The organism is Flavobacterium saccharophilum (genome assembly GCF_900142735.1).
GTDB classification, from domain to species: domain Bacteria; phylum Bacteroidota; class Bacteroidia; order Flavobacteriales; family Flavobacteriaceae; genus Flavobacterium; species Flavobacterium saccharophilum.
The window spans coordinates 57,672-288,357 of the sequence record NZ_FRBY01000001.1 but is presented as its reverse complement, the minus strand read 5'-3'; the positions used below and the strand labels follow the sequence as shown (position 1 = coordinate 288,357).

Below are 230,686 nucleotides of genomic sequence, written 5' to 3'. Positions count from 1 at the left end.
AATATTTATAATTTGATGATTTCGCAGCAAAATGATATTGAGATGACCCGTATTAAGGAAAAGAAGCGGGTTGCACAAGAATTGCATGATGGTGTTTTGGGACGGATGTTTGGTGTGAGAATTAGTATGGACAGTCTTGATAGCATGGAAAATATGGATCAGGCAAACGCGGCTCAGAAAAGAAAAAAGTATTTAACGGAGCTAAAACATATAGAAGAAGACATTCGTGAAATTTCTCATGATTTAAATAGGGAAAAATCAGAATTAATTAATAATTTTATTGCAATTTTAAACAAATTGTTTGAAAATCAACAAAACACCTACGATTCTAACTTAATAACTTCTTTTGACCCGCATATTAAGTGGGAATTAGTTAGCAATGTTGTCAAGATTAACTTGTACAGAATTGTTCAGGAGGCCTTACAAAATTGTAATAAATATGCTGATGCTAATACAATTACAATAGATTTTAAAAGTGAGATCAATTATTTGATTTTATCAATTTCAGATGACGGAAAAGGTTTTAATACCAAAAGAGCGAAAAACGGAATAGGATTGCATAATATTCAATACCGTGCAAAAGAGTGTAAGGGTACAGTTACTATAAAATCTGCCAAAGGAGAAGGAACCATTCTCCTAATCAAAGTCCCAATAGACCAAAAACTAAACCTGAAAAAGAATGACATTTAACCTAACAACACCAATTTCGCCTATAATCAGCCGAAATATTTTAATTGTTGATGATCATCCTTTTATAATTGAAGGATATAAAAACGCAATTACACGTTATAATCCCAAGGAATATGATTTTGCTATTTCTCAGGCTTATGACTGCAGGTCAGCTTATGATTTGATTGAAGATGAGGCAACACCAGATTTCGAGGTGGCTTTTTTAGATATAAGTATGCCGGCGTATGAAGAAAAAGATCTTTTTTCAGGCGAAGATCTGGCCAAATTGATCATGAAAAAAATGCCTCATTGCAAAATTATTTTGCTAACGATGTATACCGAATTGCTAAAAATCAAGACGATTATCAGAACAATAAATCCAAGCGGGTTGGTAATTAAAAATGATCTTACTTTTGATGAACTGCTTTTTGCTTTTGATAAAGTCATGAAGAATGAAAAATATTATAGTCAGTCGGTGGTTAAAATGGTGAATCAGTCTACCCATAATTCAATAGAGATTGATGAGTTTGATAAGCAGATTCTGTTTCATTTATCAAAGAAAACTCCAGTTGCTGAAATGCCGCATTACATCCCAATTTCTTTGAATGCCATTGAAAAGCGAAAAGTAAATTTAAAAGAATTGCTTAAAATAAAGTCTGGTTCAGACGAAGAATTAATAAAAGAAGCTAAGAGTAAAGGGCTTTTTTAAAATGAAATTCCAAATAAAAAATTCCAAATTCCAACAGCATGAACAGCATTGGAATTTGGAATTTTTTTATTTGATTTTTTTAAAATTTATTCACTCAATGCATCCCAACCACGGGCTTTTAAAGGAATTTGAGTATTTGCACGTGTAACTAAATTTATTCCTTCGCTTTCATCTGCCATGTGGCCAATAATAGAAAAGTTTGGATTTCCTTTTATTTTGTCGAAGTCGTTAATGTCAATTGTAAATAATAATTCGTAATCTTCTCCACCATTGATAGCAACTGTTGTACTGTCGATATTAAACTCTTCACAAGTCGAAATAAACTGAGGATCTAACGGCAATTTATCTTCATATAAATTACAACCCACTTTCGATTGTTTGCACAAATGAATAATTTCTGAAGATAATCCGTCTGAAATATCTATCATCGAAGTTGGTTTTATTTCAAGAGCATGCAATAAAGTACGAACATCTTTTCGAGCTTCCGGTTTTAATTGACGTTCAATTAAATAACTGTACATGTCTAAATCAGGCTGGCTATTTGGGTTTACCTGAAAAACTTGTTTTTCACGTTCTAATACCTGCAATCCCATGTAGGCAGCACCAATATCTCCGGTAACTACAAGCAAATCGGTTTGTTTGGCTCCGTTTCTGTAAACGATCTCTTCTTCATTGGCTTCACCAATAGCGGTAATGCTTATAATTAATCCTTTTTGCGATGAGGTTGTGTCTCCGCCTATAACATCCACTTTATATTCTTTTGCAGCGTGTGTGATGCCTTCAAATAATTCTTCTAAGGCTTCTAGTGGAAAACGATTAGAAACGGCCACAGAAACCGTAATTTGAGTTGGTCTTGCATTCATGGCACAAATATCAGATAGATTTACCACTACTGATTTGTATCCTAAATGTTTTAATGGCATGTAAGCCAAATCAAAATGTACGCCTTCGATCAATAAATCAGTCGAAATAACTACTTTTTTATCTTTAAAATCAAGAACAGCAGCATCATCACCTATACTTTTTAAAGTTGACTCCTGAGTAACATCAAAATTTTTGGTTAAATGTTCTATTAAACCAAACTCGCCTAATTGCGCTATACTGGTACGTTGTGGGTTTTTATCTTCGATCATTTTGTCTCTTTATTATTTTTTTGGTTTTTACCAAGGTTGCAAAGGTACAATCCCAAGGCTTTGGGAACAAAGGTTTTGTCTAATTTTAATGATAATCAGTTCTTTTCTCTTGAATTCAAAAGTGAAAATCGGTTTTTTTTCAGACCTTTAAAGTGAATAAAAAGGAAAAAAATGAATTCACACGATATTATTACACTTACAGTAAATCCGGCTCTGGACAAAAGTACCCACTTTAAAGGTTTAGTGGCCGAACAAAAAATACGTTGTTCAGAACCCAGATTCGATGCTGGTGGCGGTGGAATCAATGTTTCTAAAGCGATATCCAGATTGGGCGGAAAATCTTTGGCTGTATTTACTTCCGGAGGACCCATGGGGAAAATGCTGGAAGAATTAGTAACAAAAGAAACCATTGAATTTAAGGCGATTCCCATTCAAACCTGGACGAGAGAAAGTTTTGTAGCTGTTGATGAAAATACCAATTCACAATATCGTTTTGGTTTCACCGGAGGAGAAATTACCGCCGATGAAGAAAAAGCGGTTTTAGAAGCGCTGAGCAAGTCAAAAGCAAAGTTTTTAGTGGCAAGTGGTAGTTTGAATGAAGGACTATCTTCAGATTTTTATCAGAAAGTTGCCGAAATTGCCAAAGCATCTAATTCAAAACTAATCGTCGATACTTCTGGTGAAGCTTTAAAGAAAGTTTTGGAAACAGGAGCTTATCTAATTAAACCCAATGTGGGTGAATTGGCAAAATTAATAGGAGTAGAACGCCTGGAAATGGAAGAAGTAAATGAAGCGGCTAAAAAAATCATTGCCAAAGGGGGAGCTGAAATTGTTGTCGTTTCGCTTGGTCCGCAAGGAGCAGTTTTAGTTACAAAAGACGATTATGAATATGTTCCTGCCCCAAATGTTGCTAAAAAAAGTACAGTTGGTGCCGGAGATAGTATGGTTGGAGGAATGGTTTGGGCACTGTCTCAAAACAAAAGCCTGAAAGAAGTTATACGCTGGGGAGTTGCCTGCGGATCTGCCGCCACCATGAACGAAGGAACACAGTTGTTTAAATTTGAAGATGCGAATCGTTTATTTGAATGGTTGAAGAATAAGTAAAACTTAGTTATAAGTTGTAAGTTATGAGTTTGAACCTTTGTCAAAGTTTTAAACTTTGACAAAGGTGTTGTGCGATTAATTAATTTTTTGCAATTATTTTTTTTCCTGCTGACAAACTGTTGTCACCGACCCTCAATAATTTTGAAGTATTAAATAATTAAAACTTTAAAATCATGAAAACATTAGCAGCCCAAGTAATTACTCCTGAAGATTTATTAAACCACTGGCAAGGACACCGCGCTCTTACACGTCGTGTGATTGAAGCTTTTCCGGAAAAAGATTTCTTCGAATTTTCAATCGGTGGAATGCGTACTTTTTCTAAGCTAACCGATGAACTTTTGGCTATTGCAGTTCCCGGTCTAACCGGAATCGTAAATAAAGAGACAAAACCTTTTACCGAAGATTCAGAGAAATTGATTTTTAAAGCGCAATACCTTGAAAAATGGGACGAAGCAACCGCAATAATTAATGAATATTGGCAAAAATTAAGTATTGAAGATTTTAATGAAACTTTTAATCTTTTTGGTCAGTATGAATTTCCGGTGATACAGAATATTTTGTATTTTATTGATAATGAGGTGCATCACCGTGGACAAGGTTATGTATATTTAAGAGCTTTAAATATTGAACCGCCTTTTTTCTGGGAAAGATAATCGTCCGATTTTCAAATTATAACTTTATAAAACAAATCTAAAATTTAGGACTATGAGTTTAAAAAAGATAATGTCAAATTATGCAGATTACAATTTATGGGTAAATCAACAATTTGTGAATTGGCTTTCGCCGAAATCGGACGAATTGCTTTACGCGGAAGTGCCTTCCAGTTTTTCAACTATTATGAAAACACTTGATCATATCTGGTCTACAGAGGAATATTGGTTTTCGGTCATTTCTGAAACTGCTCCGACAGAGAAGAAAATAGAAAATGAATTGTCGAGAGATCAAATATTTGAAGGACTATTAAATGCATCTGCAAAATTGAAGCAATTTATCCATTCATTGTCAGAAGAAGATTTAGTTAAAGAGGTTAAAATTACTAATCCGTGGTTTGAATGCGAATTACCCATTTCGGAGTATTTGATTCAGGTTATTAATCACGGCACTTATCATAGAGGTCAGATTGTAACGATGGGACGAAATATCGGAATTACAGATGCCTCAAATACAGATTACAATTTTTATAATGTGGTTAAACAGAAATAAAACAAAAAACTCCTGAGGATCTTTCGTCAGGAGTTTTTTTATAAAAGTCTTTGTCTGTTTATTTCTAATAATTCTAAAGCCCGGGTTTTTAATCTTTCGGGTTCCAGGATTTCGGCATAATCTCCAAACATTAGAAACCAGCGCGGAAAACCACTTTCGATGTCGCGGCACATAAAGGTCATTTCGATTTTACCATCTACTTCTTTTTCTGAAATATAACCGTGGTATTTTCGTTCGCTTTCGAGATATCGGGCTATTTTCTTTTCGATCAAAAGTCTCACTTTTATGGTCGGAATGGTTTCTGTTTTAGTAAGATAAGTTTCGAGAGAATCATGTTCAATTGTAAAATCACATTCTGTTTTCTGAATTCCCTGAATTCTGTCGGTTCTGAATTGTCGGTAATCTTTTCTTAAATGGCAATAACCTAGAAAATACCAATTGTTATGATCATGAAAAACTCCAACAGGTTCAATGTTTCTTTGGGTATTTTCGTCTTTTTCGACGGTTTTATAAGAAAGTAATATTTGTTTTTTCTCAGCAATACTTTCAAAAAGAACAGCCAATGTGTTAGGAGAATTATCATTAAACATAGGTTCTGCAGTTTGCATAACCACTTTTGATTCAATATTCGAGAGCCAGTCTTTATCTGTACTTCGCAAAACTGATTTTAGTTTAAACATCGCCGATGCATAATGATTTCCTAAAGAAGGATCTGTGAATTTCTGCATCAGTTTTTCTGCTGCGATAAAACTGCTTACCTCTTCACGCGTAAACATCACGGGAGGTAATCGGTAACCATCCATTAAGGCGTAACCTACACCGGCTTCACTGTATATTGGAACTCCGGATGCTTCCAAAGTCCGAATATCTCTGTAAATAGTTCGTAAACTAACGTCAAAGCGATTGGCCAATTCCTGTGCTTTTACAATTTTTTTTGATTGTAACTGAATGAGGATCGCGACAATCCGGTCAAAACGTTTTGGAGATTCGTCAAGCATATTTTTGAGTTACTAAGATTCTGAGTTGCTGAGTTACTAAGGTTTTAAGACTCAAAGATACAAAGGTAAAAATGGAATAAAAACAAAAAAGCTGTTCCAAATTGAGACAGCTTTTCAAACTTTTATTTCTGATTAGGCCTTATTTAATCTCGACTAAAGGTATTAAAAATCAGATGATTGAATTATTTTTTTATTTTTTATAAGGATTTACTTATGTAATTTTAATATGTAGTTTTCAAATAATGAGTAAATACAAGGCTTGCTGAAATAGTCAAATAAATAGAAAAATATTCATACAATTTGGATTGTCAATTTAATTATTTACTATTTTTAATCGACATAAAATAGAGAAAATGAATAATGAATTGCCAGGCAATTTATTTTAGAAACAGAGCAACCTACTTAAATCTGAAACTCATAGTTTATGTTATACGTTCTTTAGCACAAAGACTTGTATTAATACTTGTTTTGTCTAAATATTATTTCCCGCTGAAGATTAATTTTTAAATTTTAAACCCCAAATAAAATGATTAGAAATTACACCTTTGACGAGGCTTATAAGAGATTTGAGCCTCACGATCACCGATGCGCCTACTGCAGAAAGGCTGAAATGGAAAATATGAATGACTGTTATTTTTTACCGCTTATTGTGGAGGACGATAAAACTAATATCGTTGTTTACAAATCTGTAGAATATTCCAAAATCTTAATCGGAATACCCAGATGCCAGTCCTGCAAGGAGATTCATTCCGATGCAAGGAATAAAGCCATTAGCATTTCGATGGTTTCTGTTATTCTATTATTAGGCCTTTTGCTTTATAATTTTGTGAATCTAAACACATTCGTATTTATGCTGGGACTTTTTACGGTCATCTTCGGAGGGATCTACGGAGCAGCAAAATTAGCAGAACGATATGTTGCCAATAAAGGAATCTATACGGTACAATACGGAGCCGAAACAAACGAAGTAGTTCGTGATCTCGTAATATCAGGTTGGACATTTACTAACTCAATTGCATAAAAACAAAAAACCCGATAACGAAGTTATCGGGTTTTTCTATATTCTATATTCTATGCTCTTGCCTCTTGCCTCTATTTTCTAAAACAAGAATTAGTCGTTCAATTTCAAAACAGCCATAAACGCTTCTTGCGGAATCTCAACGTTTCCAACCTGTCTCATACGTTTTTTACCTTTTTTCTGTTTTTCTAAAAGTTTACGCTTACGCGAAATATCTCCACCATAACATTTTGCGGTAACGTCTTTACGAAGTGCTTTAATGGTTTCACGAGCGATAATTTTTGCTCCAATTGCCGCCTGAATCGGAATATCAAATTGCTGTCTTGGAATTAGTTCGCGTAATTTTTCGGTCATTTTTTTACCGATGTTATAAGCGTTGTCTTCGTGAATCAAAGCTGAAAGTGCATCAACTGTTTGTGCGTTCAAAAGAACGTCCAGTTTAACTAATTTTGAAGTTCTCATTCCGATAGGAGAGTAGTCAAAAGAAGCGTAACCTTTAGAAACGGTTTTTAAACGATCGTAAAAATCAAATACAATCTCGGCCAAAGGCATATCAAAATTCAATTCTACTCTTTCTGTAGTCAAATACGTTTGGTTGGTAATTTGACCACGTTTTTCGATACACAAACTCATTACGTTTCCAACGAAGTCGGCTTTTGTAATGATGGTTGCTTTAATATAAGGTTCTTCAACTCTGTCTAAACGAGATGGTTCAGGTAAGTCAGAAGGATTGTTTACTACGAATGGAGTTTCAGGATCTTTTTTGGTGTAAGCCAAATACGAAACGTTAGGAACTGTAGTAATTACGGTCATATCAAACTCACGCTCTAAACGTTCCTGGATAATTTCCATGTGCAACATACCTAAGAATCCGCAACGGAAACCAAATCCTAACGCTGCAGAGCTTTCAGGTGTAAAAACTAACGAAGCATCATTCAATTGCAATTTCTCCATAGAAGAACGCAAATCTTCATAATCTTCCGTATCAACAGGATAAATTCCGGCAAATACCATTGGTTTTACATCCTCAAAACCAGTAATCATATTAGTAGTTGGTGTTTTTGCATCTGTTAATGTATCACCAACTTTTACTTCTTTTGCTTCTTTAATTCCCGAAATCAAATAACCAACATCTCCGGTAGAAATAACATTTTTTGGAACTTGGTTCAATTTTAAAGTACCAACTTCATCAGCAAAATATTCATTGCCGGTAGCCATGAATTTAATTTTTTGCCCTTTACGAATTTCTCCATTCATAACTCTGAAGATTACCTCAATTCCACGAAACGGATTGTAATGTGAATCGAAAATCAATGCTTGTAATGGTTCGTCAACATTTCCTTTTGGAGCAGGAATTTTTTCGATAATGGCCGCTAAGATATTCTCAACACCAAAACCTGTTTTTCCTGAAGCATGAATAATATCTTCTAATTTACATCCTAATAAATCGATAATATCATCACTAACTTCTTCCGGGTTAGCACTTGGTAAATCAACTTTATTCAAAACCGGAATAATTTCCAGATCATTTTCTAAAGCCAAATATAAGTTTGAAATCGTTTGTGCCTGAATGCTTTGTGCAGCATCTACAATCAAAAGCGCACCTTCACAAGCTGCAATAGATCGTGAAACTTCGTATGAAAAGTCAACGTGACCAGGGGTATCAATTAAATTTAAAATATATTCCTCGCCTTTATAAGTGTATTCCATTTGAATGGCGTGACTTTTAATGGTGATTCCACGCTCGCGCTCCAGGTCCATGTTGTCAAGCAATTGTGCTTTTTCTTCACGAGCTGTAACGGTTTGTGTAGCGCCCAATAATCGGTCTGCCAGTGTACTTTTACCGTGGTCAATGTGTGCAATAATGCAAAAGTTACGTATCTTCTTCATTTTATTATTTCAATTCTCTTATGCGAGTTTTAGTAATTTCCGGATATAAATTTGCCCTGTAGCAATTGCGTTAGAGCATGTTATTAAGGCGCAAAGATAGCGCAAAGTTTTGGATTCTGGAATGTAGTTGTCTGATTGTTGGATTCTCTAATTCAAAACAGGCTTTAAAATTCAAAATTAAATCCTTTTTCAGTCAGTTTCTTGTAAATATCAGGATCAAATTTGTACAATTTTGCGGCTCTGTGTGAAACATCTTGTTGTTTTTCATCTAGGGCAACTAACAATTTCATATGCAGAATTTTTCTGCGGAAATTTGATTTTTCCAATTCAATTCCTAGAATTTCTTCATACAAATGCATTAATTGTAATAAAGTGAATTTTTCAGGCAAAAGATTGAATCCAATTGGCGCTTGACGCACTCTGTTACGAAGTTGCATTAAGCTAAATTCTAGGATTTCATTGTGGTCAAAAATCAAATCTGGAATTTCATTGATCCTGCACCATCTTGCCTCCTTTACTGCTAAACTGGCTTTAACATCATAATCTTCTTGGTTTACAAGAGTATAATATCCAATAGTTACAATACGACGGTCTAAAACCCTTTTTGGATTTGTAAATGCCTTTAGCTGTTCCAGGTAAATATTATCAAGAGTAGTAAGTTCATAAAGAATTCTGTGTGCGGCATCATCGGCGCTTTCTTCTCTTTTCATCCAACCACCTAATAATCCCCAGTTTCCTTCGCTTTCTCCACTGGCATGCTGTACCAAAAGGACTTCAAGGCTGCCTTTTTTAAAACCAAAAATTACGCAATCAATTGAAATTCCATCAACTGCTGGTGTCGAACTATGTAAAACATTATCGATTTTAGAAATTTCTTTAGGATGTAATGATGCCATTCTTTGCTTGTGTCAGCGTGTTATTAAAATTCAAAATTGAAACCTTTTTCGGTTAGTTTATTGTAAATCTCCGGATCAAATTTATATAATTTTGCCGCTCTATGCGAAACATCTTGTTGTTTTTCATCTAAAGCAACCAATAATTTCATATGCAGGATTTTTCGTCTGAAATTTGATTTGTCCATTTCGATTCCTAAAATTTCTTCGTATAGATGCATTAACTGTAATAAAGTAAACTTTTCAGGCAAAAGATTAAAACCAATTGGGGCCTGACGAACTCTGTTTTGCAGATGTTTCAGACTGTAAGCCAGAATTTCGTTGTGATCATAAATTAAATCCGGAATAGCATCAATTTTATACCATTTGGCATCAGCCGCTGTAAAACCGGCTTTAATATTATAGTCTTCTCGTTTTACCAAAGCATAATATCCGATAGTGATAACGCGTCGCAGCGGAAAACGATCCGGATCTCCAAATGCTTTTAGCTGTTCCAGATAAATATTATCAAGACCGGTAAGCTCATTTAATAAACGATGTGCTGCATTATCTGTACTTTCTTTTTTATAAATCCATCCTCCCGGAAGACCCCATTTCCCTTTGCTGATTCCTTCGCCATGTTGAACTAAAAGGACTTCTAAGCTTCCTTTATCAAAACCAAATATGACACAGTCAATCGTGATCGCATTCATTGCGTTCTGTTCACTTTTGATGATTGCATCGGCAGTTATATTTTTATCCATGTGCGATAGAAATTTCGACAAATTAAACAAATAAAATGCATAAGTGTCTTTGTTGATTACTTAATATTTTTTTAACATAGTAAAAATCTGATATTCAATTGTTTGAAATCCGAATAAAATTGAATTTAAAAATCAGAATTCTTTAAATGATTGATTATCAAAAATATAATTCAGTATTTTTTTGATATTATTTATTTCATTTTTGACTATAAACTTGTCAGATCGGTAAAATTGAATCTGCATAAATCCGAATTAGAAAAAAATAACCTTAATATTTTGCTAATATAGAAAAAAAGTTTTACACTTGTAGTCAAATTTACCATAAGATAAGTTCAAATTGACTATAAGTTTTAAAAGAACAATTTTAGTAGTAAAAAAAGCAATCGAAAATAGTCTTATCCATTAAATATTTTTTGTTGACGAACGCAAGAACACTTTAATCAGATATAACCGTAACTAACTTAATTTAACCAACTTTTATTTATTATGAAAAGCAAAAATTGTATGAAAACAACAATGTCCTCGTTTTGTACGGCGCTGTTGTTTAGCTTATTTATGATACAGGCGGGCGTTGCACAGGCGCAATCCCGAGCTGTAAGTGGAAATGTGACATCGGGCGTTGATGGAATGGGGATTCCTGGCGCAAGCGTTGCAGTACAGGGAACTAAAATCGGTGCTTCAACCGATTTTGATGGGAATTATAAAATAGAAGCAAAAGCCGGTGATGTGCTGGTATTCTCTTTTATTGGATTCAAAAGTCAAAAAGTAACAGTAGGAACGCAGCAAACTGTTAATGTGAAGTTGCAGGAAGAAACTGCAGAACTTAAAGAAGTAGTTGTTATAGGGTATGGCTCGCAAAAGAAAACACTTGTAACCAATGCTGTTACGCAGGTTAGCGGTGAAAATCTTGCCAAAACAAATACAACAAATGCACTTCAGGCACTTCAGGGACAGGCCGCCGGACTTCAGATTACTTCTACTTCAGGACAACCGGGAGAAGGTTTGAATGTGGTTATCAGAGGGGCTGGTTCAATTGGAGGCAGCAGTCCGCTTTATGTTGTTGATGGAATATTAACAGGTGATATTTCTTATTTGAGCAATTCAGATATCGAATCTATTTCTGTTTTAAAAGACGCCGCTTCAGCTGCAATCTATGGTTCACAAGCTTCAAACGGTGTTATTTTAGTAACAACAAAAAAGGGTAAGAAAGGTAGTGCAGGACAAATTACATTTGATCAGTATTATGGCGTTCAGTCTGTAGCAAGAAAAGTAGATTTGCTCGATGCAACAGAATATGGTGTCATTTTAAATGAAGCAGCCGTAAATTCAGGTAAAGCTCCTTATTTTACAAATGATCAAATTGCAGCATTAGGATCAGGAACAAACTGGATGGACAAAATGTTTACTGATAATGCAGCTACTAAGAATTTCGCTTTTGGCGCATCAGGTGGTTCAGATACTTCTGTTTATTCTACTTCATTGTCTTACTTAGGACAAGAAGGAATTGTTGGTGGAAAAGATTTGTCGAATTATGACCGTTACAATTTCAGATTCAATTCAGAACATAAACTGTATAAAGATGTCGTTACTATAGGAGAAAATTTAAGTTTTGCCTATGTTGACAAAAATGGAATTGGTGTTGGAAATCAATACAGCAACTCTTTGAGAGGAGCTTTTCAGGCAACACCATTATTACCAATGTATGACGAAAATGGTAATTTTTACGATACTAGCAATGACAATGAGCCATGGTTAACAGGTGTTGCAAATCCTTATGCTTTGATGACTTACAATAATCAAAATGAGAGTAATAATCAAAAATTATTAGGGAACGTTTATTTGCAAATTCAACCTATAAAAAACCTTACACTTAGAACAACTTTAGGTCTTGATTATAATGTTAGCGAAGGGCATTCTTACTCTCCGGTATATCAATTATCAATTTACGCAAATAGTGCTTTTGACAGAGTAAATCAAAATATGTTTAAAAGCAAAAGTATCAACTGGGATAATTTGCTAACATATAAATTTAATGTAGCTGACAATCATCATTTTGAAGCTATGGCTGGTACTTCTTATATTAAATACGATCAAAGTTCTATAGAAGCAGCCAATGCAGATTCTGTTTTTAACGATTTAGAGCACGCCTGGATAGATAATACTACCAATAAGGATGGTGCAAGAATGTCTATGAAAGGAAGTAAGTTTGAGAATATATTAATGTCTTACTTTGGAAGATTAAATTATAACTACAAAGAAACTTATTTGTTAAATGCAACGCTTAGAGCAGATGGTTCGTCAAAATTTGCTCCTGGAAATCAATGGGGTTATTTCCCATCTGTATCTGGTGGTTGGGTAGTTTCAAACGAAGAATTTTTAAGAGATTCAAAAGCACTAAACTTCTTTAAATTAAGAGCAAGCTGGGGTCAGGTAGGAAATCAAAGTATTCGTTCTTTCCAATATTTAGCACTTGTAAAATCAAATACTACTAACTATAGTTTTGGTGACGAAGAAGGTGTATTAACTCCGGGAAGTTATTTGCAAAACATAGCAAATCCTAATTTAAAATGGGAAACTTCAGAACAAATTGACCTTGGTTTTGATGCCAGATTTTTAGACAACGCATTAAGTGTAAATTTTGATGTCTACAAAAAAACGAATAAAGACTGGTTAATTTTAGCTCCAATCTTAGCCACTGCTGGTGCCGATGCTCCATTTATTAATGGTGGTGATGTAGTTAACAAAGGGGCAGAGTTAAGTTTAAACTACCAGAATAAAATTGGAGATTTTAATTATACCATCAGTGCAAACGGTGCTTATAATAAAAATGAAGTTGGTAAAATTCCTAATGCAGATGGAATCATTCACGGTTTAAGTAATGAACTTTATGATAATGCAGGTGAATTCTACAGAGCACAAAACGGATTCCCATTAGGTTATTTCTGGGGATACAAAACTGGAGGTGTTTTTCAAAATCAGGAACAAATCAATAATTATAAATCAGCCAGCGGTGTAGTGTTGCAGCCAAATGCAGCTCCGGGAGATCTTATTTATCAAAATGTTAACGGTGATGATAAAATAGATGCATCTGATAAAACAAGTATTGGAAACCCAAATCCTGATTTTACTTTTGGTTTATCTATTTCTGCTAGTTACAAAGCTTTTGATTTCTCAGCTATGGGGAACGGTGTTGCCGGAAACCAAATCGTTCAGTCTTATAGAAACCAGGCGGGTGCTTACGGAAATTATACTTCTGCAATATTAAGCCGTTGGCATGGAGAAGGTTCTTCAAACACAATGCCGAGAGTAACTGAAGACAACAGAAACTTCACTCAATTTTCTGACTTATATGTTCAGGATGGAGATTTCTTCAGAATCAGTACGATTACATTAGGATTTGATTTAGCGAAAATGAAGCAATCAAAACCATTTTTTGCAAGTCAGTTTAGAATGTACTTCTCAGTATTAAATCTTTACACTTTTACAAAATATGATGGTATGGATCCTGAAATTGGATTTGGTTCTTCAAATAATGATCAGAAATTTTCATCAGGTGTTGACGTAGGGTATTACCCAAGACCAAGAACATTCATGTTGGGATTAAATGTTAAACTTTAATAAATAAAAAAATGAAAAATACATATTTATATATTTTCTGTTTTAGCTTATTGTCTCTGGGTTCTTGCAGTTTAGAAACAGAGCCTTTAACACAACAAACAGATACAAATTTTTTCAAAACTAAAGATGATGCTTATGCTGCTTTAGTAGGATGTTATGATGGTATGCAAGTTGCAACTGGCGCTTCTGGTTTGGGAGTTCCGGTTATCAGTGAGGTAATGTCAGACGATTGTTTTGGCGGAACTGGTGCCTCAGATGGTTACAACTACGCAGCTATAGATGAATTTGATATTACACGTTCACCTTCAGATGTAGACATGTTAAATAATAACTGGATAGCATATTATAAAGCACTTTATCGTTGCAATGTGTTTCTAACTAAAATGGATCAGATCCAATGGGATGGAGACACAGCCTTGAGAAATACGTATGAGTCTGAAACCAGATTTATCAGAGCTTATCTTTATTTTGAAATGGTTCGTTTATGGGGAAATATTCCTTTACTAACAGCGCCTTCGACTGAGAATATTCCACAGGCAAATCCAGATGAAGTTTATAAAGCGATCGCAGAAGATTTGGTTTTTGCTTCAGACAATTTACCTTCAGTAGCCTATAATGCTACAACAAGCGGACGTATCACGAAATGGGCAGCGAAATCTTTATTAGGACGTGTTTATTTATACTATACAGGTTATTATGGAAAAGCTGATTTAGCAGGAGTAGTTACTAAAGCTCAGGCTTTAGGTCATTTAGAAAATGTTATTGCAAATAGCGGACATGGTTTAGTGGCTGATTTCTCAACACTTTGGCCAGCAGCTTCTGTTGATAAATATGCAGGTGAAAATAATAAAGAAAACGTATTTGCTATAAAATATACTTTTACAAGTGATTATAACGGAAATACAGATGGTAACCATTGGTTGGTAATGTTTGGAATGAGAGAATACTCTTCTTACCCTTACGGACGTGGTTGGGGTATTACCGTAAATTCTAAATTATGGAATGCTTATAATTCCAATGATACAAGACGTGTCTCAACTATGATTGGAATTGAAGAAGAAGATATTGATTTTGATAAAATAAACAGCCAAAGAGAATATACAGGTTACTACAACAAAAAATATGCTCCAATGGTAGACAAAGATGGAAAAGATCTTCCGTTAACTATGGGTAGTCAATTTTGGGATATTAGTCAATTTCAGGATTATGTGGTGTTGAGATATGCTGACGTACTGTTAATGGCAGCTGAATTAGGAAGCGGAAATTCTCAGGCTTATTTTGATGAAGTAAGAAAAAGAGCTTATAAAGAGAGTTTTTCAACTTTACCTGTTACTGCTGAAAATATTTTGAAAGAAAGACATTTAGAGTTTGCACTTGAAGGTGTTAGATACTGGGATTTATTACGTCAGGGAATTGGAACAGCTTCTTCGACTATTGCTGAAACGACTACTTTATTAAGTGGAGGAGTTGCTGGAACAAAAACAATTACGGCTGCTAAAATTCAGGCAACAAAAGGATTACAGCAGATTCCGAATACTCAGATTACATTGTCAAATGGAGTATTAAAACAAAATGCCGGTTGGTAATTTTAATTAAAAAATATAAGAAAATGAAAAATATTAAATTATTAATGACGTCATTTTTGATGTTGGTAATGTTACTATCATCTTGTTCTCCTGAAACTTATTCGTTAGATGGTCAGATGAACAAATCAGATATTAAGTTTGAAATTACTCAGGATTTTGTAGCAGATCCAGGTGGAAATACTGTCATAATGAAAAACACAACCCCAGGCGTTATCTTAACCTGGGATTATGTAACTGGAAAATCAGACAAGGCTACTGAAACGGTAAAATATGCCTTTAAAGGAAATTATACTATAAAAGTTACAGCTGTAACCGGAGGTGGTATTGTTGAATTAGATCCTGTAACGATTACCGTTACTAAGGATAATTTAAACTATGTAAACGATCCTTTGTGGAATTTACTTTCTGGCGGAGTAGGAAAATCAAAAACATGGTATTTAGATTTAAATGCTGATGGGGTTTCAAAATATTTTATGGGACCGATGTATTTTTATGGTACTGACAACGCATGGTTAGAAGGTGGTGATAATGGATGTTATGGTGCAGATTGTTGGAATTGGAGTCCGGAATGGAAAGGCAATACATGGATTGCAGCTCAAGGTGATTACGGAAGTATGACATTTAGTTTAGATGGAGGTCCATTTTTAACAACAGATCATAAAATGAGTCCAGCTTATGGTAAAGAATCAGGAACATATTTTCTGGATATTAACGCAAAGACCTTAACTACTTCTAATGCTACTATTTTACATCCTAATGAAAATGAAAATTGTGTTGTTGATTGGAGATCGATGAAGATTATGTCATTAACTGAAAATACTTTGCAGGTTGGTGTTTTAAGAAAAGGCAGCTGTGAAGGTCCGGCGACTCTTGTTTTTAACTTTATATCAAAACAATATAGTGATAATTGGGTACCAGCAGTTGTTGCAGATCCAAATCCGGCTATTGATTTAAATGGAGGAACAGTAGATGATCTATTATCAACAACAACTACAACCACTAAAACATGGAGCTTAAGCAAAGACAGTCCTTTTAACTGGAGTGATTTGAATGGTGCACTTTTAAACAATTGGAATTCTGTTGCCGATTATGAAGCTGCAGGTTGGACAGGATATGTTGCTAGTGATCAAACAAACGTTGTTAAAAACAAAATAAGTTTCTCAAACGATGGTAAAGTATCAACTGTAGATAGCAATGGTGTAACAAAATCAGGTACTTATGCTACAGAAGCAGGTACTAACATTATCACATTTAGCGGTATTTCACCAACATTCCCAATAGGAAGTTCTTGGGCATCAGTTTCTACTACAGAAGAGAACCAGTGGAAAATCGTGAAAACTGCAAAAACTGGAAATGTTGTTACGGATATCTGGTTTGGAAAAAGAGATCCAAGCAAGAGTGAATATATGGTTTTCCATTTTGTCTTAAATTAAAATTGAATTAAATAGTAATACATTTTGGTTTTTAAAAGGTTATTAGCTACCAGGAGTTAGAATTAACACTAAACTCCTGGTAGCAATTCCAGAATATTTAGGATCTGTTTTTAACGAAGAAATGTAGAACTAAAGAGTAATAATATAATGTATCGATAGGTGGTGTATTTTAAACACTTATCGATACATTTATATACTTTAAACCATTTAAGAAATAATGAAATATTCAAACCTTTTTAAAACACTTATTCTTTTTTCGCTTTTTGCACTTTTGAGTTGCAGTAAAGGGAACAATGATGTTTTTACTTCTAGAAAAATCTCTTTTAATTCCAATTGGAGTTTTCATCTAAATGATAGCATCATAGATAAAGACACTATTGGATCTTCAACAAAATGGAGAACTTTAAATGTTCCTCATGATTGGAGTATTGAAGGGAAATTTGATGAAAAAAGCCCGGCCGGTTATGGCGGAGGAGCGTTAAACGGAGGTTTAGGCTGGTACAAAAAAACTTTTAAAGTTGCTGTTGAAGACAGCAGCAAAGTAACTTCAATCATTTTTGATGGAGTTTACAGAAACAGTGAAGTTTGGGTAAACGGACATTATTTAGGAAAACGCCCAAACGGATATATTGGTTTTCAATATGAAATTTCTCCTTACTTAAATTACGGAGACAAAAACAACGAAATAATTGTTAAGGTTGACAATTCAAAGCAACCCAATTCACGCTGGTATTCTGGTTCAGGAATTTTTAGAAACGTCTGGATCGAAACTACTGACAAACTTCATGTTGGTCAATGGGGAACTTACGTTACCACCCCAAAAGTTACTGCCGAAAAAGCTTCAGTAAATTTTGAAACTACCATTCAGAATCAAAATTCGGCTTCAAAAAAAGCAACAGTAACCACTACTATTTTTAAAGAAGACACTAAAGTAACATCCGTTACTCAAAATATAACGATTGGTGCAAATACGAATCAAACCATCAAACAATCTGCAGAAGTTGAAACTCCAATTTTATGGTCAGTTGAAAAACCGGAATTATACACCGCAGTTACAGAAATTGCTGTTGATGATCAAATGGTCGATCAATACAAAACCAATTTCGGAATCAGAGATTTTAAATTTGATTTGAACAAAGGTTTTATTTTAAACGGAAAACAAGTTAAAATCAAAGGTGTTTGTATGCATCATGATTTAGGTCCGTTAGGTGCTGCAATCAATACACGTGCCATTGAACGTCAATTAGAAATCTTAAAAGAAATGGGCGTTAACGGAATAAGGACTTCTCATAATCCTCCAGCTCCTGAGCTTTTAGACCTTTGCGATAAAATGGGTTTCATTGTTATGGATGAGGCTTTTGATATGTGGAAACAAACCAAAACAAAATACGATTACGGAAATGACTGGGATAAATGGCATAAGAAAGATTTAATCGATCAATTGCTTCGCGACCGTAATCACCCAAGTATTTTTGTTTGGAGCATCGGAAATGAAATTCCGGAACAATGGAACGAAAATGGTGTGAAAATCGCAAAAGAATTAGCGGCAATTACACGTCAATATGATAAAACGCGTCCGCTTACGGCAGCAATGAATCCGCCGGTTAATATGAATATTGATGAAGTGACGTTACAGTTTGAGAAAAACAATGTATCGATTAATCCGCTTGCCGCATCTGGTGTTTTAGACTTAATTGGATACAATTATGCACATCAAACGTACGAACATCACCTAAAAAACTTTCCAAATACACCTTTCATTGCAACCGAAACTACTTCAGGTTTACAAACTCGCGGGTATTATGATTCGGTTTCAGACACCATTAAAAAATGGCCGGTTAGTTGGGATAAAAAATTTGAAGGAGGAAATCCAGGCAATACTGTTTCAGCTTACGATCAGGTGCAGACGCCTTGGGGATCAACGCACGAAGCAACTTGGAAAGTAATTAAAAAACACGATTTCCTTTCCGGAATGTATATCTGGACAGGTTTCGATTACATAGGAGAACCAACTCCTTACGAATGGCCGTCAATCAGTTCCTATTTCGGAATTGTAGACTTAGCCGGTTTTCCAAAAGATGTTTATTATATGTACCAAAGTGAATGGACAGATAAAACGGTGCTGCATATTTTTCCACACTGGAACTGGAAAGCCGGACAAACCGTTGATGTTTGGGCGTATTATAATAAAGCGGATGAGGTTGAACTTTTCTTAAATGGAAAATCAGTCGGAATCAGAAGTAAAAAAGGAGATGATCTTCATGTAATGTGGAGAATTCCTTTTCAGGCGGGAACATTAAAAGCGGTTTCGCGTAAAGATGGAAAAACTGTTTTAGAAACGGAAATCAAAACGGCTGGAAATCCAGACAACTTAAAATTAACGGCAGACAGAAGCAATATTAAAGCAGATGGAAATGATTTATCATTTATAACCGTCGATATTTTAGATGCAAAAGGCGTTTTAGTACCAAACGCAAATAATGAAATCAATTTCTCTTTAAAAGGAAACGGAAAAATAGTAGGTGTTTGCAGTGGAGATCCGGTAAGTCATGAACCGTACAAAGGATCCAAGCACACAGCCTTAAATGGAAAATGTTTAGTAATAGTTCAATCTACTGATAAAACAGGAAGATTAGAATTAACCGCTAAAGCGAACGGATTAAAACCCGCAACAATTGTAATTACAGCTGAATAAAATAAAAGTAAAAGATACACGATGAAAAAAATACAAATAGCTTCTTTATCTCTATTCCTGGGATTGTTAGCGACGCCAAAAGCATCGGCACAAATTCAAAACGCAGATGTTTTGAATGCTCCAGTAGACATCAGTAAAGATTTTCAGAATTACCTGAACACTTTTTATTTTGCTGATGAATTAACTGGTTTTGATCCGGCAACCGGAAAAGGGACTATAAAATATTTGAGATACAATTACAAAACGCGTCAGGCTTTCAACAATATGATGATGAAACCTGATGTGGAGAAATCAAACGAATTTCCAACAACGGAATATGATGTTTCGCCTGAATTGCCTTTCCAGATTCAGTTTGTTTCAGACAGAACGATCCGAATCAAAACCACTTCCGGACCACAATTTCATCCGGAAAAAGAGTCTTTAATGTTGATTAACGGCATTGCGCCAAATCATCCTGAATTATGGAAATATTCTAAAATCGAAGGTGGTCACAGTTATACGAGTAAACATGGAAGAGTTGAAATTTTGACAAAACCATGGCACGTAAAAATCTATGATGAAACTGGAAAATTATTGACGAGTACGCTTCATGATTCAGATTTCAAAAATACCTATACACCAACACTTCCGTTCTCATATGTTCGCAGAAACAGTGATTACTCCAGAAGTATGGGCGCTGCTTTTAGCTTAGAACCAGACGAGAAAATATTTGGTTGTGGAGAATCATTCACACAATTCAACAAACGCGGACAAAAAGTAGTTTTATGGACGGATGACGCGAATGGAATCCAGAATGAAACGATGTACAAACCGGTTCCGTTTTACATGAGTAGCCGTGGTTACGGCGTTTTCATGCACCATTCAACACCCATTACGGTTGATTTTGGAAGATACTTTGGAAGTGCCAACGAAATGTATATTGGAGATGACGAAGCCGATTTGTTTTTCTTTATCGGAGAACCAAAAGATATTTTAGATCAATATACAGATTTGACCGGAAAAGCAGCGATGCCACCACTTTGGTCGTTTGGTTTCTGGATGAGCCGAATCACTTATTTCACTGAAAAAGAAGGAAGAGAAGTTGCCAAAGATTTACGTAAATATAAAATCCCAACTGATGTAATACATTTTGATACAGGTTGGTTTGATGTAGACTGGAGAAACAATTACGAGTTTGCAAAATCTCGTTTCCCGGATGCGCAAAAAATGATGTCGGATTTAAAAGACGATGGTTTCCATGTATGTTTATGGCAATTGCCGTATTTCACACCAAAGAATACCTTGTTTCCTGAAATCATGGAAAAAAACTTAGCAGTAAGAGACCGTAAAGGAAACCTTCCTTACGAAGATGCTGTTTTAGATTTCTCAAACCCGGAAACTGTCACTTGGTATCAATCAAAATTGAAGAAATTATTCGATCAGGGTGTTTCTGTTTTTAAAGTTGATTTTGGAGAAGCTGCTCCGCCAGACGGAATTTACCATTCAGGAAGAACAGGTTTCTACGAACATAATTTATACCCATTACGATACAATAAAGCTGTTGCTGAAATTACGCAGAAAGAAAAAGGCTATACTTTAATCTGGGCAAGAAGTACGTGGGCAGGATCGCAGCGTTACCCTTTACACTGGGGTGGAGATGCTGAAACTTCAAATGGTGCGATGTCGGCTGAATTAAGAGGCGGACTTTCATTAGGATTAAGCGGATTCAGTTTCTGGAGTCATGATGTGGGTGGATTTGCAACAAAATCGCCTGAGAATTTATACAGAAGATGGGCGCCGTTCGGAATGTTTACTTCACACGTAAGAAGCCATGGTGAACCTCCGCGCGAACCTTGGTTGTACAGCAAAGATTTCTTAGAAGGATTTAGAAAAGCAGATAATATGCGTTATGAATTAATGCCATACATCTACGCTCAGGCAAAAGAAAGTTCACAAAAAGGTTTACCAATGATGCGTGCTTTATTTGTAGAATATCCAAATGATCCGGGAGCATGGTTAGTAGATAACGAATATTTATTCGGATCAAGTATGTTGGTTGCTCCACTTTTTGAAGAAGTAACAGAAAGAGATGTTTATCTTCCGGAAGGAACATGGATTGATTACCAAACTAAAAAAGTATACCAATCAGGGTGGCATAAAATCAAAGCGGGCGAAGTGCCAATTGTGGTTTTAGTAAAAGACGGAACAGCATTGCCTCATATCGCTTTGGCACAATCAACAAAAGATATGGACTGGAGCAAATTAACGCTGAAAGTATATGCAAGTGATAAAACAACTTCGGCGACAGCCAAAGTATTTTTACCGGATGGTGATGCTGTACAAGAAATTAAAGTGAGCAAAAACGGAAACAATTTTGACGTAAATGCAAACCCATTAAACGGAAAAACCACTTTTAAAACAGAGTGGATTAAATAAAAAGTTTTGCCACGAATTACACGAATTACACGAATTAAATTTGGGATAATTAGTGATTCGTGGCAAAAAAACATCCCTAACAGGATAAAAAATAAGTTTTAGTTTAGTTTTTAAATCGGATGAAGTTTTGAGCGCCTCATCCGATTTATTTGAGAATTCAAGAAAAAATATCATGAAAAAAAATCTAGTTCTTTCCGCCGTACTGCTTTCCATTACGATTGGATACAGTCAGAAAAATAAAAACGCTTACGAATTGGCTTCGCCGAACGGGCAGAATAAAATCAAATTCGAGCTGGTAAAAAATGCTCCAAAATATGCTGTTTCACACGGAAAAACCGAGGTGATTACGCCATCAGATATGGGGTTTTTATTAAAAGGAAATGAAAACTTAAGTTCTGACTTCGAAATCAAAAATGTAAAAAATACTTCATTTGATGAAACTTGGGAACAGGTTTGGGGAGAAAAGAAAAACATCAGAAATCATTACAATCAGCTTTCAGTTGAGTTACAGCAAAAAAGCGGAAACAAACGCAAATTAGAAATTCAATTTCGTGCTTTTGATGACGGAATCGCTTTTAGATATGTGTATCCAAAGCAAAATGTAAAAGACAGTATTTTCATTATGGATGAAAAAACGACTTTTAACTTAAAAGAAGATGGAAAAGCATGGTGGATTCCAGCCAACAGAGAAAACCGTGACGAATATCTTTTTAAAGATGCTCCGGTAAGTACGTTAGATACTGTTTTGACACCGCTTACAATCGAAAGTAAAAGCGGATTGGCTTTGAGTTTTCATGAAGCCAATTTGGTAGATTTTGCCAGTATGACTTTGGTTAACACAACCGGAACACAATTGAAATCAGATTTAGTGCCTTGGGCAGATGGTGTAAAAGTTCGTGTAAAAGATACGTTTACTTCTTCCTGGAGAACACTTCAAATTGGAGAAACTCCGGCAGATTTAATTACTTCTTATTTGATTTTAAATCTTAACGAACCAAACAAATTAAAAAATACAGCAAGTTATTTTCAACCATACAAATACTTCGGAATTTGGTGGGGAATGCACATCGGGAAATATACTTTTTGGGAAAGCGACAAACAAGGAGCAACAACCAAACATGCCGAAGAATATATTGATTTTACAGCCAAAGAAGGATTTCATCATTTATTGATTGAAGGCTGGAATAAAGGTTGGACACCAGCATGGTATGAAAACCACATGCATATGTTCAGTTTCACAAAAAGTGCCGACAATTTCGACTTAGAAAAAGTGGTGGAATACGGAAACAAAAAAGGTGTAGCTCTTATTGGTTACCATGAAACGGGTTCAAACTTAATCAACTATTTAAAAGAAGTAGACGAAGGTTTTGCCTTGTACAAGAAATTAGGAATGCATTCGGTTAAAATTGGTCACGTAGGTTCTAAATTGAACATGAAAGAAAATCATTTCGGACAATTTGGAGTAAATTATTTCAGATATATTTTAGAAAAAGCAGCACAATATGATTTAGCTGTTTTATACCACGAATCTATAAAAGATACCGGAGAAAGAAGAACTTTTCCGAACATGGTTTCGAGAGAAGCGGCACGTGGACAAGAGTATAACGCCTGGAGCGAAGGAAATCCACCTAATCACTTAACGATTATTCCGTTTACAAGATTGCTTTCAGGTCCAATGGACTTCACACCTGGAATTTTTGATGTAGAAGTAAAACAAGGCTTCCCTGGAAAAAGAGTACACGGAACTGCAGCGCAGCAATTGGCGTTATACGTAACGATTTATGCACCAATCCAGATGATGGCCGATTTGCCTGAAAACTATGAAGGAAAACCAGCTTTACAATTCTTAAAAGATGTTCCAACTGATTGGGAAGATACAAAAGTATTGGAAGGGAAAATTGGAGAATACATCACTACAGCGCGTAAAGACAGAAACAGTGCCGATTGGTATTTAGGAACTATTACAAACGAAAAAGCAAGAGACGTAAATGTTGCTTTGTCATTCTTAGATCCAAATGCAACTTACGAAGCTCAGATTTATGCTGATGCAGAAGGAACAGATGAAACACATAATCCGGCTGAAATCGCGATTTCTAAGAAAACAGTAAAAGCTTCAGATGTATTAAAATTGCATTTAGGCGGTGCTGGCGGAACAGCAATAAGATTCAAAAAACTATAATTAATTTGATATCCTAACAGGTTTTTAAAACCTGTTAGGTATTCTTTACGCGACGATTTCCAAAATTATAATTTATAAAAATTTCAAACCAGGATTTTCAAATCCGGGTTTAGTAACCACAATTTTTTTAAATGAAAAATCTCATTCTGCATATCGTTTTTCTTTTGTCAGTCAATTTAATATTGGCGCAGCAAAAGCAATATCCCTTTCAGGATTCTAAATTAGATACTGAAAAGCGTATTGATAATTTGTTGTCATTGATGACGCTCGATGAAAAGATTCAGGCCTTAAGCACGAATCCGTCGATAAAAAGATTAGGCGTTGCGGGAACAGGTCATGTAGAAGGATTGCACGGTTTGGCATTGGGCGGACCGGCAGAATGGGGCGGAAAAAACAAACAGCCTATTACAACCACCACTTTTCCACAGGCTTACGGTTTGGGAGAAACCTGGGATGTCGATCTACTTCAGAAAGTGGCCAATGTTGAGGGTTACGAAACGCGATATGCTTTTCAGAAATACCAGCGCGGCGGATTAGTCGTTCGTGCTCCAAATGCTGATATCGCAAGAGATCCACGCTGGGGACGTACCGAAGAAAGTTATGGGGAAGATGCTTTTTTTAACGGAAAAATGACCGTTGCCTTCGTAAAAGGGTTGCAGGGAAATAATCCAAAATATTGGCAGACGGCTTCCTTAATGAAACACTTTTTAGCCAACAGTAATGAAGACGGGAGAACGTATACTTCATCTGATTTTGATGAAAGATTATGGAGAGAATATTATGCTTTGCCTTTTCAAATGGGAGTTGTTGATGGAGGATCGCGTGCTTACATGGCGGCCTACAATAAAGTAAACGGAATTCCGGCAATGGTACATCCAATGCTGAAAAACATTACCCAAAAAGAATGGGGACAAAACGGAATAATTTGTACCGATGGAGGCGCATTCAAATTATTGCTTTCAGATCATAAATATTATGCTGATAAATATCTGGGTGCTGCTGCAGCTATAAAAGCCGGAATCAATCAGTTCCTGGATGATTATACAGAAGGTGTTTATGGTGCTCTTTCGCATGGTTATTTAAAGGAAAAAGATATCGATGCTGTTATTCGTGGGAATTACAGAGTGATGATTCAACTCGGAATGTTGGATGTTTCAGATGAAAATCCGTATGCAAAAATCGGAACAGGAAAAGATACTATTGATCCATGGAAAACCGAGGCGCATAAAAAAATCGCTTTAGAAGCAACTCAAAAATCAATTGTTTTGCTTAAAAATGATTCTAATTTTTTGCCTTTTCAAAAAGATAAATTAAAAACAATTGCCATAATCGGGAATCGCGCAGACGAAGTGCTTTTGGACTGGTACAGCGGAACACCTCCCTATACTATCACACCTTTGGAGGGAATAAAAAAGAAATTGGGCAGCAATGTTGAAATTCTATATGCTAAAAATAATGTAGACGGCAAAGCGGCTGAAATAGCTAAAAAAGCAGATGCAGTTATTGTTATAGTCGGAAATCATCCGGTTTGTAATGCGGGCTGGGCAAATTGTCCGGTTCCAAGTGAAGGTAAAGAAGCTGTCGATCGTCAGTCGCTGACTTTAGAGCAGGAAGATTTGATTAAAGTTGTCTATCAGGCCAATCCTAAAACTGTAGTAGCCCTGATTAGTAGTTTTCCTTACGCCATAAACTGGACACAGGAAAACGTTCCGGCCATTGTTCACATGGCGAATAACAGTCAGGAAACAGGAACTGCTTTGGCAGATGTTTTATTTGGAGACTATAATCCGGCTGGTCGTTTAACGCAAACCTGGGTAAAAAACATTACGGATCTGCCTGAATTATTGGATTACAATATTAGAAATGGAAGAACCTATATGTATTTTAAAGGAAAACCTTTATACGCCTTTGGTCATGGATTAAGTTATACCACTTTTAAATACAATTCAGTTGAAACCAATTTAGAAAGTATTACTAAAAATGGCGAAGTAAAAATCACGGTTTCAGTTACCAATACTGGAAATAAAGATGGAGACGAGGTAATTCAATTATATGTAAAACAATTGGATTCAAAAGTAGAACGTCCGGAAAAAGAATTGAAAGCATTTCAGAGAGTTTTCTTTAAAGCCGGAGAAACCAAAAATGTTTCATTGATATTAAAAGCCAAAGATCTGGAATATTGGAATACAGCTAAACAACAATTTGAGTTAGAAAATAATTCAATTGAAATTCAGATAGGAAATGCTTCAGATAACATTCTTCTTACTAAAAAAATAACTGTCAAATAAATTATGATGAAAAGCAATTTAATACTACTATCCACTTTATTTTGTCTAATCAATATTCAATTGTTTGGACAAAATAACGCTGAAAACAGAATCATAAAAGTTGATTATAACAAAACTTCAGGAGCATTAAATACGATGTTCAAAGAATGTATTGGTGCCGGAAGAGCCAATGAAGGTTTGCGTGCCGATTGGCAACAACAATTGGCAATGACCAAAAAAGAATGTGACTTTAAATACATCAGAATGCATGGTTTATTGTCTGATGATATGGCAGTTTACCGTGAAGATGCAAAAGGAAATCCGGAATACAATTACCAATATATCGATGTTTTGTATGATTTTCTTCTGAGCATTAAAATGAAACCTTTTGTTGAATTAGGTTTTATGCCAGAGGCTTTGGCCAGTGGAAAAGAAACTATTTTTTGGTGGAAAGGAAACGTAACCCCTCCAAAAGATTATAAAAAATGGGAAGATTTAATTCGCAACCTAACGCAGCATTTCAAAGAACGTTACGGAGACGAAGAAGTAAAAACATGGTATTTTGAAGTTTGGAACGAACCTAATTTAACGCCAGGTTTCTGGACGGGAACGCAGGCAGAATATTTCAAACTGTATGAATATGCAGCACGAGGTATAAAAGCAGTAAATCCAGCTTACAAAGTGGGCGGACCTGCAACAGCAGGAGCGGGCTGGGTTCCGGAAACAATTGATTTTTGTGTTAAAAATAATGTACCGTTAGATTTTATTTCGACACATACTTATGGAGTAAATCAAGGTTATTTAGATGAATTTGGAACTTCGGGAACGGTTTTAAGCAAAGATGATTCCAGTATAAGCGGTGATGTAATCAAATCTCGCAATCAAATTTCAAATTCGGCTAAGCCAAAATTAGAATTGCATTATACAGAATGGAGTTCTTCTTATACTCCGGCAGATCCTATTCACGACAGCTATCATTCGGCAGCTTATATTTTGCAGAAATTAAAACAAGTTGGTAACGCGGCAAACTCAATGTCATACTGGGTTTTCACTGATATTTTTGAAGAACCAGGGCCAAGATTCACCCCTTTTCACGGAGGTTTCGGATTATTAAATACACAGGGAATTAAAAAACCGGCTTACTTTTCTTATTCTCTTCTGAATAAACTGGGAGAAACAGAACTTCAAAATAAAGACACTTCTTCATGGGCGGCTAAAAATGCAAAAGGAGATGTTCAGGTTTTATTTTGGGATTTTACCAATACACATCCCGGTGATAAGGTTTGGAATCAAACGTATTATGTTCAGGATTTACCGTCTCAGTCAAAAGGAACAGTAAAAATTGAAGTAGACGGACTTCAAAAAGGAAAATACAATTTGGAGATTTATAAAGTGGGCTATAAATCAAATGATGCTTACGCCGATTATTTAGCAATGAATAAGCCAAATCAGCTTACTATTGATCAGGTAAAGAAAATAAAAGAACATAATAATGGAGCTCCAATTGCAATTGAAAAAGTAATAATTGATTCAAAAGGTACCTACCGTAAAGATTTTAAAATTAACGAAAATGATGTTGTTTTATTCAATTTCGTAAAGCAATAAACTATTAAAAACCACAAAGTATAAAATAAATTACCAAGTATGAAAAACAAAATAATATACCTGTCAGCAGCAGTAGCTTTTGGGTTGTTTGCTTCTTGTAAAAAAGACGTACAGTCATCAGATTCTAATGCAGTACAGACAGAAAAGCACCAGGGAAAAGAGATCGGTTCTGAACACGATGAAGAAATAGATAAATTGGTTTCTCAAATGACATTGGAGGAAAAAATCGGAATGTTACACGGAAACAGTATGTTCAGTACCGGTGCCGTTGAACGTTTAGGTATTCCGGAATTAAAAATGGCCGATGGACCATTAGGAGTTCGTGAAGAAATTTCGCGTGACAATTGGGCTCCAGCCGGTTTAACCAATGATTTTGCAACTTATTATCCGGCAGGAGGAGCATTGGCTGCAACCTGGGATGCTGAAATGGCTTATACCTTCGGGAACAGTCTTGGACAGGAAATGCGCGCACGTGATAAGGACATGTTGCTCTCACCGGCCATTAATATGGTGAGAACACCACTTGGCGGAAGAACGTATGAATACATGAGTGAAGATCCGTTTTTGAATAAAAAGATTGCAGTGCCTTTAGTTGTTGGTTTACAAGACAATGATGTAATGGCTTGCGTTAAACACTTTGCAGCGAATAATCAGGAAACGAATCGTGATTTTGTTGATGTACAAATTGACGAACGTACACTTCGTGAAATTTATTTACCAGCATTTGAAGCGGCTGTAAAAGAAGGACATGCCTATGGAATTATGGGAGCTTACAATAAATTCAGAGGTGAGTACTTATGTGAAAATGATTATATGCTGAATAAAATTCTGCGTGATGAGTGGGGCTTTAAAGGAATTGTAGTTTCAGATTGGGCTGCGGTACATTCAACAGCTAAATCTTTAAAAAGTGGTTTGGATATTGAAATGGGAACACCAAAACCTTTCAATGAATTTTTCCTTGCTGATAAGTTAGTTGCTGCAGCAAAAGCAGGAGAAGTGTCTGAAGCAGAAATTGATATTCACGTAAAAAGAATTTTACGCACCTTATTTCAGGTCAAAGCTATGGGCCCAGACAGTAAAAATCGTGTAAAAGGAAGTATTTCTACAGAAGCACATTATCAGGATGCCTACAAAATTGCAACAGAAGCAATTGTTTTATTGAAAAATGAAAACAATGCATTGCCTTTAAAATTAGACGGAGTAAAATCTATCGCTGTAATTGGAAACAATGCAACCAAGAAAAATGCTTTAGGCGGATTTGGTGCAGGTGTTAAAACAAAAAGAGAAATTACACCTCTTGAAGGTTTGAAAAACAGATTACCATCATCAGTTAAAATTAATTATGCTGAAGGATATTTAGAGCGTTATGATGAAAAAAATAAAGGAAAATTAGGAGATATTACTTTAAATGGTCCTGTAACAATTGACGCATTAGATCCTGCAAAAGTAAACGAAGCGGTTGAGGCTGCGAAAAAATCTGATGTTGCGATCATTTTTGCGGGTTCAAATCGTGATTACGAAACAGAAGCTTCTGATCGTCGAACTTTAAAATTGCCTTTCGGACAAGAAGAATTAATTAAAAAAGTACAAGCCGTAAATCCGAGAACAATTGTTGTCATGATTGCCGGAGCTCCTTTTGATATTAATGAGGTAAGTAAAAATACTTCGGCTTTGGTGTGGAGTTGGTTCAATGGTTCTGAAGGAGGAAACGCATTAGCAGATGTGATCTTAGGAAAAGTAAATCCGTCAGGAAAATTACCTTGGACAATGCCTGTAAACATTATGGATTCTCCAGCACACGCAACAAAAAGTTTCCCAGGCGGAAAAACCGTTAATTATGCTGAAGGAATTCTGATAGGATACCGTTGGTTTGATACTAAAAATATCGCACCGTTATATCCTTTTGGTTACGGATTATCATACACCACTTTTGCTTTTGAAAATGCTAAAGCAAATAAAACTTCTTATGCTGAAAATGAAACTATCTCCGTTTCTGTTGACGTAAAAAACACAGGAAAAGTAGATGGAAAAGAAGTTGTTCAATTATATGCTTCCAAATCAGATTCAAAAGTAAGCCGTGCTTCAAAAGAATTAAAAGGATTCAAAAAAGTATTAGTAAAAGCGGGTAACTCTGAAACAGTAACTATTACACTTCCTGTAAAAGAATTGGCTTACTATGATGTGGCATCAAAAAAATGGGTTGTAGAAGCTGGAAAATACACTTTGAAAGTGGGTAATTCTTCAAGAGATATCAAAAAAGAAATTGCGATAACGATCAAATAAATAGATTTCACATTAATTGTGTGTGTTTTAATAGCTAACGACAAGTGGTACTTGAAAAGTTATTTCCTCAAATGCATTTAATGATTTTTAGAATAATAATAGCAAACCACTTAACTAACTATAAAACCACATAAAATGAACAGACTAATAAAAGTTTACCTGTTAAACACGATTTTGTGTTTATCCTGGATAAGTATTTTAGCGTGTAGTGCTGATAAAGAAGCTACTCCTGATAATCCGGGTCCGATTGCAAAAATACTTACGGTTGATATCAATAAAATTGATTTTCAGAGTGCGGCAAGTACTTCAGAATTCATTGTTACAGCAAATGCCACAAATTGGTCGGTTGCAGCATCAGAGGCAAACTGGTTGACCTTTACTCCGGTTACCGGTGTATCGGGCAGAACAACAATTACAGTTACGGCTTCAGAAAACACTAGCTCTATGGCAAGAACCGCGGTAATTACAATCAGTTCAAGTGAAGTAGCATCAGTACAAGTAAACGTTTCCCAGGCAGCAAAAACAGGAATTTACCCAAGTTATAATACAGCACCAATTGCTGCAGACGCAACCGGAATGAGTAGTACTGCGGTTCAGTTGGCTGCCAAAATAAAATTAGGATGGAACATTGGGAATACCATGGAAGCGACTGGTGGAGAAACGGCATGGGGAAATCCAAAAATCACAAAAGCTTTGATTGATGCGGTGAAAGCAAAAGGTTTTAATGCGATTAGAATTCCGTGTTCATGGAATCAATATTTAGAAAATACGGCGACAGCAAAAATAAAAGCAGATTGGTTAAACCGAGTTAAAGAAGTTGTTCAGTATTGCGTAGACAATGATATGTATGTTTTGATAAATATTCATTGGGACGGCGGTTGGCTGGAAAACAATATTACCGAAGCCAAAAAGGAAGAAAATAATGCCAAACAAAAAGCTTTTTGGGAACAAATTGCGACAACTTTACGCGGATTTGATGAGCATGTATTATTCGCAAGCGCTAATGAACCAGCAGTTGAAGATGCAGCACAAATGGCAGTTTTGACATCGTACCATCAAACTTTTATTGATGCCGTTCGTTCAACCGGAGGAAAAAATGCGCACCGTACTTTAGTAATTCAGGGACCATCAACTGATATTGAAAAAACCAACAAACTGATGTTGAACTTGCCTACTGATAAAGTGGTAAATAAAATGATGGTTGAAGTTCATTATTATACGCCATGGAATTTTGCAGGAATGACAAAAGACGAATCCTGGGGTAAAATGTTCTATTATTGGGGAGCTGGTTTTCATTCCGCAACTGATACAGAACGAAACCCAACCTGGGGCGAAGAAGCTGATTTAGAGAAAAACTTCAAATTAATGAAAACTCAATTTGTTGATAAGGGAATTCCGGTTTTGTTAGGAGAATTTGGCGCTATTAGACGTACAACTCTTACGGGTGATGCCCTGACTTTGCATTTAGCTTCAAGAGCGTATTACCTAAAAACAGTAGTGAAACAAGCCAAAGCAAATGGTCTATTGCCTTTTTACTGGGATGAAGGAAGCATGGGTAACAATGGTTTTGGAATTTTTAATAGAGCTGATAATACTGTTTTTGATACTCAGGCACTGAATGCCCTGATTGAAGGATTGGAATAAAAAGTATATATTTGAGATATAGATTGAACCGCAAAGTTCGCAAAGCCAGCACAATAATCGCAAAGCTTTGCGAACTTTGCGTAATTCATTGCGGCCTTTGCGGTTAAATTTTTAAGTTAAATTTCAAGATAAAGAAAATGAAAAAATATACAGCCTTTATTTTAGTACTGGTAAGCATAATTACAAATGCCAATGTCAAAATGCCATTGCTGTTCGCGGACGGAATGGTTTTACAACGCAACAAAGAAATCCCAGTTTGGGGTTGGGCTGATGCCAATGAAAAAGTCGAAGTTCATTTCAACAAACAAACCAAAACCATAGTTGCCGATAAAAACGGAAAATGGATGGTTCGTTTGTCTGCTGAAAAAGCCGGAGGACCTTTTGAATTAAGCATCACAGGAAAAAACAAAATCATCATAAAAGATGTTTTAGTTGGTGAAGTATGGATTTGCAGCGGACAATCCAATATGGAATTTCAGGTATCAAAGACCGTGAACGCCGAAAAAGAAATAGCCGATTCCAATTACCCTATGATTCGTCATTTCGGAGTAGCACAGGATTTAAGTGGAAAACCAAAAGATGATTTAAAAGCCGGTAAATGGGAAGTTTCAAGCAAAGAAACAGTTGGTAATTTTACAGCTGTTGGTTATTATTTCGCCAAAAAATTATATGCCGAATTAAAAATTCCAATCGGAATCATCAATACTTCATGGGGAGGAACCAATGTTGAAACCTGGACAAGCCGCGAAGCTTTTCAAAAAAGTGAAGATTTCAAAACCATGATTGCCGATGTTCCAACATTAAATATCGATTCTATTTCAAAATTGTACGCCAGACAAATGAAAGAAAGAGTCGAAAAAATTCAGGGAACTCCAGTAAGTACAGAAAACGAAAATACTTTCAAAGACCCAACATTCAACGATTCAAATTGGGGCGAATTAAATACGCCAAGTTTATGGGAAAATCAGCCTTTGGGTGATTTAGACGGAATTGTCTGGATGCGAAAAACCATTACACTTTCAGCAGAAGATATTAAAAATAAAGCCGTTTTAAGCCTTTCAAAAATCGACGATGAAGATATTACATACGTAAACGGAATTGAAGTCGGCAAAAATAGCCAATGGGATTTCAAACGTGTGTACGAAGTTCCGGCAAATGTCCTGAAAGAAGGACAAAATGTTATTGCCGTAAGAATCGTTGATAACAGCGGCGGCGGCGGAATCTACGGAGACGCAGCCGATTTAAAACTGACTTTAGGCAGCAAAACAATTCCGCTTGACGGAAAATGGAAATTCAAAGTAATTGTCGTAAAAACATCATTATCACCAAACAGTTATCCATCATTACTCTACAATGCCATGGTAAATCCGCTCGTTCCGTATGCGATCGAAGGCGTTTTATGGTATCAGGGCGAAGCTAATGTTTGGAGAGCCAATCAATACAAAAAAGCATTTCCGTTAATGATCAGCGATTGGAGACCAAAATTCAATCAGGGCGATTTTCCTTTTTACTTCGTTCAATTATCCACTTTTGATGAATTCAAAGGAAACAGTAAAGTCGGAAGCCGTTGGGCAGAACTTCGCGAAGCACAATCGGAAACTTTAAAATTGAAAAACACAGGAATGGCCGTAACCACAGATATTGGAAACGCAAAAGACATTCACCCAACCAACAAACAAGATGTCGGATTGCGTTTGGCAGCAATTGCCTTAAACAATGTTTACGGTAAAAAACAAGTTTATAGTGGGCCAACTTATAAATCTCAGGAAATAAAAGGAAACCAAATCATCCTGACTTTCGATAATATAGGAAGTGGATTGTCAGCTTCTGATAATTCCCAAAACGTAAAAGGCTTCGAAATCGCAGGTGCAGACAAAGTTTTTCATTCCGCGAAAGCGATAATTAAAGACAATAAAATAATCGTTTCAAGCGAAAATGTTCCAAATCCGGTTGCCGTTCACTACGGTTGGGCAGATGACGATACCGAAATCAATCTTTTTAACAAAGAAAAGTTCCCGGCATCACCTTTCAGAACCGATAATTGGGAAATGATTACGGCAAACGAGAAGTATAAGGTTAGTAAATAGTTGGGCGTGCCACCAATATAAAAAGGGGCTGACTTTAGCACCGCTTAGTCGCCCCTTTTTATATTGCTGTCGGGCTTTCGCTGCTACTGCGGTAGCTTAGCTCTATCCCTCACGCGGGTGAGCGGTAAACAAGAAAATATCATTTTTATAATTGATTAAACGTATATTATAATCGAAAATAGTTCCATAGGAACGAAATATCGGTAGCAACGGATGTAAATCCGTTGGTAAAAAATGAACATCACCATAAATAGTTCCATAGGAACGAAATGTTGGTAGCAACGGATGTAAATCCGTTGATAAAAAGTGAACATCATCATAAATAGTTCCATAGGAACGAAATATTGGTAGCAACGGATGTTAATCCGTTGATTAAAAAAGTCGATATCAGAATAAAGCTCCGTAGGAGCGACATATTTTAAACGCAATAAAAATGAACGCAAACCTCACAAAAAAAACATTTTTCATTTTACTAGTCACATTTTTCTATACAAAGGGAAACGCACAATCCAACCATGTTTTATGGTACAATCAACCCGCTGAATTTTTTGAGGAAAGCCTTGTTTTAGGAAACGGAAAAATGGGTGCAACTGTTTTTGGAGGAGCCAATTCAGATAAAATCTATCTGAACGATGCCACTCTTTGGTCAGGCGAACCCGTAAATGCTAAAATGAATCCGGAAGCCTACAAAAATATTCCGGCAATCCGCGAAGCTTTAAAAAATGAAAATTACAAACTAGCCGACGAATTAAACAAAAAAGTTCAGGGTAAAAACTCCGAATCTTTTGCGCCTTTAGGAACTTTAGAAATCAATAATGCTGAAAAAGGGAAAGCGGTAAATTATCGTCGGGAACTGGATATTTCGAACGCAATATCAAAAATAAGTTACGAAATGGCCGGCATAAAATATACCCGTGAATATTTTGTCTCGGCTCCGGATCAAATTATGGTAATCAAATTGACAACTGATCAAAAAGGAGCTTTAAATTTTGACATTAATTTAAAGAGTTTATTAAAATCAAATGTTGAAGTTCGAAATAATATTCTGGTAATGAGAGGTGCTGCGCCAATTCATGAAAACCCGGGATATACTGTTTTACCAAAATATCAGGGTGTAAAAGAAAGAGGAACACGATTTACCACGTTAGTCCAAATCAAAAAAACGGACGGGAAAATTACAAGTTCGAGAGAATCTATAAGTTTAAAAGACGCAACAGAAGCTATTATCTATGTTTCTGTGGCAACAAGTTTTAATGGTTTTGATAAAAATCCTGCAACAGAAGGTTTAGACGATATCGCAATTGCATCGCAAAATTTGAACAAGGCATTTGCAAAACCATTCGATAAATTGAAAGAATCACATACTACAGATTATCAAAAGTTCTACAATCGTGTCAATCTGGATTTAGGAAAAACAACTGCTCCGGATTTGCCAACAGATGAAAGATTACTTCGATACTCAGAAGGAAAAGAAGATAAAAATTTAGAGATTTTGTATTTCAATTTTGGACGTTATTTATTGATCAGCAGTTCAAGAACAATGGGTGTTCCGGCAAATTTACAAGGAATTTGGAATCCGCATTTAAATCCGCCATGGAGTAGTAATTACACTATGAATATCAATGTAGAAGAGAATTATTGGCTGGCCGAAAACACCAATCTTTCAGAAATGCATTTACCTCTTTTATCCTTTATAAAAAACCTTGCAGTAACCGGAAAAGTAACAGCAAAGACCTTTTATGGCGTAAACGAAGGTTGGGCTTCGGCACACAATTCTGATATTTGGGCAATGACAAATCCGGTTGGCCAATTTGGAAAAGAAGATCCAAGCTGGGCTTGCTGGCCGTTATCTGGTGCCTGGCTGAGTACACATATTTGGGAACATTATGTTTTTACCCAAGACAAAAATTACCTGAAAAATGAAGGTTATCCAATCATGAAAGGCGCATCTGAATTCTTTCTGGGCTGGATGATTACAGATAAAAACGGAAAACTGATTACATCTCCATCAACTTCTCCTGAAAACAAATTTATTGCACCAGACGGCTATATTGGAGCGACAATGTACGGCGGAACCGCAGATTTGACCATGATCAGAGAATGTTTTGATAAAACCATTAAAGCTTCAAAAGTTTTAAATATTGATACTGCTTTCAGAACAAAACTCGAAACAGCGCTTTCTAAATTTTATCCGTATCAAGTTGGTAAAAAAGGAAATTTACAAGAATGGTATTTCGACTGGAATGATGAAGATCCTAAACATCGTCATCAATCGCAATTGTTCGGACTTTTTCCTGGTGATCAAATCACACCTGAGAAAACACCAGATTTAGCTGCAGCATCCAGAAAAACACTCGAAATAAAAGGCGATGAAACCACCGGCTGGTCAAAAGGCTGGAGAATTAATCTTTGGGCAAGACTTTGGGACGGAAATCGTGCTTATAAAATGTACAGAGAATTGCTTCGTTATGTCGATCCGGACGGAAAGAAAACCGAAAAACCAAGAAGAGGAGGAGGAACGTATCCGAATTTATTTGATGCACATCCGCCATTTCAAATTGACGGAAATTTTGGTGGAGCCGCGGCCGTTGCAGAAATGTTGGTACAATCTGATGAAAACGAAATTCGATTATTGCCCGCCTTACCAGATGCCTGGGAAACGGGTTCTGTAAAAGGAATTTGTGCAAGAGGAGGATTTGAAATTGAAATGTCGTGGGAAAATAAATTACTTAAAAAAGTTACGATAATTTCTAAAAATGGAGGAAAAACAACTTTAATAAGCGGTGATAAAAAGCAAGATATCACATTGAAAAAGGGAGAAAAACTAGAAGTGAACTGGTAAAATAATTCTAAACGCAATCTTTGTCAAACCTAACAGGTTTTTAAAACCTGTTAGGTTTTGTTGTTACTGAGCTCCAGCGGAGCGATATGTTTATAGCAATTAGAATATTAACGGAAATAAAGCTCCAGCGGAGCGACATATATATTATCAACATTTAAAAATATCACCCCGCTGGGGTTGTTGTCCTACTGCATTTACATATTTCTATAAATATGTTACCCCGCTGGGGTTTCTGCCAACAGTGAACTGGTAAAATAATTCTGGATGTAATCTTTATCAAACCTAATAGGTTTTTAAAACCTGTTAGGTTTTGTTGTTACTGAGCTCCAGCGGAGCGATATGTTTATAGCAATTAGCGTGATATCGTAAATAAAGCTCCAGCGGAGCGACATATATATTATCAACATTTAAAAATATCACTCCGCCGGGGTTGTTGTCCTACTGCATTTACATATTTCTATAAATAGATCACCCCACAGGGGTTTCTGCCAACTGTATTCGTAAATTTCTATAAATATGTTGTCCCTCTGGGACTTAATTATTCTTTTTCAGAAGTTTGGGTGGATTTTTTCTCAGAATCTTTAGCATGTTCTTCTTTAAAAGATTCATACCATTTCTCAATAGAAGGATACACAAAAGCGGCCACTTTTTTTACCGGATTGTAAAAAATAGATTTATCTAAAGTTTCTTTTTTAGCAAAAGTATTGTCGAAGTTTATTTTCTCAAAAAGAGCAATAAAAACACTCATAATCAAGATGGTTTTCAAAACTCTAAAAAAAGCTCCTCCTAGTTTATTTGGTAATCCCAGAAAAGCGAAATCGGCAATTCCGGTAAGGATTTTGGCTAAAAAATAAACGCCAATTACCACTAAAATAAAAGTCAAAATAAAAGCCGTAACCTGAATGGTGTTTGGATTCCAGGAAACATATTTCATGATTATTTCTTTCATCAATGAAGAAAATTTAATCGCGATGTAAATTCCCAGCAATAATGAAATGAAAGAAGCAACTTCTACAAAAAGCCCATTTTTAAAGCCTTTGTACAAACTAAAAGCCAAAAGTGCCCCAAAAATCATATCGAAAAAACTCATATATCTATCGTTTTATTGAGGCGCAAATATAAAAGAATTATCTGTTTTTTGAGGCTCAGAGGTTCATAGATGCAAAGGGACAAAGGTTTTTATTTTCTGATGTTTTATTTTTTAAGGTCATTGGATTTGAAGTCCGTATCTTTGCAAACTAAATTTTATGGTTTTTGAATTCACAATTCACAATTCATAATTCACAATTATAAAAAATGTCCAGAGATACACAATTAAAAGAGCGTTGGGAAAAGCTCGTCGATATACTATCCAATCAGTTTTCACAAGGTGAAGACTTAGATTTAGATGCCATTATTTACTTAATCGGAGTTCAGGAACTCGGAAAAGTGCATCGTGAATTTAAAAAAGATGAAAAATTAAACTTAATGCACATCGCCATTTGCCGATTATTAGAACCTTACGGGTTTTATGAATTCGATTTTTTCGATGCTGAAGGATGGCCGCATTACAAAGTAAAAGAAGAGTTACCACCACTAAAAGCAGGTGAACAATCGGTTTTGATGAAAGAAGCGATTGTAAATTATTTTTTGGAAAGAGAACTTATTGATTAAAAATTTTAGATTATAGAATACAGATTTTAGATTTTATAGAAAAATGTAACAGAAGTGTAGAAATACTTATAACTTCTAACCTTTAACATCTCACTTTTTTACTTAAATTTGTATTCTCAATTATTGAAGGAAAATGATAGACAAGATAAAACAGCATATAGAGGAAGCCAAAGCCTTTAATGATAAAAATAAAGAATCTTTAGAGCAGTTCCGAATTAAATATTTAGGTAGTAAAGGGTTATTAAAAGAACTTTTTACAGAGTTTAAAAATATTCCGAATGACCAGAAAAAAGATTTTGGACAGGTAATAAATACTTTAAAAACTGTTGCTGAAGAAAAAGTAAGAGTTATTCAGGAAGAGCTGGAAAGCAAACAGGAGACGAAAGGTATATTTGGTGATTTAACCAGATCTGCTGAACCTGTAATCATTGGTTCGCGTCATCCTATTTCTATTGTAAAAAATCAAATTATAGATATTTTTGCCAATATTGGCTTTAATGTTTCTGAAGGTCCGGAAATCGAAGACGACTGGCATAATTTTACTGCGTTGAACTTGCCGGAATACCATCCTGCGCGTGATATGCAGGATACATTTTTCATTCAGACAAATCCTGACGTATTGTTACGTACGCATACATCATCTGTTCAGGTGCGTTATATGGAAAATCACAAACCGCCTATTCGTACTATTTCTCCGGGACGTGTGTTTCGTAACGAAGCTATTTCGTCGCGTTCACACTGTATTTTTCATCAGGTTGAAGGTTTGTATATTGATAAAGATGTTTCTTTTGCTGATCTGAAACAAACATTGCTTTATTTTACTAAAGAAATGTTCGGAAAATCTAAGATTCGTTTACGTCCATCATACTTTCCATTTACAGAGCCAAGTGCCGAAATTGATATTTATTGGGGTCTAAAAACAGAAACCGATTACCGTATTACAAAAGGAACGGGCTGGTTAGAAATTGGTGGTTGCGGAATGGTAGATCCAAATGTTCTTAAAAACTGTGACATCAATCCTGATGAATTTAATGGTTTTGCTTTCGGAATGGGAGTAGAGCGTATAGCGATGTTGCTTTATCAAATTGGAGATATTCGTATGTTTTACGAAAATGACGTTCGTTTCTTAGAGCAATTTAAAGCAAATATATAATTTAGTCGTAAGGTCATAAAGTCGAAAGTCTAAAGTCTCAACATAATGGCTTTAGACTTTCGGCTTTATGACTTTTGATTTTTAAAATTTTGACTAATATGAAAAAAGATATAACAATCCCAGAAGTAGAAAACGTATTCCTTGCCGCTGTTCAGGAATGGAGTGACGATTTTATGGAAAAAGTGTGGTACGCTTATCTGGTCAATGATAGTGATTTTAATTTAGACAGCGTTATGGTTGTTTCAAAAGCATTTGGAACAATAGATGGCGAAATGAAAAAAACCTCTGTTTTACGTCACGCCTTTGTTGAGGTTCCAGCTGTTTCTGTCGTTAAAATCGAAATGATAGAAAAAAGCCTTTTGGTTTTAAATAACGAATTCATGGTGACTTTCTTCATCGGAAACACTTTGTACGACAAGAAATTCATCTTCAAATCAAACCTTATCAACGAAAATGATACTGAAGAGGTACCGATTTTGTTTGTTGAGGGGGTTATGGTGAAATAAGAAGCTAGAGGTAAGAAGCAAGAGGCAAGAGATAGACTTTAGAATAAAAAAAAGAGTCAGGACGAAATTGAATTAGTCTTGACTCTTTTTTTTTATGTTCGTGCAGTAGAAAATCTATTCTCTTGTCTCTTGCTTCTTTCTTCTAAGAAAAAAACTAATCCAAAGACTCCGTCAATTTCTTAAACACAGTCTTAGCATCCTTTCCTTCGTATAAAACAGCATAAACAGCATCAATAATAGGTGTTTTGGCACCGTAACCCTGATTTAGTTTATAAGCACTTTTGGTGGCGTAATAACCTTCTGCAACCATGCTCATTTCCATCATGGCACTTTTTACGGTGTAACCTTTACCGATCATGTTTCCGAACATTCTGTTTCTTGAAAAGACCGAGTATCCTGTAACCAATAAATCGCCCAAATAAGCCGAATCATTGATGTTACGTTTCATTTTGTGAACCTTTCTGATGAATTTTTTCATCTCACGGATTCCGTTGCTCATCATAACCGATTGGAAATTATCTCCATAACCTAAACCATGCGCGATTCCGGCAGCGATTGCATAAATGTTTTTAAGCATTGCTGCGTACTCCGTTCCAATAATATCATCAGAAATTTTTGCTTTAATATAATTTCCTGAAAGCGATTTTGCAACGATAGAAGCCTTGTCCGGATCACCGCAGGCGATGGTCAAATAAGAAAGTCTTTCTAAAGCTACTTCTTCAGCATGACAAGGACCTGTAATAACGCCAATATTGTAATATGGAATATCGTATTGAATATGGAAATGTTCTCCAACAATTAAACTTGTTTCAGGAACAATTCCTTTGATCGCTGAGAAAATAATTTTATCAGCTAAAGAAACGGTCATGTTTTTCAATTCCGCATCTAAAAAAGCAGAAGGAATTGCAAAAATTACATAATCTGCATATTCAATTGCTTCGTTGATATTGTTGGTCAATTTAAGTTTTTTGGTATCAAATTCTACCGAACTTAAATAGTTAGGATTGTGTTTGTATTTTTGAATGTGCTCTATTGCAGCGTCATTACGCATATACCATGCAATTTCGGAAAGATTGACGCAAAGCATTTTTGCAATTGCTGTTGCCCAACTACCTCCTCCAATTACTGCAAATTTTAAATTTTCGCTCATTATTTTAATAATTTGAAGCAAAAGTACTTAATAAAGTAGTAATAACACAAAATCTCATTTAAGAAATTTATAATTGACCTTTAATTGCTGGGGTTTTCAACTTATTAAAAAAAATATTAAAAATATTTTCATCACTAATACAATAAAGTTGATATCATTACGTTTTAAGTAGTTATAAATTAGAATTTAATGAGTTTAGCAAAAAATGAGTTAGTTAGTTTTGTTTTAGTATTTTAAAAAGGCGTTCCTAAATATTTTAAGAACGCCTTTTTTGCTAAACTCAAATTCCAATTTTCTGAAATTTAAATTCCAAAAAATAAATTCCAAATTCCAATGATACAGCAAAGAGTATTGGAATTTGGAATTTAAAATGTTGGAATTTATTTCTTTAGTAGCTTAATTCAACAATAGATTTTACTTTATCTAGAGTTACCAATTGATTCTCGCCTAGACCTTTCCAGTTTCTTTCATCAAAACGTTTTACAATAAAATCAGCTGTTTCCTGATAATCGTTAGTGTATTGCGAAAGTTTAGTGTCCATGCCCATTGTATGGAAAAATTCAACCGTTTTATTGATCGCTTCTTTAGCTACTTCATGATCAGAACCTGTTAAGTTGAAAATTCTTCTTCCGTATTGCGCTAATTTTCCTTTTTTAGTGTCAAACATCACTTCGTATAAACTTGGGCCAATAATCGCCAAAGTCCTTGCGTGATCGATTCCGTATAAAGCAGTTAATTCGTGTCCAATCATATGGGTTGCCCAATCTTGTGGTACGCCTTTCTGAATTAATCCGTTTAATGCCATCGTACAACTCCACATAAAGTTTGAAGCCAAAGCATAATCAGCTGGGTTCTCAACAACCTTAGGACCAACTTCAATTAAAGTTTGCAAAATTCCTTCTGCAATTCTGTCTTGTAAAAAACCTTCATGCGGATAGGTTAAATATTGCTCCATTACGTGTGTGTACGCATCGACAACTCCATTTTGTAATTGTCTCTTTGGTAACGAAGTAATAACTGTTGGATCACAAATAGAGAATTTAGGAAACAAGGCACTACCGCCAAAAGCTAGTTTTTCCTGAGTTGAGGCAATAGTTACCACAGATCCGGAATTCATTTCGCTTCCTGTTGCCGGTAAAGTCAATACGGTTCCAAATGGTACTGCATTTTCTTTGATCAAGATTCGTTTTTGTAAAATGTCAATCGGATTTCCGTCAAAATTTACGGCTGCCGAAATAAATTTTACACCGTCAATTACAGATCCGCCTCCAACTGCGAGAATAAAATCTATTTTTTTGGCTTTTATCACTTCTACGGCTTTCATTAAAGTTTCGAAATGCGGATTTGGTTCTATTCCGCCAAATTCCACAATATCAAAACCTTTTAGATTGTTGATTACCTGTTCGTGAATGCCATTTTTAAAAATACTTCCACCGCCATAAGCCAGTAATATTTTAGCCCCTTGTGGAACTAAAGTGGAAAGTTTCTCAATTTGTCCTTTTCCGAAGATTAAATTCGTCGGATTATATAATTCGAAGTTTAGCATGTTTTTATTTTTAAGGTTCTGAGGTGCTAAGGTTCTGAGGTTCTAAGTTTTTTTGCCTTAGCAACTTAGTATCTTAGAACCTTTTTATATTTTAAATTTTTATTAGTTATGAATAAGAGGTTAGTTTTTAAGTTACTAACGGGAAAACCTTAGCATCTTAGTAACTTAGAACCTTAGTCCCTTATTTACCCAATTTTTGCAATAATTTTCCAGCCACTAATTTTGATGATGCCGGATTTTGTCCTGTAATTAAAAGGCCGTCTTCAACAGCATAAGGTTGCCAGTTTGGTCCTTTAGAGAATTTACCTCCATTTGATGAAAGCGCATCTTCCAATAAGAATGGAACGACCTTAGTTAAACCAACAGCCTCCTCTTCTTCATTAGTGAAACCGGTAACTTTTTTACCTTTTACTAAATATTCCCCATTTACTTTTACGTTTTTCAAAACGGCTGGTGCGTGACAAACAAATGCAACCGGTTTGTTATGAGTATAAAATGATTCGATTAAATCAATCGAGTTTTGATCTTCGACTAAATCCCAAAGCGGCCCGTGACCTCCAGGATAAAAAACGGCATCATAATCCTTTTGATTAATAGTAGAAAGTTTGTGCGTGTTTTTTAATTTTTCCTGTAATGTTTTATCTGCGTCAAAACGTTTGGTGTCTTCTGTTGCAGATGCCGGATCAGCACTTTTTGGGTCGATTGGTGGCTGGCCTCCTAGTGGAGAAGCTATCGTAATTTCGACGCCCTGATCTAATAGTTCATAATAAGGTGCAGCAAATTCTTCTGACCAAAATCCGGTTTTTTCTCCAGTGTTACCCAGTTTATCGTTACTGGTAACAACAAATAATACTTTTTTCATACCTTTTTTATTTGATTTTTGAGCCGTTGCAGTTATGCTGCTGGCAGTGAATGCTATAATTGCGAGTAATGCTATTTTCTTCATAGTTTTAAATTTTCATCAAATTTACGGCTTAAGTGATATTAGTAAAAATAAAATAAACTATGTTTGTAATAAATATATTTATATCATGGTAAATCTGGAATGGTACAGAACCTTTAAGTCGGTTTATAAAAACGGTAATTTTTCAGTCGCTGCAAAAGAGTTGTTTATTAGTCAACCAGCAGTAAGTCAGCAGATATCAATGCTAGAAGCGCATGTAGGTTATAAATTATTCAATCGGAAGTCAAAAGGGGTTGAAGCAACCGAATACGCTAAGTTACTCAATAATTTAATTATTGATGCACTCGACAGATTAGAAAATGTTGAAAGCGGTTTTAGGGCTAAAGCCGAAGATTCTAAGCGATTAATTTCAGTTGGAGTTTCAAAAGATTTGTTTAATAGTTTTGGAAGTACTTTAATTTCAAAATTTGATCTTATAGATTTTACTTTCGCTGAAGACGATGTTCTTTTTTCTCTGGTTGATGCTAAAAAAATTGATTTTGCGGTAGTAACTAAAAAGTTTGACACGTTTGATACGATCTATGAAATCATCGGAAAGATTAAACTGGTCGTAGTTGGATCAACAAATTTAGATACAACCGATTTTCGCCAAAAATTAAAATCAGATAATGCTACAGAAATAGAGCAGTGGCTCAATGATCAAAAATGGTACAGTCACGACGCCCGAATTCCACATGTAAAATTGTTTTGGCTTCATGCCTTCAATAAAAAACGACCGGCAATAGTGCCTAATTATATTATTCCATCAGAATCTGAGATGTTGGAAATGTTATCCAGAAATACCGGAATTGCCATCACCTGGAATTGTAATTCGAGAAAATATATCAAAGAAAACAAATTGCAGCTGTTGTGGAATAGTTTTCACGTTCCAGAGGAGTATGTGTATTTGTTGAGTGCTAAGAACAATAACTTAAACTCGTTTTTTGATACTATTTCTAAAGAATTAAAGTTGTTTTTTGGGAATAGGATGTAGTTATATTTTTAGTCACGAATTGCACTAATTTTCGCGAATTACTTTAAAATCTACAATCAAAAAATTAGTGGAAATTCGTGGAATTTGTGGCAAACATTTTTTTATTTCTTATAAAAATTATTGTGATCAATATATTCCCAAACTTTTGGAGGTAATAGTGGCTGAATATTTTTCCCTTTCTTGATATTATTTCGAATAAAAGTCGAAGAAATCTCCACAACAGGTGCATCAATAATATGAACCTTCGGATGCGATTTTAATTCAATATTTTCCGGTTCTTCAGAAATACGAGGATAAACATAGATTTCGTAATGATCTAAAATCACTTCGTAGTTTTTCCACTTGTGAAGCGTTTTCAAATTGTCTTCCCCCATAATCAGGGAGAATTCATTATTTGGATATTTCTCCTGCAAATGAACGAGAGTGTTCACTGTGTAATTCGGCTGAGGTAATTTAAACTCGATATCAGACGGTTTTATTTTCGGATAATCTTCTGTTGCCAGAAAAACCATTTCAAGCCTTTGATGATCGTCTAATAAAGTCGCTTTCTTTTTTAACGGATTATGAGGCGTAACCACCATCCAAACCTGATCTAAATCGGCAAACTCAGCCATGTGATTGGCAATAATCAAATGACCAACATGAATGGGATTATACGTTCCGAAATAAAGGCCTATTTTCATTTTTAGAGTACTTAGTTCTTAGTCCTTAGTTCTTAGTCTTTGAGATTTTTAGCAAAAGCACCTATCATTTTGCTTTCTTCTTCGATCAAAAACATAATCTCATTAAATAGATTATTGTCAGAAATAAATTCTAATTCTTTTGCAATAATTAATTGTGTTTCTATTTCATTCAGAGAACCTCTGGAAATATTCAAAAAATGGTTAAATGATTTATCGGTTTGGCGTCCAAAACCTTCTGCAATATTTGAAGGAATGGATACGCTTGCCCTTTTTAATTGACTTGTTAAGGCGTATATTTCTTCTTTAGGAAAACTCTTTGTGAGTTTGTAAACCAGAAAAACTATTTTTATTCCTTTTTGCCAAATAAATAATTCTTTGTACGATTTAATAACACTCATGTAAATCTTATAATTTAAATTCTTCCCAGACTAAGGACTAACAACTAAATGACTAATTACTTAGAGACAAAGTCTTTTACCAATTGATAAGCTTCTTCTTTGGCAGTATCTAAATCGTAGTTTTTGATAATCGTATCAAATTGTGGAGCAGTAGCCAATTCTACAGAAGCTTTTGCGATTCGCATGTTGATTTTATCATCGCTTTCAGTAGAACGTTGTTTTAAGCGGCGTTTTAGTTCATCTACACTTGGTGGTTTTACGAAAACGGCTAACGTTTGTTCAGGGAATTTATGTTTAATACGCAATCCGCCAGCAACATCAATATCAAAGATCACATTTTTTCCTAAAGCCCAGATTCTTTCAATTTCCGCTTTTAAAGTACCGTAAAAGTTATCGCGGTACACTTCTTCCCATTCCAGGAAATCTTCGGCTTTAATGTGTTTTTTGAATTGTTCCAACGAAATAAAATAATAATCTTTTCCGTGTTCTTCTTCTCCGCGTGGGTCGCGTGAAGCCGCTGAGATCGAAAATTCTAAGTTTAAATCTTCTTTCCCAAGTAAATGTCTTACTATAGTTGTTTTTCCAGATCCGGACGGTGCCGAGAAAACAATTAATTTTCCTTTGTTCATTATGGTATGCTTTAGGCTTTAGGCAGTATGCTTTAAGCTTTATTACTTTATGTTTTTTTGCTTAAAGCTTATAGCTTAAAGCTTACGGCTTTTTAAAGTACGTTCAGTACCTGTTCCTTAATCTTCTCCAATTCATCTTTCATCATCACTACCAGCTTCTGCATTTGAGCATGATTCGATTTTGAACCCATCGTATTGATTTCACGACCCATTTCCTGAGTAATAAAACCTAATTTACGGCCATTAGCTTCAGTTCCTTTAATCGTTTCTAAGAAATAGTCTAAGTGATTGGTTAAACGTACTTTTTCTTCTGTAATATCCAGTTTCTCTAAGTAGTAAATCAATTCCTGTTCGAAACGATTTTCATCTACGTTCACTTTCAATTCAGAAATAGCAGTTTGCAAACGATCTTTTATCGCCTGAACTCTTTCCGGATCAAGTGCCAAAGCGTCGTTCATGTATTGACGGATATTCCCAATTCTAAGATTAAATTCTTTTTCAAGAGATTCACCTTCGTCTTTTCTAAAAGTTAAGATATTTTGAAGAGCTTCCTCAATGATAACCTGAATCTGATCCCAATCGTTTTCATCGATTTCTTCACGCTCCGTTTTTAATGTATCAGGCATACGAACAGCCATTTTCATTAACTCCGTTTCATCAGCATCAGGGTAAACTTCTCTAAGTTGTGCAATGTAATTTTTTACAACAGGAACATTTACTTTCGTCGAAGTTTGTTCAGAAGTACTTTCAATGTAAATTCCGAAATCAATTTTTCCTCTTTCAAGTTTCGTAGAGATTTGAGTCCTTAAACCTAATTCCATTTCGCGGTACAGCGACGGCATTCTTACGTTTAAATCTAAACCTTTACTATTTAAGGATTTTACTTCGACCGTAATTTTTTTTGTAGGCAATTGCAAAGAAGCTTTGCCAAACCCTGTCATAGATTGTATCATATAATTGAGTATAAAGGCGCAAAGATAATTAAAAGTTTGCTGTGTTGAGTGGTAAAATGGTAATCTGTGAACAGGAGAAAGGGTTTATGTTTTTTTTACCGCAAATTTCACAAATTTTCACAGATTTGAAACGTTTAAACTTCGCAAATTATTTGAAAAAGAATTTGTCTAATTCAATTTATTATAAATTATAATTTGTGAAAATTTGAGTAATTTGTGGTTAACTTTTAGAGTAAGATTTAGTTTTTGGGCGTTCCCTCCGGGCCGGGCTATCCGCTCCAATCTTTTTTTGAGCAGAAAAAGCTCAAAAAAAGGATTTCCGCTGCAAACGAAGTTCACTGAACACTAAAATAAAATAAAAGTGGAGTGAAGTAATCCCTAACGCGCGTACCGTTTCTTTAAGAACTGTCAGGTATTATTTTTCCAAAGCTTTCATAGCTTGCAAAGTAACAGGCTGGCTGTTGCCGATATAAATTTTACCATCAATAATAAAAACCGGACGGCTCAGGAAAGTATAATGTTCCAGAATGTATTTTTTAAAATCGGCCTCAGTCAACGATTTGTTTTTCAAATCCATAGATTTATACAACTGTGCTTTTTTACTGAATAACGCTTCGTAACTGCCAGCAAGTTTATGCATTTCTTCCAATTCCGCTTCGGTAATCGGATTTTGTCTGATGTCATGAAACTCCAGGTTATGATTCGCCGGTAAGCCTTTAATGATTTTTCTACAGGTGTCACAAGAAGCTAAGTAATATATTTTGTTCATGATTTTAAATTTAGTGACTACAAAGAAAATTCATTTGAAACTGAAAAATGCCTAATTTTAGAAAAAAATTACAACTATGAATTCAGTTTTTGAAGTACAAAAAACCATTAGAGAAATTCTATTGAAGATTTTAGACGGCCATTCACTAGAACAGTTAAACAAAATCCCGGCGGGATTTAGCAATAATTTGATTTGGAATATTGCACATTGTGTATCTACGCAGCAAGTTTTAGTCTATAAATTATCAGGTTTGCCAATGAAGGTTTCTGAAGAATTTATAAACAAATACAAAAAAGGAACCAAGCCGGAAGGAGATGTCTCGCAGGCAGAAGTAGATGAAGTCAGAGCTTTGCTTTCCTCAACTTTAGATCAGGTGCAGAAAGATTTTGCCGATGGCATTTTTCAAAACTACACAGAATATACTACAAGTATGGGTTACACGTTAAGGAATATTGACGGAGCTTTAGAGTTCAATAATTATCACGAAGGAATTCACACCGGAATTGTAATGAGTATTAGAAAGTTTGTATAAAAAGGAATCCCGCTCAAGGCGGGATTTATTTATTCTACTATAGTCTCAATAGTGACTTTCATTGCACCGGCACCTTTGCTTCGGGTAATGTCCATAAAAGCTCTTTTTGAAAGGTCTAATTCACGGGTTTTAACAAATGGGCCTCTATCAGTAATTTTAACGATTACAAATTTCCCATTGGCTTCATTTGTTACTTTTATTCTTGTTCCAAAAGGAAGTTTTTTGTGCGCTGCAGTGTATTTATTGTTGTCAAATCTGCTTCCGTCTGCAGTTTTTCTGCCTGTAAATTTATCGGCATAATAGGAAGCATGTGCATTTTTTTTGTATGGTTTTAATTTTAAACCATTGTCTGTAAAAACAGAATCGATAGGTAAGATTAGGCCTGTTTTGTTGTTTTTAATAGTGTCCTGCGTAATTTTAGGTTCTGTTGACCTGACTTGTTGACTCATTACGTACGTTACACAACTTAAAAAAGTTATAGTAAATGCGCTGAGTAAAATGTTTTTTTTAATTCTCATGGGTTATTCTTTTTCAGACTTGGGGAGTTTGTACAAATAATATGCCGAGATAAAAAAAGCCCTGTTTTAAGGGCTTTAATTGGTTTTTAGAACCATAGGTTCCACGGGATTCTACTTAATATAAGTAATAATCCTAATCCGTAAAAAATAGCAAACGTTTTAAATTTAGCTTCGCTATTAATTAGTTTTTTATGTTTAGACCATCCAATAGTAATTAGGATAATGGCTATGATGTTAATTAAAGGGTGTTCTAATGAAGTTAATCGAAGTTCAGCATTAGACATTTCTCCAAAAGCTGCTTTTCCAAGCGGAGATACAAAATAAAGAATTAAACCAATCAACAATTGCGTGTGTGCTCCAATTAAGGCAAATAAGGCAATCTTGCGGTCTTTGGCTGTAAAATCTTTTTTAGAAGTTAATCCGATAATGGCATTTACAACGGCAATTAATAAAAGTAATAATGCCAGATAAGCCCATCCAGAATGGAATTTTTGTAGAAAATAATACATAAAACAGTTTTTTTGTTCAAAACAAATATAACAAAAAAGGCTATAAAAAAACGGCATCAAACTTAAAAGTCGATGCCGTTTATGATATTTATTTAGATTCTAAATATTAGAAATCGTAACGTAGTCCAAAGTTCCAAGTTCTACCAAATCCAAAGTATACCTGATTTGTAGTAGCGATACCTTTGTATGTTGATACAGTTGGCACGTCAGCTGCGAATATGTTTGTTTTCGCTTCTGCGATGTAAGTATAATCAAATACGTTGTTTACGTTTAATCTGAAACCAACTGAATTGCTTTTAGTTTTTCCAACTAACAATTTGTATGATAAACCAGCGTCAACTAAACCAAAAGCAGGTAATTCTAATGATCCTCTGTTGTCTTCTTTTGTGAAGTTTCCTGGAGAAATTGCAGCATATAGTTTTTCAGTATAGTTGTAATTTGCATCTACACTAAAACGAGGCAGTATTTCGTAAGTAGCTCCTAAAGCAGCAGTTAATTGAGCAGCATCACCAACTTTTACACCATCAAGATAAAGAATAGTAGTTGTTCCTCCACCAATAGGGTTGTTTGCAGAATCGTAACGGTTACTTGTACTTGTTCCTTCGTATTTCCAGTCTCCAATAGAGAACATTCCAGTAATGTTAAGTTTATCTGTAACTCTTGCTCTACCGTCAAACTCTAAACCTGAGTGGATTTCTGTAATTCCTGAGAAGTCATAATAACCTCCTGGGTTAGTTGTGTCATTATCGTTAGATCTTTGGTATCTGTCTTTCCAAGATGTACGGTAAACGTTTACGTTAGCAGTAAAGATTCTAGAACGGAAACCGTAACCAGCTTCTAAACCAAAGATTTTTTCGTTAGTTAAGTTACCATTTACTAAAGAAGCGTTGTTTGGGTAAACAGCGTTAAAGAATGGTTGTTTTGAGTAGTAACCTGTATTAAAGTAAACATTGTGGTTTTCATTAATGTTATAGTTAGCTCCACCTTTTACGTTACCACCAAGAATGTTTTCGTAATCTGTGCTTGATAATGGATTTGAAGCTAAATATTTGAAATAATCAACTCTTTTGAATCCTTGTTGAGAAATAGCTCCTTGTACAAAAACAGTTAAGTTGTCATTAGAGTATTCTAATTGAGTAAATCCACCATACCATCTTACATCTCCATCATTATAGAAGTTGATCTTTTCTTCATTATCCGTGCTTTTGAAAACGTTCCAAGCTGGGTATGTAGAGTATGTATTAGTTAGCACTCTATTAGGGTTATTTACATCATAGTTGTCAGCGAAAGCATCTCCTCCTAATAAGTTATTTACGTTTTGGTAGTGGATACCTTTGTAGCCTCTAACATCAACACCAACATCCCAAGTTAAGTTATCGGTGAATTTTTTGTTGAAGTTAACAATTGCTCCATACCAGTTGTGTGAGTTAACTGATGAAATTTGAGAAATACCATTTGTTGTATTGTTTCCAGTAAGTGCAGTATTTTGGTATTGACCACTTGTACCAGTAGTTGTACGAGTAGAAGCAGTTCCATTAATATCTACTGTCTGACCTGAGTTGTAAGCAACAATTTTGTCATAATCAACTAAACCATCTGCAGTTCTAAAAGCATTATTAACATAATTTAAGCCTTTAATAAAACCAGCTCCTCTAGAACCTCCTCCACGTCCGAAAGAAACGTAACCTACGGTAGATAATTTTGAAGTTTCATTAATCTGGAAATCATAGTTTAATGAAATAACTGGCTTGTGATAGTAATTTCTTACCATGTTAAATTCTTTTCCATCTTTATACCCCCAGTCAGAGTTATATTTGATATTTGGATCAGATTCTGTTCCGTATTTTTGATACTGTGCGATCGTGATGAACGTTGATCTTTGATCGTGCCATTGTGGAGCACCAGTTATAGTAAGCTGAAAATCGTGCTTGTTGTTTTTTGTAGCGTAACCAAGACCAATATAGTAGTTGTCTCCATTAAATTTTGTCGCGTCTACATAACCATCACCTTGAGTGTGGCTATACAATACAGATGCAGAAAATCCGTTGTCTAATTTTCCTGTGTTGTAAGCAACATTTGATTTGAAGAAATTATCATTACCGAAAGAAGTTCCTACTGTACCTCCTTGTTTTAAATCTGATGCTTTAGTAATGTAGTTCATAGTTCCTCCAACAGAAGCAATTGCCAATTTTGAAGATCCTAAACCTCTTTGTACTTGAATTGCAGATGTAACATCTGATAAACCAGACCAGTTACTCCAGTAAACAGATCCATTTTCCATATCGTTAACCGGCATACCATTAACCATTACGGCAATGTTATTTTGGCTAAATCCACGGATAGTGATTCTTGAATCTCCATAACCACCACCAGATTTACTAACATAAACTGAAGGTGTGCTTTTTAAGATTTCAGGAAGTTCTTGGTTTCCTAGTTTTTCCTGAATTTCAGAAGCTTTAATTGTAGAAACTGCAACAGGTGTTTTTCTGTCTTTTGCAATATCTACTGTAGTACTTTTTACTACAATTTCGCTTAGTTCGTTTGAATTAGAAGCTAAAACGATGGTACCTAAATTAGTAGTAGCTCCATTAGATACTGAAAATTTTACAGTTTGGTTTTGATAACCTAAAAAAGAAATAACGATTTCTCCCGCACTGCTTGTTGTGTTAAGTGTGAATTTACCGTCAAAATCTGTAGAAGTAGCTGTTGTAGAGCCTTTAATCACTACGTTAGCTCCCGGCAAAGAACCTGTACCGTCGGTAATTGTACCAGTAATTTTTCCCTGAGAAAATGCGGTCGAAACTATCATGAACAACAGTCCAGTAAGTAACCAATTTTTCATTGTCTTCATTTGTTATTTAGTTTATTGTTTTTGGCAAAATTATAACAAATAACTCAGATAGTGTTATCAAAATGTTAAGAAAAGTCAGTTTTATCTATTGTGTTGCGCATTAAAATGATTTTTTCTTTTTTTGTTAATTTAAACAATGTTTTTTTGAATTTAAGCACTTGTTTTTTGTTAAAATCATAATTATTCGAACAGTGCTGTAGGTCTAAACTTGCAATAATCAATGATTTAAGGTTTGAAAGTAGCTTATTTATACGAAAAAACGCCTTAATTTTAGTTAAATCAAGGCGTTTCAGTTTGTTATGAAAACTCGTAAGAATATGCTATTTGTTCTTTAAAAAGTGGTTCAACAAAAATGATGTCGAACTATCATGACTTTTTACGGTTTTTGAATTTATTTCGTCTAAAATTGAATTGGCCAATTGTTTTCCTAATTCAACTCCCCATTGATCAAAACTAAAAATGTTCCAAATAACACCCTGAACAAAAATCTTGTGTTCGTATAATGCGATTAAGGATCCTAAAGATTTAGGCGTTAATTTTTGAATCAAAATTGTATTCGTTGGTTTGTTTCCAGTGAAAACTTTAAAAGGCAATAAGTATGATGCTTTTTCTGCAGAAAGTCCTTGTTTGTCAAATTCAGCCTGAACTTGTGCGGGAGTTTTTCCGTTCATTAAAGCTTCAGTTTGTGCAAAAAAGTTTGACATTAATTTGTCGTGGTGATCTTCGTTTCCATATAAAGGTTTTACGAATCCAATAAAATCTGTCGGAATTAATTTTGTTCCCTGATGAATTAATTGAAAGAAAGCATGTTGTGAATTTGTCCCTGGCTCTCCCCAAATAATTGTTCCGGTTTGGTAGTTTACGGGTTTTCCGTCACGCCCAACACTTTTTCCGTTGCTTTCCATCGTTGCCTGTTGCAAGTATGGAGCTAATTTTTGTAGATATTGAGTATAAGGGATCAAAGCTTCGCTCTCAGCACCAAAGAAATTATTATACCAAACACTTAATAATGCTAGGGTTACCGGAATGTTTTCGTCAAATTCAGCCGATTTGAAATGTTCATCCATTTCGTTGGCACCTTTTAATAAATCATTATAATTATCAAAACCAACGGCCAAAGCGATACTTAAACCAACAGCGCTCCAAAGAGAAAATCGTCCTCCAACCCAGTCCCACATCGGGAAAACGTTGTCCGGATTAATTCCGAATTCGGTTACCTTTTGAATATTAGTAGAAACTGCCACAAAATGTTTCGCGATATCTTCCTGAGAAGCCGATTTCAAAAACCATTCTTTGATGGTTTCAGAATTCGATAAGGTTTCCTGAGTAGTAAAAGTTTTAGAAACAATTAAAAATAAGGTCGTTTCCGGGTTTAGTTTTTTGATTACTTCATTTACATGATCACCGTCTACATTCGAAACAAAATGTAAATTCAGGTGATTTTTGTAAAACTGTAAAGCTTCAACGGCCATTACCGGACCAAGATCTGAACCTCCAATTCCGATATTAACAATATCAGTAAAGGCTTTTCCGGTAAAACCTTTTCTTTCTCCAGAAATTACTTCGTTTGTAAAGTTTTTGATTTTGTTTTTTACTTCATAAACTTCCGGAATTACATTCTCACCATCAACTTTAATTGTTGCTGATTCCGGAGCACGTAATGCAGTATGTAAAACGGCTCTGTTTTCTGTTTGGTTGATGATTTCTCCACCAAAATATTGAGAAATTGCCTCTTTTAATCCAATTGAATTTGCTAATTCTAATAAAAGGGCAATAGTTTCCTGACTAATGTTGTTTTTAGAATAATCTACTAAAAAATCATTCCATTGTAAGTTGAATTTTTCAACACGAGTATTATCTTGTTGAAATAATTCTTGTATCGTAGTTTCGTGAATTGCATTATAGTGGTTTTGCAGATTTTTCCACGCTTCAGTCCCGGTTGGGTTTGTTGTGTTTAAAGCCATTTTTTGTATTTAATTGAGAAGTGGTTACTTGTGGTTTCTTAAAACACAAAAATACTGAAATAACTTTTAAAAGCTTTAAGCTTCACAATTATATAACAATTAGTTACGAAAACGTTTTATAAGATTATCGTTTCTGAATTTTTGTGGTTATGATTATAGCGCCGTCATTTTCTTTCTCATTATATATAATGCGACTGCTATTTTTGTTTAAAAAATCTACGCTTAATATATCTGATTTTTTAAGAGGCAGTAAAATTGTATCTTGTTTTTTATTGTAATTAAAAGGATTTCCGTCTATTACAATAAAAGGGGAATTGCCAATTTGGTCTTTCTCAAATGCATAGTTGATTTTTTCTAATACAAAGTATTTATTTTTCTCTGAATCATTTAATACAAAAGCATGTGGATTGGAACATCCGAGTAGCAATATCGATGAAATTATGGATAAAGTTCGTTTCATTTGGTAATTCGATTTATTAAATGAAATTTTTTCTACCAAATCTTCCACCAGGGTTTTTTATTAACTTCAATAGTTTTTTTTTCGGTATTAATTTCGATTCTTTTAGGTTGTTCGACTTTAATTTTCGAATCATCAAAAAATAATTCACCAGCATCATTCATTCCAAGAGGAGACTTTGTTCTTTCTCTCCAATCAGCTGTTTGTAATTCTGCAATTAGTGTTGAATGAATTTTATCCTTAAATTTTTTCTGTGCTTTTTCTATAATTTCTTCTTCCAGATTTGAAGATGAATTTTTAAAAAGTGAAATTGAATTGTCTGGAATGTTTAAAAGGAAAATCTGTGTTTTGTTTTCGATTTTCTGAATATCCAATACTTTAAAATATGCAATAGTATCTAAAAGAAAATGACCAATTTTTGCAGAGTCAGGATTGAATTTTGATAAATCTTTTGGATGGGCACTGGCAATTAAATATCTGGTATTGCCAGAAAGTCCGCCGCCCATAGACGACATATCAGTGAAGCCTTTTTCCTGAATTATTTGGCCTACTTTATAATTTGAAATTAAATTATCTGGTAAATCAGTATCCCTGTAAAATAGTTTTAGACCTGAAAAAGTTTCATTGTAAATTGCTTTAAGACGTGCATTTTTCATTCGACTTTATATTTCAGATATTTACAAGTTTCCAATACTATCTAATTCTCTTTTCAAAGGTTCCATTTGTTTCATGAAACGGTTTTTGTCATTTCCTGTCAAAGATTCGCCGGTTGGTAAGTTCAATCGAAGCGCATCAACCTGAATTCCGTTTTTCCAAAATCTATAACAAACGTGTGGTCCGGTTGCTAGTCCGGTGCTTCCAACTAATCCAATGGTTTGTCCCTGAGTTACACGTTGACCACGACGAACTAGAATTCGGGACATGTGTAAATATTGAGTAGAGTAGGTTCCGTTGTGTTTTACTTTTACGAAGTTTCCATTTCCGGCTGTATATCCGGTTGCTTCTACAACTCCGGCAGCCGTTGTTGAAATAGGTGTTCCGGTTGGAGCAGCATAATCAGTTCCTTTGTGTGCTTTCCAGGTATGTTGTACCGGGTGGAATCTGTTTGCTGTAAATCGCGATGTAATTCTACTGAATTTTATTGGTGTTTTTAGAAAGAAGTTTTTCAATGTTTTACCCTGATCATCGTAGTATTCAACTTTTCCTGAAAGTGTGTCTTTTTCAAAAGGAAAAGCATAAACGATTTTTCCTTTATATTCAAAAAATGCAGCTTCAAGATCTTCAACACCATCATACGTTTTTCCGTTGATAAATCGTTCAGTGAAAATTAAACCGTAACGATCTCCTTTTTTAAGTTTGAAGAAGTCAATTGACCATGAAAACACTTTGGTAATTCTGCTTGCGAGGGCTGTTTCTACACTTGCGTTTCCTAAAGTTTCAGACAATGAACTTTTTAAAACACCACCTATTATTTTACGTTTAAAAGTAACCGGTTTTATTTTTTTATAAGCTTTTGCAATACTGTCTCTTAAGTCAACTACATAATAAGTTAGTGCATCGGGCTGATAAATAAAAACTTGTAATTTATTGGTTTTATTTTTAGCTCGAAGAAGCGTATAAGGTTTGTTGTATCGAATAGTTCTAACATTAAAAGAATCTTTTACCTGTTCGACAATATTAAATACTTGTTTGTCATCAATATTTTGATTTTGGATGATGGATCCAAAGGAATCTCCTTTTGATATTGTATCATTAACAACATTAAAGTCGGCGTAATTAAAACCAAATTCTACTTTCTTAGTTTTTGGTTTAGTGATTTTAGTTTCAACTTTCTCATCGGTTTTATTACATGAAAATATTGAGAATAAAACGATTATAATTACGAATGCTTTTTTCAAACTTTTATTTTTTGTGGAAAATTAAATGGTTTCTTCATTTCCCCAATTGGACAATTCATCTTCGGTCCACAATTTAGGAAAAAAGATGCGTCTTTGGTATTTTGGATGCATATATTTTTGCCAGTCACTTCCACCGGTTGCTTCTCCGTTACCTTTTCCGCTTTCCAAAATGTATTTTCTTGCCGTGTTTAAATGCTGCATAACCCAAGTAATATTCACGGTTTTATCATAATGACGCATTGCATTTATGAGTTCTTCATTTTGCTGATCCGTTTCTGGTAATTGAGTAAATTTTTGCCAAATATTTTTAGTTTTAAAAGTAGACATTTGTCTTAAAAAGGAAACTTTATATTTGTTTTCGAACTCCTGTAGTAGATATGATTTTTCACCTGTTTGATAATCTTTTCCGGCAGCCTGCCAGTATAAATGTTCAAAACTGGTTTCTAAGTCAGTGTTTTCGTCAAAATTTGCTTTGTATCTGCGATCTGTTAAATTGATTACATCAGTTGATGCAAATTCAATTAATCTATATTGTGCGCTCTGAAAACCACTTGCCGGAGTAAGTGTATTTCTGAATTTCATGTATTGATCTACTTCCATTCCGTTTTCCATGATACTAAACGAATTGGTAAGCATGTCAAAATATCTTGTGATTCTTGATAGTCTTTCGCTGAAAAAAGCAACCTGAATATTTTCGGTATTGGCAATCTGATCAATTTCCCACAAAATCATCTTGAAAATTAATTCATTTACCTGATGATACATGATGAAAACCATTTCGTCAGGTAGGGTAGTGCGCTGTGTTTGTAAGCTTAAAAGCGCATCAGTTTGGATGTAGTCCCAATAGGTAATTGGTTTTGACCAAAGTAAACCTTCAAGCTGCACCTCTGTTTTTTGATTTATAGCTTGAAATTTAAGGTCAATTTCATTTAAGATTGATTCTGAATGATCAGTAAGGTTCATTATTTTTTTGCTTTAAATGGATTTTTTAATCCTTTATATTCGTCTAGATCTGCTTTTAGTGATCCTACTGCAAGATCTGCTTTAATTCTAATTGGGACTTTGTTGTTGTCATCTGTTATCCAGAGTGTAACGCTTTCTTTTTCTTTAAAAACTCTTCCTGTTTGTACCAATGGTTTAAATACCATTGTAGAAACGGTGCCAAATTTAGTTGTAATATCCTGACGACCTATATATTTTAACTTAAATTTTGTGATTTCATCATCAAAAAACATGTCGATTGTAATAGCATCACCAGATTTAAGCTTGTCAATGTTCGGGTGATTTCGTAAATAATAGAACGAGGAAATAATGTCCTGAACGTTGTCTGTTGTAATAATAGTTTTTTCAGACTTTCGTTTGTAATCTTTTACTAATACGCGATTTTCTGCCTGATTAAAAATACCTTCCTGATTTTTGGTATAGCCGCCTTCGTCAATTTTTCGGATATATCTATAAGGGCTACCGGTTTCTTTGTCAAAGTAGCTTTCGTATAAATCCTCTACTTTAAAAAAGAATTTTGACATTCCGGTTGTATAACCTTTACCCACCGCATGATGCACTTTTTTGTTATTTATTGTGGCGTCTTTAATTTCGAGAGTGGCATAGCCAGCATTAACAATTCCGTAGTGAATCCTAAATTTGAAGAATTCTCCCGTACCAAATGCATCTTCTTTCTGAGAGTCGAAAGCAAAAGTAGTGAGAATTAATATGATGAGAATTAGCTTTTTCATAGTACAATCTTTACATTTCATTATAAAGATAATTAAATGCAAATTCTATTCCAAATGTACCAAAACAAAAAAACTCAGTCAAATAATGACTGAGTTTTTATGCTATTAACTAACCAAAAAACTATAAATTATGAAATTTATATCAATTCGGAAGGAAACCACCCCTTCCTGATTTGCGAGTGCAAAGATATACAGAAAGTTCAAAAAAGAAATAGTAAAAGGTAAGTTTAACATAACATTTGCATAAAAAGCATCGTTTTACAGAGAATTATCTTGTTTAATGTAAAAGTTTTGCGTTTTTATAATGTTCCTCTCAATTCTTGTTCTCTCTCAATCGACTCAAAAAGGGCTTTAAAGTTACCTGCACCAAATCCTTTTGCGCCCATTCGTTGAATAATTTCGAAAAATAGTGTAGGTCTGTCCTGAACAGGTTTAGTAAATATCTGTAATAAGTAACCATCTTCATCAGCATCGACCATAATAGCAAGTTTCTCAATTTCGTTTAAATCTTCTTTCATCATATCCATGTGAACACCTAATCTTTCAGGTATTGCCTGGTAGTAAGTATGCGGTGGAGCAGATAAAAACTCTACACCTCTTGCTTTTAGTTGTGATACGGTTTTAATAATATCATCAGTAGCAATGGCAATGTGTTGAATTCCAGGCCCACCATAAAAATCTAAATATTCTTCAATTTGAGATTTTTTCTTTCCTTCGGCTGGTTCATTGATTGGGAATTTAATTCTTCCATTTCCATTAGACATTACTTTACTCATCAAAGCTGAATATTCAGTATTAATTTGTTTGTCATCAAAAGATAGGAAATTCACGAATCCCATAACGTCTTCGTAGAATTTTACCCAGGTATTCATTTCGTTCCAGCCCACATTTCCAACCATGTGGTCAATGTACTTTAATCCGGTTGGTTCTGGATTGTAATCTGATTTCCATTCTTTGTAACCTGGTAAGAAAACGCCGTTGTAGTTTTTTCTCTCTACAAAAATGTGAACTGTTTCTCCATAAGTGTAAATTCCAGAACGAATTACTTCTCCAAATTCATCTGATTCTACAGTTGGTTCCATAAAAGAACGGGCACCACGTTTCATGGTTTCTTCGTATGATTTTGTGGCATCTTCAACCCAAAGTGCCGCCACTTTTACACCATCTCCATGTTTTTGAAGATGTGCATGAATTGGAGAATCCTGTGTTAAAGGTGTTGTCAACACAATTCTGATTTTGTCTTGTTTCAGTACATAAGAGGCTTTGTCTTTTACTCCGGTCTCTAATCCGGCGTAAGCCAATGACTGATATCCAAAAGCTGTTTTATAATAATGTGCAGACTGTTTTGCATTTCCTACGTAGAATTCTACATAATCTGTCCCTAATAGGGGAAGGAAATCTTGTGCTCCTTCAAAGATTTTTTCTAATCCGTATTCTACTGATTTTACTTCTTTTGACATAATGTTTATTTGTTTAATCGGTTAATCGTTTATTTGATTTCCGAAATATTTTTTAAGATTGTTTTTTTAACCGCAAAGTCCGCAAGGATTTTACGCTAGGTTCGCAAAGTGTATCATAGCGATCTTTGCGTAAAATCCTTGCGAACTTTGCGGTTAGATCGACTCGATGAATTTACTCCGTCCAGGATTTATAATATTGTCCATCATCCAATCCCATCGCTTCCTCAGTAACCATTAATGGCCTGAAAGTATCAACCATAACAGCTAATTCCTGGGTTTCTTTGTGACCAATACTGCGTTCCATCGCGCCAGGTGCGGGACCATGCGGAATTCCTTTTGGGTGTAAAGTGATATGACCTTGCTCGATATTATTACGGCTCATGAAATCACCATCAACATAATAAAGAACTTCGTCAGAATCTATATTGCTGTGATTGTATGGCGCAGGAATTGCTTTTGGATGGTAATCGTAAAGTCTCGGACAGAATGAACAAACGACAAAAGTAGCCGTTTCGAAAGTTTGATGTACCGGAGGCGGTTGGTGAACACGTCCCGTTATAGGTTCAAAATTATGAATCGAGAATCCGTATGGAAAGTTGTAACCGTCCCAACCCACAACGTCAAAAGGATGTGTGGCGTAAACTAATTCGTGAATCATGCCTTCTTTTTTGATTTTAATTAAAAAATCACCTTTTTCGTCATGTGTTTCCAATTCGTTTGGCAAAATAAAATCACGTTCGCAAAATGGCGAATGCTCTAAATGTTGCCCCGATTGGTTTTTATAACGTTTTGGAGTGTAAAAAGGAGAATAAGATTCAACGTAAAATAGGCGGTTTTCTTCAGTCTCAAATTCTATTTGATAAATAATGCCTCTTGGAATAATAAGATAATCACCATATTCAAATGGAATATTTCCTAACATGGTTCTTAATTTTCCTTTTCCTTTATGGATGAAAAGCATTTCATCGGCATCGGCATTTTTGTAGAAATAATTTCGAAGTGATTGTTTAGGTGCTGCCAATCCTATAATACAGTCTTTGTTGACTAACATGGCTTTTCGGCTATCTAAAAAGTCGTTCTCCGGTTTTAATTCAAAACCTTTAAAAAGTAATGATTTTATGTTTTTTCCGATTGCAATTTTTGGTTCAACCGAATAAGAGTTTAAAATTTCTTTGACCTGTGTTGGTCTGTGAGCATGATAAGACAACGACGAATGTCCGTGAAAACCTTCGGTACCAAACAATTGTTCGTAGTAAAAACCTCCGTTTGGTTTTTCGAATTGGGTGTGTCTTTTTTGAGGGAAATCTCCAAGTTTATGATATAATGGCATGGCTTTTCAATTAGATAATTTGTAAATTAGATAATTCGAAAAAGGTGAATTGTGTGAACAGATAACCAGCTCAACTTTTGTGCTGACTAATTATCTCAATTCAATAGCTTCACTCAGGATTTCTCTTGATGAGGAATTGAAGATATTCTAATAAACCTGTCCATTTTGTTTTCATTATAACAAATGTCGTAATTTTTATCGAGTAAAATTATAAATTATATCGGTTATAAATATTAATTCTTTTGATTTTTTTTGAAATAAATTTTAGATAGCAAAAAAATAGTACGCTTTTTTTGAATTATTCAGGATTATAATACTAAAACTGAAAACCAATACTAAACCAGGTAAAACTTTTTGACATTTCAGGAGACCAGGACTGTTTAACCTCAATTGGACCAATAATAGTTTCTAATCCATAACCTAAAGCATAACCTGAATATTTTGGCATTGAGATCCAGTCAACAGTAGTAAAAATATCATTCCCTAAATTGGCAAAATTGGCAGAAAAATTCACATGGTTTTTTTTGAAAATTTCATAATCTAAAGTGATATCTGATTTTATATAACTATTACCCGCGATACTTAGAAAATCATATCCATAGAAGTAATTGAAATTGTTGACTTTATTATAACCATAACCACCCAGAATAAAATCAAAAAAGGGTACACTATCACTACCGATATTAAATCCTGCATCTGCGCCAATTTTTACAGTTGCTTTTCTAAAAAGTGTTTTGGCGAAAGCGACTTCGGCTTTCGCAATAGAAAAAGGTTTAAATTGATTGGTATAATCTGATGAAGCCAGATAAGTTTGTAAATCAGAAGAAAAATATAATCCGGAATTTGGAAAACTCTTACTATCAAATGAATCATATTTCAAATACCCAAAAACACTAAGGTAATTGCTCTTATCAATTATATTTTCAGCATTAGAGAGTGTTGGAGAGTCTATCTTTAAATACTTGTATTCAAAACCTCCACCCATCAAAAATTTCTGTACAAAAATAGTTTGAAAGTAAGCCTGATTTGTTAAATCTAAAAAGTCTACATTTATAAGGTTTACATTTGGCGCAGTACTTAAATTGCTAATACTTGTGGTAACATTTCGATTGAACTGATTTAATCTGGAACGAAATCCGAAACTTATATTAAACCCATTTTCGACATAATAATTTAAATCATATCTAAAATTATCTCCCAAAATTATATCTAAGGAAGTGACATCATTTTTTAGAAATGTTTTCTTGTGGGTAAGATTTAGTAAAATTCCACTTTTATAAAGTCCGTCATAATGTAATCCCAGTTTCAAATACGTTTGAGTTGGGTTTTCTTTTAAGACAAGATCTAAATCATCTTGTTTGCCATTTGGCTGCAAACAATAAGATATTGTGCTAAAGTTCTGAGTTGCATTAAGATTGTTTATTCCGGTTTTCAGATCTTCATAAGTTATGGTACTTCCCGGTTTGAAACGAAGTTTACCATTGATGTATTCTTTGGTGTAGTTGTCTAATTTGTCACTGTTAATTTTTTGGATTTCAATAGTGTCTGTTGCGACTTTTAATTTTGGTTTTTTATAAAAATTATCTTCAGTAACTAATGATTTTATTTTTTCGTAAACCGCAAAGGTGGCTTCTTCACCTTTTCTAATTATTTCTTCTCCTTTGTCAAATGAAATTACACCAAAATCACGAATATCTGGTTTCACATAGATATCAGTGTCTTTTATTTTACTTTTCATTTTATCAATGGACTGCAGATTGGTAATCTGAACTAAAATACGGGTAGCATTTTTAAGATTTTTTCTTTTCAATAAATCATCCTGTACATCAACACCAATTATAATATCGGCACCAAGATTTCGGACTTCCTTAATTGGGTAATTATTGACAACGCCACCGTCGACTAATAAATTGCCATCAATTTCGACCGGAGTAAATAAGGATGGAAAGGCCGAACTTGCCATCATGGCCTGAACCAGATTTCCTTTGTTTAGCAAAACCTCTTCACCGGTTTCGATATTGGTTGCAATACATAAAAAAGGAGTTGGCAGTTTATTGAAGTCACGCACATGACGAACATTTCTGGTCAGACTGCTCAATAAATTATAATTGTACATTCCTTTTGAAAGTGCCTCCGGAATTCCAACTCTGAAATTACTAAAAGGCAAAACTATGGCATATAATTCATCATTTTTTTTGCCGTAAAAGTTTTTAGAAGATCGAGGAATATAATCATTTATTAATTCGTCGAAATTAGTTTGCTTGAAGATGGAATCGATTTGGGAACCATTATAGCCAGAGGCGTAAAGTCCACCAATTACAGCTCCCATACTGGTTCCGCCAATGTAATCAATTTTTATTCCGGCTTCTTCCAGAACTTTTAAAACACCAATATGTGCAAATCCTTTAGCGCCACCACCACTTAAAACTAAACCAATTTTAGGACGTTTAACGCTGTCTTGTTTTTGTTCTTGCGAGAAGGAGTTTTGAGAATTGAATAATAGAGTAAGAAAAATTATTATGCTCCAAAAGCTTCCGATAATTGTCGGGACAGAAGAAAATCCTTTTGACCGGGTATTTGAAATGGAAAGCTGAATTTGGCGCATAAAAATTTACTGGTTGGTTTTGTAAAAGTCGACAATTTTTTTGGCTTTTGATACTCCTATAACGTCAGATATTTCTTTTTCTGAAGCTAATTTTAATCTTTTAACACTTTTAAAATGTTGTATTAAAGTCAGCATGGTTTTTTCTCCAATCCCCGGAATGCTTTCTACTGAGGAATTTAATGCGGCTTTGCTTCGTTTGTCACGATGAAATGTGATTCCGAAACGGTGTGCTTCATTACGTAATTGCTGAATCACTTTTAACGTTTCTGATTTTTTATCGAGATACAGCGGAATAGAATCTCCCGGATAAAAAAGCTCTTCAAGACGTTTTGCTATTCCGATAATCGCAATTTTTCCACGTAATCCTAAATCATCTATACTTTTTAAGGCAGCAGAAAGTTGTCCTTTTCCTCCATCAATAATAATAAGTTGCGGTAAAGGTTCTTTTTCGTCCAGTAATCTTTTGTAACGGCGGTATACAATTTCGGTCATCGACGCAAAGTCGTCCGGACCTTCAACTGTTTTTACATTAAAATGGCGGTAATCTTTTTTACTTGGTTTTCCATCTTTGAAAACCACACAAGCGGCAACCGGATTTGTTCCCTGAATATTTGAGTTATCAAAACATTCTATATGTCGAGGTTCAACAGGTAAACGTAAATCTTTTTGCATTTGTGCCATAATACGATTCACGTGTCGATCCGGATCTACAATTTGCAATTGTTTTAATTGTTCAATTCGGTAGAATTTAGCATTTCTGATAGATAAATCTAAAATCTGTTTTTTATCTCCAAGTTGCGGAACCGTTGTTTTAATTTTTTCGCCCAAATCAACGTCAAAAGGAACAATAACTTCTTTTGATAATAAATGAAAGCGTTCACGAAGTTCGATAATGGCTAATTCTAATAATTCTTCATCGCTTTCGTCTAGTTTTTTCTTGATTTCTAAAGTATGCGAACGAATAATTGATCCGTGCGAAATTTGAAGAAAGTTGACATAAGCCGCACTTTCATCAGATACAATCGAGAAAACATCAACGTTGGTAATTTTCGGATTAACAATCGTAGATCTTGATTGGTAGTTTTCGAGAACTTCTATTTTTTCTTTGATTTTATGCGCTTCTTCAAAACGTAAATCCTGCGCATATTGATTCATTAAACGCTTGAAATCTTTCATACTTTCTTTGAAATTTCCTTTCAAAATTTCTCGAATTGCATCAACTTGTCGCTGATAATCCTCTAAAGATTCAATCCCTTCACAAGGTCCTTTGCAATTGCCAATATGGTATTCCAAACAAACTTTAAATTTACCCGAATTGATGTTCGATTCACTTAAATCATAATTGCAGGTTCGTAGAGGATACAATTCTTTGATTAACTCCAAAATCGTGTGCACAGTTTTGAAATTAGTATAAGGTCCAAAATATTCAGAGCCGTCTTTTACCATTCTTCTGGTAGAAAAAATTCTCGAAAAAGGTTCTTTTTTAATACAAAGCCAAGGGTAACTTTTATCATCGCGAAGCAAAACATTATAACGTGGTTGTAATGTTTTGATCAAGTTGTTTTCTAATAAAAGAGCATCGGTTTCAGTTGGAACAACGATGTGTTTTATGGTCACGATTTTTTTTACGAGCACATTTGTTTTTGCCGTATCGTGAATTTTATTGAAGTAGGAGGAAACCCTTTTTTTTAAATTTTTTGCTTTTCCAACGTACAATATTTTTTCGTCTTTATCGTAATATTGATACACACCGGGATTGTCCGGCAAGGTTTGTATTTGAAGTAATAAAGACGGTTTATGCATTCTGTTTTGTTTCTGAAGATGGTCGAAAAGCATTCCGAAAAACTATTCTGTTTTTCCTGAGAAAGCTTAACATGGATTTAGATTCAAATTTACGAAATCAAAAGAATAATTTCTATATTTAGATTTTATAATTCTATATGAAAAATAACAAGCCCATGATTATTTTTGGCGAACCGGTTTTGCCAGGAGAAAATAGAACGATAAACGTTGAAATTGCCCGATTACACACGACAACAAAGCTTAATATTCCGGTTATTGTGCGTCGTTCTAAAATAGATGGTCCGGTAGTTTTGTTCTCGGCCGGAATTCACGGCGACGAAATAAACGGAGTCGAAGTAGTGCGCCAGCTTATTAGCAAAAAAATTAATCGCCCAACAAGAGGAACCATCATTTGTATTCCTATTATCAATATGTATGGTTTTGTAAATAAATCACGTGAGTTTCCTGATGGTCGTGATCTAAATCGGGTTTTCCCCGGAAGTAAAAAAGGTTCTCTGGCCAGCCGATTTGCATTTCATATTGTGGCCGAAATTTTGCCGGTTATAGATTATGCTGTCGATTTTCATGCCGGAGGGGCAAGCCGATTCAATGCGCCTCAAATCAGAATAACGGAAAATAATCCGGAATTGAGAATGTTAGCAGATGTTTTTAATGCCCCTTTTACATTGTATTCAAAAAATATTGCCGGATCCTTTAGAAATACTTGTGAAAAAGCGAATGTAAAAATGTTGCTTTTTGAGGGAGGAAAATCATTAGATATTAATAATGCTATTGCCAATGAAGGTGTAATGGGAGTGAAGCGTTTGCTGAATTACCTGAACATGCTGGATCCAAAACAAGTTGTTGAAGATGCTCTCTTTCCTTCGATTTATATTAAATACTCAGTTTGGTTACGGGCAAAATGTTCCGGATTATTGCACGATTATAATTTGGTTGGAAAATTTGTAACCAAAGGAACTATCCTGGCGATTATAACTGATCCGTTTGGTAAATTCGAGCAAAAAGTAAAAGCACCACATGACGGTTACATCATTAACGCCAATCATTCGCCAATTGTTTATGAAGGCGATGCCATTTACCATATTTCTAAAACCCTACCTGATGGCGACGAATAAAAAAGAATTACGCTTACAATATAAAAATCTTCGAAAAGAATTGTCAATAGATGATATCGAAGAAAAAAGTCTGGCTATTGCCAATGAAGTTTTGCAATTGCCTGTTTGGGATAAAACCTATTACCATGTTTTTCTTCCGATTGAAGAACAAAAGGAAGTCAATACGGAATATATTCTGCATTTGCTTTCGGGAAAAGACAAAGAAATTGTGGTTTCGAAAAGTGATTTTGAAACCAGGAAGATGTTTCACTTTTTATTGACAGATAATACCAAAATCAAAAAAAACGAATATAATATTCCCGAACCGGTAAATGGTTTGCCAGTTCCATCTGAAACTATTGAAGTAGTTTTTGTGCCGCTTTTGGCTTTTGATGTTTTTGGAAATCGCATCGGATACGGAAAAGGTTTTTACGATAAATTCTTAGCAGAATGTAAACCGGAAACCATCAAAATTGGGCTTTCTTTTTTTGAAGCCGTAAATCAAATCGACGATGTTTTTGAATCTGATGTAAAGCTGGATTATTGTGTGACGCCTGAGCTGGTGTATAAATTTAAATATTAAACCATTTAAGGAATATAAGTAAACTTAAGTGTAATGCTTTTTAGTTAAAAATTAATTTATATCATTGATGGAAATATAAAAATCCCAAATCCCAATTTTAAAAGTTGGAATTTGGGATTTTTATATTGTAACTTCAAGAATTTTATATTGTAATTTCAAGAATTTTATTTCACTTCTTTGATAGTTGAAGAATCAATCCAACCTTCAGTTCCGTCTGTTAATTCTATTTTTTTCCAGTTTTGAAGTGTTTCCGTTACATAAACTTTCGCACCTTCATGCAATACGAAAATAGCCGATCCCGCTTTTTGAGGTTCGCTTCTCACTTCGCTCACTTCTGAAAAAACAATTGCTGGGCGATCATTATCATAATGGTCTTTCTCTGACATTGCCGCTGCAACACTTAGCAATACACCAACCAGTAATACAAACATTCCAATGAAATATAATCTTTTTGAAAGCGTAAGCTGTGAAAAGTAATATCCAATAAAACTCAACAAGAATAGAAAAGCAATCCCAACAGCAATTTTAGCCCAGGTATTGTAATCAAAAATTCCTGTAAAGTTCTGAATCAACTTCGCAAAACCTACTTTCGGAACTTCTTTAATCTCGTCAATCGTTAGTTTTTTGGCGAATTTTAAGTTGTTTAAAGTCTGTTCATCATGCGGTTTTAAAACCAATGCTTTTTCATAATTATAAATCGAAGGAGCAACTTTATTTAGTTTGTAATAGCAATTACCCAAATTAAAATACAATTCAGCAGAATGTTCTTTATTTTCTTTAAGAACATTTTCATACTCCTGCGCAGCCTGCTCAAACTTGTTATCCTGATACAAAAGATTCCCTTTTTCAAAGCTGCTTTGAGCAAAGAAAACCTGAGTAATTAATAAAAAGAGATATACTATATTTTTCATTTTATTTTATTTAAACCTAAAAGGTTTCATTTTTAAAACTTAGCGAACTTAAAATCAACACAATCCAAATCACTTTTCTTAGCGCACTTTGCGGTAAAATAATTTGCGGTTAAAATTTAAACAATCTGTTTTTCTAATTCAGAGATAATCAAAACAGCCTTATCAAAATCTTGCTGAATCGAAGCACTTGAAGCCGGAGCATAACGTGCAAACTCACAGTTTTCTGTCAAATTAATAAAACTCTGAACCGTTTCAGGATTCGCATTTCTGGATAATAACAATTCACGAATATTGTCTTTGCTCATTTCTGAAGTTTCGATATGCAGTTTCGCTTTCAGGAAATTATGCATCGCTTTCTCCAAAGCAATATAAAATGGCTCTTTGTTATTAAGCTGTTTTTTAGCTTCAGATAGATATTTCTTCGCCAGCTTATTGTTCATTTTAATTCGGTTTCCGAAAACATCGCTGTCAATTGCTTCTTTCTTCTTTTTCACCAAAACAATAATTGGTAAAATAAGGAAAGGTGCCAATAGTAATCCGTAGTATAAATTTGAACCATAAAAATCATTTTTAGCCATAGAGACTAAAGTAGTTTTTGGTTTGATATATCTGAATTGCTCGGATTTCGTAATAACATTTTTTGCTGCATTTGCTGTTGCGTTTGCCTCTGCCTGCATTGGTCCATCTAAAACGTCAACTGTAATTTCCTGAGAAGTTATGGTTTTGTATGATCCGGAACTCAAATCAAAATACGAAAACTGCATTGGTTTTATAACGTACTTCCCTTTGTATTGCGGAATTATAGTATACTTATCTGAAATTTTACCAGACATTCCAGCCAATGAAGTCGTTACTTTTTCGTCATGCACAGGATCATACATCTCTAATGCATTTGGTACAACCGGTTTTGGAAGTGTAAATAATTTCATGTTTCCGCTTCCCGCTGCACTTACAACCAAATCAAGACTTTCGCCATTTTTTAAAGTAGTTTTTGAAGGCGTAACCGTAAAATTGAATTTACCAACAGCTCCTGTGAAACCTTCAGGCTTGTTAGCTTCTGGAAGTGGTTTTACGTTGATTGTTTTGGCTCCGGCTGAAACAACTTTATTATCGTCTATTGTAATCATTTGGCCAAACATATCACGGCGGTTTGTCGGCAATTCAACGCCAATATCTAAGGAAAGAGGTTCAATGGTTAATCTTCCTGATTTTTGTGGGTATAAAATGGTCTTTTTTAAGATCACATAATAACATCTTTGACCTTGGTAGCTTCCTTCTTCAATTGCTAATTGCTTGATTTCAATATTTTGATTCCAGAAATCATTGTATTTTGGTTTTGCCAGTTCTTTAAAGCCGTTTACGCCAATATTATTAAAATACAATTTATAAACTACCGTAATTGGTTCATTTAAATACGGATTTGTTTTTGAAATCTCAGCAACCAGATTCAATGTTTCGCTTCCGGCGCCGCCTTGTTGTCTAGGATCGCTAGCATCTCTTTCTTCAGCAACAGCATTGGTTACAACAATTTTTTGAGGAGTTGTTTTGTATTTCTGACCATTAAACTCGATTGCAGCCTGTTTAATCGTTAAAGTTCCTTTTTGTGCTGGCTGTAATATATAAGAGTATATTTTTTGAAAAGAGCTTCTTCCGTTAACCCAGGATTGACTTATTTGCTGACTTGGTCCTGCTACAATTCTGAATCCGTCAAATGCAGGCTGTTCAAAGTTATCTCCGTCAACATTCATGATAAAGTCAATACGAAGTCTCTCGTTTATACCAAGCGAATTTTTGCTTACTCTGGCTTCAAATTGAACTTGAGCCAGAAGCCCTTGAAAAGTGAATAGTAATAGAATTAAATATCTTTTCATTAATTGTTTTTCAGTTTTTGTTTAACTGTTTAATTGTTATTTGTTTAATCGGTTTTTTTAAAGTTTTATTGTCTATTCGAATAAACAGTTAAACGAATAAACGATTAACCCAAAAAATTACCAGTCTTTTTCTGTTTTCTTAGGACTTCCTTTTACTTTTTGAGCATTTACTTTGTCCTGAATTTTCTTTTCTTCGTTGTTAACGGCATCTAATAAATTCTGAACACGTTCTTTTGAAATTCCGCCAGGCTGTGGTTTTGGTTCTCCTTTGTTGTCTGATTTATCATCTTTCTTCGGATCATTTTTACCATCTTTTTTATCCTTGTCTTTATCGCCTTTGTCGTCTTTTTTGTCTTTATCCTTATCCTTATTTTTGTCTTTGTCCTTGTCCTTATCTTTATTTTTATCCTTGTCTTTGTCTTTATCCTTATTCTTATCCTTGTTTTTGTCGTTTTTCGGAGGATTTTCTTTTAATTTTTGTTTGGCCAAAGCATAATTGTAACGGGTTTCATCATCCGTCGGGTCATTGCGCAAAGCTTGTTTATAAGCTTCAACGGCTTGCGTATAATCTTTCTCTTTCATGAAAACATTTCCTAAATTGTGAAATGCTTTATGTTTTTCAGGTCTTGTTTTCGCATTTTTGATGGCGCTTCCATAAGCGAATTTCGCTTCAGAAACCTGGTTTTGTTTGTAAATAGTATTTCCTAAATTATAAGAAGCTACTGCTTTCTTTGGGAATTTTGACTTCGAAATTCTATAATTTGCCTCAGCATCAACAAATTTATTCTGCTTATATTCTTCATTGGCATCAGGCAATGTCTTGTCTTTTTCCTGAGCTGAAACAGCTAAAGAAAACGTTAGTAAAATATAAAGAAGTAAATTTTTCATTCTAATTTTTTTAATTTTTTGTTCCGAAATAAAATCCGGAACAATTATTTCTTTTCGTTAAATAAATTCAACTCTTTTATCCAGTTTGTTTTTCTTTCCAAAAGGAAAATATCGACAAACAACAATAAGAAGGCAAAGCCCAAAAACCATTGAAATTGCGATTGAAAATCGGCCATTTGAGTCGCTTCAAATTCTGTTTTCTGAATGTTATTTAAGGCATTTTTTACGTAATCTAAAACCTCTTTGGTGCTTCCGCCGTACACATAACCACCTTTCGTTGCTTTTGCAATTGCTTTCAGCCCGTCCTGATTTAGCTTTGTAACAACAACTTCTCCGTTTTGATCTCTTTGAAAGCTTTTTACAACACCATTTTCTTTTAACGGAATAGTTCCGCCTTTTTCTGTTCCGATACCAATTGTAATGATTTTCATTCCCAATTTATTGGCTTCTTCCGCTGCTGCAGATGCACCTTCAGAATGGTCTTCTCCATCAGAAATCAAAATCAATAATTTGCTCGTTTTGCTTTTTTCATCAAAATAAGTCGATGATAAACGGATTGCTTCATCCAAAGAAGTTCCCTGAGACGAAACCATATCCGGACTCATACTTTGCAGGAACATTTTGGCTACGCTATAATCCGTTGTAATTGGCAAAACCGGGAAAGCACTTCCCGCATAAGCCACAATTCCAATTCGGTCGCTTCCTAAGTTATTGATGATTTGCGAAACCAATTGTTTACTTTTATCTAAACGACTTGGCGCCACATCTTCGGCCAGCATACTTTTTGAAACGTCGACTGCAAAAACAATATCGATACCTTCACGTTTTACGGTTTCCATTTTTGTTCCAATCTTCGGATTCACTAATCCGATAATCAAACACGCAAGTGCTAAAAGCAGTATAGATAATTTTAATACAGGTTTAAAAACAGAACGTTCAGGGCTCAGTCTTTTAACCATTTCCAAATCACCAAATTCACGTTGTTTTTTTCTTTTCCAATACATATTGAAAAGGAAAATACACACCACAATTGGGAGTAAGAATAAAAGGTATAAATATTTTTTTTCGTCTAATTCCATATAATTTTTAAATTCCAATTCCGATAGTTATCGGAACAAATTCCAAATTCCAATTCTTCTTTTTATTTAAAACTTTTCAAATTCCAAATTCCAATTTGTTATTTGGAATTTCAATATTGTAATTTTTTAATTTTGAAAAAATTAAATAAAGCTTCTGTAAACTGTATTTCTTAAACCAACTTCTAACAATAATAAAAAGGCTGCCAGTAAAACAAACCCTCTGTATTTTTCGTCGTAATCATAGAATTTTAATTCCTGAATTTCTGTTGTTTCTAATTTATTGATCGCGCTATAAATTTGAGCTAGTCTGTCATTGCTTGTTGCTCTAAAATAGGTTCCTTCGGTTTTACGGGCAATGCTTTTCATTAAAGTCTCATCGATTTCAACCTTCTGCATTTTGAATAAAAAACCTCCGTTTGGAGCGTATGCATAAGGAGATGGCGCCATTCCGTTGGTTCCGATTCCGATCGTGTATACTTTTATTCCGTATTGTTTTGCAATATCAGCAGCCGTTTCAGGTTCAATGAAACCGGCATTGTTAACACCGTCGGTCATCAAAATAATTACACGGCTTTTTGCTTTACTGTCTTTAAGGCGGTTTACAGCTGTTGCCAATCCCATTCCAATTCCAGTTCCATCTTGTAAAGCGGTATCGTACTTAATATCTTTTATAGCTTCTAAAATGATTGCTTTATCACTTGTAACAGGAGTTTTGGTATAAGCTTCAGAGGCATATAAAACCAACCCAATTCTGTCATTTGGTCTTTCCTCAACAAATTCTCCGGCAACTCTTTTTAAAGCTTCCATACGGTTTGGCTTTAAATCTTTAGCCAGCATACTTCCTGAAACGTCAATTGCCATTACAATATCAATTCCTTTTGTCGTTTTAGTCTGATTGCTGATGTCAACTGTTCTCGGTCTCGCTAATGCAATAATCAAAGAGCTTAGTGCAATAATCCTGAATGCGTACAAACAAGGTTTTAATTTGGTTAATAACGATTCACTGTTTTTAAAACCCTGAGTTGAACTCATTTTTAAAGTAGGCGATTGCTGGTTGCGTTTCCAGAAAAACCAAGCGATTGCAATTGGAATTAAAAGAAACAACCAAAAAAATTCTGGATTTAAAAAAGTTATCTTTTCCATTAATTGCTCGCTTTTTGAAGTTCAACAGAATTTAAAATTCGGGTTGTGATATCATTCGCATACGTATCGCCTTCCTGATGTAAAATCATAATTTGTTGTAATCCCTGATCTTGTTTAAAAAGCAAAATTTCATAATATGCTTTTGTGCTTGTTTTACTAACAGGATTTAAAACTGTCATTGTTCCGTATCCTTTTAATCCCTGTATTCCTGAATTGGTTTGGAAATCTTCTTGTTTCACAATAATATTTTGTCCGCCCTGAGCTTCAATTATTTTTAAAGTACCTTCTAAAGTTTTGGCTAAATCAAGTTCAACAGGATTTTTAAATTTACTGGTTGAAACCGTAACATAGAAATTGTCAATCATACTTCCGTATGCGAAAAGCTGCATTTCTTTAATCAGGGCCATCGCTTCTTTAGGTAATACTTTTTGCGTATCCATTCGCTTTAAAACCTTTGGGGTTTCAATTTGGACAGCAGGATTTCCGTAAGCACTTTTTACCCATTCGCCTTCTAATAATTCTTTAGATGGATGACCAATAACATTATCTTTTACATAAGAAAAGCCTTTTGTTACAACGAAAAAGGTCGTTGTCGCAGTTAACAAGAATACAACAGTTGCAGCAGCAAGAGTAATTCGTTTGTTGCGTTTTTTACGCAATTGAAGCTGAATTTGCTTTTGTCTTTGTGCTTCATTCAATAATTGATCTTCTTCTTCAGCCGGAACTTCCGTCGGAATTGCATTATCAAGCGTTAAAATTACTTTCTGGATTTTATTTCTATCCTCTGTAATTTCAAAATCCAATGGTTTAGATTTTGCAAACTTTACTAAATCCGCCTGACGTAAAACGCGTTCTAAATTCTCAACGGTTTCCGGTGTTAACGTCATTTTCTTTTTCGTAGAAGCTAATCTTATGGCCTGAATCAATTCAGAAGTGGTGCTTTCCATTGCCGGAATGTGAATCGCTTCTTCAATATAATTACGGGCAATATCCGTCAGTTCACTATAGTATTCTTTGATTTCGCCTTTTTGAACCAATTCTTTTGATTCCAGGTTATTCAATAAACTTGTCGCTTTTTCGATAGGCGTTTTATAAACTTCCTCTTCAATTTTTTTCTTCTGATGTTTTTTAACATACCAATATACAAAAGCACCAATGGAAAGAATTACAATTACAATCAAAACATAAATCCACCAATCGTTGTTGCTGTCTGCACTGGAAATATCTTTGATATCGTACATTTTTTGTTGTAGAGTATCCACTTTTACATTGGCTACTTCAACACGGATAGAATCTGATAAATAAGGTTTTTTATCAATTAAAATTTTGATACTCGGAATAGTGTATTTTCCTGAATCAAATTGGGTTAAGCCGTATTTTTTGATCAATTCGTAAGTGTCATTTTTCTTAACCGTGTCAATTGGGTACGATTGAATTACTTCTAAAGGACCAATATTTTTTAGTTTAGGAAAAACAACTTTCGATTTTGAGCTTACAACCGTTTTAAGTGTTAGCTTAAATTCGGCTCCAATTTTATTTTTTGTAGTATCAATACTTGTTTCAACTTGTTTTTGTTGTGCAAAAACAGCTGAAGTAAGCAAAAATAGCAATATGTAAAATTTTAATTTCATTTGATTTTTGATTCAGATTTTAGTCTAAAACGAATGCTTATTTTTGAAAATTTATTTTTTGAAACCTGATTTAAATCTCAAATTAACGGGACTTAAAATAACCGAGTAATTTTGTTACGTAATTTTCGTCGACTCTTGTGTTTACGACACCAGCTCCTGATTTACTAAAAATATCTTTGAAATAGTTGACTCTGTCGTGATAATGTTTTTCGTAATTCATTCGCACTGATTTGGAGCCTGTATCGACCAATTGAATTTTTCCGGTTTCAGCATCAAGCATACTTACCATTCCTAAATTCGGGATTTTTTCTTCGCGGATATCATAGACACGAACACCTGTAATGTCGTGTTTTTTAGAAGCAATTTTTAAAGTCTGCTCGTAATTTTCAGACATGAAATCAGAAATCACAAAAACAATAGCTTTCTTTTTTTGTGTTCCTGATAAAAACTTCAAAGCTTGCGAAATATCCGTTTTGTGGCTTTTTGGTTCGAATTCGATTAATTCACGAATGATTCTCAAAACGTGTGAACGGCCTTTTTTTGGTGGAATATACAATTCGACATTATCAGAAAATAATATTAATCCGATTTTGTCATTGTTTTGTGTAGCCGAAAAAGCCATCGTTGCCGCAATTTCGGTGACGATGTCTTTTTTGAATTGACTTTTTGAACCAAAACCTTCAGAACCCGAAATATCAACCATTAAAACCATGGTCAATTCGCGTTCTTCTTCAAAAACTTTTACGTGGGCTTCGTTGTAGCGTGCGGTTACATTCCAATCGATGTTACGAATATCATCGCCATATTGGTATTGACGCACTTCGCTAAAAGTCATCCCGCGTCCTTTAAATGAAGAATGGTACTCTCCCGAAAAGATATGATTGCTCAGTCTTTTGGTTTTGATTTCTATTTTCCGTACTTTTTTTAAAAGCTCTTTTGTATCCATTTGTGATTTGGTTTATGGTTTATGGTTGTTGGTTGATGGCAAATGTACCATCAACAAAAAACTATCAACCATCAACTTTTTAAGGTACTTCAATCTCGTTTACGATTTTGTTGATAATGTCTACAGAAGTAATGTTTTCGGCTTCAGCCTCATACGTTATCCCAACTCTGTGACGTAAAACATCATGTACAACTGCACGAACGTCTTCTGGAATTACATAACCACGACGTTTGATGAAAGCGTAACATTTTGCCGCATTGGCTAAATTGATACTTCCACGTGGCGATGCTCCAAAACTAATAAGAGGTTTTAAGTCGGCAAGTTTGTACTTCTCTGGATAACGAGTAGCAAAGATGATATCTAAGATATATTTTTCGATTTTTTCGTCCATGTAAACTTCACGAACCGCTTCTTGCGCACGCAAAATTTGTTCTACAGAAACTACAGGATTTACTTTTTCGTAACTTCCTTTTAAGTTTTGACGAATTACAAAACGTTCTTCATCAATTTTTGGGTAGTCAATTACCGTTTTCAACATAAAACGATCGACTTGAGCTTCAGGAAGCTGGTATGTTCCTTCTTGCTCTACCGGGTTTTGAGTTGCAAGAACTAAAAATGGACGATCTAATTTGAAAGTCGTGTCGCCAATAGTAACTTGTTTTTCCTGCATCGCCTCCAAAAGTGCAGACTGAACTTTAGCAGGAGCACGGTTAATCTCATCGGCAAGTACGAAATTGGCAAAAATTGGTCCTTTTTTAATAGAGAATTCGTTTGCTTTGATGTTGTAAATCATCGTTCCGACAACATCGGCAGGTAATAAATCCGGAGTAAACTGGATACGGCTGAAAGAACCCTGTACCGCTTGCGACAAAGTATTTATCGCTAAAGTTTTGGCTAATCCCGGAACTCCTTCCAGTAAAATATGCCCTTGTCCTAAAAGCCCGATTAATAAACGCTCGACCATATGTTTCTGGCCCACAATAACTTTGTTCATTTCCATTGTAAGAAGGTCTATAAAAGCACTTTCTCTTTCAATTTTTTCATTTATCGCTCTAATGTCTAAAGTCGTTGTATTTTCTTCCATATAAATATTTTTAAAACCCTTTTAAAACCTTTGATTTTTACGCCTTGTTTTTGAGAGTGCAAATTGAATATTTTTTGAGAAGTAAGATGTTAAAGAATGGTTAAAACTTCGACCAATGCACTAATTTTAAGGACGAATTGTGAATCTATTTTTATATTTTTAAGAACTTTGATGATTATGCTTTATAAAAGCATATTTATTACCAAAAATAACGCAATAAAACCATGAGCAAAACAACGTTATCGCCTATTATTTCAGGCACTATGAATTGGGGAGTTTGGGATAAAAACCTTACAACTAAAGAAATGGAAAACATGATACAGATCTGTATCGAAAACAAAATTACCACTTTTGATCACGCCGATATTTACGGATCTTATACCACAGAAGCCGATTTTGGAAAAGCTTTCCAAGCAAGTAAAATTTCAAGAGAAAAATTACAGTTAATTACCAAGTGCGGAATTCAGATGATTGCTGAGAAACGCCCGGAAAACAAAATTAAACATTACGAATATTCGAAGGAATATATTATTTGGTCTGTTGAAGAATCTTTGAAGAAATTAAAAACAGATTTTATTGATGTTTTTTTATTGCACAGACCAAGTCCGTTAATGCAGGCAGATGAAATTGCTGAAGCGGTGGAAAAATTAAAATCAGAAGGGAAGATTATTGATTTCGGGCTTTCGAATTTTACCAGTTCGCAAACCGAATTAATTCGTTCGAAAACAGAAGTAAGTTTTAATCAGGTACAATTTTCTGCGACACATTATGAGGCAATGGTTGACGGAAGTTTAGATTATATGCAAACACACGGAATTCGACCATTGTCATGGAATCCACTTGGAACTGTTTTTAGAGAAGATACTAAGAAAACACGTCGTTTAAAAAAGCTACTTTCTGAATTAGTTCAGAAATACAGTTTTGGTTCAGATACACTTTTATTAGCCTGGATATTAAAACACCCTGCAGGCGTAATTCCGATTGCGGGAACGGTAAATATTGCCAGAATTCAATCGTTGATGAAAGCCGCCGAATTAGAAATGGACAAAGAAGACTGGTTCGCGATCTGGACAGAAAGTATGGGAGATGATGTGCCTTAATTCTTTAAAATAACCATAAAAAAAACAGCTATTCTAATTCTGGAGTAGCTGTTTTTTTATGTTTTACTTATTTTTTTATTCTAAAATAAGCGTGTTCATGTTTGAGATTTGCCCATTAACCACAACCACATTAGGAACCACTAAAGGAGGAAATTCCGAAGTTATGTCTGGTGTAATTGTTACGGTATAAGTTCCCGCCGGGATACCGTTTAGTTGAAATGCTCCTGTTTCATTTGTATACGCTGAAACAGTTGTGTCTCCAACCTGAACTGATACTAAAGATTGGAAAGTAAAAGGTGTTACAATTCCTTTAATTATCCCAGATGTTGCATTTGTAGATACTCTGATTACCGGGTGTAAATTATAGCCGCCAGATCCGCCTGTCTCTACAACAACAGAATGTTCAACATCAAAATCTAGTAAAAAGTCGTAAGTTGCACCACCTGTCAAGGTTTGGTTGACTTTTAATTTTAAACCAGATTGCTGGGCACTTGGCGTTTTTAAAGGATAAGTTACACCATCTTTTTTTACTGTATTATGCTCGCCAAGAATTAATCTGATTTGACCTAAAAAGCCTGATGGTACTTCATTATCAGCCAGAAGTACATTTACTCCACCAGTTAAATCAAGTAAATTGTATATTCCAGGTGTAATATTTCCAATGCTTACCCATCCTTCTTCACCAGTTTCTGAAGTGCTTTTAATTTTAACATCTAATACTTCAACGTTTACTTCTTCATAATCACCCGGTGCATCCGTCATTCGTACCGTTACTTTTGAAGTTTGTGCGCTGCCGTTATCGTCATTGCTACTGCAACTTGTTATAAACAAGCATATTAATGTGGTTAGAAGAAATATTCTAAAATTTAGGGTTGCTTTTTTCATAACTTTCTTTTTTTTAAAATTAGTAAATTAATAACGCAAAATAGGATTCATTTAGTGCCTTAATACAGTAATTTTGCATAGTACTTAAGTAAATCTTAAGGGAAAGTTTGACTTTATCTTAAAAGACAGAAATTTAAAAGTTTGAAAAATGGTGTATTTAGAAAAATTTGATAAAAAGTTTTATTCTGAATTAATCGATTCTGTTAAAAATGCAAAAGATTTAATGCAGTTTGGTGGTCCTGAATTTATTTTTCCCTTAACAAAAAGCCAGATAGATAAAACACTTTCTGATGAAAATCGAATTGCTTTTAGAGTTGCCAATACTTCTGACGGAAGGACTGTTGGACATTGTGAAATTTATTTTAAAGAGGATTCGGCAAAATTGGGTAGAATTCTAATTATTGATAAAGATCAAAGAGGAAAAGGAATTGGCGAACAAATGGTAATTTTATTGCTGGAATTTATTCGTGAAAACAGGAAAGAACGAAATATTGAACTGAATGTTTTTGATTTTAATGTTGGGGCTATAAAATGTTATGAAAAAGTTGGTTTTACTATTAATCCGGATAAAAAACTGATAAGAGAAGTAGATGGTGAAACCTGGATGGCGTTAAATATGGTGTTGAATTTAGAAGAATGAAAAAATAAAAATTAAGAATATTTGCCACCGATTAAAAGATTCTCGCAGATTAAAAAAAATCATTTAATCTCTGGCAAACAAAATTGACAAGAATGAAAAAAACAGTTTTAATTACTGGAGCCACAAGCGGAATTGGAAAAGCAACCGCACAAATAATGGCAAAAAACGATTATAAAATTATCCTTTGCGGAAGACGTAAAGAACGTTTGTCTGAACTCGAAAAAGAACTTTCGGCATTTACAGAAGTGTATACGCTTTCTTTTGACGTTCGTGATAAAGAGGCCGTTTTTGAAAACATTAATTCATTGCCAGCAGAATTTGCTCAAATTGACGTTTTAATTAATAATGCCGGAAATGCACACGGTTTAGACCCAATTCAGAATGGAAATATTGACGATTGGGATGCAATGATAGATATTAACGTAAAAGGACTTTTGTATGTTTCGAAAGCAATTATTCCGCAAATGATAGAGAGAAAAGCGGGACATATTATCAATATTGGTTCTATTGCCGGTAAAGAAGTGTATCCAAACGGAAATGTATACTGTGCCTCAAAACATGCCGTTGATGCTATTAATAACGGAATGCGAATGGACCTGAATCCTTACGGAATCAGAGTAGGAGCAATTCATCCGGGAATGGTTGAAACCGAATTTAGTGAAGTACGCTTTAAGGGAGATGCTGACAGAGCGTCGAATGTATATAAAGGTTTAGATGCCCTACAGGCGGAAGATATTGCAGACATTATTCATTTTGTAGTATCAAGAAAATATCATGTTAATATTGCAGATTTAATTGTATATCCAACGGCGCAAGCCTCGGCAACGATAGTCAAGAAGAATATTTAGATTTTTTTCATGATAAGAATTATAAAATAAAGCCCCAGAGGGGCGTCATGTTTATAGAAATTTATAATTTAATTTTATAGAACCCATCGGGGTGGAATATTTATTGGGTGTGAAATATCGGAAATATCGCTCCGCTGGAGCTTTGTTTTTATTCATGTATATAATTAACTATAAATATGTTGCTCCGCTGGAGCTTTATTTTTGGCTATATAAAATATTTAAAATTTTAGATTGTTAGACTTCTTAGAAATTAGATTAATTTAGAATCTGAAATTCGAGAATCTAAGAAGTCTAAAATTCTAAGCCAGTCTAACATCTAAAAAGAATGATCAACAAGCGCCTTTTAATAAAAAACCTGCTCGCTCATAATGATGAGAGCAGTTTTTATGACAAAAAAAGGCAGTTGAATTTACATACGCGTGAAGGAAAAGGGAAGTTTCTGAAGCACATCTGTGCTTTATCAAATTCGAACCCAACCAATAATTCTTATATCGTAGTTGGAGTTGAAGATCAGGATAATGAAATTGTCGGTGATGATTTCTTTGATGATAGCCGAATTCAGAATTTAGTAAATGCTTTTTTAGAAAATCCACCTAAAATTCAGTACGAGAATGTACCGTTTCCGAATCTTCCAAAAGACAAAGTAATTGGACTGGTTACGATTAAACCCAAGAGCAAAATCTCGTATTTTAAAAAAGGAATTCACACTATTTTAGCGAATAGCGTTTTCGTGAGGCGAGGCAGTAATTCGATTCCGGTTGAAGGTGAAGTAGAGAAGAATTACCAGAATACTGAAACGGTAATTGGGATTGAAAACAGCTCCCGAAACAGCATTCAGTATACACTTGACGGCGTAATCGATTTCATGAATTTCAGGCATAAAGATATGTCGCCGAAATATAATGTTTTTAAAGAATTATTTGTGATTTGCTGGGCGGGAGTTCCTAAAAAATCGCGGGATAAGACCTTTCTTTCCAGAGTTGATATTGAATTGATCAACGAGCAAATTAAACTTTTTTATTCGGCGCAGGATGTTGTTACCATTGTTTTTGACGATGACAGTTTCACGATTACCGAATATGTTCCGTTAGGTTTAAACGACAAAACAAGTTATTATCCTTTAGAAGAACAAACCATTCGTTTCTTTGATAATGGTTATTACAAAATCGATCGAAAAATGCTTTTTCAGCCGCCGGAATTCAATCGAAAAATGCTGTATCATATTTACAATTCAAATATAGCATTACTTCAAAAACTACAAAAAGGATTTACATTGTCACACCGTGAAATGGTCGATCTGGAAAATCTACCTTCGACTTTTATGATTTGTCATTTGAATGGTTTTGATGAGGCCAAACAAAAATTAATTGATGCAAAATTGCTTCTGAAACCTTTTTCGCAGGTGTATTTGTCTTTTAAAGAAGCCTTAAGGATTTTGCGGAAAATGAAATATGATTTTCAAGAAGGTACAAAGTAGCAGAGGTGCAAAGGTTTTCCGTAGAGGCGCACAGCAGTGCGTCTAAGTCAAAGTGAAGTTTTATTGAATTGCCTCCAGCTTTAGCTGGAGATAGTAATTTGTCTGGTTATCTGGCTTTAGCCAAATGTTTTTTTAAGTCACTGATACAATAAATATTTATTCACTTCATCATAAGGAAATAAAAGCTCTTTTGGACCATCTGCATAAGATGCTGCTTCGTATGAGTTATAGTATAATAGTAAACCTTCTTCTGTATAAAAAATATTCTGAGGTAATTGAAATTTATCATTTTCGAACATTAAACCTGTTGCGTTGATGTTTGCTTTTGCTGGGATTTTATATTTGGTGCGGAATGCTTTTTCGGCGAAAACTTTAAATTCTTTTTCATTTTTAAAAATCTCATCAGAAAAAATGATTTTTCCTGTTTTCGGATTGAATAATAAAGAACGATACCCCTGATAACCATGCGCGCCGCCGGTAAATGTATAATGATCAATTTTTATGTTAATGATTTGGCCGGATTCAAATTCTACATTTCCTTTGATTTTGCCTTCCCATCCAAAAGTTTCATTGGGGAATTTTTTATGCATTTCTTCATAAGATTCAATAAAAGAAGCTGTTAGTGCTTTGTAATCGTTTGGTTGTACTGGCTTTTCCCCAAAATAAGTAATTTCTTTCACAACCAAAAATATTTTTTTATTGATGCTATCTGCGACAACAGGGATATTTTTTGCAATTGGAATGTCAATAGTAATTATTGGGCAATCTGCTTTGCAGGGAAGGTTGGATTTTTTCTCAAATGTTTTATTTTCAAATGAAAGCTCTTTGCTGCAACTTATGAATATTAAAAGTAGAATGACTAGAAAAGTATACCGTTTCATATAAGTTAAGTTATTTGTTATCGGTTATATGGTGTCGCATTTTATTTATATGTTTTTTGCTTTCATAAAGCTCTGGGTAATTGCGATTTCATACATTAAAGTGTTAATTATATACAAAGGTAAGAAGTTGTATCAGGATTAAAATAAATTAAACGGTAAATTTGTAGTTTAAAAATACGTTTTAAAAACATAACTATATGAAATTCAATACTAAAGTGATTCATGGTGGTCAGCATCATGATCCAAGTACGGGTGCAGTGATGCCTCCTGTATATCAAACATCAACTTATATTCAAACAAGTCCGGGACAACCTTTGGGAGATTATGAATACAGCAGAGCTTCAAACCCAACTCGTTCAGCGTTAGAGAATGCTTTGGCTAGTATTGAAAATGGTACTCGCGGATTAGCTTTTTCATCTGGTTTAGCTGCTACTGATTGTATTTTAAGAGGATTGAAAGCAGGTGATGAAGTCATCGCGATGGATGATTTGTATGGTGGTACTTATAGAATGTTTTCAAGAATATATAAGGATTCCGGAATTAAATTTCATTTTGTAGATATGACTGATATTGTTAAATTGAAGTCATTAATCAATGAAAATACAAAATTGGTTTGGGTGGAAACGCCAACGAATCCGTTAATGAAATTGGCGGATATTGAAGAGGTTGCCAAAATCACTAAAGAGCATAAAATTTTATTTGCCGTTGATAATACTTTTGCGACTCCGTATTTACAAAAGCCACTTGATTTAGGTGCTGATATTGTAATGCATTCTGCGACAAAATATCTAGGCGGACATTCTGATGTTATCGCCGGAGCTTTAATTGTAAAAGATGAAGCATTGGGAGAGCAATTGCATTTTCAACAATTTGCAACGGGTGCAACGTTAGGTCCAATGGATAGCTTTTTGGTTTTAAGAGGAATTAAAACACTTTCATTAAGAGTTCAGAGACATTGTGAAAACGGAGAAAAAGTAGTGGAATATTTAACGAAACATCCAAAAATTAAAACGGTTTATTATCCAGGATTAGCAAGTCATCCGTTTCATGAAATTGCTAAAAAACAAATGAAAGCTTTTGGAGGAATGGTTTCTTTTACTTTTACGTCAGGAAAAAAAGAAGATTCTATTGCCTTTTTAGAGAAGTTGAAGGTATTTACTTTGGCTGAATCATTAGGTGGAGTTGAATCATTAGCCAATCATCCTGCTTTGATGACGCACGCTTCTATTCCGGCAGATAAGAGAGCAGAAGTTGGTATTACCGATGATTTGGTTCGATTAAGCGTTGGTATCGAAGATGCTGAAGATTTAATCGCCGATTTAGAACAGGCATTAGCATAAAAGCTAAATTCCAAAATATAAAAAATCCCAAATTCCAAAATGATTAATTGGAATTTGGGATTTTTTATATTTTGAGATTTCTTTAAAATTCTAAGTAATGAATGTAACCAACATTTAGCCAAACCTGCCAGTCATTTGCTTTGTTTTCTTTAAAAAGGTCTTTGTTGGGATTTAAACCATCGACCCAGTCAGAACTAAAAGACTGAAAACGACACTCAAGCATTAAGTCGCTCATTGTTGTTAGTTTGTAATGTACACCTAAGCCAGCTGTTGCTGATAAAACGATACCATTTTCACTTGAAAAACCATATTGACGACCATCAGATGGAACTAAATATTTTGCAGGGGTAGTTTCAATGGTTCCCAACGGTCCAAGATCAGAACTTACTTTAGTGGAATAGTAACTTACTAAAAAACCTAAACTTATGTAAGGACTAAAACTACCAACATTGTTTTCAAAATCATGTATTTTAATAAATGAAAATTCTCCTTGAGCTCCAAGACTCAATATGTTAGATTTTCCATTCATTGCTCTCAATCGCAATACTCCTAAAGTCGGTGGGGTTTTTTCTACATAACGGCCAAAATGTTCAAGATTGGTATTAGTGTAAGTTAACTCCGATCTGACTTTAACATGTTCTGAGAAAAAAGTTTCGTGATTATTATTTGCTGAGAAATTAATAAAGTGAACTAATCCTATACCAATACCTCTATTTCCAACATTGGTTTCAAAATCATGCCTTTCGCCATAATCTGATTGAAGAGTAACAGGTCCGAATATTATTCCTACTTCTTGTGCAAAACTTTGTGCATTCGATACAGTTGAAATTCCGATGAAGGCAAATAATGTGAGTAATATAGGTTTAAACATAATTTTGGGCTTTCAAATCAAGGCAAATATATAAAAATCATGTACGATTCAAAATTTAATATTGTGCTATTAAAAAATAAGTAGCAAAATACTTAATTTGTTAACTTTAAGTTGGTTGTTTTGATGTAAAATTAGAAGTGTAAAATGCTATTATTGGTAAAGTTTGAAAATTACACAATTCAGCGCCGCAAACTAAAAAAAATCACATTAGATTCGCATTTTGTTATATCTTTGTGTGTTGAAACGAAAACGTTTTCTTAAACGTATTTTCTTATTTAATTGAGCGAAAATTAAAATAATTTATCTGAATAATTTATTTAAAAATGGAACAAAAAATAAATGAATTTATGGCTCTAGTAGAGTCTAAAAATCCGAACGAGCCAGAGTTTCTTCAAGCCGTTAGAGAATTTGCAGAAACGGTAATTCCATTTATTGCAGAACGTAAAAAATACGATGGAAAAAACTTACTTCTAAGAATTGCTGAGCCAGAACGCTCTATTATATTTAGAGTTCCATGGGTTGATGATAAAGGAGAAATAATTGTAAACAGAGGTTTTAGAATTCAGATGAATTCGGCAATTGGACCTTATAAAGGTGGAATTAGATTTCATCACTCTGTAAACCTATCAGTTTTAAAATTCCTTGCTTTTGAACAAGTATTTAAAAATAGTTTGACTACACTTCCAATGGGTGGAGGTAAAGGAGGTTCTGATTTTGATCCGGAAGGAAAATCGGATGCTGAGGTTATGCGTTTTTGTCAATCTTTCATGACGGAATTATGTCGTCATATTGGTCCTGATTTAGATGTGCCTGCTGGAGATATTGGTGTAGGAGCAAGAGAGATTGGATATTTGTTTGGTCAATATAAAAGAATTAGAAATGAATTTACAGGTGTTTTAACCGGTAAAGGAATTGCTTATGGAGGATCATTAATCAGACCTGAAGCGACAGGATACGGAGTTGTTTATTTTACAGATCAAATGTTGCGTACTATGGGACATGAGATTAAAGGTAAAAGAGTTGCAATTTCCGGATTTGGAAATGTGGCTTGGGGAGTGGCGCTAAAAATAAATGAATTAGGCGGAAAAGTATTGACTATTTCTGGTCCTGATGGTTATATTTATGATGAAGATGGGATTTCTGGAGAAAAAATCGATCATATGCTTGAAATGAGAGCAAGTGGTGATAATAGAGCAGAAAAATATTTGGATAAATATCCAAACGCTGTTTTTCATAAAGGAAAAAGTCCATGGGAAGTAAAAGTGGATATTGCAATTCCATGTGCTACTCAAAATGAATTAAACGGTGACGACGCTCAAAAATTAATTGACAACGGTGTTTTGTGTGTTACTGAAGCGGCAAACATGCCATCTACATTAGATGCAATTAAATTATTCTTAGATAATAAAGTATTATTTGCTCCAGGAAAAGCTGCTAACGCTGGTGGTGTTGCTGCATCTGGACTTGAAATGACACAAAATTCAATTCGTCTAAACTGGACAAGTGAAGAAGTTGATTTAAGATTAAAAGATATTATGGTTGGAATTCACAACCAGTGTAAAAAATACGGTGTTGGTGAAGATGGTTATGTAAACTACGTAAAAGGAGCGAACATTGCCGGATTTGTTAAAGTTGCCGATGCTATGCTTGCACAAGGTGTAGTATAATTTTTATTACAATATAAAAATGCCTTCATTTGTCTTAGGACGAATCGAAGGCATTTTTTATTTATAAAAGAACAAAATTCTAATACTGTCGTTTGTATTATATTTGTCTATCTGAATATATCAAATAATGAAGAAAAGGTTTCTCTATATTTTGTTTTTACTTTTTATGCAATCTGGTTTTGCTCAGAATTTGTCATGGCAAGGCTACTTTTCGTTTAATGAGATAAAAGATGTTTCAGAATCTTCGACAACGGTTTACGCAGCATCGGAGAATGCTTTGTTTTCAAAAAACGCCGCAACAAATACTGTGAAAACAGCAACTACTGTTGAAGGGCTTTCAGGTCAAACCATTTCGGCTGTATATTATAGTGAAGCTTTCAAAAAAACGATTGTAGGGTACGAAAACGGTTTGATGATCGTGATCAATGAAACGGATGGTAGTATGCTAAAAGTGGTTGATATCATTAATAAGCAATTAGCTCCAAATCTGAAAAAGATCAATCATTTTATGGAACATAACGGGTTGGTGTATGTTTCTTGCGATTTCGGAATTGTGCAATTCAATTTAACGACTTTGCAATTTGGTGATACTTATTTTATTGGTGATAATGGTGCGGAAATCAGTGTAAAACAAACTGCTTTTTTTAACGGATTTATTTACGCTGCGACTTCAAGTGGTATTAGACGGGCAAATAGTACAAGTCCGAATTTAAATGATTTTAGTCAATGGACAGTTGTAAATTCTGGCGACTGGTCAAGTGTTGAAGCTTTAGATACAGAACTTATTGCGATTAATACTGTTGGATATATCCATAGGTTTAATTCGGTTACTTTTGTAGGTTTTTTGCAGCTCCCGCAGCCTTCTGTAGATATGCGGGCGAAGAATCATAATTTGTTTATTACAATACCCAATTCGGTTTATATCTATAATAATCAAATGATTTTAAATCGGCAGATCTCAAACACTCAGGTTTTAGATAACACAATTAACATCACTTGTGCAACAGCTGTTGGTGATATAATTTATATTGGAACAAAAGAAAAAGGATTGTTTTCGTCCTCTTTTTCCAGTAATGGTGTTTTTGAGAATACCACACCAACCGGTCCGGCTAGAAACAATATTTACTCATTAGATGTAACCCCAAATGCTCTTTGGACGGTTTATGGCGATTATGATTCTTTTTACAATCCATATCCATTAGATAGTTATGGTGTAAGTAAATACAATACTTCCGGTTGGTTGAATATTCCTTATTCTGAAGTTTATGACGCCAAATCAATGACCAAAATTATTGTCAATCCAACAAATGAAAAACAGGTTTATGCGAGCTCATTTTTCTCCGGATTATTAAAAATAGAAGATGATGTTCCCAATTTTTTATATAACGAAAAAAATAGTGGTTTAGAATCCATTACTACCGAAGGTCCAAATTATATAGATGTCCGAATTAATGGAACTGCTTTTGATAAAACGGGAAATCTTTGGATAACCAATAGCCGGATTAAAAACGGATTGAAAGTTTTAAGAACCAATGGTCAATGGGGGAGTTATTCGATGACTTCAATTATTGATAATGCTGAAGCTTCAAGTTATGCCAATATTGTAATAGACAGGAATAGTGTAAAATGGATCGCTACGAATAGAGATGGTGTCGTTGGTTTTAACGAAGCAACTAATACATTTAGGAAAATGACATTTGGTGCTGATGCTGGAAATCTTCCAATCGCAGATGTGAGATCGATTGCAATTGATGCTAAAAACCAACTTTGGATTGGAACAACAAAAGGATTGCGTGTTTTGTCGAATATAAGTAGTTTTCAGAATGACAGTCAATTAAAGGCAAACCCGATTATTATAATGGAGGATGATTTGGCTCAGGAATTACTTTATGAGCAATTTATTACTTCTATCGCCGTTGATGGTGCTAATAATAAATGGATAGGGACTGCCGATTCAGGTGTTTTTATGGTGTCGCCAAATGGTCAGGAAACAAGATATCATTTCACGATTAGCAATTCGCCTTTGCCAGGGAATGTTATAAATGATATTAAAATTAACAGCACAACCGGAGAGGTTTTCATTGCTACAAACAAAGGAATGATTTCTTTTAAAGGAATTGCAACCGGTGCCAATGAAGATTTAAACAATGTTTACGTGTATCCAAATCCTGTCCGACCAACGTATTCAGGAACTGTAAAAGTGGCTGGGTTAATTGATAAAGCCAATATTAAAATTACCGATATTGAAGGTAATTTGGTGTATGAAACTACTTCAGAAGGCGGAACAATAGAATGGGACACAACTGCTTTTGGAAGATATAAAGTGGCCTCAGGTGTCTATATGATTTTTATTTCTGCTCAGGATGGAGGAGAAACAAAGGTCAAGAAAGTGATGATAATTAGATAATTTTTTAATGTAATGTCTAAGAAGTCTAGTGTCTAAGAGGGCTAAAAATCCAATAATCTAAAAATCTAAAGTTGTTAGTCAAAACCAAAGCAATAGTAATCTCCTCTTTAAAATTTCAGGAAAAAAGTCTAATTGTAAAGTGTTTTACACTTTCAAACGGGCTGAAGTCTTATTTTGTTCGCGATGCTTTTTCTAGTCGGAAAGCCAGTCAGAAAATTGCTTATTTTCAGCCGTTTTCAATTTTGGAAATTGAGGCGGTTCATAAAAATAAAGGAACTTTAGAAAATTTTAAAGAAATCAAAACCGCAGTTCCTTTTCAAACGATTCATACGGATGTAGTGAAAAGTACAATCGTAATGTTTCTTTCAGAGATGTTGCATTATTCCATTCAGGAAGAAGAAAAAAACGAATCGCTTTTTGAGTTTTTAGAAACAGCATTGACTTGGTTAGACCATCATGATGAAATAGCTAATTTTCATTTAATTTTACTTTTAGAGGCAACAAAATACCTTGGTTTTTATCCGGATACTTCTGAAAATGATTTGCCGTATTTTGAAATGATTGAAGGTGTTTTTACACTTTTTAGCGGAGTAAATTCTTTAACAGAACACGAAACAAACCTTCTAAAAAAGCTAATTGATTTACGATTTGATAACGATCAAAAAGTTTTTCATGTGATAGAAAGACAAATACTGCTGAAAATTCTTATAGATTATTATAGTTTTCATTTGGATGGATTCAAAAAACCTAAATCTTTAGAGGTTTTAAAGGAGGTTTTCTCTTAAATCTTCAAAAACAACAATTTTTTTTGCGGAATATACCTGAAATTTCCTTTCAGTACTCTTTTTTCTGTCATCTTTTATCTATTTTCCTCAAAATTCCTTACTTTCGCACCTCGTTTAAGAAAAGGATAAAATGAGCACAAAATTTACTGAATACAAAGGACTTGACTTACCAACAGTAGCGTCAGAAGTTCTTGATTTTTGGAAGAAAGAAAATATATTTGAAAAGAGTGTAACTACTCGCGAAGGTGCAGAGCCTTACGTATTTTTTGAAGGTCCGCCTTCAGCAAACGGATTACCGGGAATTCACCACGTGATGGCGCGTGCGATTAAAGATATTTTTTGCAGATATAAAACTCAAAAAGGTTTTCAGGTAAAAAGAAAAGCTGGCTGGGATACGCACGGATTGCCTGTAGAATTAGGTACCGAGAAAGAACTTGGAATTACAAAAGAAGATATTGGTAAAACAATTTCTATCGAAGAATATAACGAAGCGTGTAAAAAAACCGTAATGCGTTATACCGACGTATGGAATGATTTGACCGAAAAAATGGGTTATTGGGTAGATATGGAAGATCCATATGTTACTTATAAACCAAAATATATGGAGTCTGTTTGGTGGCTTTTGAAACAAATCTACGATAAAGGTTTGTTGTACAAAGGTTACACGATTCAGCCTTATTCTCCAAAAGCAGGAACTGGATTATCTTCTCACGAAGTAAATCAGCCTGGAGCTTATAGAGATGTTACAGATACTACGATTGTAGCACAATTCAAAACTTTACCGGAAACATTGCCATCGTTTTTACAAGGCTTTGGAGATATTCATATTTTGGCCTGGACGACAACTCCATGGACATTGCCATCAAATACAGCTTTGACAGTTGGGCCAAAAATCGATTATGTTTTAGTAAAAACATTCAATCAATATACTTTTGAACCAATCAATGTTGTTTTGGCTAAAAATTTAGTTGGAAAACAATTCGGAAAAGGATTTTTTGCAAGTGAAGATGATGCTGATTTCGACAAAGTAAAAAATGGAGACAAACAACTTCCGTATAAAATTTTAGCAGAAGCAAAAGGTACTGATTTAGTAGAAATTCGCTACGAACAATTATTACCGTACGTATTGCCTTATCAAAATGCTGAAAATGCATTTAGAGTAATTGCGGGAGATTTCGTTACTACAGAAGATGGAACAGGAGTTGTGCATACCGCTCCGACTTTTGGTGCTGATGATGCTAAAGTAGCAAAAGAAGCTAAGCCGGAAGTACCACCAATGTTGGTTTTAGACGAAAATGGAACTGCAGTTCCTTTAGTAGATTTGCAAGGGAAATTCACTTCTCATGTAGGTGATTTAGCTGGTAAATATGTAAAAAATGAATATTATGATGCAGGTCAGGCGCCAGAGCGTTCTGTAGATGTTGAAATTGCTATTCGATTAAAAGAAGAAAATAAAGCCTTTAAGGTTGAAAAATACGTACATAGTTATCCACACAGTTGGAGAACTGATGAGCCGTTATTATATTATCCACTAGACTCTTGGTTCATTAAAGTAACCGATGTAAAAGATAGAATGTTCGACCTGAACGAAACTATCAATTGGAAGCCTAAGTCTACTGGTGAAGGACGTTTTGGGAATTGGTTGAAAAATGCCAACGACTGGAACTTATCTCGTTCTAGATATTGGGGTATTCCGTTGCCAATTTGGAGAACTGAAGACAAAAAAGAAGAAGTTCTTATTGGTTCTGTTGAAGAATTGTACAATGAGATTGAAAAATCTATTGCAGCTGGTTTTCAAAAAGAAAATCCGTTTGAAGGTTTTGAAATCGGAAATATGTCTGAAACAAATTATGATTTAATTGACCTTCATAAAAATGTGGTTGATCAAATTACTTTAGTTTCGGCTTCAGGCCAGCCAATGAAACGTGAGAGCGATTTAATTGATGTTTGGTTTGATTCAGGAGCAATGCCTTACGCCCAATGGCATTATCCTTTTGAGAATAAAGATAAAATTGACGAGAATAAAGATTTTCCTGCGAATTTCATCGCTGAAGGTGTAGATCAGACTCGTGGTTGGTTTTATACTCTACATGCTATCGGAACTTTGGTTTTTGATAAAGTAGCGTATAAAAACGTAGTTTCAAATGGTTTGGTTCTGGATAAGAACGGACAAAAGATGTCGAAACGTTTAGGAAACGCAACAGATCCTTTTGAAACAATTGCAGAATACGGTCCTGATGCCACACGTTGGTACATGATTTCAAATGCAAATCCGTGGGACAACTTAAAATTTGATATTGAAGGAATTGCTGAGGTTCGTCGTAAATTCTTCGGAACTTTGTACAACACTTACTCTTTCTTTTCGTTATATGCGAATATCGATGGGTTTAAATACGCTGAAGCGGAGATCCCGTTAAACGAAAGACCTGAAATCGATCAGTGGATTATTTCTGAATTACATTCTTTAATCAAATTTGTTGATGAATGTTATGAAGATTATGAGCCTACGAAAGCAGCGAGAGCTATTTCTGACTTCGTTCAGGAAAACTTAAGTAACTGGTATGTTCGTTTATGTCGTCGTCGTTTCTGGAAAGGTGAATATGCTCATGATAAAATTGCAGCTTACCAAACGCTTTATACTTGTTTATTAACGATAAGCAAATTAAGCGCACCGATCGCTCCTTTTTTCATGGATAAATTGTACCGAGATTTGACCAGTTCTACAGGATCTGAGCAATATAGCAGTGTTCACTTGGCTGAGTTTCCAAAATTTGTCGAAAACTTTGTTAATAAAACGTTAGAAAGCAAAATGCAGAAGGCGCAAACCATCTCATCTTTGGTTTTATCGCTTCGTAAAAAGGAGATGATCAAGGTGCGTCAACCTTTGCAAAAGGTAATGATTCCGGTACTTGACGAAAATCAGAGAGCTGAAATTGAGGCTATTTCTGAGCTGGTAAAAGCGGAAGTAAACGTTAAAGAAATCATACTTTTGGATGATGCTTCTGGTATTTTGGTGAAGCAAATTAAGCCTAATTTTAAAGCTTTAGGGCCTCGTTTCGGGAAAGATATGGGTCTGATTTCCAAAGAAATACAATCTTTTTCAGCAGATCAGATTAATCAGTTGGACAAGCAGGGAACGCTAGATATTGTTATTGCTGGAAATAATGTAACTTTATCACTAGAAGACGTCGAAATAACATCGCAAGATATTGAAGGATGGTTGGTTGCAAATTCAAACGGAATTACGGTTGCGCTTGATATTACAATCACTGAAGAATTGAAAAACGAGGGGATCGCAAGAGAATTGGTAAACAGAATTCAAAATATCCGTAAAGATTCTGGATTTGAAGTTACCGATAAGATTAAGGTTCAAATAAAAAGAAGTGGTTTATTAGAAGAAGCCATTCTGAAAAATGAAGACTATATTAAGTCTGAGACATTAACAGATGATTTGGTTTTTGTTGACGCTTTAGAAAACGGCACAGAAATTGAGTTTGATGATATTAAAACAGTGATATTAATTTCAAAATAATATAATAAAATGATAGATGAAATTACAAGATACTCTGATGCTGATTTAGCAGAGTTTAAAGAAATAATTCAAAATAAAATACAAAAAGCACAAGCCGATCTGGATTTAATTAAAAGTGCTTATATGAATGATTTGAATAACGGAACTGATGATACTTCTCCAACTTTTAAAGCATTTGAAGAAGGAAGTGAAACAATGTCTAAAGAGGCGAACTCTCAGTTAGCTATCAGACAGGAAAAGTTTATACGCGATTTAAAAAACGCATTATTCCGTGTTGAAAATAAAACATACGGTATCTGTAAAGTAACAGGTAAATTAATAAGCAAAGAAAGGCTTAAAATCGTTCCTCATGCTACAATGAGTATCGAAGCTAAAAACTTGCAACGATAATATTTGCAAATTGCAAAAGAATTAACGCTCCTTTAGGAGCGTTTTTTTTGATTAAATTATTACTTTTGCGCATCAAAAACCCATAAAATGTCATTACGAAAAGCATATCTCCTTATATTTTTAGTTTTACTTGTTGATCAGATTTCAAAAATCTATGTGAAAACCAATTTTGTTTTAGGAGAGGAAGTTGAGGTTTTAAACTGGTTTAAAATTCATTTTATTGAAAATGAAGGAATGGCATGGGGAACAAAAATTCCTGGTGAATACGGAAAACTGATTTTAACTGTTTTTAGAATTTTTGCCGTTTTCGGAATCGGGTATTGGTTGGCCGATGCTATCAAAAAGCGCCACTCTACTTATTTGATTGTTGCAATTGCTTTGATTTTTGCAGGAGCAGCCGGAAATATATTGGATTCTGTTTTCTACGGAGTAATTTTTGATGACAGTACACATAACCTGGCAACAATTTTTTCGCCTCATCCATACGGAACTTGGTTTCATGGTTTGGTAGTCGATATGTTTTATTTTCCAATCTGGGAAGGTAACCTGCCAACCTGGATGCCTATTTTTGGAGGTAAGCATTTTATGTTTTTTAATGCTATTTTTAATGTTGCCGATATGGCGATTTCTACAGGTGTAGGTATTTTGCTTGTTTTTAATAAAAGAGCATTTCCAAAACACTAAACTTACTTTTTAAAAAATCAAAAATAAATAAATTCCAATATTTAAAGTGCTCGTTGCATGAAAATATTGGAATTTGGAATTTTGCATTATTGGGATTTGATATTTATTGTGTTATTTTTACAACAGTAAAACCAAACTTATGCAAAGTCCGTCTTTCTCTATTTATGATGCCTCCGCAGGTTCGGGAAAGACCTATACTTTGGTCAAAGAATATCTTAAAATTATTCTTTCTTCTCCTAGAAATGATGCCTATCGTAATATTCTGGCGATAACTTTTACCAATAAGGCGGTTCATGAAATGAAAAGCCGTATCGTAGGGAGTTTGTCTGAGTTTGCCAAAGACGAACCTTCGGCGAAAGCCATGGATTTAATGGAAGACTTATCTCGTGACACAGGACTTTCCGTAATTAAAATCAAAATAAAATCTCAAAATATTATTAAGCACTTAATTCATAATTATGCTGCTTTTGATATTTCTACCATCGATAAATTCACGCACAAAGTAATTCGGGCTTTTGCTCACGATTTAAATTTACCAATGACTTTTGAGGTCACTCTGGATACAGAGAATTTATTGGTAGAGGCTGTTGATGCAATTATTGCACAGGCTGGTCAGGACGAAACGTTGACTAAATTACTGATTGATTTTACGATGGAAAAAACCGACGATGATAAGAGTTGGGATGTTTCTCGTGAAATTTTGGAAACGGGGAGATTAGTTTTAAATGAAAACAATCGGAACGAGATTGTTCATTTTCATGATAAGTCGATCGAAGAATTCGTTGCCATTAAAAAGAAAATGTCAATTTTATGCGCTGAATTAGAAAAAGAAAATGCTGAATTAGCCTCTCAGGCTTTGGCTTTAATTGATAAAAATGGTATCGATTTAAAATCATTTTCGAGAGGAACTTTTCCAAATCACCTGGAGAGTATTCGCGAAGGAAAATTTAATCCGCGAAACAAAACTTTTCATGACTTTGATGATATCGCTATTAATAAAACCGCAAGTGACCGTGCGTTAATCGAGAATATTATTCCTGAGCTCCTTTTGACTTTAGAAAAGATTTATAAAAATTTTGAAAAAAGAGATTTCTATAAGGCTTTCTTAAAAAATATAACGCCGCTTTCCTTGCTGAATACGGTGAGTAATGAGTTGGCTAAAATTCAATCAGAGCAAAATATTTTATCTATTTCTGAATTTAATGCCATCATTCATCGTGAAATCCAGAACCAGCCAGCGCCTTTTATTTATGAGCGTCTGGGTGAAAGATATCGTCATTTTTTTATTGACGAATTTCAGGATACTTCTGAAATGCAATGGCAAAATTTAATTCCGCTTATTGATAATGCACTTTCGGGTCAGGATGATTTTGGAAACAAAGGAACGCTGATGATTGTGGGTGATCCAAAACAATCTATATATCGCTGGCGTGGTGGAAAGGCGGAGCAGTTTATTGAATTAGGGAAAGAAGCGAATCCGTTTAATAATCCGGAAAAAGTAATTAAACATTTAGATACAAATTACAGGAGTTATAGTGAAGTAATTGATTTTAATAATGCTTTTTTTAAGCTGATTTCGACTGAATTTTCTAATGAAGATTATAAAGATTTGTATGAAAATCATAGTCATCAGAACTCTAATTCAAAAAAAGGAGGATATGTCAATATTTCTTTTTTATCAATAATCGAAAAGAATGATTTTGTTGATGAAGAAGAGGTTGTTGAGAAATCAGATTTATATGTTTTGGCAACTTTAAATACAATTCAGAAAGTACTTCGTGATGGTTTTGAATATCGTGATATAGTAGTTTTAACTCGAAAAAGAGATCAGGGAATTGCTATTGCAAATTATTTAACGGAGCAAAACATTCCGCTTTTGTCCTCGGAAACTTTAATGATTCAGAATGCAACGGAAGTTCGTTTGATTATTCATTTATTAAAGTATCTGAATAATAGCATTGATTTGGAAGCCAAAGCAAATTTTCTTCATTTTTTAGCTAGTACAAAAGAGCTTGAAATGCCAATTCATGATTTTATAGCTGCAGGAATGACTCAAAGAAATGAAAATGAGTTTGAAAAATGGCTCTTGGCTTTTGATGTTTCACTTTCTTTTGAAGATGTTAGAAAAAAATCACTTTATGAAGCTGTTGAGATTATCATTTCTAAATTTGTTCTTTCGTCAGAAGGTAATGCCTATGTGCAATATTTTTTAGATATTGTTTTAGAGCGCGATATTAGAAATCAGGCCGGGATTTCAGATTTTTTAAGTTACTGGGATAAAAACGGCGAAAAATTTAGTATTCCGTCTCCAGAGGGAAATAATGCTGTTCGAATTATGACGATTCATAAATCTAAAGGTTTGGAATTTCCTGTTGTAATTATGCCTTTTGCAGAAGAAGATTATAGCAGAAAGCCAAAAGATAAATTATGGCTTGATGCAGAAGATGCTGATTTAGGAGTTCCGAAAGCTTTAATTGATAATAGCAGTGCTGTTGAAGGTTTTGGGGAAAGTGCTTCTGCTGTTTTTAATTTGAAAAAACAAGAAGAATTACTTGATAATATTAATGTTTTGTATGTAGCTCTAACGCGTGCTGAGGAACAATTATATGTTATTTCTCAAACCATAAAAGAAAGGAAAGACGGAGAGTTTCCGGGTAATATGGCTTCTTTTTTTATTAAATATTTGATAAACAAAGGAATTTATGAGCCTGAAAAGCTAGAGTACGAATTTGGAAGTCGTGCAAAACTTTCCCCATTAGGTAAAACATTGGATTTGGTAAAGACAATTCCAATTGTTTCAGAAGTTTTGAATCCGAAAAATATTAAAATAGCACAGAAAGAATCTTTGATGTGGGGAACGCATCAGCAAGAAGCGATTGCGTATGGAAATGTGGTTCATGAGATTTTAGCCTTTGTAAAAGATAAGTCAGATGTTGAATTAGCAGTTACAAAAGCAATTGAGAATGGTTTGATAACATTTGACCAAATGGAGAAGGTTTTGAAAACACTTTATGAAATTGTTTCACATCCAGAATTAAGTATCTGCTTTGATGGGAAGAATAATGTTCTTACCGAGCAAACGATAGTTCAGAAAGAAGGAAGAATTTTAAAACCGGATCGGATTGTCTTGACCGAAAACAAAGAGGCTTATTTGTTGGATTATAAAACGGGAGCTATAAACTCGAAATACACGCAGCAGATTCAAGAGTATCAGGATGCGATTGAAGATTTAGGTTATAAAGTGTTAAAAAGAGCTTTAGTATACATTGGAACCGAAATCGATGTAGTAAATTTGTGAAAAAATTAATCAGTTGTTAATGGCTTAAGTGAGGTAAGTTGTTAATTTTTAACATATTAAATATAGTAAAATGTACGGTAAAATTAAAGAGCATTTGCAAAACGAATTGCAAACAATTGAAGAAAGCGGGATTTTTAAGAAAGAACGCATCATAACTTCGGAACAAGGAGCAGAAATAACTATTTCTACTGGAGAAACAGTTTTGAATTTTTGTGCCAATAATTATTTAGGACTTTCTTCTCATCCCGAGGTTGTTCAGGCAGCGAAAGATACAATGGATACACATGGTTTTGGAATGTCATCTGTTCGATTTATTTGTGGAACACAGGATATACACAAAACATTAGAGAAAAAGATTGCTGATTTTTATGGTACTGAAGATACTATATTATATGCTGCAGCTTTTGATGCAAATGGAGGTGTTTTTGAGCCTTTATTAGGTGAAAACGATGCGATTATTTCAGATAGTCTAAATCACGCTTCTATTATAGATGGTGTCCGTTTGTGTAAAGCAGCTCGTTATCGTTATGAAAATAGTAATATGGAAGATTTAGAGCAACAGCTGATAAAAGCAAATGAAGCTGGGGCTCGTTTTAAATTAATTGTTACTGATGGGGTTTTCTCTATGGATGGTCTGGTGGCGCCATTAGATAAAATTTGCGATTTGGCAGATAAGTATGACGCAATGGTTATGGTAGACGAATGTCATGCTGCCGGTTTCATTGGTGCAACAGGCAAAGGAACACTGGAAGCAAAAGGTGTAATGGGGAGAGTAGATATTATAACAGGTACACTTGGTAAAGCATTAGGTGGTGCAATGGGTGGTTATACAACTGCAAAGAAAGAAATTATTGAACTATTGCGTCAACGTTCAAGACCTTATTTGTTTTCTAATTCTCTTGCGCCTGCTATAGTAGGGGCCTCAATTAAAGTTTTTGAATTGCTGGAAAAAGATACTTCATTGCGAGATAAATTAGAGTGGAATACTAATTATTTTAAACAGGGGATGAAAGAGGCAGGTTTTGATATCATTGATGGAGATTCTGCAATTGTTCCCGTTATGTTATATGATGCAAAATTGTCTCAGACAATGGCAAACGAACTTTTAAATGAAGGAATTTATGTAATTGGATTTTTCTTTCCGGTAGTTCCAAAAGAGAAAGCAAGAATTAGAGTTCAATTGTCTGCTGCACACTCTAAAGAGCATCTAGACAAGGCAATAAGTGCGTTTAAAGTTGTCGGACAAAAGTTAAAAGTTATATAATTCCCATTTTAAATAATTTTTGTAGGTTTTTTTTAACATTTCATTTTGTATTTAAAAATTTTGGTGTTACTTTTGTCTGTAATTAACTAAATTGTAATTAAAAAAATTAAGTATGAAACATCTTAACAAACTTTTAGTTGCTGTGATGATGGTGATGGGTTTAAGTTCTCACGCACAAGACAGTAACAATCCATGGGCTATCTCTTTTGGAGTTAATGCCGTTGACACTAGAACTAGTGCTGGTGGAGGAAATGGTTTCTTTGACCAACACTTTTCTCAGCCATTTGATGCAAAGGACAACTGGAATATTCTTCCTTCTTTATCTTACATTGGTGTGTCAAGATATGTGGGCAGTGGTTTTTCTGTTGGTTTACAAGGATCTGTAAACAAAATTGACAAAGCGGTTTATTTCAGACCAACTGCTCCTGGGCACGATGGAAGAGGAATGGTTGTAACTAATCCTGGTGATTTAATGTATTATGGAATTGATGCTACTATTAAATATAGCTTCCAGGAATTAATTAAATCAAAAGTAATCGATCCTTCATTATCTGTTGGTGGTGGTTATGTTTTCTTAGGTGATGATAGCTATGGAACAGTTAATCCAGGTGCTGGCGTTACTTTTTGGTTTACTGACGCTATTGGTTTAGAACTTGCTACTAAATACAAATGGGCTGTAGCTAATAAAGATAATGAAATACCTGGAAGAAATGATTGGAATGGAGAAATTGATTCTCCGTCTCATTTCCAACATACTTTAGGTCTTGTATTCAAATTCGGAGGTAAAGATACTGACGGAGACGGAATCTACGATAAAGATGATGCTTGTCCAGATGTTGCTGGTTTAAAACAATTCAATGGATGTCCTGATACTGACGGAGACGGAATCGTTGACGCTAGTGATGCTTGTCCAGATGTATTTGGTTTAGCTGCATTAAACGGATGTCCTGATACTGACGGAGACGGAATTGCTGATAAAGATGATGCTTGTCCAGATGTTGCTGGTTTAGCTGCTTTAAAAGGTTGTCCAGATGCTGACGGTGACGGAATTGCTGACAAAGATGACAAATGTCCTACTGTTGCTGGTCCTAAAGAAAATGGTGGTTGTCCTTTCTTAGACGCTGATAAAGATGGTGTTGCAGATAAAGATGATGACTGTCCTACAGTTTACGGTCCTGCTTCTAACAGAGGTTGTCCTGAAGTAACTACTGAAGCTTTAGAAGATCTTAAAGTTCAGGCTAGAGCGGTTTACTTTAACTCAGGTAAAGCTACTTTCAAAACTGGAGACAAAGAAACTCAAGCTAGATTAGATGCAATCAAACAAATCCTTATCAACTATCCAAACGCGAAATTCAGCATTGAAGGACACACAGATAGTACAGGTTCTGCTAAATTGAATCAAAAACTTTCTGAAGACAGAGCTGCTGCTGTAATGAACGCTTTAATTGAAAGAGGTGTTAACGCAGAGAATTTAACTTCTAAAGGTTTTGGACCTTCTCAACCAGTTGCAAGTAATAAAACTGCTGCAGGTAAAGCACAAAACAGAAGAACAGAAATTAGACACATTGGTTCTAAATACCAAGGTAAACTATAATTTACTGTTTAAATAAATACTAAAAGCCATTCTTAATTGAATGGCTTTTTTTATTTTTATCAAATGATAAATACTTCTTTTTTAGAAAAAATAGCAGCTGTTGTAATTCAGGATTTTTCTGCAAAACTTGCTGAAACAACTATAATTTTGCCAAATAAAAGGGCAAAAGTCTTTTTGATAGAAGCTTTAAAAAAAGAAACGAACAAAACGATTCTTTCTCCTGAAATTATCAGTATTGAAGATTTTGTGCAGAGTGTTGCGTCAATTCGTTCTGTAGATTCAATTGAATTATTATTTGAGTTTTATGAGGTATATCTTTCTGTTACTGAAAAACAAAACCAACAATCATTTGAGTTATTTGCTAATTGGGCAAAAACACTTTTGCAGGATTTTAATGAAATCGATCGTTATCTTTTAGATCCCTCTCATGTTTTATCTTACTTAAAAGATATTGAGGATATTAAAAAATGGGGAATTGAAGTTGAAAATAAAACAAAACTCTTAGAAAATTATATTGATTTTTGGAAACTTCTACCGTTATATTATAATTCACTATACGAACATTTGCTTAATAAATCAATAGGATATCAAGGTCTTATTTATCGTGAAGCAGTCAATAATTTAAATCATTTTTCGAACACAATTTCGAATCGTACTTTTGTTTTTGCAGGATTTAATGCTTTAAATGCCGCAGAAGAAAAAATAGTGCAACATCTTCTTGCTCTTGATCAGGCTAAAATATATTGGGATGTTGATCAGGCTTTTTTGAATGATCCTTATCATGATGCTGGTCTTTTTGTAAGACGTTTTAAAGAAAACTGGAAACATTATAAAGCAAATCCTTTTGAATGGATTGTCGATGACTTTTCTCAATCTAAAAACATTCAGGTAATTGGTACGCCAAAAACAATAGGGCAGGCAAAACTTGCTGGGAGTATTATAGAAAATTTAATTAACGAAAATGAAATTTCTTCACTTGACAAAGTTGCAATTGTTCTTGGAGAAGAAAATCTGCTTATGCCAGTTTTATATGCATTACCCTCTTCTGTAGGCGCATTAAATATAACGATGGGATATTCAGGTAAAAATAACCCATCGCAAATATTGATTGCCAAATTGTTTAAAATGCATACCAATGCGCTTTCAAGAAAAAGTGAGAGTTATGTTCTTTATTACAAAGACATACTTGATGTTTTGACGCATCCTTTAGTTGAGCCATATGCGAACGCCGGCAATCTGGTAAAGATTATCAAAGAGAGTAATTATACTTTTATTAGTCATAACCGACTTATTGAGCTTAATTCTAATCCATCAAATTTATTTCTCTTATTGTTTAAAAAATGGGAAGATGGTGCGGTGGCAGTTTTGGAAAATATTTCGACACTTTTACTTTTGATAAAAGAAAATTTTAGCAATGATAATGAAGACGAAAAAATAGCGAAGGCTTTTGTTTATGCTATTTTTAAGGTTATTAATAAATTAACTAATTATTACCTGAAACATAAGCATATTGATAATATTGATACTTTGTACGCGATTTATAAACAAGTGATTGATGTTGCTGAAGTGTCGTTTGAAGGGGAGCCTCTTCGTGGATTGCAAATTATGGGAGTTTTAGAGAGTCGTGTTTTAGATTTTGAAACCGTAATTGTAACTTCTATGAATGAAGGAAAATTTCCTGCGGGGAAATCTCAAAATTCTTTCATTCCATATGATGTAAAGAAAGAATTAGGTCTTCCAACATTTAAAGAAAAAGATGCTATTTATACCTATCATTTTTATCACTTACTGCAAAGGGCCAAAAATATATACTTAATCTACAATACAGAAAACGATGGTTTAGATGCTGGTGAACAAAGCCGTTTTATTACGCAGTTAGAAGTTGAAAAGCGGGCTAAGCATAATCTAACTTTTGATATTTATAATCCTGTTTTGCCAACGACTGCTTATAAGCCAATGGTTGTCCCAAAATCAGAAGCTGTTATGGAACGTTTAAGAGAAATTGTAGTAGCAGGTTTTTCTCCGTCGGCATTGACTAGTTATATTCGGAATCCAATTGATTTTTACTTCCAAAAGATACTCCGTATCAGGGAAGTAGAAGAAGTAGAAGAAAACATTGCTTTAAATACATTAGGAACCATAATTCATGAAACTTTAAAAGCGCTTTATGATCCTTTTGTAGGTAAATTTATTTCTGAAAGTGATATTTCAAATTGTTTTAAATTGTTAGACGACGAAGTTTTAAAACAATTTAAATTGGTTTATAAAGAAGGTGAAATTAAAAAAGGAAGAAACCTTTTGGCTTTTGAAGTGGCTAAACGTAATGTATCTAACTTTCTGAGAATGGAGTTAGAATCAATTAAGAATGGTGATGCAATTCAGATTATAGCTTTAGAACAAACATACGGGCGTGAACTCGTTCATCCTAATTTACCATTTCCTGTTTTAATTAAAGGAAATGTTGATAGAATTGAGTTACGCAACGGAAAAATAAGAATAATCGATTATAAGACCGGAAAAGTCGAAAAAACGAGTGTAGTGTTGAAGTCCTGGAACGGATTAACGCAGGAGCTTAAAAACGATAAAATTATTCAGGTTTTGGCTTATGCGTTTATGTTTGAAGAGGAAGTGAAAGGTTTTCCGATAGAAGTGGGAATTATTTCTTTTAAAAATTTAAAATCCGGTTTTTTGCCTTTTGGATTTAAAGAAGAAAAAGAATTGAATATAACGGTCACAAAAGAAATTCTGAATAGTTATTTGGAAGAAATTGTAGTACTCTTAAACGAAATCTTCGATGATGCTATTCCTTTTGAAGAAAAAATTAATTAATTATCAGAAAGCTATCAAACATATTCGAGTTTTTTAAGACGACTTTGCTTGTGAATTTAACGATCTGCGCAATATCTGTTTTATTCGGGGGATTTGATTATTTTTTTATAATGTTTGTCGGATTTGGATTTTTAATGACTATTGGATTTAAAGAATTATATCGTAAAAATGATTATTTGTTTTATGCGAATAATGGTATTCCAAAATGGCAGCTTTTGTTAGTTAGTTATCTTTTTACATGTTTTACGGTTGTTATTGTTGGTTTGATAGTTTTTATAATAAGGAAGTTAATTTGAAAAAGCATATTCTGGAAGTCGATGGAATTCAAATCAGTTACAATGGTAAAGTGCTACTGTCTGATGTTTATCTGAAGTGTGAAACTAATGAAATTATCGGTTTATTAGGGAGAAATGGTTCAGGAAAGTCAACCTTATTAAAAATTATTTTTGGCTTGGTTTCAGTTCCAAATAAATGTATTAGAATTGATGGAATTTCAAGGAACAACAAAAATATGCTTGGTGAAATTGGATATTTGCACCAGTACCAATTTATTCCTAATCATTTGTCTGTAAAAAAAGTAATTTCTTTATCTATCGATAAAAAAGCAATGGAGGGTTTTTGTGAAGACAAACTGATTCAGTCAATCCTCGGAAAAAGAATAAAATATTTGTCAAGTGGTGAACTGCGGTATCTTGAAATTAAACTTGTGCTTTTCAATTCTTCTAAATTTGTTTTACTTGATGAACCTTATAATGGATTAGCTCCGTTAATGATTGACGTTGTTAATGAAATGATATTGAATAATACACATAAGAAAGGTATTATTATAACAGATCATAATTATCAAAATGTACTAAAGATTTCAAATCATTTAGTTTTAATTAAAGATGGTAAAACGCATCATCTTAAAGAAAAAAGAGAGCTTGTTGAAAAAGGTTATCTGTTAAATTCCCATTCTTTATAATCAAGTCTTTTTTAGGATCTATTTATGATTTTTTTAAAATACTTGTTACTTTTTTCTGGTCAAAAAGAAGTTAGCATGACGTTGAGTAATTGGAATATTTTTTTAAAAACGATAAAATGTTTTCTGGATTTAGAAAAATAGCTCTAATTATCAGATTGTTAATTAAGATTAACGAATCGTAATGTTATATTTTTAAAAGAATTCTTTCTTTTTGTTAAGATTTATTATTTAGTCTATTTTAAAAATAAAGAAAACATATAATTTAAATAAAAGTGAATTTTAGACTTCAAATCAGTCTTTTTTTAACAAATGTTCATAGAGCAATTACGAATATTAAAATATCTTTGACCCATCAAAAAAGGGTTCTATCGATTTGATAATACTAATCGTTATCTAAATCAAAAAATATATATTATTACAATAATTAAGATTTTTTGCCCCCACAAATGATAAAAAGGCTGTTTCAAAATTTTTGAAGCGGCCTTTTTTGATTTTACTTGCCAAAGAACTCTTGTAAAATGGGTTTTAATTCTTCTTTATTCTCAATGTGACTCATATGTCCGTCTTCAAATGAAATCAATTCGACAGTGGTGTCTTCAATTTGAGAGAGGCTATCTTCATAATTTAAAACCGGATCTTTTTTACCTAATACCAATAAAACCGGAAATCTGTTTTCATGTAAAAGAACTTCACGATCTTTTCTGATTTTCATTCCTTCCAGAGAAGCAACAATTCCTTGTAAAGGTGTTTTTAAGGCTTGTTCTTTTACCTTTTCAATTTCATCGACTAGTCTTGTTCTATTATTTTCGCTGAATAAATTAGCAATTGCCAAACTAACAAAACTCACATAATTCTGTTTTACTGCTTTTATAGCGCGAGTACGATTTAGTTTTTTCTCTGCACTGTCTTCTTTAGAAGTCGAATTCAGTAAAACTAACTTTTGAATATTTTTCGGGTATAATTCGGCGAAAGCCAAACCAACATAACCGCCCATAGAATGTCCCAGAATAATTGCTTTTTCAATCTTTAATGAATTTAAAACTTCTTGCACAGCATTTGCATTTTCTTCCATAGTATGAACGTAACCTAAACAATCTGATTCACCATGTCCTAATAAATCAATTGTGATAACACGGTATTGTTTAGAAAAAAAATCAACGTATTCCTGCCACATTTTTTTGTTTTCCAAAAAGCCGTGAAGTAGTACAATTGCATTTCCTTCGCCCGAATCGGTATATGATATTTCAGTGTTTTTATAGAGAATGTTTTTCAACATGAGAATTTAAATTTTAAAGAGCAAAGATAAGAAAGCGCTGGCTGTATAAGAAATATATATCCTTTTGAGTTAATATTTAGTCGATAATGGTATTAATTTTTTTATGTCAAATAACGCTTTGGAATAAAAAAAATGGCTTTCATTTTTGAAAGCCATTTATATTTTTAATTTAAAACCGATTGTCGCCATCTAGAAGATTTCCAAGTCCGCCAAGCAGGCTTCCTTCTTCACGGCTATTTCCGCCTGATCGGGGTGCCGATGCAATGATTCTGTCAGCCAATCTGCTAAAAGGTAAAGATTGTATGTAAACGGTGCCGGGACCTTTTAAGGTTGCATAAAACAAACCTTCACCTCCAAAAATAGAGTTTTTGATTCCGCCAATAAATTCAATATCATAATCTACATCTTTAGTAAAGCCAATAATACAGCCTGTGTCTACTTTTAGGACTTCCCCAGCAGCTAATTCTTTTTTAGCCATTGTTCCGCCAGAATGGACAAATGCCATTCCGTCTCCTTCTATTTTTTGCATGATAAAGCCTTCACCTCCAAATAAACCGCGGCCGAGTTTTTGTGAAAATTCGATTCCAACCGAAACCCCTTTGGCGGCACATAAGAAAGAACTTTTTTGACAAATAAATTTACCTTGAAATTGTGTCAGATCAATTGGGAGAATTTTTCCAGGATATGGAGAAGCAAATGAAACTTTACTCTTGGTATTTCCCTGGTTTAAGAAAGCTGTCATAAAAAGACTTTCGCCGGTAAGGACTCTTTTTCCGGCATTCAAAAGTTTTCCAAACAAACCTGAACCTGATTGTTGTTGGGATCCGTCGCCAAATATAGTTTCCATCTGGATATTGTTTTCCATCATCATAAAACTTCCAGCTTCGGCAATTACTATTTCCTGTGGATCAAGTTCTATTTCTACGTATTGCATTTCTTCTCCAAAAATCTTATAATCTATTTCGTGTGCTTGCATGATTTCTAGTTTTTTAGTTTTCTGAATAAGTCGAATGTGTGTGTTGAATGTTACAAAGGAGAAATTAAATTTAAATAAAAAAGAAGTTAAACAAAAACGGCTTTCAGAAATGAAAGCCGTTTTTGTTTTTATGATTTTAAAAAAGAATTTATCTCTCCAAAATATTTCTCTTTTGCATCCAGCCATCCATAATGTCGGCAGTTTTCAAGCAAAATCAGTTTCGAATTGGGTAGCGTTTTGTGAGCCAGTTCTCCAATTTCATTGCTGATCACATCTTCTTTTCCCTGAATAATTAAAACCGGATTTTTAAAAGATTTCAATTTGGCTGCGCAGTCAAAATTAATCTTTTGCATATCCTGCCAAAGCAATCCATTTATGGTTGAATTCCCCTGAGTAAGCCTTTCAGCAATAATCGGAACATATTTTTGATCGTAAACATAAGCCGGCGCCATCGCTCTTCCACGTCCTAATCGGGCAGCATACGAAGTATCGCCTTTTTCGATTTTAGCTTCCCAATAATTCATGGAATCTTTTTCAACTTTGCTTAAATTTTGTTCAATCAAATTTGGGCCTTTTAATAAGCTCAGGTCAATTCCGCCAGACGATGATAAAACCAGTTTATTAATGCTGTTTGGATAAATCGTTGCGTAATAAGAGGCTAACATTCCACCAAAAGAATGCCCAAGAATATTCCATTTTTTAATTTTCAGATGTTTTCTCAAAGCTTCAATATCTTCAGTCATAATTTTCATCGAAATAGTTTTCGAATTCAATTCTTTCAACTCCGATTTCCCAGTTCCGCGCTGATCATAAATAATAGTTTCCTGAGTTTCCGCCAAAATCTTAGCCATACCCTCAAAACCATTACTGTTCATTCCGGGTCCGCCGTTAATAATTAAAAGCGGTTCGCCTTTTCCGAATATTTTATAATAGGTTTTGCTCGAATCATCGTTAGTAGAATAACCTTCAGTTTGCGCGAAAGTATTTCCCAAAATCATCAAAAAAGCAAATAGAAAGATCTTTTTCATCGTAAGATTATGAGTTCATCAAACTTTCAATTTCATCTGCTTCAACCGGAATATTACGCATTAAGTTAAAAGGAGCTCCTTTTTCCTGAACCACAACGTTATCTTCCAAACGAATTCCGAAACCTTCAGCCGGAATATAAATTCCCGGTTCAACCGTAAAAACCATATTGGCTTTCATTGGTTCGTGAAGCAATCCATAATCGTGTGTGTCTAATCCCATGTGGTGAGACGTTCCGTGCATGAAATATTTTTTGTAAGCTGGCCAATCCGGATTTTCATTTTGAACATCGGCTTTGTCTAATAAACCCAAACCTAATAATTCCGAAGTCATGATTTTACCAACTTCAATATGATATTGTTTCCAAAGTGTTCCTGGAGTCAACATTGTTGTTGCTTCGTTTTTAACTCTCAAAACCGCATTGTAAACCGCTTTTTGTCTTTCAGAAAATTTTCCAGAAACCGGAATCGTTCTCGACATATCGCTTGAATAATTAGCATATTCTGCTGCAACGTCTAACAAAATTAAATCTCCCGCTTTACATTGTTGGTTGTTTTCGATATAATGTAAAACATTTGCATTATTTCCCGAAGCAATAATTGGTGTGTAAGCAAAACCTTTAGAACGGTTACGAATGAATTCGTGGGCCAATTCAGCCTCAATTTCATATTCCGTAACATTTGGTTTTACAAACGATAATAATCTACGGAAACCTTTCTCTGTAATATCACAAGCTTGCTGAATCAAATCGATTTCCTCGCTTTCTTTTACAGAACGAATGCGTTGCAAAATTGGGTTACTTTTTGCCACATTGTGCGCTGGGTAACGCTCTTTCCACCATTTTATAAAACGAGCTTCACGCGTTTCAGTTTCAACAGTCGCACGGTAATGTTCGTTCGTATTGATGTACATCGTATCAGCATACGTCATCATTTCGTTCAAAACTTTATGAAAATCCTGCAACCAATAAACCGTTCTGATCCCTGAAACCTGATAAGCACGTTCCTTAGTTAGTTTTTCACCTTCCCAAACCGCGATATGATCGTTGGTTTCTTTTAGGAAAAGCATTTCTTTTTGGTTCTCATAAGGCGCATCCGGAAACAAAAGCAAAATACTTTCTTCCTGATCCACACCGCTCAGATAAAAAATATCTCTATGTTGTGCAAATGGCAAAGTACTGTCAGCACTAACAGGGTAAATGTCATTAGAATTGAAAACGGCAACACTGTTAGGTTTCATTTCTGCCGTGAATTTTTTGCGATTTTTTACAAAAAGAGCGCTGTTTATTTGATGATATTTCATAATTATTTCGTTTTTGAACTTCAGATTTCAAAATTAGTGATTTTTGAAGAAGTGGTGCAAGATTGATTTATTAAAGTTTTCTTATTTGTTTGCACACCATTTTTGTCATTCCGAGGCACGAGGAATCCCCGCAAGTAGCTCGACAACGTTAATCGCCAATATTTGTCATTCTGAGGAGGGAAGAATCACACTCGAAACTCTGCAAAGAATCTCAGCAACTTAGCAACTCAGAGTCTTAGAATCTTAATAATGGCGTGTCCCTCCGGGTCGGGCTTTCGGCTATATTCCCGATTTAGAAAAACTACGGCTAAAAAGCCTTGTTTTCTAAATCGGGAGATACCGCCTCTATCCCTCACGCTCACGGTTTCATAAGAAGTTTATTGTTTGTAAAAAAAATGAGTTTTTTCAATTGTGGGAATTTGTATATTGGTGCTACAGATAAGGCTTTAATTATTCATTAAATAAATTATGCAATCAAACCTTCAAATAAGAAAAGTTCAAACCCAAGACCTAAATTTCGTATTCAAATCAATCTGCGAACTTGAAAATGAAGAATTAAACTTCGAAATCTTCGCGGCAATCTTCAATGAAAACATCGCCAATCCAAACAATCTTTATTTGATTGCAGAAAACGAGAACGAAGGAGTAGGTTTTATTAGTTTTCACACGCAAAATCTTTTGCATCATAACGGGCGAGTTGGCGAAATTCAAGAGTTTTTTATAAATCAAAATCATCGGGGCAAAGGCGTTGGAAGACAACTTATCGAAAAAATTATGCAATATGCAGAAGAGCATAACTTAAAAAGTATCGAAGTAACCACAAACAAAAGAAGAGTAGAAAATGTCATGATTTACGAAAACCTTGGTTTTACCTTATCGCATAATAAATTTACTATCTATAAGTAATGAAAGAATTAAATCCATCAATAAAACATCATCTGGTCGTTGGGCTTCTTATTTCATTATGGATTTTTGCCTTCGCATTCATCATAAAACCTTTTGATGACGGAACTTTAGATTTTCGATCCTGGTTCTTCATTAGTTTTGGTTTTAGCGTTTTGGCTTTTTTGTGTTACAGTGTTTTGGCAATTCTTCAAAAAAGCATTTACAAGAAAATCTCAAAATGGAATCTCAGTTTAGAAATAGGAAGTATTATTTTCTTTTTTCTAATTTATCTGTTGGGAATTTATGCCTTTTACAAAAGTCCAATTTTAAAAGGCGGTTATAGTTTTAATGAGTTTTTCACGATTATTTTTATAAAAGTTACTTTGGTTATAGCTCCCGTAGTTATTCTCGCTAGAAGATACTTAATTAAACTGATTCCGATCAAAGATGATGTTCTCACATTCACTGGAGAAAACAAACTGGATATTTTAAAAATTAATAAATCCGATTTAGTTTGTATTTCCAACGCTCAAAATTATGTAGAGATTTTTTATATCGAAAACGGAAAATTACATTCAAAACTGATTCGTTCATCACTCAAAAAGATTCTCGATGATTTTACTTTTTTAATTCAAATTCATCGTTCTCATTTAATAAATCCGACTCATTTTAAATCCTGGAGAAATTCAAATACTGTTATTCTAACTCAAATCGAGCTTCCGGTTTCTAAGAATTATAAAGAAAATTTAGAGAGCTATTTGCTTTAATTGAAAGTAAAAACGGAAGGAATTCTTGTTTTAATGTGTATTTTCGCTGAAGAATAATTGAAAATCCAAACAAAATTGAATAAACACCTAAAATACCTAATCTATCTCTTTCTCGCTTTCGTCGTGATTGCAAGTGATGGTACTTTGGTTTCTCAATCAAAATCGGCAGATTATTATCAATCTTCGTTTGTTATTTCAAAACGAGAATTAGATTCAAAAAAATCTCGTTTATACGTTTTCAATCAATTTGTTTCCAGAATAAAAATTGCGTTTTTAATTCCTTTAAACTACCTCGAGTTTAAACAGGTTCGCAGTTTTCAAATTCAGATTATTCAAAAATTACAAACGCTTCTTCATCAAAATATAACTTCATTTATAAGACAAACTGTTTTTATAAATGAAATAATCACTTCCAATAATTTATATAAAAGTTTATACAGTGCTTAGATTTTTCTAGGCATTTATGCGCTTCAACGCATAAGATGATAAAATAATGTCTAATCATTTATCATTTTCAAAATGTATAATCACAAAAATAAAACACGTTTAGGGCAATCTAAACAACCACTTCATTGGATAAAAAGAAAATTGCTTTTAATTATAACCGCCTTTATGCTTGGAATGTCAAACGGAATGCATGTCCATGACGAGGCTCTTAAAGGAAATCAAACTTATACAGAACAGCATAAGAAGGATTGATTTTTTATCTTGTTCTGAAGTTTTACCACGCTTTTTTGTCATTTCGACGGAGGAGAAATCCTCGCAAGTAACTCCGCAACGTGAATCCAATCTTTGTCGAGCTTCTCGCGAGGATTTCTCCTTCGTCGAAATGACAAGATTGTCCGTAATTATATTGCGCATAAAAAAACCTTTGTCAAAGTTTAAAACTTTGACAAAGGTTCCGCGCATTTAATTAATTGGAATTTGGAATTTAAAAAATTTGGAATTTTATTAATTAACCCATTTATAATATCTCGCCCCAATCAAATTAGGAATCTCTTTTTCAATTCGATCTAAAACCCATTCGTTTTTAGGAGTTCGAACGCTTTGTTTTTGTTGTTTTTTATGAAGGCTTTCGTAAGTTTCAAAACCAATTTCTACACTTTCTTCGAGATTTTCAAAAAGTTTAACTTTAGCTAAAGCCGATTGCCATTCCGGTTGAATCGTTCCTTCAAAAACTTTCGATTTCGATCCGCTTCCGTAAGCCAGGAAACCGAATTTAGTTCCGGCAACTTCTTTTTTAGTGTCGTAATAATGTGCTAAAGTTGATAATAATCCCATAAAAATAGAACCTGTATAAAGGTTTCCAATTAAAGAAGAAGCCAATTCCGCAGGTTGTAATTTCTCGGTTACAAACTTTTTATAGTCATCAGATTTTCCAACTTCTTTGATTTTATTCTGATAATCTGCCGGCTCGATATTTTCGGCAATAATTTTATCAGCACTGTCTAAAGCATAAATTTCAGATAACATTCTTCGGCCCTGAAAAGAATAGGGAAGGTGCATGATAATGCTATTCCAGGTTTTGTATAAGGTTTCGGTCGTATTTTTTAATTTCTTGAAAGAGAAATAGGCATTACGCGTACGATCCATATAACATTGATTTGAATACTGACCGTCAAAAACCGGTTGATCTTTATGGATTTCTATCTCAGCTTCTAAATTATCAAACCACGGATCGTTACTTTCGTTTTTCGTAATCGCTTCTTTCGAGATAGTTCTATAAGGTTTGAAAAAGTCAAAAACACCTTTTGTACTAGTTGCCCAATTTTCATCAAAAGCAATAATTCTTGGGTTTGAAGTTACTAACATTGCCAAAGCTCCAGCGCCTTGTGTGTATTCTCCGGTTGAATTTAAATCGTATTTTGCAAAATCAGTCGTAACCACAATAGCTTTTTTAGTCGGATTCAATTTTACAAAATCAATACAGTTTTGCAAAGCGTCAACACCGCCAATACAAGCAAAAGTAAAATCAACAACATCACATTCAGCAAGAGTATCTTCGCCAAATTTCTGTTCCATTAAATTAATTAAATACGAGCTGATTGGTTTTGAACTGTCGATACTGCTTTCGGTACCTACATAAATCCGGCTGATTTCGTTTAGGTTTATTTCGCTTTCCAGAATAAGTTTAGTTAAAGCGTTTGCTCCAAAAACTACAGCATCCTGGTGAACATCTGGTAAGGTCATTTTAATTAATCCAAGACCTTTTTCTAATTTTTCTGGTTCAATATTTCTGGCAACTGCCAAAGTTCTGATGGGTAAATGTATGTTCGCTACATCAAAAGAGATAGCATCAATTCCTGTTTTCATTCTCATTTTTTTTGAAGCCGATAAAGGTAAAATTATGTAATGGAATGACCATTTTTTTCGGCTATAAAATTGTGATGAACGGGCACTTTTGAAGAAAATAAATTAAAAGTTTGATTAAAATAGCAATTTGATAAAGTTTTGTGACCGTCAGTTGGGTTGGTATTGCTGTTAAATAATTTCTGTAAAGTGTGCGTTTTTAGTTTTTTATAATAAAATTATTTGATAATAAGTATTTTTTATACGTAAAAATACGTAATACTTAGTCTATTTTAAAATGATTATAAATAACAACGAAATGGTTGTAGTTCTTTGTTAATTGCGTTATTTTTGTCTAATTTTTTAAAACAAACTACTTAAACACTTATGGCACAATCTGCACAGTTGAATGCTTCCATCTTAAAGAAAGTGGCTATGGCTCTTTCGGGAATATTCTTAATCACGTTTTTAGCGCTGCATGTTACCTTAAATTTCATTTCTGTTATTAGTGAAAATGTTTTTAACGAAGCATCTCACTTTATGGGTTACAATCCGCTAATTCAATATGTAATGCAACCTGTTTTGGCATTCGGAGTAATTTTCCATTTCGTTATGGGATTTGTACTGACTGCTCAAAATAGCGCAGCACGACCAATTGCGTATGCAAAATACAACGGAGCTGCAAATGCTTCATGGAGTTCTAGAAATATGATTATTTCTGGATTGGTAATCTTGGCTTTCTTAGGACTGCACTTTTATGATTTTTGGTTTCCAGAAGTTAGTTATAAATACATTGCAGGTACAGCGCCAGATGCTACAAGGTATTATGGAGAATTAGTACACAAATTCCACGATCCAATTCGTACGGGATTATACTGTGTATCTTTTGTGCTTTTAGGATTCCACCTTTGGCACGGATTTGCATCTTCTCTTCAATCAGTGGGAATGCACAATAAATACTCTAGATTTTTAAGTAAAGTAGGTTACTGGTTTGCAGTTGTAGTACCAGCACTTTTCGTAATTATCGCATTATTTCATCATTTCAATAATTAATATCAATTATAATGGCATTAGATTCAAAAATTCCAAATGGTCCAATATCGGACAAATGGACAAATTATAAAGATCATATTAATTTAGTAAACCCTGCAAACAAACGTAATTTAGATATTATCATTGTTGGTACAGGTTTAGCTGGAGGTTCTGCAGCAGCTACTTTGGCTGAGTTAGGATATAACGTAAAAGCATTTTGCTTTCAGGATTCACCAAGACGTGCGCACTCTATTGCAGCACAAGGGGGAATCAATGCAGCAAAAAATTATAAAGGTGACGGTGACTCCGTTTACAGATTGTTTTACGATACTGTAAAAGGAGGTGACTACCGTGCACGTGAGGCAAACGTTCACCGTTTGGCTGAAGTTTCGGCAAATATTATTGACCAGTGTGTAGCTCAAGGAGTGCCGTTGGCTCGTGAATATGGCGGACTTTTAGATAACCGTTCTTTTGGAGGAACTTTGGTTTCTCGTACTTTTTATGCACAAGGACAAACGGGTCAACAATTATTGTTAGGAGCTTATTCTGCAATGAACCGTCAGATTGGTCGTGGTAAAGTGAAAATGTACAACCGTCACGAGATGCTTGACATCGTAATCGTTAACGGAAAAGCAAGAGGTATTATCGCTCGTAACCTGGTTACAGGAGAAATAGAAAGACATTCTGCTCATGCAGTAGTAATTGGTTCTGGAGGATACGGAAACGTATTTTTCTTGTCAACAAATGCTATGGGAAGTAACGCAACAGCAGCTTGGAAAATTCATAAAAAAGGAGCGTTTTTCGCAAATCCTTGTTACACACAAATTCACCCAACCTGTATTCCGGTTTCTGGAGATCACCAGTCAAAATTGACTTTGATGTCTGAATCTTTACGTAATGACGGTCGTATTTGGGTTCCTGCAAAATTAGAAGATGCTCAGGCAATTCGTGAAGGAAAGAAAAAAGCAACAGATTTATCTGAAGCAGAAAGAGATTATTTCTTAGAAAGAAGATACCCGGCTTTTGGTAACTTAGTACCACGTGACGTTGCGTCTCGTGCTGCAAAAGAAAGATGTGATGCTGGTTTTGGAGTTAACAAAACAGGTGAAGCAGTTTACTTAGATTTCGCAGCAGCAATTAAACGTTATGGAACTGAAGATGCTTATGTAAAAGGTTTAGATGATAAAGATACTGCATTGGTAACTAAACTAGGAGCTGCAATCGTGAAAAGTAAATACGGAAACTTATTCCAGATGTATTACAAAATCGTTGACGAAGATCCTTATACAACACCAATGATGATTTACCCTGCGGTTCACTACACAATGGGTGGAACCTGGGTTGATTATAACTTAATGACTACAATCCCGGGATGTTTCTCAATTGGAGAATCTAACTTCTCTGATCACGGGGCAAACAGACTTGGAGCTTCTGCTCTGATGCAAGGCTTAGCTGATGGATATTTTGTACTTCCTTATACTATTGGAGATTATTTAGCTCCAGATATTAAAATGGGAGAAATTTCTACAGATTTACCAGAATTCGTAGAAGCAGAGAAAGCTGTAAAAGATCAAATCGACAGATTTATCAATAATAAAGGAACTCATTCTGTAGATTATTTCCACAAGAAATTAGGAAAAATCATGTGGGATAAAGTAGGTATGGCTCGTAACGCTAAAGGTTTAACTGAAGCTATCGAAGAAATTGCCGCACTACGTGAAGAGTTTTATAAAGATGTAAAAGTTCCTGGAAGCGCTAACGAATTTAATCAGGAATTAGAGAAAGCGACTCGTGTTGCCGATTTCTTAGAGTTAGGAGAATTGTTCGCAAAAGATGCATTGCACCGTAATGAGTCTTGTGGAGGTCACTTCCGTGAAGAATACCAAACTGAAGAAGGAGAAGCACTTCGTGATGACGAAAACTTTGCATACGTTGCCGCTTGGGAATACAAAGGAAAACCAAGTGATGCCGTATTACACAAAGAGCCTCTAGTTTACGAAAACATTAAATTAGTACAGCGTAGTTACAAATAGCAATTAGTCAAAAGACAAAAGTCTTAAAGTCTAATGGCAAATGTCAAGACTTTCGACTTTCGACTTTATGACTTTCAAACTAAAACAGTATGAAACTTACATTAAAAATATGGCGTCAGAAAAACGCCCAAGATAAAGGGGGAATTGTTGATTACCCAATCGACGGAATCGAACCAGATATGTCTTTCCTTGAAATGCTTGATGTTCTTAACGAGCAATTAATCAACAAAGGAGAAGAGCCAGTAGCATTTGATCACGATTGTCGTGAGGGAATCTGCGGAATGTGTTCATTATTCATCAACGGAGAAGCACACGGACCAGACAGAGGAGTAACTACTTGTCAGTTGCACATGCGTATGTTTAAAGATGGTGATACGATTTTTATCGAGCCATTTAGAGCAAAAGCTTTTCCTGTAATTAAAGATTTAGTTGTTGACAGAAGTTCTTTTGACAGAATTCAACATGCTGGAGGATTTATCTCGGTAAATACTTCTGGAAATACAATTGATGCAAATACAATTCCAATTAACAAAGACGATGCAGACAAATCTTTTGATGCTGCTGCTTGTATTGGTTGTGGAGCTTGTGTTGCAACTTGTAAAAACTCATCAGCAATGTTGTTCGTTGGGGCAAAAGTTTCTCAGTTTGCATTGTTGCCACAAGGTAAAGTTGAGGCTACTGATCGTGTATTAAACATGGTTCACCAGATGGATTTAGAAGGTTTTGGTAACTGTACCAACACTGGAGCTTGTGAAGTAGAGTGTCCTAAAGGAATTTCTCTTGAAAATATTGCACGTATGAACCGTGAATATTTAGCTGCAAGTTTAAAAGGATAATCCGAAGAAAATAGTTTTAAATAAAAAAGCATCCGTTGTAGCGGATGCTTTTTTTATGCCTTATTCGTAATACAATTGCGAAGCACTTATTTCCTGTTTTTCTTTTCCTTCCTGCTGAATGAAACAACTTAAGGTAGTTCCGCCAATCTGATCAAAATAATTGATGCTGATTTTATGGAAGCCTTTTTCGAGTTTCGCAACTCCGTACGCTTCATTAAGCCAATGAATCCCGTCGTTATTTACAATCAATTCATTATCGATAAAAAGCTTCGATCCGTCATCTGAAAGCGTCGAAATCGTATAATTTGCAGTTTCCGGTATATAGATGTATCCGTCAAATTTTAAGCCGATATAACGCTCTGTTTTTGATCTCCATTTTTCGCTGCTTATTACGCCTTCAAAAATGCCTGAATTAATTGGTTTTACTAATTCTAAATCCTGAACTTGTTGAAATAAGGTTCCGGTGTAGTATTCATATTTTAAACCTTTTTTAGTTGGTTTTACAGCTAAAGCCGGTTTTTGCTCTGGATTTCTAATCAAAATTTTACTAATGGAACTTTTTCGACCGCTTGGGCTAATTTGAACCGTTTTTATAACTCTGAATTCTCCTTTTGGAATATTTATCGTGACAGGTTTTTCATAAAGTTCGGCAGTTTCATCTGGATTGTAACCGTCAATAGTGTAGAATATCTTTCCATTTCTGATTGTTGGTTTGAGGTCTAATAGATATTTTGAAGCGATTAATGCCGTTTCATTTGCTCCAACTGGTGCCGGAACTTTATATAATCTTTTTTGTAATTCTAATTTTTCAATATGATGCGGCATTCTGTTCAGGACAAAACTGTTGTAATTTTTGTTTTGAGGTTCGGTCCAGGCAATTTCTGCTAAAGCAAACATTCTGGGATAAAGCTGATAATTTAATTTTGCCGGACTCGTCAAATATTCTGACCAAAGATTGGATTGAACACCCCAAATATATTTTTGCTCTTCAACAGTTAGGCTATCAACAGGAGTTGGATTGTAATTGTATATTTTCTCAACTGTAACTAACCTTCCAACCGTTAAAGGTTCTTGTGGAGAATATCCCTGATTGTAATCTAAATACAGATATTGTTCGGGATTCATAATCACAAGATGTTTTTGTTTGGCCGCATTAATTCCCCCAGATTCTCCTCTCCAAGACATTACTGCTGCGTTCGGTGCTAGTCCGCCTTCGAGCATTTCATCCCAACCCAAAATTTGCCTGCCGTTTGCGTTTAGGAATTTTTCTATTCTTTTTGTTAAATAACCTTGTAATTCATGTTCGTCTTTCAAACCTAAATCTTTGATTCTCTTTTGGCAATTAGGGCAAACTTTCCATCGCGTTTTTGGGCATTCATCACCACCAATATGAATGTATTCACTCGGAAATAAAGCTATAACTTCAGTCAAAACATCTTCTAAAAAAGTGAAAGTTTCCTCTTTTCCTGCACAGAAAATATCTTCAAAAACACCCCAATATTCAACAACTTTATAAGTACGATCCGGAAAACAGGATAAATTTGGATAAGCGGTAACTGCAGCAGTTGCGTGACCAGGCATTTCGATTTCGGGAATAATATTTACATAATGCTCTTCAGCAAATTTTACAACTTCTTTAATTTCTTCCTGCGTATAGAAACCTCCATAAGGATTGCCATCAAAAAAATACGGAGATCTTTCGAATTTGTTGCCAACTAAAGTCTGTGCTCTTTTAGATCCGACTTCGGTTAATTTTGGATATTTTTTTATCTCAATTCTCCAGCCCTGATCATCTGTTAAATGCCAATGAAAATTATTTAATTTATAACTGGACATCTGTGCTATAAAATCTTTTATAACATCAATAGTAAAAAAGTGTCGGCAAACATCTAGGTGTAAACCTCGGTAAGCGTATCGTGGCGCATCATCGATGGTTACGCAAGGCAATTTTATTTCTTTTGTCGATGATTTATTTGGCAACATTTGCAATAAACTCTGAACGGCGTAGAATAATCCTTCTTCACTTCCTGTAACGGTTATTTTTTTTGTGCTAATATTTATTTTGTAAGCTTCTTTTTTTAATGAGGATGATGGATTTTGCGTAATAAATAATACTTCAATTCCACTCTTTTTCGAAGCAACATTTTTGTTTATAGCCGATTCGAAAATTTGAGCTGTTTTAAGTTCTTTTGAACTAAATTTATTTTTCTCAAAAGAAATTTTTATTTGCCCATTTAAATTAATACTATCCCCAGTTGCTTTATATGAATTTGGAGCAGGAATTATCGAACCGTTTTCAGAAGATGTTTGTGCATTGCTAATGGAATAGCAAAATATCAAGAGAAAGAATATATTTTTTAGCATGGCTGGTGTTCTGGTTTTGTTAAACAAAGTTATCGTTTGTAAATTAAACTGCATTTTTTTTGCAAATCTTATTTGTGTTTAAAAGTCTTTAAAATAGACTAATTAACTATTTTGTTACATTGTGTTGTAATTTGTTTCGCAATAATATTGCATTTATTGTTTACATTTGTTTTCAATAAAATTGAATTTGCATGAATAATGATAATGAAGTGATAAACTACAGCAAGGAAGAACGTAAAAATCTTATTTTAAAAGAGATTAACTTGCATACTCGTGTAAGTTTTGAAACGCTTTCGGCTAAATTATTTGTTTCAGAAGATACTGTGAGACGTGATATTAATGAACTTGAATCAGAATCATTATTGATTAAGGTAAAAGGTGGTGCAATGACAAAGGCGTACCATCATTCTTCTTCAAATCAAACTTATGCAGGAGAATCAAAACAAATCATTGCACAAAAAACTTTAGGTTTACTCCGTGACGGAATGGTTTTATTAATTGGTGGTGGAACTACAATTCGTGAGTTCATTCGATTAATTCCTGATGCCATGAATCTGACCATTTTTACGGTTACTGTTTTATCTGCAGTCGAACTTTTAGACAAGCCTAATGTTAAAATTATCATGATTGGCGGGAGCATTTCATCATACAGCCAAATGTGTGTGAGCGGCGATGTCTATAATCAATTGGCTAATATTAAAGTTGATTTGTTAATATTAGGAACTAATGCTTTAGATATCGAAGGTGGATTCTCAGATTCTGACTGGGAAACTGTTCAGGTGAAAAAAGCGATGATTCAGGCTTCTGAAAAAACAGCGATTTTAACTATTTCTGAAAAGTTGGATACGGTTTTAAAAATGAAAATTGCCAACTTATCCGAGGTGGATTATGTTGTTACCGAAGTTGATCCCGATCACGAAAAATTACTAGCGTATAAGAAGGCAGTTCCAAGTTTAGTTTTTATCTAATCCCAATTTTTTATTAAAAAATTTATCCAGTTCTGATGAAAGATTTTGTTTAGATCCTCATCAGAATAACCTTTATCTTTAAAGATAAGAACGAGTTTCTGTAAATCGGCAATCGTATTTAGATCATATGGAGACTGTTCTGTTCCAAACGCGCCGTCAAGATCAGAACCAATTCCGATATGATTTGCATTTCCCGCCAATTGGCAAATATGATCCATGTGTTTAAAAACAGTTTCTAAATCGCACTTCATTCCCAAAGGTGTAGAAACGCCTCTTTTCCAATCCGGAACCAGCATCCAGGCATCTAAAGCACCGCCAATAACAGCACCTCTTGAAATTAAGGCTTGTATCATTTCATCGCTGTATTGACGATTGTGATCTACAAGTTTTCTGCAATTGTTATGACTTGCCCAAACAGGTCCGTTAAAATGATCCAAAGCTTGCCAAAATGCATCATCGCATAAATGGGTGGCATCCAAAATAATATTCAAACGTTCCATTTCTTTCAATAAATCAAGACCGTTTTGATTCATTTTTCCGGTTGCATCCGTTCCATTTGCATATCGCCCAGGGCCATAATGTGCGGGTCCAATGGCTCTTAATCCGTAATTGTATGCTTTTTCTAAATAAGAAACATCAATAATAGAATCAGCTCCTTCTAAACTTAAAATATATCCAATTGGTTTTTTATCGTTTGGAGTGCCATCATTCCATAAATCAATTTGTTTTTGGAGCGACTTTTTATCTGTGATTGAAACCATTTCTCCGGCTGCTTCCATGGTTTTATACCATGTAAGTTGCCCCTGTGTTTGCGCCCAGGCTTGTTCAGGGGAATTCCAACCCGGAATAATACTATCCGGTTTTACAAACCTTGCAATTTGAGTGGCCACCACAATCCCGATATTTCCTTTTCGTAAATCAGGAAACGAAACCGTTGCACGTTCACGATCTGGTTTGTCGGTCATTCCCTTTTCTAAATGACGTAAAGCGGAAACGTCATTTCTTAAATCTCGATTCCATTCCATCGCATTCATGCTCAGGTCTAAATGGGCGTCTATTATAAACATATTGATGGACTTAAATTTTAAATATTAATTTTTCTGCTGCGAGCTACAACTTTCCACTCATCGCAAATTTGATGTTCTTTGTTAATTACCTGAACCGTATCATAAAGGGCGCAGGTTGGGCAAACATGATAAGGTTGAGCGTAAATTGTATCACCAACTTCATATTGATTTTTGCCTCGGTTTTCTAAAATGAGATGTTCTTCTGAATGTGAGGCCGGAATTAGATTTTCATCGTTTAAAATCACTAGTCTTTTATCAATCGGATTTTCTGATGAAACTGCTTTGTATCCAATATCAATACAAATTGTAGAATTTGTTGGTTTTGAAATTATGGTTCCAAGAATGACCAAAGCAGGTTTGAATTCTTGTTCCGGTAAATTAATTTGATAATTTGAATCCCAAAAAACAAATGTTCCGGGGCTGCATTCTACTTTATCCTGTTTGGCATAAAACGGAAATGTATTGGATCCTCCGGCTACAATTTTTAATTCGTAACTGAACTTTGATTGTAGTTTTTTGATTTCCTTTTTAATAATTGAAAATGGAACCGCGGCTTGTAATTCTCTCTCTTCAACACTTCCTTTTAAATGTCCGTCATAAATGTGAATTCCGGAAAAATGAATATTTTTTAGTAGAAGAATATCTTCAATTAATCCGATCCATTCTTCAGAAATTGATATTCCGGTTCTGTTCATTCCGGTATTCAGATCTAAGTAAATATTTAGTTTGAGCCTATTTTTTCCTGCAATTTCATTCAGGGCTTTCGCTGATTCCAGATTATCGACAATAGTTGAAAAATCGGTCTCGGGATATTTTTGTATTAAAGAAATCCATCGCTCTTTTTTTACACCGATAGGCTGATAGGCCAGAAGCACATCCGGAATTTTATGAAGTGCGGCAAGCTCCGCCTCAGCAATGGTAGCGCATTTCACTTTTTTGATGTTACAGATTTTAAACAGCTCAAGAATTTCGCCTATTTTATGTGTTTTGATGTGAGGTCTTAATTTTTGAGTATCACCATTTACGGCGCCAATAAGCCGTTCCAGATTAAATCGGATACGATCTTCGTAAGCGGCTAAAAATGGAGTGTCAGGGCGAGTTTCGGAATTAATTTTCCACCAATTTTTCTGCATAATCTAGTTTCTTGTTTTTTCTACAACTTCAATTAAATTTTTAAAAGCGTTAAGCGATTGCTCATAATTTAAATTCAAAAGCATTTCTTTTGAAAATAAATTGGAACCAATTCCAACGCAAACAACACCCGATTTGAACCAGGATTTTAAATTGCTCTCTTCTAAGGTTACGCCTCCGGTTGGCATGATTCTTAAATTTGGAAACGGTGCTCTAATTGCTTTTACATATCCCGGTCCTCCAATTTTATCAGCAGGAAAAAGTTTTACAAGATCAGCACCTAATTTATTGGCGTGAAGTATTTCATTAAGGGTTGCTGCGCCGGGAATCCAGTAAATGTTATTTTTAAGACAATAATTGCCAATTTCTAAATCGGTGTGAGGGCATACAATACAATCTGCACCTAATTTGTGATACGTTTCAGCATCGATAACACTTAAAATAGAACCAACAGCTATTCTGATATCCAGATTGTTGGTGTTTTTAAATGCAATCATTTGCTCAAATACTTCTTTGGCATCGTCTGCGCGGGCTGCGAATTCGATAATTTTTATGCCAGCATCAGCCGCTGACTGCAACACTATTTTGGCTGTTTCGATATTGATTTGTGTTACTAACGGAAGTACGCCTTGTGCTTTTAAAATGCTGTACATATTCTTAATTCTAAATTATCTATTGATTCTGTTACTTGCGCCATTTGCTATAAAATGACTTATTTCTGTTGGATTACTCATGGCAAAATCTCCGTGTATACTTTGTTTAATAACACCGCAGGCTGTAGCCCAATCGATGCATTGCTGTCCGGATAATTTGTTTGATAATCCGTATAATAGCCCTGCGTTAAAAGCGTCTCCGGATCCGATTTGATCGGTTACCAAATGTATTTTGTATTCTTTGGTTTCGTAAAAATGACCTTCGTGAAGCAGCATCCCTTTGTATAAATGAGCTAATCCATCAGATTTTCTAAAACTCATGGCCAGTGTTTGTAGAAAAGGCATTCTCTCTTTTAATAATTCGTATGTTTTCTGAAAACGATTTGCGTCGCTTTCGTTTTTATCGGTTTTTATTCCGAAGTAAATTTCAATTGCGTCTAAATCTGCAACAGTAATGGTACTATATTGAAGCAAATCGGGCATAATTTGAGAAGGATGTTTTCCGTACTGCCAAAGTTTGGATCTGTAATTAAAATCAGAAGAAATAGGTAATCCTTTTTCATGTGCTTTAAGAATCGCTTCTTTGCAAACCAAACCAGCTTCATTTGAAACTCCCGGACTAATTCCGGACCAGTGAAAATGAGTTACATCGGCGAAAGCCAAATCCCAGTCAATTTCATTTTTTTTAATAGTCGCAAAAGAAGAATTGCTGCGGTCGTAAATAACCTGCGATTGCCTGATTTGATTTCCGGCTTCTACAAAATATAAACCTAGACGTTCTCCGCCATATACACATTTGGATGTATTTACCTTATATTTTTGAAGTTCGTTTAAAGCTAACTGTGCCAGATCATTTTGTGGTAATCGCGTGATATAATCGGTTTGGATGCCGAGTTGAGAAAGTAAAACACAAACATTGGCTTCGGCACCGCCTACATGAACTTTTATTTCACTGGCCTGCGTAAACCGATTTCCATCTGCAACACTCATCCGAAGTAATAATTCTCCGAAAGTTGCAATTCTTGTTTGTGAGCTAATTGTATTCATGTTTATTGTTTTTTTTGCCACAGATTAAATATTTTACCATTAAGATATTAAGAAAATTAAGCTTGACTTAATGAAACTTATTAGGTTAAGAAAATTAAGCTTAGCTTCTTAATAAACTTAATATCTAAATGGTTCAATTAAATAATCTGTTTAATCTGTAAAATATGTGGGCGAAATTCTTTAATCTAAAATAATTCGAAAACGGCTTCAACTTCAACAGGAATATTATCTGGTAAAGATCCCATTCCGACGGCGCTTCTTACTCCAATTCCGTTTTCTTGTCCCCAAACTTCAGCAAACAATTCGCTGCAGCCGTTTATCACGTACGGATGTCTTAAGAAATCGCCATTGCAATTCACCATTCCAAGTACTTTGATAACTCTTTTTACTTTGTTCAGACTTCCAAAATTGGTTACAATTGTCGAAAGCATGGTTAAGCCAACTTGTCTTGCGGCCAATTTGCCTTCTTCGATATCCATATCGTCGCCAATCCTTCCTATGATTAAAGATTTGTCATCACGAACCGGGCCGTGACCTGAGAGGTATAAATATTTTCCATCTACTAGATAAGGTTTGTATATACCAAGAGGTTGAGGTGCTGGCGGTAAGGATAAGCCAAGGGTTTCAAATTTTTCCTGAGGTAATAAATTCATGATATTAATGTATTATAGAGTTTAAAATAAAAACGAAAATAATTCCTAAAACAGAGACTAAGGATTCCATGACGGTCCATGATTTAAAAGTATCTTTCAGACTGATATTGAAATATTCTTTGAACATCCAAAAGCCCGGGTCATTTACATGGGAGCACATTAAACTTCCGGCACCAACTGCTAAAACTAATAGATTTGGATCTAGGTTGTTAGCTTGTAGTAAAGGTAGTAAAACGCTGGCAGTCATTAATCCGGCAGCTGTTGCAGAGCCAACGCAGATGCGAATAATCGCTGCCATCATCCAGGCCAATAAATACGGATGAATATTGGTTTGGGTTAGAAGGGACACGATAGTTTCGCTTACACCGCTTACGGTCATTACTTCTTTTAAAGCGCCGGCACCGCCAATAATCAAAACAATTAAAGCAACATCTTTTATGGCAACGGCATAATCATCCATTACTGATGTAATGCTTCGGTTCATTCTGATGCCTAAAGTGTATGTGCAGATCAGTAAAGAAATTAGCATAATCATACTTGGCTCGCCAATCGTTTTACAGATGTTTAGCAAGGTTTCATTAGCTGAAAGTAAAGGCAATATTGAAGTTATTGTTAATCCGAAAACTGGAAATAAAGAAGAAAATAAACTAAGCGCAAAACTGGGTTGCTTTCCTTCGTTTATAACTTCTTCAACATTCAGAATTTCATTATTGGATTCAGTTTTAAAATTCTTAAGTAAATTCGAAAACAATAAACCGGCAATGAAAATAGTTGGGATTGCAATTATAATCCCGTACACTAAAACTAGTCCGATATCTGCATTCAAAATACTACTTAAAGCCATTGGAGACGGATGTGGGGGCAAAAAACCATGTGCTACTGATAGAGACGCCAGCATTGGAATTCCCAGATATACTTTTGAAAGTTTAAATTGATGGGCTACTGAAAAGATTAGAGGTACTAACAAGACAAATCCAACACTATAGAAAAGTGGTATCCCAACAATAAATCCGGTAATCATTAATCCTAAACGAACATATTTTTTGCCTGTCCATCCCATAACAGTTTTTGCAATGACATTGGCGGCCCCTGATGAGACGGTAAGTTTACCAATACAGGTTCCGAAAACAATAATCAAAGTAATAGATCCTAACATATCTCCCAAACCTTTTTGAACCGTTTGTGACAAAGTGTTTATTGGCAGGCCTAAAAATAGACCTGCTAATAAAGCTGTTATGATAAAGGCAATAAACGGATTGATTTTAAACCAAGCTATCTGAATGATTAAAAACACAATGCATGCCGTAAGAATTAAAATGCTCATTTATCTTTTGTATTATTATTTATCCCACCAGATTTTAGTTGTAAATGTGTCTTCACCCTGGCGTTTGATCGCTTCTGCTAAGTTAGTTGAATTGACTGAATATTCGCTCGTTGGGTATTTGAAACGTCTTGGAATTGTACCGTTTGTAACGTTACCGGGGAAATTTACTGGTATTAAAACAGGGTATCCTGTTCTTCTCCAGTTGGAATAAATTTCTTGCTCATCTACAAATAATGCGATGTAAATCTGTGTGTGAATTTGGTTCATTTTTGCTTCAAAAGATCCCGCTGCATTAAACGGATTTAAAGTTAAATAAGCAGTTGCATCTGTAATGGCATAAGCTGCACCATAAATTCCCATGTTTAAGAACGAAGCTTTTACTCCTTTTTCGTATAAATCTTTGTCTGTTTCTCCAGTATACCATCCTCTTGCGGCGGCCTCTGCCAAATATAAATTGGTTTCTGCATTGCTTATCAATACAAGTGGGGCATCATATTTAAAAACAGTACTTTGATTAGGTTCAGAATAAGTTGCCTGCTCAGCTGCTGGTGGAGCAGTTTTAGTTCCGTTAGGGAAACCTTTTTGAACGGCGAGTGTTGTATTTTGCACTGTCCCTTGCCAAACTCCTGCATAAACACTGATTCGTGGATCGGCAGTTACTTGTAATAAATCAATAAAAGTTTTAGCCAGTTTTCCTCCTTCAACATTTTTCTGACCGTAGGATCCTGCTGTGAAATCTTGTCTTCTTGAATCAAAACCAACAGGATTTCTATTAAAATCATTTGGGCCGTCTGTATATTTCATAATGGCATTATCAGTTCCGTTTAAAATGACGCCACCCGCAATAGCTTTGGTAACCCATGTTTTTGCTAAATCTGCATCAACTTTAGTTAAACGCAATCCTAAACGAAGCATTAGAGAATACGAGAATTTTTTCCATTTTGCTACGTCGCCATTGTAAATAAAATCGGCTCCGCCAAAACTTGGTTTGGATGCGTCTAATGCTGTAGCAGCTTCGTCAAGTTCTTTTAGTAAATCTTTGTAGATAGATTCCTGAGAATCATATTTTGGAAGAAAGATTTGTTCACTGTTTGCTTTTGCAGCTTCAGAATAGGGAATGTCACCATATAAATCTGTAATTCTGTGATATAAATAGGCTTTCCAAATTCTGGCAATGTTTAATTTGTTACTATCATTGGCATTACTTTTTACCGCATTGATTACAATTTCTGTTTCATTTAATGCCAATGGATAAACCTGATTAAAATAAGCAGAATAATAAACTTCGTTGCTTAAATATTTATCTCCAACTCCAGAAGCTTCTTTGTAAGTTGCATAATGTTGTAGCATTCCGCCACATTCAAGAATGTTAGTGAAAAAATAATTATTGTTTAAACCGTCCAATTGCGCTTTACTGAAAATGTAATTCGGATTTGGTTTTTCAACTACATTAGGATTAGTGTTGATTTCTTCAAAATCTTTGGTACAGGAACTCATACTTCCTAAAAGCAGGCCTGTCATATATAAAATGGTTATCTTTTTCATGTCTTTTAATTTTAGAATTTCACATTTAAACTTAAACCGAAACTTCTGGTTTTTGGTACTCCAAATTGTTCTACACCCTGAGCATTACCGGCGCTAAATACCGATTCCGGATCTACATTTGGTGTTTTCTTGTAAAGAATGAATAAGTTTCTTGCAATAAATGAAACAGAAGCTCCCTGAAGTTTAGATAAACCTTTGATTTTTTCAAGAGGCAATTGATAACCCAAAATTACTTGTCTTAGTTTTATGAAACTGGCATCATAAATAAAAGTTGAAGATATGTTTCTTAAACCATCGTAATAAGTTCTAAGGTTTTCAGGAGCAATTACCATATCAACAGGATTTCCGTTTGTGTCAACACCTTTTATTGGTAGTCCGTTTTCACGCCCTTCTAAGGTCAATTTTGTTAATCCCATACGTGTTCCGTATAAATCAGTTCCGGAATATAGACTACCTCCGAATTTTCCATCGATTAAAAAGCTAAATGATATGTTCTTGTATTTTAATTCATTGCTGATTCCGGCCGCCCATGGATGAACGCCCTGGCCTAACTCTTCAAGCGGACCTTGTGCAATAGTTGCAGAACCGCCACTTACGTTGTAAACTGTATTTCCATTTGCATCTTTACGCGGTTTGTAGCCTTTGATTATACTGTAGGGACGTCCTACATCACTTGTTATCGTTACATATCCGTTTACAGAAGTTGCCATTGTAATTGAGGTTAACTGATCAGTAAGTGCCTCAACTGTGTTTTCATTATAAGATCCGTTGAAACTTGCATCCCATGAAAAATCTTTGGAATTAATAATTTTACCGCTAAGTAAGAATTCAACTCCTTTATTTCTCATTTTTCCAAGATTTAGCAACGCAGTATTGGCTCCTGAAGCAGTTGAAATAGTAGTTTCGACAATATCATTTGTTGTTGCGCGATTGTACCACGCAAAGTCAAGGTTTAAGCGATTACGTAAAAATCCTAAATCAGCTCCAACTTCAAATGTTGTTGATGTTAACGGACTTAAAGTAGAATTAGGAACTCGTGAACTTGTTGGTCCTTGTAATTGCTGACCATTGTGTCCCCCCTGAATCATTGAGTAAGATTGGTTCAATGCATAAGGATCCGGTGTCGCACCTCCAACCTGAGCCCATGAAGATCTAAGTTTTGTAAATGAAATCCAGTCAGGCATTGTTACGATATCCGAAAGGATAATACTCGTTCCAACTGAAGGGTAAAACACGGTGTTGTTGTCTTTTGAAAGCGTAGAGAACCAATCCTGACGACCTGTAACGTTCAAAAATACAATGTTTTTATAATCAAAATCTGCTGCGCCGTAAACCGAATTTGTTTTCGTTTTTCCGTAAGGATAGCTATACGTCAAAGTCGATAAATTACTCAAAGCATAAAAATCATCTAATACAAAATTAGAACCTTCAACTCTGATTTCGTCTCTTAAATTAGTACGGGAGTTGACACCAACTAACGCGTTTAAAGAGAAATCACCATAAATATTTTTCTTGGTATAATTAAGAATTGCTTCAGAATTCAGATTAGAAATTTTCAGTCTGGAACCTTGTGCATATCCAACCGGATTGTTTAAAGTTGTTTTTGGAATATATCCAAAGAACTCATAATCAGTAAAATCTTGTCCAATTCTTCCCTGTAGAAATAATTCAGGAGTAAAGTTCAATTTCACGTTCAACATTCCGATAAAACGGTTTTTAGTATCGCTGTTTTTGATTTTGTTAATCGTGTAATACGGATTTGTTGCTACTGCAACAGGATTCCAGGCTTCTTCGATACCATTTTCATCATAACCAGGAGAAAGGTTTCTAATGTCAACTGTATTAGCAATCATATAAGTTGCCCAGTTCGGATTAGCTTCAGCATCTGATACAGTTGTTCTATTATTTGATTTTTCGATATTGTATTGTGCCACAACGTCAAATTTTAACCAGTTCGTTAAGTTAACATCACTCGCAATATTGACGCTTTTTCGATTGAAATCAGAGTTGGGAACAACGCCTTCATTGTCCAGGTTTGTAAAGGAAAGGCGTCCTGTCGCTTTTTCATTTCCACCAGCTAAAGCGATTGAATTTATAAAAGTTGTTCCGGTTTCGTAGAAGTTTTTAATATTATTTTTTTGCGCAACGTATGGTCTGGCAACTCCGTCAAACTGTATTACATCTGTTCCGTCCATCTTTGCTCCCCACGACCAGCGACCAGCCGCTATTGCTTCTGCCTGTGTGGTTGGTTTTTTTCCAAGTGCTCCTGAACCATATTCATACTGCCAATCTGGTATAATCGATGGAGTTTCAAAAGTAAAGGAAGTATTGTATTCTACTCCAATTCCTTTTTGTGCTGAGCCTCTTTTAGTTTGAATTAAAATCACACCATTTGCGGCATTTGCGCCATACAATGCAGCAGCAGTTCCTCCTTTTAAGACCGTGATCGTTTTGATGTCATCAGGATTTATAACGGCTGTTCCGTCACCTCTGTCAACATTGATTCTTGTAGATCCGGCACCATTTCCAATTCCTGGAAGGTTAAGTTGCGTGTTATCAATTGGTAAATCATTTACAACATACATAGGTTGGTTGTTTCCGTTTAAGGAACCGTTTCCGCGAATTACTACTCTGGTTGAGCCGTTAGGGCCTGTTGCTGTACTACTCACGTTAACACCAGCAATTTTCCCTACTAAAGCATTTGCGATATTGGTTTCTTTAGCCTTTGTAAATTCGGTTCCTTTAAGTTCAGTTACTGCGTATGCAATTGATTTGCTGCTTTTTTTAACACCAAGAGCGGTTACTACAACCTGATCTAAAACATTTTCAGCAGGCTTTAATCTAATCACTAAATCTGTAGTTTTAATTAGGGCAAAAGATAAAGTTTCGTAGCCCATGTAGGTTATAATAACGTGAGCTTCGTTTTCTGGAACAGTTAATTTGAATTTTCCGTTTTCATCAGATATTGTTGCTAGCTTACTATTGCTTTCAGCATAAATAGTAGCTCCGGCAATTGGCATTCCGTCATCCTGACCTAAAATCTGGCCAGTGATTTCAACTTGATTGCTTTTTTGTTCAAAAAGGTGCTTTTTAATTGCAACCTCTTTTGCATTTGCTGAGAAGATTATCCCCCCAATAAACACTAATGAAATTAGCTTTGTTTTCATAATTCTTTGGTTTTCATGTTTTTTTTGGTTTTTTATTGGCGATCAAATATAAATATTAATTTTTCTTATTTGCATTTTTTTTGCAATAATTGCATTTTTTTTGCAATTATTTTTGTTTAACAATTTTTAAATTCCAAAATATTTGAGGTTTTTCGAGGTGTTTTGAAAATTTTTTGCAGAAAGTGATTTTTATGGAAAGAATAATTTTTATCTTAAAATTCGTATTTTTGAAAGATGAAAATTGTACTTATTCAATCAGATCTTTGCTGGGAAGACTCTTTAAAAAACAGAAATAACTTTGAATCGAAGATTAATCAAATCGATTTACAAGCTGATTTAATTGTTTTGCCTGAAATGTTCTCTACCGGATTTACTATGAACGCTTTAGTAATGGCAGAAGCTATGAATGGTGACACTGTGTTGTGGATGAAATCGATGGCAAAACAGAAAAGATGTGCTCTTACTGGTAGTGTGATTATTAAAGAGAATAATCAGTTTTATAATCGAATGTTGTTTGTTTTTCCTTCAGGAGAAATACAATATTATGATAAACGCCATTTATTCTCTCTTGCTGGCGAAGATCAAACGTATACAAGCGGAAAAGAAAAAGTAATCGTTGATTATTTAGGCTGGAAGATTTGCCTGCAGGTTTGTTATGATTTAAGATTTCCGGTTTTTGTGCGAAATGTCGAGAGTTACGACCTTATTTTGTATGTGGCCAATTGGCCAAAAGTGCGCACCAATGCCTGGGATATTTTATTAAAAGCACGGGCTGTTGAAAACCTAAGTTATGTAGTTGGAGTCAATAGAATTGGTCTGGATGCTCATAATTATGAGCATATTGGACATTCTCAGGTAGTTGATTTTTTAGGTAATTATGTATTGGAACCACAAGAAACAGAGGGAGTTTTTGTTGTAGAATTAGATAGAGACATAATGTTGGAAACAAGAAAAAAACTTGATTTTCTGAGTGATAAAGATGTTTTTGAAGTGAATATTTAAAACTCCTTTAGGACGAAAATTTCTTCTTTAGAATCTTTATTTCGAAGAATAATTTGCTTGTATTTCCATACTGTTCCAATTTTATCAGCAGAAATATCTAATTTACCATTTCCCTTAGTGCCTTTAATTCTAAAAGATAATGAAACTGAATTGTTGTTATTTGAATAGACGGCATTTCCTTCTAAAAGGGCTAATTTATCAATTGGCTGAATTATTCCGATGGACTGTACTATTCTTTTGTCGGAATTGGCCCTTTCAATAGCTTTTTCATAAAGTAAATTGTCATTATATGCCTGAACAATATCACTTATGCCTTCGGGAGAATTTGAAGTCAGAAAAAATCCAAAAATAGAAATAATTAAAATAGTTGTGGGAATTGACCATTTCCAATTTCGTTTAAGCCAGCTTTCCTTTTCAACTAATTCATTTTCCATTTTTAATTGGTTTCAAGTTAAAGTTTAAAAGGCTTTACTCTTCTTTGCTTGTTCTTTTTTCTTTTTGGCGTCTTCTTTTTTCTCCAGTTCCGGGTTATAAGGAATGCTCATATCAACCGTTTCGTCGACATCCCAATTTGTTCGGACATCAACTTCTTTTTGATAATAAAACACTTCTTCGGCATAGGTTTTCTTTAGGAAATTCCCTGAATCGTAGATTTTATTTTTGTTATCGTCGTAGGTTATTCTGAGTGTAAATGAGCTAGGTTCAAGTAAATCAAATGTGAGTTTGGTTTCTCCTTCAGAATACTGACTCGCAAGAACCGCATCTCCTTTTTTATTGGTCATTTCAACAATAATAGGGAAACGTTTTACATTCTTTAAATTCAAAATTAAATTACCATAATCAGCATATTCTTTAGTAGTTAATTTGTACGATAAAGTGTCATTTGACTTATCAAAAAAATCGGTTAAAGCGCCTGGTAAAAAGGTGAACTTGTATTTTTGTAAAGGTTCTTTCTTGAAATCAACATAGAGCTTTTGGTCGAATTCATCATATTCGGTAGTAAAGTCGACTGCAACCGAATCTTTATTGATTAAATTAATCTTTGATTTGTCAAATTTAACCAAAGGTGTCGCCGTTTCTAATGTAAAACGGTCTCTAAAATTAAGAACGCCACTTTGCTTAGCAGTAATATTCAGTGTGTCTTTTTTCTGGTCTTTAATTTTAAAGGTGAATTTCTTATCGTAATTCTCACTGCTGATTTCCATTGATAAAGAATCGACTTTTATGGGCTTGTACCATACCTGCAAAGAATCCTTTTTAGGAAATCTTGTTACAATAGATTCTAAAATTTCACCATTGTTTTTAAGAACTACTTTAGGTTTAGAATTGGTGAAATCCTGTTTACTGTCGTACGGAAGGAATAATCGATTTCCTGAAGCTTGTATTGGCTTTAGGGCCTTTAAAGGTTGTGATTCCTTAAAAAGCTCTAATTCAAAAAGAGTATCATTTGGTACTGTAATGTAATGTTTTATGAAACCTATCTTGTCGTCTTTCGGATTAAATTTATTGTTGCTTCCTTTGTCTTTTAAAGCGACTAAAAGATATTTTCCGGCTTTTAAATTCTCTAATTTAAAAGTTCGTAAACTATCTAATGTGTTTGTAATATATCTTGGAAATTCTTTGTAAACAACAGAGTCTTTAAATTTGTCATTCACGTCATAAAGCATTACCGAAACAAAATTATCGGCATTTTTCTCGTACGCATCTTTTATTCTTCCGCCTATTGAAAGGGAGTCGATATAAGATCCGGTAGAGAAAACATATTTGAATTGATTGTATGCATTTCCTTCGTTGTTATCTGCAATACTTTGACCAAAATTCATACTGTAAGTAGTGTTGGGCTGTAAAGTATCTAAAATTTTTATGGTAATTTCTTTACTTGCAGTAGTTGGCAAAATGATCGGTTGTTGCTTCATTGGCGGCGAAATGATCAACTGCTTATTGGTATTTTTAAGTTTTACATATTCATCAAATGTCAAAACAATCTCTTTAGCCTTAAAATCAGTGCTGAAATTTTTAGGTGTGCTGTATTTTAAAATGGGAGCCAGCGTGTCTTTTAATCCTCCGGTGATACTTCCTCTTTTGGCACAGCTCATCATTAAAAATACCAGTAAAAATGGAATATATTTAAAGTTGTTTTTCAACATAACAGTTTTTGAATTTGATTGCACAAAATAACGATTATATTTGCTTTAAGCGAAATTTTTTATCTATTTATTAGGATTTAGAGCATTTAAGTTTTTTCGTATTTCTTAAATTCAGAATGGCTAATTTGATATAATTTCTTACTTTTGAGATCCAAAATATAATTTCTCTTCGTTTTGATTAAAAAGTCTTTCCTGATTTTCTTCATTTTCTTAATAACCGCCTGTAGTAAAAATGATAAGCCAATTGTTGCTTTTTATTATTGGAAAACGGTTTTTAGATTGTCAACAACAGAAAGAGAAGTTTTGAAAGAGAATAATGTTAAAAAACTTTATATTAGGTATTTTGATATTAGATTACATCCCAAAACGACAGAGCCAATCCCAGTTAGTCCGATACATTTTCAGGAAAACATTGGTACATTTGATATTGTTCCTGTAGTTTTTATTCAAAATAAAGTCCTTTTAAAAGCAAATATTGATATTGATGATCTGGCGAAGAAAACACTTCATTTAGTAAATCAGATTAGTATCAGTAATAAAATAAATTGTTTTGAAATTCAGATTGATTGTGATTGGACACTTGCCAGTAAAGACAATTATTTAAAGTTTATAGAACGATTCAGGAAACTTTCTAATAAAAAATTGTCGGCAACAATTCGATTGCATCAGGTTAAATATTTTAAAAAGACTAAAATTCCAAATGTTGATTCAGGTGTTTTGATGTATTACAACATGGGGACAATTGCTCCCGATTCTGTAAATTCTATTTATGATCACGAAATTGCAGGAAGATATCTCAAGAGCTTGAAAAAGTATCCTTTGCATCTGGATATTGCGTTACCAATTTATTCCTGGGCAATTCATATTAGAAATCAGAAAGTGATTGGTCTGCGTTCTAAGCTGAATGTGGCTGAACTAAAAAAAGACAAAAATTTTGAACAGTTTGAAAATCTGTTTTTTAAAGTAAAAAAGTCAAATTATAAAAATGGATTTTTTTACGAAGAAGGCGATGTTTTGAAGATTGAAGCAATTTCTGCTGAAGATTTAAAAACGATGGGAGAGGAGTTGAATGAAAATGTAGCAAACACTCCAAAGGAAATTATATTTTACGATTTAGATGAATTCAATTTAAAAAATTATGAAAAGAATATTTTTGAACAAGTTGTTTCTTGTTTCTAGTGTAGCCTTATTTACTGTTTACGGAATAATTTATGCTTGCGGTGGTGGAGACGACTGGGATTTTTTTGGTTATAATTCGAATTTTACCCCTGAAACTTTTACAGATAAATCCTATTCTCCACTTTTTTTGTCGGGAGATGTTTTTTACGGAATTGGTTTTGATACACAACACAATTCAAGATTCAATGAAGATTTAAAATCAGACTGGAATACTTATTTGAAAGCAAAAGTAGATACGGCAACCGTAAGATATTTTTTAATTGGAGATCTTACACCAAGATATTCTGATGAAGCTAAAGCTGCGAAAAATAAAGCGGAGATTACAGATCTTCATGTGTTTTTTAAGACCAAAAAAGCAAATGCAGCTTCTTTAAAATGGGGAAAGAAATTAAATTTAAAAGATGATAAAATTAAAAGTTTTATCGAGTTTTTGTATTTAGCACAAAAGATAGAAACCGTTTCCATTGGCGAAGATTATTGGAGTTATGATCCTGTGGTAGCGAAGACTTTCAATGATTTAAAAATGATTCAGTCTATTGAAAATGTTTATAACACGACATCAGATGCGTTTTTGAAAAATAGATATTGGTTTCTAACGGTCAAAGCATATTTTTATAGTAGTAATAAACCAAAAACAGTTGAGTTTTTCAATAAAACAGAAAAATCGGTTCCTAAAAATATATTGTATTACCGTGCACTTTCTTATGTGGCAGGAGTAAAATATCAGCAGAAAAAATATTCGGAATCTAATTATTTATATGCTCAGGTTTTTGATAAATGTCCTGAAATGAGGGTTGTAACGGCTTACAGTTTTCATCCACAAAATGAAACGGACTGGAACAAGTCGTTGGCGATGGCAAAAGACAATAAAGAGAAAGCGGCACTTTGGGCGATTCATGGTTATTACAAAGATGAAACACAGGCTATTGAAAAGATCTATGAATTAGATCCTAAAAGTGAGCATCTAAATTATTTACTTACCCGATTGGTAAATAAAAAAGAGCAGGATATCAATAATTCTTTTGAAGAAAGTGCGAAGGAAAATGTACCGGCAAAAAAGCTTACTGTTGCTGAAACAAAAGAATTAAACAAAAGTAAAATTGATAAAAAAGCTTTTGATTTAGTTTCGAAAATTACCACTTCATCAAACACTGAAAAACCTTATTTGTGGAACATAGCTTTAGGATATTTGCAAACATTAAAAGGTGATTATGCTAATGCAGATAGTAACTTTGACAAGACAGAAAAAATAATGCCTAAAACGGAATTGGCTAAATATCAGTTAAGACTGCTTCGTTTTGTAAATAATATGAGCAAAATTGAGAAGCTAACCACTGCTAATGAAAAAACAATTTTGGCCGATTTAAACTGGTTGTATCAGGAGCTTCCTAAAACGTATAAAGGGCAGGAGTTTCGTTATCAGAATGCTTCTTCTTGGAGTAGAAGTTATTTGGCAACATTATATAAAGCATCTGCAAATCCGGTGATGACTGAGATATTTGGAGAATCTCGTTATAGTTACTGGAATGATGGAAATGCCTTTTATGATAACGAAAAGAATCTTTTAGCTATGAAAGCCTTTTTAACGAAATCGGATAAAACTGAAATAGAAAAAATAGGAGCAGGAATATATAGTTTGAAATTAAAAGATATTAATAATTTCCAGGCAGTTCAGGCAACTTTCAAAAATAAAATTCCTGAAGCAATTGCTTTTATTAAAGAAACAGATTCAGTTCAATATTATAATTTCTTAGGAAATCCATTCAATGGAAATATTAAAGATTGTCATGATTGTGAGCATGCCGCGTATCAAAAGAAGAAGTATTCTCAAATTGAATTTTTGAATACTATAAAGGCAATGCAGGATAAACTGGCTCAAAAAGAAGATGTGTATACGAATAGTTTGTTACTTGGAAATGCATTCTATAATATCACACATTTTGGAAACGGAAGAACTTTTTATGAGATTAGTATCGTAGGTTATGGTTCAAGTCCGTATTCATTTAGAGATTCAATGAAAAAAATGATTACAAATTGTGAGGTTTCTAAGATGTATTATCAAAAAGCATTTGAAGCGGCAACAACAAAAGAGCAAAAGGCGAAATGTATTTATTTATTGTCAAAATGCGAGCGTAATGAGTATTATAATAAAAAATATAATAATGTGACCAATTGGTGGAGTGTTGAAGATGATAAAATTAATTTTATCGCCTGGACAGGATTCAAAGCTTTAAAGAAGGATTATTCTGATACTAAATATTATCAGGATGTTATTGCGGAGTGTGGTTATTTTAAAACGTACATTAATCAATAAGTTGTAATTGTATCTTTGTGTTATAATAATTAAAAGAGATGGTAAATAAAATTGAACATATAGGAATTGCGGTTAAAAATATGAATGATGCCAATGTATTATTTGAAAAATTACTGGGAGTTCCGTCTTATAAAGAAGAAGAAGTAGAAAGCGAAGGTGTTTTGACTTCTTTTTTTCAAACCGGAACAAATAAAATAGAGCTTTTGACTGCAACTAATCCGGAGAGTCCAATTGCGAAGTTTTTAGAAAAAAAAGGTGAAGGAATCCATCACATCGCTTTTGATGTTGAAGATATCTACTCCGAAATAGACCGTTTAAAAAGTGAAGGTTTTGTGTTGATAAATGAAGTTCCGAAGAAGGGTGCTGATAATAAATTGGTAGTTTTTTTACATCCAAAAAATACAAATGGCGTTTTGGTTGAGCTTTGTCAGGAAATAAAGTAAAAAATCTTATTTGTTTATTAGGAAATAATACATTGAAAATCAATTGTGTTTAGAAATAGTGAGGTTACGATTTAAAATTAAATAGAAATCATATCTTAAAATATTTGCAGTGAATAAAAAATAGTAGTAATATTGCATCCTCAAACCGGTCCTATAGCTCAGCTGGTTAGAGCACCTGACTCATAATCAGGTGGTCCCTGGTTCGAGCCCAGGTGGGACCACGTAGTAAAAAAGCTTCATAAAATTATTTATGAGGCTTTTTTTATGATTAAAGTTGTAATTTTAAGAAAAACTTATACATTTGCTTCAGAATTGTAGCAAAAAACCTGTTTTTTGTGAGAAATTTCTATAAACGACCCCAAGTCTAATTATAAATACGGTGCTAATTATTAGCATGTTAAACTTATGAAAATAAAAAACATTTTATTGACATTTTTTTTGACTTTGATAAGTGTTTCAGAAATGAGGGCTCAAACGCCATCATGTCCTACTTGTCCAAATCAAGAGTTTCCAGAGATGCCAATCGATCAGCATATCATTTATCTGATAGGCGCTGCACTCGTTTTGGGTTTTGTAATGATATATAAGAGTATAATAAAAAAAGCTTCAGTATAAAACTGAAGCTTTTTTTATGAAATCATTTTTATTCTATTTGTTGATCGAATAAAGTCTTGAAATATATTTACCTACAACATCAAATTCAAGGTTAATTTTAGTTCCAACTTTAAAATTTTTGAAATTAGTGTTTTCAAAAGTATAAGGTATAATCGAAACACTAAATTCATTTGTTTTAGAATTTACAACAGTTAAGCTAACACCATTCACTGTAATTGAGCCTTTTTCAATAGTGATGTTGTTAAGGTTTTTGTCGTATTCAAAAGTGTAATTCCAACTTCCGTTTGCTTCTTCAATTTTAATACAGGTTCCGGTTTGGTCGACGTGACCTTGTACGATATGACCGTCAAGGCGATCGCCTAGTTTCATTCCTCTTTCCAGATTAACAATATCGCCGGTTTTCCAGTCTCCAATATTTGTTTTTAAAATAGTTTCGTCAATAGCGGTTACGGTATAAAATGAATCTTTTACAGCGACAACGGTTAAGCAGATTCCGTTATGCGAAACGCTTTGGTCAATCTTTAATTCGTTTGTAATAGAAGAGTCGACTGTGATGTGGAGATTGTTTTGGTCTTTTTGTATTTCGTGAATCCTTCCAAGGGTTTCTATAATTCCTGTAAACATTGTTGTTTTATTTTACTAAATTTGCACATCAAAATTAGTAATAAATAATCTGAGCTCATGAATAAAAAAGCAGAAAATATAATTGTTGGAATTTCAGTTGGAGATTTAAACGGTATTGGAAGCGAAGTTATACTTAAAACATTCGAAGATTCTCGCATGTTAGAAATGTGCACGCCGGTTATTTTTGCGAATGCCAAAATACTTTCTTTCGTTAAAAAAAGTATGACTTCTACTATTCAGTTTCATGGTGTTGATAAATTAGATCAGGTTTTACCTGGGAAAGTGAATGTCTTTAATCTTTGGAAAGAAGGGGTTGATATTAATTTAGGAACAAACGATGAAAAGATAGGAGAATATGCAATAAAATCTTTTGTAGCGGCTACTAAAGCTTTAAAGGAAGGTGAAATTGATGTTTTAGTTACGGCTCCAATTAATAAATATAATATTCAGTCAGAAGAATTTAAATTTCCGGGACATACTGATTATTTAGATCAGGAATTGGAAGGAAATGCGTTGATGATGATGGTTCAGGATAATTTGAGAGTTGGTTTGTTGACGGATCATGTTCCGTTAAATGAAGTTTCATCTCATTTGACAGAAGAATTAATTACAAGAAAAATCGAAACAGTAAGAAAATCGTTGATTCAGGATTTTAGTATTGTAAAGCCAAAAATTGCTGTCTTAGGATTAAACCCGCATGCTGGTGATGGTGGTGTAATTGGAAAAGAAGATGATTTGGTTTTAAAGCCAGCTTTGAAGAAAATATTTGAAGCTGGAACGATGGTTTTTGGTCCTTTTCCTGCTGATGGTTTTTTTGGAAGTGGCCAATATGAAAAATATGATGCTATTGTAGCGACATATCATGATCAGGGATTGATTCCGTTTAAAACATTATCTTTTGGTAAAGGAGTAAATTATACAGCAGGTTTAAATAGAGTAAGAACATCGCCGGATCACGGTACAGCATACGATATTGCTGGAAAAGACATGGCAGATTTCAATTCGTTCAAGGAGGCAGTTTATCTCGCGATTGATATTTTTCGTTCGCGTAATCAGTATGAGGAGATTAGCCAAAAACCTCTTAAAATAAAAGAAAAACAGTTATAAACAAAAAAAGGTGAATAAGATTATTAGTTTTATAATAATTTTATATCTTTGCACCCCAATTCAGGTATCTGAGTTTTAGATACGAATTGGTCAAATTGATGTTAAGATGAGCAAATCAAAAGAATTTTTAATTCCTTTCATAGGATTAAAGCTGGGAAAACACCATTTTGAGTATCAAATAAGTAACGCGTTCTTTGAGAACTTTGATTACGACGAATTTCAAAGTTCGGATATCAAAGTTAGTTTAGTTTTAGATAAGAAAAGCAACATGTTAGAGTTGGAATTCAAACACAAAGGGACCGTAAACGTACCTTGTGATCTAACTGGCGAAGATTTTGATCTTCCTATAAAAGGGAAAATGAAATTAATTGTCCGTTTTGGAGATGAATTCAACAACGATAATGAAGAGTTGTTAATCTTACCACACGGAGAGCATGAAATAGATGTTGTACAATACGTTTATGAAATGATTGCCCTTTCGGTACCTCTAAAACGAGTTCATCCTGGAGTTAAAGACGGAAGTTTACAAACGGAAGCCTTAAAAAAACTAAATGAACTGACTGTAAAAGAAGTCAAAGAAGAGAAAAAAGAGAGTAAAAAAGAAGAAGATATTGACCCGCGTTGGGACAAATTAAAGCAACTATTAACGGATAAATAATATAGTAAAATGGCACATCCTAAGAGAAAAATCTCGAAAACAAGAAGAGATAAGAGAAGAACACATTATAAAGCTACTGTAGCTCAAATCGCTACATGTCCTATTACTGGAGAAGCACATTTATACCACAGAGCTTACTGGCATGAAGGTAAAATGTATTACAGAGGGCAAGTTGTTATCGATAAATCTGTAGCGGTTGCTTAATACGTTTTTGTAAATTATACTAGAACTCTCACATAGTGAGAGTTTTTTTTGTTGGTTATAATTTTCTTTTTTTAAGAAATTATCTACAAATTAATTTCGTTTTTTTTTGTAATTTTCAAGTCTTTTAAAAATTTTTCAAATATGCTGTATTTGAAAAGAAATAATAAAATATAATGAATACAATCACAGCCGCAATTACCGCTGTTGGAGCCTATGTTCCGGACTTTGTTCTTTCAAACAAAGTGTTGGAAACTATGGTCGATACTAATGACGAATGGATCACTACTCGTACCGGAATTAAAGAAAGAAGAATTCTTAAAGATGCTGATAAAGGAACATCGTTTCTTGCTATAAAAGCAGCACAGGATTTAATAGCAAAAGCTAATATTGATCCTTTAGAGATTGATATGGTTATAATGGCAACAGCTACTGCAGATATGCCGGTGGCCTCTACGGGAGTTTATGTTGCAACAGAAATTGGAGCTACTAATGCATTTGCATACGATTTGCAGGCGGCTTGTTCAAGTTTTTTATACGGAATGTCAACTGCTGCAGCTTATATACAGTCAGGACGTTACAAAAAAGTTTTATTAATTGGTGCTGATAAAATGTCATCAATTGTAGATTACACAGACAGATCTACTTGTATTATTTTTGGAGATGGAGCAGGTGCTGTTTTATTCGAACCAAATTATGAAGGTTTAGGTTTACAAGATGAGTACTTGCGAAGCGACGGTGTAGGACGTGATTTTCTTAAAATTTCTGCAGGAGGTTCTCTTATTCCAACTACAGAAGAGACCGTTAAAAACAGACAACACAATATTATTCAGGACGGAAAAACCGTTTTTAAATATGCTGTAACTAATATGGCTGATGCAAGCGAATTGATCGTTAAAAGAAACAATTTGACTAACGAAGATGTTGATTGGTTAGTACCACATCAGGCAAATAAGCGTATTATTGATGCTACTGCAAGCAGAATGAACCTTGAAGATTCAAAAGTATTAATGAATATTGAAAAATATGGTAATACAACTTCAGCAACTTTGCCATTAGTACTAAGTGATTTTGAACACAAATTCAAAAAAGGAGATAATATTATTTTAGCTGCTTTTGGTGGTGGATTCACTTGGGGATCGATTTACTTGAAATGGGCTTACGATACAAAATAAATTAAAACTAAAAACGAATCATTATGGATTTAAAAGAAATTCAAAACCTAATCAAATTTGTAGCAAATTCGGGAGTTGCAGAAGTAAAGTTGGAAATGGATGATGTGAAAATCACAATCAGAACAACTTTAGAAGGAAACGTAACTGAAACTACTTATGTACAACAATTACCAGCTCAACAAGCATTACCGCAAACTGTTGCTCCTCAAACTGCTCCAGCTGTTGTTAATGTAACTAGTGAAGCGTCTGTTCCGGCTGAAGATTCGAAATTTATTACTATTAAATCTCCAATTATTGGAACTTTCTACAGAAAACCGTCTCCAGACAAACCAGTTTTCACTGAAGTAGGAAGCACTATCGCTAAAGGAGATGTTCTTTGTGTAATTGAAGCAATGAAATTATTCAACGAAATCGAATCAGAAGTTTCAGGTAAAATTGTGAAAATTCTTGTTGACGATATGTCTCCTGTAGAATTTGATCAACCTTTATTCTTAGTAGATCCATCTTAATTTTAGATCGTTAGATTTTAGATTTTAGACTTGTCAAGAGTACTTAAAATCTAATTATCCAATTATCTAATTATCTAATTATCTAATTTTAAAAAGATGTTTAAAAAAATATTAATTGCGAATAGAGGAGAAATTGCACTTCGTGTAATTCGTACATGTAAGGAAATGGGAATTAAGACTGTAGCGGTTTACTCTACAGCTGATGCAGAAAGTCTACATGTAAAGTTTGCTGACGAAGCGGTTTGTATCGGACCTCCTCCGAGTAACTTATCGTATTTGAAAATGTCAAATATTATTGCTGCTGCAGAAATTACAAATGCAGACGCAATTCATCCAGGATATGGATTTCTTTCAGAGAATGCTAAATTCTCTAAAATTTGTCAAGAGCATGGAATCAAATTTATTGGTGCCGCTCCTGAAATGATTGATAGAATGGGAGACAAAGCTTCTGCAAAAGCTACAATGAAAGCTGCAGGAGTTCCATGTGTACCAGGTTCTGACGGATTATTAGAATCTTTCGAACAAACACAAAAATTGGCTAAAGAATTTGGTTACCCGGTTATGCTTAAAGCTACTGCCGGTGGTGGTGGAAAAGGAATGCGTGCTGTTTGGAAAGAAGAAGAATTATTGAAGGCATGGGAAAGTGCACGTCAGGAAGCTGCTGCTGCATTTGGAAATGACGGAATGTACATGGAGAAACTTATTGAAGAACCACGTCATATCGAAATTCAGGTTGTTGGAGATTCTTACGGAAAAGCATGTCACCTTTCTGAAAGAGACTGTTCAGTACAACGTCGTCACCAAAAATTAACTGAAGAAACACCTTCACCTTTCATGACAGACGAATTGCGTACTGCAATGGGAGAAGCTGCTGTAAAAGCTGCAGAATTCATTAAATACGAAGGAGCCGGAACGGTAGAATTTCTTGTGGACAAACACAGAAATTTCTATTTCATGGAAATGAATACTCGTATTCAGGTGGAGCACCCAATCACAGAACAAGTTATTGATTATGATTTGATTCGTGAGCAAATTATGGTAGCTGCCGGAATTCCTATTTCTGGAAAAAACTATTTACCACAATTACACGCTATTGAATGTCGTATTAATGCTGAAGATCCGTATAACGATTTTCGTCCTTCACCAGGAAAAATTACTACACTTCATATGCCAGGAGGACACGGAGTTCGTTTAGATACTCACGTTTACTCTGGTTACAGTATTCCGCCAAACTACGATTCGATGATTGCTAAGTTAATTACAACGGCACAATCTCGTGAAGAAGCAATCAGCAAAATGCGAAGAGCTTTAGATGAATTCGTAATCGAAGGTGTGAAAACTACAATACCTTTCCACAGACAATTAATGGATGATCCAAGATATATTGCAGGAGATTATACAACTGCATTTATGGATACTTTTAAAATGAATCCAATCGAATAATTATAAAGGCTGTCAATTTTGGCAGCCTTTTTTTTATTTTACATTATACTTTAAACCCGATAGATTTTTGAAATTTGTCGGGTTTTCTTGTTTAAAATGCTTTAGTAAACACTGAAAGTGTATACTTTTTATACATTCTTTTTTAGAATTACACACTTTTTTATATTTTTCAATTTTGGCACGTTGGTGATAAGGCCTTTAAAAATAAGGGTTTATGCGATTTAGGGCTTTGTGTTTGGCTTACGGCATAATAATTTCATTATCTAAAGCGTAAACAACTATTAAACTAAATTACATTATGAAAAATTTATTCTTATCAGCCGCTATTGTTTTGGGAAGTTTATCATCATTTGCTTCGACTGTTCCAATGACAAATTCTATTATAAAAACGATTTCAATTCAGGATGATTACACAGAAATCAAATTAGAAGAAGTACCGGCTCCAATAACAGAAGCTTTAAAAAAATCATTTCCGGACGCAGTTCTTTCTAAAGCATATAAAAATACAAAATCGGAATACAAATTAGATGTTACCGTAGGAGAGAAAGTAGGTTCTCTTTATGCTAACGCAGACGGAACCTGGATTAAAAAATAATTTTAAATAAAGTGCTATGTTTATTCAGATAGCAAATACTAAAATTAAATTACGAATACTAAAATACAACTATTATGAAAAATCTATTTTTATCAGCCGCAATCGTTTTGGGAGGTTTAACATCATTTGCTTCAACTTCTCCAATTTCAAATACAATCGTAAAAACAATTTCTATTCAGGAAGAATACACAGAAATTAAAGTGGTAGAGTTACCAACTGCAGTTACTGATGCGCTTAAAAAAGCATATCCGGATGCAGTGCTTACTAAAGCATATAAAAATGCAAAATCAGAATATAAATTAGACGTTACTGTAGGAGACAAAGTAGGTTCTCTATACGCTAACGCAGATGGATCTTGGATTAAAAAATAATCCATTCAGAGATTCCGTTTAAATTTTAAATAGTATACACACCATTAAATTAAATATCATGAAAAATTTATTTTTATCAGCCGCAATCGTTTTGGGAAGTTTAACTTCATTTGCTTCAACTTCTCCAGTTACAAACACAATCGTAAAATCAATTTCCGTTCAGGATGAATATACTGAAATCAAAGTAGAAGAAGTACCATCTGCTGTTACTGATGCACTTAAAAAAGCGTATCCAGATGCAATCCTTTCTAAAGCTTACAAAAACACAGCTTCTCAATATAAATTAGAAGTTACAGTAGGTGACAAAGTAGGTTCACTTTATGCTAATGCAGACGGATCTTGGGTTAAAAAATAATCAACTAACTACTAAAAAACTATCATTATGAAAAAGTTAATCTTATCGGCAGCAATCCTGTTGGGAGGGCTGTCAATGCAAGCGGGAGTTATTGATATGGAAAATACAATAACAGAATCAGTAAAATTTCAGGACGAGTATAAAGAAGTTGATGCTGTTCCGGCAGCTATTAAAACAGCTTTAGATAATGCTTATCCAGGAGTAAAACTTGATAAAGCATATGTAAACGACAAAAAAGAATATAAAATCGAGGTTACCGTAAGAGGTGAAAAATCGATTGTTTACACAGATGCTACAGGAAACATCCTTAAAAAGTAACCATAAAAACCCCATAATATGAAAAAGTTAATCTTATCGGCAGCTATCCTTTTAGGAGGTTTGTCAATGAATGCAGCAACTCCGGTTGTTACAAATCAAATTATTTCCTCAGTAAATATTCAGGATGAATATACTGAAATCACTGCAGATGCTGTTCCAGCTGCTGTAAAATCAACAATTGAAAAATCGTTTGTAGGTTCAAAACTGGAAAAAGCATGGAAAAATGCTAAGGACGAATACAAACTTGAAATTTCAAAAGAAGGTAAGAAATATACTTTTTTTACAGATGCTTCAGGAAACATCATTAAAAAATAATTAAAAAGAACATTATGAAAAAGTTAATCTTATCAGCAGCAATAATTTTGGGGAGTTTATCAATATATGCAACAACTACAGAAGCTGAACCTGTAAAGATTGCTGTTAATGTTCAGGATGAATATAAAGAAGTTGCTACAGATGCAGTTCCGGCTGTGGTGAAAACAGCTTTAGAAACAGCTTATCCTGGCGCAAAGCTAGTGAAAGCTTATACAAATGAAAAAAAAGAGTATAAACTCGAAATATCAGTTGGTGACCAAAAGGCTACTGTGTATTCAGATGTCAATGGCAACTGGTTGAAAATATAATTAGGTGAATTAGATTTATGTTTTTGGTAAAAAAGAGGTTGCGACGTGCAATCTCTTTTTTTTTGCATAATTTTATGAAAATACAACTTTAATAGTATTATTTTAGCAAAAAAGACCCTAAAAACAGATGTCAAAGATATTACTGATAGAAGATGATATTTCGTTTTGCAAATTATTAGAGAAATTTCTAATAAAAAAAGCATACGATGTAACCGTTGCTTTCTCGGCAGAAGAAGCCCGATTGGCAATGAAAAAAGAATCTTTCGATTTGATTCTTACAGATCTGCGTTTGCCTGATTCTGACGGCATTGGACTTATGTCTGAATTTAAAACTTCAAACCCTGAAATTCCTGTTATATTGATGACCGGATATTCAGATGTGAATACTGCAGTGAAGGCCATTAAAAATGGTGCAGCCGATTATATCTCTAAACCTTTTAATCCTGATGAGGTTTTATTGGTAATTACAAATGCTTTAAAAAATTCTGAAGCAGATGAAATACCAGCAAAAGAAAAAAAAGTACCAAAAAAGAAAGAAAACAACTCGTCTGAAAATGAATTTGTCAGAGGTATTTCTGTCGCTTCCAAAAAATTATTAGATCACATTCACTTGGTTAGTCCAACGGATATGTCTGTATTAATTATTGGCGAAAGCGGAACAGGAAAAGAAATAATTGCTAAAAGCATTCACCAGCAAAGTACGCGTAAAAACAACAACTTTATTGCAGTAGATTGTGGGGCCATTCCAAAAGAATTGGCTGCAAGTGAATTTTTCGGACACTTAAAGGGCTCTTTCACCGGAGCAATTAGTGATAAAATGGGTTATTTTGAAGCTGCAAATGGCGGAACTCTATTTTTAGATGAAATAGGAAATCTTTCTTATGAAAATCAAATTCAGCTGTTGAGAGCACTTCAGGAAAGAAAAATTAAACCTGTTGGAAGTAATAAGGAAATTAACGTCGATATCCGCATCATAACGGCTACAAATGAAGATTTACGTGAGGCAGTAAAAAACGGTGATTTTAGAGAAGATTTATACCATAGAATCAATGAGTTTTCTATTCTTTCTCCTTCGTTAAAAGAAAGAGAAGAAGATTTGATGGTTTTTGCCGATTATTTTCTTGAAAAAGCCAATCAACAATTGAATAAAGAAATTATAGGTTTCTCTCCTGAAGTTGTTGCTATTTTTCAAAAATACAATTGGCCCGGAAATTTACGGGAGTTGCAAAACTGTGTCAAACGTGCTACACTGTTATCTCGTGGAAATTTTATTGAAAGTGATGTTTTGCCAGCCGAGTTTTTTCAGGTTCAAAAAACGAATCAGCAAAATTCAAATGAAACTTTTTCATTGTCTGAAAATGAAAAGGAGACTATTATTCATGCGCTTTCAAGAACGCAAAACAATAAATCGGAAGCAGCAAAATTGCTTAAAATTACCAGAAAGACACTTTACAATAAATTAAAGCAATATAACATAGATTAAACTTGCTCGAGTATGGAAGTTTTACCGTAAATTTCGCAAATTTGTGACCCGAGCGTTAGCGAATAGGCGAAGCAAATTTGCGGTAAAATTTTTTAGATAATCTCCTTTTGTAAAGCTTTAAAAAGCGAATCAGTTTTTGCTTTTAAAGCTTTGAAAATGTCTTTCAAATCAGAAATTTCAAAATCATTTTTATCCAATACTTTTAAAATGCCACCAATTTCATAAGCTTCAATTTGATTGAACATTGGTGCAATTCGATGCGCGATAGCATTTATTTCTGAAACATTCTCTTCTGTAACGGCAATTTCTAAATGGGCCAAATTTTCATTGGTACTTTCTATAAATGATTTTAAAACTTCTTTTAAAGCCTCCTCATCGTTACCTAAAAATTCCTTTAAAGTTTCTAACGAATAGGATTTTGTAGCAACTTTTTGTTCATTATCGTTAATGTCAACCGCAGGTAAAGTGTCGTTTGCTAAAATAAGATGTATGGTTTCCAGCAATATTTTTGGCGAATATGGTTTTTTTACCACAGTTGTAAAACCAGCTTTTGCATAAACCGAAGCATCCAAATCGGTTCTTCCGGTTAAGGCAATTACCGGTTGGTTTTTGTAAATAACAGTGTTTTTAAGTTTTTGAAGAAACATAAAGCCATCCATTTCCGGCATTTGGATATCGGTAATGATAAAATCAAAATTGGTTTTCTGAAGTGCTTCCAAAGCTTTAATGGCACTATTGAAAGAGAGTACCGTATGATTTTCCTGTCTTAAAACACCACTCGTTAAATTGAGGAGATTGATATCGTCATCAATTACAATAAAAGTTTGCTTTTTGGTATTGCGAACGATTGGTTTTTTTTCTTCAGAAACTAAATTTGTACTGGTGTCAAATAACAACGGGAGCTGTATTTCAAAAGTACTTCCTTTTCCAAAAGTACTTTCAAGTGCTAAAGTCCCGCCTAAAATCGAGATGATTTTCTGGCAGATAGATAATCCCAAACCTGTTCCGCCGTATTTTTTTTCAATACCTTCATTGGCCTGAGCAAATTCTTCAAAAACTAATTTCTGATTTCCTTTCTCAATTCCAATTCCGCTATCTTCAATTGTAATCGTGAAAAATTGATCATTTTCACTCAGGAAAGCACTGATTCTAATAAAGCCTTCTTCAGTAAATTTATAAGCATTTCCTATAATATTACTCAGGATTTGTTTCAAACGAAACGGATCACCAACAATTTTACTGTTCAGTTTTTCATCAACATTAATAATCAGTTCAATGCTTTTTTGCTTGTAAACGGTCTGAATACTTTTGGCTACTTCATCAATAACTTCAGGTAAGGAAAACGGAACTTTTTCAACTGTGATTTTTCCGGCTTCAATCTTCGAAAAATCCAATAAATCCTGAACCAATTGCGTAATATATTCCGATGAATTTTTGATATTTTTAATAAAATACGATTGCTTCGTATTCACATCAGAATTGCCTAAAAGTTCTGAATAACCTACAATCGTACTCAAAGGCGTTTTCAAGTCGTGACTTACAGTGGAGATCAATTGTTCACGGCTTTTAAGCAGGTTTTTTGTTTTGAAGTTGGCAATTTCGAGCTGTTTTTTATAAACCTGCGACTTTGAATAATCGCTCACAATTAAAATCGAGAAAAACAGCGTCAACACCAAACCAATAATGGCTGATGCCGTAACAATCTCATTGACCTTTTTAAGGGATTTTTCTTTAAGGGAATTGTTTTTTATGGAATTGATGATAATCTCCCGCTCAATAATTCGAAGTACTTTTCGAAGTTGTTCAGAGATGGCGATTTCATTTTTCAGTAATTTGTTTTCCTGAAAATTTAGCGATTCTTTTTTCTTTTCTGCCTTTAGTTTTACATTGCTCAAAAGTTTTTTTGAATTGGCCAAAATAGAATCAGAAGCTTGTTTGCTTAGCGTATTGGTGCTGTCATCCGGAATATTCTGGTTAAGGTAGTCGACATATTTCTGAAGTACATTTCGTTGGTAACTTCCTAATTGATTGGGATTTTTATTAAAGTCCTGAAGTTCTAATTTGCGCAATTTAAACTCCATTTTGGTAATTTCGTCAATAGCAGAATTTACCGAAACTTCATCATCAGCTTTGTTCTTTATGGTCTTTAATTGCTGAATATTTTTGGTTTTTTCAGACAGATAATAGTTGACGCTGTCCAATAATGTTTTTTGATATTGTGTAGTAACAATTTGTTTTAAAGTGTCAATTCTGGAACGTAAAGAATCGGTTTCGATCAGATAACTTTTAAAGTCACTTTCAGAGTTCGTCTGAATTGTTTTTCGGGCCAAACTCTCTGTTTTATAGACATTCGAAAATAATTTACTGACTCTTAAAATCTTGGTTTTTTCGAAGGCAATTTTATCTTCCAGTTTGTTATAAACAACGTTTTCAGAATATAAAAACCATCCCACTGTCACAACCAAAGCGAGTAATGCAACATAGCTGAAAAGCACTTTGATAGCTGTGTAACTTTTTTTACTCTCCATAGATTGTTATTGTTGGGATTGGGGGTATTTTGTAATTCGAATTCCCTGCAATTTATTCAAAAAAAACTGTTTTAAAAAGGGAATCAAGCTGAATCTGTTACATAATTCAAAGGTCTGAAAAATAAAATAGCCGCAAATTATATAACAATTTGCGGCTATTAAATATTTATGTGGGTTTAACTTATAGTGTTTCGTTCAACCATTTGAAAAATTCACCTTGCCAAACCTGAGCATTTTGCGGTTTTAAAACCCAGTGATTTTCATCCGGGAAATAAACAAATCTACTTTTAAGACCTCTTAACTGAGCTGCCTGAAAAGCTTCTTGTCCCTGTCCGATTGGCACACGGAAATCTTTTCCTCCCTGGAAGATTAAGATTGGTTTGTTCCACTTCTCAACCATAGTTGCAGGGTTAAATGTTGTATACGCTTTTTGAGCAACAGCATTGTCTTTTTCCCAATAAGCGCCACCAAAATCCCAGTTGTTAAAGAAAACTTCTTCAGTTGTTCCTAACATACTTACGGTATTGAAAACACCATCGTGTGCGATAAAAGTTTTGAAACGGTTGTTGTGGATTCCGGCTAAATAAAATACGGAATATCCTCCGTAACTTGCACCAACGCAACCTAAACGGCTTTTGTCAACGTAGCTTTCTTTGGCAACATCATCAATAGCAGAAAGGTAATCGTCCATAACTTGTCCGCCCCAGTCTTTACTGATTTTCTCATTCCACTCCACTCCGTGACCTGGCATACCGCGACGGTTTGGCGCTACCACTACATAACCTTTAGCAGCCATTAAAGAGAAATTCCAACGGAAAGAATACGATTGTGTCAACGCAGATTGTGGTCCTCCTTGGCAGAATAACAACGTTGGGTATTTTTTTGTAGCATCAAAATTTGGAGGTAAAATTACCCAAACCAACATTTTTTTACCGTCAGTTGTCGTAACATAACGTTTTTCTGTTTTGCTTAATGCTAATGTTTTATACGTATCTGTATTTACATTTGAAAGTTGTTTCCAGGTGTTTTTCTTCAAATTAAAAGAATAAATCTCCGGAGCATGATTCATGTCATTTCTGGTTACGATGATATCATCTCCCGCGAAACCAACTAAATCATTAACATCAAAATCGCCTTTTGTAATTTGACGAACTTGAATTGCCATTTTGGTCAATCCCGGAAAGTTCACTACAAAAAGTTGTTTTGTACCGTCAACTGGCGCCACAAAATAAACGTTTTTACCGTCTTTACTCCAGATAAAATTATCTACAGTTCCGTCCCAATTAGCAGTTAAGTTGGTTTTGATTCCTTTAAACTCAACAATAATATCATTTTTGTCCGCTTCGTAACCATCACGTTTCATTTGCAGCCAGGTTAAATTTCCTGTTGGAGAAAACTGTGGAGCGGTATCGTAACCTAAATTATCTTCAGTTCTGTTGGTTGTTTTTTGAGTTTCTAAATTGTACTCATAAATATTGGTGTTGGTAGAAATAGCATAATCAGTTCCTGCTTTTTTCTTGCAAACGTATAAAATGCTTTTTCCATCAGGAGACCAGATATAATCTTCGTCGCCACCAAAAGGTTTTTGTGGAGAATCAAAATTCTCCCCTTTTAAGATGTCAATTCCGGCAGCACCTTCTTTGTTTTCTTTATAAAAAACGTGGTTGAATTTCCCTTCGTTCCAGGTATCCCAATGACGGTAATCCAAACCATCATAAATTTGAGCGTCTGATTTTGTAAGGCTTGGATAAAAATCTTTTCCTAAAACCTTTTCCAATTTCACTTCTTCATTGTACACTAAAAATTTTCCGTCAGGCGAAACATTTTTATCCGCCAAAACATCTTTAGTATCTTTAATTTCAGTTGCAGTTCCGCCACTTACTGGCAGGATGTAAAATTTTGAAGACGATTTGTTTTCTTCTACCGAAGGAGTAGAAACTTTGAAAACAACATTTTTTTCATCTTTTGAAAGTCCAAGTGCAGTCACTCTTCCTAATTTCCATAACAATTCTGGTGACATCACATTCTGTCCGATAGCGTTTAAACTCATCATTATTAAGGTTGTAAATAATACTTTTTTCATAATAAAATTCTAATATTCGTGGGGCTAAAAATACAACATTTAAATTCCAATAATTTAAAATAAATCCCAAAAAATAAATTCCAAATTCCAATCTGGACCATGATAAATTCCAAATAATTTAATTCCAAATCCAAAAAATCCCAAAGCTTATACTAAATTTTTTTCCGCCACGGCTCGAGCGATAGCGAACAGGCGAACCAATTCAGAATTTTTTTTCACGCAGATTCAAAAAGATTTGAGCAGATTCACACAGATTTTTTATTAAATCAAATAAAATCTGCCTAAATCTTTTTGAATCTGCGTGAAACAAATCTGTAAATCTGTGAGAGACAAATATTGATAATCTTTGAAAAGAAAATTCGTGAATTCGTGGCGATCGAAAGTAAAGTTTTAAATTTATTTCCTAAATTGGAATTTGGAATTTAAAAGATTGGAATTTAATTTAAGTCAAAGATGGAATTAAGTTATTGGGAACTTAAAAATTGGTTCACGAATGTTGATTATACTATTGTAGGAAGTGGCATTGTAGGTTTGCACGCCGCATTGCGCTTGCGCGAAAGATTTCCAACGGCGAAAATTCTGGTTTTAGAAAAAGGAATGTTACCACAGGGAGCTAGTACCAAAAATGCGGGTTTTGCCTGTTTTGGGAGTATTTCTGAAATTATGGAAGATCTCAAAACACATACAGAAGAAGATGTGATTGCGTTGATTGAGAAACGTTGGCAAGGTTTACAGTTACTCCGAAAAAGATTGGGAGATGCTGCAATAGATTTTAAACCTCATGGCGGATATGAATTGTTTTTGAAAGAAGATGAAAGAGGTTTCAACGAATGTGTATCGCGATTGCCTTTTATCAATGAAATTTTAAAACCACTTTTTAAGGCCGATGTTTTTACCAAAGAAATTGACCGATTTGGTTTTGAAAACATTCAGGAATATTTAATTTTTAATCCGTTTGAAGCGCAGATCGATACCGGAAATATGATGCAGGAATTGCTGAAACAAGCTGTTGCTGCGGATATTTTGATTTTGAATCAACAAACTGTAACAGCTTATGCCGATTTAGGAAATCACGTTGAAATCGCGTTGAGTGATTTTACTTTTCCATCCAAAAAAATATTGTTCGCAACAAATGGCTTCGCCAATACGTTAACAAAAGGAGCAGTGCAACCCGCAAGAGCTCAGGTTTTGATAACGGAACCAATTCCGAATTTAGATATAAGAGGCACTTTCCATTTGGATCGGGGCTATTATTATTTCAGAAATATCGGCGACCGAATTTTATTGGGCGGTGGGCGAAACTTAGATTTTGAAACAGAAAATACCACCGAATTTGGCCAAACCAAAATTGTGCAAAATAAGTTGGAAGATTTGCTGAAAAATGTAATTTTACCGAATCAGGAATTCCAGATTGCGCACCGTTGGAGCGGAATCATGGGAATAGGAAATAGCAAAAATCCTGTTGTGTCTCAACTGTCTGAAAACGTGTTTTGTGGAGTGCGTTTAGGCGGAATGGGCGTCGCAATAGGCAGTTTAATAGGAACAGAATTAGCAGATTTAATATAATGGCAGCAACCAAGAAACCAGCACCAAAAAAACCAGCCGCAAGCAAAACAAAACCAGCCGCGAAAAAGAAAACCAATCGCACGTTTGGTGAGAAAGTAAAATGGTTTTTTATTAAATTGTTTTTATGGTTTTTCGGACTTTCGATCGGATCCGTTATATTTTTTAAATATGTGCCTGTACCGTTTACACCTTTAATGCTGATTCGTGCTATCGAAAATAAAATGGCTGGCAAAGAAGTTTATTTTGATCATGATTGGGAACCAATTGATAAAATTTCGATGAATTTACAGAAAGCGGTGATTGCCAGTGAAGATGGAACTTTTTTATATCACAATGGTTTCGATTTCAAAGCGCTTCAAAAAGCCTATAAAAGCAACGAACGCGGACGCCGAATTCGTGGCGGAAGCACAATCTCACAGCAAACTGCCAAAAATGTGTTTTTATGGCAGGGAAAAAGTTATTTCCGAAAAGGTTTAGAAGCGTATTTTACTGTTTTAATTGAGATTATCTGGGGCAAAGAGCGTATCATGGAAGTATATCTGAATAGTATCGAAATGGGTGATGGTGTTTACGGTGCTTATGCTGCAACAGAACATTGGTACCGTCGTGACGCTTCGAGCTTAACACAAATGCAGGCCGCCGGAATTGCCGCAATACTACCCAATCCAAGAAAATTTAAAGCCACAGGATCTTCAAGTTATATCAACCGACGTAAAGAAAGAATTGTTCGTGAAATGCGTGCCGTTGGAAAAATAAATTATAATGCGAAGTAAAAAAGTCTTATTGGCAATCTTTCTTTTAACCACAGCTTTGGGTGTTGGCCAGTCAAAAACAAAAGAATTTGGTTTTATTACCGACAATGATTTATATACATCGTCTAAAAACGATATGTATTATACAAACGGTTTAGAACTTTTTTTCAGATACCTATCCAAAAACGAAAACGAAAAAATCAATAAAAAAATTACCGAATTTCGTTTGGGCCAATACATCTATAATCCCAGATTTATTAATAAAGAAGCCGTTTTAAAAAATGACCGTCCTTTTACAGGCTATCTTTTTGCTGAAGCCGGTCGTAGCTTTTTCTACCAAAGCGAATCCGTTTTAAAGACTGATTTTCAATTGGGTTATATGGGGCCGAATGCTTTTGGCCGCGAAACACAGGAAAGTTTTCATCACGTTATTGGTTATAAAAAAGTATATGGCTGGGAAAACCAGCTTCATAATGCACTTGCCGTACAGGCACATGTCATGTATTCGAAGAAATTATTCCCAGGTAAACACAACGATTTTGTAGATCTTCATTTTCAGTCAGAAGCCAATTTGGGGACTATTTTTGATGGTGTTTCTACAGGTTTTTTAACCCGAATAGGTTTCAAGAAATTACTTCCTGTTTACGATTCTAATTTGCACGATGCTTCTGTGAGTGCTCAACCGCAGTTTGATGTGAGTGAATTTTACTTTTATGCGATGCCAAGCGTTAATTACCAATTTTACGACGCTACTATTGAAGGTAGTATGTTCAGCGACACCAGTCCGGTGACTTTTGAGTTGGAACCGCTTCGTTTCAACGCCGAGTTTGGTTTGAAATACCGCCACAACAATTTCAATATTTCGTATTCTTTTCTTTACCGAGGCCGTGAATTGAAAGATCCTGAAACGAATACGAATTCAGGTTATTTTTATGGATCGATTCGATTGGGGTTTTTGATTAAGTAGGGTTTTTATTGCGGGCGTTTTTTTAACCGCAAAGTTCGCTAAGGGATTACGCAAAGAGCGCGAAGTTTCTTTGTCGGTGAGGTCGCAAAGCTGCAAAATTCTACCACAATATTGTCATCCTGATGAAGGAAGGATCGCACTAGAAGTTCGACAAAGTTGCCGCAATCTTGTCATTTCGACGAAGGAGAAATCCCCGCAAGTAGCTCGACAAAGTAACCACAATATTGTCATCCTGACGAAGGAAGGACTACACTAGAAACTCTACAAAGTTGCCACAATATTGTCATTTCGACGAAGGAGAAATCCCCGCAAGTAGCTCGACAAAGTTACCACAATCTTGTCATCCTGACGAAGGAAGGATCACACTAGAAACTCGACAAAGTTGCCACAATATTGTCATTTCGACGAAGGAGACTCGAGCGATAGCGACTGGCGAAGCAAATCTCCGCAAGAAACTCGACAAAGGATTTCAATTTAATTAAATTATGAAAAAAAATTACTCCTTCACTCTCATCGCCATAATAACCTCAAGCCTCATCCAAACCCCAAACAGAAATCTACCTCCCATTTGAAAATCGTGAGCTAACGATAGAAAAAGTGATGGCAGGAATAGTCATGTTATTTGTTTATTTTATACCAACGATTATGTCATGGAATAAAAAAAAACAACAAATACTTATTTGTCTTTAACCTTCTCACCGCATGGACAGTGCTTTGCTGGTTTATTTGTTTTCTTTTCTTTTTTTTATATATAAGCAGGAAACATTCAGTTACTTTTGCTGAAGAAGCGAAAGCTAAAGGAAGGCTAAAAAAAATCTCGCAAAGTTGTAAAGGCACAAAGTTGGATACTTTGTTGCAACGGATTACAAATTCGAGCATCGGAGTTACATAAAATACTTTGTATATAATTTGGCTAATTCTTCATCGTAGTTTTCGCGAAGAGCTACTTCAATAAGTTTCTTTAGATGTTTTATTTTCTTTATTTCTTTATAGATGGTTTCCCAATTAATAAGGAAAAGCCATTCGATTTTAAATTTTAATAAATCTGATTTCTCTCTGAAAAGAAAAAATTTCATGTAGTCGGTAAGATTGGTAAATAAGTCCAGTTTAGGATCGTTACTTTTTACATTCATATCGTATAAGAATATCAAAGCATTATGAAAATGAAAATTATCTAGTACAGGTTTATTGTTAACGAGTGAATATCCTGAATTTTCATCACTGGAATACCAACTATTAGAGAGGTTAATTGATTCGATGTATTGGTCGAAAAATATTCTATAATCTATGATTTTTTGATAACTAGCTTGTGTATATAGCGTTGGTTCAAAATCATTTTTTAAATTATTGATTAGTATAGATTCTAGTTTGTTTTTTAATTCCAGATTGGACATTTTCCATAAGGGAATAATTAGAAGATTATTTGTTCCATAATATTTAGAATCAGAAAGAATTTTTTGAACATATTCTTCAGTTTTTAAAAGTTCAAAATTGTTCTGGTTAGCTATGTATGAAATTGCTTCAAATGTGTCATATCTTTTTTGTTTTTGAATTTTTGCATGAGCAATTTTGATTAAACGTTCGCAATCTTTTACTGTGAATAATTTATATTTTTTTCGTAAAAAATTATTAAGATATTTGACATTATCTCCAAATATAAAATCTTCATATTCAAGAAATGTAATAAAAGCATTAGTGAATTCGGCACTTTTATTTTTCGTTACATCTATAGAGCACATTAATATAATTATGTTATTAAAAATAGACCTTATTTTATCACTATAGGAATTTCTGCTTAATTGATTGAAAATCAATTTGTTTTTGAAGCTACCTGAAGCTAATAGGTCGCTTTTTTTATATAAAGAGTTGAAAAAGTTAATGGAAAGAGTTAGTATTTCATCTATATCTGCTTTTTCAAATTCTAATTCCTTTACTTCATATTTTGCTAATTGTTTTTCTAATAAGTCTGAATTGCAGTATTTTACGCTAATGCAGAAAAAATCTTTGGAAAATTTCTTTAATCTTCCTGTATAGTTTTTATTTGTTGCATAACTTATGATAAGAGATTCTATACATTTTTGGATTAATTTTCTGAAATTCGAAAAACCATCGCTAATAATATAATTATATGTATAGAAATTTATTACTTTATATAATTCGATGTATATAAGTTGGGGATAATATGGGCTTTCAACTCTAGTGTAAGGGTGTTTATATTTAATATAAATATCTTCTACATGTTTATAAATGTCTTCAATTTGATCTCGTGAAGTCATTAAAATTGTGTCATCTCGAATGATTTTTAATAATTCATATTCTTCATTACTTTTATATGGAATTTGGAAGATTAATTTGTCGGCATCAATATATTCAATTTTGTTAATTATTTTATCCTTCTCTTCCTCATTTATATTGTACTCATTAAAGTTTATTAAACCCTTCAATGATTTCATGTTATTTTTTACGATGTAATAAGTAATGTACTTTTCCATTTGCCATGCTTTAGTTGCAATTTCTTCATGCATATTAAATGAATTTATATAATTACCAAATTTGTAATTTAAATAAGCTTTTTGTAAGTCTTCTTTAATATCAGATATTTCATTTATGATATAGCTATTAATCTCCGTTAAGGATTCATTAAATTCAAAACGTTCAAATTTACATTTTGAACAATTGCACTTTTTTTTTGAGTTCAATAGTATATTTTTTGTGCCAGTAATGAAATCTTTATTTGTAACATTGAAAATTAAGCTGTTGTTTAATTTTGTGATGATTTGATTAAGTTTTTGCTCATTCTCTTCTTTTTCTCTTTTGGTGATTTTAGATTTCGGATTATAAACAACTATATTATTTTCAATATTTATTTCTTCATAAAATAATTCTTTTACTATTCTATTTTTTAATACTAATGTGGTATTGTGAAGGAGATTTTCGTAATTATTTGAAGTTTTAAAAGGATACAACTTACTTATGAAGTCTTGTGGCAAAGCTTTTAATTCTGAAAATCTAAATAGTGATTTATGAATTTTATTTATTACATTATCGTTGGTAATATTGCTCTTTAAATCATCATAAAAACGAATGAATTTTAAAAAGTTAAATAGCAATTGACCTTTATCGCTTAAGGTTTGGATTTCTTGATAGTAATTTTCTTTGTACGCATTGTTTCCTTTTAAAAAATCAGTAATATAGTTTGATTTCAATTCATCTTTATTGATGAAATCTGCATCAAAATAATCGATAACATTTATACCCTTATTTTTTAAATATTGTTTGTGAGAATAATGAGTTTTATTATCTATTGAAAGTAAATATGCATTTTGGAAGTTATTACCTAAAATATTTCTAACATTTTGAATTATTTGTTTTAAATTATAATCATTATAACTATATCCTATAAAAAGAACGACTTTGGTTGCAAAAATTGACTTGATAAATGCTTCAATTAAGGGATGGTCTAGACTATAATTTAAATAATCATCTTCTTTTAAAACAAAGTTTGTATTATCTAAGTCTCCATGAATTTTAACCAATAATTTAGTATTATGCGAATAAGGGAGATCGGTATCTTGTTTTACTATAGAAAAAGGAAGTGATTTTTTATTTATTACTTGTTCTAATAGATCTTCAAAATTAGTTGTAAGAATGTGCTCGGGATTTAGTTCAAAAATTTCTTCATGGATTTCATTATGTTTTAATTTTCTATGGCCTAAAACATTTCGTATTTTCTCTATATATTCCTTTTCTTGCCTTTCATTGAAATAAATTTGAGGTATTTTTAAAAAATCAATTTCATTTTCAGGTAAATCAAGTTCGTTTTTGATTTCATCAATTAATTTGCCCCAGCTTGGTACTCCAGCATCTATAGAAATTCCGGCACCAGCAAAAATTACTAATTTTTTTGTGTTTATAGCATCCTTTATTATTCTTATGTCCGTTAAAAATTTATTTATCATCATACGTTAAAGCTATAACTCTTAAAATTAATTGAAATCTAAAAAGCTACAATATAAGAAAAATGTTCATTACATTTTTTATCAAAAAGTGAATTTGTATCTTAGAAGACATTCAGCTCGATAACGCGGATTTGCAATCAGTGCCCACAAAATAAATAAAAAATATAAAGAAATACCGAAACTAAAATTTCGGTATTTTTTATTTAAGAACTTTAATTGTGACTGTTTAGGTTTTGTCATGAAGTGTTGGGCTTCTGGCATAAATTTTTTTAAGTAACAAACCTAAAGTTTGATGTTCACAACATCAAATTTGGCGTCGTGAACTTATAAAATGAAGTCTAATAAGGTAAAATTAAAATGACATAGTATAAACGTTGAGTTTGAGAACGCCAAACTAAATAGAATCTAACTCAAAGATCTAATGAAAGCAATCATTGATAAATGCGTTTAATGATGAAAAATGCAACTTGTAGACTTTTATTCAATTAATATGTAAATTGCGTTATGCTAAAAGATGTAAAAAAGTTCAAAATAGTTTATTAATTTTAATTTGTAAATATTATGTCACAAACTGAGTCTGATTCTTGGGATCTAACTGATGAGGAATATGAAGCATTAGTTGAAGAAAATTATTTTAGTAAAAAAGAAGATCCTGGTAATTCAGGTTGTTTTAAGGTTATAATAGTTGTTATTATAATTATCATAATAATGGCGATCTTTAAATCATTACGTATAAGTAGTAATATACCAATGAAATAGTATTTAAGTAAAAAAGCAAATTATGAGATCACATTCGACGACAAACATCTTATAAAAACAAAAACGTCTAACCCGATAGCGAGGATTTACAATCCGTGCCCGAAAACTAAATCCACAACCCAACTCAAACATCTTATAAAAACAAAAACTTCTAATCTAGCCCCGATAGAACTGGAAATCCTTTTGTGCTGGGGTTCAGCATAAAAGATTGGAAGGGATAGCGGGATAGGTGGTCTTTTGAAAACGAAACTTCTGCTCCTGAATATTTATAGAAAATTCGATATTAAATTTTGTTTTTTGAAAATTAATTGACTTTATTTGCTAACGCTTTGGGGGATTAGCTCATTTGGCTAGAGCGCTTGCCTGGCAGGCAAGAGGTGATCGGTTCGAATCCGATATTCTCCACAAAAAAACCGTATTACTTTATTGTGATACGGTTTTTTTATTTTAATTAGAAAAGGCTTCGGGTGAAATTATTTTTCAAAACCGTAACTTTACGTTCAAATCTATTTTTATGAGTGCAGAAAATCTAAACGGTTCTTTATATACGAGTTTTAAAAATGCCGTTGCAACGGTACAATTTGGTCATCCGGCGAGTAATTCTTTTCCGCGTGAATTGTTGAATCGGTTGACATTGGAAATTAACGATTTAAGCCGAAATGAAGCGGTTTCGGTTATTGTTTTGCAAAGCGAAGGCTCGAAAGCATTTTGTTCGGGTGCATCGTTTGATGAACTTTTGCAAGTGGAAAATGAAGAACAGGGAACGGAATTTTTCTCTGGTTTTGCCCATTTGCTAAATGCCATGCGAAACTGTTCTAAATTAATTGTGGGACGCGTTCAGGGAAAAGCCGTTGGCGGCGGCGTTGGTATTATTGCCACCTGCGATTATGTTTTGGCTACGACTGAAAGTGCTATTAAATTATCTGAACTGGCTATCGGAATTGGTCCGTTTGTGATCGAGCCGGCTGTTTCGCGTAAAATTGGCAAAACGGCTATGACGGAAATGACGTTGGCAGCAACAGATTGGAAATCGGCAGCATGGGCTTTGGAGAAAGGGCTTTATGCGTCGCTTCATACTGCTGAGGAACTGGATGCTGCGGTAGAGAATTTCGCTCAAAAACTGAGTTCGTACAATCCGGAAGCTTTGTTTGAAATGAAGAAAATCATTTGGGAAGGCACAGAACAATGGGAATCGATATTGATTGAACGCGCTGCCATTACAGGGAAATTGGTTTTATCTGATTTTGCAAGAGAGGCTTTGACGCAGTTTAAAAAGTAATGCATTGCGCATAATTTTAAACACATAGAAACATAGTTTTGATTGTGTTGAAAAAGGCGTTTCACTTGCTTTAAAAAAACATAGCTATGTGTGAAAAGCGAGCTTTTTAATTTCCTTTTTTTCAAGGAAGAGAATCTATGTTCCTATGTGTTTAAATAAACGTACCAATAAATAATATTCAAATATGAGAATTATTTCTTTAGTTGTTCAGGTTGATGTTGCAGAGAAAATTAAGAACGCTCCGGATAGCGGTTATCAGATTGGAGTGATCATTGGATCGTTTATTCCTTTCGTGATTTTAATCGGAATTGCTTACTGGATGTATAACCGTGCTAAAAAAAGAGATGAAAACGGTTATTAATTCGTAAATTTGCAACCTAAAATTCAAATCGATGAGTAATATCAGAATTACAAAACAATTTAACTTCGAAACCGGGCATGCTTTGTACGGTTACGATGGAAAATGCAAAAACGTTCACGGGCACAGTTATAAATTATCGGTAACGGTTATTGGTTCGCCAATTACGGACCGGTCGAATGTGAAGTACGGAATGGTAATTGATTTTTCGGATCTAAAGAAAATTGTAAAAGAAGAAATCGTCGATCAGTTTGATCATGCAACTGTTTTTAACGAAACGACTCCGCATATCGAACTGGCAAATGAATTGAAAAACCGCGGACATCACGTAATTTTGGTAGATTACCAACCAACCAGCGAAAACATGGTGGTTGACTTTGCAGAAAGAATTATCGCGAGACTTCCTGCCGGAATTACATTATTCTCTCTTAAACTTCAGGAAACAGAATCGTCTTTTGCAGAATGGTATGCTTCTGACAATTAATTAGTCGAAAGTCAAAAGTCGAAAGTCAAAAGTTTCCCAAGCAGAAATCTAAGAAGTCTAATATTCTAAGAAGTCTAATAATCTAAGAAGTCTAATAATCTAAGAAGTCTCACAATCTAAAATCTAAATGAAAAAAATATATTTCGCTTCTGATCAGCATTTTGGTGCTCCAACTCCTGAGTCTAGTTTACCGCGTGAAAAGAAATTTGTCGCTTGGTTAGATGAGGTGAAGGAAGATGCAGAAGCTATTTTTTTATTGGGTGATTTGTTTGATTTTTGGTTCGAATACAAAACCGTTGTTCCAAAGGGTTTTGTGCGTATTTTAGGCAAACTGGCTGAGGTTCGCGATAGCGGAATTCCGATTTACTTTTTCGTTGGAAATCATGATTTATGGATGAATGATTATTTTGAAACCGAATTGAATATTCCGGTTTATCATGATAACAAAGAATTTACTTTTAACGGAAAAACCTTTTTAATTGGCCACGGCGACGGAAAAGGACCTGGTGATAAAGGCTATAAAAGAATGAAAAAGGTATTTACAAATCCATTTTCAAAATGGCTTTTTCGTTGGCTACATCCAGATGTTGGTGTTAGTTTAGCACAATATTTATCCGTAAAAAACAAACTGATTTCGGGAGATGAAGATGTGAAATTTTTAGGAGAAGAAAACGAATGGCTGGTTTTATACGCCAAACGTAAACTCGAAACGAAACACTACAATTACTTTATTTTTGGTCACCGTCATTTACCCATGATTATTCCGGTTGGTGAAGAATCTAAATATGTGAATTTGGGCGACTGGATTGGTTATTTTACTTACGGTGTTTTTGATGGCGAAACTTTTGAATTGAAGAAATTCGAAAAATAATTCCTTTTTATTTTCCCGGATAAATTCCGATTTTGTGTGTTCTCAAAATATAATTCGATAATTGTTTGCTATCTGAAAGCTGAAATTTAATCGCACCAGATGATTTTTTCGGCATATGACATTCTACACAATTATTGGCCAATAAACTTCCAGACATTGTTTTAAGTGTTTTGTCAGAATGTTTTATACCGCTTTGATGGCAACTCATGCAAATTTTAGAATAAGAAGCTAAGTTTTTAGAAGCATTTTCGTGTGGATTATGACAAGTAATGCAATCCATTTTTTCGCTGTTAATGAAACATTTGCTTTGCGCCATCAAGCGAAACTGATTTCCGTGAACGTCAAATGTTGCGGTATCGGTTATGCTTCTTGTACTTCGATAAAAGTCTGAAAGATTATCACCGGGTTTAAAATCGTAGCGTGATTTTAGTTTCATTCCGTCATTTCCACCATGACAAAGTGCACAGGCGTCTAATCTTTGTTGCTTGTTTAAGGTTTTAAAACTTGTTATACTATTGGCAACTTTTACATTTGGATTTTTTTGATGGAATTCAGCATGTTTTTTTGCCGGTCCGTGACAACGCTCACAATCAATTCCGTACACTATAGTTTTTGGGTCAATAATATCTTCAACATCCATTGACATAAAATTTCTTTCAGCAGAATTCTGCTCCACTTTTCTGCTGCTGGTATTTGAAGCATGGCAGGCATAACAATCTTTAACTACCATTCGGTCAAAATAAGGTTTGTCTGCAGGAAATCCCGGACTTGTTGCCCAGCCATTTATGGATTTATAGTAAGAAACGGGTAATTCGTAAGTGTTTTGATTGCGCCAGTAAACGGAGGTCTGTGCATGTTTGGTTCCGAAAACAATTTCAAAACGATGCGCTTCGACTTCTTTTCCGTTTTTGTATAAAACCTGATAGAGACTGTCGTTGCGTTTTTCCATGACTAATTTGGTGTTTTTGTCATAGATAAAAGTGTGATCTCCCTGATCAAAATCACCCATCACATTTTCTGAAAGTGCAGGGGCAGTTGCTTTAAAGTGAGAACTTTTCAAAGCCATTTCATATTGGGTCTGATGACATTGAATACAGCTTTCGGATCCCGCATAATCAGTTCCGCGAGGATCAATATATTCATCAGATTTGTTTGCGCAGTTGGATAGAAAAACGGCTAAAACGGTAATGGCAAAAAGAATTCGTAATTTTTTCATTGCCGTAAATATACTTTTTTTTGAATAAAATTAAAATATATTTAAAATATGAAAAAAATGTAGTTAAAATGTTTAGAATGTTTCTTAATTCATGCCAACCCCGTAAACATATTCGTCCAGTTCAATTCGGAATAAAGAACCTTCAACCAAATCTTTAATCGATTTCAATTCTTTTATAGAAACGGCTAAATCAATTTGAGCGCAAGGCGTTTTGAGTAGAAATTTATGACAGGAGTTTTTCAGTTCGCAGGCTTCGCAACAAGCATTTTCAATCATGCTGTCTTCGATTAAATCGCAAAAGTAATTGAGTTCCTGAACCGTAAAATAAAATCCGGTTTCTTTAAAAACCAATTGTACTTTGTCTGTAATGGTTTCGTTTTCCTTTTTCCAGTAAAAGGCAATTCCAAAATTGTTGTGGTATAATTGTTCTATTTCTCTCATTGCAATCCTTTATTTTAACAAATATAAATATTATTTATATTAATTCTAAATAGAAAATCATAAAATTTGGAAAAAATGTTTCACCATATAAGTGATATAAGATCATTTAATATAGATTGTGAAAGGTGATATAAACTTAGATGGTGGAAAAAAATGCTTAAAATTTATTGGCTATGTATCATGTTGGAAATTGCTGGCTGAAAACTACTTTATCCATAAATTCAACATTTTCAGTGATTTGAATTTAAAAAGTATAAATAAATTGATTTCATTGAATAACTTGCTATAAATTTTATTATAGATAATGTTTTTAAATGGGAATTCATTTAAGCCATTTTATAATATTTCGTAGAAATTGATTTTGTTGATCAACAAATAAATAATGCGAACAATTATCCAATAAATCAAAGTGATTTTGCCCGGCTATACCTTTTATAGAATTGATTTGTGCCGATGAAAAAATGCCGTCTTCTTTTCCGTAAATGGCATAAATAGGAATTCCGTTTTTCTTTATCTTATTTAAAGATGGTCTGCTGTCAATGTTATTTTGCTTTTCATTTTTGTAGAAAAGCAACGGTGCATTTTTGTTTCGAATATTCGTTTTGAAGAAATCACTCGCTTCATAATCATTGTATAGTTTTTTTGAAGCTTCCGTTGGATTTGGCATTTTGAAATAATTATTTTCGCTTGCCACATCAAAACAGGCTTTTCGATATTCAGCCGAATTTTTATTTAGTTTTTCAATTGCATTTATTTTAGCTAATTGAGTTGTATCTTTTTTGGCGGTTGCAATTTTTGTAACCGAGTTTAAAATATGATCATAGGTTTCCTGTTGCGAAAATAAGGCTCCGGCAAGGATGAGGTTATTCACGTTTTGAGGATATTTCTCAGTATAAAGTGTGGCAACCAAACCGCCAAAACTGTGCGCCAGCAGTGTGGCTGTTTTGAGATTATATTTTGTGTAAATCGTATTTAAATCTTCAAAGGCTTCTGCATAGGTAATTTTAGCTTCAGGATCTGCAGATCTTCCTTCGCCTCTTCGGTCGTAGATAATTACATAAAATCCTAAGTCAGCTAATTTTTGAGCCGTTGTGCTTTCAAATAAAGTGGAGTTGCCACTTGGACCGCCATGAATAAAAATTATGGCTTTCTCTTTTTTGTTTCCATAACTTTTGATGTAAAGACTTTGTCCGCTTGCAAAAAGGGAAATAGTAAAAAAGAAAGCCAATACTAATTTTTTCATTATTCCATATTTTGATGATCTTCCATGTCTTTTTGAAGATCTAAATTTCTAAAAGTAGGCGATGCTATTCCGAAGCCTAAAACGGTCAATAAGGTCATACTTCCACCAAAAACTACTGACGTTACTGTTCCCATTAATTTGGCTGTTAAACCGCTTTCAAAAGCGCCTAATTCGTTTGATGAACCCACAAACATAGAGTTTACTGCAGCAACACGCCCACGCATATGATCCGGAGTTTTAAGCTGTAAAATCGTTTGACGTATTACTACTGAAATCCCGTCTGCAACTCCGCTTAAAAACAGCGCCACAACAGAGAGCCAGAAAATGGTTGAAACTCCAAAAACAATAATACAAAGTCCGAATATGAAAATCGCAATCAAAAGTTTCATTCCGGCTTTTTTGTATAACGGAACATAGGCAGAAATCAACATCGTAATAAAAGCACCAATTGCCGGAGCAGCTCTTAAAACACCAAAACCTTCCGGGCCAACTTTTAAAATATCCTGTGCAAAAACAGGTAATAAAGCCACGGCGCCACCAAAAAGAACGGCAACCATATCAAGAGAAAGTACTCCTAAAATAGTTTTATTATTGAAAACGAATTTGATTCCTTCTTTTAAACTTTCCATAACCGGTTCACCAATCTTCGGATTCAAAATTGGTTTTTTCTCAATTTGAGTTAAAGCAATTAAGGCAGAAATAGAAAACCCAACAACAAGACACATCGACCAGTGAACTCCAATCCAGTTGATTGAAAATCCTGCAACCGCAGGTCCTAATACCGCACCAATTTGCCAAACCGAACTACTCCAGGTTGCAGCATTTGGATAAGCCTTTTTCGGCACAATTAAAGATAGAAGCGAAAATATCGTTGGGCCAAGAAAAGCACGAACCAATCCGCCAAGAAATACTAGAAAGTAAATTGAATATAAGATTATAGTGGGCGAAGCATCGCCGACAACTTTAGGCCAGGTTAATAAAAACAAACCAAAACTAATTATTGAAAAACCTAAAATACACCATACCAACATTCCTTTTTTCTCTCTTTGGTCGACAATATGTCCGGCAAATAAGGCCATCGAAACGGCTGGTATTACTTCCATCAAACCAATAATTCCTAATGAAAGCGGATTTTTAGTTAAGCTATAAACTTCCCATTCAATCACAATAAACTGCATGGACCAGGCAAATACCATGGCAAAACGCAATAATAAAAACATATTAAATTCTCTAAAACGCAGAGCCTGATAAGGGTCGTTTTTCTTTTCTTTATTTTCCATTTGTCCGAATATCTTTTAGCATAAGTTGAGTAGAAACATTTCCGTTCCACTCGTTTTCAGCGATAGTATAAGCCAGCTGAAAAGTATTTTGATTTTTTGTAATGTCTAATTTTTTTCCAAGTCCGAAGCCAATGGCGGCAATTCCTTCTGAGTTATTTTGTTTAGCAAACAATCTCAAATGTTCGTCTTCTGAACCCAGCGTTTTAGCATAACCAGTATCTTTTACCTCCGTAGTCATAAAAACCGGCGTCATATTCAATGGGCCAAAAGGTTCGAATTGTTTTAAAATTCGGATGAGTTTTGGGGTAATGTCTGAAAAATTAATTTCGGCGTCAATTTCGATTTCCGGAGTTCGCATTTCAGGTAAAATAGTTTCCTCTACCTGTTTTTCAAAAGCTTCTTTAAAAGTCTTGTAGTTTTCTGCTTTCAATGTCATTCCGGCCGCGTACATGTGACCTCCAAATTGTTCCAAATGTTGCGCACAGGCATCCAAAGCATTGTAAACATCAAATCCTTTCACTGATCTTGCCGAAGCTGCGTATTTATCACCGCTTTTAGTGAAAACCAAAGTAGGACGATAATATGTTTCGATCAATCTTGAAGCGACAATTCCGATTACACCTTTGTGCCAGTCTTCCTGAAAAACAACAGTTGAAAAACGTTCTTCTTCCTGATTTTCTATAATTTGCTGAAAAGCTTCTTTGGTGATTTTCTTGTCTAAATCTTTTCGGTCAGCGTTGTATTGTTCGATTTCTGAAGCAAATTGTTGTGCCTGCTCAAAATCAAATTCCGTTAACAGTTCCACCGCATGATTACCGTGTTTGATTCTTCCCGCCGCATTAATTCTTGGCGAAATAATAAAAACAACATCTGTAATATCCAGAACTTTCTTTTTTACCTGATGCACCAAAGCTTTAATTCCCGGTCTCGGATCGCTGTTAATTACCTGCAATCCAAAGTAAGCCAAAACACGGTTTTCGCCCGTGATCGGAACAATATCTGCCGCAATGGCCGTAGCAACTAAATCCAGATAGGGAACCAGATCTTCGATAGTTTCATTTCGATTTTGACCTAAAGCCTGAATCAATTTAAATCCGACACCGCAACCGCACAATTCATCATAAGGGTAGGAGCAGTCTTCTCGTTTCGGATCCAGAATGGCAACCGCATCCGGAAGAATATTTCCAGGTCTGTGGTGATCGCAAATAATAAAGTCAATGTTTTTTTCTTTCGCGTAGGCGATATGTTCAATGGATTTTATACCACAATCGAGTGCAATAATTAAAGAGAAACCGTTATCGTCGGCAAAGTCAATTCCTTTAAAAGAAATTCCGTAACCTTCGTCATAACGATCCGGAATGTAAGTGGCAATATTGGGATAATGTGATTTTAGATAAGATGAAACCAAAGAAACAGCAGTAGTTCCGTCAACATCATAATCACCAAAAACCAAAATATTTTCCTGATTTTCAATAGCCGATTCGATTCGGGCAACCGCTTTATCCATATCTTTCATCAAGTATGGATCATGAAGATGTGTTAATGAAGGACGAAAGAAATTTTTGGCATCTTCAAAAGTTTCAATACCACGCTGAATCAAAAGTGTTGCTACAAAATCTTCTACATTTAACGCCTGCGCCAAATGTTTGATTTTATCTTCAGAAGGTTTTGGTTTTAATGTCCAACGCATTTTTTTATTGTAGATTTTAGATTTTGGATTTTAGATTGGAGAAATCAAAAATCGTTTAATCTGTAAGAAGTAATATTCGGTTTTTAACTTTGTCAAAGTTTAAAACTTTGACAAAGTTTTTTGAGTTCAAATTTCAAAAGGCAGACTTCAAAAAATCTAAAATCTACACTCTAAAATCTAAAATTATTTTGCTTCCAACGCATTTCCCTCAAACTTAATCCCGTCCCAACCTAAGTTGATGAAATTTCTAATGTTTTGATGGTTTGTTCCGTTTGGATCTCCTAAAACTTCTTCAAAATAAAAAGCACCAAAACAGGCTAAAGTCTCTTCTTTGCTTAAGTTTTGCAATTTGGCAAAAGAGAATAATTTACAAGAACCTGAATTTTCTCCGGCAGCATTGTGCTGTGTTCCGTTTTGAAAAGCAGTTGGCGTAAAATTGTAGTTTTCCTCAATTACTGCAATAGTTTCCGGGAATGTTATTTCGTTTGGGGTTTGTTTTACTTTTTCTAAAAAGGCTTGAATGCTCATGATGTTGGTGTTATTTTTTTGCCACGAATTGCACAAATTTCCACTAATTAAATTCGTGATAATTTGTGTAATTCGTGGCGAACATTTTTTTAATTTATTGATTTTGTGAATTCGTGGCGAAATTATTCTTCGTCATCATCATCCTTAGAAAATTTACTTTTCTTAGGTTCTTTAATTACTGTTTTTCCGGCAACGACAACGACGATTTCACCGCGTGGTGCCGTTTTTTCAAAATGAGTTAAAACTTCTTTTGCGGTTCCGCGGACATTTTCTTCGTGCATTTTTGATAATTCTCTCGAAACACAAACTTGTCTGTCTTCTCCAAAATACTGAATAAACTCCGCTAAAGTCTTAACGAGTTTGTGTGGAGAAACGTATAAAATCATCGTTCTTGTTTCTTCGGCTAAAGCCAAAAATCGCGTTTGACGTCCTTTTTTGTCAGGCAGGAAACCTTCAAAAACAAATTTATCATTTGGTAGTCCGCTGTTCACCAAAGCCGGAACAAAAGCCGTTGCACCTGGTAAACATTCCACTTCAATTTTATTTTCGACACACGCGCGCGTCAATAAAAATCCGGGATCAGAAATTGCCGGAGTTCCCGCATCTGAAATTAAGGCGATAGTTTCGCCGGCTTTCAAACGTGCAATTAAATTTTCGGTGGTTTTGTGCTCGTTGTGCATGTGATGGCTGTGCATGTGCGTGCCAATTTCAAAATGCTTCAACAGTTTCCCACTCGTTCTGGTGTCTTCGGCCAAAATCAAATCGACTTCTTTAAGAATCCGAATGGCACGAAAAGTCATGTCTTCAAGATTGCCAATTGGCGTTGGAACGATATATAATTTAGACATATTTTAAATTTAATTTTTAACACGAATTGCACGAATTAACACATATTCCAATCGTTGCAAAAATTACACGGAGTAAAAATTAGTGTCAATTGGTGTAATTTGTGTTTTATTTTTATGAGAATTTCTTCTCTACAATTCCTAAGAAACGCTCAGCGTAATCGTCTTTTCCTTCCCAATTGTTATAATCTGGTTTTACCATATTTTCGATAAATTCCTGCGCTTCTCCGTAGGTATCAAAAGTCAATAATTGATTTAAAACGCGGCTGTAATCTTCAGCACTGTTTCCGAAAAGGTTTTTAGTGAAAGCAATTCGGTCATTCAGATCAATATGAAAACCTTTTGCCAGTTTTTCGTTTAATGTTGCCGCTTTTGGTTCAGCCGGAGTTTCCAGAACCTCTGTTTCAATTTTTGTCTCCTGAATTTCATTAAGTGATGGAAAAGAAGATGAAGGAACAGCTTCAAAACTGTCTACTTTTACAAACTGCGCATCTGCATAATTGATTCCGAAATCTTCAAATGCAAGAGGAAGTGGGTTTGATTTTGAAGTAGTTTGAATTGTTGGATCTTCTTTTTCTTCGATTTTTTCTGCTGAGTTATCTAATTCAAAAGCGGGTTTAAAATCCGGAATTGGGTTTGAATCGCTGCTTGTTTTAAACGAAAGATCTTTATTTGCTTCGATTGTCTTTTTAGCTTCAAGAACAGCTTCGTTGATTTGTTCAATAATTGGATCTTTAAAACTTTCGATAGTTTTAGTTTCTTCAACTGTTTCCACTTCTTCTGTTTCAATAACAGCTTTCTGCTCTTCAATTGTTTCAGCAATCGGTTCTTCGATAACTTCTTCAGTTGGTTCCGGAGTTATTTCTTCCAGAATTTCAGTAACTATTTCTTCAGCAATTACCGGTTCAGGAGTTTCTTCAACTACAGTTTCTTCAGCAACAATTGGAGCTTCTTCTTTAATTTCCGCCGGAGTTACTTCTTCTTTTTCAAAAATACTTTCAATTTGAGAAGTGATTTCACCATGGCTGATGGTTGGTTTTGCACCTTCGAAGTTTTCGTCTATAAATTTTAAAACCGCCAGTTTTTCATATAATTTCTGCGTTTCAAGATACAATTGATTGATATCGGATTTGTTTTTAAGTTTTAAAATTCGATGTGCAATGCTGATTAAATCGGCTTCCAATTTTTTTTTCATAGCTGTAGAAATTATAGTGAATAGGGGTAATTTATATGTTTTGTAATTGAATGTCTTTATTACGGAAAGAAATCAACAAGATTTTTTTTTATTTCTGTTAATAAGCGATTGCGAATCTCCGATTTGATAAAAATTTTCTACTTTTGAAAAAGTGTAAAAACAGCAATTTTTCACGTCGATTTATTACCAGTACAAAGTAATAAAAACTATTCATTTTTAAAGGTAGAAAAATACAAAATGTTTCTCGAAAATACAGTAAATCACAAAGAACAATTTGGTTGGATTGAAGTTATTTGTGGATCAATGTTTTCGGGTAAAACCGAGGAGTTAATCCGCAGATTAAAACGCGCCCAATTTGCCAAACAAAGAGTCGAAATCTTCAAACCTGCTATTGATACCCGCTATCATGACGAAATGGTGGTATCTCATGATTCCAACGAAATTCGTTCCACTCCCGTTCCGGCTGCAGCCAATATTGCTATTTTAGCACAAGGATGCGATGTTATCGGAATTGACGAAGCACAGTTCTTTGATGATGAAATCGTTACCGTTTGTAATGATCTTGCCAATCAGGGGATTCGTGTGATAGTAGCAGGACTTGATATGGATTTTAAAGGAAATCCCTTCGGACCCATGCCCGCACTTATGGCTACAGCCGAATATGTAACTAAAGTTCACGCTGTTTGTACCAGAACCGGAAATCTTGCCAATTACAGTTTCCGTAAAACGGATAATGATAAATTGGTAATGCTGGGTGAAACGGAAGAATACGAACCGTTAAGCCGTGCTGCCTATTATAATGCAATGAAAAAGAGTCAGGAAAAGTAGATTTTTAATTCCATTTAAGCCTTAATATAATGCAAGACAAAAAAACTAAAAGAAAACAAAATATCTTATTATTTGGTGTAATTGGAGTTGCAGTGGCTTTAGCGGTTTATTTTCAATTTTTTCTTTCTGAAACAGCCGTTGAAACAAAAACTGAAGTAAAGGAACTAGTTTCAAAATACAATAAAAATTGCCCGCTTAAAATTCAGGAAGGCATTCGATTAGATAGTGTAAGCTTACCTAATTTGCCTGAAGAAAAAGCAGTTCAATACAATTTAACATTACTAAATGTAGAAAAAGAAACCGCAGAGATTGAGGTAATAAAGACTGAAATCGAAAAAAGTTTGATAAGCACTGCTAAGGCAAATCCGGGACTTCAGGTTTTTAGAGACAATGATTATACTTTGATTTACAGCTACAAAGACAAAAAGAATGTTTCTTTGTTTGATGTGAAAATATTACCGGATCAATATAAATAATTATACAAATTCATTTATAAAATAAAACCCGACAGATTCAAAATCTGTCGGGTTTTTTGCTTTGTCTAAACTGGACTGAAGTCCAGCTCTACAATATAAAATGTTCCTCCGGAACTATAGAAGAGCCTTCGGCTCGAATTATATTGTAGGGCTGAACTTCAGTCCAGTTTAATATAGATTGTGATTGAATTATATTAAATTTTCCAAAACCTAAATCTTCTTCCTCATTCTCGCAACCGGAATATCAAGCTGTTCACGGTATTTTGCAATCGTTCTTCTCGCAATCGGGTAACCTTTTTCTTTTAAGATTTCGGCCAATTGATCGTCTGGTAGAGGTTTCTTCTTGTCTTCTTCTTCAATCGTATTTTTAAGTATCTTTTTGATTTCTAAAGTCGAAACATCTTCTCCCTGATCATTTTTCATCGCTTCAGAGAAAAATTCTTTAATCAGTTTTGTTCCGTATGGCGTTTCTACATATTTGCTGTTAGCAACACGAGAAATCGTCGAAATATCCAGACCAACCATATCAGCAATGTCTTTTAAGATCATTGGTTTTAGTTTGGTTTCGTCGCCGTCTAAAAAGTATTCTTCCTGATAATGCATAATTGCATTCATGGTTACAAAAAGCGTTTCCTGACGTTGTCTGATCGCATCGATAAACCATTTAGCCGAATCCAGTTTTTGTTTGATAAACTGAACCGCATCTTTTTGTGCCGAAGATTTATCACGAGAATCTTTATAGGTCTGCATCATTTCCTGATAGTCTTTAGAGACGTGGAGCGACGGAGCATTTCTTCCGTTTAAAGTCAATTCCAGTTCGCCATCCACAATTCTGATCGCGAAATCGGGAACTACATTTTCGGTAACTTTATTATTTCCGGTATAAGATCCACCCGGTTTTGGGTTTAATCTTTCGATTTCGTGAATTGCTTTTTTAAGCTGTTCGTTTGAAACCGCATATTTCTGCAATAATTTATCGTAATGTTTTTTCGTAAAAGCATCAAACTGATTCTCGATAATATCAATCGCTAAATCAACATATTCGGTTGGCGTTTTGTGTTTTAACTGCAACAATAAACATTCCTGTAAATCACGCGCACCAACTCCCGAAGGTTCCAGTTCGTGAATAACATGAAGCATTTTTTCGACCATAGCTTCATCAGTATAAATTCCCTGAGTAAAGGCCATGTCATCCACCATATCGGCAACGCTTCTGCGGATGTAACCCATGTCATCAATACTTCCAACAAGGAATTCAGCTATTTCGCGCTCTTCATCGTTCAGAATAAAAGTATTCAGCTGATTGATTAAATCCTGATGAAAACTAATTGGCGATGCAAAAGGCGTTTCGCGTTCTTCGTCTTCACTATAATTGTTAACCTGAGTTTTGTAATCTGGAGTATCGTCGTCGCTTAAATATTCGTCAATGTTAATGTCATCTGCTTCGATTCTGTCTGATTCTGCATCATCATAATCGTCGTAGTCTTCATTAGCGAATTCATCAGCTTCGTATTCGTCTTCTTTACCAGCTTCCAAAGCCGGATTTTCGTTCATTTCTTCTAATAAACGTTGCTCAAAAGCTTGCGTAGGCAATTGAATTAACTTCATCAGCTGAATTTGCTGTGGAGATAATTTTTGTGATAATTTTAAATTTAAAAATTGCTTTAGCATAATAAGGCACTAATTTTTTTTAGCCACTAAGACGCGAAGGCGCAAAGTTTTTTATTTTTTAATTGCCTCAAAGGCTTTTACTTGAAATCTTTTAAAATACTCTTTTCGTGTTTATAAATCTTTTAATACCACTTTTGATTAATGGTACATTGAAATTAATTAAAAAGCCTAAATCTTTATTTAACAATTTTAATTGACTTATAATTTGTGCTTCCCAAACTGGATTTATTTGCTCAACTGCTTTTATTTCTATAATTATAGAATCTTCAATCAGTAAATCTAATCTTAATCCTTCAGCAAATTCAATTCCGTCATAAAAAATCGGAATATCAACCTGACGTTTTACATCAAGACCAGCTTTTGTAATTTCATGAGCCAAACAAACTTCATAAACTCTTTCTAATAATCCCGGTCCAAGTTGTTTATGAACTTTAAACGCCGAGTTTACAATTATTTTTCCAATTTCTTCCGTTCTTTCAGAGAGCATAATATTTTGTATTTGCCACGAAGACGCTAAGGCGCAAAGATTTTTTTATTTTTGAAAGTTGTTAAATCTTCAGTTGTAATAAAATAATACTTTTGAATTTATGTCTTCGTGGTATTATTTTAATTTTTTTGAGTGTTTAATCAGTTTTAAAAAATAAACTTAGTGTCCTTGTGCCTTCGTGGCAAATTCCTTTTTTCTTAGAACTCAGCGTTTCCTGGAGTTCTCGGGAAAGGAATTACGTCTCTGATGTTTGTCATACCTGTTACAAACAATACCAAACGCTCAAATCCTAAACCGAAACCTGCATGCGTTGCAGAACCAAATCTTCTGGTGTCTAAATACCAGTATAACTCTTCTTCGTCGATATCTAAGGCTTTCATTTTCTCCACTAAAACATCGTAACGCTCTTCTCTTTCAGAACCACCAACAATTTCTCCAATTCCAGGGAAAAGAATGTCCATTGCACGAACTGTTTCTCTTCCAGGCTCTGTGTTGTCATTCAAACGCATGTAAAACGCTTTAATATTTGCCGGGTAATCGTATAAAATTACCGGACATTTAAAGTGTTTTTCTACTAAATAACGCTCGTGTTCCGATTGTAAATCAGCTCCCCATTCTTCAATGATGTAGCTGAATTTTTTCTTTTTATTTGGAGTTGAATCTCTTAAAATATCAATTGCTTCTGTATAAGAAACACGTTTGAAGTTGTTCTCCAAAACGAAATTCAATTTCTCCAACAAAGCCATTTCGCTTCTTTCTGCCTGAGGTTTTGATTTTTCTTCTTCTAAAAGTCTTCCTTCTAAGAATTTCAAATCGTCTTTACAGTTGTCTAAAGCATATTTAATTACGTACTGAATGAAATCTTCAGCCAAATCCATGTTGTCATCAAGGTCGTTGAAAGCAACTTCCGGCTCAATCATCCAAAACTCTGCCAGGTGACGGGAAGTGTTTGAATTCTCTGCTCTAAAAGTTGGTCCAAAAGTATAAATCTGACCCAAAGCCATAGCAAAAGTTTCACCTTCTAATTGTCCGGAAACTGTTAGGTTTGTTTCTTTTCCGAAGAAATCTTCTTTATAATTTACTTTTCCGTCTTCAGTTCTTGGTGTATTGTCAAAAGGCAACGCCGTAACTTTAAACATTTCTCCTGCACCTTCAGCGTCAGAACCCGTAATGATTGGTGTATTAACATACACAAAACCTTTATCCTGAAAGTATTTATGAACTGCAAATGACAATACCGAACGCACACGCATAATGGCTCCAAAAGCATTAGTACGAACACGTAAATGTGCATTTTCTCTTAAGAATTCCAAAGAGTGTTTTTTAGGCTGCATTGGGAATTTCTCAGCATCAGAATCTCCAAGGATTTCAAGCGTTTTAACCTGAATCTCATATTTCTGACCAGCACCTTTGCTTTCTACCAAAGTTCCAATTACAGAAACCGCAGCTCCGGTTGTGATTCTTTTTAAAGTTTCTTCCGGTGTATTTTCAAAATCAACAACACATTGTATATTATTAATGGTAGAACCGTCATTAAGCGCGATGAACTGATTATTTCTAAAAGTTCTCACCCATCCTTTTGCATTCACTTCCTGTAGCGTCGTCGTACTGTTTAATAAGTCTTTAACTTTTGTGTGTTTCATTTTTATATATAATATTGAAATTAAATTATTTGTTGTGCATTAACTGCAAATATAAACGATAATTATTAAAATTAGAAGCTGTTTCCCGCTATCCGCTATATCTTTTTAGGCAGAACGTTTACGGTAAACGAGATATTTCCGATTGCCTAAAAAGGATACCGCTGCTATCGGGGCTAGGGACTCGTTTTCAAAAGAACCAATTTTCTTTTTATTATTTATTTCTCTCATTTTTGTCATTCCGAGGAACGAGGAATCCCCGCAAGAAGCTCGACAAAGATTGGCGAGTCTCTGGATGGAGTTACTCGTGGGGATTCCTCGTTCCTCGGAATGACAATTGTTGTGTCTAAACCTTTGTCAAAGTTTAAACCTTTGACAAAGGTTCAAAATATCGTAATCCGCGCTAATTCGTGAAATTAGTGTTTCCTTCCAATCCCTCCAAATCCTCTTTTTTAGCCTTCTTCTTCTCAAAAGTCAAAACCAAAGCCGGTAAAACCAATAAATTCGCAAACATCGCAAACGCCAATGTGCAAGAAATTAATCCACCAAGCGCGATTGTTCCGCTGAAACTAGAAAGCGTGAAAGTAGCAAATCCTAAAATTAAAACCACTGATGTATAAAAAGTACTGATTCCAGTCTCTCTTAAAGCACTGAAGACCGATTTTTTTACTTTTCCGTTACTCTGTATTAAATCATGTTTGTATTTCGCCATAAACTGAATCGCATTATCAACCGAGATTCCAAACGCAATACTGAATACTAAAATAGTCGAAGGTTTTAGCGGAATTCCAAAATAACCCATCAATCCGGACGTAATGCAAAGCGGTAAAACATTCGTAATTACCGATGCAAAAACCATTTTGAACGATCGGAACAAATACAGCATCAAAATCGCAATTACTAAAATCGCAAAAATCAACGATTCAATTAAATTGTCAACCAGGTATGATGTTCCTTTCTGGAAAACCAATGCTTTTCCGGTAACGGTAACTTCGTAACGGTCTTTCGGGAAAATTTCATCAATTTTTGAGTGTAATTTTTTCTCGACTTTCGCCATTTCGTCGGTACCAATATCTTTCATGAAAGTCGTGATTCGGGCATATTGTCCAGTCGAATCAACATACGCTTTCATCAAATTTTCTTTGCTGTTTTTCGTCGCATTTTTAGCATAACCCAAAATAAAAGTCTGCTCTTGCGAAGTTGGCAATTGGTAATATTCAGGATTTCCGTTATAAAAAGCCTGTTTCGAATATTTAACCAAATTCACAATAGAAACCGGTTTTGCCAATTCAGGCATTTCTTCAATTGTGTTTTGCAACTCATCCATTTTACGAATCGTTGACGCCTTCATAACACCTTTTTTCTTTTTGGTGTCAATCATGATTTCAAGCGGCATGACACCGTTGAACTCTTTTTCGTAGAATAAAATATCTTTAAAGAAAGAAGCGCTTTTTGGCATTTCGCCAATCAAACTTCCTGAAACTTTCATTTGCGAAACGCCAATAACGCTGAAAACCAAAAGCAAACCGTAAATCGTATAAATTACTTTTCGTTTATTTTTCACCACATTTTCTACAAAATCTAATAAAGTAGAAATGTAAGTTTTAGTTAAGTGATAAAGGTGTTTTTCTTTCGGAAGCGACATGAAACTGTATACAATCGGCACAATTAAAAGTGTCAATAAATACACAGAAATTACATTGATAGAAGTTACCAAACCAAATTCAAAAAGCAAATCATTTCCGGTAATCATAAACGTTGCAAAACCTATCGCCGTCGTTAAATTCGTCATTAAAGTCGAAACTCCAATTTTCGAAATAATGCGCTGCAAAGCTTTTGCCTGATTGTTATGCAATTTAATTTCCTGCTGGTATTTGTTAATCAGGAAAATACAATTCGTGATTCCGATTACGATAATTAATGGCGGAATAATAGCTGTTAAAATCGTGATTTTATAATGAAACAATCCAAGCGTTCCAAACGACCAGATTACACCAACAATCAAAATACAGATTGAAATAAAAGTTGCCCTAAACGAACGGAAAAAGAAAAAGAAAATCAGAGAAACTGTAAATAAAGCCGCACCGATAAACAATCCGATTTCGCCTTTCATATTATCAGCGTTGATCGTTCTGATGTATGGCATTCCCGAAACTTTCAAATCGATTCCAGTTGTTTTCTCGAATTTATCGATTTTCGGAACTAAATTTTCCAAAATAAAAGTCTTTCTCTCAGCTGTATTTACAAGTGCTTTGTTCATGTAAATTGCCGAACGGACACTTCCGCTTTCTTTATTAAAAAGTAAGCCTTCGTAAAAAGGCAAGTTATTGAATAAATCGTGCTGAACGGTTTTCAAATAAGCCGGATCAACCGTTTTACTTTGATCAATAAACGGACTAAGAACGAATTTTTGGTTTACCGTATCTTTCTCTAATTTTTTCAAATCATTTAGAGAGACAACCAGATCAACTTCTTTTGATTTTTTTAAACCGGTCATCAACTCATTCCAGGCGGCATAATTTTTTGGAGTAAAGAATTTTTTGTCCTGAAAACCAATTACAATAAGGTTTCCTTCTTCACCAAATTTGTCAAGGAATTTTTGATAATCTTTATTTGCAATATGATTTTTTGGAAGTAAGTTGGCTTCGGTATACGTCATAGCAAGGTTTTTCCATTGGTAGCCAAGGAAAATTGTCAGGGCAGCAACCAAAACCAATATTGTTATTCTGTTTTTAAGAATAATTCGGGCTACTTTTTCCCAAAAACCAACGTGAATAGCGTTTTTCATAAAATCTTTAAAAATGGTTGCAAATGTAGTGAAAACTGCTCTAAATCATAAACAATCGAGGGTATTTTACTTAATGTTAACACAAATTTGAAAGATCTGGGTTTGTGATAAATTTTTGCTTTTTGCTGTTTACTCAGTAGCTTTTCTCATCTTTGTACTTAATTTAAAAATGAGACGAAAATGAACTGGATTTTATTAATTATCGCAGGGCTTTTTGAAGTTGGCTTTGCCTCCTGCTTAGGCAAAGCCAAAGAAACAACTGGAATGGTGTCAACGTATTGGATGGGTGGTTTTTTTATCTGTCTTTCAATCAGTATGATTTTATTGTATAAAGCCACGCAGGAATTACCCATTGGAACCGCCTATGCCGTTTGGACAGGGATTGGAGCTGTTGGAACCGTTTTAGTTGGAATATTTATTTTTAAAGAACCGGCAACTTTCTGGAGGATATTTTTTCTTTCAACATTAATTGCTTCGATTATTGGGTTGAAGTTTGTTTCCAGTCATTAAAAATATGGCACGCGGATGACGCGGATTGAACGGAAAAAATCTGTGCAAACCCGTTTTATCCGTGTCATCCGTGAGCAAAAAAAACACTATTTATATAAATAATTAGCAATGCAAGAAAACAACACCATCACTTTTATTTTTTTAGCAATTATTCTATTGCTGGTTGCCATCATTTGTTTAATGGTTTATCAATTAATGCAGGCCAAAAAATCAAAAGAGGATGCCGAAGAAAGTTTTTATGCTTTAGAAAGAAAAGTGAATGATTTGCAGTTAGAAACTTTAGAATCAAAACTGAATCCGCATTTGTTTAAGAATATTCTAAATTCGATTCAGTCACACGCGTATCAGACTTATTTTGCCTTAGATAAATTGGCGAATGTTCTCGATTATATTTTATACGAAAGCAAAAAGAAATTCGTCACGGCAAAAGAAGAAATTGATTTTGCCTTGAATCTTATCGAAATCAATAAAATTAAAATCAGTCCGCTTTTTGAGTTGAAGATCAAAACCAACATTAACAAAGAAGACAAATTATACGAACAGCCTTTACTGGCACCGTTAATTTCGATTGATTTAATTGAGAATGCCTTCAAACATGCCGATCTTCAAAGTGCCGATGCTTTTATTTCCGTTGTTTTTGAGTTCAAAGACAATGCTTTTTCGATGACGGTTTCGAATAAAATCTCCGATAAAAAAGTACTCAAAAAGGAGCGAAGCGGTTATGGCCACGCAACTTTAGAACATCGACTTAAAATTATTTATAGGAATAATTTCAAACTAGACCGATTCGTAGAAAATGATATTTATATTGCCCATCTAAAAATAGATTTACTTGAATACAAAACTGAAATGCTTGCTGCTGGACGATGAGTTACCTGGATTGATGTATCTTAAAATGCTTTGCGAACAAATTCCCGAAGTAGAAATAGTAAAAACGTATAACAATCCTGAAAAACTATTGGCTGAAATTCCGAATCTCGATTTTGATTTGTTAATATCAGATATCGAAATGCCGGGAATTGACGGCTTGCATTTGGCTGAAATGCTTCAGAATAAATTAGTGATTTTCTGTACGGCGTATAAAGAATATGCTGCCGATGCTTTTAACATTGATGCGGTAGATTATATTACAAAACCCGTAAAATTAGAACGTTTGCAAAAAGCAATCTCAAAAGCTTACGAACGATTCAACAAACCAGAAACGGCAAAAAAATTCATTCAGTTAAATACGGATAAAGGAAAAACGTTATTGTATTTCGACCAAATTCAATTGATAAAAACGGCAATCAGCGACAGTCGTGACAAAACGGTTTTACTTTCTGATGGCAGTTTTTTGAATTTAAAAAACGTCAAATTTGATACGCTTTTAAAGGAATTACCAGAAGCCGATTTCTGCCGAATAAATAAAAAAGAAATTCTGGCGGTAAAAGCAATCAAATTCTTTAATCATAACGAGATTGTATTGCATCATTTAGAAGAAAATAATAAAAATACGACTTTGATTTTGAGCGAAACCTATCGTTCTGACTTTTTAAAAAAGGTGAAAATCTAACTTATTACAAAGTTTTTCGGACTTGTTACATAGATTGAAAATTAGCTGTAAATTTACTTTCTCACTACGTTTTCAGTACTGATATTTGCGCCAATAAATCAAAAAAAATGAGTTATGAATAACATTAAAAACTCTTTATTTTACGTTACTGTAATTGGTGGTTTTACTGCATTAATATATTGGGTAATTTCTAAAGGAGCTTCGCTTGAAGTGGGTCGGGGAATTGTTCAGAAAAAAATAGAAAGCAACCATTGGAATGATTTTCTGCATTCGATGATTGAGAATTTACAGCATCCTTTAGCTATTTTATTGGCTCAGATCGTGACTATTATTTTGGCCGCACGTTTGTTTGGATGGATTTTCAGAAAAATCGGTCAGCCATCAGTAATTGGTGAAATGATTGCCGGAATTGTTTTGGGGCCTTCTTTGGTCGGAATGTACTTTCCGGAATTTTCAGCCGCTTTATTTCCAAAAGAATCATTAGGAAACTTACAATTCTTAAGTCAGATTGGTTTGATTCTTTTCATGTTCGTGATCGGAATGGAATTGGATTTGAAAGTGCTGAAAAATAAAGCACACGAATCAGTTGTAATTAGTCATGCGAGTATTGTAATTCCGTTTGCACTAGGTTTGACGCTTGCTTATTTTATTTACGCAACCTTTGCGCCGGTTGGAGTAGCCTTTTCTTCTTTCGGATTATTTATGGGAATCGCTATGAGTATCACTGCGTTTCCGGTTTTGGCCAGAATTGTTCAGGAAAGAGGCATGCAAAAAACAAAATTAGGGACTATCGCGATAACCTGTGCCGCGGCTGATGATATTACGGCCTGGTGTCTTTTGGCAGTTGTAATTGCGATTGTAAAAGCTGGTTCGCTTTTGAGTTCATTATATGTTATTGGCCTGGCGATTTTATATGTGATTATCATGCTTAAAATAGTCCGTCCGTTCCTGAAACGTGTGGGAGATTTGAATTCAACAAGAGAAAGTTTGAATAAACCGGTTGTTGCTATTTTCTTTTTAACGCTTTTATTTTCTGCGTATGCTTCAGAATTAATCGGAATTCACGCTTTGTTTGGCGCGTTCTTGGCAGGAGCCATTATGCCGGAAAATAATAAATTTAGAAACATTTTTATTGAAAAAGTAGAAGATGTTGCCATCATCGTTTTATTGCCATTGTTCTTTGTGTTTACTGGTTTACGTACACAAATTGGTTTACTAAACGATCCTTATTTATGGAAAGTTACTGCTGTAATTATTGCGGTTGCTGTAGTAGGGAAATTCTTTGGAAGTGCTTTCGCAGCCAAATTTGTGGGGCAAAACTGGAAAGACAGTTTAGCTATTGGAGCCTTGATGAATACAAGGGGGTTAATGGAACTTGTAGTATTAAATATTGGTTATGATTTAGGTGTTCTTTCTACTGAAGTTTTTACCATGATGGTAATTATGGCGCTAGTGACGACATTTATGACAGGACCGGCTTTAGATTTTATCAACTTTATTTTTAAAGATAAAGTTACGGCTGTTCCTCAGGAAATAGGGAACAAAAGCAAATACAAAATTCTGCTTTCGTTCGCTACTCCGGAAAAAGGAAAAAAATTATTGCAAATTGCTAACAGCTTAGTTAAAAAACAAGGAGACAATTCAATCGTAACGGCAATGCACTTATCGTTGAGTACGGAGATACATTCCTTTGATGTTAAAGATCATGAGCGTAAAATGTTAGTTCCGGTAATTGAAGAGTCACATCGATTGAATCAGAATATGCTGAGTGTTTTTAAAGTAACAAATGATATTGATACCGAAATTATAGATACAGCTAATCAAGGAGAGTACGATTTATTATTAGTTGGTTTGGGACAGTCTATTTTTGACGGAACATTGCTTGGAAAGATTCTTGGTTTTACAACGAGAATCGTAAATCCGGATCGTTTGATTGATAAGTTCACAGGAAAAGAAGGTTTGTTTGAAAATTCTCCTTTTGATGAAAGAACACGTCATATTATTGCAAAAAGCAAAATGCCGGTTGGGATTTTTATTGATAAAGATTTAGAAGAAGTCAATCAGATTTTTATGCCGATTTTTAGTCAGGAAGATGCTTTTTTAATTGATTATGCGAAGAAATTAATCAACAATAACGGGTCGCAAATTACGGTTTTAGATGCCAGCGGCGAAGTTAAAAGTACTCGTGATATTCAGGAAAGTATTCGTTCTATTGAACAAATTGCACCCAATCATATTATGATTATGCACGACAGAACAATTAAAAAAGAGTTTTTAGAAAGCCAGAACTTAATGATTATAAGTTTAGACAGCTGGAAAAAATTGATCGAATCACAAAGTATTTGGTTGAATAATACACCTTCGGTTTTGATTTTGAAACCCTAGATTTTTAAAAATTCCAATATAAAAAATCCCAAATTCCAATTCTATGATTGGAGTTTGGGATTTTGTTTTTTCTTTCTTTAGTATAATTACGTATTGTTTTGTCATTCCGAACGAGGAATCTCCGTAAGAAGCTCTACAATCAAAATCGCCAATCTTTGTCGAGCCACTTGCGGAGATTCCTCGTGCCTCGGAATGACAAACTGGATGTTTTTATTGGAATTTGGAATTTATTTTTTTTAGCAGTTTGTGGTTGGAATTTGGAATTTAAATATTGGAATTTAATTTTACAATCCCAAATCAAGCACATAAGAAATCTTAACCGCAATATTATCTTCAAATTTTAATAACTGATTTGGTCCGTAACGGTAAAAGCCACCCAAACCAAAACCTTTGAAAATTCGGTTTAATTCGATTCCTGATTCAAAGAAACCTTTGTCTAAAGTTTTATAAGCCGGGCCAACATGTTGTTCAGGATTTTCCATATTTCCCCATGCCATTCTGGTTACTAATACCAAAGAAGGACGAACTTTTTTCATGATTTTAATTCGGTCAAAACCATGTTTTACCTGGAAAAAGATATATTGACTAGAGAAGAATTCATTGAAAAACATGGTTTCGAAACTGTTTCTTCCGGCAAAAGTGATACGTTGTATTATTGTTTCTTTGGTTAAATTATTAGGCATTGTATTGTAAAGATGCGTAATCGGTACATCACCCATGGCGTAACCACCTTGCAGTAATAAACTGGTTTTTTGACCGTTCAGGTATTTTTTTTCATACTCGGTTTTGAAATCTATTTTACTGAAGGTAAAGTCATTTTCTAAAACGTTAGGAAGGGATTGTGTATACTGAAAAGTAAATCTCGGAAACCTTTTTTCGGTTTCATTTCTTCCTGTTGGCGTTTGCATGAAATCGCTAAACGGCGCCCAAACAATCGAGGCCATAGCCGTTGTCATGACATAGCTCGAGTATAGTTGTCCGTTTAAATTAAATAAATAATCAAATTTTGGTTCAACATCTGTTCGCGCTAATTCAAATACAGCTTCTGTTTTTGGGATAATCTTTGTCTGTACATTCGCTTTCCAGCTAATGTATTTGTAAAAAGTACTAATATTGATGGGGCGTGGATCGTAAATTTTGAAAACACGTTTGTCAACAGCGAACACCGTACTTGCAATTTCCCGCACATCGTCTGTATATGATCCGTTAAGCCAGGTATTAGTTGATTTATCCAATAAAACTCCGGAACCTAAGCTGTATTTAAAATTACCATCTTTTGTTCCGTATGCGGTATAACCTTCGATTCTGAAGTTTTTAGAAAAACGGTCGTTTGTAATTCCGCCAACGCCTAAACGAAATCCTTCATAATTATTATAACTGATGATTTTCTTTAAATCCAAATCGATTGGGCCAATAGGCAAATAACCGTTTATGATTTTTCGTCCAAGACCTAAACGCTTTTCAATTCTTTTACTTATCGAGATACTATCTAATAATTGATACGTTTTCTGGCTTTTTAAGTCTAAACTGTCTTTTCTGTAAGTATCCCAGAATTCTTCCGGCTTTTTGCTGGCATCGTCTTTAATTTCGATATAAAGCGATGGATCTTTTATTGGAGAATTGGTATTATAATGAATGTCGAAATTGTTACTTTCAGAAAGCAAATAAGTGAAATCTGAAGCCGTTTTTTTTCTGGGTTCAAAATTGTCCTCTATATCTCCGTCAAACTGAATCGTTCCGCCTAAAATTTTGATATCGTCATTACTTTTTCCTTTTACAATTTTGAAAGTGGTCTTGCTTTGAAACCAGATTTTCTCCTCCGGAACGTATTCAAATTCATGAATACCGCTAATATCCAGGACGCCTTTTATTCGCATTACCGCTTTGGCAACAGCGAAATTTTCCTGATCAATATATAAAACCCCTTCAAGACCATTTGATTTTCTTTTTTTCTTGTTTTTAAAGTAAATCATATAAGTGTCTCTGCCTTTTATCGGAACGGTGTCGAGTAATTTATAGTTGTAATCGGCAAAGCCATTGTCTGCTATAGGACTCTGGTGTTTGGTTTCGAACAATTCATATTTCGAACCATAAACTGAAATAGATTGTAAATTGAAGGCAATGATTTCGTAAACAGGCTGTTTAAAACCTGCCATTTTGGTACCGAGAATAGTTTCTTTCAGTTTATTGTTTCCAAACTGATATTGAGAAACTTTTTCAGTCTGAAATAAATGTTGCTTGCTTATAATTTCTTTAAACTTATAATCGGATGAATCTACGTTTATCGTTTTTTTATTGAAATCTTTATAGGCTGCGGAGGAATCAATTCTGCCATCAATAGAATCCGGATTGGCTGTTACAATAAGTTTGTTGTAGGTTTTGTATTCAAAACTGCTGAGTTTCTTCTGCGGATTATTTAGATTCTTATTCGCAATAACTTTTTTAATTATAGTTAAGGCCGGATTTTCATTAGAAACAACAACTTCCTTTAAATCATCTGTTTTTTCAGAAAGTGAAATTGAATAAAACGTTTTATTAGCTGTTAAAGCAATAATTTTAGTTTGAAAGCCAATATAAGAAACCGCAAAAGTGCTGGTTTTGGCATTGATTTTCAAATCAAATTTTCCATCAACATCTGTTATGGTATTGTGGTTGTCTGAAGTAGTGATTGTAGCAAACGGAAGAGGCCTCCTGTTTGCATCTGTTACAATTCCGTTTATTTGAAATTGCGCCTGAATAGTAAGCGTAAAAAACAAAGTCAATAAACAAAATAGCTTCATACTGAGGATTATAGTTTCAAAAACGAAAACATTGTGTTTTTGGTATGCAAAAATAAGAATAAAAAAATCCGTCTGGTATAATTTAACCAAACGGATTTTTAATTTATGTTGAATAAAAATTACACCTTCATGATTTCAGCTTCTTTCGCAGCCAATAATTCATCAATTTTTTTGATGTAAGCATTCGTTAAGTTTTGAACTTCTTCTTCAGCAGATTTACAAACATCTTCAGAAGTTCCTTCTTTTTCTAATTTTTTAATGTCAGTGTTAGCGTCTTTACGTACGTTACGAACACCAATTTTTGCATCTTCCGCTTCAGATTTTGCTTGTTTTGCTAATTCTCTACGACGATCTTCTGTTAAAGGCGGTACACTGATAATAATCATGTCTCCATTATTCATTGGATTGAAACCAATATTAGCAATCATAATCGCTTTTTCAATAACGTGAAGCATGTTTTTTTCAAACGGCTGTAAAGTAATTGTTCTTGCGTCTGGAACACTAATTTTGGACACCTGAGAAAGAGGAGTTGCAGATCCGTAATAATCTACAAAAACACTTCCCAACATCGCAGGAGAAGCTTTTCCCGCACGAATGTTTAGGAATTCTTTCTCTAAATGCGCAATTGAGCCATTCATTGATTCTTCAGTACTCTCTAATATAAAATCTATTTCTTCACTCATTTTTTTAAGTTTTCAGTTTTGAATCTCAGTTTTTAGTTAAGGTCAGCAAGTGCGACTGTAAACTGTTACTGATGACTATATATTTACAACGGTTCCGATGTTTTCTCCTTCACAGATTTTCAATAAGTTTCCAATTTTGTTCATATCAAAAACAACAATTGGTAATTTATTTTCCTGGCTTAATGTGAATGCTGTCGTATCCATTACGTTTAATCCTTTTTTAAGAACATCGTCAAACGAAATGAAATCAAATTTTACTGCCGAAGCATTTTTCTCAGGATCGCAGTCGTAAACACCATCAACGCGAGTTCCTTTTAGGATAACATCAGCATTAATTTCGATTCCTCTTAAAACAGCAGCGGTATCAGTTGTGAAATATGGATTTCCGGTTCCGGCTCCAAAAATTACGATTCTTCCTTTTTCAAGGTGACGGTCCGCTCTTCTTTTGATATATGGTTCTGCAATAGATTCCATTTTCAAAGCAGTCTGCAAACGCGTTTTCATTCCTTTGTCTTCAAGTGCGCCTTGTAAAGCCATTCCGTTAATTACGGTTGCAAGCATTCCCATATAATCGCCTTGTACTCTGTCCATACCAGCACTTGCACCAGCAACGCCTCTAAAAATATTTCCTCCTCCAATAACAATAGCAATTTCTACTCCTTTACTGTGAATTTGCTTAATTTCTTCAGCATATTCGGCTAATCTTTTAGGGTCAATTCCGTATTGTAAATCACCCATTAAGGCCTCGCCGCTAAGTTTTAGAAGAATTCTTTTATATTTCATGTTTGTGTTGCGTTAATTTGTGCAAATATAGACATATTCTGATTTTTAAAAATAATGTTTACAAAAAATTAATTGCTCTTTATATATTTAATTCTGAAAGACTTTTAAACTTTATTTGATTGAATCTGATAAAAGTCATTTGGTTGTCTTTTGAAATTTCTTAAATTTATAAAACCAAAACGAAAGAATTATGAAAAGTATCGTCGCTAAAGCATTATTCAACAGTCATTCCTATGCCGAATATCGAAAATTAGTAACCGATTTATTATCTGAAGGAAAATCAACCGGTGATGAACAATCTGAAAGTCTGACGCACTATACAAGTCTCAATGAAGCGCGAATGAACCGATTGGAAAAAACGATTAAAATTTCTGAAGAGACCATAACAAAACTTCAAAATTTAGACAACCATTATATCTGGTTAGTGATTTCTGAAGGCTGGTGCGGAGATGCCGCTCAAATACTTCCTATTCTGCATAAAATGGCAAATGAATCAAATAAAAAAGTTGATCTCCGAATTGTTTTACGTGATGAAAATGATGAATTAATGCGTCACTATCTAACAAATGGAGGAAGAGCAATTCCAAAAGTTATTGTGATTTGCAAAGAAGCCGGAATTGTGCGTGCAGACTGGGGGCCAAGACCAAAAGGCGCCACAGAATTAATGGCAAATTATAAAAAAGAATTTGGTGTGATTGATGAGAAAATCAAAACCGACTTGCAATTATGGTATTTGGCTGATAAAGGAATTTCTGTTCAGGAAGAATTGATGCAGATCATGGAAAATATAAAGTACGATCGATTTTAAGCTTCTGGTATAGATAAAATCGTTGAAATCGCTTATTTTCGGGGTAATCGACTGGAAACAAGAATTTTAGTAATAAATAATCCGTTAAAATATTTTTTTCTGATTATAATATTTTGTACCTTGTTATCATAATCCCACTTCTATTATTTATTTTCTGATTTACTCTGTTTATTGGTGTTTATTTAATGTCTAACAATTAAAAATACACTGCCATGATGAAGTTATTCGACAGATTTTACGATTTTATTTCAGGTTTATTGTTTGGAGGGAAAAATATGACTCATTATTAACCTCAAAAAAACAAGTACGGAAAGCAAAATTATTTTAGGAGTTGGCACATTACTATTACTGCCTCATTTTGTAATGTGCTATTTTGTGTTTATTCTTTAAGGCTTTCTTCAAACAAAGTAATATCAATCGCATCTTTTACATCGTAATCGCCAATTTTAGTTCGGCGCAAAACGGTTAAATGCGATCCGGAATTCATTGCTTTTCCAAAATCAAAAGCAAGGGAACGAATATAGGTTCCTTTACTGCAAACTACTCTAAAGTCAATTTCAGGCAATGCAATTCGCGTGATTTCAAATTCGTGAATTGTGGTTTTTCTACTGGCAATTTCTACAGTTTCTCCAGCACGTGCGTGCTCATACAAGCGAACGCCGTCTTTTTTTATGGCTGAAAAAATTGGTGGTTTTTGATCGATTTCGCCTAAAAACTGTTTTACGGTTTCATGAATCAAAGCTTCATCAATATGATCTGTTGGAAAAGTTTGGTCGATTTCGGTTTCTAAATCATATGACGGAGTAGTAGCTCCAATGTAAAAAGTTCCCGTATATTCTTTAGCCTGCCCCTGAAGTTCAGAGATTCTTTTGGTGAATTTTCCGGTACAAATTAATAATAGCCCAGATGCTAAAGGGTCTAAAGTTCCTGCGTGTCCAATTTTGAACTTTTTTGGAAGTCCAACTTTATTGATTAAAAGGTATTTTAATTTATTGACAGCTTGAAACGAACTCCATTTTAAAGGTTTGTCTATCAGTAAAACTTGTCCGTCTAAATATTCTTCAGTTGTCATTATATTATGGTAAGCGGGTGAATGAAAAAGTGGATAATCAATAAAATGACTCCGGCAAGAATTCGGTAATAACCGAAAACTTTAAAACCATTTTTAGTTAAAAATCCAATGAAAGTTTTAATAGCTAAAAGTGCTACAATAAAAGCAACTACATTTCCTATTACTAATAAATTAATTTGATCGTGAGATAATTCAAATCCGTCTTTATAATAATCATAACATTTTTTTACCGTTGCACCCAACATGGTTGGAACAGCTAAAAAGAATGAAAACTCTGCAGCAGTTGTTCTTGATAATTTTTGAGACATTCCGCCCACGATACTTGCACCACTTCTTGAAACTCCTGGAATCATCGCAATACACTGGAACAATCCTATTTTAAAAGCTTGTAAATAGGTAATTTCCTGAGATGTTTCTGCCGTACCTGGATTGTTGAACCATTCGTCAACTTTCAATAAAATCAAACCCCCTATTAAAAGTGAGATAGCAACCGTAACCGGATTTTCTAATAATCCATCAATAAAATCGCTCAATAATAATCCTAAAACTACGGCAGGAATAAAAGCAACCAAAAGTTTAAAGTAAAAATCAAGTGTTTGAAAGAAACGTTTGAAATATAAAACTACAACTGAAAGTATCGCACCAAGCTGAATAACAATCGTAAAAAGTTTTGTAAAGTCTTCGTGTGCAATTCCGAAAAAAGAAGAGGCAATAATCATATGTCCAGTTGAAGAAACAGGTAAAAATTCTGTAATTCCTTCAATAATGGCAAGAATGATAGCTTGTAATGTATTCATGTATTAGATTGTTAGATTTTTAGACTTTCTTAGACTTCTTAGATTTTCAGTAAAGATTAATCTAATAATCTAAAGATCTATGAAGTCTAAGAAGTCTAAAAATGTCTATTTTGATTTTTTGAAGATCGAGTAAATCGTGATTCCAAAACCAATTAAAACAGTTGTTGGAGCTAAACGAATACGTCTGAAGCTAAAAACATCTTCATTAAAAACATTCGGGTTATCACTTCCTCCGCCAGACATTAAGATAAATCCAAGCGCGATTACACCAATTCCAATCAATAAGATTTTGTAATTGATACCGTCAAAAAGAAATTCTTGTTTTTGAGGTTGTTGTTCTTCTTTTATATTGTTTTTCATTTTGTCATTGCGAGGAACGAAGCAATTTTCACCCTCTGTATATAAGTTTATTTTAATCTAAAATCTATAATCTAAAATCTGCAATCTTAATAAAGATCGTCTGTTCTTAAATTCAGGAAACGTTGAGTTGCAAAATGTGTACTTACCCAGGTAATCAAAACTCCTAATCCGAAAACGGCCAATAAAACCAATCCGATTAAAGCTTTGTCTTCTAAAATGCCTAAGCCAGGGAAATTAGTTTCTACATAAAGTAATAGTGCAATTAGGGCAACAATCGCCAATCCGGCACCTAACATTCCTAATTTTACACTGCGCATTACAAAAGGTTTACGAATAAACGATTTTGTCGCGCCAACCATTTGCATGGTTTTGATAATAAAACGATTAGAGTGAATAGATAAACGCAATGAACTATTGATTAATAAAACAGCAATTACCGCAAGGAAACCGCTAATAATCAAAATCCACATACTTACTTTTTTGATGTTGTCATTTACCAGATTTACCAATTGTTTGTCGTAAACAATATCTTCAATCATGGTATTTTGACGCAGGCTGCTTTCAATTTTAGAAATGCTGTCTCTCTCAACATAATCTGCTTTTAGGTGAATGTCGTACGAATTCAATAATGGATTTTCGCCCAAAAAGGTCAGAAAATCTTCTCCAATAATATCAGTATGTTCTTTTGCTGCTTTTTCCTTTGAAACATAAGCATAAGATTTTGCGAAAGGCGCTCTTTTCAATTCGGTATTGAATGCTTTAATAACACTATCATTTGCTTCATTTTTAAAGAAAACTGTCATTGCGATTTTTTCTTTAAAATCATTGGCCAGTTTTTTAGAATTGATAATGAATAATCCCAGTACTCCCAAAAGGAATAATACCAGAAAAACACTTAATACAACCGAAAAATAAGAGGAAATTAACCTGCGCTTTTGAAATTTATCAAAGTTAGAACTCATAGTATGCTTAAATTATGTGGTAAAAATAATAAAGTATTTCTTTATTTGAAGTTAATAACGTTCAAAGTTTTAACTTTCTTACCATAAATATACGATTTAGATATTTAATAAAAAGTTTATTAAGCGCAAAGTGCACTAAGTTTTACGCAATGACGTTTTTATTTAATCGCAAAGTCGTCAAGGGGCAAAGTTTATTTTTTTGTGGTGGTTTGATCTACGAATCTCCCAAGGTTGAAGCCTCGGGCTATGTTACAATTGTATTTTCTTTGTTTTTTAGATATAGCCCGAGGTTTCAACCTCGGGAGACGTATTGAATGAAATTAATATGCTTAAAATTTTAAATTTTGGGTTTCTTTTAAAGCAAAATCTTTAATACGTTTTTCGATTTCGTAGAAAACGGTAATTGCTTTTTCTCCGGCTTCGGTCAATTTTGCTCCGCCGCCACCTTTTCCGCCAAGTAGTTTTTCTACTAAAGGACTTTCAGCGCGCTGATTCATTTCTTCGACCAATTGCCAGGCCTGACGATACGCCATTTTCATTTCTTTGGCCGCATTGGTTATAGAGCCCGTTTTTCGAATATTTTCAAGCAGCCAGATTTTTCCAATTCCTAAATAGGCACCTTCGGTTTCTTCAATCCAAACCCGAACTTCAACTTTGTATTTTTTGCTGTCAGCCATTTTAGATTTTTTAAATGCTATTCAAAAATAATTCTTTTTTGATTAATAATTCTTTCGCTGGTCTCCGTTTAAACTGGACTGAAGTCCAGCCCTACAATATTTGTCGTTCCTTTGGAACTTTTGCCTTGCAATTGTTTTAACAAAAACGATATTTTTCTAAGTGTTAAAAAATAAAAATACGTATTTATACGTAATTATAAATACGTATTTTGTTATTTTATTTGTTTGTCAGCAAAATAGCTTTGGTACAATCTGTAATAAATGTAAATTTGCGCTCTAAATTAGGTGACAAACCTTTGAGCCTTTGTCACTCTGAACCTTTGAACCTTAAAGAAAGAATGAAATACAATCCAAACGAAATCGAAGAAAAATGGCAAAAATATTGGGCTGAAAACCAAACTTTTGCTGCAAGTAATAATTCTGAAAAACCAAAGCATTATGTGCTGGACATGTTTCCTTACCCATCTGGAGCGGGATTGCACGTTGGGCATCCGCTGGGTTATATTGCTTCAGATGTTTATTCTCGTTTCAAAAGACATCAGGGTTTCAATGTTTTGCACCCAATGGGATATGACAGTTTTGGATTGCCTGCCGAACAATACGCAATTCAGACAGGACAACGTCCGGAGGATACAACGCGCGTAAATATTGATGGTGGCGTTGATAAAGAAGGAAAACAAATTGCCGGATACAGAAAACAATTAGATAAAATCGGATTTTCATTTGACTGGAGCCGTGAGGTTCGTACTTCAAATCCTGATTATTATAAACATACACAATGGATTTTTATCCAATTATTTAATTCCTGGTATTGCAGAAAAGAAGGAAAGGCTTTTGATATTGCAGAGCTTGTAAAAGTTTTTGAAGAAGAAGGAAATGGATTGGTTGAAGCAGTTTGCGACGATAATGTTGCAATTTTTACTGCTGCAGAATGGAATTCATATTCTGATGATCAAAAAGAAAAAATCCTTTTGCAATACAGAATGACGTATTTGGCAGAAACAGAAGTAAACTGGTGTCCTGGTTTAGGAACTGTTTTGGCTAATGACGAAATCGTAAACGGCGTTTCGGAACGTGGAGGATATCCTGTAATTCGTAAAAAAATGACACAATGGAGCATGCGTATTTCTGCTTATGCAGAGCGTTTGTTGCAAGGTTTGAATGATATTGACTGGAGCGAATCTATAAAAGAATCACAAAGAAACTGGATTGGTAAAAGTGTAGGAGCAATGGTGACTTTCAATGTAGTCCCAACAACCAACAACCAACAACCAGAAACTATTTCTGTGTTTACAACTCGTCCTGATACTATTTTTGGAGTAACTTTTATGACTTTAGCACCAGAACATGATTTGGTAGCAAAAATCACAACTCCCGAACAAAAAGCGACTGTTGAAGCTTATATCGAAAAAACAGCAAAACGTTCAGAGCGTGAGCGTATGGCTGATGTAAAAACCATTTCTGGAGTATTTACGGGAGCTTATGCTGAACATCCTTTTACAAAAGAAGCAATTCCGGTTTGGATTGGAGATTATGTTTTGGCAGGTTACGGAACGGGTGCTGTAATGGCGGTTCCTTGCGGAGACGAGAGAGATTATGCTTTTGCGAATTTCTTCAAATCACAAAACGGAATGCCGGAAATCAAGAATATTTTTGCAAATGTTGATATTTCTGAAGCCGCTTACGGCTCAAAAGACAATGTTGAAATTGCTAATTCTGATTTCTTAAACGGATTAAATTATAAAGAAGCAACTCAGGCTGTAATTACGGCTTTGGAAAAAATAGGACAAGGAAGCGGAAAAACAAATTACCGTTTACGTGATGCTGTTTTTTCCCGTCAGCGTTATTGGGGAGAGCCTTTCCCGGTTTATTATGTAAATGGACTTCCAAAAATGATTGATGCGAAGCATTTGCCAATCATTTTACCAGAAGTAGAGAAATATTTACCAACCGAAGATGGTTTGCCTCCGTTAGGAAATGCAGCTGTTTGGGCTTGGGATTCAAAAAACAATAAAGTTGTCAATACAGATTTAGTAGATAATGTAACGATTTTTCCTTTAGAATTGAACACCATGCCAGGTTGGGCAGGAAGTTCATGGTACTGGATGCGTTATATGGATGCACACAATGAAAATGAATTTGCAAGCAAAGAAGCTTTAGCTTACTGGGAAAGTGTAGATTTATATATTGGAGGAAGCGAGCACGCAACCGGACACTTATTGTACTCTCGTTTTTGGAATAAATTCTTAAAAGACAAAGGTTTTGCTCCAACAGAAGAACCATTCAAAAAACTGATCAATCAGGGAATGATTTTGGGAGAATCTATGTTTTTAACTAAGTATAGTTTATGTAAATTTCCTTCTGAAATCCCTTACATTAGTACAGGGAAAGTTGTTTTAGCAAATTCAAAATATGATTATTTAAGTCCTGAGGAATCTTTTGTGGAATTTAATGGCAACAAATATGGATTAATATGCGAATATGTTTATCATGTTCCTGTCAATTTAGCTGAAAATAAAAAGATTTATATTGAAAAATTACAATCTCTTTTCAATTCTGATAATAGATTTGATGGCTTGACGATTAATGATGTAATTTGGGATGGAAAAGACGAAAAAGGTAAATACATTGGATTGAAAACTGAAGTTGAAAAAATGTCGAAATCAAAATACAATGTCGTAACTCCGGATGATATTTGTGCTGAATATGGGGCTGATACCTTACGTTTGTACGAAATGTTTTTAGGTCCGTTAGAGCAGGCAAAACCTTGGAATACCGCTGGAATTTCAGGAGTATTTGGTTTCTTGAAAAAATTGTGGAGATTATACATCGATGAGAATAACGGTTTAATCGTAAACAACGACGAACCAACAAAAGACAACTTAAAATCGTTACATAAAACGATCAAAAAAGTGGCAGAAGATATCGAGAATTTCTCTTTTAATACGTCAGTTTCTCAATTTATGATTTGTGTGAATGAATTGTCTTCTCAAAATTGTCATTCAAGAGCAATCTTAGAGCCATTAGCGATTTTGGTTTCGCCATACGCACCGCACATTGCTGAAGAATTATGGGCACAATTGGGTCATGCCACTTCAATAGCAACGGTCGATTTCCCTGTTTTTGATGCGAAACATTTAGTAGAAAGCAGTAAAGAATATCCTGTTTCTTTCAACGGAAAAATGCGTTTCACTATCGAATTGCCTTTGGATTTAACAGCTCCGCAAATCGAGGAAATTATCATGAAAGACGAAAGAACATTACGTCAATTAGATGGAAGAACTCCAAATAAAGTGATTATTGTTCCTGGAAAGATCATTAACCTTGTTGGATAAATAAAAACTCCAAATATTTAAATTCCAAATTCCAATTTTATGATTGGGGTTTGGGATTTTTTTTGTGTCCAGTTTGTCGAATTTCGTTGGCTTTTTTTGCCACGAATTACACAAATTTCCACAAATTTAATTCGTGCTAATTCGTGAAATTTGTGGCGAAAACTTCCGTATTAATTGGAATTTGGAATTTTTTTATTGAATTTTTCATTTTAATTGTAACATTTTAAATCTTCTCGTATCCAAAGGGCGGATCCGATTATTTAACAACTTAAAATTTATAAAAATGAAAAAGTATATTTTGATTATCGCCCTTTTATTTTCTGCATTGTGTCTAAATGTTTTTGCACAGACAAAACAATATCCGTTTGAAGTTTCTAAAACCGGAAAAGGCAAGCAAGCTATTATATTCATTCCAGGATTTGCTTCTTCAGGAGCTGTATGGGATGAAACTAAAGCAGTTTTCGAAAAAGACTATACCTGCTACACTTTAACAATGGCGGGTTTCGCCGGAGTAAAACCACAGCCGAATCCTTCTTTTGAAAATTGGAAAAATGAAATTGCCAATTATATCAAAAACAATAAAATTGAAAAACCCATCTTAATTGGTCATAGTATGGGTGGTGGACTGGCGCTTGCTATTGCAGCTGATTATCCCGATTTAATTGGAAAAATTGTAGTTGTTGATGCGCTTCCGTGTTTGGCGGCTTTGAGTGATCCTTCTTTTAAATCAAAAGAAAATAACGATTGCTCAGCAATGGTAACTCAAATGACAGCAATGAATGAAACTCAGTTTTATGATATGCAAAAACAAACTATGCCAAGACTTTTAGCAGATACTTCAAAATTAGAAACGGTTGTAGACTGGAGCTTAAAATCGGATCGGGTAACGTTTGCTCAAATGTATTGTGATTTTTTTAATACTGACTTGAGAGAGAAAATTGCGTCTATAAAATGTCCGTCGTTAATTTTATTAGAATCTTATTTTATAAATTTAAAACCGGCAATCGAAGGACAATATAGAAATTTAAAAACAGCTAATTTTCAATACGCCAGTAAAGGAATGCATTTTATAATGTACGACGACAAAGATTGGTATTTGGGACAATTGAATTTTCTAAAATCGTAAGAATGGAATTTGAACAAGTCTATAAAACCTATTGGGATAGAATATTCAGGCTTTGCATGGGTTTTGTTAATGATTATGACATTGCCCAGGATCTTGCTCAGGAAACTTTTATAATTGTGTGGCAAAAGCTGGACACTTTTAGAAATGAGTCCAGCATCGGAACCTGGATTTTCAGGATTGCTTCTAATAATTGTTTGAGGCAGATTGAAAAAGACAAACGTTTTCCAAAATCAGATTTGCCCATTCATCTAAGCGAGGAAAAGCAAACTTCAATTGAACCGCAGATTCAGTTTTTATACAAATGCATAGCTGAATTGCCCGAAACGGAACGTATTATTATTTCGTTGGAGCTGGAAGATGTGAGGCAAGCTGAAATCGCTAAAATCGTAGGGCTTTCAGAAGCAAACGTGCGAGTGAAAATCCACAGGATAAAAGAAAAATTGACTCAAAAATTTAAAGAAAATGGACAACAATAATATAGACTTCAAAGCTTTATGGAAAAAACAAACCGTAAGCCAGCCTAATATTGAGGATTTGATGGCGAGATTAAAACAGTTTAAAAAAGCGGCAATACGTAGTTTATGGATTACCAATGTTTTGCTTCTTGCAACTTCTGCTTTTATTCTTTTTGTTTGGTATTATTATCAGCCGCAATTTATTTCGACTAAAATCGGAATCATTATAACGATTTTGGCTATGGTGATTTATTTATTCACTTATAATAAATTATTGGGTAAATATAAAAATATTGAAACCACGCAAACGAATAACGAATACCTTCGGAACTTGATTTTAATTAAAAAGAAACAACAATTTTTGCAGACCAAAATAATGACTTTTTATTTTATAGCACTTACGACTGGAATTTGTTTGTATATGTATGAATACGCAAGCAGAATGACTCTTTTGGGAGTAAGCTTGACGTACGGATTAACTTTGTTATGGATGATGTTTAACTGGTTTTATATTCGTCCGAAACAAATTAAAAAACAGCAAACTAAAATAAATGAGCTGATTACGAAATTTGAGGATATCAATGCACAATTGGAATAAGAAATTCCGATACAGAAAATTCCAAATTCCAATTTTAAGATTGAGGTTTGGGATTTTTTTTGCGCCTAGTTTATTATCCTGACGGAGGAAGGATCACGGTAGAAGCTCGACAAAGATTGGCGAATTAGTGTGAGGAGTTACGCGTGTGATCCTTGCTCCGTCAGGATGACAAGATTGTCGAATTTCTTTTATTTTTTAGTCACAAATTTTACAACTTTTCACGAATTGAATTTGTGGGAATTCGTGGCGAACACTTTCCTGTTAATTGGAATTTGGAATTTTCTATATTGGAATTTAATCTAAATTTAGGATGTCATTTTGGCATTTTAGAAAAATGGTTCGTAAATTGTAGATTATTTTAAAAACATATTCTAAAAAAACAATTTAAAAAATATATAAAATGGGAAGTGGATATTTAATTATTGCCGGAGCAATTATGTTGTTCAGTTGGCTGGTGAGTTCAAAGTTGAAGAGCAAGTTCGAATTATATTCTAAGCTCCAATTAAGAAACGGAATGAGCGGCGCAGAAATTGCTGAAAAAATGCTGGCCGATAACGGAATCACAGACGTTCGTGTTATTTCGACTCCAGGTCAATTAACAGATCACTATAATCCGTCAGATAAAACAGTAAATTTAAGCGAGGCTGTTTACAATCATCGTAATGCGGCTGCGGCTGCAGTTGCGGCACACGAATGTGGTCACGCAGTACAACATTCAATAGGTTACGAATGGCTGACAATGCGTTCTAAATTAGTGCCTATCGTTAGTGTGGCGTCTAATTATGTACAATGGATTTTACTTGCAGGAATCTTAATGATTAGAACTTTTCCGCAATTATTATTAATCGGAATAGTTATTTTTGCCGCAACAACATTATTTACAATCATTACTCTGCCTGTAGAATACGATGCAAGCAATAGAGCATTGGCGTGGTTGGAAAATAAACACATGCTGACACAAGAAGAGCAAGCAGGAGCAAAAGACGCCTTAAAATGGGCTGCTCGAACTTATGTAGTTGCTGCAATTGGTTCTATTGCAACTTTACTGTATTATATTTCGATTTATTCTGGGAATAGGAGGAGTTAAATAATGTGCCAATTAGATAATTAGTCAATTAGATAATTTATAGCAAACCCGATACGTTAAACTTGTCGGGTTTTTTTAGTGCTTATTTTTTAATATATAAATTTCAAAGAATTGTAAAAAAGAATCCACAACATTGTCACTACGAATATAGCACTGAGATAATTTTTGCTTCCAGATTTAAAATATTTATAAAGAAGAATGATAGTGTAGATTATGCTGATTGGAATGGATAGTAGAAAAAAAATGTCACTAAGATTTGGACCATGTGGGCTGCCAGTTGGTTGAACAGCTCTTATAGTGAGAAATAATATAAAGTAAATTACAAAGAATAGTACGGTTTTAATCTCGGGTCTTAAATTTGAAACCATTTAAAGGATTTTTACAAGAATTATCTAATTGTCTAATTGCAGTATTATTTAATTAAAGCTGAATTTGTCTATCAATCTGCTGATCTAATGAAATAAAAGTTTCTGTTCTTGAAACTCCTTCAATAGCCTGAATTTTAGTATTCAAAAGCTGCATTAAATGTTCGTTGTCACGACAAATAATTTTAATCAAAACCGACCAGTTTCCTGTGGTATAATGACATTCTAAAACTTCAGGAATTTTTTTCAAGTCCTTTACAGCTTCTGAGTTTCGTGAAGCTTTGTCTAGATAAACACCTATAAATGCCATTGTATTGTAGCCTAAAACTTTTGGGTTTACAGTAAACTTAGATCCTGAAATTACACCCGATTGTTCCAGTTTTTTCAAACGCTGATGAATCGCAGCTCCGGAAATGCCTATTTTATTAGCAATTTGTAAAATAGGTTTTCGGGCGTCATCCATTAAGTAACGAAGAATTTCTTTGTCGATACCGTCAATTTCAATTATAAGCGAGTTGATTTTCATGAGTTGTAATTTGAAACTATTTTAGTTGTTTTGGTTTATAATAGAAATCAAATTTAATGATAAACTTTTTATTGATATGATAATCTTTGTCAAAGTTTAAAACTTTGACAAAGATTCGAACAGATTCGGTTTAAAAAGAAAAATTCCAAACCCCAACAGAAGTTGGAATTTGGAATTTATAATTTGGAATTTTATTTTATAAAAGGATTATTTCCCTTTGTTTGCTTCACTAATGTATTTTTCTAAAGCCATTGTCATAGAAGGTGTTTCAGGTGTTGGAGCAAGAATATCAATTCTTAAACCGTGATCCAAAGCTTCTTTTTGAGTTGTGCTTCCAAAAACAGCAATTCTGGTATTGTTTTGTTTAAAGTCCGGGAAGTTTTTAAATAATGATTTAATTCCGGTTGGACTAAAAAATGCTAAAACATCATAATAAACATCAGCCAAATCAGACAGGTCACTCATTACAGTTTTGTAAAAAATAGCTTGTGCCCAATCTACTTTTAAATTGTTTAATGTAACAGGCGCATCTGCGTTTAATTGATCAGAAGCTGGTAACAAGAATTTTTCATCCTTGTATTTTTTAATAAGAGGGGATAAATCAGCAAAATCTTTTGCTCCCACGTAAATCTTACGCTTTCTGTACACTACATACTTTTGCAGATAAAATGCAACAGCTTCAGATTGACAAAAATACTTCAATCCTTCAGGAACTTTGTAACGCATTTCATCAGCCACTCTAAAAAAATGATCTACAGCATTTCGACTTGTTAAAATGATCGCAGTGTAATGATTAAGATCGATTTTTTGCAATCGAATCTCTTTTGCGCTAACCCCTTCCACATGAATAAATGGTCTGAAATCAATTTTTATTTTGTGTTTTTGTTGGAGCTCAAAGTAAGGAGAATTCTCCACTTTAGGTTCAGGCTGTGACACCAAAATTGTTTTCACTTTCATATTATAAACATTTTCTAAGCACTCCCTTTTGTAATCCAATAATAAAGAAAATAATAAGGGGCTATTTCAAGTGCGCAAAGATATAAAATAAAATAAAATAACTTACCGATTATTACATTTTGATACGTTTTAATCGAAATAAAATACGAGTAGAGGCTTAGACACAGCGAAACGCCTATTATTGCTAGTGGAATAATTTTAGGAATATTGTCATAATAGAACAAAACAGCATTAATCGGCAGAATTAAAACGCCAATATAGGTTCTATAGGTTACTTTTTGTAAGTTAAAAAGGTCTGCAAAATCATCAATGTTGAAAGAAGTTGCTACAATTTTCTCAATTAAATACTTCGCAAGAATGAAATAAAGTAAAAAGGTTGCAATCTGAATGAATAAAATCCAGTCGGTTTTTAAGATACTATAAGTTCCTGTTTTTGGATCTTCTGAAAAAATATGCATCGTAAGCTGAATAAAAAACGCAAACGAAATAATCTGAACGAAAAACAAGCCAATGGTAAAAGTACTTTTCAAATGGTTGTTATCACGATAAATTTTCGCATACTTATCTGAAAAAATAAGCTTACTAAATTCGCTAAATCTAGTTTCGTAAGCTGATTTTGTCATTGCAACAACGGCAAAGGTCACCACAAATAAAAGTGTTGCCCAATCTTTGTTTTCTAGGATTCTGGGAGTAAGTTGTTCAATCATAACGACACAAAATTAGTAATTTTTTGTCTCAATAGTTTTATTATATATTTATTATGAATCAAATGCTATAAAAAGTTTACTTTTGCGGTGAAATTACCGAGAAAAATGAATGATTGTATTGTCATAATTCCCACTTACAACGAAATCGAAAATATTGAAAGTATAGTTAGAGCTGTTCTTTCGCAACATAAACCTTTTCATCTTCTAATTATTGATGATAATTCACCAGATTTCACTGCAAATAAAGTGATTGCATTACAGGAAGAATATCCTGGAAGATTGTTTTTAGAAAAAAGGGCCAAAAAATCAGGTTTAGGAACAGCTTATGTTCATGGTTTCAAATGGGCTTTGGAACGCAATTATGATTTCATTTTTGAAATGGATGCCGATTTTTCCCACAACCCCAATGATCTCGAAAAATTATACGACGCCTGTCATTTTGGAGGTGCGTCATTAGCTATTGGGTCTCGTTATGTAACGGGTGTAAATGTGGTAAACTGGCCGCTAAGTCGTGTGCTAATGTCTTATTTTGCTTCGGTTTATGTGAAATTCATTACCGGAATGAAAATTCATGATGCGACTGCAGGTTTTGTTTGTTATAAGAGAGAAGTTTTAGAGAAGATAAATCTGAACAAAATTAAATTTGTTGGTTATGCTTTTCAAATTGAAATGAAATATCGAACATATTGTGGTAAATTTGAAATAACAGAAGTTCCGATTATTTTTACGGATCGAACTAAAGGAGTTTCAAAAATGAGCAACGCCATTATCAAAGAAGCTATACTAGGAGTAATTTCTCTTCGATTAAAAAAATTATTCAATACATTATAAAGCCAGGGCGATGAACAGGATTTTAATTAAAAATGCTAAAATTGTAAACGAAGGATCAATTTTTGAAGGTGATGTTTTGATTGAAAACGACTTAATCGTTGAAATTTCAGATAGCATCAGCCTAAAAACATCTGATTGTAAAGTGATAGATGCCGAAGGTAGTTATTTAATGCCGGGCGCAATCGATGATCAGGTTCACTTTAGAGAGCCGGGATTAACACACAAAGGAGATATAGAATCAGAATCGAGAGCAGCAGTTGCGGGAGGAATTACTTCTTTTATCGAACAGCCCAATACGGTTCCGAATGCCGTTACTCAGGAGATTCTGGAAGATAAATACGAAATTGCTGCCGAAAAATCATTTGCGAATTATTCGTTTATGATGGGCGCAACAAATGATAATTTGGAAGAAGTTTTAAAAACGAATCCAAAAAATGTGGCTGGAATTAAAATATTTCTTGGTTCTTCAACCGGAAATATGCTGGTTGATAAAGAAGAAACTTTAGAGAAAATTTTCTCAAGTACGCCAATGTTAATTGCAGTTCATTGTGAAGATGAAACTACAATTCAAAATAATCTTGCTGCATACAAAGAACAATATGGTGATGATATTCCGGTAACGGCGCATCATTTAATTCGTAGTGCAGAAGCTTGTTATATTTCGTCTTCAAAAGCGGTTGCTTTGGCTAAAAAAACTGGAGCAAGACTTCATATTTTTCACCTTTCGACGGCAAAAGAAATGGAGTTGTTTACCAATAAGATTCCATTAGAAGATAAAAAAATTACAGCTGAGGTTTGTGTACATCATCTTTGGTTTACCGATGAAGATTATAAAACTAAAGGCAATTTTATCAAATGGAATCCTGCGGTAAAAACTGCCGAAGATCGTGCTGAACTTTGGAAAGCTTTGAATGATGGTCGTATTGATGTTATTGCAACAGATCATGCACCTCATACTAAAGAAGAAAAAATGCAGTCGTATTTAAAAGCGCCTTCCGGAGGTCCGTTAGTGCAACATGCTGTTGTAGCAATGTTTGAAGCGCATCATCAGGGTAAAATTACAGTAGAAAAAATCGTCGAGAAAATGTGCCATAATCCGGCTAAAATTTTCAAAATCGAAAAAAGAGGTTTTATCAAAGAAGGTTATTTTGCTGATTTGGTAATTGTAAATCCAAGTTTGCCATGGAGTGTTAAACCAGAGAATATTTTATATAAATGTGGCTGGTCACCGTTTGAAAATTTTACTTTTAAATCCAGAATCACGCATACTTTTGTGAACGGAGAAATGGTTTATAATAATTTCAAAGTAAAAGATATCCGTGCTGGAAAAAGATTATTGTTTGATAGATAAAAAGGATAAATGAAGAATTTTGTATTTATAATATTGGTTTTGTTTCTTTCTGTAAGTTGTAAAAAAGAATTGGTCAAAGAACCAAAAAGACTTATTGAGAAAGGGAAAATGATTGATATTATGTATGATTTGTCTCTTATGGATGCAATGAAATACCAAAATCCATTGTCTTTAGATTCTATTGATGCCGATCCGAAAAAATTTGTTTTAAAAAAATACAAGGTTGATAGTTTACAGTTTGCGCAAAGCAATATTTATTATGCGGCTGATTATGATACCTACAAGGATATGTTTGATGAAATTAGCAAACGTTTAGCGGTGCAGCAACGGGCGGCAGACTCAGTTGTAAAAATTGAAGAGAAGAAAGCTGCGAAAGCTGCTGCTAAAAAGCCTAAAGTAAAAACGAATGTAAACGATTCTATAACGAAACCTTCAAGACGTATAAATATTGATTCAATAAGAAGAACAAGACAAATAAGATAGTTTTTTACAACTTTGAGGTGTCTTTTATATATTGATGAACATCTAGAAAAACCGTTCCCAGAGCGGTTTTTATTTTTTCATTCGAATACAGGTTTTTTGAGTAAGAGGCTTTTGCAGTCGCTTTTGTCATTTGCCTTTTCTGAAAAAACAAAGTCGAAAAAATTCCATCGGCAATCCATAAGAAGTTCATAAAAAATGGATTTGCATGAAAGCGAGGCTTTTTTACTTTTAAAACTTCTGCAATCGTATTTAGAATATCCCTAAAAACAATATTATCTGCAATTAAGGTGAAACGTTCATTTTTAATGTCGCTTTTCATTAATTCAAAAGCAATTCTGACAACATCATTTACACTAACAAAACCAGTACTTCCGAGTGTGTAAAATGAAAGTCCGTTAGCAACTCGTATGTAAAGCTGACTGCTTCCTTCATTGTAAATTTTTGATGTAGGAATTGTGGCTAAAATAACGCCCGGATTTAAAATAATTATATCCAAACCTTCCTGAACAGCACGCCAAACTTCCATTTCGGCACCATATTTAGAAATGGCATAATCGCTGTGTGGTTTTTCTGGATTCCAATCTGTTTCCTCAGTGATATAGGTTTCGTGAGTTGCTATATCTCCTAATGCGGCGATGGAACTTATAAAGCAGAATTTCTTTATTCCTTTGGCTAAAGAAAAATTAACCATATTGGCGGTTCCTTCAATATTTGTCTTTCTGAGTCCGTCTTCATCTTTTGGATCAAACGAAATCAAAGCGGCACAATGATAAACATATTCAATATCAATAAAAGCAATTTCGAGTGAAGGAACGTCTAAAATATCGGCTTCAAGCCAATTAATTTTTTCAAATAAATCTGCTTTTCCATAAAGTTCAAAAACCGATTTTGTTTTCTGAACGTTATGTAGGTTTCGGTAAATTGCCCGAACGTTTTCTCCATTTTCAATTAAATGAAGTAATAAATGCGCACCAACTAAACCTGTTCCTCCAGTTACTAATACCATTTTGTAAATATATCGATTTTGGTTTAAAGGTGCAAAGGTGCAGAGGTTCAAAGGGACAAAGTTTTTTAATTGTTTTTTGAAATTGACATTGCTTTTTGATATTCATATTGACATTGATTACATTTGCACAAATTATTTTAAAAAATGAAGAATCTAGTTGAAGAATTAAAGTGGCGTGGGTTATATCATGACAGTATGCCTGGAACGGAAGAACAATTACTGAAAGAAGTAACTACGGCTTATATTGGTTTTGATCCAACGGCAGATTCGCTGCATATTGGCAGTATGGTTCAGATTATTTTATTGGTTCACTTAAACAGAACCGGTCATAAAGCAATTGCCTTAGTTGGTGGTGCGACTGGAATGATTGGTGATCCATCTGGAAAATCTGACGAAAGAAATTTACTGAACGAAGAAACTTTGGCTAAAAACGTAGCTGGAATCAAAAGTGTTTTGTCTCGTTTCTTAAACTTTAATTCAAAAGAAGCAAATGCTCCGGTTATGGTAAACAACTATGACTGGATGAAAGAATTCTCTTTTATTGATTTTGCACGTGAGGTTGGAAAACGTATCACGGTAAATTACATGATGGCGAAGGATTCTGTTAAAAAGAGATTGAGCGGAGAAGGTGAAGGAATGTCTTTCACAGAATTTACCTACCAATTAATTCAGGGTTACGATTTTTACCATTTATATAAAAACAATGGCTGCCTTTTGCAAATGGGAGGTTCTGATCAATGGGGTAATATTACCACAGGAACAGAATTAGTGCGCAGAATGGGTGGAGAAAATGCAAAAGCATTTGCTTTAACAACGCCTTTAATCACCAAAGCAGATGGATCTAAATTCGGAAAATCTGAAGGTGGAAATGTTTGGTTGGATGCTGATAAAACTTCAGTATATAAATTCTATCAATTTTGGGTAAACGCAACAGATGTTGATGCTGAAAAATATATTAAAATCTTTACTTTCTTAGATAAAGATACAATTGATGCTTTAATCGAAGAGCACAAAGCGGCTCCGCATTTAAGAGTATTGCAAAAGAAACTGGCTGAAGAAATCACGATTTTTGTTCACAGTAAAGAAGAATTAGAAAAAGCGATTCAGGCTTCGAATATTTTATTTGGAAATTCGACTGCAGAAGATTTGAAACAATTGGATGAAGCAACTTTTTTAGAAGTTTTTGACGGAGTGCCACAGGCTGAAATCGCAAAAGCTGATTTGGAAAATGGATTGGATATCGTTTTAGTTTTAAATGAAAAAACAGGTTTCTTTAAATCAAACGGAGAAGCGAGACGTGCCTTAACAGCAAATTCAATTTCGGTAAACAGAGAGAAAATCAAAGAAGATTTTGTTTTAACAGCAAACGACTTAATCAATAATCAGTTTGTGTTATTACAAAGTGGAAAGAAAAATTATTTTGTGATTAGAGTGGTGTAATTACAAAACCATTAAATTACAACCACGAATATCAGAATTATCAAAACGTCCCAATACCTCGAAAGAGTTGTTGGGATATTTTTTGCCCAAATCCTGCGTGGCGATAAAAGAACATGAATTGATATTGGCCAAGTCAATAACATTTATTCCGCCGGTTTTTCCATTATTCACGTAAGTGAGAGCATCTTCAGGATCGCGAACTAAAATATGCATCCAGGACGGGCATTCAAAAACACCTTCACCTAAAGAATAGGCTTGTGCCAAAAGTTCTGTCATTCCATATTCAGAATGAATAGACGAAACACCAAAACCTTTACAAAGCTGTTCGTGCAATTCTTCCCGAATCATTTCTTTACGTTTCCCTTTCATTCCTCCGGTTTCCATAATAATGGTGTTTTGAAGATTGAATTGATGTTTTTCGATCAAATCCAATAAAGCGTAGGTCACACCAATTAAAATCACATTTTGTCCTGATTCGTCTAAAGCGGTCAGTTTTTTAATTAGGTCATCGTGGTTGTGTAAATAAAACCCGCTCTCGACCTGATTGGATAGTTTTATCAAGTCTTCGACCATGTAAATTAACGAAGAGCCGTCGCGCTCCAAATAAGACGGCAAAAGGGCTAAAACAACGTAATCTTCGATATTGCCGTAAAACTGAGAAAATCCGTTTCGGTAGCTTTCTTCATAAAGAGAAACATCGGTAACTAAATGTCGGCTGGTGATCATTCCGGTTGTACCGCTGCTGGTAAAAGTAACCTGAGGAGAATCTGAATTAGAAACTACTTCGTGGCTTTTGAAAAACTGTATTGGTAAAAATGGAATCTGTTCCAAAGATTTTACCTGTTGTGGGTTTACTTTTAAAAAATCACAGAAGTCGCGATATACCTTATTATTCTCGTGCTGAAAACGAAACACTTTTAGTGCTATTTTTTCAAATTGTTTCTGACTCGAAATGGTAAAGATATCGTTGGCTGTGATCAAAACTTTTTTTTGCAAAGATATTGTTTTTTAGTTTTCAGTCTCGGTTTTCAGTCTCAGTTTTACAATGCAATATGCTTAACTGAATACTGCAACTGTAAAATAAAAAAAGCTCCCAAAAGGAGCTTTTTTTTATGTTTTACCGAATAATGAGCTTTCGGGTTGCAGAGGCATCTTGTTCGTATATTTTGATGATATAAACACCGGGAACCAAATCAGAAACGTTTAATTCTTTTGAAGACAAATGGGTTTGGATTACTTTTTTGCCTAAAACATCAAAAACGATTACCTCTTTTTCTAAGTCATTTTTAGAGGAGATATAAACCTTTCCGTTTGTCACTGGATTAGGATACAAGCTTAGACCCTCAATAGTTGTAGGCTCTTGAGGTTTTGGTAATTGCTTACTGTCTTGTGCCGAAACACTTACAGTAAAGAAAAATGCCAATAAGAATGTAATATAAAAGTAGTTTTTTGCCATCGCGTTATTTTGGTTACAGTAAATGTACAAAAAAGTTTTCAAAAATTACGCCAAAAAAAAACATCCTAAATATTTAGGATGTTTTTTAACATTTTGATTGTGATGATTATAGCTTCTCTAACAAGTTTACACCGTCAACAATTGCCCACGCTCCAGGAGTTAAAGCAGCTCCGGTTGCAGTTGTGCTTGTTGTGAAGTTTCCTGTTGGGAAAGCCACTGTAAATCCAGTAGCACCAGTTCCAGTTAAAGGAGTTGTAGTTTCAGCAACTTTTACGTTTAAGATTTTGATTTTTCCACCAGAAACCTGATCAGTATTTGTAGCAGCATCTTGAATTCTAACTGCTGCAGCACCTGTTGAAGTGTATCCAGAAATTACAATATTTGAATATTCACCGTTTCCTTGTTTTTTGAACTGAATTGCATCAATTTCAGTTACAGCACCAGCCTCAGTTACAGTTCCTGCAGCTCTTCTTAAAGTGATGTTAGAAACTTTAGGGAAGAATAAATTGTTTACACTTTTAGCTTCGATTTCCATTCCGAAATTACCTGCACCAGTTTGGTACGCAAACCAGTTAGTGTTTGTTTGACCCTGCCATCCATCTTGCCAGTCAAAAGAATCATCTGTATTTCCGTATGAAATTAAGTTTTTAGCACTTACAGTACCACCGTAAAATTCGAAACCGTCATCAGCACCTTTGTAAGCTACTAGGTTCTCTAAAACTGTTCCTGAACCAACTGCGTAGAATGAGAAACCGTTCATTTCTGAATTTCCATCAAGGATTTTCTTACCAGCATACTCTACACGAACATATTTTAATGATCCACTATTACTCGCAGCATTTGTACCACCGTAAACGATATTTGTACCATCTTCTGAAGTCGCAGTAGTAATTGGTGTCCCGTCAGCAGTTTTTCCTGATACAATTGGAGCGTCACCAAATAGGATAATTCCACCCCATGAACCTGCAGTTTTAGATTTTTCTGTAAAAACCACTGGTTCTGCAGCAGTACCTGCAATATTTAGCATACCTCCTTTTTCTACTAATAATACGTCAGTACCATTAGTTACATCAGCAGTAATAGTAGATCCTGCATCGAATGTTAAAGTTACACCACTTTTTATTCTTACTGTACCACTTAGGGTATATGTTCCTTTGATAAAAGTTTTTGAAGCTGTAATATCTCCTGTAATTTCACCTGAGCCAGTAGTTGGAGGTGTTACAACATCGTCGTCGCTAGAAGAACAGCTTGCGAAAATCAAGCTTAATAGAGAAAGACTTAAGACTAATTTTTTCATTTTTTAATGATTTTAAAATTATTTTTTTGTGTTATTTATTTGATTCAAAAGTACTATTGAGGTTTCTGAATTTAGTTAGCTAATTGTTACTAAAGTATTATATAACAATTAGCTGTATGTAAATTTTATGTTAGGTAATCAAAAAACAAAAAAGAGCCGTAAGGCTCTTTTTTGTTTTTTGATTAAAATGTGTATCCAAGATTAACAGAGAAACCAACTCCTTTTTTATAATCACGGACGATTAATGAACTTTCAGTAATATCTATAGTGCTGTCTTTTCCTATTTCTTTTTTATAGTAAGGATTTAATAAATTTTCTGCACTAAATTTTAATTCTATATTTTTTGAAAGATTACTTGTCCAGATAAAATCTAATTTGCTAAATGATTTTTCATAAATGTTATCAATTCCTGAAGATCCTACTGCGAAGATTCTGTCTCCATAAACATTATACACTAAAGTCATTGAGTTTTTCCAAGCGTTGTTCAATGTAAAATCGTATTTTAAATCACTGTTGATAATCCAGTTTGATGCTCCCTGAAGTTGACGATGTGTACTGTTTTCCAATTCGTTTCCTTGTTTTGTTAAATCAATTTTAACGTCAGTGCTCATTACTGAGGTATTAAATCCAAAAGTAAAGTTCGAAAGTGATTCATTAATTCTGCTTAATTGTAAACTCATTTCCAGTTCGGCACCATAAATTATAGCTTGCTCAGAATTTTTGAAAGTTGTAATCTGACCACCACTATTTGCGGTTGGTTTAAAAACTCTTTCAATAGGATTTTCAATCATTTTTCCGAATGCACCAATAGCAAAAATTTCTTTACTGTTAGGGAACAATTCGTATTTAAAATCAACATTGTAGTTGTTACTGTTTAATAGATCAGCATTTCCGCTTTCAGAAGTCCCATCGGCATTAATGTAGTTTATAGGAAGTAACTCCATTGCCACTGGTCTTGTAATAGTTTTGCTTAAAGAAGCACGTAAATTACTATTCTCATTTAGGGCGTATTTACCATTTAATGATGGTAGAAAATCAAGCTTGTCGTCAGTTTTAATTCGGTAAGGGCTTCCAAAAGGGTCTCCTAATTGTCTGTATTTAATTTCGCGGGTTGAACTTTCAGCTCTTAACCCAGCATTTAAATCAAATTTTTCGCCAAACGTCCAATACAAATTAAAGTAACCAGCATTAACGAACTGATTTAATTTTACTTTATAATCTCCGTTTGATTCTTCTTGTACATACAAGATTCCGTTATCGATATCTTGGTTAATTTCAGAACTAATTGTATTTAGGTCGGCAGTGTAATTTTTGTCAATGCTTCTTTTTCCTGAAAAGAAACGGTAGCTAGACTCCATGTCATTGATGAAATTGTTATATCCTACAGTAAGATTGTTCATCTTTTCTTTGTCACCAAATTTAATGCTGTACTCTGCAAGAGCCGAGAAATAAAAGTTTCCACTTACATCTAAATACTGACGGTTTAAGTTGTTACCGCCATAAGACATATTGATCTCATCATCATTCAGTTTTAAACCTGTTATGAATTTTCTGTCAGGCTGCTGAAAACCTGTTTTTACGTATGAACCACCCGCTTTAATAGTTTGTTTTCCGTCTTCAGTCAATTTGTAATCACCAAATAATTGCGTATTCCAATATTGAGATTCCTCAAATTGATTCATTCGAATAAGATTGTTGGTTACGTTTGCCAAACTGTTGGTGTAACCTAACTGATCCTGAATTTTGCTTTCAGTAGCCTGAATAAACAAAGTGTTGAAGTTCAGGTTCAAACGATTTGTTTTGTATTTTAGACCTGCTAAACCGGAAAAAGTGGTTTGGTAAGCATATGTTGTGTTATATAAGTTGTTGTCGTAATTACCCTGACCAAGGTTAAAAGTTCTTTCAACTCCTTCTCTAAAAATGTATTTATTGTCAAAGTTAACCGACATGATGTAGCTTATGTTTCTTTCTTTTTCAAGACTAAATTTTTGCGAATGTAAAAAACCAATACTTGAATTTAACGGACTGGCAGTTTCATCAACATCCCAGTTTTTATCTCCATAAGCATTATGGTATTGATCCGGAGATAATTTTACTCCACTTGGAACTGATCCAAAAACTGATGGAAGTTCTCTTTTATTTCCTAAAAGTCCAAAAGTTCCTATAGTTGTGTTTGCATCATCCGATAGAAGGAATTTCTTTAAATTATTGTTTGTAGTATATCCAAATCCAACATTCAATTTAGTGATGTTTTTTGGTTGGCTGGTTTCGATATTAACAGTAGCTCCTGCAAAATCTCCTGAGATATTTGGGTTAAATGTTTTGTAAATATTTAAAACACCTACAATATCAGTTGGAAACAAATCAAGTGGAATTATTTTTTTGAAAGGACTGTTCGAAGGCGTTTGTAAATCATTAACCAATAAATTGTTGTAACGATCTTCAAGTCCTCTTATAAATAAACCTCTACCGTCTACTTTTGTAATTCCGGTAACTTTAGTTAATCCGTCTTCAACATCACTTACACCTTTTCTAGACATCTCTTGTGCCCCGATGCTTTGTTTAATAACAACAGCATTTTTTTGGTCTAATAATAAAGCGGTTTCTTTTTCTCTGCTGGTAGTGTTTTTTACTACAACATCTTTAAGAGTATAACCTCCTGAAGAAAGAACCTGATCAAGAGTAACAGTTTCATTTGCTTTAACAGTTACAGGTTTTTCTACAGATTCATATCCTACGAAACTAAAAATAATAGTATAAGTTCCAGGATTTACATTTATGGAATATTTTCCGTCAATGTCTGTGTTAGCGCTAATGTTAGTTCCTTTTAGTAGGACATTTGCAAACGGTAAAGGCTGATTGTTAGATTCTTTGTCTGTTAATAAGCCAGAAATTGTACCTTTGTTTTGTGCGATTGAAATCGTACAGATAAATAATGTGAATAATAGAAATTTTAAATTGAATTTCATTTCAGTGTTGTGTTTAATTTATTTTTGTGCAAAGAAATGACCGTACTGTAAAGTTCATGTTAGCTACTTGTTATGTTTTTGTTCCTTGAAGATTATCAAATTGTTACCAAATTAAATTACCGTTAACACGAATTTTTAACCGTTGATTTATTGTTATATTTACCATCGCAATTACAAATCATCGGATTTAGAAGAATAGAATTTGATGAAAAAAACTCAATTTTTGCTATTTTATGAAAAAAACACAAACCAAGATCTTATTAGTTGACGATGAACCGGATATCCTGGAAATTGTAGGCTATAACCTTGCTCAGGAAGGCTATCAAATTGTAACAGCTTCAAATGGAAAAGACGCCATTGCAAAAGCTCAAAAAGAATTGCCGGACTTAATTATTATGGATGTGATGATGGCCGAAATGGACGGAATGGAAGCCTGCGAGCACATCAGAAAAATTCCTGAATTAAATAATGTTATCATAACATTTTTAACAGCAAGAAGTGAAGATTATTCTCAAGTTGCTGGCTTTGATGCAGGTGCAGATGATTATATTACCAAACCAATAAAACCAAAATTATTGGTCAGCAAAGTAAAGGCTTTGTTAAGAAGGTTAAAAGAACAAGAAGTAGTTAGCGATACATTAAACGTTGGCGGCATCGAAATTAACCGTGAAGAATATAAGATCATTAAAGGTAATGTCGAAATTGCTTTACCAAGAAAAGAATTCGAATTGTTTTACTTATTAGCGTCAAAACCCGGAAAAGTTTTTAAAAGAGATGAAATCCTTGATAAAGTTTGGGGTAATGAGGTAGTTGTAGGAGGAAGAACAATCGATGTTCACATCAGAAAACTACGTGAAAAGATTGGAGAAGATCTTTTTAAAACAATAAAAGGAGTAGGATACAAATTTGAAGTTTAGTTTTTTTTAAAGATACTAAGGTTCTAAGATACTAAGTCGCTAAGGTTTTAGTGCAACGCTGGAATGTTGGTTAAGATTTAAACGGATTCAAATTGTTTTAAAAACATTCAATAAATTTAAACCATATAAGAAATTGAAGTTCATTACATTTATATGATCTTCAATTTCTTATATGGTTTTTGAGTTAAGCTTATTTTTTCTTAATCTCTTAATGGTTAAATAATATCAATGAAAATTAATTTTAAAAAAACATACAAGTTTGCTGTAAAATCGGCATTATACATAAGCCTTTTTGCTACTGCATTCGTACTGATGTTAATGTCGTTATTTTATAAAGGCCAATTGAATCATCAGATCGCTTTTGGAATAATTTTTATTTTGTCAATTTATATTTTCTCTTTTTTGGTTCTGCAATATCGTGTAGAACGCTTTATCTATAGAAGAGTGAAAAAAATCTACGATGAGGTTTCTTTATTAGAATCCACTACATTGATCAACCAACCTATTACTACCGATATGGAAACGCTTTCGCGAGAAGTGAAAAAGTTTGCTACCGATAAAAAGCTGGAAATCGAAATGCTCGAAATTCGTGAACAATACCGTAGAGAGTTTTTAGGAAACGTTTCGCACGAACTTAAAACACCTTTGTTTACTGTTCAGGGTTATGTTTCTACTCTATTGGATGGTGCGATGGATGATAAAAACATCCGAAAAAAATATTTAAAACGTGCTGAAAAAGGAGTGGAGCGTCTTATCTACATCGTCGAAGATTTAGATATGATTACCAAACTAGAATCTGGTGATCTGGATTTGAACATTACCGATTTTGATATTGTAGAATTAATTCAGAATGTTTTTGATCTGTTAGAAATGAAAGCGGACAAAAAGAAAATCAAACTGGCTTTTGAAAGCCGAAATGTAAAATCAGTTATTATTCGTGGAGATCAGGACAGAATTCAGCAAGTTCTTGAAAACTTGATCGTAAATTCTATCAAATACGGAAAAGACGGTGGTCTGACCGAAGTGGGTGTTGTGAATTTAACCAAGAAAAAAGTCCTAATCCGTATTAGTGATAATGGTGAAGGTGTTGAAAAACAAAATATCCCAAGACTTTTTGAACGTTTTTACAGAGTAGATAAAAGCGGAACCCGATCTGAAGGTGGTTCTGGTTTAGGTTTAGCGATTGTAAAACACATTATTGAAGCGCATAAAGAGAAAGTTTATGTAGAAAGTGAATTCGGAATTGGTTCTGAATTCTCCTTTACACTCGAAAAAGCGAATAAAACAGTAAAAGCTGAGGTTAAATAATTGTAAGTTCAGTTAGCATAAAGTCACGTAGAATAAGGCATATTGAGCTCAATAATAATTGCCTAACTATTTCGAAACAAATATTCTTATAATGGTAACATCCTGTTAATGATTTCTTAACATAGATGGTTACATCTTTGCACCCGAAATTGAGTGTCAAAGAAAAAAGAAATAATGAAAATAAAACTTTTAGCAATTTTGCTGCTATTGGCTTGTGTCTCAAATGCACAAGAACTAAGTAAAGAAGATGTAAAAAAAGAAGTAGTTCGACTTCTCGATTCCATCAATAAAGCAAAACTTCCGGAAACTAAATCTGGCGGTGGGGTCGAAGAGCATTGGTATGATAAAATATCATTAAGAGGTTATGCACAAGTTCGTTACAATGGTTTGTTTTCGACAAACGATAAAGTTGCTTGCGACCAATGTGACAAATCCTGGGGAACAACTTCAACCGCTCCAGACGCAAAAGCAAACAATGGACTTTTTATTCGTCGTGCTCGTTTAGTCTTTTCAGGACAGGTTCATCCTAATGTTTTCTTCTATTTCCAACCTGATTTCGCCAGTTCACCAGTAACTGGAATTCAAAATTTCGTTCAAATTCGTGATTTATATTTTGATCTTTCTTTTGATAAGAAAAGGGAATATCGTGTTCGTGTAGGGCAAAGTAAAATTCCGTATGGGTTCATAAACATGCAGTCTAGTTCACAGCGTTTAACTTTAGACCGTGCTGATGGTATAAACAGTTCAATAGCAAATGAACGTGATTTGGGGGTGATTTTTTATTGGGCTCCCGCAGAAATCAGAGAACGTTTTGAAATGCTAGTAAAAGATGGTTATAAAGGTTCAGGCGATTTTGGAGTTTTTGCCTTTGGAGTTTATAATGGACAAATCGCTAATAAAATTGATGCCAACAGAGATTTGAATGTTGTAGCAAGAGTAAGTTATCCTTTTGTAATTGGTAGCCAGATTATTGAACCAGGAATTCAGGCTTATGATGGAAAGTGGGCTTTTACAGACGAAATTTCTACAGGCGTTACTGTCAATAATCCAAAATACGTAAAGGATGAAAGAGTAGGGGCAACTTTTGTTTTGTATCCAAAACCTTTCGGAATCCAAACCGAATATAATATTGGTAAAGGCCCCCGATATAATACTGTAACAAAAACAGTTGATGTATCTAGTTTGAATGGAGGATATGTTTTACTGAATTATAAATGGGATATCAAAAAACAGCATATTTATCCCTATGCCCAATTTCAATATTATGATGGAGGCAAAAAATATGAAAAAGATGCAAGAAGTTACGTCGTGAGAGATTACCAATTTGGTATCGAATGGCAACCAATCAAAGCATTTGAATTAACTGCAGAATATGTTATTGCCGACAGAACTTTTGAAGACAGTGCACGCCCTATTAACAGACAAGAAGGTAATTTACTAAGATTACAAGCACAGTTTAATTTCTAAGCTAGTCTTCGAAAACAGAAAATAACTTGTCCCAATCAATATCATTTTTAAATTGAGACAAACCTTTAAACGACTTTACTTTTGAAAGATCTTCAATGGTAAAGTCGTCTTGCATTGCGTACGGTACCAAATTCTCTTCCTGAAGTTTAATAGCCAGATATTCCTGCTCATATTGTCCCGGAGTTGGAATAAAAAAAGCTTTTTTACCCAATTTTGCCAAATCCATAACCGTTGTATAACCTGAACGACACAGCACAAATTCACTCTCATTAAAAGTTTGTTCCAGTTGTTTTGAGTTCATGAAATTATAATAGGTAACATTTCCGGCTTGCCATTTGTTTTGGGTTTTCTCTACAATTCCCTGTACAAAAACAACATTGCCTTTAAAGTTTACGATTTCCTTTTGTAATTTCTCATCCAGATAAGTACGTTGAGGTTCCGGTCCGGATAAAATAACCATCAAGTCGTATACTTTTGGCGTTTCCTTTTGGCGCATTCTGCTTAACGGACCAATGTATTTTAAATTCAGGTCACTGTTTTTTAAATGTCCTAATTCACCAGTCAGATTGGTTGCTTCATTAGTATCCGGAATCCAGCATTCGGTATATTTTTTAATAATATGCTGATGACATTTGCTGGTAAACCAAGTGGTGTTTCCAGTCATCACGTTCAATTGATGCGTCATAAAAACAGATGGAATTCTTCTGCTAAAAACACCCAAACGATTGTCTGAAATAATGCCGTCAATCCCATGTTTTTTAATCCAGGAATTCACTATTTTTTTCTCATCCAGAATGGCTGTAATCATCTTTGGAAGATTCTTAATCAGTTTCCATTTGAAATTTTTACCATTTTTAGCATATTCAATATGATAAGAAGGTAATTCTAAGGTTTGTATGTAAGGAAATTCTTTTCGAAGTAAAGCAAGTGCAACTCCATCAGAAGCAATAATAGGAATAAAATTATTTTCTTGAAGCGCTTTAATAATCGGGATACATCTTGTGGCATGGCCTAATCCCCAGTTTAATGGAGCAACTAAAATTGTTTTGTTCGCAGAATAGTCAATGCTCATAGTTTAACGCTTTTTAAAAACGAAGATAAAGAAATATGTTTTTTATGGTATTTCGCACACATTACTAAATTATTAACTGTATATTTTATTTAAGGTTCTAAGATACTAAGGGGCTGAGGCTCTAAGTTTTTTTGCTTAACAAACAAAAAAGCCGAACTGTATGTTCGGCTTTCCAGTGTTGTATTACAATCTCAGAACCTTAGTACCTCAGCACCTTAGTACCTTCCTCTAATCCTGAATATAAGTTTTATTTCCGTTTTTATTAATGTAGTATTTTCCGCCTCTTGGACCTGTGTATACTTTTTTACCATTGTATTCCCCCGTTACTTTATCCGGAACGGATGGTGCTTTTTCGTTTGTTTCTTTTAGAGTTTTACTAGCTGTTTTTTTAGTTGCAGTTGCCTCTTTTTTAGCTTTTGTTGCGGCTGCATCGGCGCTGGCTGCAGATTTTTTAGCTTTATCAGCACTGCTTGTAGCTTTTGCTGCTTCTTTGTCTGCAGATTTTTTCGTTGCGCTTGCTGCTTCTTTTTTAGCTTTTGATGCCGCTACAGTTGCGTCATCTGCTGATTTTTTTGCTTTGGCAGCTTCTTTGTCTGCTGTTTTTTTAGTGGAGCTTGCTGATTCTTTTTTCGCTTTTGATGCTGCTGCAGTTGCATCATCTGCCGATTTTTTCGCTTTTGTTGATTCTTTTTTTGCATCGGCTGCTGCTTTATCGGCATCAGCTTTTTTCTTTTTTGCCGTTGCTTCACTCTTGGCTTTTGTTGTGGTTGCAGTTTCCTGCGCATAAAAATTACCAGACAAAACAACTAGAAAACATAATAAAAATAATTTTTTCATGAGGTTAAGAGTTTAAATTTCAATTAAAATTAATCAATTTATTAGTAGCTTTTTCGTAAAGCCTTAAAAATAAGCACGAAGCTGAACGTTTCCGGTATGAACCGTTGCACCAGTCTCACTTTTACGGCCCTGATAGTTTAAATTTATGTCTAAAAACTGTGTGATGTTTTTTTGCAAAAGCAATTTCCATACTAAGTTCTGTCCAGCCTGAAGCCCTTCCAACATCTGAAAACCTACAGATGAAAATTCATTTCCATCAAATTTATTTTCATAGAAAGAAAACTCTCCGTTTACCGTAACTTTTTTTTCACCCGCATAAGAAAAGGACGTTCCAAGTCGGTTTTGGCGTAAAGTTTCTAAATTTCCAATTTGATTTTCTTTGTTCTGAAATTCATAAAAGAAATCTAAACTGGTGTTTTTTGAAAACAAATAACTGATTTTTGGCGCCAACTGATATCCTTTTAAATCATAGTTTTTTTCGACAAAATCTTCTGAAACTAAATCGGTTTTAATGGTTTTGGTAAAGAAATTAAACAACCAGCTTTTTTGATACAAATGTGTGTATTGTAATTGATGTGAGTTATTTTTGACCGTTTGTGAACCAACCGAAAGCAGATTTTTTCCTTTATTCACAAGATAAGAATACGTAACCGAATGTTTCTGTTTCCCTCTATTGTAAAATAAACTGTTTCTGAAACTCGAATTTAATCCCAAAATATTTTCTTCAGAAGAAGCAAACGGATTCAGTTCTAAACGTTCTCCTTCACTTTTTACTTTTCGATCCATGATAAAGGAAGTCTGATTGTAAAAATAGGAGACCAATTTTTTAAATCCTTCTTCATTTTGCCATTGCAAAGGATTCAAAGTCACAGATTGCGAAAATTTATTTTGATTGGTTTTGATGTAAACCTGATTCGGCAAAAAGATCCTGATAAACCTGGCCTGATCCGAAAATTGTGCGATTTCAAACTCTTCCAATTCCTGAATTCCGTTGCCGTTATAATCGTTCCACGTATAAACTCCCTGACCGGTTGGAACTTCAATATAAGTGAATTCCTGTTGAGCGATAGTTCCTGAACTTGTTTCGTAAGCGGTTCCGAGTTGTATCAACTGATTAAAAAAACGATCGTTATATAGAATTCTGGAATTTAAAGAAGGTTCGTTTTTTCTCGAAGTATCCGTAAAATCTAAAGTTCTGTAACTCGCGTAAACAGCTAAATCTGTTGTTTTATTCTGAATTAGTTTTGATTTTAAAAAATACGTTTGCGAGTTGTTGACATGTTGCAATAATCCATTTTGCAAACTGTCATTGCGGCGTTGTAGAAAACCTAACTCCACAAAAACTTTCGTACTGTCTCCACGACCGATAAAAGCACCATATTCTGAAAATCTTTGGCTCAGGGCCGAAAACTGATTGGTAACTTTATCTTTTTCCTGATTGTCTTCAATTTGAAAACTTGCGCCAATCCAGTTTTTTCCAAAATGATATTTAGTTCTGGCCTGATTTCTAATGAATTTTGAAGTCGAAGTTGTGGCATCAGAATTCAGGAAACTACCTTGATTTTCAATCGTCCATTTATTTAATTTAAAAAAGGCCGTTGTGGTATGGCGTGCTCCCGTATAACTTTCTGTGTAATCTAATTTTTCGAATTGATACGTAAATAAACCAATGTTCGAAGTTTCTTTTTTAGCAAACAAATTAAAATTCAAACCGGTTACCAATAGACTTTGATTTCCAAAAAGAGTAGTGTTTAAATTCCAGTCACGGTTAAATTCAATGTTGTACAAACGCTCCACAGATCTAAAATCTTCCTGCACGAATTGATAATTCGCAAATCCGTCTAAAGTCCAATTTCGGGTAAAAAGTCGTTTTTTGATATTAGTTTTAAGCGCGATTCCATCATTATTTGCATCGTCGATACCAGAAAATAAATTTTTATCGTTGTTGCTCATGGCAATTTCAAAATCAACATTCGTTTTTTCGTCAGGATTGTATTTTCCTAAAAAAGTGGCAACCTGAATTTTTATTGGCGAAACCAATTGTACGATTGGTTCATAATTTCCTTGTGGAATTCCATTCACAGGAACAATATATTCAAAAATTCGTTCGACTGTATTACTGTTTTGAATGATGTAATTTCCGAGATTATTTCCAACAAGGCTAAATTTTACATTATATAAAACCTCATTAGAATCGCTGGAATATTCATAGATTTCAACTGAATTGACCAATGTTTTTCTGTACAGAATTTTGTTATCTGCATATTTGTCCACGTAGGCAGATGGCGCAGTCATAAGTGTCGGGTCATCTCCCGCCTGACTCAAAATCTGCACCTGTTCTGGTGAAAGATTCTGTTGCAAAGGCTGATTTTTTAAATCATTTTCAGAATATAGATAACCGCCAAAACTCCAGTTTTTGTTTTCATGTGTCGCACCTGCATACGTGACCAATCGATTGTAATTTCGTTCTGAATATTGATATTCGACATTAATTCTCATTTCAGAAGTAATCGTAAAAAGGGATGTAAATACAATTTCTCCAGCATTATAATCAATTACATAATCATTGTTCTCGCCACGTTTCAGTAAAACGCCGTTAACATAAACCCTCTCTGAACCAGAAATAACCAAAACATACAATTCACCATTTTGTCCTTTTAGTTTATAGGGTCCCTGATTGCCTTCCTGTCCGGTAAAAGTACTTTTAGCATATTGCCCTTTTACAAAAGCAACCGATGCAAAAACGTTGGTTTTACTTTCGTCATTACCAAAATTAAAACTCGTTGAAAGTCCCTGCACCTTTTTATTGAAACTTAAAAATTGCGTTTTTCTGTTTTCTAAAAAGACATCGCCTGCGCGGATGTTCCAGTCATCGCTAAAAAGTTCCATGAAAATATTATCGAACTGATCCAGCTTTTGAGAATATCCGCCATCCTGCAGCGGAATATTACTATCCTGAAGTGAAGCTCGTAAACTGACTTTATCTGATATCTTTCCGGTAATCTGGAGATCAAGATTGGAATTTAAAACGGTATTCTGATTGTTACCAATCGTGACACCGCGTGTAATACTTCCAGACGTATTCAAGCCATCAAACGGAGTTACTGTTTTCGCGTTCGGATTTTCTATTTTATACAATTTCTCCGTTCCAACATCATTACTCACCACCTGACTTTCCTTATAAAGACCATATTCTTTGGTTAAGAAATCAGGATATTTTAGGTAATTGACAATTAAAGTATCTGAAGTTGATGGGAATTTTTCGTTTAAAAGTAAAGTCCCCTTTTGGAAATCGATTTTATAAAAGGTGGAATCGATGGGCTCGTTTTTGGTATTTAAAAGCTGAAAAAAACTCGAATTAATACTGAATTCTTCGAGGTGAATGGTATCGCGCGTTGCTATTACTTTTTTAGTTTTATACGCTGATTCTGTTTCCTGGGCATGAAGTCCAGAAAACCAGAGGATAATCGTTAAAAACAGTAATTTTTTTAACATAAATACTTTAACTCTAAAAAGCCAAAAGTAGTATTTATAATTGGGAAATTTTGGATGTAGAGTTTCGCTCTTTAGAAAGAAATACTATTTGTAAAAATGAAAATGCCAGACCAAAAATTATCTGGTATTCCTTATTTGATTTATCATTAAAATAAAAAATGAAACCGTCAGAATAATTGAAATTATCATTTTAATATTATTTGTATCGTGACAGGAGTGGTAAAAAAAGTAAGCTAAGTAGGCGCAGAAAAGAATTGCAACACTATATTTTAAAAGATGTAATTTCATGTTTTCAGGAATGACAGTGGCTTACTAATTTGACATTTATGAAAAAATAAAAGCGATGGCAATTAAGACGATGACTAAAAAGACAGCATTTGGATTGGCGAAATTTATCGTCCATCCTAATTGTTTAATTCGTTTAGGTGGAAATAACCGGCTATCTTCAGGGTTATAATAAAAAAATCCCCAGATCCAGTTGTCCGGATCGTTTTGCCATTTGTCCTGATTTTCGGGTTCGTTATTTAACATATAAAGTTTTCTTATCAGGCTAAATTACAGTTTTGTAAACGCTTGTATTATGCGATTATCGGGTAATTATGTTATTTGTTGTTTTTTTTCTTTTAAAAATAAGTTGTTTTTTGTGAGTATATATTTATTAAAGTGTCCTCTATTGTTTTGAATGGAAAATAATGTGAATTATGAATATTCTGATAGGGAATAAACTCAAATTACTGAGAAAAAATAAAAATATGTCGCAAGAAGAAGCGGCAGATTATCTCCATATATCGCAATCGGCTTATGCCAGAATGGAAAGTGGGGAAAGTGGTTCGTGGGCAAATCATATGTTTAAAATCTGCAAGATTTTTGATGTAACCCCGGAAGATTTATTGAATATAGAAACGAATCAAAAAGAAGTATCTTCTTCTGGTAGTAATATTCAAATATCAGATACTATAATTGAACAATACGAAAAACGAATAAAAGATCTGAAAAAGATAATTAAAGATTTGAAAGCGAATAAAAAACACCAATAGCCGTAATTTTTTTTAGCTTTGTCGGGATAAAATAAACTTAAATCATGGATACAGGAAAGGAGCTTTTATTCTTTTTTAGTGCTTTGGGAGTTTTTAACGGAATTATTTTAGGCGTTTATTTCTTCTTCTTTACAAAGAAAAAGTACCTGACCAATTATTTCCTTGGAGCACTTTTATTCGCCCTAAGCATACGAATCGGGAAATCTGTATTTGTGTATTTTGATTCGGGTTTGCCAAAAATGTATTTACAATTTGGGCTTACGGCTTGCTTTTTTATTGGCCCTTGTTTGTATTATTTTCTTAAATCGGCAATTGAAGAAATCAATATAATGCCGAAATCCTGGAAACTTACATTTTTCTTCTGGGCGATTCTTATTATTACTGTAGGTGTTATATTTCCGTATGAAGAGTACCCAAAACTCTGGCGCTTTTATTTTATAAGAATTATTTATTTTCAATGGTTTGTTTACATTGTTTTTTCAGGTTTTGTAATCAAAGATATATTGGTAAAAATCATAAGCAGAAAGCACAAAGCAACTCCGGCAGAAACCTGGTTTGGAATGCTTTTTCTAGGGAATTTTTTATTATTTCTTTTTTATTTTCTATCCATAATGGGAGCTCCGGGTGCAACTTATATCAGTGGTGCAGTCGTTTTTTCTTTTATTTTGTACTTAATTATTTCGATTCTTTTATACCGAAAAAAGACAGACGATTTGTTTCTTTTGAATAATCAGAAATATTCTGGAAAGAAAATAGATCCGACAGAAGCAGCAATTTTATCTCAGAAATTGGAAAATGTAATGATTGAGAAAGAACTGTTTAAAAACTCTAATTTAACTTTACAGGATTTGGCTAAGGAAGTAAACATTTCAAGCCACCAACTCTCACAGTTTTTAAATAATAATCTGGGAAAGAATTTTACGAGTTTTATCAACGAGTTCAGAATAAACGAAGCCTGCGAAATTATAAAATCAAGTGATAAATTTACTTTAGAAGCTGTAGGTTATGATGTAGGTTTTAATTCTAAATCAGCTTTTTTTGCTGCGTTTAAAAAACATACCGGAAAAACACCTTTAAACTACCAATTGCAGGTTTTATAACGATTAAACAGAGTATTGATTTATAAATCCGTACTCCTGATTCCTTTTTCGGCGACTTCATTTAGCGATTTTCGATTGACTTTTGTCTCATAAAAGTCAAATTTATAATCGCTAAAATTTATGAAATTCAAAGTTTCAATTTTTTTCTCTATTTACAGTCTCCTCTTGTATTCGACAGGAGTAAAGGCACAGACAGCACAAACTACTTCAGATAAGATTGTCGTCAAGAATAATGAGTTGAATGAGGTTGTCATTAAAAAACAGACCCAGTTAGTAAAGTATTCTTCAAACGGAACGATCGAAGTAAATGTGGTCAACACACTGCTTTCGACCAGTAGTTCTGTAAATGAATTATTAAGCAGGGTTCCAAACGTAACTGTTGCGGAAGGGCAAATTAGTGTACTGGGAAAAGGAGAAGCGATCATTTACCTTAACGGAATATTGATTAACTACGAAAGGTTTGCTGCAATTCCGATTTCTCAAATTTCTAAAATTGAATTGATTCCAAATCCTTCCTCAAAGTATGATGCCGAGGGAAAAGCGGTAATTAATATTATTACCAAAAAAAATATTGAAAATGGAATTATGGGAACGGCAACTCAGCAAGTAACAGTTTCTGATTTTGCAGGGACAAGTACCAATACACTGCTTGATTTTAATTACACAAAAGGAAATTTTTCTTTTATAACCAATTATGGCTTGCAATTAGGAAAGGGGAGAGAACTCTTGTACACGACCAGAACCCGGCCAAACCCCGAAGAATTTATGAAATCAGAATTGACCACAGATTGGAAGCGTCAGTTTAATAATTATTCTAATTTCGGATTTGGAGTTCAATATACATTTTCTGAAAAGAATTACATTTCACTTGCCTTTAGCGGTAATATTGAAGATTTGGGTGGAGTTGTTGAAAGCCGAAATGCAATCGAAAATAATTCAGGGAATAGTTTTTATGCGACTGATATTGATAAAAATGACGTTCTGCTGAATCAGTTTGTGAATTTAAATTATAATGCAATAACGGATAAAAAAGGGTCATCATTATTTATAGGATCGCAATATTCCAATTATAACGGAACCGTCAGAGATTTTATTGATGAAAATGGTTTGGTAAATGAGGTTAATACGCAAAAGTATCTTAAGAATAATGTTGGCAATACCATAAAAATAGTAGCGACTCAGGTCGATTATTCGAAAAAAATTAAAGAAGACAGCAGACTAGAAACGGGAGCTAAGTATAGTTATGCGACCATAAAATCAGCTACAGATTTTTTGATTGCAGACGCAGCTGATATGAACTTTGAGTTTGATGACGAACTATCTAGTGATTTTAAATATCAGGAGCGTATTGGTGCGGCCTATTTTAACTACGGAAGTTCAATTGGTGACAAGTTTGATTTTTCTATAGGAGCAAGAGGTGAGTGGACCAAATATAATTTGTATACGAATGCAAATGGGGTTCAAAAATTTGAGAAAAGCTATGGAAATCTTTTTCCCAACGTACTTTTAAACATGAATTTTTCTGAAGATTGGAAAGCTCATTTTTCGTACGTCTCAAGAATTACAAGGCCAAGATACCAAGCCCTAAATCCGTATGTTATTTATCAGGATCCATTTACAACCATCGAAGGAAATCCTGATTTGCTTCCGGAAAAAATTCATGCATTTGAAATTGGCACAATGTATAAAAAGTTTGATTTTAAAATAGGTTACACGTATAAAATTGACCCTATTTCTGGAGCTGCTTTGCGGGGAGATACTCCAAACAGTTATATTTTACGATCGTTAAATCTTGATAAAGGGCATGTGTTTTTCACTTCACTTTCAAGATCTTTTAATGTAAAATGGTGGAATTCTACTAATACAGTAAGCATGAATTTGACCAAATCCGTAGATGATTTTTATGAGTTTGAATTGGGTCCGGTGAAACCTCAGATTTATTTGTACTCGAATAATACATTTGCGATTCCGAATCTTTTTAAGCTGCAGGTGCTTGCCTGGTATTTGGGAGACAGAAGTTATGGTTTGGGAAGTGATAACAGCCGTTCAACAATAACAGTAGGAATCGAAAGAAACTTTTTTAAAGATGCCTTAAAATTGAATTTTACCGCAAATGATATTTTTGATGACTTTATGGTTTCCGGAGATTATAATGTTGGGCAAACTCAGATATATTATCATAGAACCTATACAACAAACTACTTTAGACTTATGGCAACCTATAGTTTTGGAAATTCGAAGAAAACAAATTATAAGAAGTCAGAAATTGAGCAGACTGAGAATAACAGGGCACGTTAAGATTCAAAAAAAGGCTTCACGATTCGTGAAGCCTTTCTATAAATATATTTGAATTGAAATAATTACCTTTTATAAAGCAATATTAATTGAGTTCTTTAGTCACAATCTGCATTGTTTCTCTACTCACTTGTTTCAATAAAACCTCTTTATTCTCTTCAACGGTTTGTGCAGCTTGTTCTGTAAAATGGCGAATCGTGTACAAAGTCACATTTTCATTAAAATCTACTTTGAATTTTTTAGAAAGAATGGCATTCAATTCATTGAAATTTCCAAATTTATCTTCTACACAAACAGAAAAACTAATCGCAGAATTCTGAATTAAATTTACTTTGATTTTGAATTCGTGGAATAAACCAAAAATCTCACTTATGTTTTCTTCCATGATAAAAGAAAAATCAATTGAAGAAAGCGAAATCAAAAGCTGTTCTCTTTTTACGATAAAACAAGGATATTGTGGCTCAAGATCAACACCTTTAGAAACACAAGTTCCTTTTAATAATGGGTTGATAAACGATTTTACATACAAAGGAATTTCTTTTTTCTGTAAAGGTTGTAATGTTTTTGGGTGAATTACTGTCGCTCCGTAAAATGCTAATTCGATTGCTTCACGATAAGAAATCTGATTCAACAAACTCGCATTTTCAAAATAACGTGGATCCGCATTCATAACTCCGGGAACGTCTTTCCAGATTGTTACACTTTCGGCATTTAAGCAATAAGCAAAAATTCCTGCAGTATAATCAGAACCTTCACGGCCTAAAGTGGTTGTGAAATTGTTTTCATCTGCACCTAAAAATCCTTGTGTGATATTTAATTGTTTTCTTGGCACATTTTTGCTGATAAGTTGTTGTGTAGTTTCCCAGTCAACTTCAGCATCACGATAGTTTGCATTGGTTTTAATGAAGTTACGAACATCAAGCCATTGCGTTTTAATTCCCATGAAATTCATGAAATGACTTAAAATTGTAGTCGAAATCAACTCTCCAAAACTCACAATCTGATCGTAAACAAAATTGTAATTTGGAGATTTATTATGCGCTAAAAAATATTCTAATTCTGTGAATTGATCCTTTACAGCTGCAAAAACAGCGTGTTTTTCATCCTCAAATAAATCTAATAATATTTGATTGTGATATTTCTTAATTTCCTGTACAGATGAATTCAACTCTGGCGATTTATCAAAATAATTCTTGATCACAACCTCAAGAGCATTTGTTGTTTTTCCCATCGCCGAAACGACCAAAATCACATCTTCGTAACCTACTTTTTGCAAAACGTCATAAACGTTTTTAATTCCATCTGCATCTTTTACTGATGCTCCTCCAAATTTAAATACTCTCATTTTGTATATGCTGCTATTTTTTTATAAAATTCCAATTTTTTAAATTCCAAATTCCAATTGAATGGGATTGTAGAGACGCACATCAATGCGTCTTTTTTATGCCACAGTTCAGTGATTTTTTTGTTAATTAATTCGTGTGAATTCGTGAAATTCGTGGCAAACTAATTTTTATAATTTTTCCAAAAATGAATTAATTCCTGCTTCATCCATTTGAACGACTTGCCAGCCATCAAGAATTCGCGCGCCTGAATTCTTGTAAAAGTTAACGGCCGGTGTATTCCAGTCTAAAACATTCCATTCAATTCTTCTCACATTATCTCTTTTTCCTTGTTTCATGATTTCAGCATAAAGTGCAGAACCTAATCCTGTACCGCGCATTTTTTCTTTCACAATTAAATCTTCAAGATGTATTGTTTTTCCTTTCCAGGTTGAGTAACGATAATAATACAGTGCGATTCCAACAATTTCTTTCTGTTGTTCATTATTGTCAATCTCTGCAACAAAGACATGAAATAATGGTTTTTCACCAAAACCATCGCGTACTAAATCGGCTTCGGTTATTACGACAGCTTCAGGTTCTTTTTCGAATATTGCCAACTCCTGTATCAATCCTAAAACTGATTTCATATCCTCAGGATTTCCTTTTCTAATATTCATATTTATTTCAAATTTATTTTTAGCATTCTATTTTTAGCTCCCTTTTTGATTTTGAAAGCACCTTATTTTCAGAAGCTTTTTATGATATGCAATTTTCGTGTATTCTTATTAATATGTATTTATTAACCAAATTTTTTTGTTATTACAACGTTCTTTCTCCATTTAATTAGCAAATATACAATAGTAGCAAACTAACAAAATAATTTTTAAATCATTCTCACAAAATAAGCGATATTTGTGACTTAAAATTAAAACTATAACGATATAGCAATGGAAGAACGCAATAAAACACTGGGAGAGTTTATTATTGAGAACCAAAAAGCATTTCAGTATTCGTCGGGGGAGCTTTCCCGAATTATCAACTCTATACGTTTGGCGGCAAAGGTTGTCAACTATAAAGTAAATCAGGCTGGATTAGTCGATATTATTGGAGCCGCAGGCGAACAAAATATTCAGGGCGAAGACCAGCAAAAATTAGATGTCTATGCAAACGAAGTATTTATCCAGACGTTAATAAACCGCGAGATTGTCTGTGGTATTGCTTCAGAAGAAAACGACGATTTTATAACTGTTCAGGGGAGCGACAACAGTCATAATAATAAGTACGTGATCTTAATGGATCCGCTTGACGGATCTTCAAACATTGATGTTAATGTTTCAGTAGGAACTATTTTTTCTGTTTTTAGAAGAATTACACCAATTGGAACTCCGGTAACAAGCGAGGATTTTTTACAACCGGGAATCAATCAGGTAGCAGCAGGATATGTAATTTACGGAACATCAACAATGCTGGTTTATACAACCGGACATGGTGTGAATGGTTTTACTTTGAATCCGGCAATCGGTACATTCTATCTTTCACATCCAAATATGAAATATCCGAAAGACGGAAATATCTATTCGGTAAACGAAGGAAATTATGTTCATTTTCCGCAAGGAGTGAAAAATTACATCAAATATTGTCAGCGTGAAGAAGAAGACAGACCTTATACTTCAAGATATATTGGAAGTTTGGTCTCAGATTTTCACCGAAATATGATTAAAGGCGGTATTTATTTATACCCGACAAGCTCAAAAGCACCAAAAGGAAAACTACGTTTGTTATATGAATGTAATCCGATGGCTTTTATTGCAGAGCAGGCAGGAGGAAAAGCAACAGATGGTTTTGGAAGAATTATGGAAATCCAGCCAACTGAATTGCACCAAAGAGTTCCGTTTTTCTGCGGAAGTTATAATATGGTAGAGAAAGCTGAAGAATTTATGGCAGAAGCAATTAGTTAGCAGTGGTCAGTTTTTTGAGTATTCAGTCTCACTCGGAACTATAAAAGACAAACCCGATAATAATAGTATTATCGGGTTTTGTTTTAAGTCTCGATTTCAATTTTTTGTCTCAGTTCGAAACTGAATACTAAAAAAGTGAACACTGTTTACTATTTATTCATATTTTCCATTTCGAAAAGGAATGTATCCAAATCTACTTTTTTGTCCACTAAAGACAACGCCTTTCTAATAATATAATTTACGTTTCCTGGCGTAAATCCTAGAGCTAATCCCATACGGGTCAACATAACTTCTTGTTGGTCTCCTAAATGGTGGTCAACGTGAACCATTCTCGCTAAGTCAT

191 protein-coding genes and 2 tRNA genes (2 of these 193 only partly in view) are annotated in these 230,686 nt (G+C 34.2%); 99 read left to right on the top strand and 94 right to left on the bottom strand.

What is annotated here, in order from left to right; genetic code table 11:
* Positions 1-690, top strand: the 3' portion of a protein-coding gene (locus BUA98_RS01240) for an ATP-binding protein (protein WP_072969852.1). Its footprint begins 1,374 nt before the window's first position; the window shows 690 of its 2,064 coding nt (coding positions 1,375-2,064); the start codon falls outside the window, past its left edge; its stop codon occupies positions 688-690.
* Positions 680-1,378 (top strand): response regulator, encoded by a 699-nt coding sequence (locus tag BUA98_RS01235; protein ID WP_072969851.1) that lies wholly within the window; start codon positions 680-682, stop codon positions 1,376-1,378. The genes BUA98_RS01240 and BUA98_RS01235 overlap by 11 nt, the downstream gene beginning before the upstream one ends.
* 86 nt (positions 1,379-1,464) lie before the next feature.
* On the opposite strand, the gene thiL is transcribed toward BUA98_RS01235, so the two are convergent.
* The gene (gene thiL / locus BUA98_RS01230) at positions 1,465-2,511 is read right to left on the bottom strand and encodes a thiamine-phosphate kinase (protein WP_072969850.1); all 1,047 of its coding nucleotides are present in this window, start codon (positions 2,509-2,511) and stop codon (positions 1,465-1,467) included.
* Positions 2,512-2,682: 171 nt separating this feature from the next.
* On the opposite strand from thiL, the gene BUA98_RS01225 reads away from it, so the two are divergent.
* The 3 genes from BUA98_RS01225 to BUA98_RS01215 all read left to right on the top strand — a co-directional run bounded on the left by BUA98_RS01225 (position 2,683) and on the right by BUA98_RS01215 (position 4,818).
* Positions 2,683-3,615 carry a 1-phosphofructokinase family hexose kinase gene (locus BUA98_RS01225; protein ID WP_072969849.1) on the top strand — a complete coding sequence of 311 codons (933 nt, stop codon included), beginning with the start codon at positions 2,683-2,685 and terminating at the stop codon, positions 3,613-3,615.
* Between the two features lie 173 nt (positions 3,616-3,788).
* Positions 3,789-4,268, top strand: a complete 480-nt coding sequence (locus BUA98_RS01220) for a DinB family protein (protein WP_072969848.1) — start codon at positions 3,789-3,791, stop codon at positions 4,266-4,268.
* 52 nt (positions 4,269-4,320) lie between these two features.
* Complete coding sequence (locus tag BUA98_RS01215) at positions 4,321-4,818, top strand: DinB family protein (protein WP_072969847.1); 498 nt, start codon at positions 4,321-4,323, stop codon at positions 4,816-4,818.
* Between the two features lie 38 nt (positions 4,819-4,856).
* Here the strand turns inward: BUA98_RS01215 and BUA98_RS01210 are convergent, their stop codons facing one another.
* Entirely contained in the window at positions 4,857-5,816 is a 960-nt protein-coding gene (locus tag BUA98_RS01210) for a helix-turn-helix transcriptional regulator (protein WP_072969846.1), read from the bottom strand.
* Positions 5,817-6,342: 526 nt separating this feature from the next.
* On the opposite strand from BUA98_RS01210, the gene BUA98_RS01205 reads away from it, so the two are divergent.
* On the top strand, positions 6,343-6,837 hold the full coding sequence (locus BUA98_RS01205; protein ID WP_072969845.1) for a hypothetical protein: 495 nt from the start codon (positions 6,343-6,345) through the stop codon (positions 6,835-6,837).
* Between the two features lie 90 nt (positions 6,838-6,927).
* Here the strand turns inward: BUA98_RS01205 and lepA are convergent, their stop codons facing one another.
* The 3 genes from lepA to BUA98_RS01190 form a co-directional block, all read right to left on the bottom strand.
* Positions 6,928-8,724, bottom strand: coding sequence for a translation elongation factor 4 (gene lepA, locus BUA98_RS01200; protein WP_072969844.1), 1,797 nt, complete (start codon positions 8,722-8,724; stop codon positions 6,928-6,930).
* Positions 8,725-8,888: 164 nt separating this feature from the next.
* On the bottom strand, positions 8,889-9,620 hold the full coding sequence (locus BUA98_RS01195) for an NUDIX hydrolase (RefSeq protein WP_072969843.1): 732 nt from the start codon (positions 9,618-9,620) through the stop codon (positions 8,889-8,891).
* A gap of 23 nt (positions 9,621-9,643) precedes the next feature.
* On the bottom strand, positions 9,644-10,360 hold the full coding sequence (locus BUA98_RS01190) for an NUDIX hydrolase (RefSeq protein ID WP_072969842.1): 717 nt from the start codon (positions 10,358-10,360) through the stop codon (positions 9,644-9,646).
* Positions 10,361-10,864: 504 nt separating this feature from the next.
* On the opposite strand from BUA98_RS01190, the gene BUA98_RS01185 reads away from it, so the two are divergent.
* From BUA98_RS01185 to BUA98_RS01135, 11 genes are all read left to right on the top strand, one after another.
* Positions 10,865-13,978: a SusC/RagA family TonB-linked outer membrane protein gene (locus tag BUA98_RS01185; RefSeq protein WP_072969841.1), complete on the top strand. Its 3,114-nt coding sequence runs from the start codon at positions 10,865-10,867 to the stop codon at positions 13,976-13,978.
* Positions 13,979-13,989: 11 nt separating this feature from the next.
* Positions 13,990-15,564, top strand: coding sequence for a RagB/SusD family nutrient uptake outer membrane protein (locus BUA98_RS01180; RefSeq protein ID WP_072969840.1), 1,575 nt, complete (start codon positions 13,990-13,992; stop codon positions 15,562-15,564).
* Between the two features lie 23 nt (positions 15,565-15,587).
* Positions 15,588-16,997 carry a hypothetical protein gene (locus BUA98_RS01175; protein ID WP_072969839.1) on the top strand — a complete coding sequence of 470 codons (1,410 nt, stop codon included), beginning with the start codon at positions 15,588-15,590 and terminating at the stop codon, positions 16,995-16,997.
* Positions 16,998-17,214: 217 nt separating this feature from the next.
* Positions 17,215-19,692, top strand: a complete 2,478-nt coding sequence (locus tag BUA98_RS01170) for a glycoside hydrolase family 2 TIM barrel-domain containing protein (RefSeq protein WP_072969838.1) — start codon at positions 17,215-17,217, stop codon at positions 19,690-19,692.
* Between the two features lie 21 nt (positions 19,693-19,713).
* The gene (locus tag BUA98_RS01165) at positions 19,714-22,107 is read left to right on the top strand and encodes a glycoside hydrolase family 31 protein (RefSeq protein ID WP_072969837.1); all 2,394 of its coding nucleotides are present in this window, start codon (positions 19,714-19,716) and stop codon (positions 22,105-22,107) included.
* A gap of 172 nt (positions 22,108-22,279) precedes the next feature.
* Positions 22,280-24,286: a glycoside hydrolase family 97 protein gene (locus BUA98_RS01160; protein ID WP_072969836.1), complete on the top strand. Its 2,007-nt coding sequence runs from the start codon at positions 22,280-22,282 to the stop codon at positions 24,284-24,286.
* A 131-nt stretch (positions 24,287-24,417) separates the two neighbouring features.
* Complete coding sequence (locus tag BUA98_RS01155; protein ID WP_072969835.1) at positions 24,418-26,574, top strand: glycoside hydrolase family 3 C-terminal domain-containing protein; 2,157 nt, start codon at positions 24,418-24,420, stop codon at positions 26,572-26,574.
* Positions 26,575-26,580: 6 nt separating this feature from the next.
* Complete coding sequence (locus BUA98_RS01150; protein ID WP_072969834.1) at positions 26,581-28,158, top strand: GH39 family glycosyl hydrolase; 1,578 nt, start codon at positions 26,581-26,583, stop codon at positions 28,156-28,158.
* A gap of 39 nt (positions 28,159-28,197) precedes the next feature.
* Positions 28,198-30,441 (top strand): glycoside hydrolase family 3 C-terminal domain-containing protein, encoded by a 2,244-nt coding sequence (locus tag BUA98_RS01145; protein ID WP_072969833.1) that lies wholly within the window; start codon positions 28,198-28,200, stop codon positions 30,439-30,441.
* Positions 30,442-30,576: 135 nt separating this feature from the next.
* Complete coding sequence (locus BUA98_RS01140; protein WP_072969832.1) at positions 30,577-32,085, top strand: cellulase family glycosylhydrolase; 1,509 nt, start codon at positions 30,577-30,579, stop codon at positions 32,083-32,085.
* Positions 32,086-32,222: 137 nt separating this feature from the next.
* Complete coding sequence (locus tag BUA98_RS01135) at positions 32,223-34,172, top strand: sialate O-acetylesterase (protein WP_072969831.1); 1,950 nt, start codon at positions 32,223-32,225, stop codon at positions 34,170-34,172.
* A 102-nt stretch (positions 34,173-34,274) separates the two neighbouring features.
* Here BUA98_RS01135 and BUA98_RS01130 read toward each other — a convergent pair whose 3' ends face one another.
* Complete coding sequence (locus BUA98_RS01130) at positions 34,275-34,526, bottom strand: hypothetical protein (RefSeq protein WP_072969830.1); 252 nt, start codon at positions 34,524-34,526, stop codon at positions 34,275-34,277.
* 79 nt (positions 34,527-34,605) lie between these two features.
* On the opposite strand from BUA98_RS01130, the gene BUA98_RS01125 reads away from it, so the two are divergent.
* Complete coding sequence (locus BUA98_RS01125) at positions 34,606-37,014, top strand: glycoside hydrolase family 95 protein (RefSeq protein ID WP_072969829.1); 2,409 nt, start codon at positions 34,606-34,608, stop codon at positions 37,012-37,014.
* A 538-nt stretch (positions 37,015-37,552) separates the two neighbouring features.
* Here the strand turns inward: BUA98_RS01125 and BUA98_RS01120 are convergent.
* On the bottom strand, positions 37,553-38,104 hold the full coding sequence (locus tag BUA98_RS01120) for a CvpA family protein (protein ID WP_072969828.1): 552 nt from the start codon (positions 38,102-38,104) through the stop codon (positions 37,553-37,555).
* Positions 38,105-38,310: 206 nt separating this feature from the next.
* Between BUA98_RS01120 and BUA98_RS01115 the strand changes: the two genes are divergently transcribed.
* From BUA98_RS01115 to BUA98_RS01105, 3 genes are all read left to right on the top strand, one after another.
* Positions 38,311-38,667 carry a hypothetical protein gene (locus tag BUA98_RS01115; protein WP_035681402.1) on the top strand — a complete coding sequence of 119 codons (357 nt, stop codon included), beginning with the start codon at positions 38,311-38,313 and terminating at the stop codon, positions 38,665-38,667.
* A 133-nt stretch (positions 38,668-38,800) separates the two neighbouring features.
* The gene (pheS, locus tag BUA98_RS01110; RefSeq protein WP_072969827.1) at positions 38,801-39,820 is read left to right on the top strand and encodes a phenylalanine--tRNA ligase subunit alpha; all 1,020 of its coding nucleotides are present in this window, start codon (positions 38,801-38,803) and stop codon (positions 39,818-39,820) included.
* A gap of 98 nt (positions 39,821-39,918) precedes the next feature.
* Positions 39,919-40,326, top strand: a complete 408-nt coding sequence (locus BUA98_RS01105) for a hypothetical protein (protein ID WP_072969826.1) — start codon at positions 39,919-39,921, stop codon at positions 40,324-40,326.
* Positions 40,327-40,480: 154 nt separating this feature from the next.
* On the opposite strand, the gene BUA98_RS01100 is transcribed toward BUA98_RS01105, so the two are convergent.
* From BUA98_RS01100 to BUA98_RS01090, 3 genes are all read right to left on the bottom strand, one after another.
* Complete coding sequence (locus BUA98_RS01100) at positions 40,481-41,476, bottom strand: NAD(P)H-dependent glycerol-3-phosphate dehydrogenase (RefSeq protein WP_072969825.1); 996 nt, start codon at positions 41,474-41,476, stop codon at positions 40,481-40,483.
* 388 nt (positions 41,477-41,864) lie between these two features.
* Positions 41,865-43,022, bottom strand: coding sequence for an iron-containing alcohol dehydrogenase (locus BUA98_RS01095; protein WP_072969824.1), 1,158 nt, complete (start codon positions 43,020-43,022; stop codon positions 41,865-41,867).
* Positions 43,023-43,203: 181 nt separating this feature from the next.
* On the bottom strand, positions 43,204-43,968 hold the full coding sequence (locus tag BUA98_RS01090; protein WP_208857968.1) for a type 1 glutamine amidotransferase domain-containing protein: 765 nt from the start codon (positions 43,966-43,968) through the stop codon (positions 43,204-43,206).
* An 85-nt stretch (positions 43,969-44,053) separates the two neighbouring features.
* On the opposite strand from BUA98_RS01090, the gene BUA98_RS01085 reads away from it, so the two are divergent.
* Positions 44,054-44,959: a LysR family transcriptional regulator gene (locus BUA98_RS01085; protein WP_072969823.1), complete on the top strand. Its 906-nt coding sequence runs from the start codon at positions 44,054-44,056 to the stop codon at positions 44,957-44,959.
* A gap of 101 nt (positions 44,960-45,060) precedes the next feature.
* Here BUA98_RS01085 and nadD read toward each other — a convergent pair whose 3' ends face one another.
* From nadD to BUA98_RS01060, 5 genes are all read right to left on the bottom strand, one after another.
* Positions 45,061-45,642, bottom strand: coding sequence for a nicotinate (nicotinamide) nucleotide adenylyltransferase (gene nadD / locus BUA98_RS01080; RefSeq protein WP_072969822.1), 582 nt, complete (start codon positions 45,640-45,642; stop codon positions 45,061-45,063).
* 32 nt (positions 45,643-45,674) lie between these two features.
* Positions 45,675-46,040 carry a four helix bundle protein gene (locus tag BUA98_RS01075; RefSeq protein ID WP_072969821.1) on the bottom strand — a complete coding sequence of 122 codons (366 nt, stop codon included), beginning with the start codon at positions 46,038-46,040 and terminating at the stop codon, positions 45,675-45,677.
* Positions 46,041-46,096: 56 nt separating this feature from the next.
* Entirely contained in the window at positions 46,097-46,669 is a 573-nt protein-coding gene (gene gmk / locus BUA98_RS01070) for a guanylate kinase (RefSeq protein ID WP_072969820.1), read from the bottom strand.
* Between the two features lie 92 nt (positions 46,670-46,761).
* Positions 46,762-47,622, bottom strand: coding sequence for a YicC/YloC family endoribonuclease (locus tag BUA98_RS01065; protein WP_072969819.1), 861 nt, complete (start codon positions 47,620-47,622; stop codon positions 46,762-46,764).
* Between the two features lie 415 nt (positions 47,623-48,037).
* Positions 48,038-48,391, bottom strand: coding sequence for an arsenate reductase family protein (locus tag BUA98_RS01060; RefSeq protein ID WP_026983658.1), 354 nt, complete (start codon positions 48,389-48,391; stop codon positions 48,038-48,040).
* Positions 48,392-48,467: 76 nt separating this feature from the next.
* Between BUA98_RS01060 and BUA98_RS01055 the strand changes: the two genes are divergently transcribed.
* The gene (locus BUA98_RS01055; protein ID WP_072969818.1) at positions 48,468-48,923 is read left to right on the top strand and encodes a DinB family protein; all 456 of its coding nucleotides are present in this window, start codon (positions 48,468-48,470) and stop codon (positions 48,921-48,923) included.
* A 29-nt stretch (positions 48,924-48,952) separates the two neighbouring features.
* Here BUA98_RS01055 and BUA98_RS01050 read toward each other — a convergent pair whose 3' ends face one another.
* The 13 genes from BUA98_RS01050 to uvrC form a co-directional block, all read right to left on the bottom strand.
* The gene (locus tag BUA98_RS01050; protein ID WP_072969817.1) at positions 48,953-49,441 is read right to left on the bottom strand and encodes a septal ring lytic transglycosylase RlpA family protein; all 489 of its coding nucleotides are present in this window, start codon (positions 49,439-49,441) and stop codon (positions 48,953-48,955) included.
* 86 nt (positions 49,442-49,527) lie between these two features.
* On the bottom strand, positions 49,528-49,950 hold the full coding sequence (locus BUA98_RS01045) for a hypothetical protein (protein ID WP_072969816.1): 423 nt from the start codon (positions 49,948-49,950) through the stop codon (positions 49,528-49,530).
* A gap of 106 nt (positions 49,951-50,056) precedes the next feature.
* Entirely contained in the window at positions 50,057-52,801 is a 2,745-nt protein-coding gene (locus tag BUA98_RS01040; RefSeq protein WP_072969815.1) for a TonB-dependent receptor, read from the bottom strand.
* A 320-nt stretch (positions 52,802-53,121) separates the two neighbouring features.
* Positions 53,122-54,765 carry a glucose-6-phosphate isomerase gene (pgi, locus tag BUA98_RS01035; RefSeq protein ID WP_072969814.1) on the bottom strand — a complete coding sequence of 548 codons (1,644 nt, stop codon included), beginning with the start codon at positions 54,763-54,765 and terminating at the stop codon, positions 53,122-53,124.
* Between the two features lie 124 nt (positions 54,766-54,889).
* Positions 54,890-55,225 carry a hypothetical protein gene (locus BUA98_RS01030; protein WP_072970558.1) on the bottom strand — a complete coding sequence of 112 codons (336 nt, stop codon included), beginning with the start codon at positions 55,223-55,225 and terminating at the stop codon, positions 54,890-54,892.
* A gap of 32 nt (positions 55,226-55,257) precedes the next feature.
* Positions 55,258-55,878: a hypothetical protein gene (locus tag BUA98_RS01025; RefSeq protein ID WP_072969813.1), complete on the bottom strand. Its 621-nt coding sequence runs from the start codon at positions 55,876-55,878 to the stop codon at positions 55,258-55,260.
* Between the two features lie 21 nt (positions 55,879-55,899).
* Entirely contained in the window at positions 55,900-57,120 is a 1,221-nt protein-coding gene (locus BUA98_RS01020) for a M23 family metallopeptidase (protein ID WP_072969812.1), read from the bottom strand.
* 21 nt (positions 57,121-57,141) lie between these two features.
* Positions 57,142-58,083: a tryptophan 2,3-dioxygenase family protein gene (locus BUA98_RS01015; RefSeq protein ID WP_072969811.1), complete on the bottom strand. Its 942-nt coding sequence runs from the start codon at positions 58,081-58,083 to the stop codon at positions 57,142-57,144.
* Positions 58,083-58,853, bottom strand: coding sequence for a DUF3108 domain-containing protein (locus tag BUA98_RS01010; protein WP_072970557.1), 771 nt, complete (start codon positions 58,851-58,853; stop codon positions 58,083-58,085). Before BUA98_RS01010 ends, BUA98_RS01015 begins: the two co-directional genes overlap by 1 nt.
* A 299-nt stretch (positions 58,854-59,152) precedes the next feature.
* Positions 59,153-60,313 carry a 4-hydroxyphenylpyruvate dioxygenase gene (hppD, locus tag BUA98_RS01005; protein WP_072969810.1) on the bottom strand — a complete coding sequence of 387 codons (1,161 nt, stop codon included), beginning with the start codon at positions 60,311-60,313 and terminating at the stop codon, positions 59,153-59,155.
* Positions 60,314-60,485: 172 nt separating this feature from the next.
* Positions 60,486-61,643: a homogentisate 1,2-dioxygenase gene (locus BUA98_RS01000; RefSeq protein WP_072969809.1), complete on the bottom strand. Its 1,158-nt coding sequence runs from the start codon at positions 61,641-61,643 to the stop codon at positions 60,486-60,488.
* A 316-nt stretch (positions 61,644-61,959) separates the two neighbouring features.
* Complete coding sequence (locus BUA98_RS00995; protein ID WP_086065095.1) at positions 61,960-64,248, bottom strand: patatin-like phospholipase family protein; 2,289 nt, start codon at positions 64,246-64,248, stop codon at positions 61,960-61,962.
* 6 nt (positions 64,249-64,254) lie between these two features.
* On the bottom strand, positions 64,255-66,051 hold the full coding sequence (uvrC, locus tag BUA98_RS00990; RefSeq protein ID WP_072970555.1) for an excinuclease ABC subunit UvrC: 1,797 nt from the start codon (positions 66,049-66,051) through the stop codon (positions 64,255-64,257).
* A gap of 137 nt (positions 66,052-66,188) precedes the next feature.
* Here uvrC and BUA98_RS00985 point away from each other — a divergent pair, with 137 nt between their 5' ends.
* Entirely contained in the window at positions 66,189-67,166 is a 978-nt protein-coding gene (locus BUA98_RS00985; protein ID WP_072969808.1) for a succinylglutamate desuccinylase/aspartoacylase family protein, read from the top strand.
* Positions 67,153-67,728, top strand: coding sequence for a 5-formyltetrahydrofolate cyclo-ligase (locus tag BUA98_RS00980; RefSeq protein WP_072969807.1), 576 nt, complete (start codon positions 67,153-67,155; stop codon positions 67,726-67,728). The genes BUA98_RS00985 and BUA98_RS00980 overlap by 14 nt, the downstream gene beginning before the upstream one ends.
* A 164-nt stretch (positions 67,729-67,892) precedes the next feature.
* On the opposite strand, the gene BUA98_RS00975 is transcribed toward BUA98_RS00980, so the two are convergent.
* The 8 genes from BUA98_RS00975 to BUA98_RS00940 all read right to left on the bottom strand — a co-directional run bounded on the left by BUA98_RS00975 (position 67,893) and on the right by BUA98_RS00940 (position 77,281).
* Positions 67,893-68,639: a tetratricopeptide repeat protein gene (locus BUA98_RS00975; RefSeq protein ID WP_072969806.1), complete on the bottom strand. Its 747-nt coding sequence runs from the start codon at positions 68,637-68,639 to the stop codon at positions 67,893-67,895.
* 116 nt (positions 68,640-68,755) lie between these two features.
* The gene (locus BUA98_RS00970; RefSeq protein WP_072969805.1) at positions 68,756-70,510 is read right to left on the bottom strand and encodes a BatD family protein; all 1,755 of its coding nucleotides are present in this window, start codon (positions 70,508-70,510) and stop codon (positions 68,756-68,758) included.
* A gap of 117 nt (positions 70,511-70,627) precedes the next feature.
* Positions 70,628-71,398, bottom strand: coding sequence for a tetratricopeptide repeat protein (locus BUA98_RS00965; protein ID WP_072969804.1), 771 nt, complete (start codon positions 71,396-71,398; stop codon positions 70,628-70,630).
* A 44-nt stretch (positions 71,399-71,442) separates the two neighbouring features.
* Positions 71,443-72,477: a VWA domain-containing protein gene (locus BUA98_RS00960; RefSeq protein WP_072969803.1), complete on the bottom strand. Its 1,035-nt coding sequence runs from the start codon at positions 72,475-72,477 to the stop codon at positions 71,443-71,445.
* Positions 72,478-72,618: 141 nt separating this feature from the next.
* On the bottom strand, positions 72,619-73,620 hold the full coding sequence (locus BUA98_RS00955; RefSeq protein ID WP_072969802.1) for a vWA domain-containing protein: 1,002 nt from the start codon (positions 73,618-73,620) through the stop codon (positions 72,619-72,621).
* Entirely contained in the window at positions 73,620-75,251 is a 1,632-nt protein-coding gene (locus BUA98_RS00950) for a phenylalanine--tRNA ligase subunit alpha (RefSeq protein ID WP_072969801.1), read from the bottom strand. The genes BUA98_RS00955 and BUA98_RS00950 overlap by 1 nt, the downstream gene beginning before the upstream one ends.
* Before the next feature lie 82 nt (positions 75,252-75,333).
* Positions 75,334-76,197, bottom strand: a complete 864-nt coding sequence (locus BUA98_RS00945; protein ID WP_072969800.1) for a DUF58 domain-containing protein — start codon at positions 76,195-76,197, stop codon at positions 75,334-75,336.
* A gap of 79 nt (positions 76,198-76,276) precedes the next feature.
* Positions 76,277-77,281, bottom strand: coding sequence for an AAA family ATPase (locus tag BUA98_RS00940; protein WP_007807095.1), 1,005 nt, complete (start codon positions 77,279-77,281; stop codon positions 76,277-76,279).
* A gap of 224 nt (positions 77,282-77,505) precedes the next feature.
* Between BUA98_RS00940 and BUA98_RS00935 the strand changes: the two genes are divergently transcribed.
* Entirely contained in the window at positions 77,506-78,381 is an 876-nt protein-coding gene (locus tag BUA98_RS00935) for an aldo/keto reductase (protein WP_072969799.1), read from the top strand.
* Between the two features lie 75 nt (positions 78,382-78,456).
* Here BUA98_RS00935 and BUA98_RS00930 read toward each other — a convergent pair whose 3' ends face one another.
* Positions 78,457-79,266 carry a DUF4382 domain-containing protein gene (locus tag BUA98_RS00930; RefSeq protein ID WP_072969798.1) on the bottom strand — a complete coding sequence of 270 codons (810 nt, stop codon included), beginning with the start codon at positions 79,264-79,266 and terminating at the stop codon, positions 78,457-78,459.
* 148 nt (positions 79,267-79,414) lie between these two features.
* Here BUA98_RS00930 and BUA98_RS00925 point away from each other — a divergent pair, with 148 nt between their 5' ends.
* From BUA98_RS00925 to BUA98_RS00915, 3 genes are all read left to right on the top strand, one after another.
* Positions 79,415-79,906, top strand: coding sequence for a GNAT family N-acetyltransferase (locus BUA98_RS00925; RefSeq protein ID WP_072969797.1), 492 nt, complete (start codon positions 79,415-79,417; stop codon positions 79,904-79,906).
* 92 nt (positions 79,907-79,998) lie between these two features.
* Positions 79,999-80,754: an SDR family NAD(P)-dependent oxidoreductase gene (locus BUA98_RS00920; RefSeq protein ID WP_072969796.1), complete on the top strand. Its 756-nt coding sequence runs from the start codon at positions 79,999-80,001 to the stop codon at positions 80,752-80,754.
* Between the two features lie 325 nt (positions 80,755-81,079).
* Positions 81,080-82,231 carry an ATP-binding protein gene (locus tag BUA98_RS00915; RefSeq protein ID WP_072969795.1) on the top strand — a complete coding sequence of 384 codons (1,152 nt, stop codon included), beginning with the start codon at positions 81,080-81,082 and terminating at the stop codon, positions 82,229-82,231.
* A gap of 137 nt (positions 82,232-82,368) precedes the next feature.
* On the opposite strand, the gene BUA98_RS00910 is transcribed toward BUA98_RS00915, so the two are convergent.
* Positions 82,369-83,112 (bottom strand): DUF3298 and DUF4163 domain-containing protein, encoded by a 744-nt coding sequence (locus BUA98_RS00910; RefSeq protein ID WP_072969794.1) that lies wholly within the window; start codon positions 83,110-83,112, stop codon positions 82,369-82,371.
* 197 nt (positions 83,113-83,309) lie between these two features.
* Here BUA98_RS00910 and BUA98_RS00905 point away from each other — a divergent pair, with 197 nt between their 5' ends.
* Positions 83,310-84,452, top strand: a complete 1,143-nt coding sequence (locus tag BUA98_RS00905) for a cystathionine gamma-synthase (protein ID WP_072969793.1) — start codon at positions 83,310-83,312, stop codon at positions 84,450-84,452.
* Positions 84,453-84,534: 82 nt separating this feature from the next.
* On the opposite strand, the gene BUA98_RS00900 is transcribed toward BUA98_RS00905, so the two are convergent.
* Positions 84,535-85,323, bottom strand: a complete 789-nt coding sequence (locus BUA98_RS00900; RefSeq protein WP_072969792.1) for a THC0290_0291 family protein — start codon at positions 85,321-85,323, stop codon at positions 84,535-84,537.
* A gap of 323 nt (positions 85,324-85,646) precedes the next feature.
* Here BUA98_RS00900 and gdhA point away from each other — a divergent pair, with 323 nt between their 5' ends.
* From gdhA to BUA98_RS00840, 11 genes are all read left to right on the top strand, one after another.
* A complete protein-coding gene (gene gdhA / locus BUA98_RS00895) occupies positions 85,647-86,990 on the top strand; it encodes an NADP-specific glutamate dehydrogenase (RefSeq protein WP_072969791.1) in 1,344 nt (447 codons plus the stop codon).
* Positions 86,991-87,117: 127 nt separating this feature from the next.
* Entirely contained in the window at positions 87,118-89,397 is a 2,280-nt protein-coding gene (gene porZ, locus BUA98_RS00890) for a type IX secretion system anionic LPS delivery protein PorZ (RefSeq protein WP_072969790.1), read from the top strand.
* Positions 89,398-89,468: 71 nt separating this feature from the next.
* The gene (gene recO, locus BUA98_RS00885; protein WP_072969789.1) at positions 89,469-90,182 is read left to right on the top strand and encodes a DNA repair protein RecO; all 714 of its coding nucleotides are present in this window, start codon (positions 89,469-89,471) and stop codon (positions 90,180-90,182) included.
* Between the two features lie 130 nt (positions 90,183-90,312).
* Positions 90,313-93,714 (top strand): isoleucine--tRNA ligase, encoded by a 3,402-nt coding sequence (ileS, locus tag BUA98_RS00880; RefSeq protein ID WP_072969788.1) that lies wholly within the window; start codon positions 90,313-90,315, stop codon positions 93,712-93,714.
* Between the two features lie 9 nt (positions 93,715-93,723).
* Entirely contained in the window at positions 93,724-94,104 is a 381-nt protein-coding gene (locus BUA98_RS00875) for a TraR/DksA family transcriptional regulator (RefSeq protein ID WP_026983623.1), read from the top strand.
* 87 nt (positions 94,105-94,191) lie between these two features.
* A complete protein-coding gene (locus BUA98_RS00870; RefSeq protein WP_072969787.1) occupies positions 94,192-94,788 on the top strand; it encodes a lipoprotein signal peptidase in 597 nt (198 codons plus the stop codon).
* A 139-nt stretch (positions 94,789-94,927) separates the two neighbouring features.
* Positions 94,928-98,086 (top strand): UvrD-helicase domain-containing protein, encoded by a 3,159-nt coding sequence (locus BUA98_RS00865; protein WP_072969786.1) that lies wholly within the window; start codon positions 94,928-94,930, stop codon positions 98,084-98,086.
* Between the two features lie 70 nt (positions 98,087-98,156).
* A complete protein-coding gene (gene kbl / locus BUA98_RS00860) occupies positions 98,157-99,350 on the top strand; it encodes a glycine C-acetyltransferase (RefSeq protein ID WP_072969785.1) in 1,194 nt (397 codons plus the stop codon).
* Positions 99,351-99,462: 112 nt separating this feature from the next.
* Positions 99,463-100,944 (top strand): OmpA family protein, encoded by a 1,482-nt coding sequence (locus BUA98_RS00855; RefSeq protein ID WP_072969784.1) that lies wholly within the window; start codon positions 99,463-99,465, stop codon positions 100,942-100,944.
* A 63-nt stretch (positions 100,945-101,007) separates the two neighbouring features.
* Complete coding sequence (locus BUA98_RS00850; protein ID WP_072969783.1) at positions 101,008-103,773, top strand: PD-(D/E)XK nuclease family protein; 2,766 nt, start codon at positions 101,008-101,010, stop codon at positions 103,771-103,773.
* Positions 103,774-104,065: 292 nt separating this feature from the next.
* On the top strand, positions 104,066-104,737 hold the full coding sequence (locus tag BUA98_RS00840; RefSeq protein WP_072969781.1) for an ATP-binding cassette domain-containing protein: 672 nt from the start codon (positions 104,066-104,068) through the stop codon (positions 104,735-104,737).
* 493 nt (positions 104,738-105,230) lie between these two features.
* Here BUA98_RS00840 and BUA98_RS00835 read toward each other — a convergent pair whose 3' ends face one another.
* From BUA98_RS00835 to BUA98_RS00820, 4 genes are all read right to left on the bottom strand, one after another.
* A complete protein-coding gene (locus BUA98_RS00835) occupies positions 105,231-106,010 on the bottom strand; it encodes an alpha/beta fold hydrolase (RefSeq protein WP_072970554.1) in 780 nt (259 codons plus the stop codon).
* 172 nt (positions 106,011-106,182) lie between these two features.
* Positions 106,183-106,989 (bottom strand): TIGR00266 family protein, encoded by an 807-nt coding sequence (locus tag BUA98_RS00830; protein WP_072970553.1) that lies wholly within the window; start codon positions 106,987-106,989, stop codon positions 106,183-106,185.
* A 128-nt stretch (positions 106,990-107,117) separates the two neighbouring features.
* Entirely contained in the window at positions 107,118-108,017 is a 900-nt protein-coding gene (locus tag BUA98_RS00825; RefSeq protein WP_072969780.1) for an alpha/beta fold hydrolase, read from the bottom strand.
* Positions 108,018-108,024: 7 nt separating this feature from the next.
* Entirely contained in the window at positions 108,025-109,317 is a 1,293-nt protein-coding gene (locus tag BUA98_RS00820) for an aminopeptidase P family protein (protein WP_072969779.1), read from the bottom strand.
* 468 nt (positions 109,318-109,785) lie between these two features.
* Between BUA98_RS00820 and BUA98_RS00815 the strand changes: the two genes are divergently transcribed.
* The 4 genes from BUA98_RS00815 (at position 109,786) to BUA98_RS00800 (ending at position 111,668) form a co-directional block, all read left to right on the top strand.
* Entirely contained in the window at positions 109,786-110,223 is a 438-nt protein-coding gene (locus BUA98_RS00815; protein ID WP_072969778.1) for a GNAT family N-acetyltransferase, read from the top strand.
* Positions 110,223-110,969 carry a LytTR family transcriptional regulator DNA-binding domain-containing protein gene (locus BUA98_RS00810; protein ID WP_072969777.1) on the top strand — a complete coding sequence of 249 codons (747 nt, stop codon included), beginning with the start codon at positions 110,223-110,225 and terminating at the stop codon, positions 110,967-110,969. Before BUA98_RS00815 ends, BUA98_RS00810 begins: the two co-directional genes overlap by 1 nt.
* 75 nt (positions 110,970-111,044) lie before the next feature.
* Entirely contained in the window at positions 111,045-111,416 is a 372-nt protein-coding gene (locus tag BUA98_RS00805; protein ID WP_139256982.1) for a hypothetical protein, read from the top strand.
* 72 nt (positions 111,417-111,488) lie between these two features.
* A complete protein-coding gene (locus BUA98_RS00800) occupies positions 111,489-111,668 on the top strand; it encodes a hypothetical protein (RefSeq protein ID WP_072969775.1) in 180 nt (59 codons plus the stop codon).
* A gap of 252 nt (positions 111,669-111,920) precedes the next feature.
* On the opposite strand, the gene BUA98_RS00795 is transcribed toward BUA98_RS00800, so the two are convergent.
* Positions 111,921-113,282 (bottom strand): hydroxymethylglutaryl-CoA synthase family protein, encoded by a 1,362-nt coding sequence (locus tag BUA98_RS00795; protein ID WP_072970552.1) that lies wholly within the window; start codon positions 113,280-113,282, stop codon positions 111,921-111,923.
* 363 nt (positions 113,283-113,645) lie between these two features.
* Here BUA98_RS00795 and BUA98_RS00790 point away from each other — a divergent pair, with 363 nt between their 5' ends.
* The 3 genes from BUA98_RS00790 (at position 113,646) to BUA98_RS00780 (ending at position 117,159) form a co-directional block, all read left to right on the top strand.
* Positions 113,646-114,311, top strand: a complete 666-nt coding sequence (locus BUA98_RS00790; protein WP_072969774.1) for a succinate dehydrogenase cytochrome b subunit — start codon at positions 113,646-113,648, stop codon at positions 114,309-114,311.
* Positions 114,312-114,322: 11 nt separating this feature from the next.
* On the top strand, positions 114,323-116,323 hold the full coding sequence (locus BUA98_RS00785) for a fumarate reductase/succinate dehydrogenase flavoprotein subunit (RefSeq protein ID WP_072969773.1): 2,001 nt from the start codon (positions 114,323-114,325) through the stop codon (positions 116,321-116,323).
* An 89-nt stretch (positions 116,324-116,412) separates the two neighbouring features.
* Positions 116,413-117,159, top strand: coding sequence for a succinate dehydrogenase/fumarate reductase iron-sulfur subunit (locus BUA98_RS00780; protein WP_072969772.1), 747 nt, complete (start codon positions 116,413-116,415; stop codon positions 117,157-117,159).
* A 60-nt stretch (positions 117,160-117,219) separates the two neighbouring features.
* Here BUA98_RS00780 and BUA98_RS00775 read toward each other — a convergent pair whose 3' ends face one another.
* Complete coding sequence (locus BUA98_RS00775) at positions 117,220-119,577, bottom strand: family 20 glycosylhydrolase (protein ID WP_244279158.1); 2,358 nt, start codon at positions 119,575-119,577, stop codon at positions 117,220-117,222.
* 137 nt (positions 119,578-119,714) lie between these two features.
* Between BUA98_RS00775 and BUA98_RS00770 the strand changes: the two genes are divergently transcribed.
* Positions 119,715-120,491 (top strand): DeoR/GlpR family DNA-binding transcription regulator, encoded by a 777-nt coding sequence (locus BUA98_RS00770; protein ID WP_072969771.1) that lies wholly within the window; start codon positions 119,715-119,717, stop codon positions 120,489-120,491.
* Here the strand turns inward: BUA98_RS00770 and BUA98_RS00765 are convergent.
* The 8 genes from BUA98_RS00765 to BUA98_RS00730 all read right to left on the bottom strand — a co-directional run bounded on the left by BUA98_RS00765 (position 120,488) and on the right by BUA98_RS00730 (position 131,078).
* Complete coding sequence (locus tag BUA98_RS00765; RefSeq protein WP_072969770.1) at positions 120,488-121,558, bottom strand: dipeptidase; 1,071 nt, start codon at positions 121,556-121,558, stop codon at positions 120,488-120,490. The genes BUA98_RS00770 and BUA98_RS00765 overlap by 4 nt on opposite strands.
* A 17-nt stretch (positions 121,559-121,575) precedes the next feature.
* Positions 121,576-122,691, bottom strand: a complete 1,116-nt coding sequence (locus BUA98_RS00760; protein ID WP_072969769.1) for a D-TA family PLP-dependent enzyme — start codon at positions 122,689-122,691, stop codon at positions 121,576-121,578.
* A 3-nt stretch (positions 122,692-122,694) separates the two neighbouring features.
* Positions 122,695-123,342: a bifunctional 4-hydroxy-2-oxoglutarate aldolase/2-dehydro-3-deoxy-phosphogluconate aldolase gene (locus tag BUA98_RS00755; RefSeq protein WP_072969768.1), complete on the bottom strand. Its 648-nt coding sequence runs from the start codon at positions 123,340-123,342 to the stop codon at positions 122,695-122,697.
* Between the two features lie 15 nt (positions 123,343-123,357).
* The gene (locus BUA98_RS00750; protein ID WP_072970550.1) at positions 123,358-124,389 is read right to left on the bottom strand and encodes a sugar kinase; all 1,032 of its coding nucleotides are present in this window, start codon (positions 124,387-124,389) and stop codon (positions 123,358-123,360) included.
* A 185-nt stretch (positions 124,390-124,574) separates the two neighbouring features.
* A complete protein-coding gene (locus BUA98_RS00745; protein ID WP_053473321.1) occupies positions 124,575-125,042 on the bottom strand; it encodes a RidA family protein in 468 nt (155 codons plus the stop codon).
* 4 nt (positions 125,043-125,046) lie between these two features.
* On the bottom strand, positions 125,047-126,366 hold the full coding sequence (locus BUA98_RS00740) for a gluconate:H+ symporter (RefSeq protein ID WP_072969767.1): 1,320 nt from the start codon (positions 126,364-126,366) through the stop codon (positions 125,047-125,049).
* Between the two features lie 15 nt (positions 126,367-126,381).
* Positions 126,382-127,911, bottom strand: a complete 1,530-nt coding sequence (locus tag BUA98_RS00735; RefSeq protein ID WP_072969766.1) for a SusD/RagB family nutrient-binding outer membrane lipoprotein — start codon at positions 127,909-127,911, stop codon at positions 126,382-126,384.
* Positions 127,912-127,922: 11 nt separating this feature from the next.
* Complete coding sequence (locus BUA98_RS00730) at positions 127,923-131,078, bottom strand: SusC/RagA family TonB-linked outer membrane protein (RefSeq protein ID WP_072969765.1); 3,156 nt, start codon at positions 131,076-131,078, stop codon at positions 127,923-127,925.
* Positions 131,079-131,312: 234 nt separating this feature from the next.
* Here BUA98_RS00730 and BUA98_RS00725 point away from each other — a divergent pair, with 234 nt between their 5' ends.
* Positions 131,313-132,080: a nitrilase family protein gene (locus BUA98_RS00725; RefSeq protein ID WP_072969764.1), complete on the top strand. Its 768-nt coding sequence runs from the start codon at positions 131,313-131,315 to the stop codon at positions 132,078-132,080.
* On the opposite strand, the gene BUA98_RS00720 is transcribed toward BUA98_RS00725, so the two are convergent.
* On the bottom strand, positions 132,077-132,514 hold the full coding sequence (locus BUA98_RS00720; protein WP_072969763.1) for a cytochrome c oxidase assembly factor Coa1 family protein: 438 nt from the start codon (positions 132,512-132,514) through the stop codon (positions 132,077-132,079). The two genes, BUA98_RS00725 and BUA98_RS00720, sit on opposite strands and share 4 nt — an antisense overlap.
* Positions 132,515-132,538: 24 nt before the next feature.
* Positions 132,539-134,227: an Ig-like domain-containing domain gene (locus BUA98_RS00715; protein WP_072969762.1), complete on the bottom strand. Its 1,689-nt coding sequence runs from the start codon at positions 134,225-134,227 to the stop codon at positions 132,539-132,541.
* Positions 134,228-134,401: 174 nt separating this feature from the next.
* Here BUA98_RS00715 and BUA98_RS00710 point away from each other — a divergent pair, with 174 nt between their 5' ends.
* The 4 genes from BUA98_RS00710 to BUA98_RS00695 all read left to right on the top strand — a co-directional run bounded on the left by BUA98_RS00710 (position 134,402) and on the right by BUA98_RS00695 (position 138,384).
* Positions 134,402-135,406, top strand: coding sequence for a hypothetical protein (locus BUA98_RS00710; protein WP_086065094.1), 1,005 nt, complete (start codon positions 134,402-134,404; stop codon positions 135,404-135,406).
* Entirely contained in the window at positions 135,366-137,720 is a 2,355-nt protein-coding gene (locus BUA98_RS00705) for a hypothetical protein (RefSeq protein ID WP_072969761.1), read from the top strand. Before BUA98_RS00710 ends, BUA98_RS00705 begins: the two co-directional genes overlap by 41 nt.
* A gap of 38 nt (positions 137,721-137,758) precedes the next feature.
* On the top strand, positions 137,759-138,163 hold the full coding sequence (mce, locus tag BUA98_RS00700) for a methylmalonyl-CoA epimerase (protein ID WP_072969760.1): 405 nt from the start codon (positions 137,759-137,761) through the stop codon (positions 138,161-138,163).
* 147 nt (positions 138,164-138,310) lie between these two features.
* Positions 138,311-138,384 (top strand) — tRNA-Ile (locus tag BUA98_RS00695).
* Between the two features lie 427 nt (positions 138,385-138,811).
* On the opposite strand, the gene BUA98_RS00685 is transcribed toward BUA98_RS00695, so the two are convergent.
* Complete coding sequence (locus BUA98_RS00685) at positions 138,812-139,402, bottom strand: riboflavin synthase (RefSeq protein WP_072969758.1); 591 nt, start codon at positions 139,400-139,402, stop codon at positions 138,812-138,814.
* 57 nt (positions 139,403-139,459) lie between these two features.
* Between BUA98_RS00685 and pdxA the strand changes: the two genes are divergently transcribed.
* The 13 genes from pdxA to BUA98_RS00620 all read left to right on the top strand — a co-directional run bounded on the left by pdxA (position 139,460) and on the right by BUA98_RS00620 (position 148,240).
* Complete coding sequence (gene pdxA, locus BUA98_RS00680; RefSeq protein WP_072969757.1) at positions 139,460-140,509, top strand: 4-hydroxythreonine-4-phosphate dehydrogenase PdxA; 1,050 nt, start codon at positions 139,460-139,462, stop codon at positions 140,507-140,509.
* Positions 140,510-140,615: 106 nt separating this feature from the next.
* Entirely contained in the window at positions 140,616-141,167 is a 552-nt protein-coding gene (locus BUA98_RS00675; RefSeq protein ID WP_072969756.1) for a YceD family protein, read from the top strand.
* A gap of 9 nt (positions 141,168-141,176) precedes the next feature.
* Entirely contained in the window at positions 141,177-141,371 is a 195-nt protein-coding gene (rpmF, locus tag BUA98_RS00670; protein WP_007137315.1) for a 50S ribosomal protein L32, read from the top strand.
* Between the two features lie 173 nt (positions 141,372-141,544).
* Complete coding sequence (locus BUA98_RS00665; RefSeq protein WP_072969755.1) at positions 141,545-142,543, top strand: beta-ketoacyl-ACP synthase III; 999 nt, start codon at positions 141,545-141,547, stop codon at positions 142,541-142,543.
* Positions 142,544-142,566: 23 nt separating this feature from the next.
* Positions 142,567-143,052, top strand: coding sequence for an acetyl-CoA carboxylase biotin carboxyl carrier protein (gene accB / locus BUA98_RS00660; protein WP_072969754.1), 486 nt, complete (start codon positions 142,567-142,569; stop codon positions 143,050-143,052).
* A 96-nt stretch (positions 143,053-143,148) separates the two neighbouring features.
* Complete coding sequence (accC, locus tag BUA98_RS00655) at positions 143,149-144,495, top strand: acetyl-CoA carboxylase biotin carboxylase subunit (protein ID WP_072969753.1); 1,347 nt, start codon at positions 143,149-143,151, stop codon at positions 144,493-144,495.
* Positions 144,496-144,793: 298 nt separating this feature from the next.
* Positions 144,794-145,090, top strand: a complete 297-nt coding sequence (locus BUA98_RS00650; RefSeq protein WP_072969752.1) for a hypothetical protein — start codon at positions 144,794-144,796, stop codon at positions 145,088-145,090.
* A 74-nt stretch (positions 145,091-145,164) separates the two neighbouring features.
* Positions 145,165-145,461: a hypothetical protein gene (locus BUA98_RS00645; RefSeq protein ID WP_072969751.1), complete on the top strand. Its 297-nt coding sequence runs from the start codon at positions 145,165-145,167 to the stop codon at positions 145,459-145,461.
* 58 nt (positions 145,462-145,519) lie between these two features.
* Positions 145,520-145,816, top strand: a complete 297-nt coding sequence (locus BUA98_RS00640; RefSeq protein ID WP_072969750.1) for a hypothetical protein — start codon at positions 145,520-145,522, stop codon at positions 145,814-145,816.
* Positions 145,817-145,843: 27 nt separating this feature from the next.
* Positions 145,844-146,134 (top strand): hypothetical protein, encoded by a 291-nt coding sequence (locus BUA98_RS00635; protein WP_072969749.1) that lies wholly within the window; start codon positions 145,844-145,846, stop codon positions 146,132-146,134.
* Between the two features lie 18 nt (positions 146,135-146,152).
* Entirely contained in the window at positions 146,153-146,449 is a 297-nt protein-coding gene (locus BUA98_RS00630; protein ID WP_072969748.1) for a hypothetical protein, read from the top strand.
* A 14-nt stretch (positions 146,450-146,463) separates the two neighbouring features.
* On the top strand, positions 146,464-146,757 hold the full coding sequence (locus BUA98_RS00625) for a hypothetical protein (protein WP_072969747.1): 294 nt from the start codon (positions 146,464-146,466) through the stop codon (positions 146,755-146,757).
* 127 nt (positions 146,758-146,884) lie between these two features.
* Positions 146,885-148,240 (top strand): sigma-54-dependent transcriptional regulator, encoded by a 1,356-nt coding sequence (locus BUA98_RS00620; protein WP_072969746.1) that lies wholly within the window; start codon positions 146,885-146,887, stop codon positions 148,238-148,240.
* Between the two features lie 92 nt (positions 148,241-148,332).
* Here the strand turns inward: BUA98_RS00620 and BUA98_RS00615 are convergent, their stop codons facing one another.
* Together BUA98_RS00615 and BUA98_RS00610 are read right to left on the bottom strand one after the other, a co-directional pair.
* Positions 148,333-150,768, bottom strand: a complete 2,436-nt coding sequence (locus BUA98_RS00615) for an ATP-binding response regulator (protein WP_072969745.1) — start codon at positions 150,766-150,768, stop codon at positions 148,333-148,335.
* A 181-nt stretch (positions 150,769-150,949) separates the two neighbouring features.
* Positions 150,950-152,851, bottom strand: a complete 1,902-nt coding sequence (locus BUA98_RS00610) for a S9 family peptidase (RefSeq protein WP_072969744.1) — start codon at positions 152,849-152,851, stop codon at positions 150,950-150,952.
* A 453-nt stretch (positions 152,852-153,304) separates the two neighbouring features.
* Here BUA98_RS00610 and BUA98_RS00605 point away from each other — a divergent pair, with 453 nt between their 5' ends.
* Genes BUA98_RS00605 through BUA98_RS00595 form a run of 3 tightly spaced genes read left to right on the top strand, consistent with a single transcriptional unit; the run spans position 153,305 to position 156,136 of the window.
* Positions 153,305-154,417, top strand: coding sequence for an NAD(P)/FAD-dependent oxidoreductase (locus tag BUA98_RS00605; protein WP_072969743.1), 1,113 nt, complete (start codon positions 153,305-153,307; stop codon positions 154,415-154,417).
* Positions 154,417-155,190, top strand: coding sequence for a monofunctional biosynthetic peptidoglycan transglycosylase (gene mtgA, locus BUA98_RS00600; RefSeq protein ID WP_072969742.1), 774 nt, complete (start codon positions 154,417-154,419; stop codon positions 155,188-155,190). Before BUA98_RS00605 ends, mtgA begins: the two co-directional genes overlap by 1 nt.
* Positions 155,180-156,136 carry a lipid A deacylase LpxR family protein gene (locus tag BUA98_RS00595; RefSeq protein ID WP_072969741.1) on the top strand — a complete coding sequence of 319 codons (957 nt, stop codon included), beginning with the start codon at positions 155,180-155,182 and terminating at the stop codon, positions 156,134-156,136. Before mtgA ends, BUA98_RS00595 begins: the two co-directional genes overlap by 11 nt.
* A gap of 884 nt (positions 156,137-157,020) precedes the next feature.
* Here the strand turns inward: BUA98_RS00595 and BUA98_RS00590 are convergent.
* Positions 157,021-160,098: an SIR2 family protein gene (locus tag BUA98_RS00590; protein WP_086065092.1), complete on the bottom strand. Its 3,078-nt coding sequence runs from the start codon at positions 160,096-160,098 to the stop codon at positions 157,021-157,023.
* A 558-nt stretch (positions 160,099-160,656) separates the two neighbouring features.
* Between BUA98_RS00590 and BUA98_RS00580 the strand changes: the two genes are divergently transcribed.
* From BUA98_RS00580 to BUA98_RS00560, 6 genes are all read left to right on the top strand, one after another.
* The gene (locus BUA98_RS00580) at positions 160,657-160,854 is read left to right on the top strand and encodes a hypothetical protein (RefSeq protein ID WP_072969738.1); all 198 of its coding nucleotides are present in this window, start codon (positions 160,657-160,659) and stop codon (positions 160,852-160,854) included.
* A gap of 331 nt (positions 160,855-161,185) precedes the next feature.
* Positions 161,186-161,259, top strand: a tRNA-Ala gene (locus BUA98_RS00575).
* Between the two features lie 109 nt (positions 161,260-161,368).
* Positions 161,369-162,133 (top strand): enoyl-CoA hydratase/isomerase family protein, encoded by a 765-nt coding sequence (locus BUA98_RS00570; RefSeq protein WP_072969737.1) that lies wholly within the window; start codon positions 161,369-161,371, stop codon positions 162,131-162,133.
* Positions 162,134-162,317: 184 nt separating this feature from the next.
* Entirely contained in the window at positions 162,318-162,494 is a 177-nt protein-coding gene (locus BUA98_RS22450; protein ID WP_167547707.1) for a hypothetical protein, read from the top strand.
* Between the two features lie 31 nt (positions 162,495-162,525).
* On the top strand, positions 162,526-162,975 hold the full coding sequence (locus BUA98_RS00565; protein ID WP_072969736.1) for a 6-pyruvoyl trahydropterin synthase family protein: 450 nt from the start codon (positions 162,526-162,528) through the stop codon (positions 162,973-162,975).
* Between the two features lie 127 nt (positions 162,976-163,102).
* Positions 163,103-163,846, top strand: a complete 744-nt coding sequence (locus BUA98_RS00560) for a UDP-2,3-diacylglucosamine diphosphatase (RefSeq protein ID WP_072969735.1) — start codon at positions 163,103-163,105, stop codon at positions 163,844-163,846.
* A 7-nt stretch (positions 163,847-163,853) separates the two neighbouring features.
* Here BUA98_RS00560 and BUA98_RS00555 read toward each other — a convergent pair whose 3' ends face one another.
* From BUA98_RS00555 to BUA98_RS00520, 8 genes are all read right to left on the bottom strand, one after another.
* Entirely contained in the window at positions 163,854-165,062 is a 1,209-nt protein-coding gene (locus BUA98_RS00555) for a cytochrome c3 family protein (protein ID WP_072969734.1), read from the bottom strand.
* 84 nt (positions 165,063-165,146) lie between these two features.
* Entirely contained in the window at positions 165,147-165,503 is a 357-nt protein-coding gene (locus BUA98_RS00550) for a hypothetical protein (protein ID WP_056187127.1), read from the bottom strand.
* A gap of 322 nt (positions 165,504-165,825) precedes the next feature.
* Complete coding sequence (locus BUA98_RS00545; RefSeq protein WP_072969733.1) at positions 165,826-166,746, bottom strand: alpha/beta fold hydrolase; 921 nt, start codon at positions 166,744-166,746, stop codon at positions 165,826-165,828.
* Entirely contained in the window at positions 166,746-168,026 is a 1,281-nt protein-coding gene (locus tag BUA98_RS00540) for an MFS transporter (RefSeq protein ID WP_072969732.1), read from the bottom strand. Before BUA98_RS00540 ends, BUA98_RS00545 begins: the two co-directional genes overlap by 1 nt.
* Positions 168,016-169,716, bottom strand: a complete 1,701-nt coding sequence (recJ, locus tag BUA98_RS00535; RefSeq protein WP_072969731.1) for a single-stranded-DNA-specific exonuclease RecJ — start codon at positions 169,714-169,716, stop codon at positions 168,016-168,018. Before recJ ends, BUA98_RS00540 begins: the two co-directional genes overlap by 11 nt.
* A gap of 183 nt (positions 169,717-169,899) precedes the next feature.
* A complete protein-coding gene (locus BUA98_RS00530) occupies positions 169,900-170,244 on the bottom strand; it encodes a HopJ type III effector protein (RefSeq protein WP_072969730.1) in 345 nt (114 codons plus the stop codon).
* A gap of 122 nt (positions 170,245-170,366) precedes the next feature.
* Positions 170,367-171,092, bottom strand: a complete 726-nt coding sequence (rsmI, locus tag BUA98_RS00525; RefSeq protein ID WP_072969729.1) for a 16S rRNA (cytidine(1402)-2'-O)-methyltransferase — start codon at positions 171,090-171,092, stop codon at positions 170,367-170,369.
* Between the two features lie 112 nt (positions 171,093-171,204).
* Positions 171,205-172,284, bottom strand: a complete 1,080-nt coding sequence (locus BUA98_RS00520; RefSeq protein ID WP_072969728.1) for a hypothetical protein — start codon at positions 172,282-172,284, stop codon at positions 171,205-171,207.
* 237 nt (positions 172,285-172,521) lie between these two features.
* Between BUA98_RS00520 and BUA98_RS00515 the strand changes: the two genes are divergently transcribed.
* Both BUA98_RS00515 and BUA98_RS00510 read left to right on the top strand, forming a co-directional pair.
* Positions 172,522-173,112, top strand: a complete 591-nt coding sequence (locus BUA98_RS00515) for a thymidine kinase (protein WP_056248698.1) — start codon at positions 172,522-172,524, stop codon at positions 173,110-173,112.
* Between the two features lie 29 nt (positions 173,113-173,141).
* On the top strand, positions 173,142-173,588 hold the full coding sequence (locus tag BUA98_RS00510) for a hypothetical protein (protein ID WP_072969727.1): 447 nt from the start codon (positions 173,142-173,144) through the stop codon (positions 173,586-173,588).
* Positions 173,589-173,798: 210 nt separating this feature from the next.
* Here BUA98_RS00510 and rpoN read toward each other — a convergent pair whose 3' ends face one another.
* The 4 genes from rpoN to BUA98_RS00490 form a co-directional block, all read right to left on the bottom strand.
* The gene (gene rpoN, locus BUA98_RS00505; protein ID WP_072969726.1) at positions 173,799-175,259 is read right to left on the bottom strand and encodes an RNA polymerase factor sigma-54; all 1,461 of its coding nucleotides are present in this window, start codon (positions 175,257-175,259) and stop codon (positions 173,799-173,801) included.
* A gap of 91 nt (positions 175,260-175,350) precedes the next feature.
* Positions 175,351-175,746, bottom strand: coding sequence for a GxxExxY protein (locus BUA98_RS00500; RefSeq protein ID WP_072969725.1), 396 nt, complete (start codon positions 175,744-175,746; stop codon positions 175,351-175,353).
* Between the two features lie 197 nt (positions 175,747-175,943).
* Complete coding sequence (gene asnS, locus BUA98_RS00495) at positions 175,944-177,389, bottom strand: asparagine--tRNA ligase (protein WP_072969724.1); 1,446 nt, start codon at positions 177,387-177,389, stop codon at positions 175,944-175,946.
* 400 nt (positions 177,390-177,789) lie between these two features.
* A complete protein-coding gene (locus tag BUA98_RS00490) occupies positions 177,790-180,174 on the bottom strand; it encodes an efflux RND transporter permease subunit (RefSeq protein WP_072969723.1) in 2,385 nt (794 codons plus the stop codon).
* Positions 180,175-180,354: 180 nt separating this feature from the next.
* Between BUA98_RS00490 and BUA98_RS00485 the strand changes: the two genes are divergently transcribed.
* The 4 genes from BUA98_RS00485 (at position 180,355) to BUA98_RS00470 (ending at position 184,621) form a co-directional block, all read left to right on the top strand.
* Positions 180,355-180,684: a DMT family transporter gene (locus tag BUA98_RS00485; RefSeq protein ID WP_072969722.1), complete on the top strand. Its 330-nt coding sequence runs from the start codon at positions 180,355-180,357 to the stop codon at positions 180,682-180,684.
* A 108-nt stretch (positions 180,685-180,792) separates the two neighbouring features.
* Positions 180,793-181,554 (top strand): sensor histidine kinase, encoded by a 762-nt coding sequence (locus tag BUA98_RS00480; protein WP_072969721.1) that lies wholly within the window; start codon positions 180,793-180,795, stop codon positions 181,552-181,554.
* Positions 181,517-182,236 (top strand): LytR/AlgR family response regulator transcription factor, encoded by a 720-nt coding sequence (locus tag BUA98_RS00475; RefSeq protein ID WP_072969720.1) that lies wholly within the window; start codon positions 181,517-181,519, stop codon positions 182,234-182,236. The genes BUA98_RS00480 and BUA98_RS00475 overlap by 38 nt, the downstream gene beginning before the upstream one ends.
* 114 nt (positions 182,237-182,350) lie before the next feature.
* Positions 182,351-184,621 (top strand): cation:proton antiporter, encoded by a 2,271-nt coding sequence (locus tag BUA98_RS00470; RefSeq protein WP_072969719.1) that lies wholly within the window; start codon positions 182,351-182,353, stop codon positions 184,619-184,621.
* A 284-nt stretch (positions 184,622-184,905) separates the two neighbouring features.
* On the opposite strand, the gene BUA98_RS00465 is transcribed toward BUA98_RS00470, so the two are convergent.
* The 3 genes from BUA98_RS00465 to pyrH all read right to left on the bottom strand — a co-directional run bounded on the left by BUA98_RS00465 (position 184,906) and on the right by pyrH (position 188,867).
* A complete protein-coding gene (locus BUA98_RS00465) occupies positions 184,906-187,401 on the bottom strand; it encodes a DUF5686 family protein (protein WP_072969718.1) in 2,496 nt (831 codons plus the stop codon).
* Positions 187,402-187,520: 119 nt separating this feature from the next.
* On the bottom strand, positions 187,521-188,084 hold the full coding sequence (gene frr, locus BUA98_RS00460; RefSeq protein WP_026983544.1) for a ribosome recycling factor: 564 nt from the start codon (positions 188,082-188,084) through the stop codon (positions 187,521-187,523).
* 75 nt (positions 188,085-188,159) lie between these two features.
* Positions 188,160-188,867, bottom strand: a complete 708-nt coding sequence (pyrH, locus tag BUA98_RS00455; RefSeq protein WP_026983543.1) for a UMP kinase — start codon at positions 188,865-188,867, stop codon at positions 188,160-188,162.
* Positions 188,868-189,057: 190 nt separating this feature from the next.
* On the opposite strand from pyrH, the gene BUA98_RS00450 reads away from it, so the two are divergent.
* The gene (locus BUA98_RS00450) at positions 189,058-189,675 is read left to right on the top strand and encodes a thioredoxin family protein (RefSeq protein WP_072969717.1); all 618 of its coding nucleotides are present in this window, start codon (positions 189,058-189,060) and stop codon (positions 189,673-189,675) included.
* 379 nt (positions 189,676-190,054) lie between these two features.
* Here the strand turns inward: BUA98_RS00450 and truB are convergent, their stop codons facing one another.
* From truB to BUA98_RS00425, 5 genes are all read right to left on the bottom strand, one after another.
* On the bottom strand, positions 190,055-190,747 hold the full coding sequence (truB, locus tag BUA98_RS00445) for a tRNA pseudouridine(55) synthase TruB (RefSeq protein WP_072969716.1): 693 nt from the start codon (positions 190,745-190,747) through the stop codon (positions 190,055-190,057).
* A complete protein-coding gene (locus BUA98_RS00440; protein WP_072969715.1) occupies positions 190,747-191,544 on the bottom strand; it encodes an undecaprenyl-diphosphate phosphatase in 798 nt (265 codons plus the stop codon). Before BUA98_RS00440 ends, truB begins: the two co-directional genes overlap by 1 nt.
* Before the next feature lie 105 nt (positions 191,545-191,649).
* Entirely contained in the window at positions 191,650-191,904 is a 255-nt protein-coding gene (locus tag BUA98_RS00435) for a DUF3098 domain-containing protein (protein ID WP_072969714.1), read from the bottom strand.
* A gap of 86 nt (positions 191,905-191,990) precedes the next feature.
* On the bottom strand, positions 191,991-192,866 hold the full coding sequence (locus BUA98_RS00430) for a cell division protein FtsX (protein ID WP_072969713.1): 876 nt from the start codon (positions 192,864-192,866) through the stop codon (positions 191,991-191,993).
* A gap of 329 nt (positions 192,867-193,195) precedes the next feature.
* Positions 193,196-193,543, bottom strand: coding sequence for a winged helix-turn-helix domain-containing protein (locus tag BUA98_RS00425; protein WP_072969712.1), 348 nt, complete (start codon positions 193,541-193,543; stop codon positions 193,196-193,198).
* Positions 193,544-193,881: 338 nt separating this feature from the next.
* Between BUA98_RS00425 and BUA98_RS00420 the strand changes: the two genes are divergently transcribed.
* From BUA98_RS00420 to BUA98_RS00400, 5 genes are all read left to right on the top strand, one after another.
* Positions 193,882-196,878 (top strand): leucine--tRNA ligase, encoded by a 2,997-nt coding sequence (locus BUA98_RS00420; RefSeq protein WP_072970548.1) that lies wholly within the window; start codon positions 193,882-193,884, stop codon positions 196,876-196,878.
* Positions 196,879-197,161: 283 nt separating this feature from the next.
* Positions 197,162-198,004, top strand: coding sequence for an alpha/beta fold hydrolase (locus BUA98_RS00415; RefSeq protein WP_086065091.1), 843 nt, complete (start codon positions 197,162-197,164; stop codon positions 198,002-198,004).
* A 2-nt stretch (positions 198,005-198,006) separates the two neighbouring features.
* Entirely contained in the window at positions 198,007-198,480 is a 474-nt protein-coding gene (locus BUA98_RS00410) for an RNA polymerase sigma factor (protein ID WP_072969710.1), read from the top strand.
* Positions 198,467-199,057 (top strand): hypothetical protein, encoded by a 591-nt coding sequence (locus BUA98_RS00405; RefSeq protein WP_072969709.1) that lies wholly within the window; start codon positions 198,467-198,469, stop codon positions 199,055-199,057. Before BUA98_RS00410 ends, BUA98_RS00405 begins: the two co-directional genes overlap by 14 nt.
* A gap of 400 nt (positions 199,058-199,457) precedes the next feature.
* Complete coding sequence (locus BUA98_RS00400; RefSeq protein ID WP_072969708.1) at positions 199,458-200,144, top strand: zinc metallopeptidase; 687 nt, start codon at positions 199,458-199,460, stop codon at positions 200,142-200,144.
* A gap of 420 nt (positions 200,145-200,564) precedes the next feature.
* Here the strand turns inward: BUA98_RS00400 and BUA98_RS00395 are convergent, their stop codons facing one another.
* The 3 genes from BUA98_RS00395 to BUA98_RS00385 all read right to left on the bottom strand — a co-directional run bounded on the left by BUA98_RS00395 (position 200,565) and on the right by BUA98_RS00385 (position 202,699).
* Positions 200,565-201,035 (bottom strand): Lrp/AsnC family transcriptional regulator, encoded by a 471-nt coding sequence (locus tag BUA98_RS00395; protein WP_041518480.1) that lies wholly within the window; start codon positions 201,033-201,035, stop codon positions 200,565-200,567.
* Positions 201,036-201,242: 207 nt separating this feature from the next.
* Positions 201,243-201,992 (bottom strand): uroporphyrinogen-III synthase, encoded by a 750-nt coding sequence (locus BUA98_RS00390; protein WP_026983527.1) that lies wholly within the window; start codon positions 201,990-201,992, stop codon positions 201,243-201,245.
* Positions 201,993-202,006: 14 nt separating this feature from the next.
* Positions 202,007-202,699, bottom strand: coding sequence for a DUF4271 domain-containing protein (locus BUA98_RS00385; RefSeq protein WP_072969707.1), 693 nt, complete (start codon positions 202,697-202,699; stop codon positions 202,007-202,009).
* Positions 202,700-202,804: 105 nt separating this feature from the next.
* On the opposite strand from BUA98_RS00385, the gene BUA98_RS00380 reads away from it, so the two are divergent.
* Genes BUA98_RS00380 through BUA98_RS00370 form a run of 3 tightly spaced genes read left to right on the top strand, consistent with a single transcriptional unit; the run spans position 202,805 to position 205,364 of the window.
* A complete protein-coding gene (locus tag BUA98_RS00380; RefSeq protein WP_026983525.1) occupies positions 202,805-203,530 on the top strand; it encodes a polyprenol monophosphomannose synthase in 726 nt (241 codons plus the stop codon).
* A 10-nt stretch (positions 203,531-203,540) separates the two neighbouring features.
* The gene (locus tag BUA98_RS00375; protein WP_072969706.1) at positions 203,541-204,881 is read left to right on the top strand and encodes a dihydroorotase; all 1,341 of its coding nucleotides are present in this window, start codon (positions 203,541-203,543) and stop codon (positions 204,879-204,881) included.
* 9 nt (positions 204,882-204,890) lie between these two features.
* Positions 204,891-205,364, top strand: coding sequence for a DUF4296 domain-containing protein (locus tag BUA98_RS00370; RefSeq protein ID WP_072969705.1), 474 nt, complete (start codon positions 204,891-204,893; stop codon positions 205,362-205,364).
* Between the two features lie 4 nt (positions 205,365-205,368).
* Here BUA98_RS00370 and BUA98_RS00365 read toward each other — a convergent pair whose 3' ends face one another.
* Complete coding sequence (locus BUA98_RS00365; protein ID WP_072969704.1) at positions 205,369-206,370, bottom strand: NAD-dependent epimerase/dehydratase family protein; 1,002 nt, start codon at positions 206,368-206,370, stop codon at positions 205,369-205,371.
* 144 nt (positions 206,371-206,514) lie between these two features.
* Here BUA98_RS00365 and tyrS point away from each other — a divergent pair, with 144 nt between their 5' ends.
* Positions 206,515-207,810, top strand: a complete 1,296-nt coding sequence (gene tyrS, locus BUA98_RS00360; RefSeq protein ID WP_072969703.1) for a tyrosine--tRNA ligase — start codon at positions 206,515-206,517, stop codon at positions 207,808-207,810.
* Here the strand turns inward: tyrS and BUA98_RS00355 are convergent, their stop codons facing one another.
* The 4 genes from BUA98_RS00355 to BUA98_RS00340 all read right to left on the bottom strand — a co-directional run bounded on the left by BUA98_RS00355 (position 207,811) and on the right by BUA98_RS00340 (position 213,532).
* Entirely contained in the window at positions 207,811-208,791 is a 981-nt protein-coding gene (locus BUA98_RS00355) for a LuxE/PaaK family acyltransferase (RefSeq protein ID WP_072969702.1), read from the bottom strand.
* Between the two features lie 136 nt (positions 208,792-208,927).
* Entirely contained in the window at positions 208,928-209,266 is a 339-nt protein-coding gene (locus tag BUA98_RS00350) for a T9SS type A sorting domain-containing protein (protein WP_072969701.1), read from the bottom strand.
* 106 nt (positions 209,267-209,372) lie between these two features.
* Positions 209,373-210,563: a hypothetical protein gene (locus BUA98_RS00345; protein ID WP_072969700.1), complete on the bottom strand. Its 1,191-nt coding sequence runs from the start codon at positions 210,561-210,563 to the stop codon at positions 209,373-209,375.
* Positions 210,564-210,745: 182 nt separating this feature from the next.
* Positions 210,746-213,532 (bottom strand): TonB-dependent receptor, encoded by a 2,787-nt coding sequence (locus BUA98_RS00340; RefSeq protein ID WP_072969699.1) that lies wholly within the window; start codon positions 213,530-213,532, stop codon positions 210,746-210,748.
* 233 nt (positions 213,533-213,765) lie between these two features.
* On the opposite strand from BUA98_RS00340, the gene BUA98_RS00335 reads away from it, so the two are divergent.
* The 3 genes from BUA98_RS00335 (at position 213,766) to BUA98_RS00325 (ending at position 217,224) form a co-directional block, all read left to right on the top strand.
* Positions 213,766-214,449 carry a response regulator transcription factor gene (locus tag BUA98_RS00335; protein WP_026983516.1) on the top strand — a complete coding sequence of 228 codons (684 nt, stop codon included), beginning with the start codon at positions 213,766-213,768 and terminating at the stop codon, positions 214,447-214,449.
* A gap of 228 nt (positions 214,450-214,677) precedes the next feature.
* Positions 214,678-215,757 (top strand): sensor histidine kinase, encoded by a 1,080-nt coding sequence (locus BUA98_RS00330; RefSeq protein WP_072969698.1) that lies wholly within the window; start codon positions 214,678-214,680, stop codon positions 215,755-215,757.
* 171 nt (positions 215,758-215,928) lie between these two features.
* On the top strand, positions 215,929-217,224 hold the full coding sequence (locus BUA98_RS00325) for a porin (RefSeq protein WP_072970547.1): 1,296 nt from the start codon (positions 215,929-215,931) through the stop codon (positions 217,222-217,224).
* Between the two features lies 1 nt (position 217,225).
* Here the strand turns inward: BUA98_RS00325 and BUA98_RS00320 are convergent, their stop codons facing one another.
* From BUA98_RS00320 to BUA98_RS00305, 4 genes are all read right to left on the bottom strand, one after another.
* Entirely contained in the window at positions 217,226-218,296 is a 1,071-nt protein-coding gene (locus BUA98_RS00320; protein WP_072969697.1) for a glycosyltransferase, read from the bottom strand.
* Positions 218,297-218,524: 228 nt separating this feature from the next.
* On the bottom strand, positions 218,525-219,133 hold the full coding sequence (locus BUA98_RS00315; protein ID WP_072969696.1) for a hypothetical protein: 609 nt from the start codon (positions 219,131-219,133) through the stop codon (positions 218,525-218,527).
* 63 nt (positions 219,134-219,196) lie between these two features.
* Positions 219,197-222,628: a hypothetical protein gene (locus BUA98_RS00310; protein WP_072969695.1), complete on the bottom strand. Its 3,432-nt coding sequence runs from the start codon at positions 222,626-222,628 to the stop codon at positions 219,197-219,199.
* Positions 222,629-222,952: 324 nt separating this feature from the next.
* Positions 222,953-223,159, bottom strand: coding sequence for a DUF5808 domain-containing protein (locus BUA98_RS00305; protein WP_072969694.1), 207 nt, complete (start codon positions 223,157-223,159; stop codon positions 222,953-222,955).
* Between the two features lie 170 nt (positions 223,160-223,329).
* Here BUA98_RS00305 and BUA98_RS00300 point away from each other — a divergent pair, with 170 nt between their 5' ends.
* The 3 genes from BUA98_RS00300 to BUA98_RS00290 all read left to right on the top strand — a co-directional run bounded on the left by BUA98_RS00300 (position 223,330) and on the right by BUA98_RS00290 (position 227,063).
* Complete coding sequence (locus BUA98_RS00300) at positions 223,330-223,665, top strand: helix-turn-helix transcriptional regulator (protein WP_072969693.1); 336 nt, start codon at positions 223,330-223,332, stop codon at positions 223,663-223,665.
* Positions 223,666-223,709: 44 nt separating this feature from the next.
* Positions 223,710-224,765 carry a helix-turn-helix domain-containing protein gene (locus tag BUA98_RS00295; protein ID WP_072969692.1) on the top strand — a complete coding sequence of 352 codons (1,056 nt, stop codon included), beginning with the start codon at positions 223,710-223,712 and terminating at the stop codon, positions 224,763-224,765.
* Between the two features lie 120 nt (positions 224,766-224,885).
* The gene (locus BUA98_RS00290; protein WP_072969691.1) at positions 224,886-227,063 is read left to right on the top strand and encodes an outer membrane beta-barrel family protein; all 2,178 of its coding nucleotides are present in this window, start codon (positions 224,886-224,888) and stop codon (positions 227,061-227,063) included.
* Positions 227,064-227,145: 82 nt separating this feature from the next.
* Here the strand turns inward: BUA98_RS00290 and BUA98_RS00285 are convergent, their stop codons facing one another.
* Both BUA98_RS00285 and BUA98_RS00280 read right to left on the bottom strand, forming a co-directional pair.
* On the bottom strand, positions 227,146-228,405 hold the full coding sequence (locus tag BUA98_RS00285) for an aspartate kinase (RefSeq protein WP_072969690.1): 1,260 nt from the start codon (positions 228,403-228,405) through the stop codon (positions 227,146-227,148).
* A 168-nt stretch (positions 228,406-228,573) separates the two neighbouring features.
* Entirely contained in the window at positions 228,574-229,062 is a 489-nt protein-coding gene (locus BUA98_RS00280; RefSeq protein ID WP_072969689.1) for a GNAT family N-acetyltransferase, read from the bottom strand.
* Positions 229,063-229,332: 270 nt separating this feature from the next.
* On the opposite strand from BUA98_RS00280, the gene fbp reads away from it, so the two are divergent.
* Complete coding sequence (gene fbp, locus BUA98_RS00275) at positions 229,333-230,343, top strand: class 1 fructose-bisphosphatase (RefSeq protein WP_072969688.1); 1,011 nt, start codon at positions 229,333-229,335, stop codon at positions 230,341-230,343.
* 149 nt (positions 230,344-230,492) lie between these two features.
* Here fbp and BUA98_RS00270 read toward each other — a convergent pair whose 3' ends face one another.
* Positions 230,493-230,686: the final stretch of a TerB family tellurite resistance protein gene (locus tag BUA98_RS00270; RefSeq protein WP_026983502.1), read on the bottom strand. The gene runs 238 nt beyond the window's last position; the window shows 194 of its 432 coding nt (coding positions 239-432); the start codon falls outside the window, past its right edge; its stop codon occupies positions 230,493-230,495.

Excerpts from the sequence above, each read along its gene's own strand:
- BUA98_RS01235 (WP_072969851.1), top strand. The coding sequence starts at position 680 with ATGACATTTAACCTAACAACACCAATTTCGCCTATAATCAGCCGAAAT.
- thiL (WP_072969850.1), bottom strand. The coding sequence starts at position 2,511 with ATGATCGAAGATAAAAACCCACAACGTACCAGTATAGCGCAATTAGGC.
- BUA98_RS01225 (WP_072969849.1), top strand. The coding sequence starts at position 2,683 with ATGAATTCACACGATATTATTACACTTACAGTAAATCCGGCTCTGGAC.
- BUA98_RS01220 (WP_072969848.1), top strand. The coding sequence starts at position 3,789 with ATGAAAACATTAGCAGCCCAAGTAATTACTCCTGAAGATTTATTAAAC.
- BUA98_RS01215 (WP_072969847.1), top strand. The coding sequence starts at position 4,321 with ATGAGTTTAAAAAAGATAATGTCAAATTATGCAGATTACAATTTATGG.
- BUA98_RS01210 (WP_072969846.1), bottom strand. The coding sequence starts at position 5,816 with ATGCTTGACGAATCTCCAAAACGTTTTGACCGGATTGTCGCGATCCTC.
- BUA98_RS01205 (WP_072969845.1), top strand. The coding sequence starts at position 6,343 with ATGATTAGAAATTACACCTTTGACGAGGCTTATAAGAGATTTGAGCCT.
- lepA (WP_072969844.1), bottom strand. The coding sequence starts at position 8,724 with ATGAAGAAGATACGTAACTTTTGCATTATTGCACACATTGACCACGGT.
- BUA98_RS01195 (WP_072969843.1), bottom strand. The coding sequence starts at position 9,620 with ATGGCATCATTACATCCTAAAGAAATTTCTAAAATCGATAATGTTTTA.
- BUA98_RS01190 (WP_072969842.1), bottom strand. The coding sequence starts at position 10,360 with ATGGATAAAAATATAACTGCCGATGCAATCATCAAAAGTGAACAGAAC.
- BUA98_RS01185 (WP_072969841.1), top strand. The coding sequence starts at position 10,865 with ATGAAAACAACAATGTCCTCGTTTTGTACGGCGCTGTTGTTTAGCTTA.
- BUA98_RS01180 (WP_072969840.1), top strand. The coding sequence starts at position 13,990 with ATGAAAAATACATATTTATATATTTTCTGTTTTAGCTTATTGTCTCTG.
- BUA98_RS01175 (WP_072969839.1), top strand. The coding sequence starts at position 15,588 with ATGAAAAATATTAAATTATTAATGACGTCATTTTTGATGTTGGTAATG.
- BUA98_RS01170 (WP_072969838.1), top strand. The coding sequence starts at position 17,215 with ATGAAATATTCAAACCTTTTTAAAACACTTATTCTTTTTTCGCTTTTT.
- BUA98_RS01165 (WP_072969837.1), top strand. The coding sequence starts at position 19,714 with ATGAAAAAAATACAAATAGCTTCTTTATCTCTATTCCTGGGATTGTTA.
- BUA98_RS01160 (WP_072969836.1), top strand. The coding sequence starts at position 22,280 with ATGAAAAAAAATCTAGTTCTTTCCGCCGTACTGCTTTCCATTACGATT.
- BUA98_RS01155 (WP_072969835.1), top strand. The coding sequence starts at position 24,418 with ATGAAAAATCTCATTCTGCATATCGTTTTTCTTTTGTCAGTCAATTTA.
- BUA98_RS01150 (WP_072969834.1), top strand. The coding sequence starts at position 26,581 with ATGAAAAGCAATTTAATACTACTATCCACTTTATTTTGTCTAATCAAT.
- BUA98_RS01145 (WP_072969833.1), top strand. The coding sequence starts at position 28,198 with ATGAAAAACAAAATAATATACCTGTCAGCAGCAGTAGCTTTTGGGTTG.
- BUA98_RS01140 (WP_072969832.1), top strand. The coding sequence starts at position 30,577 with ATGAACAGACTAATAAAAGTTTACCTGTTAAACACGATTTTGTGTTTA.
- BUA98_RS01135 (WP_072969831.1), top strand. The coding sequence starts at position 32,223 with ATGAAAAAATATACAGCCTTTATTTTAGTACTGGTAAGCATAATTACA.
- BUA98_RS01125 (WP_072969829.1), top strand. The coding sequence starts at position 34,606 with ATGAACGCAAACCTCACAAAAAAAACATTTTTCATTTTACTAGTCACA.
- BUA98_RS01120 (WP_072969828.1), bottom strand. The coding sequence starts at position 38,104 with ATGAGTTTTTTCGATATGATTTTTGGGGCACTTTTGGCTTTTAGTTTG.
- BUA98_RS01115 (WP_035681402.1), top strand. The coding sequence starts at position 38,311 with ATGTCCAGAGATACACAATTAAAAGAGCGTTGGGAAAAGCTCGTCGAT.
- pheS (WP_072969827.1), top strand. The coding sequence starts at position 38,801 with ATGATAGACAAGATAAAACAGCATATAGAGGAAGCCAAAGCCTTTAAT.
- BUA98_RS01105 (WP_072969826.1), top strand. The coding sequence starts at position 39,919 with ATGAAAAAAGATATAACAATCCCAGAAGTAGAAAACGTATTCCTTGCC.
- BUA98_RS01100 (WP_072969825.1), bottom strand. The coding sequence starts at position 41,476 with ATGAGCGAAAATTTAAAATTTGCAGTAATTGGAGGAGGTAGTTGGGCA.
- BUA98_RS01095 (WP_072969824.1), bottom strand. The coding sequence starts at position 43,022 with ATGCTAAACTTCGAATTATATAATCCGACGAATTTAATCTTCGGAAAA.
- BUA98_RS01090 (WP_208857968.1), bottom strand. The coding sequence starts at position 43,968 with ATGAAGAAAATAGCATTACTCGCAATTATAGCATTCACTGCCAGCAGC.
- BUA98_RS01085 (WP_072969823.1), top strand. The coding sequence starts at position 44,054 with ATGGTAAATCTGGAATGGTACAGAACCTTTAAGTCGGTTTATAAAAAC.
- nadD (WP_072969822.1), bottom strand. The coding sequence starts at position 45,642 with ATGAAAATAGGCCTTTATTTCGGAACGTATAATCCCATTCATGTTGGT.
- BUA98_RS01075 (WP_072969821.1), bottom strand. The coding sequence starts at position 46,040 with ATGAGTGTTATTAAATCGTACAAAGAATTATTTATTTGGCAAAAAGGA.
- gmk (WP_072969820.1), bottom strand. The coding sequence starts at position 46,669 with ATGAACAAAGGAAAATTAATTGTTTTCTCGGCACCGTCCGGATCTGGA.
- BUA98_RS01065 (WP_072969819.1), bottom strand. The coding sequence starts at position 47,622 with ATGATACAATCTATGACAGGGTTTGGCAAAGCTTCTTTGCAATTGCCT.
- BUA98_RS01060 (WP_026983658.1), bottom strand. The coding sequence starts at position 48,391 with ATGAACAAAATATATTACTTAGCTTCTTGTGACACCTGTAGAAAAATC.
- BUA98_RS01055 (WP_072969818.1), top strand. The coding sequence starts at position 48,468 with ATGAATTCAGTTTTTGAAGTACAAAAAACCATTAGAGAAATTCTATTG.
- BUA98_RS01050 (WP_072969817.1), bottom strand. The coding sequence starts at position 49,441 with ATGAGAATTAAAAAAAACATTTTACTCAGCGCATTTACTATAACTTTT.
- BUA98_RS01045 (WP_072969816.1), bottom strand. The coding sequence starts at position 49,950 with ATGTATTATTTTCTACAAAAATTCCATTCTGGATGGGCTTATCTGGCA.
- BUA98_RS01040 (WP_072969815.1), bottom strand. The coding sequence starts at position 52,801 with ATGAAGACAATGAAAAATTGGTTACTTACTGGACTGTTGTTCATGATA.
- pgi (WP_072969814.1), bottom strand. The coding sequence starts at position 54,765 with ATGGCTTTAAACACAACAAACCCAACCGGGACTGAAGCGTGGAAAAAT.
- BUA98_RS01030 (WP_072970558.1), bottom strand. The coding sequence starts at position 55,225 with ATGAAACGAACTTTATCCATAATTTCATCGATATTGCTACTCGGATGT.
- BUA98_RS01025 (WP_072969813.1), bottom strand. The coding sequence starts at position 55,878 with ATGAAAAATGCACGTCTTAAAGCAATTTACAATGAAACTTTTTCAGGT.
- BUA98_RS01015 (WP_072969811.1), bottom strand. The coding sequence starts at position 58,083 with ATGAACCTTACTGATCATTCAGAATCAATCTTAAATGAAATTGACCTT.
- BUA98_RS01010 (WP_072970557.1), bottom strand. The coding sequence starts at position 58,853 with ATGAAAAAGCTAATTCTCATCATATTAATTCTCACTACTTTTGCTTTC.
- hppD (WP_072969810.1), bottom strand. The coding sequence starts at position 60,313 with ATGTCAAAAGAAGTAAAATCAGTAGAATACGGATTAGAAAAAATCTTT.
- BUA98_RS01000 (WP_072969809.1), bottom strand. The coding sequence starts at position 61,643 with ATGCCATTATATCATAAACTTGGAGATTTCCCTCAAAAAAGACACACC.
- BUA98_RS00995 (WP_086065095.1), bottom strand. The coding sequence starts at position 64,248 with ATGCGCCAAATTCAGCTTTCCATTTCAAATACCCGGTCAAAAGGATTT.
- uvrC (WP_072970555.1), bottom strand. The coding sequence starts at position 66,051 with ATGCATAAACCGTCTTTATTACTTCAAATACAAACCTTGCCGGACAAT.
- BUA98_RS00985 (WP_072969808.1), top strand. The coding sequence starts at position 66,189 with ATGAAAAATAACAAGCCCATGATTATTTTTGGCGAACCGGTTTTGCCA.
- BUA98_RS00980 (WP_072969807.1), top strand. The coding sequence starts at position 67,153 with ATGGCGACGAATAAAAAAGAATTACGCTTACAATATAAAAATCTTCGA.
- BUA98_RS00975 (WP_072969806.1), bottom strand. The coding sequence starts at position 68,639 with ATGAAAAATATAGTATATCTCTTTTTATTAATTACTCAGGTTTTCTTT.
- BUA98_RS00970 (WP_072969805.1), bottom strand. The coding sequence starts at position 70,510 with ATGAAAAGATATTTAATTCTATTACTATTCACTTTTCAAGGGCTTCTG.
- BUA98_RS00965 (WP_072969804.1), bottom strand. The coding sequence starts at position 71,398 with ATGAAAAATTTACTTCTTTATATTTTACTAACGTTTTCTTTAGCTGTT.
- BUA98_RS00960 (WP_072969803.1), bottom strand. The coding sequence starts at position 72,477 with ATGGAATTAGACGAAAAAAAATATTTATACCTTTTATTCTTACTCCCA.
- BUA98_RS00955 (WP_072969802.1), bottom strand. The coding sequence starts at position 73,620 with ATGGAAAAGATAACTTTTTTAAATCCAGAATTTTTTTGGTTGTTTCTT.
- BUA98_RS00950 (WP_072969801.1), bottom strand. The coding sequence starts at position 75,251 with ATGAAATTAAAATTTTACATATTGCTATTTTTGCTTACTTCAGCTGTT.
- BUA98_RS00945 (WP_072969800.1), bottom strand. The coding sequence starts at position 76,197 with ATGGATACAAAAGAGCTTTTAAAAAAAGTACGGAAAATAGAAATCAAA.
- BUA98_RS00940 (WP_007807095.1), bottom strand. The coding sequence starts at position 77,281 with ATGGAAGAAAATACAACGACTTTAGACATTAGAGCGATAAATGAAAAA.
- BUA98_RS00935 (WP_072969799.1), top strand. The coding sequence starts at position 77,506 with ATGAGCAAAACAACGTTATCGCCTATTATTTCAGGCACTATGAATTGG.
- BUA98_RS00930 (WP_072969798.1), bottom strand. The coding sequence starts at position 79,266 with ATGAAAAAAGCAACCCTAAATTTTAGAATATTTCTTCTAACCACATTA.
- BUA98_RS00925 (WP_072969797.1), top strand. The coding sequence starts at position 79,415 with ATGGTGTATTTAGAAAAATTTGATAAAAAGTTTTATTCTGAATTAATC.
- BUA98_RS00920 (WP_072969796.1), top strand. The coding sequence starts at position 79,999 with ATGAAAAAAACAGTTTTAATTACTGGAGCCACAAGCGGAATTGGAAAA.
- BUA98_RS00915 (WP_072969795.1), top strand. The coding sequence starts at position 81,080 with ATGATCAACAAGCGCCTTTTAATAAAAAACCTGCTCGCTCATAATGAT.
- BUA98_RS00910 (WP_072969794.1), bottom strand. The coding sequence starts at position 83,112 with ATGAAACGGTATACTTTTCTAGTCATTCTACTTTTAATATTCATAAGT.
- BUA98_RS00905 (WP_072969793.1), top strand. The coding sequence starts at position 83,310 with ATGAAATTCAATACTAAAGTGATTCATGGTGGTCAGCATCATGATCCA.
- BUA98_RS00900 (WP_072969792.1), bottom strand. The coding sequence starts at position 85,323 with ATGTTTAAACCTATATTACTCACATTATTTGCCTTCATCGGAATTTCA.
- gdhA (WP_072969791.1), top strand. The coding sequence starts at position 85,647 with ATGGAACAAAAAATAAATGAATTTATGGCTCTAGTAGAGTCTAAAAAT.
- porZ (WP_072969790.1), top strand. The coding sequence starts at position 87,118 with ATGAAGAAAAGGTTTCTCTATATTTTGTTTTTACTTTTTATGCAATCT.
- ileS (WP_072969788.1), top strand. The coding sequence starts at position 90,313 with ATGAGCACAAAATTTACTGAATACAAAGGACTTGACTTACCAACAGTA.
- BUA98_RS00875 (WP_026983623.1), top strand. The coding sequence starts at position 93,724 with ATGATAGATGAAATTACAAGATACTCTGATGCTGATTTAGCAGAGTTT.
- BUA98_RS00870 (WP_072969787.1), top strand. The coding sequence starts at position 94,192 with ATGTCATTACGAAAAGCATATCTCCTTATATTTTTAGTTTTACTTGTT.
- BUA98_RS00865 (WP_072969786.1), top strand. The coding sequence starts at position 94,928 with ATGCAAAGTCCGTCTTTCTCTATTTATGATGCCTCCGCAGGTTCGGGA.
- kbl (WP_072969785.1), top strand. The coding sequence starts at position 98,157 with ATGTACGGTAAAATTAAAGAGCATTTGCAAAACGAATTGCAAACAATT.
- BUA98_RS00855 (WP_072969784.1), top strand. The coding sequence starts at position 99,463 with ATGAAACATCTTAACAAACTTTTAGTTGCTGTGATGATGGTGATGGGT.
- BUA98_RS00850 (WP_072969783.1), top strand. The coding sequence starts at position 101,008 with ATGATAAATACTTCTTTTTTAGAAAAAATAGCAGCTGTTGTAATTCAG.
- BUA98_RS00830 (WP_072970553.1), bottom strand. The coding sequence starts at position 106,989 with ATGCAAGCACACGAAATAGATTATAAGATTTTTGGAGAAGAAATGCAA.
- BUA98_RS00825 (WP_072969780.1), bottom strand. The coding sequence starts at position 108,017 with ATGAAAAAGATCTTTCTATTTGCTTTTTTGATGATTTTGGGAAATACT.
- BUA98_RS00820 (WP_072969779.1), bottom strand. The coding sequence starts at position 109,317 with ATGAAATATCATCAAATAAACAGCGCTCTTTTTGTAAAAAATCGCAAA.
- BUA98_RS00815 (WP_072969778.1), top strand. The coding sequence starts at position 109,786 with ATGCAATCAAACCTTCAAATAAGAAAAGTTCAAACCCAAGACCTAAAT.
- BUA98_RS00810 (WP_072969777.1), top strand. The coding sequence starts at position 110,223 with ATGAAAGAATTAAATCCATCAATAAAACATCATCTGGTCGTTGGGCTT.
- BUA98_RS00800 (WP_072969775.1), top strand. The coding sequence starts at position 111,489 with ATGTATAATCACAAAAATAAAACACGTTTAGGGCAATCTAAACAACCA.
- BUA98_RS00795 (WP_072970552.1), bottom strand. The coding sequence starts at position 113,282 with ATGAAAACAGGAATTGATGCTATCTCTTTTGATGTAGCGAACATACAT.
- BUA98_RS00790 (WP_072969774.1), top strand. The coding sequence starts at position 113,646 with ATGGCACAATCTGCACAGTTGAATGCTTCCATCTTAAAGAAAGTGGCT.
- BUA98_RS00785 (WP_072969773.1), top strand. The coding sequence starts at position 114,323 with ATGGCATTAGATTCAAAAATTCCAAATGGTCCAATATCGGACAAATGG.
- BUA98_RS00780 (WP_072969772.1), top strand. The coding sequence starts at position 116,413 with ATGAAACTTACATTAAAAATATGGCGTCAGAAAAACGCCCAAGATAAA.
- BUA98_RS00775 (WP_244279158.1), bottom strand. The coding sequence starts at position 119,577 with ATGCAGTTTAATTTACAAACGATAACTTTGTTTAACAAAACCAGAACA.
- BUA98_RS00770 (WP_072969771.1), top strand. The coding sequence starts at position 119,715 with ATGAATAATGATAATGAAGTGATAAACTACAGCAAGGAAGAACGTAAA.
- BUA98_RS00765 (WP_072969770.1), bottom strand. The coding sequence starts at position 121,558 with ATGTTTATAATAGACGCCCATTTAGACCTGAGCATGAATGCGATGGAA.
- BUA98_RS00760 (WP_072969769.1), bottom strand. The coding sequence starts at position 122,691 with ATGCAGAAAAATTGGTGGAAAATTAATTCCGAAACTCGCCCTGACACT.
- BUA98_RS00755 (WP_072969768.1), bottom strand. The coding sequence starts at position 123,342 with ATGTACAGCATTTTAAAAGCACAAGGCGTACTTCCGTTAGTAACACAA.
- BUA98_RS00750 (WP_072970550.1), bottom strand. The coding sequence starts at position 124,389 with ATGAATACAATTAGCTCACAAACAAGAATTGCAACTTTCGGAGAATTA.
- BUA98_RS00745 (WP_053473321.1), bottom strand. The coding sequence starts at position 125,042 with ATGAATTTATTACCTCAGGAAAAATTTGAAACCCTTGGCTTATCCTTA.
- BUA98_RS00740 (WP_072969767.1), bottom strand. The coding sequence starts at position 126,366 with ATGAGCATTTTAATTCTTACGGCATGCATTGTGTTTTTAATCATTCAG.
- BUA98_RS00735 (WP_072969766.1), bottom strand. The coding sequence starts at position 127,911 with ATGAAAAAGATAACCATTTTATATATGACAGGCCTGCTTTTAGGAAGT.
- BUA98_RS00730 (WP_072969765.1), bottom strand. The coding sequence starts at position 131,078 with ATGAAAACAAAGCTAATTTCATTAGTGTTTATTGGGGGGATAATCTTC.
- BUA98_RS00725 (WP_072969764.1), top strand. The coding sequence starts at position 131,313 with ATGAAAATTGTACTTATTCAATCAGATCTTTGCTGGGAAGACTCTTTA.
- BUA98_RS00720 (WP_072969763.1), bottom strand. The coding sequence starts at position 132,514 with ATGGAAAATGAATTAGTTGAAAAGGAAAGCTGGCTTAAACGAAATTGG.
- BUA98_RS00715 (WP_072969762.1), bottom strand. The coding sequence starts at position 134,227 with ATGTTGAAAAACAACTTTAAATATATTCCATTTTTACTGGTATTTTTA.
- BUA98_RS00705 (WP_072969761.1), top strand. The coding sequence starts at position 135,366 with ATGAAAAGAATATTTTTGAACAAGTTGTTTCTTGTTTCTAGTGTAGCC.
- mce (WP_072969760.1), top strand. The coding sequence starts at position 137,759 with ATGGTAAATAAAATTGAACATATAGGAATTGCGGTTAAAAATATGAAT.
- BUA98_RS00685 (WP_072969758.1), bottom strand. The coding sequence starts at position 139,402 with ATGTTTACAGGAATTATAGAAACCCTTGGAAGGATTCACGAAATACAA.
- pdxA (WP_072969757.1), top strand. The coding sequence starts at position 139,460 with ATGAATAAAAAAGCAGAAAATATAATTGTTGGAATTTCAGTTGGAGAT.
- BUA98_RS00675 (WP_072969756.1), top strand. The coding sequence starts at position 140,616 with ATGAGCAAATCAAAAGAATTTTTAATTCCTTTCATAGGATTAAAGCTG.
- rpmF (WP_007137315.1), top strand. The coding sequence starts at position 141,177 with ATGGCACATCCTAAGAGAAAAATCTCGAAAACAAGAAGAGATAAGAGA.
- BUA98_RS00665 (WP_072969755.1), top strand. The coding sequence starts at position 141,545 with ATGAATACAATCACAGCCGCAATTACCGCTGTTGGAGCCTATGTTCCG.
- accB (WP_072969754.1), top strand. The coding sequence starts at position 142,567 with ATGGATTTAAAAGAAATTCAAAACCTAATCAAATTTGTAGCAAATTCG.
- accC (WP_072969753.1), top strand. The coding sequence starts at position 143,149 with ATGTTTAAAAAAATATTAATTGCGAATAGAGGAGAAATTGCACTTCGT.
- BUA98_RS00650 (WP_072969752.1), top strand. The coding sequence starts at position 144,794 with ATGAAAAATTTATTCTTATCAGCCGCTATTGTTTTGGGAAGTTTATCA.
- BUA98_RS00645 (WP_072969751.1), top strand. The coding sequence starts at position 145,165 with ATGAAAAATCTATTTTTATCAGCCGCAATCGTTTTGGGAGGTTTAACA.
- BUA98_RS00640 (WP_072969750.1), top strand. The coding sequence starts at position 145,520 with ATGAAAAATTTATTTTTATCAGCCGCAATCGTTTTGGGAAGTTTAACT.
- BUA98_RS00635 (WP_072969749.1), top strand. The coding sequence starts at position 145,844 with ATGAAAAAGTTAATCTTATCGGCAGCAATCCTGTTGGGAGGGCTGTCA.
- BUA98_RS00630 (WP_072969748.1), top strand. The coding sequence starts at position 146,153 with ATGAAAAAGTTAATCTTATCGGCAGCTATCCTTTTAGGAGGTTTGTCA.
- BUA98_RS00625 (WP_072969747.1), top strand. The coding sequence starts at position 146,464 with ATGAAAAAGTTAATCTTATCAGCAGCAATAATTTTGGGGAGTTTATCA.
- BUA98_RS00620 (WP_072969746.1), top strand. The coding sequence starts at position 146,885 with ATGTCAAAGATATTACTGATAGAAGATGATATTTCGTTTTGCAAATTA.
- BUA98_RS00615 (WP_072969745.1), bottom strand. The coding sequence starts at position 150,768 with ATGGAGAGTAAAAAAAGTTACACAGCTATCAAAGTGCTTTTCAGCTAT.
- BUA98_RS00610 (WP_072969744.1), bottom strand. The coding sequence starts at position 152,851 with ATGAAAAAAGTATTATTTACAACCTTAATAATGATGAGTTTAAACGCT.
- BUA98_RS00605 (WP_072969743.1), top strand. The coding sequence starts at position 153,305 with ATGGAATTAAGTTATTGGGAACTTAAAAATTGGTTCACGAATGTTGAT.
- mtgA (WP_072969742.1), top strand. The coding sequence starts at position 154,417 with ATGGCAGCAACCAAGAAACCAGCACCAAAAAAACCAGCCGCAAGCAAA.
- BUA98_RS00595 (WP_072969741.1), top strand. The coding sequence starts at position 155,180 with ATGCGAAGTAAAAAAGTCTTATTGGCAATCTTTCTTTTAACCACAGCT.
- BUA98_RS00590 (WP_086065092.1), bottom strand. The coding sequence starts at position 160,098 with ATGATGATAAATAAATTTTTAACGGACATAAGAATAATAAAGGATGCT.
- BUA98_RS00580 (WP_072969738.1), top strand. The coding sequence starts at position 160,657 with ATGTCACAAACTGAGTCTGATTCTTGGGATCTAACTGATGAGGAATAT.
- BUA98_RS00570 (WP_072969737.1), top strand. The coding sequence starts at position 161,369 with ATGAGTGCAGAAAATCTAAACGGTTCTTTATATACGAGTTTTAAAAAT.
- BUA98_RS22450 (WP_167547707.1), top strand. The coding sequence starts at position 162,318 with ATGAGAATTATTTCTTTAGTTGTTCAGGTTGATGTTGCAGAGAAAATT.
- BUA98_RS00565 (WP_072969736.1), top strand. The coding sequence starts at position 162,526 with ATGAGTAATATCAGAATTACAAAACAATTTAACTTCGAAACCGGGCAT.
- BUA98_RS00560 (WP_072969735.1), top strand. The coding sequence starts at position 163,103 with ATGAAAAAAATATATTTCGCTTCTGATCAGCATTTTGGTGCTCCAACT.
- BUA98_RS00555 (WP_072969734.1), bottom strand. The coding sequence starts at position 165,062 with ATGAAAAAATTACGAATTCTTTTTGCCATTACCGTTTTAGCCGTTTTT.
- BUA98_RS00550 (WP_056187127.1), bottom strand. The coding sequence starts at position 165,503 with ATGAGAGAAATAGAACAATTATACCACAACAATTTTGGAATTGCCTTT.
- BUA98_RS00545 (WP_072969733.1), bottom strand. The coding sequence starts at position 166,746 with ATGAAAAAATTAGTATTGGCTTTCTTTTTTACTATTTCCCTTTTTGCA.
- BUA98_RS00540 (WP_072969732.1), bottom strand. The coding sequence starts at position 168,026 with ATGGAAAATAAAGAAAAGAAAAACGACCCTTATCAGGCTCTGCGTTTT.
- recJ (WP_072969731.1), bottom strand. The coding sequence starts at position 169,716 with ATGCGTTGGACATTAAAACCAAAACCTTCTGAAGATAAAATCAAACAT.
- BUA98_RS00530 (WP_072969730.1), bottom strand. The coding sequence starts at position 170,244 with ATGAGCATTCAAGCCTTTTTAGAAAAAGTAAAACAAACCCCAAACGAA.
- rsmI (WP_072969729.1), bottom strand. The coding sequence starts at position 171,092 with ATGTCTAAATTATATATCGTTCCAACGCCAATTGGCAATCTTGAAGAC.
- BUA98_RS00520 (WP_072969728.1), bottom strand. The coding sequence starts at position 172,284 with ATGAAAAAAAAATTGGAAGCCGATTTAATCAGCATTGCACATCGAATT.
- BUA98_RS00515 (WP_056248698.1), top strand. The coding sequence starts at position 172,522 with ATGTTTCTCGAAAATACAGTAAATCACAAAGAACAATTTGGTTGGATT.
- BUA98_RS00510 (WP_072969727.1), top strand. The coding sequence starts at position 173,142 with ATGCAAGACAAAAAAACTAAAAGAAAACAAAATATCTTATTATTTGGT.
- rpoN (WP_072969726.1), bottom strand. The coding sequence starts at position 175,259 with ATGCTAAAGCAATTTTTAAATTTAAAATTATCACAAAAATTATCTCCA.
- BUA98_RS00500 (WP_072969725.1), bottom strand. The coding sequence starts at position 175,746 with ATGCTCTCTGAAAGAACGGAAGAAATTGGAAAAATAATTGTAAACTCG.
- asnS (WP_072969724.1), bottom strand. The coding sequence starts at position 177,389 with ATGAAACACACAAAAGTTAAAGACTTATTAAACAGTACGACGACGCTA.
- BUA98_RS00490 (WP_072969723.1), bottom strand. The coding sequence starts at position 180,174 with ATGAAAAACGCTATTCACGTTGGTTTTTGGGAAAAAGTAGCCCGAATT.
- BUA98_RS00485 (WP_072969722.1), top strand. The coding sequence starts at position 180,355 with ATGAACTGGATTTTATTAATTATCGCAGGGCTTTTTGAAGTTGGCTTT.
- BUA98_RS00480 (WP_072969721.1), top strand. The coding sequence starts at position 180,793 with ATGCAAGAAAACAACACCATCACTTTTATTTTTTTAGCAATTATTCTA.
- BUA98_RS00470 (WP_072969719.1), top strand. The coding sequence starts at position 182,351 with ATGAATAACATTAAAAACTCTTTATTTTACGTTACTGTAATTGGTGGT.
- BUA98_RS00465 (WP_072969718.1), bottom strand. The coding sequence starts at position 187,401 with ATGAAGCTATTTTGTTTATTGACTTTGTTTTTTACGCTTACTATTCAG.
- frr (WP_026983544.1), bottom strand. The coding sequence starts at position 188,084 with ATGAGTGAAGAAATAGATTTTATATTAGAGAGTACTGAAGAATCAATG.
- pyrH (WP_026983543.1), bottom strand. The coding sequence starts at position 188,867 with ATGAAATATAAAAGAATTCTTCTAAAACTTAGCGGCGAGGCCTTAATG.
- BUA98_RS00450 (WP_072969717.1), top strand. The coding sequence starts at position 189,058 with ATGAAAAGTATCGTCGCTAAAGCATTATTCAACAGTCATTCCTATGCC.
- truB (WP_072969716.1), bottom strand. The coding sequence starts at position 190,747 with ATGACAACTGAAGAATATTTAGACGGACAAGTTTTACTGATAGACAAA.
- BUA98_RS00440 (WP_072969715.1), bottom strand. The coding sequence starts at position 191,544 with ATGAATACATTACAAGCTATCATTCTTGCCATTATTGAAGGAATTACA.
- BUA98_RS00435 (WP_072969714.1), bottom strand. The coding sequence starts at position 191,904 with ATGAAAAACAATATAAAAGAAGAACAACAACCTCAAAAACAAGAATTT.
- BUA98_RS00430 (WP_072969713.1), bottom strand. The coding sequence starts at position 192,866 with ATGAGTTCTAACTTTGATAAATTTCAAAAGCGCAGGTTAATTTCCTCT.
- BUA98_RS00425 (WP_072969712.1), bottom strand. The coding sequence starts at position 193,543 with ATGGCTGACAGCAAAAAATACAAAGTTGAAGTTCGGGTTTGGATTGAA.
- BUA98_RS00420 (WP_072970548.1), top strand. The coding sequence starts at position 193,882 with ATGAAATACAATCCAAACGAAATCGAAGAAAAATGGCAAAAATATTGG.
- BUA98_RS00415 (WP_086065091.1), top strand. The coding sequence starts at position 197,162 with ATGAAAAAGTATATTTTGATTATCGCCCTTTTATTTTCTGCATTGTGT.
- BUA98_RS00410 (WP_072969710.1), top strand. The coding sequence starts at position 198,007 with ATGGAATTTGAACAAGTCTATAAAACCTATTGGGATAGAATATTCAGG.
- BUA98_RS00405 (WP_072969709.1), top strand. The coding sequence starts at position 198,467 with ATGGACAACAATAATATAGACTTCAAAGCTTTATGGAAAAAACAAACC.
- BUA98_RS00400 (WP_072969708.1), top strand. The coding sequence starts at position 199,458 with ATGGGAAGTGGATATTTAATTATTGCCGGAGCAATTATGTTGTTCAGT.
- BUA98_RS00395 (WP_041518480.1), bottom strand. The coding sequence starts at position 201,035 with ATGAAAATCAACTCGCTTATAATTGAAATTGACGGTATCGACAAAGAA.
- BUA98_RS00390 (WP_026983527.1), bottom strand. The coding sequence starts at position 201,992 with ATGAAAGTGAAAACAATTTTGGTGTCACAGCCTGAACCTAAAGTGGAG.
- BUA98_RS00385 (WP_072969707.1), bottom strand. The coding sequence starts at position 202,699 with ATGATTGAACAACTTACTCCCAGAATCCTAGAAAACAAAGATTGGGCA.
- BUA98_RS00380 (WP_026983525.1), top strand. The coding sequence starts at position 202,805 with ATGAATGATTGTATTGTCATAATTCCCACTTACAACGAAATCGAAAAT.
- BUA98_RS00375 (WP_072969706.1), top strand. The coding sequence starts at position 203,541 with ATGAACAGGATTTTAATTAAAAATGCTAAAATTGTAAACGAAGGATCA.
- BUA98_RS00370 (WP_072969705.1), top strand. The coding sequence starts at position 204,891 with ATGAAGAATTTTGTATTTATAATATTGGTTTTGTTTCTTTCTGTAAGT.
- BUA98_RS00365 (WP_072969704.1), bottom strand. The coding sequence starts at position 206,370 with ATGGTATTAGTAACTGGAGGAACAGGTTTAGTTGGTGCGCATTTATTA.
- tyrS (WP_072969703.1), top strand. The coding sequence starts at position 206,515 with ATGAAGAATCTAGTTGAAGAATTAAAGTGGCGTGGGTTATATCATGAC.
- BUA98_RS00350 (WP_072969701.1), bottom strand. The coding sequence starts at position 209,266 with ATGGCAAAAAACTACTTTTATATTACATTCTTATTGGCATTTTTCTTT.
- BUA98_RS00345 (WP_072969700.1), bottom strand. The coding sequence starts at position 210,563 with ATGAAAAAATTAGTCTTAAGTCTTTCTCTATTAAGCTTGATTTTCGCA.
- BUA98_RS00340 (WP_072969699.1), bottom strand. The coding sequence starts at position 213,532 with ATGAAATTCAATTTAAAATTTCTATTATTCACATTATTTATCTGTACG.
- BUA98_RS00335 (WP_026983516.1), top strand. The coding sequence starts at position 213,766 with ATGAAAAAAACACAAACCAAGATCTTATTAGTTGACGATGAACCGGAT.
- BUA98_RS00330 (WP_072969698.1), top strand. The coding sequence starts at position 214,678 with ATGAAAATTAATTTTAAAAAAACATACAAGTTTGCTGTAAAATCGGCA.
- BUA98_RS00320 (WP_072969697.1), bottom strand. The coding sequence starts at position 218,296 with ATGAGCATTGACTATTCTGCGAACAAAACAATTTTAGTTGCTCCATTA.
- BUA98_RS00315 (WP_072969696.1), bottom strand. The coding sequence starts at position 219,133 with ATGAAAAAATTATTTTTATTATGTTTTCTAGTTGTTTTGTCTGGTAAT.
- BUA98_RS00310 (WP_072969695.1), bottom strand. The coding sequence starts at position 222,628 with ATGTTAAAAAAATTACTGTTTTTAACGATTATCCTCTGGTTTTCTGGA.
- BUA98_RS00305 (WP_072969694.1), bottom strand. The coding sequence starts at position 223,159 with ATGTTAAATAACGAACCCGAAAATCAGGACAAATGGCAAAACGATCCG.
- BUA98_RS00300 (WP_072969693.1), top strand. The coding sequence starts at position 223,330 with ATGAATATTCTGATAGGGAATAAACTCAAATTACTGAGAAAAAATAAA.
- BUA98_RS00295 (WP_072969692.1), top strand. The coding sequence starts at position 223,710 with ATGGATACAGGAAAGGAGCTTTTATTCTTTTTTAGTGCTTTGGGAGTT.
- BUA98_RS00290 (WP_072969691.1), top strand. The coding sequence starts at position 224,886 with ATGAAATTCAAAGTTTCAATTTTTTTCTCTATTTACAGTCTCCTCTTG.
- BUA98_RS00285 (WP_072969690.1), bottom strand. The coding sequence starts at position 228,405 with ATGAGAGTATTTAAATTTGGAGGAGCATCAGTAAAAGATGCAGATGGA.
- BUA98_RS00280 (WP_072969689.1), bottom strand. The coding sequence starts at position 229,062 with ATGAATATTAGAAAAGGAAATCCTGAGGATATGAAATCAGTTTTAGGA.
- fbp (WP_072969688.1), top strand. The coding sequence starts at position 229,333 with ATGGAAGAACGCAATAAAACACTGGGAGAGTTTATTATTGAGAACCAA.